General features: G+C 27.3%; 211 protein-coding genes, 7 tRNA genes, 1 pseudogene and 2 riboswitches. Of the genes and pseudogenes, 108 read left to right on the forward strand and 111 right to left on the reverse strand.

All coding sequences use genetic code 11. The features are described 5' to 3' along the window. Positions 1–259: 259 nt before the first annotated feature. From XO12_RS00005 to XO12_RS00030, 6 genes are all read left to right on the forward strand, one after another. Positions 260–1,732, forward strand: coding sequence for a glycerol kinase GlpK (locus XO12_RS00005; protein ID WP_175419486.1), 1,473 nt, complete (start codon positions 260–262; stop codon positions 1,730–1,732). Positions 1,733–1,770: 38 nt separating this feature from the next. After that, entirely contained in the window at positions 1,771–2,163 is a 393-nt protein-coding gene (tsaE, locus tag XO12_RS00010) for a tRNA (adenosine(37)-N6)-threonylcarbamoyltransferase complex ATPase subunit type 1 TsaE (RefSeq protein WP_254867645.1), read from the forward strand. Continuing rightward, complete coding sequence (ychF, locus tag XO12_RS00015; protein ID WP_175419487.1) at positions 2,160–3,239, forward strand: redox-regulated ATPase YchF; 1,080 nt, start codon at positions 2,160–2,162, stop codon at positions 3,237–3,239. The genes tsaE and ychF overlap by 4 nt, the downstream gene beginning before the upstream one ends. Positions 3,240–3,254: 15 nt before the next feature. After that, the gene (queA, locus tag XO12_RS00020) at positions 3,255–4,289 is read left to right on the forward strand and encodes a tRNA preQ1(34) S-adenosylmethionine ribosyltransferase-isomerase QueA (RefSeq protein ID WP_175419488.1); all 1,035 of its coding nucleotides are present in this window, start codon (positions 3,255–3,257) and stop codon (positions 4,287–4,289) included. Between the two features lie 19 nt (positions 4,290–4,308). Continuing rightward, positions 4,309–5,184 carry a DMT family transporter gene (locus XO12_RS00025; RefSeq protein ID WP_175419489.1) on the forward strand — a complete coding sequence of 292 codons (876 nt, stop codon included), beginning with the start codon at positions 4,309–4,311 and terminating at the stop codon, positions 5,182–5,184. Between the two features lie 194 nt (positions 5,185–5,378). Beyond that, entirely contained in the window at positions 5,379–6,086 is a 708-nt protein-coding gene (locus XO12_RS00030; protein ID WP_175419490.1) for a DUF2202 domain-containing protein, read from the forward strand. Positions 6,087–6,125: 39 nt separating this feature from the next. Here XO12_RS00030 and XO12_RS00035 read toward each other — a convergent pair whose 3' ends face one another. The 21 genes from XO12_RS00035 to XO12_RS00135 all read right to left on the reverse strand — a co-directional run bounded on the left by XO12_RS00035 (position 6,126) and on the right by XO12_RS00135 (position 25,399). Next, the gene (locus XO12_RS00035) at positions 6,126–6,401 is read right to left on the reverse strand and encodes a DUF1874 domain-containing protein (RefSeq protein ID WP_047264946.1); all 276 of its coding nucleotides are present in this window, start codon (positions 6,399–6,401) and stop codon (positions 6,126–6,128) included. Between the two features lie 104 nt (positions 6,402–6,505). Continuing rightward, positions 6,506–7,792, reverse strand: a complete 1,287-nt coding sequence (hflX, locus tag XO12_RS00040) for a GTPase HflX (protein ID WP_175419491.1) — start codon at positions 7,790–7,792, stop codon at positions 6,506–6,508. Positions 7,793–7,950: 158 nt separating this feature from the next. After that, positions 7,951–9,543 carry a gamma-glutamyltransferase family protein gene (locus XO12_RS00045; RefSeq protein ID WP_175419492.1) on the reverse strand — a complete coding sequence of 531 codons (1,593 nt, stop codon included), beginning with the start codon at positions 9,541–9,543 and terminating at the stop codon, positions 7,951–7,953. A gap of 10 nt (positions 9,544–9,553) precedes the next feature. Further along, on the reverse strand, positions 9,554–10,297 hold the full coding sequence (locus XO12_RS00050; protein WP_175419493.1) for a sulfite exporter TauE/SafE family protein: 744 nt from the start codon (positions 10,295–10,297) through the stop codon (positions 9,554–9,556). A gap of 88 nt (positions 10,298–10,385) precedes the next feature. Beyond that, a complete protein-coding gene (locus XO12_RS00055; RefSeq protein WP_047264943.1) occupies positions 10,386–11,219 on the reverse strand; it encodes a DegV family protein in 834 nt (277 codons plus the stop codon). Between the two features lie 85 nt (positions 11,220–11,304). Further along, a complete protein-coding gene (locus tag XO12_RS00060) occupies positions 11,305–12,054 on the reverse strand; it encodes a TSUP family transporter (RefSeq protein ID WP_047264988.1) in 750 nt (249 codons plus the stop codon). A gap of 121 nt (positions 12,055–12,175) precedes the next feature. Further along, positions 12,176–12,871, reverse strand: a complete 696-nt coding sequence (locus XO12_RS00065; protein ID WP_175419494.1) for a rhomboid family intramembrane serine protease — start codon at positions 12,869–12,871, stop codon at positions 12,176–12,178. A 71-nt stretch (positions 12,872–12,942) separates the two neighbouring features. Further along, positions 12,943–14,103: a 23S rRNA (uracil(1939)-C(5))-methyltransferase RlmD gene (gene rlmD, locus XO12_RS00070; RefSeq protein WP_047264941.1), complete on the reverse strand. Its 1,161-nt coding sequence runs from the start codon at positions 14,101–14,103 to the stop codon at positions 12,943–12,945. Positions 14,104–14,117: 14 nt separating this feature from the next. Further along, positions 14,118–14,594 carry a peroxiredoxin gene (locus XO12_RS00075; RefSeq protein WP_175419495.1) on the reverse strand — a complete coding sequence of 159 codons (477 nt, stop codon included), beginning with the start codon at positions 14,592–14,594 and terminating at the stop codon, positions 14,118–14,120. 14 nt (positions 14,595–14,608) lie between these two features. Next, positions 14,609–15,532: a 1-phosphofructokinase family hexose kinase gene (locus tag XO12_RS00080; protein ID WP_047264939.1), complete on the reverse strand. Its 924-nt coding sequence runs from the start codon at positions 15,530–15,532 to the stop codon at positions 14,609–14,611. Between the two features lie 3 nt (positions 15,533–15,535). Then, positions 15,536–17,224 carry a dynamin family protein gene (locus XO12_RS00085; RefSeq protein ID WP_175419496.1) on the reverse strand — a complete coding sequence of 563 codons (1,689 nt, stop codon included), beginning with the start codon at positions 17,222–17,224 and terminating at the stop codon, positions 15,536–15,538. 15 nt (positions 17,225–17,239) lie between these two features. Further along, positions 17,240–17,947 (reverse strand): MBL fold metallo-hydrolase, encoded by a 708-nt coding sequence (locus XO12_RS00090; RefSeq protein WP_047264937.1) that lies wholly within the window; start codon positions 17,945–17,947, stop codon positions 17,240–17,242. 93 nt (positions 17,948–18,040) lie between these two features. Then, complete coding sequence (locus XO12_RS00095; protein WP_175419497.1) at positions 18,041–19,396, reverse strand: hypothetical protein; 1,356 nt, start codon at positions 19,394–19,396, stop codon at positions 18,041–18,043. Between the two features lie 11 nt (positions 19,397–19,407). Next, positions 19,408–19,878: a hypothetical protein gene (locus tag XO12_RS00100; RefSeq protein WP_047264936.1), complete on the reverse strand. Its 471-nt coding sequence runs from the start codon at positions 19,876–19,878 to the stop codon at positions 19,408–19,410. Between the two features lie 561 nt (positions 19,879–20,439). Then, positions 20,440–22,098, reverse strand: coding sequence for a methyl-accepting chemotaxis protein (locus XO12_RS00105; protein ID WP_175419498.1), 1,659 nt, complete (start codon positions 22,096–22,098; stop codon positions 20,440–20,442). 71 nt (positions 22,099–22,169) lie between these two features. Next, positions 22,170–22,844 (reverse strand): endonuclease III domain-containing protein, encoded by a 675-nt coding sequence (locus XO12_RS00110; protein ID WP_084822581.1) that lies wholly within the window; start codon positions 22,842–22,844, stop codon positions 22,170–22,172. Then, positions 22,834–23,799, reverse strand: a complete 966-nt coding sequence (locus tag XO12_RS00115; RefSeq protein WP_047264934.1) for a D-glycerate dehydrogenase — start codon at positions 23,797–23,799, stop codon at positions 22,834–22,836. Before XO12_RS00115 ends, XO12_RS00110 begins: the two co-directional genes overlap by 11 nt. A gap of 75 nt (positions 23,800–23,874) precedes the next feature. Beyond that, positions 23,875–23,963, reverse strand: a tRNA-Leu gene (locus XO12_RS00120). Positions 23,964–24,026: 63 nt separating this feature from the next. After that, positions 24,027–24,404 (reverse strand): hypothetical protein, encoded by a 378-nt coding sequence (locus XO12_RS00125; protein ID WP_047264933.1) that lies wholly within the window; start codon positions 24,402–24,404, stop codon positions 24,027–24,029. Further along, the gene (locus XO12_RS00130; RefSeq protein WP_047264932.1) at positions 24,404–24,805 is read right to left on the reverse strand and encodes a DUF2089 domain-containing protein; all 402 of its coding nucleotides are present in this window, start codon (positions 24,803–24,805) and stop codon (positions 24,404–24,406) included. The genes XO12_RS00125 and XO12_RS00130 overlap by 1 nt, the downstream gene beginning before the upstream one ends. Positions 24,806–24,871: 66 nt before the next feature. Further along, the gene (locus XO12_RS00135; protein ID WP_047264931.1) at positions 24,872–25,399 is read right to left on the reverse strand and encodes a hypothetical protein; all 528 of its coding nucleotides are present in this window, start codon (positions 25,397–25,399) and stop codon (positions 24,872–24,874) included. Positions 25,400–25,597: 198 nt separating this feature from the next. Between XO12_RS00135 and XO12_RS00140 the strand changes: the two genes are divergently transcribed. The 3 genes and pseudogenes from XO12_RS00140 to XO12_RS00150 all read left to right on the forward strand — a co-directional run. Further along, a complete protein-coding gene (locus XO12_RS00140) occupies positions 25,598–26,323 on the forward strand; it encodes a metal ABC transporter solute-binding protein, Zn/Mn family (RefSeq protein WP_047264930.1) in 726 nt (241 codons plus the stop codon). Positions 26,324–26,384: 61 nt separating this feature from the next. Beyond that, positions 26,385–27,575: an NAD(P)/FAD-dependent oxidoreductase gene (locus XO12_RS00145; protein WP_175419499.1), complete on the forward strand. Its 1,191-nt coding sequence runs from the start codon at positions 26,385–26,387 to the stop codon at positions 27,573–27,575. A gap of 13 nt (positions 27,576–27,588) precedes the next feature. Next, a pseudogene (locus XO12_RS00150) lies at positions 27,589–27,903 on the forward strand (3-hydroxyacyl-CoA dehydrogenase family protein); the annotation flags it as partial. 92 nt (positions 27,904–27,995) lie between these two features. Here the strand turns inward: XO12_RS00150 and XO12_RS00155 are convergent. Continuing rightward, complete coding sequence (locus tag XO12_RS00155; RefSeq protein WP_175419500.1) at positions 27,996–29,129, reverse strand: amidohydrolase; 1,134 nt, start codon at positions 29,127–29,129, stop codon at positions 27,996–27,998. A gap of 223 nt (positions 29,130–29,352) precedes the next feature. On the opposite strand from XO12_RS00155, the gene XO12_RS00160 reads away from it, so the two are divergent. From XO12_RS00160 to XO12_RS00180, 5 genes are all read left to right on the forward strand, one after another. After that, positions 29,353–31,227 carry a ribonucleoside triphosphate reductase gene (locus XO12_RS00160; RefSeq protein ID WP_047264926.1) on the forward strand — a complete coding sequence of 625 codons (1,875 nt, stop codon included), beginning with the start codon at positions 29,353–29,355 and terminating at the stop codon, positions 31,225–31,227. A gap of 7 nt (positions 31,228–31,234) precedes the next feature. Further along, positions 31,235–31,876: an anaerobic ribonucleoside-triphosphate reductase activating protein gene (locus XO12_RS00165; protein WP_047264925.1), complete on the forward strand. Its 642-nt coding sequence runs from the start codon at positions 31,235–31,237 to the stop codon at positions 31,874–31,876. 68 nt (positions 31,877–31,944) lie between these two features. Then, positions 31,945–32,868, forward strand: coding sequence for a diacylglycerol kinase family protein (locus tag XO12_RS00170; protein ID WP_052913107.1), 924 nt, complete (start codon positions 31,945–31,947; stop codon positions 32,866–32,868). A gap of 1 nt (position 32,869) precedes the next feature. After that, complete coding sequence (locus tag XO12_RS00175) at positions 32,870–33,535, forward strand: DUF554 domain-containing protein (protein WP_047264924.1); 666 nt, start codon at positions 32,870–32,872, stop codon at positions 33,533–33,535. A 19-nt stretch (positions 33,536–33,554) separates the two neighbouring features. Next, the gene (locus XO12_RS00180; protein WP_175419501.1) at positions 33,555–34,178 is read left to right on the forward strand and encodes an N-glycosylase/DNA lyase; all 624 of its coding nucleotides are present in this window, start codon (positions 33,555–33,557) and stop codon (positions 34,176–34,178) included. 127 nt (positions 34,179–34,305) lie between these two features. Here the strand turns inward: XO12_RS00180 and XO12_RS00185 are convergent, their stop codons facing one another. Both XO12_RS00185 and XO12_RS00190 read right to left on the reverse strand, forming a co-directional pair. Continuing rightward, positions 34,306–35,409 carry an alanyl-tRNA editing protein gene (locus tag XO12_RS00185; protein ID WP_047264922.1) on the reverse strand — a complete coding sequence of 368 codons (1,104 nt, stop codon included), beginning with the start codon at positions 35,407–35,409 and terminating at the stop codon, positions 34,306–34,308. A 14-nt stretch (positions 35,410–35,423) separates the two neighbouring features. Then, entirely contained in the window at positions 35,424–36,134 is a 711-nt protein-coding gene (locus XO12_RS00190; RefSeq protein WP_047264921.1) for a M48 family metallopeptidase, read from the reverse strand. A 154-nt stretch (positions 36,135–36,288) separates the two neighbouring features. Between XO12_RS00190 and XO12_RS00195 the strand changes: the two genes are divergently transcribed. From XO12_RS00195 to XO12_RS00255, 12 genes are all read left to right on the forward strand, one after another. Further along, positions 36,289–37,032 (forward strand): ATP-binding cassette domain-containing protein, encoded by a 744-nt coding sequence (locus tag XO12_RS00195; RefSeq protein WP_175419502.1) that lies wholly within the window; start codon positions 36,289–36,291, stop codon positions 37,030–37,032. Next, a complete protein-coding gene (locus tag XO12_RS00200) occupies positions 37,029–37,988 on the forward strand; it encodes a SufD family Fe-S cluster assembly protein (protein WP_047264919.1) in 960 nt (319 codons plus the stop codon). The genes XO12_RS00195 and XO12_RS00200 overlap by 4 nt, the downstream gene beginning before the upstream one ends. Positions 37,989–38,102: 114 nt before the next feature. Next, a complete protein-coding gene (epsC, locus tag XO12_RS00205) occupies positions 38,103–38,708 on the forward strand; it encodes a serine O-acetyltransferase EpsC (RefSeq protein ID WP_047264918.1) in 606 nt (201 codons plus the stop codon). A gap of 274 nt (positions 38,709–38,982) precedes the next feature. Further along, a complete protein-coding gene (locus tag XO12_RS00210) occupies positions 38,983–39,642 on the forward strand; it encodes an ABC transporter permease (protein ID WP_047264917.1) in 660 nt (219 codons plus the stop codon). Between the two features lie 16 nt (positions 39,643–39,658). Then, a complete protein-coding gene (locus XO12_RS00215) occupies positions 39,659–40,699 on the forward strand; it encodes an ABC transporter ATP-binding protein (RefSeq protein WP_047264916.1) in 1,041 nt (346 codons plus the stop codon). 1 nt (position 40,700) lies between these two features. After that, on the forward strand, positions 40,701–41,348 hold the full coding sequence (locus XO12_RS00220) for an ABC transporter permease (RefSeq protein ID WP_047264915.1): 648 nt from the start codon (positions 40,701–40,703) through the stop codon (positions 41,346–41,348). A 12-nt stretch (positions 41,349–41,360) separates the two neighbouring features. Further along, positions 41,361–42,245, forward strand: coding sequence for a glycine betaine ABC transporter substrate-binding protein (locus XO12_RS00225; protein ID WP_047264914.1), 885 nt, complete (start codon positions 41,361–41,363; stop codon positions 42,243–42,245). Between the two features lie 9 nt (positions 42,246–42,254). Next, positions 42,255–42,659 (forward strand): hypothetical protein, encoded by a 405-nt coding sequence (locus tag XO12_RS00230; protein WP_047264913.1) that lies wholly within the window; start codon positions 42,255–42,257, stop codon positions 42,657–42,659. Positions 42,660–42,670: 11 nt separating this feature from the next. After that, a complete protein-coding gene (locus XO12_RS00235) occupies positions 42,671–43,450 on the forward strand; it encodes a cytochrome b5 domain-containing protein (protein WP_217683604.1) in 780 nt (259 codons plus the stop codon). 50 nt (positions 43,451–43,500) lie between these two features. Continuing rightward, positions 43,501–43,680, forward strand: a complete 180-nt coding sequence (locus tag XO12_RS11260) for an HTH domain-containing protein (protein WP_175419503.1) — start codon at positions 43,501–43,503, stop codon at positions 43,678–43,680. 67 nt (positions 43,681–43,747) lie between these two features. Then, the gene (locus XO12_RS00250) at positions 43,748–45,019 is read left to right on the forward strand and encodes an NAD(P)/FAD-dependent oxidoreductase (RefSeq protein WP_175419504.1); all 1,272 of its coding nucleotides are present in this window, start codon (positions 43,748–43,750) and stop codon (positions 45,017–45,019) included. Between the two features lie 98 nt (positions 45,020–45,117). Further along, positions 45,118–45,429 (forward strand): helix-turn-helix transcriptional regulator, encoded by a 312-nt coding sequence (locus XO12_RS00255; protein ID WP_175419505.1) that lies wholly within the window; start codon positions 45,118–45,120, stop codon positions 45,427–45,429. A gap of 31 nt (positions 45,430–45,460) precedes the next feature. Here the strand turns inward: XO12_RS00255 and XO12_RS00260 are convergent, their stop codons facing one another. The 3 genes from XO12_RS00260 to XO12_RS00270 all read right to left on the reverse strand — a co-directional run bounded on the left by XO12_RS00260 (position 45,461) and on the right by XO12_RS00270 (position 46,759). Next, the gene (locus XO12_RS00260; protein WP_175419506.1) at positions 45,461–45,700 is read right to left on the reverse strand and encodes a hypothetical protein; all 240 of its coding nucleotides are present in this window, start codon (positions 45,698–45,700) and stop codon (positions 45,461–45,463) included. A gap of 361 nt (positions 45,701–46,061) precedes the next feature. Continuing rightward, on the reverse strand, positions 46,062–46,451 hold the full coding sequence (locus tag XO12_RS00265; protein ID WP_175419507.1) for a hypothetical protein: 390 nt from the start codon (positions 46,449–46,451) through the stop codon (positions 46,062–46,064). Positions 46,452–46,453: 2 nt separating this feature from the next. Further along, positions 46,454–46,759 carry a hypothetical protein gene (locus tag XO12_RS00270; RefSeq protein WP_175419508.1) on the reverse strand — a complete coding sequence of 102 codons (306 nt, stop codon included), beginning with the start codon at positions 46,757–46,759 and terminating at the stop codon, positions 46,454–46,456. A gap of 255 nt (positions 46,760–47,014) precedes the next feature. Between XO12_RS00270 and XO12_RS00275 the strand changes: the two genes are divergently transcribed. Next, the gene (locus XO12_RS00275; protein WP_175419509.1) at positions 47,015–47,794 is read left to right on the forward strand and encodes a GGDEF domain-containing protein; all 780 of its coding nucleotides are present in this window, start codon (positions 47,015–47,017) and stop codon (positions 47,792–47,794) included. A 17-nt stretch (positions 47,795–47,811) separates the two neighbouring features. Here the strand turns inward: XO12_RS00275 and XO12_RS00280 are convergent, their stop codons facing one another. From XO12_RS00280 to XO12_RS00320, 9 genes are read right to left on the reverse strand one after another with little or no spacing between them, the layout of a single operon-like run. Next, entirely contained in the window at positions 47,812–48,354 is a 543-nt protein-coding gene (locus XO12_RS00280) for a 2-oxoacid:acceptor oxidoreductase family protein (protein WP_047264909.1), read from the reverse strand. Further along, positions 48,351–49,106 (reverse strand): thiamine pyrophosphate-dependent enzyme, encoded by a 756-nt coding sequence (locus XO12_RS00285; protein WP_047264908.1) that lies wholly within the window; start codon positions 49,104–49,106, stop codon positions 48,351–48,353. The genes XO12_RS00280 and XO12_RS00285 overlap by 4 nt, the downstream gene beginning before the upstream one ends. Positions 49,107–49,121: 15 nt before the next feature. Continuing rightward, a complete protein-coding gene (locus XO12_RS00290) occupies positions 49,122–50,177 on the reverse strand; it encodes a 3-methyl-2-oxobutanoate dehydrogenase subunit VorB (RefSeq protein WP_047264907.1) in 1,056 nt (351 codons plus the stop codon). Between the two features lie 13 nt (positions 50,178–50,190). Continuing rightward, entirely contained in the window at positions 50,191–50,421 is a 231-nt protein-coding gene (locus XO12_RS00295; protein WP_047264906.1) for a 4Fe-4S dicluster domain-containing protein, read from the reverse strand. Positions 50,422–50,442: 21 nt separating this feature from the next. Next, positions 50,443–51,111, reverse strand: a complete 669-nt coding sequence (locus XO12_RS00300) for a cobalamin biosynthesis protein CobQ (protein WP_175419510.1) — start codon at positions 51,109–51,111, stop codon at positions 50,443–50,445. Further along, positions 51,104–52,195, reverse strand: coding sequence for a butyrate kinase (gene buk, locus XO12_RS00305; protein ID WP_047264904.1), 1,092 nt, complete (start codon positions 52,193–52,195; stop codon positions 51,104–51,106). Before buk (XO12_RS00305) ends, XO12_RS00300 begins: the two co-directional genes overlap by 8 nt. Positions 52,196–52,206: 11 nt before the next feature. Further along, entirely contained in the window at positions 52,207–53,100 is an 894-nt protein-coding gene (locus XO12_RS00310; RefSeq protein ID WP_047264903.1) for a bifunctional enoyl-CoA hydratase/phosphate acetyltransferase, read from the reverse strand. Between the two features lie 9 nt (positions 53,101–53,109). Further along, the gene (gene buk / locus XO12_RS00315; protein WP_175419511.1) at positions 53,110–54,171 is read right to left on the reverse strand and encodes a butyrate kinase; all 1,062 of its coding nucleotides are present in this window, start codon (positions 54,169–54,171) and stop codon (positions 53,110–53,112) included. A 19-nt stretch (positions 54,172–54,190) separates the two neighbouring features. Next, the gene (locus XO12_RS00320) at positions 54,191–55,438 is read right to left on the reverse strand and encodes a PLP-dependent aminotransferase family protein (protein WP_047264901.1); all 1,248 of its coding nucleotides are present in this window, start codon (positions 55,436–55,438) and stop codon (positions 54,191–54,193) included. A gap of 229 nt (positions 55,439–55,667) precedes the next feature. Between XO12_RS00320 and glyA the strand changes: the two genes are divergently transcribed. The 22 genes from glyA to XO12_RS00430 all read left to right on the forward strand — a co-directional run bounded on the left by glyA (position 55,668) and on the right by XO12_RS00430 (position 77,656). Then, positions 55,668–56,939, forward strand: coding sequence for a serine hydroxymethyltransferase (gene glyA, locus XO12_RS00325; RefSeq protein ID WP_047264982.1), 1,272 nt, complete (start codon positions 55,668–55,670; stop codon positions 56,937–56,939). A 345-nt stretch (positions 56,940–57,284) separates the two neighbouring features. Beyond that, the gene (locus XO12_RS00330; RefSeq protein ID WP_052913104.1) at positions 57,285–57,782 is read left to right on the forward strand and encodes an OmpH family outer membrane protein; all 498 of its coding nucleotides are present in this window, start codon (positions 57,285–57,287) and stop codon (positions 57,780–57,782) included. Position 57,783: 1 nt separating this feature from the next. Beyond that, positions 57,784–58,488, forward strand: a complete 705-nt coding sequence (lptB, locus tag XO12_RS00335) for an LPS export ABC transporter ATP-binding protein (protein ID WP_047264900.1) — start codon at positions 57,784–57,786, stop codon at positions 58,486–58,488. A gap of 4 nt (positions 58,489–58,492) precedes the next feature. Beyond that, positions 58,493–59,020, forward strand: a complete 528-nt coding sequence (locus tag XO12_RS00340) for a TIGR00725 family protein (RefSeq protein WP_175419512.1) — start codon at positions 58,493–58,495, stop codon at positions 59,018–59,020. Continuing rightward, on the forward strand, positions 59,013–60,416 hold the full coding sequence (gene gltX, locus XO12_RS00345) for a glutamate--tRNA ligase (RefSeq protein ID WP_047264898.1): 1,404 nt from the start codon (positions 59,013–59,015) through the stop codon (positions 60,414–60,416). The genes XO12_RS00340 and gltX overlap by 8 nt, the downstream gene beginning before the upstream one ends. Next, positions 60,397–61,608 carry a bifunctional phosphopantothenoylcysteine decarboxylase/phosphopantothenate--cysteine ligase CoaBC gene (gene coaBC, locus XO12_RS00350; RefSeq protein WP_047264897.1) on the forward strand — a complete coding sequence of 404 codons (1,212 nt, stop codon included), beginning with the start codon at positions 60,397–60,399 and terminating at the stop codon, positions 61,606–61,608. Before gltX ends, coaBC begins: the two co-directional genes overlap by 20 nt. After that, positions 61,529–62,719: a L,D-transpeptidase family protein gene (locus XO12_RS00355; protein ID WP_052913103.1), complete on the forward strand. Its 1,191-nt coding sequence runs from the start codon at positions 61,529–61,531 to the stop codon at positions 62,717–62,719. Before coaBC ends, XO12_RS00355 begins: the two co-directional genes overlap by 80 nt. 42 nt (positions 62,720–62,761) lie before the next feature. Next, positions 62,762–63,637 (forward strand): AEC family transporter, encoded by an 876-nt coding sequence (locus XO12_RS00360; RefSeq protein ID WP_175419513.1) that lies wholly within the window; start codon positions 62,762–62,764, stop codon positions 63,635–63,637. Positions 63,638–63,651: 14 nt separating this feature from the next. After that, positions 63,652–64,029 (forward strand): CoA-binding protein, encoded by a 378-nt coding sequence (locus tag XO12_RS00365; protein ID WP_047264895.1) that lies wholly within the window; start codon positions 63,652–63,654, stop codon positions 64,027–64,029. Between the two features lie 38 nt (positions 64,030–64,067). Next, positions 64,068–65,549, forward strand: a complete 1,482-nt coding sequence (gene murJ / locus XO12_RS00370) for a murein biosynthesis integral membrane protein MurJ (protein ID WP_047264894.1) — start codon at positions 64,068–64,070, stop codon at positions 65,547–65,549. 198 nt (positions 65,550–65,747) lie between these two features. Continuing rightward, positions 65,748–66,704: a 1-phosphofructokinase family hexose kinase gene (locus XO12_RS00375; RefSeq protein ID WP_047264893.1), complete on the forward strand. Its 957-nt coding sequence runs from the start codon at positions 65,748–65,750 to the stop codon at positions 66,702–66,704. Then, positions 66,704–67,165: an HPP family protein gene (locus XO12_RS00380; protein WP_047264892.1), complete on the forward strand. Its 462-nt coding sequence runs from the start codon at positions 66,704–66,706 to the stop codon at positions 67,163–67,165. The genes XO12_RS00375 and XO12_RS00380 overlap by 1 nt, the downstream gene beginning before the upstream one ends. Beyond that, positions 67,162–68,454 (forward strand): tRNA (N(6)-L-threonylcarbamoyladenosine(37)-C(2))-methylthiotransferase MtaB, encoded by a 1,293-nt coding sequence (gene mtaB / locus XO12_RS00385; RefSeq protein ID WP_047264891.1) that lies wholly within the window; start codon positions 67,162–67,164, stop codon positions 68,452–68,454. Before XO12_RS00380 ends, mtaB begins: the two co-directional genes overlap by 4 nt. Next, positions 68,444–69,265, forward strand: coding sequence for an aminotransferase class IV (locus XO12_RS00390; protein WP_047264890.1), 822 nt, complete (start codon positions 68,444–68,446; stop codon positions 69,263–69,265). Before mtaB ends, XO12_RS00390 begins: the two co-directional genes overlap by 11 nt. Next, positions 69,262–69,567 carry a DciA family protein gene (locus XO12_RS00395; protein WP_084822578.1) on the forward strand — a complete coding sequence of 102 codons (306 nt, stop codon included), beginning with the start codon at positions 69,262–69,264 and terminating at the stop codon, positions 69,565–69,567. The genes XO12_RS00390 and XO12_RS00395 overlap by 4 nt, the downstream gene beginning before the upstream one ends. Next, complete coding sequence (locus XO12_RS00400; RefSeq protein WP_175419514.1) at positions 69,564–71,486, forward strand: type IIA DNA topoisomerase subunit B; 1,923 nt, start codon at positions 69,564–69,566, stop codon at positions 71,484–71,486. Before XO12_RS00395 ends, XO12_RS00400 begins: the two co-directional genes overlap by 4 nt. A 1-nt stretch (position 71,487) precedes the next feature. Further along, on the forward strand, positions 71,488–71,958 hold the full coding sequence (locus XO12_RS00405) for a DUF4894 domain-containing protein (protein WP_047264887.1): 471 nt from the start codon (positions 71,488–71,490) through the stop codon (positions 71,956–71,958). A 10-nt stretch (positions 71,959–71,968) separates the two neighbouring features. Beyond that, entirely contained in the window at positions 71,969–73,279 is a 1,311-nt protein-coding gene (locus XO12_RS00410; RefSeq protein ID WP_175419515.1) for a cell division FtsA domain-containing protein, read from the forward strand. Then, entirely contained in the window at positions 73,269–74,381 is a 1,113-nt protein-coding gene (gene ftsZ, locus XO12_RS00415; protein ID WP_047264885.1) for a cell division protein FtsZ, read from the forward strand. The genes XO12_RS00410 and ftsZ overlap by 11 nt, the downstream gene beginning before the upstream one ends. Further along, entirely contained in the window at positions 74,371–75,510 is a 1,140-nt protein-coding gene (locus XO12_RS00420; protein WP_047264884.1) for a GspE/PulE family protein, read from the forward strand. The genes ftsZ and XO12_RS00420 overlap by 11 nt, the downstream gene beginning before the upstream one ends. Positions 75,511–75,521: 11 nt before the next feature. After that, complete coding sequence (locus tag XO12_RS00425; RefSeq protein ID WP_047264883.1) at positions 75,522–76,757, forward strand: hypothetical protein; 1,236 nt, start codon at positions 75,522–75,524, stop codon at positions 76,755–76,757. 14 nt (positions 76,758–76,771) lie between these two features. Next, on the forward strand, positions 76,772–77,656 hold the full coding sequence (locus XO12_RS00430; protein ID WP_047264882.1) for a DUF5685 family protein: 885 nt from the start codon (positions 76,772–76,774) through the stop codon (positions 77,654–77,656). An 18-nt stretch (positions 77,657–77,674) separates the two neighbouring features. On the opposite strand, the gene XO12_RS00435 is transcribed toward XO12_RS00430, so the two are convergent. From XO12_RS00435 to XO12_RS00460, 6 genes are all read right to left on the reverse strand, one after another. After that, complete coding sequence (locus tag XO12_RS00435; RefSeq protein WP_175419516.1) at positions 77,675–78,919, reverse strand: DUF1015 domain-containing protein; 1,245 nt, start codon at positions 78,917–78,919, stop codon at positions 77,675–77,677. Positions 78,920–79,443: 524 nt separating this feature from the next. Further along, entirely contained in the window at positions 79,444–79,869 is a 426-nt protein-coding gene (ybeY, locus tag XO12_RS00440; RefSeq protein ID WP_047264880.1) for an rRNA maturation RNase YbeY, read from the reverse strand. Then, positions 79,859–81,226 carry an HDIG domain-containing metalloprotein gene (locus tag XO12_RS00445; protein WP_047264879.1) on the reverse strand — a complete coding sequence of 456 codons (1,368 nt, stop codon included), beginning with the start codon at positions 81,224–81,226 and terminating at the stop codon, positions 79,859–79,861. The genes ybeY and XO12_RS00445 overlap by 11 nt, the downstream gene beginning before the upstream one ends. Further along, positions 81,213–82,196, reverse strand: a complete 984-nt coding sequence (locus tag XO12_RS00450; protein WP_047264979.1) for a PhoH family protein — start codon at positions 82,194–82,196, stop codon at positions 81,213–81,215. The genes XO12_RS00445 and XO12_RS00450 overlap by 14 nt, the downstream gene beginning before the upstream one ends. A gap of 20 nt (positions 82,197–82,216) precedes the next feature. Next, the gene (locus tag XO12_RS00455) at positions 82,217–83,206 is read right to left on the reverse strand and encodes a 2-hydroxyacid dehydrogenase (RefSeq protein WP_047264878.1); all 990 of its coding nucleotides are present in this window, start codon (positions 83,204–83,206) and stop codon (positions 82,217–82,219) included. 17 nt (positions 83,207–83,223) lie between these two features. Continuing rightward, positions 83,224–83,664 (reverse strand): LPP20 family lipoprotein, encoded by a 441-nt coding sequence (locus XO12_RS00460; protein ID WP_052913102.1) that lies wholly within the window; start codon positions 83,662–83,664, stop codon positions 83,224–83,226. Between the two features lie 172 nt (positions 83,665–83,836). Here XO12_RS00460 and XO12_RS00465 point away from each other — a divergent pair, with 172 nt between their 5' ends. The 14 genes from XO12_RS00465 (at position 83,837) to XO12_RS00530 (ending at position 95,104) form a co-directional block, all read left to right on the forward strand. Next, the gene (locus XO12_RS00465; protein WP_052913101.1) at positions 83,837–84,430 is read left to right on the forward strand and encodes an N-acetyltransferase; all 594 of its coding nucleotides are present in this window, start codon (positions 83,837–83,839) and stop codon (positions 84,428–84,430) included. A gap of 12 nt (positions 84,431–84,442) precedes the next feature. Continuing rightward, positions 84,443–85,210 (forward strand): YdcF family protein, encoded by a 768-nt coding sequence (locus XO12_RS00470; RefSeq protein WP_047264877.1) that lies wholly within the window; start codon positions 84,443–84,445, stop codon positions 85,208–85,210. Positions 85,211–85,444: 234 nt separating this feature from the next. Further along, entirely contained in the window at positions 85,445–86,569 is a 1,125-nt protein-coding gene (gene yqeH, locus XO12_RS00475) for a ribosome biogenesis GTPase YqeH (protein ID WP_047264876.1), read from the forward strand. A 14-nt stretch (positions 86,570–86,583) separates the two neighbouring features. After that, entirely contained in the window at positions 86,584–87,174 is a 591-nt protein-coding gene (gene pduL / locus XO12_RS00480) for a phosphate propanoyltransferase (protein ID WP_047264875.1), read from the forward strand. Positions 87,175–87,272: 98 nt separating this feature from the next. After that, positions 87,273–87,350: transfer RNA gene (locus XO12_RS00485), tRNA-Thr, on the forward strand. A 50-nt stretch (positions 87,351–87,400) separates the two neighbouring features. Then, positions 87,401–88,144 (forward strand): bifunctional 2-polyprenyl-6-hydroxyphenol methylase/3-demethylubiquinol 3-O-methyltransferase UbiG, encoded by a 744-nt coding sequence (locus XO12_RS00490; RefSeq protein ID WP_052913100.1) that lies wholly within the window; start codon positions 87,401–87,403, stop codon positions 88,142–88,144. Continuing rightward, a complete protein-coding gene (locus tag XO12_RS00495; RefSeq protein WP_175419517.1) occupies positions 88,144–88,770 on the forward strand; it encodes a sigma-70 family RNA polymerase sigma factor in 627 nt (208 codons plus the stop codon). The genes XO12_RS00490 and XO12_RS00495 overlap by 1 nt, the downstream gene beginning before the upstream one ends. After that, entirely contained in the window at positions 88,770–89,393 is a 624-nt protein-coding gene (locus tag XO12_RS00500; RefSeq protein WP_047264873.1) for a hypothetical protein, read from the forward strand. The genes XO12_RS00495 and XO12_RS00500 overlap by 1 nt, the downstream gene beginning before the upstream one ends. 77 nt (positions 89,394–89,470) lie before the next feature. Next, positions 89,471–91,948: a leucine--tRNA ligase gene (leuS, locus tag XO12_RS00505; RefSeq protein ID WP_047264872.1), complete on the forward strand. Its 2,478-nt coding sequence runs from the start codon at positions 89,471–89,473 to the stop codon at positions 91,946–91,948. A gap of 13 nt (positions 91,949–91,961) precedes the next feature. Beyond that, positions 91,962–92,618 (forward strand): redox-sensing transcriptional repressor Rex, encoded by a 657-nt coding sequence (locus tag XO12_RS00510; protein ID WP_047264871.1) that lies wholly within the window; start codon positions 91,962–91,964, stop codon positions 92,616–92,618. A 3-nt stretch (positions 92,619–92,621) separates the two neighbouring features. After that, positions 92,622–92,708, forward strand: a tRNA-Leu gene (locus tag XO12_RS00515). Between the two features lie 44 nt (positions 92,709–92,752). Beyond that, positions 92,753–93,442: a 16S rRNA (cytidine(1402)-2'-O)-methyltransferase gene (gene rsmI / locus XO12_RS00520; protein WP_047264870.1), complete on the forward strand. Its 690-nt coding sequence runs from the start codon at positions 92,753–92,755 to the stop codon at positions 93,440–93,442. Beyond that, on the forward strand, positions 93,429–94,847 hold the full coding sequence (gene xseA / locus XO12_RS00525) for an exodeoxyribonuclease VII large subunit (RefSeq protein ID WP_052913099.1): 1,419 nt from the start codon (positions 93,429–93,431) through the stop codon (positions 94,845–94,847). The genes rsmI and xseA overlap by 14 nt, the downstream gene beginning before the upstream one ends. Next, positions 94,844–95,104 (forward strand): hypothetical protein, encoded by a 261-nt coding sequence (locus XO12_RS00530; protein ID WP_047264869.1) that lies wholly within the window; start codon positions 94,844–94,846, stop codon positions 95,102–95,104. The genes xseA and XO12_RS00530 overlap by 4 nt, the downstream gene beginning before the upstream one ends. Before the next feature lie 171 nt (positions 95,105–95,275). Here the strand turns inward: XO12_RS00530 and XO12_RS00535 are convergent, their stop codons facing one another. Together XO12_RS00535 and XO12_RS11555 are read right to left on the reverse strand one after the other, a co-directional pair. Further along, on the reverse strand, positions 95,276–96,943 hold the full coding sequence (locus XO12_RS00535) for an ABC transporter ATP-binding protein (protein WP_052913098.1): 1,668 nt from the start codon (positions 96,941–96,943) through the stop codon (positions 95,276–95,278). Next, positions 96,913–97,656: a radical SAM protein gene (locus XO12_RS11555; protein WP_156166105.1), complete on the reverse strand. Its 744-nt coding sequence runs from the start codon at positions 97,654–97,656 to the stop codon at positions 96,913–96,915. The genes XO12_RS00535 and XO12_RS11555 overlap by 31 nt, the downstream gene beginning before the upstream one ends. Before the next feature lie 792 nt (positions 97,657–98,448). Between XO12_RS11555 and XO12_RS00545 the strand changes: the two genes are divergently transcribed. Both XO12_RS00545 and XO12_RS00550 read left to right on the forward strand, forming a co-directional pair. Continuing rightward, positions 98,449–98,637, forward strand: a complete 189-nt coding sequence (locus XO12_RS00545) for a hypothetical protein (RefSeq protein WP_217683605.1) — start codon at positions 98,449–98,451, stop codon at positions 98,635–98,637. 95 nt (positions 98,638–98,732) lie between these two features. Continuing rightward, positions 98,733–99,275: a hypothetical protein gene (locus tag XO12_RS00550; protein WP_047264867.1), complete on the forward strand. Its 543-nt coding sequence runs from the start codon at positions 98,733–98,735 to the stop codon at positions 99,273–99,275. A gap of 56 nt (positions 99,276–99,331) precedes the next feature. Here XO12_RS00550 and guaB read toward each other — a convergent pair whose 3' ends face one another. From guaB to XO12_RS00660, 22 genes are all read right to left on the reverse strand, one after another. Beyond that, on the reverse strand, positions 99,332–100,786 hold the full coding sequence (guaB, locus tag XO12_RS00555; protein ID WP_175419518.1) for an IMP dehydrogenase: 1,455 nt from the start codon (positions 100,784–100,786) through the stop codon (positions 99,332–99,334). Positions 100,787–100,799: 13 nt separating this feature from the next. Beyond that, positions 100,800–102,308 (reverse strand): glutamine-hydrolyzing GMP synthase, encoded by a 1,509-nt coding sequence (guaA, locus tag XO12_RS00560; RefSeq protein WP_047264865.1) that lies wholly within the window; start codon positions 102,306–102,308, stop codon positions 100,800–100,802. 53 nt (positions 102,309–102,361) lie between these two features. Continuing rightward, positions 102,362–102,463: riboswitch (purine riboswitch) on the reverse strand. A gap of 73 nt (positions 102,464–102,536) precedes the next feature. Beyond that, positions 102,537–103,262, reverse strand: a complete 726-nt coding sequence (locus XO12_RS00565; RefSeq protein ID WP_047264864.1) for a TlyA family RNA methyltransferase — start codon at positions 103,260–103,262, stop codon at positions 102,537–102,539. A gap of 2 nt (positions 103,263–103,264) precedes the next feature. Beyond that, a complete protein-coding gene (locus tag XO12_RS00570) occupies positions 103,265–104,506 on the reverse strand; it encodes a hypothetical protein (protein ID WP_156166104.1) in 1,242 nt (413 codons plus the stop codon). Then, complete coding sequence (truA, locus tag XO12_RS00575) at positions 104,401–105,138, reverse strand: tRNA pseudouridine(38-40) synthase TruA (protein ID WP_047264862.1); 738 nt, start codon at positions 105,136–105,138, stop codon at positions 104,401–104,403. Before truA ends, XO12_RS00570 begins: the two co-directional genes overlap by 106 nt. A 12-nt stretch (positions 105,139–105,150) precedes the next feature. Next, positions 105,151–105,741 carry a hypothetical protein gene (locus XO12_RS00580; RefSeq protein WP_047264861.1) on the reverse strand — a complete coding sequence of 197 codons (591 nt, stop codon included), beginning with the start codon at positions 105,739–105,741 and terminating at the stop codon, positions 105,151–105,153. Between the two features lie 9 nt (positions 105,742–105,750). Beyond that, positions 105,751–107,436: a phospho-sugar mutase gene (locus XO12_RS00585; protein ID WP_047264860.1), complete on the reverse strand. Its 1,686-nt coding sequence runs from the start codon at positions 107,434–107,436 to the stop codon at positions 105,751–105,753. A gap of 131 nt (positions 107,437–107,567) precedes the next feature. Beyond that, positions 107,568–107,906, reverse strand: a complete 339-nt coding sequence (locus XO12_RS00590) for a YraN family protein (RefSeq protein ID WP_047264859.1) — start codon at positions 107,904–107,906, stop codon at positions 107,568–107,570. Position 107,907: 1 nt separating this feature from the next. Next, positions 107,908–108,204, reverse strand: coding sequence for an Asp-tRNA(Asn)/Glu-tRNA(Gln) amidotransferase subunit GatC (gatC, locus tag XO12_RS00595; protein WP_047264858.1), 297 nt, complete (start codon positions 108,202–108,204; stop codon positions 107,908–107,910). 11 nt (positions 108,205–108,215) lie between these two features. Beyond that, positions 108,216–109,490, reverse strand: coding sequence for an ArsB/NhaD family transporter (locus XO12_RS00600; protein WP_175419545.1), 1,275 nt, complete (start codon positions 109,488–109,490; stop codon positions 108,216–108,218). 13 nt (positions 109,491–109,503) lie between these two features. After that, positions 109,504–112,113: an alanine--tRNA ligase gene (gene alaS, locus XO12_RS00605; RefSeq protein ID WP_175419519.1), complete on the reverse strand. Its 2,610-nt coding sequence runs from the start codon at positions 112,111–112,113 to the stop codon at positions 109,504–109,506. A 12-nt stretch (positions 112,114–112,125) separates the two neighbouring features. Continuing rightward, positions 112,126–112,971 (reverse strand): phosphatidate cytidylyltransferase, encoded by an 846-nt coding sequence (locus tag XO12_RS00610; RefSeq protein WP_047264973.1) that lies wholly within the window; start codon positions 112,969–112,971, stop codon positions 112,126–112,128. After that, entirely contained in the window at positions 112,958–113,674 is a 717-nt protein-coding gene (locus XO12_RS00615; RefSeq protein ID WP_084822577.1) for an isoprenyl transferase, read from the reverse strand. The genes XO12_RS00610 and XO12_RS00615 overlap by 14 nt, the downstream gene beginning before the upstream one ends. Further along, entirely contained in the window at positions 113,671–114,192 is a 522-nt protein-coding gene (gene frr / locus XO12_RS00620) for a ribosome recycling factor (protein ID WP_254867655.1), read from the reverse strand. The genes XO12_RS00615 and frr overlap by 4 nt, the downstream gene beginning before the upstream one ends. An 89-nt stretch (positions 114,193–114,281) precedes the next feature. Beyond that, complete coding sequence (locus XO12_RS00625; RefSeq protein WP_175419520.1) at positions 114,282–116,873, reverse strand: glycosyltransferase family 2 protein; 2,592 nt, start codon at positions 116,871–116,873, stop codon at positions 114,282–114,284. A 14-nt stretch (positions 116,874–116,887) separates the two neighbouring features. After that, on the reverse strand, positions 116,888–118,252 hold the full coding sequence (dnaX, locus tag XO12_RS00630) for a DNA polymerase III subunit gamma/tau (protein WP_175419521.1): 1,365 nt from the start codon (positions 118,250–118,252) through the stop codon (positions 116,888–116,890). A 76-nt stretch (positions 118,253–118,328) separates the two neighbouring features. Continuing rightward, positions 118,329–119,600: an HD-GYP domain-containing protein gene (locus XO12_RS00635; RefSeq protein ID WP_175419522.1), complete on the reverse strand. Its 1,272-nt coding sequence runs from the start codon at positions 119,598–119,600 to the stop codon at positions 118,329–118,331. A gap of 2 nt (positions 119,601–119,602) precedes the next feature. Beyond that, the gene (locus XO12_RS00640; RefSeq protein ID WP_175419523.1) at positions 119,603–121,714 is read right to left on the reverse strand and encodes a hypothetical protein; all 2,112 of its coding nucleotides are present in this window, start codon (positions 121,712–121,714) and stop codon (positions 119,603–119,605) included. A 4-nt stretch (positions 121,715–121,718) separates the two neighbouring features. Further along, positions 121,719–122,372, reverse strand: coding sequence for a DUF3307 domain-containing protein (locus XO12_RS00645; protein WP_047264850.1), 654 nt, complete (start codon positions 122,370–122,372; stop codon positions 121,719–121,721). Beyond that, a complete protein-coding gene (locus XO12_RS00650) occupies positions 122,365–123,543 on the reverse strand; it encodes an HD-GYP domain-containing protein (RefSeq protein WP_175419524.1) in 1,179 nt (392 codons plus the stop codon). The genes XO12_RS00645 and XO12_RS00650 overlap by 8 nt, the downstream gene beginning before the upstream one ends. Then, complete coding sequence (locus XO12_RS00655; protein WP_231580359.1) at positions 123,536–125,530, reverse strand: CHASE2 domain-containing protein; 1,995 nt, start codon at positions 125,528–125,530, stop codon at positions 123,536–123,538. Before XO12_RS00655 ends, XO12_RS00650 begins: the two co-directional genes overlap by 8 nt. 142 nt (positions 125,531–125,672) lie before the next feature. Then, entirely contained in the window at positions 125,673–127,832 is a 2,160-nt protein-coding gene (locus tag XO12_RS00660) for a methyl-accepting chemotaxis protein (RefSeq protein WP_175419525.1), read from the reverse strand. A gap of 235 nt (positions 127,833–128,067) precedes the next feature. Between XO12_RS00660 and XO12_RS00665 the strand changes: the two genes are divergently transcribed. Next, on the forward strand, positions 128,068–128,526 hold the full coding sequence (locus tag XO12_RS00665; RefSeq protein ID WP_047264847.1) for a chemotaxis protein CheW: 459 nt from the start codon (positions 128,068–128,070) through the stop codon (positions 128,524–128,526). A 2-nt stretch (positions 128,527–128,528) separates the two neighbouring features. Here XO12_RS00665 and XO12_RS00670 read toward each other — a convergent pair whose 3' ends face one another. Beyond that, complete coding sequence (locus tag XO12_RS00670; protein ID WP_047264846.1) at positions 128,529–129,686, reverse strand: PD40 domain-containing protein; 1,158 nt, start codon at positions 129,684–129,686, stop codon at positions 128,529–128,531. A 1-nt stretch (position 129,687) separates the two neighbouring features. After that, positions 129,688–130,125, reverse strand: a complete 438-nt coding sequence (locus XO12_RS00675) for a GatB/YqeY domain-containing protein (protein ID WP_175419526.1) — start codon at positions 130,123–130,125, stop codon at positions 129,688–129,690. Positions 130,126–130,545: 420 nt separating this feature from the next. Between XO12_RS00675 and XO12_RS00680 the strand changes: the two genes are divergently transcribed. Genes XO12_RS00680 through XO12_RS00690 form a run of 3 tightly spaced genes read left to right on the forward strand, consistent with a single transcriptional unit; the run spans position 130,546 to position 132,547 of the window. Next, positions 130,546–131,190 carry a TetR/AcrR family transcriptional regulator gene (locus XO12_RS00680; protein ID WP_047264844.1) on the forward strand — a complete coding sequence of 215 codons (645 nt, stop codon included), beginning with the start codon at positions 130,546–130,548 and terminating at the stop codon, positions 131,188–131,190. A gap of 55 nt (positions 131,191–131,245) precedes the next feature. Then, positions 131,246–132,295, forward strand: a complete 1,050-nt coding sequence (locus tag XO12_RS00685; protein ID WP_084822574.1) for a nitronate monooxygenase family protein — start codon at positions 131,246–131,248, stop codon at positions 132,293–132,295. A 12-nt stretch (positions 132,296–132,307) separates the two neighbouring features. Continuing rightward, positions 132,308–132,547, forward strand: coding sequence for an acyl carrier protein (locus XO12_RS00690; RefSeq protein ID WP_047264843.1), 240 nt, complete (start codon positions 132,308–132,310; stop codon positions 132,545–132,547). A 61-nt stretch (positions 132,548–132,608) separates the two neighbouring features. On the opposite strand, the gene ligA is transcribed toward XO12_RS00690, so the two are convergent. The 14 genes from ligA to XO12_RS00760 all read right to left on the reverse strand — a co-directional run bounded on the left by ligA (position 132,609) and on the right by XO12_RS00760 (position 148,425). Further along, positions 132,609–134,606 carry an NAD-dependent DNA ligase LigA gene (gene ligA / locus XO12_RS00695; protein WP_047264842.1) on the reverse strand — a complete coding sequence of 666 codons (1,998 nt, stop codon included), beginning with the start codon at positions 134,604–134,606 and terminating at the stop codon, positions 132,609–132,611. Between the two features lie 21 nt (positions 134,607–134,627). Then, entirely contained in the window at positions 134,628–135,275 is a 648-nt protein-coding gene (locus XO12_RS00700) for an MgtC/SapB family protein (RefSeq protein WP_047264841.1), read from the reverse strand. Next, on the reverse strand, positions 135,272–135,631 hold the full coding sequence (acpS, locus tag XO12_RS00705) for a holo-ACP synthase (RefSeq protein ID WP_047264840.1): 360 nt from the start codon (positions 135,629–135,631) through the stop codon (positions 135,272–135,274). The genes XO12_RS00700 and acpS overlap by 4 nt, the downstream gene beginning before the upstream one ends. Next, on the reverse strand, positions 135,628–137,697 hold the full coding sequence (locus XO12_RS00710) for a cell division protein FtsA (RefSeq protein ID WP_052913094.1): 2,070 nt from the start codon (positions 137,695–137,697) through the stop codon (positions 135,628–135,630). The genes acpS and XO12_RS00710 overlap by 4 nt, the downstream gene beginning before the upstream one ends. 23 nt (positions 137,698–137,720) lie before the next feature. Continuing rightward, on the reverse strand, positions 137,721–140,033 hold the full coding sequence (locus XO12_RS00715) for an endonuclease MutS2 (protein WP_047264838.1): 2,313 nt from the start codon (positions 140,031–140,033) through the stop codon (positions 137,721–137,723). Between the two features lie 3 nt (positions 140,034–140,036). Then, positions 140,037–140,600 carry a hypothetical protein gene (locus tag XO12_RS00720; RefSeq protein ID WP_175419527.1) on the reverse strand — a complete coding sequence of 188 codons (564 nt, stop codon included), beginning with the start codon at positions 140,598–140,600 and terminating at the stop codon, positions 140,037–140,039. Between the two features lie 22 nt (positions 140,601–140,622). Next, a complete protein-coding gene (gene dxs / locus XO12_RS00725; RefSeq protein ID WP_047264836.1) occupies positions 140,623–142,458 on the reverse strand; it encodes a 1-deoxy-D-xylulose-5-phosphate synthase in 1,836 nt (611 codons plus the stop codon). Positions 142,459–142,468: 10 nt separating this feature from the next. Next, on the reverse strand, positions 142,469–142,897 hold the full coding sequence (nusB, locus tag XO12_RS00730; RefSeq protein ID WP_047264835.1) for a transcription antitermination factor NusB: 429 nt from the start codon (positions 142,895–142,897) through the stop codon (positions 142,469–142,471). Beyond that, positions 142,894–143,331: an Asp23/Gls24 family envelope stress response protein gene (locus tag XO12_RS00735; RefSeq protein ID WP_047264834.1), complete on the reverse strand. Its 438-nt coding sequence runs from the start codon at positions 143,329–143,331 to the stop codon at positions 142,894–142,896. The genes nusB and XO12_RS00735 overlap by 4 nt, the downstream gene beginning before the upstream one ends. Positions 143,332–143,344: 13 nt before the next feature. After that, the gene (gene efp / locus XO12_RS00740) at positions 143,345–143,902 is read right to left on the reverse strand and encodes an elongation factor P (RefSeq protein ID WP_047264833.1); all 558 of its coding nucleotides are present in this window, start codon (positions 143,900–143,902) and stop codon (positions 143,345–143,347) included. Positions 143,903–143,925: 23 nt separating this feature from the next. Next, positions 143,926–145,008 carry a Xaa-Pro peptidase family protein gene (locus XO12_RS00745; protein WP_047264832.1) on the reverse strand — a complete coding sequence of 361 codons (1,083 nt, stop codon included), beginning with the start codon at positions 145,006–145,008 and terminating at the stop codon, positions 143,926–143,928. Positions 145,009–145,056: 48 nt separating this feature from the next. Next, positions 145,057–147,471 (reverse strand): DNA mismatch repair protein MutS, encoded by a 2,415-nt coding sequence (mutS, locus tag XO12_RS00750; protein WP_047264831.1) that lies wholly within the window; start codon positions 147,469–147,471, stop codon positions 145,057–145,059. A gap of 115 nt (positions 147,472–147,586) precedes the next feature. After that, on the reverse strand, positions 147,587–148,183 hold the full coding sequence (gene clpP / locus XO12_RS00755) for an ATP-dependent Clp endopeptidase proteolytic subunit ClpP (protein ID WP_047264830.1): 597 nt from the start codon (positions 148,181–148,183) through the stop codon (positions 147,587–147,589). Beyond that, positions 148,180–148,425 carry a DUF370 domain-containing protein gene (locus XO12_RS00760; protein ID WP_047264829.1) on the reverse strand — a complete coding sequence of 82 codons (246 nt, stop codon included), beginning with the start codon at positions 148,423–148,425 and terminating at the stop codon, positions 148,180–148,182. The genes clpP and XO12_RS00760 overlap by 4 nt, the downstream gene beginning before the upstream one ends. Before the next feature lie 65 nt (positions 148,426–148,490). Between XO12_RS00760 and obgE the strand changes: the two genes are divergently transcribed. Beyond that, positions 148,491–149,819, forward strand: a complete 1,329-nt coding sequence (gene obgE / locus XO12_RS00765) for a GTPase ObgE (RefSeq protein ID WP_047264828.1) — start codon at positions 148,491–148,493, stop codon at positions 149,817–149,819. Between the two features lie 5 nt (positions 149,820–149,824). Further along, complete coding sequence (gene nadD / locus XO12_RS00770; RefSeq protein WP_047264827.1) at positions 149,825–150,394, forward strand: nicotinate (nicotinamide) nucleotide adenylyltransferase; 570 nt, start codon at positions 149,825–149,827, stop codon at positions 150,392–150,394. 114 nt (positions 150,395–150,508) lie between these two features. Here the strand turns inward: nadD and XO12_RS00775 are convergent, their stop codons facing one another. Further along, on the reverse strand, positions 150,509–151,282 hold the full coding sequence (locus XO12_RS00775; protein ID WP_047264826.1) for a TIGR00266 family protein: 774 nt from the start codon (positions 151,280–151,282) through the stop codon (positions 150,509–150,511). A gap of 106 nt (positions 151,283–151,388) precedes the next feature. Here XO12_RS00775 and sfsA point away from each other — a divergent pair, with 106 nt between their 5' ends. Together sfsA and XO12_RS00785 are read left to right on the forward strand one after the other, a co-directional pair. Continuing rightward, positions 151,389–152,060, forward strand: coding sequence for a DNA/RNA nuclease SfsA (sfsA, locus tag XO12_RS00780; protein WP_047264825.1), 672 nt, complete (start codon positions 151,389–151,391; stop codon positions 152,058–152,060). 3 nt (positions 152,061–152,063) lie between these two features. Next, positions 152,064–152,468, forward strand: coding sequence for a hypothetical protein (locus tag XO12_RS00785; RefSeq protein ID WP_047264824.1), 405 nt, complete (start codon positions 152,064–152,066; stop codon positions 152,466–152,468). Positions 152,469–152,584: 116 nt separating this feature from the next. Here the strand turns inward: XO12_RS00785 and pruA are convergent, their stop codons facing one another. The 13 genes from pruA to XO12_RS00850 all read right to left on the reverse strand — a co-directional run bounded on the left by pruA (position 152,585) and on the right by XO12_RS00850 (position 171,744). After that, entirely contained in the window at positions 152,585–154,204 is a 1,620-nt protein-coding gene (gene pruA / locus XO12_RS00790) for an L-glutamate gamma-semialdehyde dehydrogenase (protein WP_047264823.1), read from the reverse strand. 16 nt (positions 154,205–154,220) lie between these two features. Next, positions 154,221–155,363: an FAD-binding oxidoreductase gene (locus XO12_RS00795; protein WP_047264822.1), complete on the reverse strand. Its 1,143-nt coding sequence runs from the start codon at positions 155,361–155,363 to the stop codon at positions 154,221–154,223. Beyond that, positions 155,353–155,631 (reverse strand): (2Fe-2S)-binding protein, encoded by a 279-nt coding sequence (locus XO12_RS00800; RefSeq protein WP_047264821.1) that lies wholly within the window; start codon positions 155,629–155,631, stop codon positions 155,353–155,355. The genes XO12_RS00795 and XO12_RS00800 overlap by 11 nt, the downstream gene beginning before the upstream one ends. Then, a complete protein-coding gene (locus XO12_RS00805) occupies positions 155,631–157,166 on the reverse strand; it encodes an FAD-dependent oxidoreductase (protein ID WP_047264820.1) in 1,536 nt (511 codons plus the stop codon). The genes XO12_RS00800 and XO12_RS00805 overlap by 1 nt, the downstream gene beginning before the upstream one ends. Then, positions 157,153–157,467: a (2Fe-2S)-binding protein gene (locus tag XO12_RS00810; RefSeq protein WP_047264819.1), complete on the reverse strand. Its 315-nt coding sequence runs from the start codon at positions 157,465–157,467 to the stop codon at positions 157,153–157,155. Before XO12_RS00810 ends, XO12_RS00805 begins: the two co-directional genes overlap by 14 nt. 462 nt (positions 157,468–157,929) lie before the next feature. Beyond that, positions 157,930–159,132: a hypothetical protein gene (locus XO12_RS00815; RefSeq protein WP_047264818.1), complete on the reverse strand. Its 1,203-nt coding sequence runs from the start codon at positions 159,130–159,132 to the stop codon at positions 157,930–157,932. Between the two features lie 16 nt (positions 159,133–159,148). Next, positions 159,149–160,288: a hypothetical protein gene (locus XO12_RS00820; protein ID WP_047264817.1), complete on the reverse strand. Its 1,140-nt coding sequence runs from the start codon at positions 160,286–160,288 to the stop codon at positions 159,149–159,151. A 142-nt stretch (positions 160,289–160,430) separates the two neighbouring features. Continuing rightward, positions 160,431–163,241: an AAA family ATPase gene (locus XO12_RS00825; protein WP_175419528.1), complete on the reverse strand. Its 2,811-nt coding sequence runs from the start codon at positions 163,239–163,241 to the stop codon at positions 160,431–160,433. Continuing rightward, entirely contained in the window at positions 163,222–164,409 is a 1,188-nt protein-coding gene (locus XO12_RS00830; RefSeq protein WP_047264815.1) for an exonuclease SbcCD subunit D, read from the reverse strand. Before XO12_RS00830 ends, XO12_RS00825 begins: the two co-directional genes overlap by 20 nt. Positions 164,410–164,424: 15 nt before the next feature. Next, positions 164,425–164,736 carry a hypothetical protein gene (locus tag XO12_RS00835; RefSeq protein ID WP_047264814.1) on the reverse strand — a complete coding sequence of 104 codons (312 nt, stop codon included), beginning with the start codon at positions 164,734–164,736 and terminating at the stop codon, positions 164,425–164,427. Positions 164,737–164,780: 44 nt separating this feature from the next. Beyond that, a complete protein-coding gene (locus tag XO12_RS00840) occupies positions 164,781–167,960 on the reverse strand; it encodes an exodeoxyribonuclease V subunit beta (protein ID WP_175419529.1) in 3,180 nt (1,059 codons plus the stop codon). Positions 167,961–167,972: 12 nt separating this feature from the next. After that, positions 167,973–171,257 carry a PD-(D/E)XK nuclease family protein gene (locus XO12_RS00845; protein WP_175419530.1) on the reverse strand — a complete coding sequence of 1,095 codons (3,285 nt, stop codon included), beginning with the start codon at positions 171,255–171,257 and terminating at the stop codon, positions 167,973–167,975. 13 nt (positions 171,258–171,270) lie between these two features. Continuing rightward, positions 171,271–171,744: a UPF0158 family protein gene (locus XO12_RS00850; RefSeq protein WP_047264811.1), complete on the reverse strand. Its 474-nt coding sequence runs from the start codon at positions 171,742–171,744 to the stop codon at positions 171,271–171,273. Between the two features lie 283 nt (positions 171,745–172,027). On the opposite strand from XO12_RS00850, the gene XO12_RS00855 reads away from it, so the two are divergent. The 28 genes from XO12_RS00855 (at position 172,028) to XO12_RS00990 (ending at position 197,387) form a co-directional block, all read left to right on the forward strand. Beyond that, complete coding sequence (locus XO12_RS00855) at positions 172,028–172,618, forward strand: HD domain-containing protein (protein WP_047264810.1); 591 nt, start codon at positions 172,028–172,030, stop codon at positions 172,616–172,618. After that, positions 172,611–173,108, forward strand: coding sequence for a transcription repressor NadR (locus XO12_RS00860; protein WP_197073299.1), 498 nt, complete (start codon positions 172,611–172,613; stop codon positions 173,106–173,108). Before XO12_RS00855 ends, XO12_RS00860 begins: the two co-directional genes overlap by 8 nt. 31 nt (positions 173,109–173,139) lie before the next feature. Then, a complete protein-coding gene (ltaE, locus tag XO12_RS00865) occupies positions 173,140–174,171 on the forward strand; it encodes a low-specificity L-threonine aldolase (RefSeq protein WP_047264808.1) in 1,032 nt (343 codons plus the stop codon). Positions 174,172–174,200: 29 nt separating this feature from the next. Next, positions 174,201–175,700, forward strand: coding sequence for a YifB family Mg chelatase-like AAA ATPase (locus XO12_RS00870; RefSeq protein ID WP_175419531.1), 1,500 nt, complete (start codon positions 174,201–174,203; stop codon positions 175,698–175,700). Positions 175,701–175,725: 25 nt separating this feature from the next. Then, positions 175,726–176,793, forward strand: coding sequence for a GNAT family N-acetyltransferase (locus tag XO12_RS00875; RefSeq protein WP_175419532.1), 1,068 nt, complete (start codon positions 175,726–175,728; stop codon positions 176,791–176,793). Positions 176,794–177,129: 336 nt separating this feature from the next. Beyond that, positions 177,130–177,633, forward strand: coding sequence for an NAD(P)H-dependent oxidoreductase subunit E (locus XO12_RS00880; RefSeq protein ID WP_047264805.1), 504 nt, complete (start codon positions 177,130–177,132; stop codon positions 177,631–177,633). A gap of 12 nt (positions 177,634–177,645) precedes the next feature. After that, on the forward strand, positions 177,646–178,044 hold the full coding sequence (locus tag XO12_RS00885; RefSeq protein ID WP_047264804.1) for a ferredoxin: 399 nt from the start codon (positions 177,646–177,648) through the stop codon (positions 178,042–178,044). 13 nt (positions 178,045–178,057) lie between these two features. Continuing rightward, positions 178,058–179,848 carry an NADH-quinone oxidoreductase subunit NuoF gene (gene nuoF, locus XO12_RS00890; RefSeq protein ID WP_047264803.1) on the forward strand — a complete coding sequence of 597 codons (1,791 nt, stop codon included), beginning with the start codon at positions 178,058–178,060 and terminating at the stop codon, positions 179,846–179,848. Positions 179,849–179,863: 15 nt separating this feature from the next. After that, positions 179,864–181,597 (forward strand): NADH-dependent [FeFe] hydrogenase, group A6, encoded by a 1,734-nt coding sequence (locus XO12_RS00895; protein ID WP_047264802.1) that lies wholly within the window; start codon positions 179,864–179,866, stop codon positions 181,595–181,597. 74 nt (positions 181,598–181,671) lie between these two features. Beyond that, positions 181,672–182,097 (forward strand): hypothetical protein, encoded by a 426-nt coding sequence (locus XO12_RS00900; protein WP_047264801.1) that lies wholly within the window; start codon positions 181,672–181,674, stop codon positions 182,095–182,097. Between the two features lie 141 nt (positions 182,098–182,238). Next, entirely contained in the window at positions 182,239–182,646 is a 408-nt protein-coding gene (locus tag XO12_RS00905) for a hypothetical protein (RefSeq protein ID WP_047264800.1), read from the forward strand. A gap of 11 nt (positions 182,647–182,657) precedes the next feature. After that, complete coding sequence (locus tag XO12_RS00910; RefSeq protein WP_047264799.1) at positions 182,658–182,966, forward strand: ferritin family protein; 309 nt, start codon at positions 182,658–182,660, stop codon at positions 182,964–182,966. Between the two features lie 97 nt (positions 182,967–183,063). Further along, positions 183,064–184,689, forward strand: a complete 1,626-nt coding sequence (locus tag XO12_RS00915) for a putative manganese-dependent inorganic diphosphatase (protein WP_175419533.1) — start codon at positions 183,064–183,066, stop codon at positions 184,687–184,689. Between the two features lie 230 nt (positions 184,690–184,919). Then, on the forward strand, positions 184,920–185,240 hold the full coding sequence (locus XO12_RS00920; RefSeq protein ID WP_047264969.1) for a helix-turn-helix transcriptional regulator: 321 nt from the start codon (positions 184,920–184,922) through the stop codon (positions 185,238–185,240). A gap of 80 nt (positions 185,241–185,320) precedes the next feature. Beyond that, entirely contained in the window at positions 185,321–185,806 is a 486-nt protein-coding gene (locus XO12_RS00925) for a Na+/H+ antiporter subunit E (RefSeq protein ID WP_052913092.1), read from the forward strand. Beyond that, complete coding sequence (locus XO12_RS00930; protein ID WP_047264797.1) at positions 185,803–186,051, forward strand: cation:proton antiporter; 249 nt, start codon at positions 185,803–185,805, stop codon at positions 186,049–186,051. Before XO12_RS00925 ends, XO12_RS00930 begins: the two co-directional genes overlap by 4 nt. Then, complete coding sequence (gene mnhG / locus XO12_RS00935) at positions 186,048–186,389, forward strand: monovalent cation/H(+) antiporter subunit G (RefSeq protein ID WP_047264796.1); 342 nt, start codon at positions 186,048–186,050, stop codon at positions 186,387–186,389. The genes XO12_RS00930 and mnhG overlap by 4 nt, the downstream gene beginning before the upstream one ends. Beyond that, complete coding sequence (locus XO12_RS00940; protein ID WP_047264795.1) at positions 186,376–186,621, forward strand: hydrogenase subunit MbhD domain-containing protein; 246 nt, start codon at positions 186,376–186,378, stop codon at positions 186,619–186,621. The genes mnhG and XO12_RS00940 overlap by 14 nt, the downstream gene beginning before the upstream one ends. Continuing rightward, on the forward strand, positions 186,618–187,370 hold the full coding sequence (locus XO12_RS00945; protein WP_197073298.1) for a Na(+)/H(+) antiporter subunit B: 753 nt from the start codon (positions 186,618–186,620) through the stop codon (positions 187,368–187,370). The genes XO12_RS00940 and XO12_RS00945 overlap by 4 nt, the downstream gene beginning before the upstream one ends. Then, positions 187,371–187,715 carry a sodium:proton antiporter gene (locus XO12_RS00950; RefSeq protein WP_047264794.1) on the forward strand — a complete coding sequence of 115 codons (345 nt, stop codon included), beginning with the start codon at positions 187,371–187,373 and terminating at the stop codon, positions 187,713–187,715. Then, entirely contained in the window at positions 187,708–189,108 is a 1,401-nt protein-coding gene (locus tag XO12_RS00955) for a complex I subunit 5 family protein (RefSeq protein WP_047264793.1), read from the forward strand. Before XO12_RS00950 ends, XO12_RS00955 begins: the two co-directional genes overlap by 8 nt. A 1-nt stretch (position 189,109) precedes the next feature. Further along, positions 189,110–190,954, forward strand: a complete 1,845-nt coding sequence (locus XO12_RS00960; RefSeq protein WP_175419534.1) for a proton-conducting transporter membrane subunit — start codon at positions 189,110–189,112, stop codon at positions 190,952–190,954. Next, positions 190,951–191,862 carry a respiratory chain complex I subunit 1 family protein gene (locus tag XO12_RS00965; protein WP_175419535.1) on the forward strand — a complete coding sequence of 304 codons (912 nt, stop codon included), beginning with the start codon at positions 190,951–190,953 and terminating at the stop codon, positions 191,860–191,862. The genes XO12_RS00960 and XO12_RS00965 overlap by 4 nt, the downstream gene beginning before the upstream one ends. Then, positions 191,853–192,446 carry an NADH-quinone oxidoreductase subunit NuoB gene (gene nuoB / locus XO12_RS00970; RefSeq protein ID WP_197073297.1) on the forward strand — a complete coding sequence of 198 codons (594 nt, stop codon included), beginning with the start codon at positions 191,853–191,855 and terminating at the stop codon, positions 192,444–192,446. The genes XO12_RS00965 and nuoB overlap by 10 nt, the downstream gene beginning before the upstream one ends. Beyond that, complete coding sequence (locus tag XO12_RS00975; RefSeq protein WP_175419536.1) at positions 192,430–192,945, forward strand: NADH-quinone oxidoreductase subunit C; 516 nt, start codon at positions 192,430–192,432, stop codon at positions 192,943–192,945. The genes nuoB and XO12_RS00975 overlap by 17 nt, the downstream gene beginning before the upstream one ends. Further along, entirely contained in the window at positions 192,942–194,054 is a 1,113-nt protein-coding gene (locus tag XO12_RS00980; protein WP_047264789.1) for an NADH-quinone oxidoreductase subunit D, read from the forward strand. The genes XO12_RS00975 and XO12_RS00980 overlap by 4 nt, the downstream gene beginning before the upstream one ends. A 55-nt stretch (positions 194,055–194,109) precedes the next feature. Beyond that, positions 194,110–195,957 (forward strand): FAD-dependent oxidoreductase, encoded by a 1,848-nt coding sequence (locus XO12_RS00985; RefSeq protein ID WP_047264788.1) that lies wholly within the window; start codon positions 194,110–194,112, stop codon positions 195,955–195,957. 329 nt (positions 195,958–196,286) lie between these two features. Further along, complete coding sequence (locus XO12_RS00990; protein ID WP_047264787.1) at positions 196,287–197,387, forward strand: SLC13 family permease; 1,101 nt, start codon at positions 196,287–196,289, stop codon at positions 197,385–197,387. A 55-nt stretch (positions 197,388–197,442) separates the two neighbouring features. Here XO12_RS00990 and XO12_RS00995 read toward each other — a convergent pair whose 3' ends face one another. From XO12_RS00995 to XO12_RS01045, 11 genes are all read right to left on the reverse strand, one after another. Next, complete coding sequence (locus tag XO12_RS00995; RefSeq protein ID WP_047264786.1) at positions 197,443–198,006, reverse strand: nitroreductase family protein; 564 nt, start codon at positions 198,004–198,006, stop codon at positions 197,443–197,445. Positions 198,007–198,086: 80 nt separating this feature from the next. Then, the gene (gene purD, locus XO12_RS01000) at positions 198,087–199,331 is read right to left on the reverse strand and encodes a phosphoribosylamine--glycine ligase (protein WP_047264785.1); all 1,245 of its coding nucleotides are present in this window, start codon (positions 199,329–199,331) and stop codon (positions 198,087–198,089) included. A 12-nt stretch (positions 199,332–199,343) separates the two neighbouring features. After that, entirely contained in the window at positions 199,344–200,837 is a 1,494-nt protein-coding gene (purH, locus tag XO12_RS01005; RefSeq protein WP_175419537.1) for a bifunctional phosphoribosylaminoimidazolecarboxamide formyltransferase/IMP cyclohydrolase, read from the reverse strand. A 9-nt stretch (positions 200,838–200,846) separates the two neighbouring features. Then, positions 200,847–201,407 (reverse strand): phosphoribosylglycinamide formyltransferase, encoded by a 561-nt coding sequence (gene purN, locus XO12_RS01010; RefSeq protein ID WP_175419538.1) that lies wholly within the window; start codon positions 201,405–201,407, stop codon positions 200,847–200,849. Between the two features lie 12 nt (positions 201,408–201,419). Then, complete coding sequence (gene purM / locus XO12_RS01015) at positions 201,420–202,379, reverse strand: phosphoribosylformylglycinamidine cyclo-ligase (protein WP_047268072.1); 960 nt, start codon at positions 202,377–202,379, stop codon at positions 201,420–201,422. Further along, positions 202,369–203,739 carry an amidophosphoribosyltransferase gene (gene purF / locus XO12_RS01020; protein WP_175419539.1) on the reverse strand — a complete coding sequence of 457 codons (1,371 nt, stop codon included), beginning with the start codon at positions 203,737–203,739 and terminating at the stop codon, positions 202,369–202,371. Before purF ends, purM begins: the two co-directional genes overlap by 11 nt. Positions 203,740–203,741: 2 nt before the next feature. Then, entirely contained in the window at positions 203,742–205,886 is a 2,145-nt protein-coding gene (gene purL, locus XO12_RS01025) for a phosphoribosylformylglycinamidine synthase subunit PurL (RefSeq protein WP_175419540.1), read from the reverse strand. Beyond that, entirely contained in the window at positions 205,879–206,538 is a 660-nt protein-coding gene (gene purQ, locus XO12_RS01030; protein ID WP_047264965.1) for a phosphoribosylformylglycinamidine synthase subunit PurQ, read from the reverse strand. The genes purL and purQ overlap by 8 nt, the downstream gene beginning before the upstream one ends. Next, positions 206,538–206,798 (reverse strand): phosphoribosylformylglycinamidine synthase subunit PurS, encoded by a 261-nt coding sequence (gene purS, locus XO12_RS01035; RefSeq protein ID WP_047264779.1) that lies wholly within the window; start codon positions 206,796–206,798, stop codon positions 206,538–206,540. The genes purQ and purS overlap by 1 nt, the downstream gene beginning before the upstream one ends. Further along, the gene (gene purC / locus XO12_RS01040; protein WP_047264964.1) at positions 206,795–207,496 is read right to left on the reverse strand and encodes a phosphoribosylaminoimidazolesuccinocarboxamide synthase; all 702 of its coding nucleotides are present in this window, start codon (positions 207,494–207,496) and stop codon (positions 206,795–206,797) included. The genes purS and purC overlap by 4 nt, the downstream gene beginning before the upstream one ends. Positions 207,497–207,501: 5 nt before the next feature. After that, complete coding sequence (locus XO12_RS01045; protein ID WP_047264778.1) at positions 207,502–207,909, reverse strand: AIR carboxylase family protein; 408 nt, start codon at positions 207,907–207,909, stop codon at positions 207,502–207,504. A gap of 80 nt (positions 207,910–207,989) precedes the next feature. Continuing rightward, a riboswitch (purine riboswitch) is annotated at positions 207,990–208,091 on the reverse strand. A 195-nt stretch (positions 208,092–208,286) separates the two neighbouring features. Between XO12_RS01045 and XO12_RS01050 the strand changes: the two genes are divergently transcribed. The 3 genes from XO12_RS01050 to XO12_RS01060 all read left to right on the forward strand — a co-directional run bounded on the left by XO12_RS01050 (position 208,287) and on the right by XO12_RS01060 (position 208,537). Continuing rightward, positions 208,287–208,362 (forward strand) — tRNA-Glu (locus XO12_RS01050). Between the two features lie 13 nt (positions 208,363–208,375). Then, positions 208,376–208,451 (forward strand) — tRNA-Val (locus tag XO12_RS01055). Between the two features lie 10 nt (positions 208,452–208,461). After that, a tRNA-Phe gene (locus tag XO12_RS01060) sits at positions 208,462–208,537 on the forward strand. Between the two features lie 305 nt (positions 208,538–208,842). Here the strand turns inward: XO12_RS01060 and thrS are convergent. Genes thrS through XO12_RS01080 form a run of 4 tightly spaced genes read right to left on the reverse strand, consistent with a single transcriptional unit; the run spans position 208,843 to position 214,267 of the window. Continuing rightward, positions 208,843–210,759, reverse strand: a complete 1,917-nt coding sequence (thrS, locus tag XO12_RS01065; RefSeq protein WP_175419546.1) for a threonine--tRNA ligase — start codon at positions 210,757–210,759, stop codon at positions 208,843–208,845. A 25-nt stretch (positions 210,760–210,784) separates the two neighbouring features. Beyond that, entirely contained in the window at positions 210,785–211,582 is a 798-nt protein-coding gene (locus tag XO12_RS11200; protein WP_197073295.1) for a RidA family protein, read from the reverse strand. A 12-nt stretch (positions 211,583–211,594) separates the two neighbouring features. Beyond that, positions 211,595–212,665 (reverse strand): peptide chain release factor 1, encoded by a 1,071-nt coding sequence (gene prfA / locus XO12_RS01075; protein WP_047264777.1) that lies wholly within the window; start codon positions 212,663–212,665, stop codon positions 211,595–211,597. Positions 212,666–212,725: 60 nt separating this feature from the next. Next, positions 212,726–214,267 (reverse strand): iron ABC transporter permease, encoded by a 1,542-nt coding sequence (locus tag XO12_RS01080; RefSeq protein WP_047264776.1) that lies wholly within the window; start codon positions 214,265–214,267, stop codon positions 212,726–212,728. A 24-nt stretch (positions 214,268–214,291) separates the two neighbouring features. Between XO12_RS01080 and XO12_RS01085 the strand changes: the two genes are divergently transcribed. The 4 genes from XO12_RS01085 (at position 214,292) to XO12_RS01100 (ending at position 217,197) form a co-directional block, all read left to right on the forward strand. Next, on the forward strand, positions 214,292–215,404 hold the full coding sequence (locus tag XO12_RS01085) for a metallophosphoesterase (protein ID WP_047264775.1): 1,113 nt from the start codon (positions 214,292–214,294) through the stop codon (positions 215,402–215,404). A gap of 46 nt (positions 215,405–215,450) precedes the next feature. Then, a tRNA-Ala gene (locus XO12_RS01090) sits at positions 215,451–215,526 on the forward strand. 71 nt (positions 215,527–215,597) lie between these two features. Beyond that, positions 215,598–216,419: an HAD family hydrolase gene (locus XO12_RS01095; protein WP_175419541.1), complete on the forward strand. Its 822-nt coding sequence runs from the start codon at positions 215,598–215,600 to the stop codon at positions 216,417–216,419. Beyond that, positions 216,361–217,197 (forward strand): hypothetical protein, encoded by an 837-nt coding sequence (locus XO12_RS01100; protein WP_175419542.1) that lies wholly within the window; start codon positions 216,361–216,363, stop codon positions 217,195–217,197. Before XO12_RS01095 ends, XO12_RS01100 begins: the two co-directional genes overlap by 59 nt. Positions 217,198–217,482: the final 285 nt, after the last annotated feature.

The raw sequence follows: 217,482 nt of genomic DNA on the forward strand, positions 1-217,482 counted from the left end.
TCCATATTGAGGGAATTAAAAGCGTCAGAAGTTATACTAAAAAGTTTGTCATTTAAATTGTCCAAAACAAAAACATTTCTAGAACTTCTGAACATGGTATCACCTCCAATAAGTTTTGGGTACAATATAATAATACTACAAAAGTAAATCAACACCAAGTGTGGGGGTGATGCCCTTTTTCGAAATAGCTTATAATCAATATTCTGTAAATTGAATTTACACACATATTAAATAGTACTAATTGATAGGGGGGAATTTTATGAATTATTATTTAGCTATCGATGAAGGGACAAGCAGTACAAGAACTTTGTTATTTGATGAAAGTTTTAATTTAATTGATTTATCGCAAAAAGAAATAAATATGATTTATCCAAAACCAGGATGGGTTGAACAGGATGCGGAAGAATTATATCATAAAACAGAAGAAACTATGGTTGAAGTGGTTGAAAGGAATAATCTCAGCTGGAATGATATTATTGGAATAGGAATTACAAATCAAAGAGAAACTATTGTTGCATGGGATAAAAATACTGGAAATCCATTAACAAATGCTATAGTATGGCAATGTAGAAGAACTGATGAATTAATTAATAGATATCCAGCCGAATTCTGGAGGGAGGTAAAAAGAAAAACCGGATTGGTAAAAGACCCTTATTTCTCAGGTTCTAAAATCGTATGGATGATAGAAAATGTACCAGCAGTAAAAGAAGCCTATAAAAACGGAAATTTAAAGGTTGGAACTATTGAATCCTGGTTGACATTTAAATTATCTGGAAAACATGTTACTGATCTTTCAAATGCATCAAGAACACAATTATTGAACATACATGCTCTTGATTGGGATGATGAAATTTTAAAGACATTTGGACTTTCAAAAGATATTTTACCTGAAGTTGTTGGTACTGCCATTGATAAAGGTTTTGAAACAAAATTTGGACCAAAGATTTATGGAATGATTGGTGATCAACAATCTGCGTTATTTGGTCAAAGAGCATTTGAAATAGGAGATGCAAAGTGTACTTATGGTACAGGTGCTTTTGTTTTGATGAATTCTGGAGCCATGCCACCAAAACCCCATCCCGGATTACTAACCTCAATTGGATGGAAAATAGACGATGAAATTATATATTCACTTGAAGGTAGTATTTTTACCGTTGGTGCGTTTTTTAAATGGTTAAAAGATATAGAAATGATTAAAGAGTATACAGATTTAGAAAAATATTCGAGGAATATTGAAAATGGAGGAGTTTACATTGTTCCAGCTTTAAGCGGACTTGGAACACCTTATTGGGATTCGGATGCAAGGGGTTTGATTATAGGATTAACAAGGGCAACAAAAAAAGAAAATATTATTAGAGCTGCTTTAGAATCTGTTGCCTTTAGTGTAAGAGATGTTATAGATTCCATGCAAGAAGCAGTTTGGACAAAGATAAGAAAAATGAATGTTGATGGTGGTGCTACAAAAAATAAACTTTTAATGGAAATACAAAGCGACTTATTAAACGCAGAAATTTTTGTTCCTGAATTTCAAGAAATTACAGCTTTAGGGGCAGCATTTATGACTGCAATTGGTTCAAAAAATCTTTCTATTAATGAAATAAAAAATTTGCAATTTTCAGGTATAAAGATAATGCCAAAAGACAATGAAAAATTAGAAAAGGACTATTATATCTGGAGGGAGGCAGTATTAAGATCAAAAGGCTGGATAAAATCAACGAACATAAGTTATTAGAAATTGCCAAAATAATATCAAAACATTCATTTCCAGGAATGAAAATATTATTATATGGTGATTTAGGAACAGGGAAAACTACTTTTACAAAAGGATTTATAAAAAATTTGTTAAAGGATGAAAATTTAACTGTTACTTCTCCAACATTTGCTCTAGTCAGGGTTTATGATAATTCTGTTAGAATTTATCATGCTGATTTATACAGACTATCAGATCCTGAAGAAATCCCATATGTTGGATTGTTTGAAGATAATGATGGAATATATTTAATTGAATGGCCAGAACGGCTTGAATATTATTTGCCTGAGGAATATCTTGAAATACATTTGTTTTATAACAGTGATAATATGGAATATAGAGATATTGATATAATACCAGTTGGAGAAAGATATATAGATATATTCGAAAAATTAAAGGAGGAATTAGGATGAAGATAGGAATTTTAGGTTTACCTTTAACAGGAAAGACTACAATTTTTTCGTTATTGACTAATAAGCCATATGATGGTAGTTATAAGAAAGATGCGGAAGAAAGAGTGGCAAATGTTAGAGATGAAAGAATTGAAAAGTTAGCTGAAATGTATAATCCTAAAAAAACTGTATATGCTACATTAAATTTTATTGATATTCCAAGTTATAATCCTGCAGCCGATAGAAAAGAAAAGAATAGGATTTTACAGATGATTCAAACTGTTGATGCAATAATTCTTGTTGTTAGGGCATTTAAAAATGATTCAGTACCATTTCCAGAAGGTGCAGAAAGCCCTATAGATCAGCTTGATACTTTAAAAACTGAAATGATTATTAGAGATTTAGAAGTTGTTGAAAACAGATTATCAAGACTCATTGAACAAAACAGAAAAAAGAAACCAACAAAAGAGGAAGAAAGACAAATGAAAATTTTAGAAGAAATAAAACCGATATTAGAAGATGGAAAATTTGCTTCTAAAATTGAATTAAGTGATGAAGATAAAAAACTAATAAGTTCTTTAGCTTTATTTACATTAAAACCAATAATAGTTGTGGTAAATGTTGATGAAGACCAATTAATGGAAGAAGAATATCCAGAAAAAGAAGAATTGGTAAACGCATGTAAAGATGAAAATTTTGCATATATTGAGATTTGTGGTAAGACTGAAGCCGATTTAGTAGAACTTGATGATGATGAAAGAGAAGAATTTATGAAAGAACTCGGAATTGAAAGACCTGGAATCGATAGACTATCAAAAACAGTTTATGATCATTTAGGCTTAATAACTTTCTTTACTGTTGGGGAAGATGAAGTAAGAGCATGGACTATAAACCAAGGAACTACTATGAAAAAAGCTGCAGGAAAAATCCATACTGATTTAGAAAAAGGATTTGTTAAAGCGGAAGTTATGCATTATGAAGATTTAATTAATTTAGGCAGTGAAGATGAGGTTAAAAAGGCTGGATTATGGAGATTAGCCGGTAAAGAAGAAATAGTAAAAGATGGAGAAATCTTAACAATTAGAGCGAACGCTTAAAAAATGGAGGTTAAAATGAAAAAGCCGTTGTATGAAGTAAATGATTTTGAATATTATTTACCCGAAGAATATATTGCACAAAAACCAGCTAACCCCAGAGATTCATCCAGATTAATGGTTTTAAACAGAAAAAAACAAAGTATCGAACATAAAATTTTTAGAGATATTATTGATTACTTAAAACCAGGTGATTTAATGGTTATAAATAATACAAAAGTTATTCCGGCAAGATTATATGGTCAGAAAATAACAGGTGCAAAAGTAGAAGTTTTGCTATTGGAAAAAACACATGAAGACAATACTTGGAAAGCTCTAGTAAGACCTGGGTCAAAGCTAAAAAAGGGTGCAGAAATAAGGTTTTCTGACGATTTATATGCGAAAATCATTGAACATAATTCTGATGGTTCAAGGATAATTAATTTTATTTCAGATAAAGATGTATGGGAAGAAATTGAAAAAATTGGAAATATGCCATTACCGCCATATATAAAAAACCAGGATGTTCCAAAAGACAGATATCAAACGGAATATGCTAAAATACAAGGTGCAGTTGCCGCACCAACTGCGGGGCTTCATTTTACAAAAGAGTTATTGGAAAAGATTAAAAATAAGGGAATAGAGTTTGCAGAAGTTACATTACATGTAGGGCTTGGAACTTTCAGACCAGTAAAAGTTGAAAGAATTGAAGAACATGAAATGCATGAAGAATATTATGAAGTTCCTGAAAATACCGTAAAAAAAATTGAAGAGTATAAAAAAAATAATGGAAGAATTATAAGTGTAGGGACAACTGTTGTCAGAACTCTTGAAACAATTGCGTTATTACCTGAACAAAAAGCATATATGGGAACTACAGATATTTTTATTTATCCACCATATGAATTTAAGTTAATAGATGCGTTGATAACGAATTTTCATTTACCGAAATCGACGCTTTTAATGCTTGTTTCGTCATTTGGAGGATATGATTTTATTATGAAAGCTTATAAAACAGCAGTTGAAGAAAAATATAGATTTTTTTCATTTGGAGACTCAATGTTTATATATTAGTCTTAATGGTGGTGGTAATTTGAAAAATAAAACTATAGGTATAATTTACATGTGGATTACCATAATATTTTGGGGCATTTCTTTTGTAGCTACAAAAATTATAGTTCATTCTGTTCCACCAATTACAGCTGCGTTTCTAAGGTTTTTTTTATCGAGTTTAATTCTTATTATTTTTATAAGAAAAGATATAAAATATGAAAAAAAAGAATTTTTTTATATGATGCTTGCTGGCTTCTTTGGGGTAACAGCATATTTTTTATTTGAAAATACAGCGTTACAATTTACAACACCATCTAATGGTTCTTTAATAATATCGGCAACTCCCGTAATGTATTTATTATTTTCAGATATTTTAAGAAAATCTTTTTCTCATAAAATACGTTATTTAGGAACTTTTTTGGCTTTTTCAGGAGTTTCAATAATTGTTTTAAATGGACGATTTATATTAAAGTTAAACCCTTTAGGTGATTTATTAATGTTTGGAGCGTCTTTTAGCTGGATTTTTTATACTATTTTTATAGAAAAGCTACATCATCATGATAATTTAATAATAACAAAAGATTTGAATTTTTATGGAATGATATTCTTTTTACCATTTGCTTTTTTTGAATTAAAAAATGCTGGGACATGTCCAAATTTTCAGTTGTGGATACAGCCAAAAATATTAATTGCCTTTATTTATTTAGGTGTTTTTTGTACAGCACTTGGATATATATGGTGGAATAAAGCTATAAGATTAGCAGGTGCAAAAACTACAACAAATGGAATATTTTTTATACCTATAGTTACAGTTATTGCTGATTCGATTATGTTAAAAAATTATCCAAATATATATACGATTATTGGAGCTACATTGGTTTTATTTGGAAATTATATAGCTGAAATCAAAGATTAGATTAAATCAGTTTCTGTTCTAGAAAATATTAAACATATTCAAATTAAACTCTATATTTTTCTTTAAGAAAAATATAGAGTTTTTTTATTTCTAAGTTTTTTCTAAGAAAAGATTAAGGTTATTCTAAGTAATGAAGTATATTATATAAGTGTCGAAAGAATAAAAAAAATAAATTAAATCAGGAGGCGATTTTTATGAAAAAAAGTATTTTAATAGGTTTAATGGCGTTATTGTTGATTGCTGTATCGTTTGCTGGAGGATTTTTCAATAATTCATCAGTAGCAGTTGAGAGCTTACCCGTTGAATCATTAACATCGAATGAAATAAACGGATTATTACAAATGAGAGAAGAAGAAAAACTGGCAAGGGATGTATATTTAACCTTATACGACACATGGGGGTTACAAACATTTTATAATATAGCTCAAGCGGAACAAACTCATATGAATGCTGTAAAGACAATTCTGGATAAATATGAAATAGAAGATCCTATCACAGACTATACAGTTGGAGTTTTCAAAAATGCAGAATTACAAAAATTATATTATGATTTGGTAGAAGAAGGAAAAAAATCTGCAATTGAGGCATTAAAAGTTGGAGCAACTATTGAAGATTTAGATATTTATGATTTAGAAAAATTGCTAAATGAAACAGACAATCAGGATATAACTCTTGTATATAATAATTTAAAACAAGGATCAGAAAATCATATGAGAGCGTTTGTCGGTACATTAGAAAGATATAATTCAACATATTCAGCACAATATATATCTTCTGAAGAGCTAAATGAAATATTAAATAAGTCAGATATGAATAATTCAAGTATGGAAAATTCAAGTACTCAATATAATTCAGGTAATTCTTCTCACATGGGTAAAGGGTATAGAGGTGGAAGAAAATAATAAATAATTAAAAAAGTTTCGGGAGCTCCCGAAACTTTTTTAATATATATATTTTAATCTATAAAAATTATCTCCGCTTATAACATATAAAGTGTCTTCTTTATTTAATTTATAAGGATTTTCATTTACTTTAATATCAATACCCAGAATTTCACTTATTTTTTTTGCTTGTTCTTCACATCTAATATGACTTTCAAAACCATTTCTAATACCGTGTTTCAATTCTTCTAAAGTTATTTTCTCAACTCTTAAATCTTCTACCGGTTTTAATAATATCAAATCTAAATCAACTCTATCAGCAATATATTTAGCCACATATATCCCTCCCTGAATTTTTTTACACTAATATTATACCATTTTTTTAAGAAAAAGTTAAGGGGTATAAAGGATTTAAAAATTTCAAGTTGATTTTATGCTTTTTATCTAATTAAAAGATTGTTTTTTATTATTTTATTTAAAAAACTACCTTTTGCTAATATTTCTATTTCAAAACCATTTTTCATCTCTTTTTGTTGTTTTATACCGATATCTTTTTTTAATTTTTCAATCTTCCACATTTCGTTGAAGTCAACAAATATTTTGGTTGATTGTATAACTTCGAATGATATTAATTTATTTTCCAGTTTTAATAAAAATTCATAAACACTTTCTTTGGATTTTGAACTAACAAAAATAGCATCTGGATATAATATTTTTATATGTTTAATTTTATCAAAATCTAAAAGATCTATTTTATTAAATACTATTATTTTTGGAATATTTTCTTTTAGTATATCATTTATAATATTATCTACTATTTTTAGTTTATTTTCAAAATTATTTTCACTAATATCAATCAATTCTATAATTGCATCAGAATAATTTATTTCATCCAATGTTGATTTAAACGATTCAATTAACTCCACCGGTAATTTTCTGATAAATCCAACAGTATCAGAAAAAATAGCAGGTAATCCAGAGGGGAATTGAACCTTTCTAGATAAAGTTGAAAGAGTAGAAAACAATTTTTCCGATGTAAAAATATCTTTATCTTCTGATAACGCTTTTAATAATGTTGATTTACCCGCACTTGTATAACCCAATATAGATATTTGTGGAATATATGATTCATTTCTTTTTTTGTTTTTGATTTTTCTAACATTTTCTAGTTCTTTTAATTGCTTTTTTAAATAATTTATTCTATCTCTTATATTCCTTCTTTTGTATTCTAAAAATGTTTCACCAGAACCTCTGGTTCCAGTTCCTATCCCACTAGCACCGCCGCCAATTCTTGACATTTCTTTTCCTAATCCTATTATTTTTGGTAATTCATATTTCAAAGTAGCTAATTCAACTTGTAATTTACTTTCAGCTGTTTTGGCGTTTCTTTTGAAGATTTCCAGAATCACTTCATTTCTATCTAATATCTCAACATCAATTATGCGCTCCTGAATATTTTTTCTTTGGGAAAGTGATATTGAATCATTAAATATTAAAATTTCAGCTTTAAATGCAGAGATTATTTCTGTCAATTCATTTATTTTTCCTTTTCCTATATAAGTTTTTTTATCTATATTCTTTCTTTTTTGTATAACCTCTGTTACTATATTTATGCCAATGTTTTTACATAAAATTTTAAGTTCTTCAATTTGTTTATCAAAATCCAAATCTCCTCTATTAACAGCTACAATGATACCCTGAATTAATTCATTTTTATTTTTTATCATTAAATCATCTCCATATTTGATATATATACAACAGATATTTCTATTAAAAATATTATATCATAAACATTAAATATAAGAAATTATCGTATATTTAAATATACAATTAGATCAATGATTAAATTAAAAAAGGATTGGCAAATTGCCAAGCCTTTTTTAATTTAATATACTGCTATATATCCATCAGCTCTTTTTTCTGTACCAGCAACATAAACATCTTTTTCTTTGATTATTATTTGTCCCCGTCCAAAAGGTCCTGAACTAAGAGAAACCTTTATTTCATGACCCATTCTTTCTAATTTTTCAGCAATATGAGAAGGAAAATCTTTTTCTATTAAAATAGTTTTTTTCTCTAACCATTGCCACCTAGGAGCATCTAAAGCAGCTTGTGGATTTAAGTTTTTATCTATCATATTTAAAATAACCTGCAAATGACCTTGAGGTTGCATATATCCACCCATAACACCAAAAGGTCCTATTGGATTATTATTTTTGGTAATAAATCCTGGGATAATTGTATGATAAGGCTTTTTTAATGGTTCTAAATAATTGACATGATTTTTATTGAGCGAAAAACTATGACCTCTATTTTGAAGAGCAATTCCTGTTTTGGGAACCACTATTCCTGATCCAAACCCCATATAATTACTTTGAATAAATGAAACCATATTTCCCCACTTATCAGCTGTGGCTAAATATACAGTATTTGAAGAAGGAATTTTGCCAGGTGTTGGTTCAAGTGCATAATTTGAAATTAATTTTGATCTTGTTTTAGCATAATTTTCTGAGAGCATTTCTTCAATCTTAACTTCCATTTTTGAAATATCTGTAATATATTCTTTCCCATCAATAAATGCTAGTTTCAACGCTTCAATAGAATTATGAAATAGCTCATATTCATTGTTATATGTGGTATTTTTTAAAATATTTAAAGCCATTAAGGTAATAATCCCCTGAACATTTGGAGGAAGTTCCCAGATATCATATCCCATATAATTTATACTTACTGGCTCAATTAATTCACTTTTAAAATTTTCAAAGTCAGAATAATCAAAATATCCATTATATTTTTTCGAAAATTGAATAATTTTTTCTGTTAAATTACCATTATAAAAATCTTTTGCGTTAGATTCAGATATTTTTTTTAGTGTTTCAGCATGATAAGGTAACCTTATTATTTCGCCTGGATTTGGAGCTTTTTCACCAAAGGTTTCAAACCAATATTTAAAAATCTCGCCTTTTAATTTTTGTTTATAAATTTTATTAGCTCTTTTCCAATAATATGATACAATAGCTGAAACAGGATAACCTTCATTAGCATATTTAATTGCGGGTTCAAAAAGTTTTTTAAAATCCAATTTACCAAAGTTTTTCCAAATCAAATTCCAACCTGATGGAGTTCCGGGTACAGTAACGGCTTCCCAACTATGAGGTTTTATTTCATTAATGCCTCTTTTATGTAATTCTTTTATTGATAGATTTTTAGGAGAATAACCACTTGAATTCATTCCATATAATTTACCATTATACCAAATTATAGCAAAATTATCTGAACCTATACCATTAGAAGTTGGTTCTACTACAGTTAGAGTAGCTGCTGTAGCTATAGCAGCATCTATAGCGTTTCCGCCTTTTCTTAATATGTCTATTCCTGCTTGTGCAGCTAACGGCTCACTTGTTGCAACAACACCATTTTTTGAAAATACACATGTTCTTTTTGAAGAATAAGGATATTCTAGATAATCAAAATTCATATAACTCCCCCTATTTATTTAATGCATTAAAAATATAATATATTCCTATTATAATCAATATTACAAATAAAATTCGTTGAATCCATTTTGAACCCTTTTTTATTGAAAAAGAACTTCCTAAATAACCTCCTGAAATACTTCCTAAAGCCAATACAAAACCAGCTAAATAATTCACCTGATTATTTAATGCAAATACTATAAAGGCAAATAAAGTATATATAAGTACAAGGAAAACTTTAATGGCATTAGTTTTTACAAGATCATATCCTTCTAATAACACCAGGGCAGACATTAGGAAAAAACCTACACCAGCTTGAATAAAACCTCCATATATACCTATTAAAAAGAAAACGATAAAACTTAAAATATTATTTTTCTTAACTTTTCTTTCTTTGGTCCAAATATCTGGTTTCCATACTAAAAATATACTCATAATAATTAAAATAAATCCTACAATACTTTTTAATAAAGCTCTATCTATGTTAACAACAATATTCGCACCTACCAGTGCTCCCAGAGTTGCAGGAATAGACAAAAATATTGCTCTTTTTAGATCTAAAACATCGCTTTTTCTAAACTTTGTTGTAGCTGTTATGTTTTGAAAAATTATACCTATTCTATTTGTTCCATTTGCAATATCAATAGGTAATCCTAATAGATTTAAAACAGGCAATGTGATTAGCGAACCACCACCTGCTATAACATTAATAAATCCACTAAATAATCCTGCTAAATAAACTAGTATATATAACATAAATTTCCCCTCCTAAAAATTCGTTAAGCTAATTACATTAATTATATTAAATTTAACTTGGATTGTCAACAAAAATTTTCAGGAGGGATTAGAAAGAAATTATAATACCTTTATTTCCAGCATATGTTGCCAGAGTAGAACCCATATAATTAACATAAACTTCTTTTGGATTATATTTTTCTTTAATTATGTTTTTAAAATAATTGGCTTCTTCCTCATTATTAACATGTGTAATACCAACAATTTGATTTGAAATATTTATTTTATTTTCATCAATTATTTCTAAAACTTTTGAATGAAATCTTTTTTTTCCTCTAACTCGTTCTAAGAACTCAACTTCTCCTTTATTATTATGTAAAATTAGTTTAAAATTAAGTATTTTAGCAATAGTTCCTTTAAATTTACTAAGTCTTCCACCTTTTACTATGTTTTCCAGAGTATCTAATAAAATAAGAATGTTAATTTTTTCTCTATATTTTTCCAAAGAATTAGTAATGTAATCTATTGAGAAATTATTTTGAGCCATTTCAGCAGCTTTTATTACCTGAATTCCTTCTCCAGATGATGCGCCTAATGTGTCAAAAATTTTTATTTTAGAATTGTTTTTTATCATATTTTTAGCTAAGGTAGCAGCATGTATTGTTCCGCTTAATTTGGAAGAAATTGTTAAACATAAAATCTCATATCCTTTAGAAACATATTTTTCAAAAGCGTTTTTAAATAACTCTGGAGATGGTTGAGAAGTTTTTGGCAATTTTTTACTGGATAACATTTTATTTTGGAATTCATCAGGAGAAATTGTATAACCATCTTGATATAAACAATCATCTATTTCAACATTTAATGGAATAACAGTAATATCATATTTTTTTATATATTGTTCAGGAAGATCAGCAGCACTATCAGTTATTATTTTAATCATAAATAACCCTCCCCTTATGGATACTTTTCAAACATAATTATACCATAATAATAATAGAAAATAAGTAGCATGTAATAAATTTTTATTATACTATATCAAAAATGATTTTTATAAATAAAAGAATTAATACTGCTATTATTAGAGGTTTTATTATTTTTGTCCCTTTACTTAAAGCTAAACCTGATCCCAACCAATGTCCAGCTATTCCAAAAAAAGCAGCAGTAAGACCTATTGAAAATAAAACTTTTCCACCTATTATAAAAGTAATTAATGCACTGATATTGGAAGATAAATTAACAATTTTTGCTGTACCTGATGCTTTTACATGATCCATGGAAAGAAATGAAATATATAGAATTATCAAAAACGTTCCTGTTCCAGGGCCAAAAAAACCATCGTACATTCCAATGATAAATCCAATGAGACTTGATAAAATAGAAATTTTTAAATTGGATAAATTTTTTAAAGAGTTATTTTCTTCTTTAGGTCTTTTAATAAAAATAAAAAAAGCAGCAATTGGAATTAATATAGTTAATATTATTTTTAAAATATTATCAGGAATAAACAAAGCAATTTTCGCACCTATAAATGATCCTATAAAAGAAAAAATAACAGAAAAAATTCCAACTTCAAAAATTATAGCTTTTCCTTTTGCAAATCTTAAAGTACTTACAATTGTTCCAATTGAAGATGAAAGTTTATTAGTAGCTAAAGCATTGTGACTTGGAATTCCGATAAATAAATATGCGGGTAAAGATATTAAACCGCCACCACCTGCTATTGAATCTATAAAGCCAGCAAGAAATATTAAAGGAAATAAAATTGCTTTATCCATTATTGAAAAATCCACAAAATCACTCCAATCACTTATAAATTTAATTAGCATCAGAAACTATTATATTATAACATATAATATAATAAAAATAACGGCTAAACAATGTGTTAGCCGTTATTTTTTAATAAAGGTAAGTATAATAATTTTTTTTCTTATATTTTTTTGCTAAATAAGTACCATATATAAACCCGCCTATATGCGCCCACCAAGCTACGCCTGAACCATAATATGGACCTACTAAAGATAATAATCCATTAAAGACTTGGGTTAAAAACCATAAACCAATGAAAACAAATGCTGGAATGTTTACAAAAAATGGAAACCATAATAATAAAAATAAAGTTTGAATCTTTGCAAAGGGAAATAAAACAAAGTATATACCAATAACGCCAGCTATTGCTCCAGATGCACCTATAGCTACTATAGGAGAATTTATATTAAAAATATAATGAGTAAATGATGCGATATAACCACTGATAATATATACTAATAAAAATTTAAAATGCCCCAATTTATCTTCCACATTATCTCCAAATAGCCATAATGACCACATATTACCAATGATATGCATAAAACTACCGTGTAAAAACATACTTGTGAAAATAGATATTATGTTTAATCCTATATAGCTAATAGATCTATAAACTATGGCATTTGTTAGTTCCTTTGGTATGAAACCATAATATTGGATAAAAGCTTCTCTAATATTAGAAGGTAATATCAACTCAAATAAAAAAATAATTATATTGATAATTATTATACTTATAGTAACTATTGGTTTTTTACTACTAGGATTAATATCTCGTAATGGAAACATTTTCTACCTCCAAATTTTAATTACATCGTACAAATTAAATTGATATCAGAACACTAGATAATTATATACATTTAATTCTCCGTACTTTTCCTTTTAATTAATGCTACTGATTCAAGGTGTTTTGTGTGTGGAAACATATCAACAAAAACAAATTTTTCTATTTCATAAAGTTCTTTTAAATAAATCATATCTCTTGCAAAATTTGAAGGATTGCATGAAACGTATATTACGTTATCAAATTTATTTTCCATAATGAAATTAATAACATTTTTATGTAATCCCGCTCTTGGAGGGTCTACGACAATTGTATCTAATTTATCTTCTATTTGTTTAACTATATCTTTTGCGTCTCCCAAATAAAATTCAACATTTTTTACATTATTGTCTTTTGCATTTTGTTTGGCAGCATCAATTGCTTCTTTAATTATTTCAACACCTATTACTTTTTCTAATTCTTTTGCCATTAATAATGTTATTGTTCCGGCACCACAATATAAATCCAATCCTGTTTTAGCATTGCTATCAAGATATTCTAAAACTTTGTTGTATAAAACTTCAGAACCCAATGTGTTTGTTTGTAAAAAAGAAAAGGGCCCAACCTTAAATTTTATTCCCAAAATCTCTTCTTCAAAATAATCTTTTCCATATAATTTTATTAATTTATCTGCTTTAACAACAGTGGATTTAGCATCAGTAATTGTATGATAAATACTAACAATATTTCCTTCTAATTCTAAATTTAAAATTTCTTTAGCCCAATTTTCAACATATGAATGGAAAGGCTCTGAAGATGTTGAGATATTTAATAAAATTTCATTGGTTTTAAATCCCTTTCTCATAACCAAGTGTCTTAAATATCCAGTATGTTTTCTATAATTTCTAAAGGGGATATCTTTGAAATAATTTTCTGAAAATTCGATAATTTTCCCAAAATCTTCTGGTGCAATTTTACAGGTTTTGGCAGAATATACATCATAAAATTTTCCTTTCCCTCTTAATCCTATTGTTAAAGGTCCATCTTTATATTCATTACCAAAAGAATATTCCATTTTGTTCCTATAATGATAAATATCTGGTGATGATAGAATTCCTTCATAATTTTTAATCATTATATTACTATTGTCAAATATTTTGAGAATATCTTCTGTTTTTTTTGATAATTGTTTTTCATATTCAATATTTAAATAAACACAACCTCCGCATTTTCCAAATACATTGCAAATATCAGACATTAAAAAACCTCCATTTAATTTTGTAGTTCTTTTATTTTGCTTAAAACTTCTTCCGCATGACTTTTTACTTTTACTTTTTCCCATACATAAACGATTTTTCCTTCAGGATCTATTAAAACTGTAGTTCTAATAACTCCATAATACTCTTTTCCAAACATTTTTTTCTTTTGCCATACTCCAATTCTTTCTAATAATTTCTTATTTTCATCTGATCCCAATTTAATCTTTAAATCATGTTTTAAAATAAATTTTTTATGTTTTTCAACATCATCTGGACTTATTCCAATAATCTCAGCATTTAAATTTTTAAATTCATCAATTAAACTAGAAAAATCTTTTGCTTCAGCAGTACATCCGGGCGTATTATCTTTAGGATAAAAATATAATACTATCCATTTTCCTTTTAAATCCTCATTTTTAATAATATTTCCATTTGTTTCAATAATTTCAAAATCTAGAATATCTCCAATTTTATATTTGAAATATTTCATAATTTCACCTCCAATTATAATTTTTCTATTTTTATTTTTGGTAATAATGAAAGGACATCTTGTTTTTTGCATAATTCTGTACCGGGTGTTAAAACAGCCGCATTTCCAGCGGCATTTGCTAATTTAAATGCTTCTAATGTATCCTCTTCATATTTTAGTATATATCCTGCAAGAAACGAATCTCCTGCACCAACAGCACTTTTAACTTCTAAATCTACTGGATATGCATAATATGCTTTATCCCAATTGGCATAGACACTTCCATATTTTCCCATTGAAACCAATATTTCTGTTAAATTATATTTTTCCAGTGTTTTTTTTGCATATTTTGCAATTATATTTTTGTCTCTTTCATCTATTTCTTCTTCTAATAATCTTGATAATTCATGAGTGTTTGGTTTAATACAATATGGTTCAGCTTCCAGCCCTGCTTTTAAATTTTTTCCATCAGAATCAAAAAATACAGTTGCATCCCATTGTTTTAATGAAAAAATCAATCCTGTATAATAATCCGGATCTACTCCTTTTGGTAAACTTCCAGATATTATAATAGTATCTCCATTTCTTACCAATGAATGCAAAATATCAAAAACTTTCTGTAACTTTTCTTTTTTAACTTTTTCACCAGGCATACTCATTCTATACTGTGTCTTTTCTTCTAATATTATATTCATTCTCGTTTCATGGTCTATTCTTATTGAAGAATATATAACCCCTTCTTCATCCAGCATTTCTTCAATTCTTCTACCGTTATGTCCTCCTAACAAAGAAATAGCTACAGAAACTCCCCCTAATTCTTTTATTACTCTCGATACATCAATTCCTTTACCAGCAGGATAATCTACTAATTTTTTAGCCCGAATTGTATCATCCGGTACTAATTCATCAATATAAATATATCTGTCTAATGATGGATTCATAGTTAAAGTAAATATCATGTTTTACCCCTCCAAAGAATTAATATAATCATCAATTTTTTTTATATATCTATTTAGTGTTTTTTCTAATTCTTCAACTGTTTCCTTTTCCTTTAATATATTAGATTTAAAATCTGAAAATAGAATATCAATATCATTGTAAATTAAATCGACTATTCCATATAAATTCGATTCTAAATTGTTTTTAATTATTTCTTCACCTTCATCAAACTTTTTTCCAATCTTTCTTAGTATTTTTTTCTTTTTAAAAGCAGCAAAAAGCGTTCCTGTCATAACTCCTATACCTGTTATAATTCCACCACTTATATCAAATATAGAAATCTGTGTTGATATCATTATTATAATCCCTAATACAGACAATCCAGTTCCGCTAAATACTGTAGTATTAATTGATTTTAATTTTTCTTCTTTTATTAGTTCTAAGAATTTTTCTTCTTTTATATATGAATCGATTTTTTCTATAGTATTTTCTATTAATTTTTTTCTTTGTTCTCCAAAATCATAAAACATATCTTTTAAGTCTATATTTTTTTCTATATTTTTTAATTCTTCTAAATTTCTATTCAACATATTTTTTATATTTTCGATAAATTTTGAAGATCTTTCTGCAGATATTTGTTTGGTAGATTCTAAAAGGTTATTAATAAATATATCTTTTATTTCATCTTCCAGAATTTTTAGATTTTGAGTTTTTGAAAATGCTCTTTTTAATAGATTCCAGAGTGTTATTTCTTCTTCTAATTTCCTTTTTATTTTTTTTGCCGTATTTCTATAATTTTCTAATATTATTTTTATCCATAATTCAACCTCATTCAAAGAATTCTTTTTTGATATTTCTATATTTTTTTCTATTGTGTTTAATATATTTTCCTGATTTGATAAATTATTTTTTCTATCATATATGTCTTCTTTTATAGAATTTATCAATGTTCTTATTTGATTGGCTAAAGAGTCTAATTTTCCAAATTCTCTTTTACTACCTGTTACTGTATTTAATATAAAATTCCTTATTTCTTCAAATCCAGAATCACTAATACCTTCAAATTCCAAATCTGAAGAAGTTATAAATACCGGAACTTCTTTTCCTTTATCTTTGGCGCGTATTTTAGCATTTTCATAATTAATTTTGATTTGTTCATCTTTTGCAATATCTTTCATTGTGAGAACTATTATAATATTTTTATTATATTTTTTTACAATTTTTTCAAAAAAATTCCAGGCACTACCTGCTTCAATGTTATTCGCAGGAAAAACAAATATAATAAGGTCAGCATTTGGTATAAATGATTCGGTAATTTTTTCATGTTCAGTAACCATACTATTTGTTCCTGGAGTATCTACAATTCTAATATTTTTTAATATTTCAAAAGGTCTTCCAATATATTTAGTGTATTTATCTGGTAATTCTTTTTCATATGGTTTGTTAGAATATTCTATAATATTTATTTTATCTGTACATGTTTGGGGAGAAACTTTTGCCAATTCTTTACTTTTAAGCAATGCATTAACAAAGCTGCTTTTTCCTGAGTTTACTTCCCCAACAATCATAAATGTATAAGGTTCATTTAAACGTTTCTTTATTTCTTCAAGAGCATGGTCTTTTTTTATTGTTTTTAAAATGAATTTAAGGTCTTCTATTATATCATTTAAACCTTTTCGTTTTTCAAGCACTTTATTATCTAAGATGTTCAAAATTTCCCCTCCTATTCATATTTCCAATACAGTTCCTGCACCAAATTTAATAATTCTACCTTTAAATTCAACATTCATAACATTAATAGCTTCAATTCCTGTACAATGTGAAGGTAATAAAAATTCCACGCCAGTCTTTTTAATCCTATCCAGGCGAATAAATAATTTTTCTTCATACAATTTATAAAAATGAAATCCACCTATAACAGCATGAAGTTTTTCATCAAAATGTTCTTTTGAAAAGGTTAAAATATTTTCTATTTTTGGATGAGCACACCCTGCAATTACTATTATCCCTTTTTTTGTTTTTAACACAATAGAATGTTCTGGAATATCTGCGTCGAATGTTCCTGTAGAATAAATATTTTCATCTATTTTTGTGATAGTATTACAAATTACAATTTCGGATTTTTCTTTTATTTTTTTTATCAGATTGTCTGGAAATTTAGCAGGAATAAAAACCTTGTCAATTATAGAATTTGATAATATATATTCCAAACCTCCTGTATGGTCATTATGATAATGGCTTAAAAATAAATAGTTTATTTTTTTAAATTTATTTTCTAACCCTAAATGTTTAATATTATGTTCTAAAATTCTGTAATCGTTTCCTGTATCAAAAAGCAGTGTTTTATTGTTATTTTCAATAAATATTGAAAGTCCCCAATCACGTTTTAATAAAGGATGAATTTTAAAATTGTCAACAATACCTGTTATTTTCACATTATCGCCTCCAATAAAATATTCAAAATAATTATAACATATATCATATAAAAAAGAAAACCTCAGTCTTTAGACTGAGGTTTGGAAAATATATTATTCAACAATATTTGATGGACTTAAATTCATATTAAATACATATTCTATAGATCTTCTAAGTAATAAAACAAACCATTCACTATCATTGTTAGGATTTTCCACATAATATTCAAGTGGAGTGGTTGAAGCTATAACTCTACCATTTCCATATCTATATTCAATATATGTTGAATATTGTTCATATGATGTTGATTCTTTAATAAATACTACAGGATTTTCTATATCACTATCTTCTAAATTATCAAATCCTCCGTGACTTGCATAATTTCCATATAAATAACGTTCATTTGGAAATTCATATAATAAAGGATGTGTTTTATTTACAATTTCATTATAATTATCATAATAATCTCTCCAAGTCACACCTCCTGGAAGTGTTCCGGTAAAATCTCCTCCATTCCAGCCATTATCACAGGCAATCCAGAACAATGTTCCACCATTATTGACAAAAGAGTCGAATTTTTCGGAATTTGCTTTATATATATCATAAAAGCTTGTTGACTGATCTCCTTCGATGATAATTGCCCAAGTTGGATCAAATGAATCAATATTATTTATATCATTAGAATTTTTGATTTCATATTGATTTATACCCAAACCTTCTGTAAACCCTATATCAATTAAAATATTAGGAATTGCATCTGGAGAACTCCAAGGCTCTAAATCTCTAAAAATGACAACATGTTCAGCAGCTTTCCTTAATATTAAATCTGGGGCATTAGTAGTTTTTGTATTTTCAATGATTATAGGAGCAGCATCTGACGAATAATTAGAATTCTCAGATGGTTCACGAGCATATACAACATAATTACCAATAGGAATAAAATCGAAATAATAGTTACCTTCTTCATTAGAAAAAGTAAACATTCCTGGTAATGGTTCTCCTTCTGGAGTTCTAATTTCTAACAAAATTCCACTATGAATACTTTTATTGATGAATTTCACATTACCTTTAAGCTTTCCATAATCTTCTAATGGATAAAGAATTAAAGATGAATCAAGAGTAATCTCAGATTCTTCTTTTACTTCAATGAATTGCTTAGTTGGAAAATATCCTTCATGTTCTGCTTTAATGATATAATTTCCCGCAGGTATATTTTCTATTTTAAAATTACCATTAGAATTGGTAATACTTTTTCCAATTTCAGATATAGTATTAATAGGACTAAATCCCTCACCAGAACTTTCTAAACCCTCTATAGAAACTTTTATATTCTCATGATTTTTGCTATTGCTTAACTCCGCAATTCCTCCAATATTACTATTTCCCAATAAAGGGTCTATTTTTTGACACGACGAAATTAAAAATATCGTAAATAATAAAAGAATAATTGTATAAAAATTTTTTCTCATATTCTCCCCCCTTAAAATCTAAAACCTAAATTTGCAAAAATGCCATAAATACCAAAAGTTTGTTGAAAAGATAAATCAAATACAGTATTCATTCCACCTGAAATTACAAAAGGACCTAAATATAATGCAATACCAGCTTTTGTCAAATACATCGTATAAGAATATAGCGAAAATTTGTTGTCATAAAACTGAATAATAGGACTTATTCCACCATATATTTTTAAATATTTTAATGGTATTTGCAACAATATAAATGTTGTTGGTTGTAAATAAGTTATTTCCCCAGTTTCAATTATATCTGTAGGAGAAAATACACCTAGTTCTAAACCAATTATATTTTTATCGGCAAATGTGACTTTTAGTCCGTAAAAAGTTCTTTCATATCCAGATAATTCCATAAAATATGATCCAGATACTTCAAAACCAAATGATACAATGCTAAAAATAATAATAGATATTGATATAAATATTAAATTCTTCATACTTTCACCCCTTTTTTTAATAAGATGTTATAATTATATCATTATTATATTAATATAATGTTTCTGGTTTTATTTAAATAATTTTTAAGATTGTCTAAAAAGTCAAATTCACTCAGACAGCTCGATTGCTTATCCTTAAAATTATTCATTCTCAGCCGTCGCTCAAACAATACATCGTGTATTGTTTCGCTCAAAATTACGTCCATATAATTTTGACGGCTTACATTTACGCTTAGATTTTTTAGGTATAAAAAATCTAAGGGAAAAGGATTTATAATTATATAATAAAAATTATTTTTTCCAATTACCTGCTGTAAGAGAGCAATAGCTCAAAGGTTTTTTTATTAAAATCCAATTTTTTAATCCAATAACCCACCATAGGTGAGCGGTAGCTCAAAAGTTTTTTATAAAATCAAAAATATTTAAATCAATACCCGCAGTAGCGTGTAAGGGCAATCTTCGAGTCTTCATTTCATTTGAAACTTTTTAGACAACCTATAAAACTAAAAAAATCCCCTTTGTATTACAAAGGGGATTTTTTATATAAGTTTTTATATAATTTTAGAATTTAAATTCAGATAGAGCATTATTTAATAAATCAACACTTGTTTGCAAATCAGAAGCTATTTCTGCTAAATTATCAGACATTGCCTGTATTTCATTGCTGGATTCTTTCATGTTTTGAACGTTTTCAAAATATCTATTAAGCGATTCATTTACATTGGCAAAAGCTTCTGCAATTGTTTGAGATGATGCATTTTGTTCTTCTGCTGAAGCAGCTAATGTTTGAGCCCTTTCTGAGAGAATAGATGTTTGTCCTAAAATTTTGTTTAGTTCGTCATTTAATACTGAAGAATTTTTTGTAACTTTTTCAACGGTATCTTTTACTGAAAAAATTTGTTTCGTTGATTTTTCAACATTTGTTTTTATAGACCCTAAAATACTGGAAATTTCATCAGTGGCTTTTCTTGTCTCTTCAGCTAATTTTCGTATTTCATCTGCAACAACAGCAAAACCTTTTCCAGCTTCACCAGCCCTTGCAGCTTCAATTGCTGCATTTAATGCTAATAAATTTGTTTGTTCTGCAATATTTGAAACTTGATCTATAACTTCTGTAATTTTTCCTGCATAATTTTCAAGTTCTTTTATTTCTTCAATGGTTTTTAATGTTTCTTTAGAAGCATTTGTTATAGCTTCTTCTAAAGAAAACATTACATTTTTACCTTCATTTGTTGCTTGTTCTAAAACACCTGCAACATTTGCAAGGTCAATTGCAGCATTTGCGACTTCATCAGTTGAACGAGATATCTCTTTAATAGAATCGGCTGTTCTATCAGTTTCTCTCTCCATTATTTTAGATTCTTCCGCCATCATATCAAAACCAGCTTTGAATTCTTCTATAATTGCGTTTGCTTCCTGAGCACTACCCGAAACATTATCTGAAGAAATTTTAATACCTTCCATACTTCGCTTTATAAAATCAAATGTTGGCCTTAATTTTTCTCCAACAAGATGGTACATTTTTTTTGCTATAATGCCAATTTCATCGTTTGATGTGATATTTGCCGAAACTGTTAAATCACCTTCTGCAATTTTTTCAAGATCTTTTAAAGGGGTAAGCGATTTTTTCAAAGCATAAAATGCATAAATACCTATTAAAAGATTAATAATAAATAAAGTTAATTGAATTTGTTTCATAAAAGAAACCTTTTTTTCCGATTCTTTTTGGAATAAAGTTACTCCTTTATTCATCTCAACAAGCAATGGAATATTATTTTCTAATATATATTTTAAAGAACTTTCATCATCATTTTTTAGAAATTTATCCATATGCGCATAAAATTCATCCCATAATGATTTTATTTTTTCAAGCTGAGCCTTAGCCTCAGGTTGTGCTGGTGGAACGTTTACCATTTTTTCCCATGCGAGATCAAAAGGAGCTTTTCCACCATCTTTTAATGCGTTTAAAGTAGTATCAAAGACCTTTATTGTATTTAATAAACTATCTTTTGTTTTTTGATCATTATATATATAATAAGTTAAAGCTTCTTTCGACATCCTTTGAGTTAACATTCTCTGTCTTCCTGCAAGATTTACAACTAAACCATCATCTTTTTGCATTTTAGTGATGGTAAAAGTTGAAATATATGTAATGAGAGATAATAAAACAAACAGAACTATTGGTATACCTAACTTCACATAAAGACTACTTTTTTTCATAAAAATTCCCCCTAACATTATTTTTTAGACAAACTTTTAAATTTTCGTATAACATTATTATAATATATTTTTTACATAAAATCAATATTATTTTTATTGTTATGAAATTTTTTACATTTTAATCTAAAGACACACATATCACACAAGGGCTTTTTTTTGCATATATTTTTAGAATGTTCAACTATTAAACCGTGAAAATTTTTGTATATTATCAAATCTTCAGGTAAATTTTTCTCAAAAAAATTTTTGTATACAATATAATTTTTCTTTATTTCAATACCAAATCTCGAAAACATTCTTATAGTATATGCATCAATTACAAAACTCAATTTGTTTAAAGAATATAGTAAAATGGAATCTGCAGTTTCATTTCCTATACCTTTAACAGAAAGAAGCTCTTTTCTTAATATTTTCACATTTTTTTTACTCAACAATTCAAATGAAAAATTATAAATTTTGAACCATTCTAATAGGTTTTTTAGATATTTTGCCTTAACTTTGTAAAAGCCAGATGGCTTTATTAATTCTTCTAATTTTTCAATATTTAAGTAATATAGTTTTTCTGGTGATAATAAATTTTGTGATTTAATATTTTTTAATGATTTTTCTACATTATTCCAGTTTGTATTTTGTGTTAATAGCGCTCCAATCATAATTTCAAATTTATTCTCTCCTGGCCACCAACCATCTGGTATAATATATATTTCTGATAGTTTATTATATATATTTATTAAATCAATATACATTGTTCGGTGGAACATCTCCTTTTAATGCAGCTATAACATTTTCTGCAACCATTTCAGCCATTTTATTTCGTGTTTCGAATGTTGCACTACCAGTATGAGGCGTTAATACAACATTATCCAAATCTAAAAGTTCTTGTGGAATATGTGGTTCTTCTTCATATACATCTAATCCAGCACCGGCGATTTTTCTTTCTTTTAAGTATTTTATTAAAACTTTTTCATTTATAACAGGACCTCTTGCAGTATTTATAATAATTGCATTGGGCTTCATTAGTGAAAATTCTTTTTCATCAAGTAAATGATGAGTTTCATCGGTTAATGGTGTATGTAATGATATGAAATCAGATTTTTTCATCAATTCTTCTAAAGGAGCAAATTTAACACCTAATTCTTTTTCTTCTAATTCATTTAATTTATTTCTTTTGTAATATAAGATATTCATTTCAAACCCTTTAGCCCTTTTTGCCATTTCTTTTCCAATTCTCCCCATCCCAATTATACCAAGAGTTTTTCCTTTAATATCATAACCCAAAAATAATTTAGGTCTCCAACCTACAAATTCCCCATTTCTAACAAACTTATCACTTTCAACAATTTTTCTTGCAACGGCAAATAATAATGCCCAGGCTAAATCAGCAGTAGCATCACTTAAAACACCTGGTGTGTTTGTTACATAAATTCCAGCTTTTTTAGCAGATTCAACATCAATATTATTATATCCAACAGCATAATTGGAAATAATTTTTAAATTACCATTTTTTCCAGTGCGAATTACTTCTTCATCTATTCTATCGCTTAATAAAGTTATTAAAGCATCATATTCTTTTGCCAGATTAACAATTTCTTCATGAGATAACGTTTCGTTTTTTCTGTTAATCCATACTTCAAATCCTGCGTTAATTAATTTTTTTTCTGCTATTTCAGGAATTTCATAAGTAAAAGCGATTTTTGCCATAAATTCACCTCCAGATTTTTTTTTATTCCTATGTAATTATAACAAAAAAACCGGCCTTTTTTAAAGCCGGTATAATGGTGCCGAGAGTGGGACTTGAACCCACACGAGGTTTCACCCTCAGTGGATTTTGAGTCCACCGCGTCTGCCAATTCCGCCATCTCGGCAAAACCAGAATTATTATACCATTAAAATTTAAATTAGTCAAGAGATTTTTTGAAATTTAATTATTATTCAATATAAATTTTAACAATATCTCCGTCTTCAGAATTAACATCAATTATATTTTCACCTTCAAATTCATCAAAGTTAATATTCTCCAATGCTTCCATAATCTGGTCAATTTGTTCCTTACTCATATTGGCTCCTTGCTGAGCAAGACTTAATGGTATCATTGCTTTTGCCATTTTTATTAATCCCAACGGAATTTTGACATTGACCTTATCTCCGTTTGAAGAGTTAACTTTAATCACTAATTTTCTTTTTTGAGTTGAATTGCTTTTTGTGTTTTTGGTGTCATAAAATGTTTCTATTAGTTCTGCTGCTTCTTCAATTTCTACAGTTCCGTTTTTAACCATGTTTAAAATTCTTATCAATTCTTCTTTCATTATTTTACCCCCTTTAATAATTTTAATTTTTCAATTGCATCTTTTGGACTTATTAATCCTTTTTCTAAATCATCGATAATCTTCTTTTTTTCAAGATTTGTATTATCCTGCTTTATATCTGTATTTATTTCTTCAGTTGAAACATATCCTAAGTCAGATAAGAGCTTATTAAATTTGTTTAAAGTAGTTGGATAAGATATTTTTAATACTTCCGAAACTTTTGATAAGTTTCCTCTATTTAACAAATAAAGCCTCAAAAATTCAACATTTTCACTACTCAAAGAGGCAAATTCATTCATCTCAAAAATACCTTCTAATTTAGAGTTGCATTTTGAACATCGTAAAACTTCTATATGCATTTTTTCTCCACAAATTGGGCAAATTGTAAGTGCTTTATACATATTATCACCTCTTTAACAAACTATTATAATTATCACTTGATTTTAAAAATAATATATTTTACTTTTTTAAGCAACGTATATTTTTATCTTTGTTTTTCCTTCATCTGTTTCTACATCTATAAATTCACCATAAAATTCCGAAAGATAATCAATCGCTTCAATAATCATGTTTATGATTATATTAAAATCAAAATCTATTTTTATTCCTTTTTTTGAAAAATTCGATTTTAAAGCTTCTTTTAAAAATGGTTTTAGAGTATATAATATCGGTTTCATAGAAATTAAGATTCCTAACGGAAAAACCAATTTAACGTTTGTATCAACAGAATTTACATTAATTACAAATTTTGTTCCTATGGGATATTTTATTTTTTCTGCAATTATATGTGCTGCTGTTTCAGGGGCATTTTCTTTTATTAATTTAATAATTGATTTTTCTAAAATTTTTTTCTGCATTTTTTTCCGTTTAAAAGCAGAATAATAAGTATAAAGTATATATGTACCTAAACCAATAAAAAAGAATGCCCAAAAATATTTCGCTCCCAGAAAAATCAATACTACTCCATAAAATAATAAGATAATGGCTCCCACCATACAAATCACCTCCTCATATATGATATTATAAAATATTTTTTATATTTTGTCAAGTATTATTTTATATTTTCTCATATATTATATATATTATTTTATATTTTACTTTTATATTTTATAAAATAGAATATTTATTTTTCGGTTTTTCTTTTTTTATATTTTGTGTTATAATACTTTTTGACTAATCATTGGAGGGCAAATATGAAAAATCTAAACATTTTCTTTACTATACTTATTATTTTAATTATCAACAGTCGTTTTTTTGCATTAAACATACTTACTTCTATAAAACCTTTAGAACTTATTGTTAGAGAAATTTCTCCAGAAGCTAATATAATAAACCTATTCAATTCATCTGAAGATTTTAAAAATGCAACTTTTGATGAAAATATATATAGTAATATGGATTTAATTATACTTTTAAATAATGAAATATCTTTTAAAAATGATTCCAATAAAATTGTTTTATCTGAAGGTGTATTATATTATCCTTATCAAAAAAATCCTTTTTTATGGTCAGACCCATTGTATACAGTTGTTATAGCTTATAAAATAGAGAAAAAGATGGAAAGTTTAGATCCGAAAAATGCTATTAAATATAGAGATAATTTATTACGTTTTACTCAAAAGTTAGTTGAACTGTCTGACTACGTTTCAAAAATCGCAAAAGATTCTAAAATTAAAATTATAGATATGAATAATCTTTTGATCCATTTTTACAACAGATATAACATTAACTATTATTTATACAGCGATGATATTACAATAACCAGACAGGATGTATTAATTTCAAGTATTAAATATAATAACTCCACATTTAATAATCTTAAAAATAAAAAAATTTCAATTGATATTTTTTTATCCGGGTATAATACTATTATAGAATTTTATAAAAATATAATAGATGAGATTTTTGATGATGAATAATTATTATAGATAATTATATTGGACAGTCATTGGCTGTCCATTTTTAATTGGAGGAATGAAAGTGCATGATGTGATAATTATTGGCGGAGGACCGGCAGGATTATTTTGTGCAGCAAATATAAATGATAAAGATGTTCTTATTTTAGAGAAAAATGAAAAAGTTGCAAAAAAATTATTGGTATCCGGCGGAGGAAAATGTAATTTTACCAATATCAATCCTGTTAATGAATTGATATCTCATTATGGAGATAAAAAAAATTTTGTAAAAAAAACTCTGTACAATTATTCAAATGAAGATTTACTTAAAGAGGTCGATTTTGAATATATAATTACGGATGAAGGTAAAGTCTTTCCAAAAACAATGAATTCTCGAACGGTTTTAAACTGGATTTTGAAAAAAATAAAAGATAAAGGTAAAATTGAAGTAAAAACAAATTTGAAAGTAATAAATATCGAAAGAAGAGAAGATAAATTTTATATTAAAACAAATAAAGGGACTTTTTTATCTAAAATTCTGGTTATTTCAACTGGTGGAAAATCTTATCCAGCACTAGGCACAACAGGAGACGGCTTTAATTTTGCAAAACGATTTGGACACAATATAATAACTCCAAAACCCGCATTAACACCTATAATAATAAAGGACTATTTATTTTCTGATTTATCTGGAAGTTCTATGGAAATCATGCTTAAGATAAATAAAAAACTTTTTAAAGGAACACTATTGTTTACACATAAAGGTTTTTCAGGGCCTGTAATTTTAAATTCTTCAAGATATTTGAAAAATGGAAAAAAAATAAAAATATCTTTTGTCGACTTTAAAAACGAAGATCTTTTTAGAATTGACTTTTTAAATGTTTTGGATAATAATAAAAATAAAAGTCTTTATGATATTTTAAGACAAAAATATAATTTGACAAAAAGATTTGTAGCAATTATGTTTAAAACTTTGAAGTTTGATAAAAGTAAAAAATGCAATTCTATAAATAAAAATGAACGAAATAAAATAATAAATTATTTATATAATCATGAATTTTTTATTGAAAAGCTGGGTGGTTTTGATGTTGCGATGGTGACTGCTGGTGGTGTTGATACAAAAGAAATAAATTCAAAAACAATGGAATCAAAACTTATAAGAAATCTTTATTTTATCGGAGAAGTTCTTGATGTCGATGGGGATAGTGGCGGTTATAATATTCAATGGGCTTTATCTTCAGCAAAATCCGCTGCTGATAATATAAACATTTTTTAAATTAGTTCCTTTATTAAAAGCAGCAAGAACTCTTCTTTTTAGAGGTATATCAGATCCATATAGTATTGATAAAACATGGATGATTAGTACTGGAGCAAAAATAGGACCTTTTGGTATTATTGATATGGTTGGTATGGATACTGTATATAATATCGCTTTAAGAAATGGTAAAATTAATAATGATGAAGAGTCACTGAAAATGGCTGAATACTGTAAAAAAAATTATATTGATAAAGGTAAAAAGGGAATTAAAACCGGAGAAGGATTTTATAAGTATCCAAATCCTGCTTATCAAAATCCAGAATTTTTATCTGCTAATAAAGAATAAAGCATGTTTTTTTTGATTTTTTGATAAAATTGTAGTGTGGAAAAATAATAAATAAAATAGCCTGGAATTTTTTCAGGCTATTTTTAAAAGTTTTATAACACTTTTTTCCCTTCTATATAAACACTTTCTGCTTTTGCTTTTATGTCAAACGGGTGATAATTCCAGATTACAATATCTGCGTCTTTTCCTGGTTCTAATGATCCTACTCTATTGTCAATTCTCAATATTTTTGCCGGATTTATTGTAAGCATTTTTAATAAGTCTTCTTCTTTTGCTCCGTATCTCATTCCTAATGCAGCCTGAACATTTGCGTGTTCTAAATGCAATACGGGATGATCACACATTAATCCTGCAAGGATTCCCTTTTCATTTATTATTCTTAACGCTTCAAAAGACATATCCTTTAATTCTAATTTCGTTCTGAACCCAAATAATGGTCCCAATACAAGAGGAATGTTTTTTTCTTTTATGTAATCCACTACTTTATACGCTTCAGTTGCATGTTCTATTACAAGGTCAAATCCAAATTCTTCAGATAATCTTATGGCTGTTAATATGTCATCTGCTCTGTGCGCGTGAATTCTAGCTGGAATTTCTCTTTTTAACACTTTTTCGCCAATCTCCATTTTTAAATCAAATTCGTTAAAATCTTCTTTTTCTTTCTTTTTCATATAATTTTTTACTTTTAAGAAGTATTCTCTTATTACTGCCACACTCCCTAATCTCGTTGCTGGCAATTTGTTTTGGGAACCATATACTCTTTTTGGATTTTCACCCATTGCCATTTTTAAACCTGCTGGTTCTTTTATAACCATTTCGTCTACTATTTTTGATTTAAATTTTAAAATTGCTCCCTGTCCTCCTATTGGATTAGCACTGCCAGGAACAACCATTACTGTAGTAACTCCACCTTCTAATGCTCTTTTTATCGCAGCATCTTCAGGATAAAAAGCATCTATTACTCTAACTTGTGCAGTATTTGGATCTGTCATTTCATTACCATCTTGATAGCTCATACCAACGCCTTCTTCAAATACACCAATGTGAGAATGTGCATCTACAAATCCTGGAAATATATACTTCCCTTCAATATCTATTATTTTATCTGCCTGTGTTTTTATATTTTCACCAAGCTCTTTTATTTTCCCATCTTCAATTAATAAATCACCCTTAAATGGTTTTGATGTAATTGGATAAATATTAGCACTTTTAAAAAGAATTTTCATATGATCCCCTCCTGTTTGAATTTTTATTATTTAAATTATATCATAAAATGATTCGTAAAGCAAATTAAATTTATACAAAATCTTAACATTTTCATCTAAGTTTTTCTAATATTGATTTTGGAATTTCTCTACTTAATTTGTCACATATACATACATATTGTATTTATTTATATTATATGATACAATATATCGTGTTAAATTTGATTTTTGGAGGTGGGGTTTTGTGAATTTGATTTATAATTATATTAATAACAGCGATTGGAAAGTTAGAGAAAATTCAAATATGCAGTACTCTTTACAGGGTTTAAACAATCATATTCATCAGGAAATTACAAAACAATTTTGGTTAAATGAAGTTTATGATAAGCATAATAAGAAGATAAGTGAATACCATAATAATGGATTTATGCATATACATGATCTTGGTGCTTTATCTGCATATTGTGTCGGATGGGATTTAGAAGAATTATTAAGAAAAGGATTTAATGGTGTTTCTGGAAAAGTTGCTTCTGGACCAGCAAGACATTTTAGGACAGCATTAGGGCAAATAGTTAACTTCTTATATACAATGCAAGGTGAGGCGGCTGGTGCTGTAGCATTTTCAAATTTTGATACACTTTTAGCTCCGTTTATAAGATATGATAATTTAAATTATGAACAAGTTAAACAAGCAATACAGGAATTCATATTTAATATGAATGTTCCAACAAGAGTAGGGTTTCAATCACCATTTAGTAATATTACTATGGATTTAACTGTGCCTTCAACACATAAAGATAAACATGTTATTATTGGCGGTAAAGAAAAAGAAGAGACGTATAGTGAATTTCAAAAAGAAATGGATATATTAAATAAAGCGTTTATAGAAGTAATGCTAGAAGGAGATTATGATGGAAGGCCATTTTCATTTCCAATTCCTACATATAATATAACAAAGGATTTTAACTGGGACAGCGAAGTGGCGACAATGATTATGACTATGACAATGAAATACGGAACACCATATTTTGCAAATTATGTAAATTCCGATATGAATCCCGAAGATGCTCGTTCAATGTGTTGCAGGTTAAAATTAGATAACAGACAGGTATTAGAACACATGCAACAGCTCTCATTTGGTTTTGTTAATGAAGATAAAAAAGAGAATGAAAATACAGAAATAAAAAGAAGAGGCGGGTTATTTGGTTCTAATCCATTAACAGGTTCTGTAGGAGTAGTTACTATTAATATGCCGAGATTAATGTATTTGTCAAATGGTAATAAAAATAAATTTTACTCAATGTTAGATGAAGTGATGGATTTAGCAAAAGAGAGTCTGGAAATAAAAAGAATATATGTTGAAGAATGGACAAAACAAGGATTGTATCCATATACAAAGGTTTATTTAGATAGTGTTTATAAACTAACAGGTCAATACTGGGCAAATCATTTTTCGACTATTGGATTTGTTGGAATGCATGAAGGGTTATTGAATTTTGGTATTGAAAATGGCATTGCGAGTACAGAAGGTAAAGAGTTTGCTCAAGAAGTAATGGATTATATGCTTAAAAAATTAAATAAGTTTAATAAGGAAACTGGAAATTTATATAACTTAGAAGCATCGCCAGCTGAAGGGACCACATATAGATTAGCAAGAATAGATAAAAATGAGTTTGGTGAAGATATAAAACAATCTGGTTCAAATGAAAAACCATATTATACAAATTCAGTTCACCCGCCAGTAAATTATTTTGAAGATCCGTTTGATTTATTAGAACATCAAGAAGGATTACAGAACAAATGGACAGGTGGTACAGTAGTTCATATTTTTGTAGGAGAAAAAATTACAGATACAGAAGCTTTAAAAGAATTTATTAAATTTAGTTTTGAAAATTATTCTTTACCATATATGAGCATAACACCGACATTTTCTATTTGTCCTGAACATGGATATATAGCAGGAGAGCATTTTAAATGTCCGCATTGCGGAAAGGATACAGAAGTATATTCAAGGGTTGTAGGATATTACAGACCAGTTCAAAATTGGAATGATGGAAAGCAGCAGGAGTATATAGATAGAATTCAATTTAGAATTAATAGTGAGGTTTTGAGGAGCTGATAATATTATGGTATTAGCTGGAATAAGAACATTTAGTTTTGTTGATTATCCTAAACATATATCGGCAGTAGTATATACTGGCGGTTGCAATTTCAGATGCAAATGGTGTCATAATTGGAAAATAGCATATTCAAATGATTATAATTCAATTTCTGAAGGAAAGATTATTGAAAAATTATCCATGTTAAGAAAGAGATTAAATGCTGTGTGCGTTACTGGTGGAGAGCCAACAATACATAATGATTTGCCAAATTTTATTACTAAAATAAAGGATCTTGGTTATTTAGTAAAATTAGATACTAATGGAACAGATCCTGAAATTGTAGAAGAATTAATAAGTAAAAATCTAATTGATTATGTTGCCATGGATGTAAAAGCTAAATTAGAGAATTATTGTAAATTGATAAACGTTCAAGAAAATTATTGGAATACAATTTCCAGAACGATAAATATACTGAGAAGCTCAAATATAGATTATGAATTTAGAATGACATATGTTCCAAATCTTTCAACAGAAGAAGATATAGAATTTTTTGAAGAGCTCTTAAAAGAAGATGAAAAGGGATATGTAACAATAGCAAATTCAACAGAGATTTTTAAAATTAAAAACAATAAGAAAATCGAATTAAAAAAATCAATTTTAAGATAAGGTCCGCTATGCGGACTTTTTTTATTTTTTATGGTAAAATATAATAAATCATATTCTGGAGGAATAATATGGAAAAGATTTTTGTGATAGTTAATCCCAATTCAGCAGGTTCTAATACAAAAGAAATATGGCCGGATATCAAAGCATATCTTAAAAAAGCAGAGTTTAGTTTCAAATATGCATTTACTAAAGGTAAAATGCACGCAAAAGATTTAACTATTGAGGCTATAAAAGAAGGGTTTTGCAATATTATTTGTGTCGGTGGAGATGGAACATTCAATGAAATTGTAAATGGTGTTTTTTCCCAGAATTTTAAAAATCCAGAAGACATTGTTGTTGGAATTATTCCATCTGGTACAGGAAATGATTGGGGGAAAACCGTGGGAATACCTGATAACTATATTCAAGCAATTGATGTTTTAAAAAGAAAACGTATTTTTGTGCAGGACGTTGGAAGAGTTGAGTATTATAGAAATGATGAAAAACTGGAAAGATTTTTTGTCAATATTGCAGGTATGTTTTTTGATGCTGAAGTTACAAGAAATGCCAATAAGTCAAAGGAGAAAAATAAAGGAGGTTCATTTTCTTATTTATTAAACCTTCTTACAACATTATTTAAATATAATTCTCAAAGTGCTGAAATAACAATTGATAATTATTCTTTCAAAGAAATGATTTTCACTATGGCTGTTGGTATTTGTAAATATAGTGGTGGTGGAATGAAAATCCTTCCACACGCAATACCAGATGACGGATTTTTTGATATTACACTGGTTAAGGATGTTCCGAAATTATTAGTTATTAAAAATATTAAGAAAATTTTTGATGGAAGCTTTGTAAAATTAAAATGGGTAAAACAATTTAAAGCTAAAAAAGTTGAAATAAAGTCTAAGGAAAAAATTTATTTAGAAGTAGATGGAGAGAGTTTAGGTCATTCGCCATTTAAATTTATAATTTTAAAAAAAGTATTAAATGTTTTTGGAGGTGAATAAAATGGTTCCAACTTTTGTAAATGCATTAGCCGTTATAATAGGAAGTTTATTAGGACTTGCTGCTAAAAAAGGGATACCCGATAGACTAAAAACCATTCTTTTTTATGCTGTGGGGCTAACTACTTTAGGAATTGGCATAAATATGTCAATGTCAGCAAATAATTTTTTAATTGTTTTAGGTTCTATGGCATTAGGTGGGTTAACTGGAGAGTTATTAAATATTGAAGGTTTTTTAAAAAGAATTGGAGATTCAATGCAAGAAGGAGATTTTTCTACCGGATTTGTTATGTCTTCGATTTTGTTTTTGGTTGGTCCTTTAACTATTATTGGATCCATTAATGCTGGATTAACAAATGATGGAACTTTAATTTATACAAAATCATTGTTAGATGGAATTTCTTCCACAGTATTATCATCAATATACGGATTAGGAGTGATGATTTCTGCTGGTTCAGTTCTTGTGATTCAGGGAAGCATAGTTTTATTGGCCTCACAATTATCTTTTTTAACAGATAAAATATATTTAAATGATTTAGTTGCAGTTGGTGGTATAATGGTATTAGGAATAGGATTAAAAATTCTTGAAATAAAAGATACTAAAGTTGGTAATTTTTTACCTGCATTGATTATCGCACCTATTTTGGTTTGGATAGTTTCATTTTTTTAATAGAATGAGAGGTGAAAAAATGAAGTTAATTAAAGATATAGAAAACATTTATGATGAAGCAAAACCGTTGGTCGAAAAAAGATGGGATGAATTTGTTTCTTTAGGAAAAAATGGAAGTGAAGAAGAGTTATTTTCTGAACTCTCTTTTTGTGTTTTAACTGCTAATTGGAGTGCAAAAGGTGGAATAAAAGCACAAAAAGAAATTGGAATAAATGGTTTTACCGAACTAGAAACAGATGAATTGGAATATGCATTGCGAAAAGTTGGACATCGTTTTCCAAAAGCAAGAGCTCAGTATATAATTTCTAATAGATGGATTATTGGAACCATAAGACATTTATTTGTTTTGCCTTATTATCAAATAAGAGAATTTTTGGTGAAAAATATTAAGGGAATTGGCTGGAAAGAATCCAGTCATTTTTTAAGAAATGTTGGTTATGGTGAAGTTGCTATATTAGATAAACATATTCTCCGACTTATGTTAGAAAATGAATTGGTAGATTCTATTCCAAAAGGATGGACAAAAAATAAATATTTAGAATACGAAAAAAGACTAAAGATTTTAGAAGAGCATTTTAATGAACCAATTGGAAAATTGGATTTATATTTATGGTATCTGGTAAAAAAAAGTGTTGATAAATAGGGAAATTATAATCACTTTTTTGTGAAAATATTGATTACTGAATATTTTGTATCTAAAAGAATTATCTTAAATAATTTTTATATTAATTAAAATTTAAGTAGAATCTCTTTTGAGATTCTACTTAGACTTATATATATTTTTTAATATCTTTTATGTCTATATTTCCAATTAAACTTCCTCTATTTTTTCCTCCGCCACCTTTTAATTGTGGGTAATCTTTTCTTATATTGTTTATTAATTCCTTACAATCAATTTTGCCAGAAGAAATTTCCAGACGATTATCTTTTTTTACTATATATAAAACTTCATCCATGGGCAAAAATTTTGGTAAAAAATTTACAAAATCTTCTTTAGTTTCTAAATAAATAAACTTTATATTATTTATTTTTTCTGCTTTTGAAAAAATATCTTTAGCTATTAATTCAGCATATTTTTCATTAATTTTTTCATATTTTGATTTGTATTCTTTCATTTTTTTTAGAGTTTCTTCTACTCTTAGTGGAGTATCTTCAACTTTTGCCGTTAATAAATTCGAGATATTCTTTGTAATTTTTATTTTTTCATCATAATCATTTATAGCTCTAAAACCAGCTAAAAAATATAATCTTGTCAAATTTCCTTTTACCTTTTCTTTCGAAATAATTTTTACTAAACCTATTTCTCCTGTATTTTTAACATGAAAACCTCCACATGGGTTAATGTCAAAATCACCTATTTTAATTAATCTTATATCTCCCTGTACTTTATCACTTAAACCTTTTCTTAAATTATATTTTGAGATTTCATCTTTTGTAGTAAATATTTCTTCAACATTTAAACATTTTTGAATTATTTCATTTGATAAATTTTCAGCTTCTTTTTCAATATTTTCTGGTAAGTTTGGAATTTCTAAATCTATAGTTGTATACTCTTCTGCCATTCTAAAACCGACCGTATCTAAATCCGCTATTTGTTCAAAAGCTGCTGAAAGTATATGTTGTGCTGTGTGTTGCTGAGATATATCTTTTCTTCTTTTTTCATCAATTTCAAAATTATATTCCCCCACTTCAATCTTTTTATCAATTAAATGGTAGTATTTTCCATTTTTAAATTCAACAAATAAAATATTTGCGTTTCCAATTTTTCCTCTATCACCAAGCTGTCCGCCTTTTCCATCAGGGTAAAATGGAGATTCTTCAGAAATTGCATATATTTTCTTTTTTTCTTCAACTATTTCTGTAATCTTTATCATTTAAAAATACCCCCTTATAATATCAATTTTTTTCCATTTTCTCTAAACCATTTTCGGCTTTCAATATAATCATCACAATATTTTTCAACATAATTCCAAAAAGATTTTTGATGATGTTTATATATAATATGTGCTAATTCATGAACTATTATGTAGTCAAATTTTCTTTTTGGCGCCATAATTATTTTATAATTAAAACTCAAATTATTTTTTCCAGAGCAACTACCCCAACGTGTTTTTTGATCTCTTATATATACTTTTCCATAATTTAAACTCATCAATTTAGAATAATATTTTAATCTTTCATTTATTATTTTCTTTGCCTGCTTTTTATACCATTTAATAATCATGTTTCTCTTTAATTCATAATTATCAAAAAAATCTTTTTTTAAAGATATGTATATAAAATTATCTTGAATACCAACACCATAATTACCTTCAAAAATCATTAATTTATAATTTTTTCCCAGAAATAAAAATTCTTCACCTGTTTCATAATTTCTTTTTGTTATTGGGTTTTCTTTAAATTGCATTATTTTTGAAATGATCCAACTTCTTTTATCAAAAACAAATTTTTTCACTTCGAAATCTGATAACCATTTAGGTGCTTTAACTAAAACTTCTCCAGTTTCATCAATTATGATTGAGAGCGTTTTTCTTTTTGATTTAATTATTTTATAATCTATATCAAAATATTCCGTTTTCAATATATATTGATTTTTCATAAGAGCCACCTCTAATATATATTCAGTGAGAATTATAACATATTAATACTTTTTTTACAAACTCTTATTTCTAATGCATTTTATATCCAGAAATTTTACAATGATTTGATAAAATTATAATAAGTATTATATTGATATTTGAGGAGGAAGTAAAATGCTTGAATTAAAAAACATAAGTTTTAAAACTGGCTCGAGAAAGATACTTGAAGACATTTCTTATAAGTTCGAAAAAGGTAAAATTTATGCTGTTTTAGGAAATAATGGAGTTGGCAAATCAACATTAGCGAGAATAATCATGGGATTGGATGGATATATTAGGAAACATGGTGGTTTAATAATTTTTAACGGTGAAGATATCACAAATCTTAATATAACAGAAAGAGCAAAGCGTGGAATAACAATGGCATGGCAAGAACCTGTAAGATATGAAGGATTAGGAGTCAGAGAACATTTAACTTTAGGTAAGAGAATAAACTTAAGTGATTCTGAACTAATTGAAATATTGAATTTAGTAGGATTAAATCCCTTTTATTTACATAGAAAAGTAGATAAAACTCTCTCAGGTGGAGAAAGAAAAAGAATTGAATTGGCTTCATTAATTATTTTAAAACCTAAATTTGCAATTTTTGATGAACCAGATTCTGGTATTGATATGATGTCAAATATTATGATTGAAAGGATATTTAAAATAATAACTGCAAATGGTGGAACTGTTTTGAGTATAACTCATAGAGAAGAAATAGCTGAAATTGCTGATGAAGCTTTCCTTATTTGTTCTGGAAAAATAAAAGCTGAAGGTGATCCTAAAAAAGTTTCTGAAGTTTACAAATCCACATGTGATAACTGCGCTCATATAAATGTTCCAGTTGAATTCACAGAAGACGAGGTGAAATTATGAATATAGAAAAAAACTATGCAAAAGAATTTGAAATGATTGAAAAAGCATATGAGCAAGCTGGTGGTGATATTAGCAATTTATTAAGCAAAGACATAGTATCTATAATTATAAGCGGAGATAGAATACTTGGTAAAAATACAGTTGATGGTATAACTATAAATGTTAAAAGTGCAGAAAATGGAAAAGTTGAATATGAAATGATAATAGAAGATAATTTAAAACTTGATAAACCCATACACATGTGTGTTGGTTTTCTAAAAAAGCAGGGAGAACAATATATAAAATCCACATATAAAATTGGCAAAAATTGCGACATAAAATTTTTATCACATTGTTCATTTCCGTTTGGTAAAATTCATCATAAAATGGAATCAGAAATGTATATTGATGAAAATTCAGTTGTATTTATGGAAGATGAACATTTTCATAATGAAAAAGATGGAATATTCTTAGAAACATATTATTATACGAAAGTTTCAAAAAACTCTGTTTTTGATAGTAGATTTAAATTAACAAAATCAAGAGCAGGTAATTTGAAAATTCACATGACGGTTGATTTAGATGAAGATGCAAAAGCGCTATTAGAATCAAAGGTCTGGGGAAAAAATGATGATAAAATTGAAATAAAAGAAATAGTAAATTTAAATGGTGAAAAATCTTCTGGAATTGCAAAAACGTATGTTTTTGCTCAAGACTCAACAAATGCAGAAGTTATCAATGAAGCTTATGGTAATGCGCCTTATTCAAAAGGACATATTGAATGTACGGAAATTAGCAAAGGTTCAAATGTTCATGTAAGTACCATTCCAATTTTGAGAGTAAATAATGATTTAGCAGAATTAACTCATGAAGCTTCTGTAGGAAGGGTTAATCCACAGCAATTAGAAACATTAATGGCAAAAGGACTAACGGAAGATGAAGCGACAGAACTAATAATTAAAGGTATTCTAAAATAAAAACCCGTATGGGTTTTTATTTTTATATTTTTTTAACATGAAAATAGATAAAAATTATCTTATTTTGTGTTATAATAATTATGACAAAACTACTCGTATTTGGAGGGAGAGATAATGAAAATAATAATAAATGCTATTTTAGATTTTTTAAATATATTTATTTACTTAAATCAAGATTTAAATGAATATTTAAAGAAAGATCCTGCTTCAAAGTATAAATTAGGTGTAATACTTTTTAATACTGCTTTTCATGGATTGATATTTTATAGAATTTATCATTATTTTTATAAATATAAAATATATCCTTTATCTTATTTTTTATATATGATAAGTAAAATTTTATATTCAATGGACATACATCCGGCAGCTAAATTGGAACCAGGAATAGTTATAGATCATGGATTGGGAATTGTAATAGGTTCTACTGCAACTGTTGGCGAAGGGACTCTCATATATCATCAGGTAACTTTAGGAGCAAAACACATAAAAAAAGGAAAAAGACATCCAGATATTGGAAAAAACGTTATTTTGGGTACCGGTGCAAAAATTTTGGGTGATATTGTTGTTGGAAATAATGCTGTTGTAGCTGCAAATTCTGTTGTTTTAGAGAATGTTCCTTCTAATTGCCTTGTTGCAGGTATTCCGGCTAAAGTAAAAACTTTTGAATATAGTCAAAATAATATATATGAAATTAATCACAATTATGATTTTGTTATATGAATATAAAATTGAAATTATTATAATTTTCTGATATAATAAGTATGATATTACGATGTCCAAAAAGTAAAGTCGCTCAAACCTTGATTGTTAATCCTCAAAAATAGCTCATTCTCGCCGGTCGTATCAGACTCACATCCGTGTTCGGCTTCACTCAATTTTGCATCCGTGCAAAATTGACCGGCTTCATTCGCTATTTTTTCGGACAATCTGCGAGTTTTCGCTTGCTTTACTAATTGGACACCCTAAGTATGATATCAGAAAAGTTGGTGGAACAATGTCATATTTAACTTATTTGTCTTATAATTATGAAAAAATCATAAAAGAATTGATAAATCATCTGGAAATTATAGGAACCGCATTGCCTTTTGCAATATTTATTGGGGTCGGATTGGGGTTACTTATTTCAAAACATAAGAAAATTTCTAAAATAGTATTGTATATTGCAGGTATCTTAATGACAATACCTAGTCCTGCGTTATTTGGAATAATGGTTATACTTCTCGCACCTTTTAAGTTAGGCTTAGGAAGACCTCCTGCTATTATTGCTTTAGTAATTTATTCACTTCTTCCAATGATTAGAAATACTTTAGTTGCAATTCATACTTTAGATAAAGGTATTATTGAATCTGCCCGTGGAATGGGTATGACAGAACTACAAATTCTATTTAAAATCAAAATCCCCTTATCCCTTCCAATAATAATGTCTGGCATTAGAAATTCTGTGGTTATGGGTGTAGGTGTTGCTACAATTGGTTATTATATAGCAGCTGGAGGTTTAGGATATTTTATTTTTGCAGGTTTAAGTAGAGGAAGATATGAAATGATAATTACTGGAGTAATGCTATTGGCTATTTTAGGAATTGGATTAAATTATTTACTCCTGAAAATTGAAAATTTACTTACACCAAGAGGGTTGAAACTAGAAATAAAGTAATTTATGGGGGAATAAAATGTCAATAGAATTAATTAATGTTTCTAAAAAATATAGTAATAAGTATGTTGTTAAAGATTTAAGCTTGAAAGTTGAAGATGGTGAAATCACCATTTTAATAGGACCATCAGGTTGTGGAAAAACTACAACATTAAAACTTATTAATAGATTAATTGAAAGAACAACTGGAGATATTTTATTTGACGGAAAATCTATTGATAATATTGATAAAATCCAATTAAGGCGAAGTATTGGTTACGTGATACAAGAAATAGGTTTATTTCCACATTATACAGTTTATGAAAATATTGCTGTAGTTCCTAAATTATTAAATTGGAATAAGGAAAAGATCAACGAAAGAGTCGAAGAATTACTTGAATTGGTAAATTTAGATTATGAGTCTGTAATTAATAAGTATCCATTAGAATTATCAGGTGGTCAAAGACAGAGAGTTGGTGTTGCAAGGGCTTTAGCTGCTAATCCAAAAATACTTTTAATGGATGAACCTTTTGGGGCTATAGATCCTATAAATAGAGAAATTCTTCAAGATGTTTTTTTGAATATTCAAAATAAGTTGAAAAAAACCATTGTTTTTGTCACACATGATATTAGGGAAGCTATTAAATTAGGAGATAAAATAGCCATTCTCAATAATGGTGCTTTAGTTCAATACGATAAAACTATAAATATAATAAAAAAACCGAAAAATGATTTTGTTAAAAATTTACTTGGTTCAAATGCTGAGCTTAATTTTTTAGAATTTGTAAAAGCTTATAAAATGATAGACAATAATTTTAAAACAATAAGAAATATTAATGAAATAGATGATTTAAATAAAGATTGCTATGTTTTATTTAATGATAAATATGAAGGATTTTTAACAAAAAATGACTTGAGAAATAAAAAGAAAAAATTAAGGTGTGAATTCATTGATTATAATTCAAATGTATTGGAAGGGTTAAATATAATGTTTAAAAATAATATCCATTGCCTGCCTGTTTTAAAAGACGGAAAAATAATTGGAGTACTGAATTACGATTCTATTTTTTCGGAGGAATAAAATGTATATATTTTCATATTTAATATATAATCTGGATGTTATTGTACAAAGAACCTTTGAACATATAATTATATTTCTATTATCTTGGCTATTATCAGCTATTATTGGTGTTTATATAGGAATTTTTATAACAAGGCAAAATAGAAAAAAATATACCAATTTAGCTTTAACTATAACAGGAGTAACACAATCAATACCGAGTGTGGCGGTTATAGCTCTTATTTTTTTATTTATGGGAATTGGCAAATTAACAGCTATTACAGCATTATTTTTGTATGGTTTGGTTCCTATAATTTTTAACACTACGTCTGGTTTAATAAGTATTAATCATAAAATTATTGAAGTTGCAAAAGGTATGGGAATGGATGAAAAAGAAACCTTAAAAAAGGTGGAGATACCAATAGCCTTGCCTGCAATCTTTTCAGGATTAAGAAACTCTGCTGTTATAAATATTGCAACTGCTACAGTTGCTTCAGTAATTGGCGGTGGAGGTTTGGGGGTTGTTATTTTTACTGGTCTTTCACATTATAATGCGCCAATGATTTTCGCAGGTGTTTTACCAGTTTCAATTTTAGCCATAGGCGTAGATATAATTTTAGGTTTTTTTGAGAAAAAATTTGTTTCTAAAGGATTAATAAATGAATTTTAAGGGGGAATTGTTATGAAAAAAATTTTTATCGTATTGTTAATTTTAGTTTTAAGCTTTAATTTATTTGCAGCAAAAACAATTGTTGTTGGTTCAAAGATGTTTACTGAAGGCTATTTAATAGCTAATATGGTTTCGTTGCTTTTAAAAAATGCAGGATTTAAAGTAGATGAACAATTTGGGTTAACTTCTTTTCCCTTGAGAGCAGCAATTGAAAATGGGCAAATAGATATTTATTCTGAGTATACCGGTACAGCATGGGCGGCATATTTCAAACATACAGAGAACATTTATGATCCTTATGAATTATTTAAAGCAGTAGGAAAAGAAGATTATGAAAAAAATAAAATTGTTTGGATAAATATGATACCTTTTAATGATACTTATGCGATGGCTGTGAAAAGTAAATTTGCTGAAGAAAATAATATAAGAACATTATCAGATTTATCAAAGTTTGTTAATGCAGGTAATAAAGTTATTTTTGGTGTAAATCCAGAATTTTACGAACGGGCTGATGGCTTTTTTGCAATGGCAAAGTCCTATAATATGAACGTCCCAAAAAAGTATGTAAAAACAATGGAAGCAGGTTTGACTTATGAGGCATTAGCAAATAAAAAAATCGATGTTGCTATGGTTTATTCAACGGACGCAAAATTATTAAAATATAATTTAGTAGTATTAAAGGATGATAAAAACTTTTTCCCATTATATAATCCTGCTATCTTAGTCAGGGAAGAAGTTTTAAATAAATACCCTGAAATAAAAGAAATATTAAAACCTTTAACTTTATACTTAAATGAAAATATAATTATTAGACTCAATTATCTTGTTGATGTAAAAGGCTACGAACCTGAAATAGTTGCAAAAAATTTCTTAAAAGGACTAGGATTGATTAAATAGGAGGATTCTATGGAAGAATTTGTAGAAATTTTAGGAACATTAAATATATTTTTTTTAGGGTTTAATTTATCTTTATTTTTTGTCAGAAGAATATATAAATATTTTATAACTGAAAAACAATCAAAAATAGCAAAATTAATTTTATTTATAATGAAAATATTAAAAAAATATCATAAAATCTCCGGAATATTATTAATTGTTGTTGGAATAACGCATGGCTATTTGGCTTTAAATGGAAATTTATATTTACATACAGGATTGATTTTATGGATAGGTATAATTTTTATGTTTTTAATTTATACATTGGGTAAAATAAATATTTTTAAAAATACATGGATTAAATGGCATAGATATATAGGGATTGCTTTAATTATTTTATTAATTATTCATTTGGTTGATCCATGGCTATTATAGGAGGAGATAAAATGAAAAAGGTATTATTAGTATTGATGGTTATTTTAAGTTTAGTTGTATACGCTGAATATGTGAATATAGTAGATTTAAATTATGATGAATTTGGAGTGAAATATAAAATAATTCCTTATAATAAATTAATAGAAAATAATGGGAAAAATAGCAAAGAGTCTTTTGTTGCAATTAGCGGAATTGTGTATGATGTTACCTATGAAAAACCATGGGAAAAAGGATATCATGAAGGCTATAACGCTGGATCAGAACTAACATTTGAAATTTTAAGACTTTCACCTCATGGTGTGAGTAAATTAAAAAATATTGATTATATTGGAATTTTAGCTTTTACTTATAATGAATTAAAAAAATTCAACGGAAAAAATGGGAATAAAGCATATGTAGCAGTTAATGGAATAGTGTATGATGTATCTCACTCTAAATTGTGGAAAAATGGAGAACATAAAGGAAAACATGAAGCTGGAAATGATTTGACATATGAAATAACAAAGCTGTCGCCACATGGATTAAAGAAATTAGATAATGTTTTTCCAATTGGTATATTAATATATAGTTTTGATGAATTAAAGAGATTCAATGGAAAAGACGGAAATAAGGCATATGTAGCAGTTAATGGAATAGTGTATGATGTATCTCACTCTAAATTGTGGAAAAATGGAGAACATAAAGGAAAACATGAAGCTGGAAATGATTTGACATATGAAATAACAAAGCTGTCGCCACATGGATTAAAGAAATTAGATAATGTATATAAAGTAGGATTTTTATTTTATTGACAAAATAAAATTTTTAATATATAATTAATTTCGTAAGAGGAGGGATTTTTGTGGATACAATCGAATTAGTTGTTAAAGTATTATCAGAATCAAAAGAGCCGTTAAAAGCTGGAGAAATAGCAGAAAAGGCTGGGATTGATAAAAAAGAAGTAGATAAAGCAATAAAAAAATTAAAAAAAGAGGAGAAAATTGAATCTCCGAAAAGATGTTACTATATTATAAAGAAATGAGTGTAGGCTGAAACCTTAAGGTTTCAGTCTATTTTTTTGATAACTTAAATAGAAAGGAGAGAAACATATGAGAATTGCTGTAATTGGTTTTGGTGCTGCAACTGTAGGTTTTTTGAAGGAAGTAGATACAACTAAAAATGAGGTAATAGTTTTTGAAATGAATAAAGATATTTTTTCATCTTCGATCAGCGGTATAAGAGCTGATGGGAAATTGTTCGTTTCTTCAGAAATGGGAGGAGATTTAGAGGAAATACTTTTTGATAAAAAGTTGCAGAAAGAAATAGTGGATTATTATTCTGAGTTGTCTGAGACAGAACCAGAAGTTGGATCAAGAGAGAATATTGAAGAATTACAAAAAAGATTTTTTATTAATGGTTTTAAGTTAGTTGAGTCGGAATTTTTCCATATTGGTACAGATAAATTAAAAACATTTCTTAAAAATGCACATAATGAATTTATAAAAAAAGGGGTTAATTTTAAATTTAATTCTTTTGTGAAAAATATTGATGTACAAGAGAAAATATTAATTGAATATATAGATAGAGAAACTAGAGCTGATCTAAAAGATTATTTTGATAAGGTTTATGTTGCAGTAGGGCGCAGTGGTTTTAAATTAATTGACACTTTAACGAAAAAATATCCCGACATAATATTATCTAACACGAAAGTGGATTTAGGTGTAAGATTTGAATTACCAAATATTGTAGTTAAAGAATTAAATGAAGCTTTATATGAGTTTAAAGTTAAATTTAAGTCATCTAATGGGCAATTAGTAAGAACATTTTGTAATAATCCGTCTGGGTATGTTGTGACAGAAAAATATGCAGATTTTATAACTGTGAATGGACATGCAATACATGATCAAAAATCTACAAATACTAATTTTGCAATTTTGGTAACGCACTCTTTTACTAAACCATTTAACGACCCAAATGGTTATGGATCATATATTGCTAAGCTTTCTAATATTTTAGCTGGAGGTAATAAAGTTATACTTCAAACATATGGAGATTTTAAAAAAGGAAAAAGAACCAAAAAATTATGGAAAGTTTTTCCAACATTAAGTAATAATGAATATGTTTTAGGCGATTTGAACTTAGTATTTCCAAGTAAAACATCGATATCTTTAATAGAATTTATAGATAATTTAAATCAAATTATACCGGGTATTGCTGATGAAGAAAATCTTTTATATGGTGTTGAAGTAAAATTTTATGGTAAAAAATTAAATAACAATTTATTTGAAAATCTTAAATTTATAGGAGATTGTTCAGGTCATACGAGAAGTATTGTGCATGCAACGGCTCATGGAATTATAGAGGCAAGAAAAATCAAATAAAACTAATTTTTTAATTTTGTTTTGAAACTATCGTAAAGTTAATACTTTATACTTATTATGATATAAAAAAAAATTTATAAACGATGGAGAGTAATATTATGGACGATTGCGTATTGATCGCTGAAATATTTAAGGCATTATCACACCCTACACGATTAAGAATATTAAAATTATTAAATGAAAAAAAATGTAATGTTATTGATATTTCTGAAGAATTATCACTAACTCAGTCAAGTGTTTCTCAACACCTTAAAATTTTAGAAAATTCTGGAATCATAAAAAAGGAAAAAGAAGGAAATGTTGTTTTTTGCGAAATTAAATATAAAAGTATATTTAAACTATTTGATGATGCTAAAAAAATTATTCATAATGAATTACAGGAAGCTCATAAGACAATAAAAAACTCTTAATCCACATCATCAGATGTGGATTTTTTATTCTTTATTTTTTTTTTAAATGTTTTACTGTATATTTAACTACAATACCTATAACAAAATGATCTATTGAAATTTTAAAATATAAAATATCTATAAACTGTTTGAAAGTAAAATTCATAAAATATGCATAAATATATATTACAACTATATATAAAAGGATTGAGGTTAAAAAATATATATATTTTCTTTTTTCTCTTTCTTTAAAGATACATATTTCTCTAATTATTGCAATTATTATAATCATTATACAAGTAAAAACAAACCCCATAGAAAAAATTGAGGGATACTTATAACTAAAAATACGTTTAGAAGTTCCAAAAGTAGGTAGAATATACCAAAAATAAAAGCAATCAAAAATAACAAAGTATAAAAAATCCTTTATATTTAGTGGAATTATTTTTTTTATATCAATCACCTCAATAAGTATATAATACTTTTTTAAATTCTATTTTAGTTGAAAAAATTTCGTATCCTGCTATATAAAAATCAATATTATATAATCCTAAAAAATTTTTTGTGTTTTGTTTAAATACCACTGTAATGTTTTTATTTGGATTGGTAAAATCTGGAGATATAACATTATAATATGCATTATATATTATATATTATATTATATCATCTTTCGTTAATACACAAAAAATAGGTAAATATTTATTGCTTTTTAGTATTTTTTTGATTTTTAAATTTACTAAAATTTCATTTTCAACGCCACTATAAAAAACAGATTTATTATTTTTTGATTCATTTGAAAATATGCTAAATTTCATATTTTCATATTTAAAACTACTAGATTTCTTACGATTACATATACCATATCCATTAATTATTTCAAATTTATGTGTATTAAAAGGAATTGGATAGAAAATCTTTTTCCTAATTTCTAACATGTAATAATCATAATCATTATATTTTGATTTTTCTTCTAATGGAATTGAGGATATGACCTTCAAATTTTTATTGAGTATAATTATTGATATTTCTTTATACTTTCTCATAATTAATTAATTTTTCTTGGATGATATAAATCATTGGTGTCTACTATTTTAAAATCGGACGAAAAATACCCATCCAAAAAACCTTTTGCAAAACCTACAGCAGCTCCTGTAACTGCACCACCTATACCTCCGCCAAATTTAACACCAGCATAAGCGCCCAATACAGCATTTTTTACACCGCTGTTAATTCCATTTGCGGTTCTTCTTGCGACTTCTTCATTTTTTCCTGTTACTTCATCGCGCAATTCCATATTATATTGTTTCCAATAATCACTAGAGTCATGAGAAATACCATTGTTAATATACATACTATCCCTCCTATTTTAAAATTTTAGAGAAACAATTTTTAAAGTTATTACATATAGTTATTTAATTTAAAATAATTTTAGCAAAAAAAAAAAAAAAAAAATCAACAAATTAATGTAAATTTTATGTAAAGCAGTATTTAAACTATTTGATGATGCAAAAAAGATTCTTTATGAAGAATTAAACGCTGTACATAATATGATTAAAAATTCCTAATCCACATCGTCAGATGTGGATTTTTATGGTATAATAGTAATATGATTGCAATTGAAAAAAATATTTTAAATATGTCTGAATTAAAAAAACTTAAACATAAATATATAATTTTTGATGAAAATACAGAAATTGATTCTGTAGATATTTTTGTTTCTTCAACTATACAAAACAATCATTATACAATATTGATTACGGATAATTTAAGTAATAAAATATTAAAAGCTGATGATTTTATTTTGAAACCTTTTGATATTGAAGAATTAAATTATAGAATAGAATTAGGATTAAAAAAGGTTAAAAGAATTAAAGAACTGGAGAGATTATCTCTAATTGATTATCTAACAGGTGTATATAATAGAAGAGCAATTACAGATTTATTAAAGAAAGAAATAGAAAGATCAAAAAGAGAAAATAAATTTTTTTCTGTTATTATACTGGATTTTGATAACTTTAAAAGTGTTAATGATAAATATGGTCATGATGCTGGTGACGAGGTATTAAGAAAAACTGTTGAATTAATTAGACAAAAAATCAGATATTATGATTTAATAGGGAGACTTGGTGGAGAAGAATTTTTAATTATTTTATCTAACATTTCAATAGAAAATTCCTTAAAGGTTAGTGAGAGAATACGAAAAGCCATTGAAGAGAATATTGTATATATAAATGGTCATAAAATTAAAATTACGGTAAGTCAGGGAGTGTCAATGTTTAATGGAAATAAAAATATTGATCAATTGATAAAGGAAGCAGATTTAGCTCTTTATGAAGCAAAGGAAAAAGGAAAAAATAAGGTGATATTATATAACAACCCCCGGTAAGTTTCCGGGGGTTGTTGTTATTTCACTAAAGCATTCATGCCTGCTTCTATAGCTTTTAAATTTATATCCAATAAATCTGCTTTTTTTCCTTTTAGTGATTTTTCCAATGCAGCTTTTACAGATTCAAAGGAAACAGCATTAGTTGCTTTTAAATATGCACCTAACATAACCATATTCTGAACTTTTATATTTCCTAATTCATCAGCGATATCATTAGCAGGGATTTTATATATTTGAACATCTTTTCTTTCAGGTTCTCTATCAATAACTGAGGAATTTAACAATAATATACCATTTTCAGGCAATAATTTTTCGAATTTATACATTGAAGGAATATTAAATGCAATAACTTCAGTTGGTTGATCAACTACAGGTGAAGCAATGTATTTTTCAGAAACTACTACTGTACAATTAGCCGTTCCACCCCTCATTTCCGGACCATATGAGGGTAACCATGTTGTATATAAATTTTCATACATTGCAGCTAAAGATAATATTTTTCCAAATAACATTACACCTTGGCCACCAAAACCTGCAGCTATGAATGCATGATGTTTCATTTTTCATCACCCACCTTATCTACATAAACGCCTAATGGAAATTCAGGTACTAAATTTTCTTCTAACCATTTATTTGATTCAACTGGAGGAATTCCCCAGTTTGTTGGACATGTTGATAACACTTCAACCATTCCAAAACCTTTTCCCTGAATTTGAGCTAAAAATGCTTTTTTTATCATCTTTTTCGTTTTTAAAACATCTTGAGGTTTGTTAACTTTTGTTCTTGCTAAATAAGCTACACCTGGCAAATTTGATAAAATTTCAGCCATATGTAAAGGATAACCTTCATTTTCAGCACTTCTTCCGTATGGCGAAGTTGTGGTTTTCATTCCTAATAATGTAGTTGGAGCCATTTGACCACCAGTCATTCCATAAATAGCATTGTTAATAAATATTGTTGTGATTTTTTCTCCTCTGTTTGCTGCATGTAATATTTCAGCTGTACCTATAGCAGCTAAATCACCATCACCTTGATATGTAAAGACAACATTTTCTGGCATAGCTCTTTTCATTCCAGTTGCAACTGCTGGAGCTCTTCCATGAGGTGCAACTGTTCCATCAACATCAAAAAATTCATATGCGAAAACCGAACAACCAACAGGAGCTACCATCAAAGTTTTTTCTCTTATTCCTAATTCATCTATAATTTCAGCAACTAATCTATGAACTATTCCATGATGACAACCTGGACAATATGTGAATTCTTTTCCACTCAATGATTCAGGACCTTTAAACTTTATTTTATAAGACATAATTTTCCTCCTTTCTTATATCAATTCCATTAATTTTGCTAATACTTCATTTGGTGTTGGAACAACCCCTCCGGTTCTACCATAAAATTCAACAGGTTTTTTTCCATTAACTGCTAATTTTACATCTTCAACCATTTGTCCCATACTCATTTCTACTGTGAAGAATAATTTTGCTGAATCCGCCAATTTTGCTAAAGCATCATATGGATAAGGCCATAAGGTTATAGGTCTGAATAATCCAGCTTTTACACCTTTTTCTCTTGCCATATCAACTATTGTTTTTGCTATTCTTCCCATTGTACCATAAGCAACTATTACTATTTCAGCATCTTCTGTTTTATATTCTTCCCACATTTGTTCGTTTTCTATGATTTTCTTATATTTTTCTTGATATCTTAAATTCATTTTTTCTAATACATATTCATTTATATCAAATGATGTAATTTTATGAGGTTCGCGACCCTTTGCTCCCTGCATTGCCCAGGAACTATGATCTGGTAATGTGTTTAAATCTCTGAAATCTGGAAATTCAACAGGTTCCATCATTTGCCCTAACATACCATCAGCAAGTATTAAGGCTGGATTCCTATATTTATCAGCAACATCAAAAGCTTTTGCTGTTAGTTCTACAGCTTCTTGCAAAGATTCTGGTCCATACACAACTAATCTATAATCACCATGACCGCCACCTTTTGTTGCCTGGAAGTAATCACTTTGAGCAGGTTGTATGTCTCCTAAACCAGGCCCTCCTCTAACAACATTAACAAATACAACAGGTAATTCTGCACCTGCAATATATGATACACCTTCTTGCATTAAACTGTAACCAGGTGAAGAAGTTGATGTCATAACTCTATGACCAGTAGCAGCTGCACCATATAACATATTCACTGCAGCAACTTCACTTTCGGCTTGTAAAAATACTCCATCTACCTGCGGCATCCTTCTTGACATATATTCAGTTAATTCACTTTGTGGTGTTATTGGATATCCAAAGTATAATCTACATCCAGCTCTTATGGCAGCTTCACCAATTGCTTCTGTACCTTTAACCATCACTTTTTCAGCCATTCAATATCCCTCCTTAAGCCTTTGCTTTTTCTAATGTTGAAACTGTTATACATACATCGGGACACATCTGATAACAGAATCCACATCCTATACATTTTTCCGGATTTAAAACAGCTGCAGGATGATACCCTTTAGCATTAAATCCTTCAGAGAAACCTAAAGTTCCAGTTGGACATGCATCTATACAAAGACCACATCCTTTACATCTTTCCTGATCAATTTCAACTTTGTTCTTGTATTCCATCGTATCCCTCCTTCTATTTAACTATAATTGATATACTTTATCTAAAAATCTTTTTAATATAAATTTTGTATATTTTGTATTCAATTCTTTTAAATATTCTGGAACAACTGTAAATGCTACAGGTATTCCAGTCTTTTCAGATACTGATTCTAAAAGTTTTTCCCCTTCTAATATTATTTTTTCTGTTGTTTCATTCTGTAAATTAGAGTTTGAAATAAGATAATCTATTTTTCTTCTAGCCTTAGCACTTAGCCTTTCAATATAATATATAATGTCATCAACGTTATTCATAAAAGGTCGTTTTGTATTAACAACAAAATATGTAGCTGTTTTAGTTTGATCAAGAAAATTTTTTAAAGATCCAACTACCGTTGAACCATCTTCATTTCCACCGGCATCAATTATTGTTTGAAATTCAGGATTTACTATATAACCACCAACCTGCGGAGGAATTATAGGTAAATCAGCATGCATAAATTTTCTCGGAGGAGTTATAACCTTTATTCCCATATTTTCTAAAATGTCAATTTCATCTCGTGTTCTGAAATATGGACTTATTACATCAATATCCGCAATTGCAACATTTTCATATTTTTCTTTTAAATATATAGAAGAATTTAAGGCAATTTCTGTTTTTCCAGATCCAAACATTCCAATAATTACGTGACATTTATATTCTGTATTAAGCATATTTTCCCTCCGTTGGAGGATAACTCTTAACTTTTTCTATTCCTTTTAAAGCCCTTAATGCAGCCTCAGCTAAAGCCTTTTCTTCATCTCCACCTGGAACAACATAAATAGGAGCTATGAATTCTGTGTGTTCAGTAAGCCACTTAACCATATTATTTTTATCGTAAGCTAATCCGCCAGTTAAAATAATTCCATCGACTTCAAAATTTAAAGCCGTTGCCATTTTTCCAATCCATTTTGCAATTTGTAAAGCCATAGCTTTATAAATTAATGTTGCGTATTCTTCACCATCTTCTACTCTTTTTTGAACTTCAAGAGCATCATTTGTATCTAAATAAGCTACCAATCCGCCTTTACCTTTTATTCTTTTTTTCATTTTATCTAAAGTAATACTATCTGAATAGGCTAAATCGATTATCTGTGTCATAGGTAATGTTCCAGACCTTTCAGGGGTAAAAGGGCCGTCGCCATCCAGTGCATTATTTACATCAACAACTTTCCCTTTTTTATGGGCACCAATTGAAATTCCACCACCCATGTGAACCACTATTAAATTAATTTCTTCATATTTTTTATTCATTTTTTCAGCTATAAGTCTTGCTACAGCTTTTTGATTCAAAGCGTGAAAAATAGATTTTCTTTCAAAATCAGGATGCCCTGAAAATTTTGCAATTTCATCCATTTCATCAACAACTACTGGATCCGCAATATATGATGGAATATCATATTCTGATGCTAATTCATGAGCTATTAAAGCACCTAAATTGGAAGCGTGTTCTCCGTACTTTCCTTCTCTTAATTCCTCTTTCATTAGTTCATTTACTTTGTACACACCACCAGGAATAGGCCTTAAAAGACCACCTCTACCTATAATAGCTGAAAATGAAGATATTTGATGACCTTCTTTTTCTAAAAACTTTTTTATAACTTCTTTTCTGAATTCATATTGTTCTGCTATATGATTAAAAGGAGACAATTCTTCAGATGTGTGTCGTACAGTTTCTTTGGAAACTAAATTTTCATCTTCATATATTGCTAATTTAGTTGATGTGGAGCCAGGATTTATAACCAATATTTTGTACATATTATTACCTCCTATGCCAAGAGTACAGATAATGCAATTGATAACAATTTTGCATCATCAGAATCTGCTCTTGAAGTCAATACTACAGGTTTTTTCCCACCTAAAATCGTACTCGCAACTCCTGCTTTGGAAAGAAATACCATAGATTTATAAAAAATATTTCCTGCTTCAATATCTGGCATTATTATAATATCTGCGTCTCCTGCAACCACGCTTTTTATACCTTTATGCTCTGCGGCTTCTTTTGATATAGCATTGTCCATTGCAAAAGGACCATCAACAATACAACCTTTAATTTGCCCTCTTCTATTCATCTGAGTTATAATAGCAGCATCTACAGTAGCCGGCATTTTTGTATTTACCTTTTCAAGAGCACCTACAATAGCAACTTTAGGATTTTCTATTTTCAGGGCATTTGCGACCTTTACTGCATTGTTTATAGAATCAACTTTTTGTTCTAATGTTGGTGCGATTACCATACCAGCATCAGTTACAATTAATAATTTATGGTAATTCTCAATATCAAATACGCTAACTAAATTAATTGTTCCTTTTATTCTTAAATCATATTCTTCTTTTAAATAAACAGATAGTAATTCTCCTGTAGTTATATGACCTTTCATTGGTAAATCAATTTTCCCTGATGAAACATCCTCTATTGTTTTTACTATTGCTTCTTTGTTTGTATTGCAATGAATGATTTTCATTTCTGAAATATCTATATCATTATTTTCTGCAATCTCCTTTATTTTCTCTTCATCTCCATATAATACTACATTACATATATTTTCCTTAACAGCTCTACTTACTGCTTTTAATACAACGTCATCTTCTGCAGCAGCAACACCAACCGTTTTTTTATTTTCAAGATTCTGTGCTAATTGTATTATTTTATTGATTCTCATATTATCACCTCACATTTCCCATTCTTTAGCTTTTTCTTCAGACTTTAAAATTCTTAAAGCACCTTCAGCTAAAGCTTCCATTTCAAATGACCCTGGGTATAACATTATTAAAGCTATTTTTGAAACTCTTTGTTTTATCATGTCAATAAAAATCTCATTTCTTGCCATTCCGCCGGTAATAATTATCGCATCAACATCCCCTTTTAAGACTGCTGCCATTCCACCTATTTCTTTTGAAATTTGATATGCCATAGCTTCAACCACTTTTTTAGCATAATCATCATGTTCGGCTTTTTTCATTGCTACTCTCAAATCATTAGTACCTAAATATGCAACCAAACCACCTTTACCAATATATCTTTTTTTCAATTCTCTTTTATCATACTTTTTGGAAAAAGCTATTTTAACTAGATCGCCAACTGGTAATTCTCCAGTTCTTTCTGGACTAAATGGGCCTTCATCATTTGCATTATTAACATCTATCATTTTACCTTTTCTTTGAGCACCTATAGATATACCTCCACCAAGATGTACTATAATAAAATTGCATTCTTCATAATTTTTTTTCAATTCATTTGCTGCTTTGCGAGCTACACTTTTCATATTTAATGCATGAAATAAACTTTTTCTTTCTATTTCTGGTATACCAGATATTCTTGATTCTGGTATGAATTCATCTACTGATACTGGGTCTGTTATAAAAACAGGAATTTCATTATTTGCCAATTCCCACCCAATTACTGCGGCTAAATTTGATGCATGTTCTATTTTTGTTTTATCTTTTAAATAATCAACCATTTCTTCATTAACTTTATATGTACCACTTTCAAGTGGTGGCAAAACACCTCCTCTAGCAGCAATAGCATCAAAATCAGTCATTTTATATCCATACTTTTCTATAAATTCTACGATTTCACTTTTTCTTAATTCTATTTGATCCATTAATCTATTATATTTATCTAATTCTTCAGTAGAATGTGTAACTTCTTCTGAAACAATTATTTTATTTTCTTCAAATACAGCTATTTTTGTTGATGTGGAGCCAGGATTAATTACTAATATTCGATACATTTTTCCACCTCGCATAGAATTATTTTATTTTTAAAGTAATTCCTTTTTTCTTTGCATATTCTTCAATAGTTTCCCTTAATCTTTTTGTTCCTTCTTCAAGTTCTTCAAATGAAGGAAGACAGAAGGAAACTCTCATTGTATTTCTTTCTGGTTCTTCTACATAGAATGTTTCCCCAGGAATATATATTATTTTCTTTTCTTTTGCAATCTCAAACATTTCCATTGTATCAAAACCTTCTGGCAATATTATCCAGGAAAATAATCCACCTTCAGGATGTATCCATTCGACACCTTCGATATTACCCAGATATTTTTCCAATGCTTCCATAAATTTATCCTTCTTTTCTTTATATAATTTTATCGTTGGTTGAATTTCCTCGAATAAATCGTGTTTTTCCATAAATCTTGCAGCTATTCTCTGGGTTAATGTCGATGAACAAAGATCCATTCCCTGTTTTGCAAGGACCATTTTTTTAATTAATTCTTCATTTGCAATTATTACACCAATCCTTAAACCAGGAGATAAAACCTTACTAAAGGTATTTAATAATATTACCCTTTTTCCTTCATTTAATTTAAAAATACTTGGAAGTTTTTCTCCTTCAAATCTTAGTGCGCCATATGGATCATCTTCAATAATTATGAAGTCATATTTTTCTGCTAATTCTATTAATTTCTTTCTTTTTTCTAATGACAAGGTTATTCCTGCAGGATTGTGAAAATTACTTACAGTATATACAAATTTAAATTTATCAATCTTTCCTTCTTTTTCAAGTTTTTTTAACTCACTTTCTAAAATATCTAAATTCATACCATCTTTTTCTAATGGAATACTTATATAATTAGGATTTCTCTGATTAAATGCACTTCCCGCGCCTAAATAAATTGGTTTACTTACTGCACAATAACTATCTTCATCTAAAAATACTGTTCCCAATATAAACAATGCCTGCTGAGAACCTGTTGTAATCATTATATTTTCTTCATTTAAGCAATGTATGTCTTCGTATTTTTTTAATAATCTGATATACTGTTTTATTAATTCAGGATCACCTTCGGTTGAACCATATTGCAACGCAACCTTGTATTCATTCATTATTACATCATTTGCTATTTTAGATAATTTTTCTATTGGAAATGTTTCAGGATCTGGAATACCGCCACCAAATGAAATAATTCCTTTTGCCGTTGCAGTTTTCAACAGTTCTCTAATGATGTTTGATTTAATTCTGTTTACTGTTACAGAATATTTACTTTCAAATTTCATACATTTCACCCCTCCGAATTTAGTTTTTTTCTCATTTTTATTTTACACTTTTAAATATATTTTTACAAAGTTGATTACAGAGGTATATATCGGGTTATATAGAATTATATGTGATTATATGCTGTGTGAAAAATTTTTCACGAAATTTTTTTCAATAATGCTGTTGGCTTTTCATTATAATATATTGTATAATTGGTATAGAAATTTTTATTTAAGAGGAGGAATAAAAATGTGGGAAAACTTAAAAACCGTTGATCCTGAAATTTATGATATTGTTATGAAAGAATTAAAAAGACAGGAGTTCGGATTAGAATTAATAGCTTCAGAAAATTTTGCATCTCAGGCTGTAATGGAAGCAATGGGGAGTGTATTAACAAATAAATATGCAGAAGGTTATCCTAAAAAAAGATATTATGGTGGTTGTGAATTTGTTGACGAAGCTGAATCTTTAGCAAGAAAAAGGGCTAAAGAATTATTTGGGGCAAAATATGCTAATGTTCAACCACATTCAGGTTCTCAGGCAAATATGGGTGTTTATTTAGCGTTAATGGAAACAGGAGAAACATTAATGGGAATGTCGTTAAGTCATGGTGGTCATTTGACACATGGAGCTTCTGTTAACTTTTCTGGTAAAATATTCAATGTAGTACAGTATGGAGTTAACGAAGAAACAGAGGTTATCGATTATGATGAGGTTGAAAAGCTAGCTATTGAACATAATCCGAAAATTATAGTAGCTGGTGGAAGTGCGTATGCGAGGATTATTGATTTTAAGAGATTTAGAGATATTGCAAATAAAGTAGGAGCTTATTTAGTTGTTGATATGTCACATTTTGCAGGTTTAGTTGCTGCTGGTTTATATCCCAATCCTTTGGAATATGCACACGTTGTTACTACTACTACACACAAAACATTAAGAGGTCCTCGTGGAGGTATGATTTTAACTAATGATAAAGAAATATATAAATTAATCAATAAAAGCATATTTCCAGGGATTCAAGGTGGACCTTTAATGCATGTTATTGCTGCAAAAGCTGTAGCTTTCAAAGAAGCTCTATCTCCAGAATTTAAAGAATATCAAGCTCAAGTTGTTAAAAATGCAAAAAAATTAGCAGAAGAAATGGAAAAGTTAGGGTTCAGAATAGTTTCTGGGGGCACAGATTCACACCTTTTCTTAGTTGATTTAACAGAAAAAAATGTAACGGGTAAAGCTGCTGAAAAAGCTTTAGAAGCTTCTGGTATTACTGTTAATAAAAATACTATACCAAAAGAAACAAGATCACCATTTGTTACAAGTGGAATCAGAATAGGAACCCCTGCTGTTACAACAAGAGGAATGAAAGAAAGTGAAATGAAAATTATTGCTCAATTAATCAATGAGGTTATTATAAATATAAAAGACGAAGATGGTAGTCTGGATGATGAATTTAAAGAATCGATTAAATTCAAAGTTAAAGAATTATGTGAAAAATTCCCTTTATATAAAGGAAAAATATTTTAAAATCATAAAAAAGCCCCAAAAGGGGCTTTTTTATGATTCTTTTTTCTTGTTGAAAAAATTAAGTTATCTTTAGATATTATTTTAATAAAAATTTTTAAATATATTCGGAAAGGTTAAGAATAAAAAAAACGGAGCTTATAGCTCCGCAAATTCCTTAGTTTATTTTAAGGAGGATAGGGGTATTATTATAATACCACTATTATGTTAAATAAAAATCCATTAATTATTCAAAAATATGTATTATAAATTAAGAAAAGCAAAACAAAATAGTTATGAAAAATTTTTTAAAAAAATAGAAATTAATGATATAATATAACAAGAATACATTTCAGGAGGTGTTTTTTGGTGAAGCATTTTTCAAAATATTTTATTGTAGTAATTGTTTTAATGGCATTTTTATTTATTCCTAAAATAGGGATATCTGAAGGTTCAAAGGAAACAGGGAAAAACTTAAAGATTGCATTTGTTCAAATGGAAAAGGTTACACAAAATTATTATAAATGGGTTGACCTACAGGAAAAATATAAAAACGATCTTCAATATTATCAGAACAAAATAAACAAATTGCAACAGGATTTTGAAAATCTCAAAAATTCTGGAGCTTCACAGGAAACTTTAGTTCAAAAACAAAAAGAATTACAAACAAGAGTTTCAGAATATCAAAAAGCTATTCAGGACGAATATACCAAAAAAACAAATGAAATTCTGGATGAAATAAAAACAAAAATTATCAGTTATGCCAAAGATAATGGCTATAATCTGGTACTTTATGAACCATCGGTTTTATATGCAGATGAATTAGTAGACATTACGCAACAAATAATCGAAATGTTAAAAAAATAATATGTATAATTTGATATGTAAAAAGATTACAAAAAAATATGGAAGAAAGATTGTATTAAATAATGTCGATTTTGAAGCCAGCACTGGAAAAATAGTTGGGATTTTAGGTCCTAACGGTGCTGGCAAGTCGACATTATTTAAATCAATTTTGGGAATAGTGGTTCCTAAAAGCGGAGATATTTTTCTCGACAATGAAAAGATTACTCATTTGCCAGTTCATGTTAGAGCTAAAAAAGGGATAGCATATCTTCCACAGGAACCTTCTGTTTTTAGAAATTTAACCGTTTGGGATAATATGGAATTAATAGCAACAATGCTAAATATAGAAAACAAACATATGATTATTGAAAATATTTTAATGGAATTTGGTATTTTTGACTTAAAAAATCAAATCGCTGATTCACTTTCTGGTGGAGAAAAAAGAAGATTAGAATTTGCCAGAACGCTTTTAACAAATCCAAAATTTATTTTGCTTGATGAACCATTTGTAGGAATTGATCCAATAACTGTAAAAGATATACAAAAAATTATAAAATCTTTATCTAAAAAAAATCTCGGAGTTATAGTGACAGATCATAATGTTGACGAAATTGCTGAAGTCGTTGATATTTTATATGTTTTGCATAAAGGTAATGTTATAGCTTTTGGAGAACCAGAAACTGTTTTAAATAATAAACTTGTAATAGAAAATTACTTAGGCTGGTGAATTTATGAATATAGGCGTTATAGGTTATTCTGGAGATCCAGAAAAAGAACCAATTAAAGCACTTCAAAACATTATATTTGAATTAGGTAAAATTATATCTAAAAATAATTGGACATTATTTAGCGGTGGCAGAGATGGTGTTATGGAATTAATTTCCAAATCTGTTAAGGAGCATGGAGGAAAAACTGTTGGAATATTACCTTGGGAAATTAATGGAAATGATTATCTTGATATTTCAATAAAAACAGGCCTTGACTTTTCTATGAGGTCTTATGTGTTGGTTAAAAGTGTTGATGTTATTATTAGTATTGGTGGTGAAATTGGAACTGGTATAGAGATTTTAGGAGCATATGCAAATAGAAAACCTGTAATTTTATTAAGTGGTACTGGTGGATGGACTGATAGAATTCAAAAAATTCTTATTGATGGAAAATATCTTGATAATAGAAGATTGTCAGAAGTTTATATTGTTAATGATTTAAACAAACTGGAAGAACTATTAAAAAAATTACAGGAGGAATATTATGATTAGATTGAGATTTGCACCAAGCCCCACCGGGAATTTACATGTTGGTGGTGTTAGAACTGCTTTGTTTAACTGGCTTTTTGCTAGAAAAAATAACGGTAAGTTTGTTTTAAGAATAGAAGATACAGATACTGAAAGATCAAAAAAAGAGTTTGAAGATAATATAATAGAGGCCTTAAAATGGTGTAACTTAAACTGGGATGAAGGTCCGGATATTAATGGAAATTATGGTCCGTATAGGCAGAGTGAAAGATTAGAATTATACAGAAAATATATTAATTTATTAATTGAAAAAAATATGGCATACTATGCTGTTTATAATAATGATAATGAAGAATTTTTTGTTTCAAATACCTATCCGGAAAATTATAAAGAATATAGTATTGTTGTTAAATTTAAAGTTAATAAGAAAGGTTTTACTGAATTCAATGATTTATTGAAAGGGAATATAAAGTTCAGAAATGATTTATTAGATGATTTTATAATTTTGCGTTCTAATGGTATTCCTGTATACAATTTCACTGTTGTAATAGATGATCACTTTATGAATATTACCCATGTTATTAGAGGTGAGGATCATATCTCTAATACTCAAAAACAAATAATGTTATATAAAGCTTTTGGATGGAAAGTACCAGAATTTATGCATATTCCTTTGATTCTTGGTAATGATAAAAAACCTTTAAGCAAAAGACATGGCGGTACTACTGTTGAATACTTCAGAAATGAAGGTATATTAAGTGATGCTTTAATGAATTATCTCGCTTTGTTAGGATGGACTGTAGAAGAAGAAATTTTTAATTTTAAAGATAAAGTTTCATTATTTACTCCACAAAAAATTTCAAATAAAGGTGTAGTATTTGATTATGAAAAGTTAGAATGGATGTGTGGAAAACATTTGCGAATGAAAAAAATTGAAAGTCTATACTTTGAATTTATTGAATGGCTAGATTATCAAAAAGATTTTTCTTTAAAGAATAAAATCGAAGAAGATAAAGAATATTCTTTAAATGTTTTATCGATTTGCAGGGAGAAAGTTAATACTTTAAAGCAGTTAAAAGATTTTTCATATAATTTCTTTATTGATGATTTTTATTATGAAGATAAGTTTCTCGATAAGTTTTTGAAAAAAGATTGGGCAATTGATTTAATAAAAATATCACAGGAAAAATTTGAAAATTTAGAAGAGTATACAGTTGAAAATGTTGAAAATGTTATCAGAAATATTGCAGATTTAAAAATAACTTCTAAAAAGAATACATTTCAAACTATACGAGGCATTGTTTTAGGAAAGTTAGTCACACCAGGCTTATTTGAATCTATAGCAATTTTAGGTAAAGAAAAAACTTTATCGCGTTTTAAAAAAGCAGAGGTGTTTATATATGAACATTTTAGAAAATAAAAATATTATTTTAGGTGTTAGTAGCGGAATTGCAATTTATAAAGCTGTAGATTTATCTTCTAAATTGAGAAAATCAAACGCTAATCTGAGTGTTGTTTTAACAGAAAATGCAAAAAAATTAGTATCTCCTGTTGTATTTTCAGCTGTTGGAAACTGTCCCGTTTATACAGATTTGAATGATGTAAATAATGGCTGGATACCTCATACTCAACTTTCAATGAATGCTGATGCATTAATCATTGCTCCAGCTACTGCTAATATAATAGCCAAAATTGCCAATGGTTTTGCAGATGATCTTTTATCTTTGATAGCTCTGGCTTTTAGAAAAAAAGCTAAAATACTTGTTCCAACAATGAATACAAGAATGTATGAATCCCCAGCATTAAAAAGAAATTTAGAAACTTTAAAAAACGATGGATGGTTGATTGTTGAACCAGAAGTTGGACATCTGGCCTGTGGAGAAATTGGAAAAGGGAGATATCCGGAAAATAATATGATATTAGAATTTTTAGAATATTCATTAACAAAAAAAGATATGAAGGGAAAAAATGTATTAATAACGGCGGGACCAACAATTGAATCTATAGATCCTGTTCGAAATATTACCAACAAATCCAGCGGGAAAATGGGATATGAGTTAGCAAGAGCTTTTTCGTATAGAGGTGCTGAAGTCACATTAATTTCTGGTCCAACACATATTAAACCACCATATATATTGAAAAAATTTATTAAAGTAAATACAGCTTTTGAAATGAAAAATGAAGTTATGAAATTGTATAAAGATTTTGATATTATTATCATGGCAGCAGCAGTTTCTGATTTTAAAGTGATGAATTATTCTAAAGAAAAAATAAAAAAAGACCTTTCCAATTTTTCTCTTGAGTTAATCAAAAATCCGGATATTTTAAAAGAATTGGGGAAGATAAAAAACAAAAATCAGTTTTTAGTAGGTTTTGCTGCTGAATCAAATAATTTAATTGATTATGCAAAGAAAAAATTAATAGAGAAAAATTGTGACTTAATCGTAGCCAATGATATTTCAAAAAAAGAGATAGGATTTGATTCTGAATTAAATGAAATTTACATAATAAATAAAATGGGAGATGTTACCCATGTTGAAAAAAATTCTAAAAAATATATTGCTTTTAGGATTATTGATTATATTTCCGATAATTATAATGGCAAAAGCTAATATAACTTTTTTAAAATTTCAGAATAATATTATTTATTTTAGATTAATTACAGAAGAAAGGATAATAAATCCTAAAATCTTTTTGTTTGATACTGGGTTTAGAGTAAGACCAGATTATAATTATAGTCCAACGTATATCGATATAAGAGTAAATATTAATGATTTTAGTAAAAATGATATTTTAACTTTAGAAATAGAATATGATTCTTTGTCAGGAAGGAAAAAGATTATTATTAATAATTTCCTTGATTTAAGAGAATTTTTCGAAGAAATAAATTTAGAAGTTTCTACTATTGAAACACTTGATGGTTGGAAAGGTGTTTTAGTAAACAATTCTAATAGAAACTTTAAAATAAAAAATGTTTTTATTGATAGGAAAATAAAAATTTATAATAGCGAAAATAATTTATATTATCTTCCAGAAAAACTTGAAGATGGATTTCATGAAATTAATATTACTTATTTAAATAAATATATGATTGAAAGAAAAAAAACAATTAGATTTTTTAAAAAAGGATGGTTTTATGCATCTTCAAATATAAAGGGTGCCTCGTATAAAGTTCGATTTATTGATAATTATTTAGTAAAAAAGGGAGATTCAATATATAAAATTGCCAGAAAATTTAATGTTAAACCTGGTGAAATTATATTATATAATAACATTTCTGATCCAAAAACCATATATCCGGGACAATTACTAAAAATAGGAAAATTAAAATTTGGAGAAAGCCCTTTAATTATTACTATAGACCTTGATAAATCTATTCTTAATCTATATTATTTAGGAAAAAAAGTTTTAACTTTTCCGGCTGCAGTTGGAAGAAGTGATGCTACACCTCCAGGCTATTATAGAATAATGTATAAAGAAAAAGAACCCGCTTTATACTGGTATGGAGAATACATAAAACCTGGCTCAATCATTAATGGAGTTGGTAGCCGTTGGTTGCAATTGTCCAAAGAACAATATGGAATTCACGGAACTACTAAACCATGGGAAATTGGAAAAAGAATATCTCATGGTTGTATCAGACTTTTTAATCAAGATGTTGAACTATTAGACTTTTTAACCGGAATTGGAACAGAGGTTTATGCTTTAAAATCTGCGAGGTGATTTAGTTTGCTTTTTCTTTTAACCCTATTTAAAATTTTGCCTTTGTTTTTAATAATTTTATTGGGATATATTTTTGGAAAGGCTTTTTTTGATCTGGATAATACTATATTAAATAAAATAACTATATGGATTGCTGGAAATGTGCTGGCATTTACCGCGATTAACTCTCATCCCCCTTTATTTAAAGAATTAAAATCATATTTTATGGGATATTTAGTAATATTTGTTTTATCAATTTTAATTCCTTTTATTTTAAAAAAATTTAATTTAATAAAAGCTGAAAAAGGTATCATTTCTTTTGCATTAATGTTTTCTAATGGTGGATATTTAGGATACCCTGTAGTTGAAGCTTTATTTGGTGAAGAATATATATCTAAAGCTGTTATTTATGTTATAGTTATGACCTTACTATCTTTTTCTATTGGTATAATAATATTAACAGGAAATATTCGCAAAGGTTTAACAAATATGCTAAAACTTCCTATGTTATGGGGGTTTTTAATAGGATGGGTTTTGGGAGCAAATGGTTTGTATTGGAATAATTTACCATTTTTTTTATCACGGCCTATAGAAATGATAAAAGATGCCAGTATTGTTATTATTCTGATTAATATTGGTGTTTCTTTATCAAGAATTAAGATTAAAATTTATGATTTATATGATACTATATTAACTACTATTTTCAAATTAGTTATTTTTCCAACAATCGCTGTTTTTCTGGTTAAATTTATGAATTTGGATCCCATATTAGCTGGTGTTTTTGTTATTGAAGTTGGAATGCCTGTTGGTATGAATGTTTCTTTTATAACAGAAGAATTAAAAATAAATCCTGCACTTGGTAATTTGCTGGTTTTTGTGAGCACATTATTATCAATATTGACTGTACCATTATTATATTATTTCATTAATATGATTTAGAATGGAGGGATAAAATGTTTGATATGAAAAAAATTAGGAAAGTTGCTTTGATTGGTGCAACCACAAATAAATCTAAATATGGCTATAAAATTTTAAAAGATTTAATTTCAAAAGGATATGAGGTTTTACCAGTAACACCAAATTATGAACAAATCGAGGGTATTAAAACTTATAAAAGTGTAAAAGATTTACCAAATGTAGACATTTTGAATTTTGTAGTTCCCCCAAAAATTGGTTTAGAAATCACAAAAGAAGCATATAAACACGGGTTTAAAAAATTTTGGTATCAACCTGGAGCTGAATCAGAAGAAATAAAAAAATATCTTGAGTCATTAAATGATTCTGAAGTGGAATATTTATTTTATAAGTGTATAATGGTTGAAACTATCTAAAAGCCCGTATGGGCTTTTTTAATATTGGAGGATGAATTATGTCTGATATAATGAAATTTACTGCGATATTTGCTTCGGCTACTATGGTTAGCAGATTTTTAGGATTATTTAGAGATATGTTGTTTGCATATTATTTTGGTAGAAGTGGCGAATATGATGCCTATATAATTGCTATTTTATTACCATTTTTCTTAAGAAGAATTTTTGCAGAAGGAGCATTTTCAACTGTATTCATTCCTTTATATTCAAGAAAAAAAGGAAAAGACGCAGACATCTTTGCAAGTACTGCTATTAATCTTTTACTTATTATTACAGTATCATTGTATATTCTCGTTCTTTTTTTCTCACAATCTTTTGTAAAAATTCTTGGTAGCGGTATGAATGTTGAATATATATCATTATCTTCAAATCTTATAAAAATAACTTTTCCTTTTATTACTTTCATTTCTATATGGTCAATATTTTCTGGAATATTGTATAATGAAAATAATTTTTTTATTTCTGCTGTTTCACCAGCTATTACAAATATTTTTACCATATTGGGTATAATTTTTTCTTCGTATTTTTCAGTAAAGATTTATGGACCAACTATTGGCTTTTTTTTAGGCGGGTTTTTTCAACTGCTTTTTTTATTTATTTATATAAAAAAGAAAAAGCTCTTTCACTATTATTTTGCTTTAAAAAAAGATTATGTTAATGAAATTATGAATATGTTTATTCCTGCTTTTTTTGGAGTTGCAATATCCCATATCAACAGTATTGTTGATACTAACATAGCAACATGGACAGGCGAGGGAAGTGTTGCAACTATACAATACGCTTTAAGATTATACCAATTACCTCTGGCAATTTTTTCGGTTAGTATCGCAAATGTAATTTTACCCAGATTGTCCAAATTATCGCATAATAAACAAAAAGAAAAATTCATATTTGAATTTAAAGAAGCCATATTAATTTCTCTGTTTTTAACTATTCCTGCTTCATTTGGTTTGATTTTTTTAAGCAACGATATTATAAAATTAATTTATCAGCGTGGTACATTCACAGAAAAAGATACTATAATAACTGCTTTTACACTAATAACATATTCAATAGGAATAATATTTTATTCTATCCACGGAATTTTAGTTAGAAATTATTATTCAAAATTAAATACAAAAAAACCTACCAGAATTTCATTTATTATGGTTTTTATAAATATTATTCTAGATATTATTCTAGCAAAATATATGGGTGTTGCTGGTATCGGACTGGCTACGAGTATTTCAGGATTTGTTGGTATGCTGATTTTAGGTTGGGAATTTTTTATTCATTTTAATAAAATTGATTATATAGAAATTTTTAAAATTATTATTTCGACAATTATTATGATTTTAAGTTTATTTATTCTAAAAAATATTCACTCTTCTAATTTATATACAATTTTTTTAGTTTTTGCTGGAGTTCTTATTTACTTTATTTCCTCATATATTTTCAAAATAAAATATTTAAAAGCCATTATTCAATTTATACAAAAATAAAATGAAGGATTTAACCATCCAAAATGCGCTATAAGCAGATTCATCCAATTCTTCGTCTATGCAATTTTCAAGTTTCCATACTTTATTTTCGGACACGGTAATTATTTAGAGAAACGAATTAAATTGAAATTTATATATAATTAAATGATTTGTGGTATAATTATAGTGAAAAATAATTTATTATTAGGGGGCTCGAATATGGATGTAATGACAGTAACCTTAAACCCATCTCTTGATAGAGAAATTATAATAGAAAATTTTAAAAGTGGAGAAATGTTTAGAATTTCAAATCCTTCAAATGCTCTCATGGAACCTGGCGGAAAAGGTGTAAATGTATCAAAAATGCTTAGTAAATTAGGAATTGAAAATATGGCTTTAGGTTTTTTAGGTGGTTTTGTTGGAAGAGTTTTTTTAGAAAAACTTTTGGAAGACAGAAATATTACAGCTAATTTCATTTTTGTAGAGGAAGAAACTCGTGAAAATATAGCGATTTTGGATTTAAAAAATCATACAATTACTCAAATTAATTCCAGTGGACCAAAATTAACTGATGCAGACATTGAACATTTTATGCAAAGATACATAAATTCTTTATCTCTGGTAGATCACGTTTTGATTTCTGGTAGCGTTCCACCAAATACACCAGACGATATATATGCAAAAATGTTCTCTTTAGCTCACGAAAGAAATATAACAACTTACATGGAAGCAAATGGTAGGCATTTTAATATTGCTGTTAAAAATGCATGTCCTGAAGTTGTAAGGATTGATTTAAGAAAGGAAAAAAAATATTTTGATAATGAGTTAAAGGATATAGAAGATTATATTTATGCAGCAGAAGATATAATTAAACATGGAGCTAAATTAGCTGTTTTAAGCTATCATGTTGAAGGAGATATCATAGCAACAAATGATGGAATATGGCTTTTTAAAGTAAATGAAACAATTGATAGATCTCATTTATTCGGCGTTGGTGATTCATTTATGACTGGAATAATATATTATATTCTAAAAAATGGAAAAAACTTTCTTGAATCTGCAAAGTTTGGTATGGCAACGGCTATTGCAAAGGTACATCATGTGGAAAAATATATTGAAAATATAGATGAAATACATAGATACTTTAATTATTTTGAAACAAAGAAGGTGAAATGATGAGGGTAGAAGATATAATGTTAAAAGATGTGACATCTTTAATGATAGATGTGACTATTGAAAGATTTATAACATTATGCGAAAGACATGGTTATTCCGCTTTACCTGTTGTAGATGAAGAATTTCATCTTGTGGGACTATTAAGTGAATCCATGGTAATAAAAGCATCTATTCCAGGATATCTGTCTTTAATGCAGTCCACATCATTTATACCTGATTCACAACAATTTATTAAAGGTTTAAGTAATATTTTGCATAAACCTGTATCGGAAATTATGGATAAAAGTCCAACAAAAGTCTATTACGATGATACAGCTTTACATGTTGCAGATGTAATAATAAAAAATAGCTTAAAAATAGTTCCTGTTGTTGATTATGATAATAGATTAGTTGGAATAGTCAGAAGAATAAAATTATTAAGTCTTGCAGCAAAGGGGATTTTGGAAGAATCGTGGAAATGAAAAAAATAGATATTATTACTTATGGATGTAAATTAAATCAAGCTGAAAGTGAATTTATCGGTGAAAAGCTAAAACAATTAAATTTCAAAGTAATTTACGATAATAAAAAGGATAATTGTGATTATATTTTAATAAATTCATGTACTGTTACATCAGAAGCTGAACGAAAAATAAAACAGTTAATTAGAAGCATAAAAAGGAAAGATATGTCTAAAAAAATAATTGTGGTTGGATGTTATGCTCATACTAATGTCGAAGAATTAAAAAAAGCTGGAGCAGATTTAATCCTTGGCAACTTAGAAAAAAAATATATTGAGCAGTATATTGATAAAGAAGGTGTTTTTGTCGATAAAAATTATTGGAATAAGAAAAAGGAAGAAGTATTTATACCTTCTAAACCTTATAATTCATATTCGAGATATTTTCTTCCAATTGAAGAAGGGTGTCTTGAATTTTGTTCATATTGTAGAATTATATTTGCCAGAGGAAATAAAATAAGAAGTGTAGAAAAAGAGCAAATTTTTGAAAGTATTGATAATATATTATCTCAAAATATAAAGGAAATTATATTTACAGGCATTAATTTATCTTATTTTGGTTATAGTACAGATTATAATTTAAAAAAATTAATTTTTGATATAAATAAAAAATATAGAGAAAAAAATATTAGATTTAGAATAAGTTCTTTATATCCTGATTTTATTGATGAAGAGATTATTAGATTACTGAATGATAGCAGTATTTTCGAAAAACATATTCATCTATCACTTCAACACATTTCTGATAATATTCTAAAAAATATGGGTAGAAAATATAATGAAAAATATTTACATATGTTATTTGATAAAATATATTCTATAAATTCATTTTTTTCGATATCTGCAGATTTAATAGTAGGGTTTCCTGGAGAAAGTGATAATGATTTTCAAAGGTTAATTAATTTTTTAGAAAAATATAATTTTTCTCGCATTCATGCTTTTAGGTATTCAAATAGACCTAATACAAAAGCTGCTCGAATGAAGGAACAAATTCCTGGAAATATAAAAAAAGAGCGAATGAAAATATTACAAAAGTATATACAAAATTCATCTAAAAAATATCTGGAGCATTTAAAAAATAGAAAAGTAACTGTGTTAATTGAAAAAGTTGATAAAAAAAATAGTTTTAGTTATGGATATGATGAATTTTATGTTTATCATAAAATAAATAATATTTTAAATAATAATGAATTTTACGATGTTAAAATAAAAAATATTAATAATACTGGAGTGATTTCTCATGTTTTATGATTCAGAAAAATGGATTGAAAAAGAAAATTATATGAATGAGGATTTCGAACTTTTTAACGGGTATTCAACATATGAAACATTACGAACTTACAATAAAAATACATTTGCTCTTAAATTCCATTTTGAAAGATTGAAAAAATCTGCTATGTTTCTTGGTCTGGAAATTCCTGAATATGATAAATTAAAAAATATATTAAATGATGGTATAAAAAAAATAAATTGCAAAAGTGATGTTCGAATAAAAGTATTAGTAAATAAATATACATCACGGAAAAAATCTTTTTATGCATTCATAGAACCTATAATTGAAATAGATGATTTAAGAGAAAGTGGTGTTGTATTAACTATTTCTCGTGAAAGAAAACCAAAAAACCCTGTTATTCCTTATTATGTTAAAACAAACTTAAATGGTTATAGTCTTTATCTAAGGCAAAAATATAATGCATATTATGATTCCATTGTATTGAATGAATTTGGATATGTAACTGAAGGAACAAAATCAAATATTTTTATAGTTACCGCCGGAGTTATAACCACTCCCCCAATATCTTCTGGAATATTGCCGGGTGTAACAAGAAAGATAGTTTTAGATTTAATAGAAAGCTTTAATATGGATTTTGAAGAAAGAAATATTGAAGTATGGGAATTACTATCAGCTGATGAAGTTTTTTTAACTCATACAAGTGTAGGTATTATTCCTGTTAGAAGAATTGTTCCTAATTTTACTTTTAACGCTCCTGGAATAACTACCGAAACACTTATTAATTATTGGAATGATTTTATTATCAGTAATAATAATTATTGGGAATGAAAATGAAAGATTTCAATGAATTATTTAAAGAATTAAGTAAAAAAAACAATATACTAAAAAAAGTTTTATTAATAAAAGATTTAAAACTTATCGTACAAAAAGTTTTTGAAAAACATGGTTTAACCTCAGTGGAGGTAGTTAATGTGGATCTAAAAACCTCCACACTTTTTTTGTATGTTGATAATAATTATATTAAACAGGAAATTATCTTTAAAAAGAAAAAAATTTTAGAAGATATTAATAATATACTTGAACAGGATAAAATAAAAAATTTGAAATTTTCCGGAGGTGTTAATCAATGAATAAATATTCTCAAGATAATATAAAAGTTTTAAAAGGTTTAGAACCAGTAAGAAAAAGACCTGGTATGTATATAGGTTCCATTGGAAAACCTGGATTAAACCATTTAGTATATGAAATTGTTGATAATAGTGTCGATGAATATATGAGCGGATTTTGTACAAAAATAATCGTAAAAATAAATGATGATAATACAATAGAAGTTATTGATAATGGAAGAGGTATTCCGGTCGGGCCTCATCCTACAGAAAAAAAAGATACTCTTGAAGTTGTATTTACAACTTTACACGCTGGAGGAAAATTCGATAATGCAACCTATAAAATAAGTGGTGGATTGCACGGAGTTGGTGCCTCTGTAGTAAATGCTTTATCTGAATTTCTTGAGGTTTGGGTTCATAGAAATGGAAAAATTTATTATCAAAAATATTCAAGAGGAAATAAGGTAACTGAGGTAGAAATATTAAGTGAAACTAATAAAACAGGAACTCATATTAAATTTAAGCCCGATTCTGAAATATTTGAAAATGGCGATATTGAAGTAGAAGGGCAAATTGTTGAAAATAGATTAAGGGAATTGGCGTTTTTGAATCCAGGACTTGAAATTGAATTTATTGATGAAAAAAGAAATAAAAAAAGTATCTTCAAATATGAAAGAGGTATATCTGAATTTTTAGAATTTTTAGTTAAAAAAAATAAAAAAACACCTATTCACGAAAACCCTATTTTTGGAACAGGGAGTGTTAAAAATCCGAGAGGTAAAGGTTTCTCCGATATCATTGTTGAGTTTTCAATGATGTACACACGTAATGATTTTCCACATATATATAGTTACGTAAACAATATCAGAACAATTGAAGGCGGAGAACATGAGTCAGCATTTAAGGCTACTTTAACCAGATTGATAAATGAATATGCCAGAAAAAATGGTTTTTTAAAAGAAAAAGAAGACAACTTTACCGGAGAAGATGTAAGGGAAGGTTTAATTGCTATATTAAGTATTAAATTACCAGATCCTATATTTGAAGGTCAGACAAAAGCTAAATTAGGTAGTAAAGAAGTGAGAATTGCAGTAAATGAAATTTTATCCGAATATTTAATAAAGTTTTTGGATTCACATCCTAAAGATACAAAAATGATTTTTGAACGTATTAAAGAAGCTGCAAGAGCACGTATAAATGCGAAAAAGGCTAGAGATAAGGTTAAAAGAAAATCTATCTTTGAAAACTCACCTTTACCAGGAAAATTAGCGGATTGTACTTCAACTAATCTGGACGAAACGGAGTTATTCATCGTAGAAGGTAATTCTGCTGGTGGAAATGCTAAAACGGCAAGAGATAGAAATTTCCAGGCAATTCTTCCATTAAGAGGAAAGATTATCAATGTTGAGAAACATGATATTGAAAGATTAATGAAAAATGAACAGGTTTCAAATATAATATCAGCTATAGGGACAGGAATTGGCGACAATTTCAACATTAAAAAATTAAGATATGGTAAAATCATTATTATGACTGATGCTGATGTTGATGGAGCGCATATAAGAACTCTCTTATTAGCTTTATTTTTTAGATTTATGCCTGAACTTATTAAAGAAGGTAGAATATATGCTGCACAACCTCCTCTATATAAATTCAAAGCAGGAAAATTTGAAACATATTTGTATAGCGATGAAGAATTAGAAAAGTTAAAAAATGAATATCCAAAATATTTACTTCAAAGATATAAAGGTCTTGGAGAAATGAATTCTGATCAATTATGGGACACAACAATGAATCCTCAAAAAAGAAAATTAATAAAAATAAATATAGATGATCTTATTGAAACAGAAGAAATTTTAGAGATATTAATGGGAAATGATCCATCAGCCAGAAGAGAGTTTATAGAAGAACACGCTTTAAAAATCAAGGAGTTAGATATTTAATATGAACACAGCTCGTAACGTATTATTTGTACTAATTATGATGTATATATTCATAATTTTTTATATGATTTTCCAATTTTTCGTTACAAAAAACAAAGATATTAGAAACTTATTCGTAATACAACAGCCTATATGTGTGGTAGAATTTAATAGCAGATATCTTCTTTTAAATAAAGATGAAATAATTTTTAAAATTTCAGATGTACCAATTGTTGGTTATCCAATTATAGATTTCAATGATTATTTTATTTATAAAGATGATCTTGCAAAATTATCTATAGAACAATTAAGTTATATTTCAAAAATTAACTTTGAAAAAAAAATTATTTATATTAATATCGGTTATAAACTATTCTTTAATTCATGGAAAGATGTTTTGAATCATTTTGATAATACGATAACAAAATTAATAAAAAAAGAACCGGGGAATTATTTTCTTCTCTCTGGAGGTAGTTTAATTAGCATTTATTAGGAGGGATAAAATGGCCAAAAAGGTTATTTATGCAATTGATGTTGGGAATTACTTCATCAAAGGAATAGCATTAGAAGAAAATAAAGGGAAATATCAACTTATATCAAAAGCATTAGAAAGAGCAGAAGGAATTATAAAAGGACAAATTCAGGATGTTAAAGCATTAAGAAGGAAAATTGAAAATGTAATATTTACATTAGAAGGAGAAAATAGCAAAGCTAAAGAAATAGATATAGTTTTATCATATGCTACCAATGAATTAAAAATTTCAAGAGAAAGTTATACATTGGAATTTTCTGAACCTAAAGAAATTACAGAAAGCGATTTAGAAAAAATAAAATCCAACATTCAACAAAAATATTCAGAATTAAATAAGGAAGTTTTAGATATTAAATTTGTGAATTTTGAAGTTGATGACAAAAAGGTAAAAAATCCTGTTGCATTTGTATCAAATTATAGTTTAAATGCAGTTATAAATGTTGTATGGGTTCCAGAAAATTCTTTTGCTCCAATTAGAAATACAATAAAAAATTTAATTGAAGGAGAAATTCCAATATACGACTCAACACTTGCTTCAGCTTACGGCGTTACAAACACGTCAGATAGAAATCTTGGAGTTGGAATTATAGACCTTGGTCATTCTAAAGCAAGAATGCTTATTTTTAAAGATGGTATTCCAAAATTTTATTTAGACTTTGAAGTCGGATTAGAATATGTTTTAAAAGATATTATGCATGTATTAAAAACTTCAGAAAATGAAGCCTTAAGATTATTAGAAGAACATGCAGTATGTTTGCAGGACACAAAAATAGTAAAAAAAGTAGATTATTTAAGCTTGGTAGGAGATCATTATGAATATACCACACAGAATTTACTTAATAAGATTATTTTTGCAAGAACGAGAGAAATAATCAATAAATTAAATAGCGATCTTGCAAAATTGGAATATGAAAATACTCTTGAAATAGCAGGAGGTCTTCAAGCCGGAATTATTCATACAGGTGGCGGGGCAAGAATTAAGAATATTGAAAAAACTATTTCCGACTTTATGGGAAGCCAAGCTCGATTAGGTGTTGCTTCAAATAATATCAATAATTTTTACATTGATAATGCTGATGAGTTATATAAAGATCCGTTATATTCACCAATTATAGGAACTATAAATTTATATTTCAGTGGAACAAATATACCAAAATTATACATAGAAGATGCAAAAACATATAATGAGAATACTTATACAGAAGAAAAAGTTGAGAAAAAGGGTGGTTTCTTTTCAAGATTGGGAAGAATCCTTTTAGGAGGTAATGAAGATGCCATTTAATTTACCTATTGAAAATGAACCGAAAGAAATATTTCATAAAAGACCAAAATATGTTATTAAGGTTATAGGTGTTGGCGGCGCCGGAAATAATGCAATTGAAAGAATGATAAGATTAGGAGTATCTGATGTTGATTTAATTGCTGCTAATACAGATGTTCAGGTATTAGAAGCAAGTAGTGCAAAATTCAAACTACAACTTGGCAAAGAATTAACAAGAGGGTTAGGAGCTGGAGGTAATCCAGAGAAGGGTGAAAAAGCTGCTGAAGAAAGTGTAGATGAAATTAGAGAAACAATTCAGGGGACAGACCTGCTTTTTATTACCGCTGGTTTTGGTGGTGGAACTGGAACTGGGGCTTCTCCTGTAATTGCCAGAATAGCACGCGAATTAGGCATATTAACAGTTGCTGTTGTAACTATTCCTTTTCATTTTGAAGGTTCAACAAAACAAAAGATTGCAAACAGTGGATTAAATAAATTAAAGCCATATGTTGATACCTTAATAAAAATCTCTAATGATAAATTATTAGAAGATAATGATGATATTCCTATTAGACAAGCCTTTGCAAAAGCTGATGATATATTGTATCAGGGAATTACAGGAATCTCTGATTTAATTACTAAAAAAGGGTTGGTAAATACCGACTTTGCTGATGTTGAATCTGTATTAAAAAGACGTGGTTCTGCTATGTTAGGAATTGGCTGGGGAAAAGGTCCAAACAAAGCAGAAGAGGCCGCCAAAAATGCATTAAATTCAAAATTTTTGGAAAATTCTGTACAAAATGCTACTGCAGCTTTGGTAAATGTTTCTGGTAAGAATCCAACATTAAAGGATTTAAAAACCGTCACATCTATACTTCATTCTTATTCAACTGATGAAGTTAATTTGAAATATGGTATTACGGAAGTAGATGATATGCAACCCGATGAATTAAAAGTAACCATTGTTGCTGCGGGATATAATAAAATATTAAATGATTTTGATGGGGAAAATATATATGAAATACCTGCAATTTATAGATTATTTGGAAATAATGTATTAAATGAAGAACGAATAAAATTAGAAAAATATTTAGAAGCACAGCAGGGAGATTATGAAGAATAATTTAGAAAAAATTGCTATTCAACAGCTTTATTCTAATAAAAAGATAAACAGACAATTTATATCGACTGAATATAACAAGGAAATTTTATTAGAAAATTATTTAAATCTTCTTCTTCAGGAGAAGATTACGGATTTACATTTTTTAGCATATAAAGATTTTTCTCTTGTATCCTATCGCTTCAATACTTCATTAATTGAATTTGATAAAATTTCTAAAAAAACCTATGAAAATATACTAACCAAGATTCAAATACTATCAGGAATAGATATTATTAACGACAGGGATCCGTCAGATGGGTCCTTTACTTTTTATAATCATCGCTTTAGAGTTTCTTTAATAAAAAATATAAATGGCATAAACTGTGTAATTAGAAAGCTTAAAGATATTTCTGATTTAATCAAAGAAAATTTAAATTATCCAGAAATTTTTATTTCTTATGTGGAAAAAATTAAATTATTAAAAAATGGTCTTGTATTGTTTTCTGGTCCAACCGGAAGTGGAAAATCTACAGCACTAGCTTATATTTTAATTAATTTATTAAAAGACTCTCAAAAGAAAATTATAACTATTGAAAATCCACTTGAATACAATATTCCTGGGGCCCAACAAATTGAAATAAAAGATGATTCTGAAAAAACCAGTATATTAAAAAATATACTAAGACATGATCCTGATATTTTAATGACTGGAGAAATTAGAACCGAAGAAATGGCAAAATTAACTATTGAAGCTGCAATGACTGGCCATCTGGTATTTTCAACCATCCATTCTAACAATGTTTTTAACGTAATAAATCGTCTTACTGAAAAGGGTATAGCATTAAATGATATTCTTGATTCTGTAAAAATAATATTTAATCAGAATTTTGTAAGGTTATTGTGTGACTGCTATATTGATGAAAATAATAAAGGATGTCAAAAATGTCATTATACTGGTTATAAATCAATAAAACCAATTTTTGAAATTCTTGAAATCAATGAATTTATTAAAGAATTCTTCAGAGGAGATGATATCTCAAAAATCAAAAATACAACTTTTTATACTTCCTATGAAAGTGAGTTGAATAATCTACTTGTTAAAGGATTAATATCTCAAAAAGAATTTAAATCCTATATGAACACAAATTAGAGGTGAGTTTTATGAAATATTATAGTAAAACACCTGAAGATTGGAAAAAATATGATGAAGAAAAAGAAAAAAAGGATAATTTAAGAAAAATTCAAAAAAAGCGACAACGAATTAACAACTTAATTATAATTTTTATATCCTTATTTGCTATTATTGTAATAATTTCCTCTAAGTATTACTTTCCAAGATATAATTTTGGAGATTCAGTAATGATAAATAGTATTTCTTTTTCAATTTTAGCATCGAATAAATACACTTTTCCGGATAATTTAGAAATTACTGTTAATATGTTTAACACCGGTAGTGCAGTAAAAGATATAAAAATAGATTCATTTAAATTTATTATATACAAAATGACAAATTCTGCAAGTACGACTTTTTATAAATTTGAATATAACAATATAATTTCTTATAAATTACAACCTTTAGAAAATAAAAAAATTTTCGATTTAAATTCTATCAATCCCATATCAAAAATACCAAACGGGAATTATATCATAGAAACACAATTTAATTATAATGGAAGAATAATTAAATTAAAAAAAGAGATTGAATATATACATACTATCAAATATAATATTTATCTGGATAAAGCTTTTTATTTAACAAATGAATATCCAAAATTATATATTGAAGTTAAAAATTATTCTGCAGAAACAAAAAACGTTAATATTATTGGAAAATTAAAAATTTATACAAAAAATAGAAAATTAAAAAAAGAGATTCCAATAAACTTTGGTTATACATTATTAAAAACTTTAGAAGCTAAATCATATGAAATAAATATTCCTCCCATAGAAAAAGGTATATATGAATTATATTTTGTTAATGATAAACTTAATCAAGTAGTATATATTCCTTTAGCGATAACTGATAATATTGAAAAAAGATTGAAAAATATAAATTTATCTGTAGATACTTACCTTTTTTATCCGGTAAATCATTTATTTGAAGGATATTTTTATATAAACAATCTTAATTTTAAAAAAGAAAAATTTTTAGAAATTGAAGGATATACTATTAGATTGATTAATCTAGAAAATAATGTCATAGTTTTTAACTATGAAAATAATGAGAAAAAAAGAGTTTATATAAATGCTGGTGGAAAATCTATTATCCATTTTATTTCATCTAATCCACCAGTCAAACTATCGATTCCTGGTAATTACAGGTTAATATTTGCTGTCAAATCCAACGAAAATACAATTGAAAGAAGTATGGATTTATATGTTGGAATTTCAAAATAAGGAAGGTAATAAAATTGTATGGATATATATCACTTTATTTTAAGCCAACTAAAATAGAAAGACTAAACTATATAAGTCATTATTGTTCGATTTGTCATTCTTTAAAAAGAAATTTTGGCAATTTTTACAGGATGTTTATTATAAGAGAAGTTTCATTTTTTTCTTTATTAAAAGTAGAATTTAATGAAAAAAATATTGAAGAAATTACATGCCCATGGGTAGGTTTTAAAAAACGGTATATTTATAAAAATATTGAAATATTCGATGAATTTTCATTTTTAAATGCTTTGATTATATATGGTAAAATATATGATAAATTGCATGATAGTAATTTAAATAAATTGGTTGTTTTTATAAAATTTTTAAAAAGAAAACTTATATATTATTATGGAAAAGATTTTATTGAAACGTATGAAAACATATTAAATGAACAATTTAAAATAGAGAATAAAACATTAGAATTTGAAGAGTATTTTATTCCATCAATAAAAATTATCCAGATGATTTTAAATAAACATCAAATATTTTTTTCAGATGACTTTAGTACTTATATAGGAACATTAATTTATCTTTTCGACGCCATATATGATCTTGAAAAAGATATTAAAAAAAAGAACTTTAATCCTTTTAAAAGAGTGTTTCATATAGACAAATTAAACGTTTTAGACAAAGAAAATAAAGAATTTATAAACTTTATAATAGACTATTCAATAAAAAATATATTAGACATACTTGAAACCTCCAATATAAAAAACAAACATTTTGCAAAGAAATTATTTTCTTTTAGTGCCTCTTATCATAAATCAAAAATAGAAAAATTGTTTTACTCCAATAACAAAATGCCTGAGAAAAATATTTCCCATATAAATTCCAAAAATATATACTTAAATATAAAATAACCCCTGATAGGGGTTATTTTATATTTCATGTATTAACAATCCTGATCTTAATTTTGGTTCAAACCACGTTGACTTTGGAGGCATCGTTTTGTTTACATCTGCAACAGCCATTAATTCTTCTATTGATGTCGGATACATTGAAAATGCCACTTTCCAATTTTTGCCATCTATCCATTCCTCCAGAGCCTTTACTCCTCTAATACCTCCAATAAAATGTATCCTTGGATCTTTTCTTGGATTTTCTATGCCTAATATAGGAGATAATAAATAATTTTGCAGAATATATACATCTAATTGTTTTACAGGATCATTTTCTTCTATAATAGAATCTTTGGCTTTTAGTGAATACCATTTTTTATTTATATACATTCCAAATTCGTGTCTTGATTTTGGTTTATATGGTGTTTCTTTAACTTCAAAAATTTCAAAATTTTCAGATAACTTTTCCATAAATTCTTCATCTGTTAATCCATTTAAATCCTTCACAACTCTGTTGTAATCAAGAATTTTCAATTCATCATGTGGAAAAACAACAGCCATAAAGAAATTATATTTTTCATTTCCTGTGTGCTGTGGGTTTCTTGATTTCAAAATTTCCTTTGTTCTTGAAGCTGCTGCAGCCCTATGATGTCCATCTGCAATATATAATGCTTCAACCTCACTAAATGCTTTTTCTAATTCTTTAATTAAATTTTCATCACTTAAAACCCACAATTCATGATAAACATTTTTTTCATCTTTAAAATCATAAATTTTTTCTGCTTTATCAATTCCTGTATTTATTAACTCTTTTATATTTTCTTTTGATTTAAAGGTTAAAAATACAGGACCTGTCTGAGCTTCTAAAATCATTATATGTTTAGTTCTATCGTCTTCTTTATCTTGCCTTGTTAACTCATGTTTTTTAATTAAACCCTTTTGATATTCATCAACCGAAAAAGTTGCAAAAATCCCTGTTTGAGAATGACCATTCCATGTCTCTCGATATAAATAAAGAGCTGGTTTTTCTTCTTCTATTAAAATACCTTCTTTTTTAAAATTTTCTAAATTTTCTTTAGCTTTTTTATAAACAATTTCACTATGTGGATCGATATTTTCATCAAATTCAACTTCAGCTCTTGTTACTTTTAAAAAGTTATTAGGATGTTTAGTAACAATTTCTTTAACCTCTTCCTCTTCAAGAACATCATATGGAGGGCATGAAAATTCTTCAACTAATTCTTTTTTTGGTCTCAACCCTTTAAATGGTCTTATTAACGACATTTTTTTACCTCCTTTTTCTATTTCTGAGTTTATTATAACAATTAGTTTGTCAATCATCAAATATATTCTTTTCAAAACTAAGGTATTAGCAGTTAAATAACTTCAATTAAGTAAAAAAATCATCATTCTTTTCATGTAATATATTAAAATACGCTGTCTAAAAAGTCTAAAATGAAATGAAGGCTCGAAGATTGCCCTTAACGCACCTACGGTGGGTTATTGGATTAAAAATTGGATTTTAATAAAAAAACCTTCGAGCTATTGCTCTCTTACAGCGGGTAATTGGAAAAAATAATTTTTATTATATAATTATAAATCCTTTTCCCTTAGATTTTTTATACCTAAAAAATCTAAGCGTAAATGAAAGCCGTCAAAAAAACAGGATGTTTTTTTGAGTGAAGCTTTTTCATGGATGAAAAATCTGAGCGACGGCTGAGAATGAATAATTTTAAAGATAAGTAATCAAGCTGCCTGAGTGAATTTGACTTTTTAAACAGCGTATATTGAAAATTTTTCATTATTTTTTATATGGTTTTAAATAAATTTTTATAATATTCATCCTGTATTTTAAACATTTTTTTCTTTTCTTCTTCTTTTAAATGGTCATAACCACAGATATGCAATATTCCATGAATTAATATATAAAAAAATTCTTCTTCAAATGTATTATTAAATTCTGGAGCCTGTTCTTTTATTTTTTCAACTGAGATAATAATTTCACCTATTATGTCTTCATTTACACCGTATTCAAAAGATAAAACGTCTGTTGGCCCAATTTTATTTCTATATTTTTCATTATATTCTTTTATAGTTTCGTTATCTGTAATAACTATATTTAACTCATAATCTTCATCGCCAATTTCAGATAATAAAACCTTTTTTGTAATATTTTCTACTTTTTTTATATCAATATTTTCAATTTCCTGATTATCAAAAATATTAATTTTCATTTTTTGACACCTCTTTTAGAAGTTCTTTTGGAATTTCTGGATAACTAATTCTTGAATGGTTCATGTTTAATATTGTATTAATCATAGCATTTTTAATTTTTTTGATTTCTTTTAAAGTTAGTCCGCAATCATCCAATTGTCCTTCAAAATATAAATCCTGTATCAAATTATCGATTTTTTCTTCAATATTTTTTTTATTTATTTTTTGCATACTCCTGGTCATTGCTTCAATATTATCTGCAATCATTAATATTGCTGCTTCTTTAAATTGAGGTATAGGACCGGGATACTTAAATAAATCGGTTGAAAGGTTTTCTTTTAATTCTATACTTTTATGAAAAAAATAGCGTTTTATTCTTGTTCCATGATGCTGAACAATCAGATCTTCAATCAAAATTGGTAATTTATATTTTCTTGCTAATTCTTTACCTTTTATTACATGAAGATTGAGAATTAAAGCGCTTAGTTTTGGATTTATTCTATCATGTGGATTAAATCCTTTTTGATTTTCTGTAAAAAATAAAGGTCTTAATGATTTACCTATATCATGAAAATATGCACCTACTCTCAATAGTATAGGATTAGCCTTTATTGCTTCAGATGCACTTTCAACTAGATTCGCAATAATTAAACTGTGATAATACGTACCAGATGCATTCAAAGATAATTTTCGTAATAATGGGTGATTCAAATTTCCTAATTCCAGGAGACCTATATCCGAATAAACACGTGTAATATATTCAAGATACGGCAATACACCTAAAAGAAAAAGCATCTGTATCAAATTTGATATAAAAATTTGTGGAATAGCTTCAAAATCAAAATTATTATAAATTAAATATATTATAATCTGTGAAATAGTTGCGCCCAAAAAAGGGATTACCATTCTTACTCTTGAATATAAATTCTTACTTAAATATGCACTTATTATTCCTATAACAAAAAGTGTAATAAATGTTTTTAAAGGAAACCCAAACAAAAATGAAAAATAAAAAGAAAAAACTAAAGAAGATAAAAAGCCTATATAAAAATTCATCATAAGTGTAATTGTTACAACGGTAAATAAAGGTGTTACTGCAGGATCGGAAAAATATTTTAATGAAAATAGGTTTAAAATTATACCTGAATCCAGGATTATAATAAATGCAAACCAATAATTTAACGGGTGTAAATTAAAGGCTCTATCTTTTCTTATTAAATACATAATTATTAAATACCAAAAAGGAAAAAAAATTATTATGAAGTTAAATAAAAAACTCCATGTAAAATCACGCCATAATAAAATTTCCGTAATCAAAAATAAAAACATAAAATTGGCAAAAAAGAAAAAATTTTGATATATTTTATTTTTTTCCATATTCTTCACCTTTAGTTTTCTCATATTTATCGTAAGCTTTTATTATTTCTTTAACTAAAGGATTTCTTACAACATCATTTTCAGTTAGTTCTATAAAAGAGATCCCTTTAATATTTTTTAATACCTTTTGAACAATTAGCAATCCAGAATCTTTTTTATTTTCAAGGTCAATTTGAGTAATATCCCCGGTAATAACCGTTCTTGAATTAAAACCTATTCTTGTTAAAAACATCTTCATCTGGTAATATGTACTATTTTGAGCTTCATCAAGTATAATAAACGCATTATTTAAAGTTCTTCCTCGCATATAAGCCAGGGGCACAACCTCAATAATACCTTTTTCCTTATATTCTATAATTTTATCTGCATTTATAAAATCCATAAGTGAATCATATAAAGGTCTTAAGTAAGGATCAACTTTGTCATATAATGTTCCCGGTAAAAATCCGAGTTTTTCTCCTGCTTCAACAGCCGGTCTTGTTAATATTATTCTTTGAACTCTTCCAGTATTTAAAAATTCTACTGCCATTGCAACTGCCAAATAGGTTTTTCCAGTTCCAGCTGGACCAATACAAAAAACTATATCGTTTTCTTTCATGATTTTTATATAATCTGATTGTCCATGAGTTTTCGCCTGCACTCGCACACCACTCACAGTTGTATTAACAACCTGATTGTAATTTGTTTTTTGTGATTTTTTCAAATCATTTTCAGTTTCGTATAAAGAAACAATATATTGAAATTCTGTCCAATCAAGCAAATGACCATTTGAAGTAATATCAACAACCTCTTTTAAAATTTTTTTTACCTTATTTATATTTTTCTTTTTTTCACTATTAAGAACGATTTTATTCTCCACATAAGATATTTTTACATCAAATTTATTTTTCAAATATTTAATTCTGCTATCATGCGTACCGAATATTTCAATTAATTCAATATCTTTTGGGACAGGTATATATTCTTTAATAAAAATCACCTCTTAATTTATCAATATTTTTTATTATAATCAACAATTGAAAGCGGCATACCCTCTTTTAAATATTTTTTTATACTATCTATCGTATAATTAATTCCTGCGGTAGTAGCATGATATGAATATCCACCAACATGAGGTGAAAGAATTACATTATCAAACTCCCAAATAGGATAGTTTGAAGGCATTACATTTTTGCTTTTTGAAGTTGGATAATTAAACCATACGTCCAAAGCAACGCCTTTTAAAATTCTATTTTTTAAAGCGTTGTATAAGCCTTCCTCATGAATTAATTTTCCTCTACCTACATTTATTAAAAATTTATCCTTCATTTTCATCAATCGTTCCTCGTTAATAATCTCATAAGTTTTCTCTGTTAAAGGAAGCGTTAAAAATAATATTTCACTATCTTCAATAATTTTATCAACATTATAATAAATTTCATCTACGTTTTTCGGTAATTTGTTAATTTTATGATTTTTTAAAATATAAATTTTTGTATTAAACGGTTTTAAAAATTCAGCTATATTTTGACCTATAGCCCCAAATCCCAAAATTCCAATTTTCTTTCCTTGAATTGAATTCCATGATTCGAAAATAGATTCACCAACAGTAAAACCATGCCAAATTCCTTTTTTTAAATCATTATGAAAATAAATAATTTTTCCAAGCAAAGCTAATGCTAAAGCAACAGCCCTTTCTGCAACATACTTTCCATTTCCATGAGCATTTGAAATAATAATATTTCGTTCTTTTAAATCATCTAATGGTAATTGTTCAACACCAGCAAAAGGGACAAAAATAATTTTTAATTTCTTAGCAAATTCAAGTTCTTTTTTTGTAATAAATCCGCCGATTATTGCATCCACATCTTTTAATAATTCTTCTTTTGATAATTTTTCTTTTTCTGGAAAAATAATCTCAATATCAGGATAATCTAACTTTAATTCATTTAATTTTTTATCCCAATATGAATTAAATTTGTGTAAAAATAAGAATTTCAAAAAAACTCACTCCCATATTAGAAATTTTTTAATTTTTTACCTAATAGTTCTTCAATATCTTTTCTAAATATTCTAATAGTTACATATGCCATCCCTTCTGTCATATTAAAACCTTCATCTATTTGTTGGGCTCCTCTAATTACTCCCCATAACGATGATTCAATATTTTTTTCTTTTAAAACAAAATCTTTAACTGTTGTTTTTGAATCAATATAAACTCCATAAATATATTCTACAGCTTTAGAATAAGCATCTTGCCTTGCAGCTTCAAGAGCAGCTAATTTAGCTTGTGCAACCTGAGGAAAAGCTTTATAATCTATAATCCCAAATCCTTTAAAATCATGGTAAGCGGCCCCTTTTTGATTTTCAGGTTGAGAAAAAGGGGTTGAATTCATTATACTACAAGAAGTTAGAAAAAACATAAAAACGGCCAAAACCAATACAAATCCCTTTTTCATTCATATCCCCTCCAAATTTTTAATTTGAAATTCATCTATATTATACCACAAATTGATTTTATTCTTTTCTGATTATATTGGATTTTTGAACACAAAATTTTAAAATAAATAAACATAATAATGATATAATTAATATATGATGGTATATTTCTTTTTACCGTGAGGTGAAATCATGAAAGAAGTAAAAATATCCTTTGGTATTCATAATGAAGAGGAAAAGAATTATATAGTAACTTTACTATATAATACCTTTTATGAAAAATTCAAACCTGTTTTTTTAACTAAAACAAAATCTTTAAAATTACTCAAAAATTATATTATTTTTGATAATATTATTGTTTCCAGAGATATCAATAATAACATATCGGGAATAGCTGCTATAAAATATAAAGGTTTTTCATGGTTGAATTTAGAATTTATTGATATTTTAAAAGAATATAAATTTGAAACTTTAAAAGTCATTTTTAGAGGTATTTGTTTACTTAATACACAAAAATGTGGAGAGTATTTATTATTAGATGATATTGTTGTTATTCCATATAAAAGAGGTTTGGGTATCGGGACAAAAATCATATATTATTTGTTTGATTACGCTAAAAAGAAAAAATTAAAAGGAGTTAAATTATTTGTTATAAAAGAGAATATAAGAGCAAAACGACTTTATGAAAAATTAGGTTTTAAAACTGTCAAATTTCATAAAATCCCACTATTATGGAAAAAATATTTTGATATAAAAGGATTTTACGAGATGATACTTGATTTTTAATGGAGGGATAATATGTTATGGATTAGAAAAATCATTCAATCATTTATCGAATTGCCAGGCCTGTTTATTACTTTAATTATTTTATTAAATTTCAGAATAAAAAAATCGAAAAAATTAAATAAAATGATTATATTTACTTCTATATTAATTTATCTTTTTTCTATTCAAATAACCTCAAGAATCTTAGTTTATCCTTTAGAAAATGCGTTTGAGCCGTATAAAGAAAACAAACTTAATATCCCTTCTATTATTGTAATTTTAGGTGGAGGGGCTATACCTAAAACACCTATTTCACCTTCTTTAGGTGAAATGTCAGATCAAACCTTTAAACGAATTTTTGCAGGCTATGAATTATATAAAAAAACAAATTACCCTATTGTTATTTCTGGTGGAAAACCACCAAATACAAATTATATTCCAGAGGCTTTAGTAATGAGAGACTATCTTGTTAGATTTGGTGTTAATCCCTCAAATATTTTTATCGAACCAGATGCACAAACAACCGAGGAAAATGCAAAATATGTGAAATCTTTAATTGATAATATGAAAATAAATAGAATATTTTTAGTTACTTCTGCTATTCATTTACCAAGATCATACAAAATTTTTAAAAACTTTATTAATAGTAATATCGAAATAGTTCCAGTTCCTTCAAATTATCTAATAACCCGGGATAAAATTACATGGATAGATTTTAAACCTGATATAGATTCTTTACGAGCAAATGCTATGGCAATACATGAATATCTGGGATTAATATTTTTTTCTATCTTAAAATAGGCTGTCTAAAAAGTCTCAAATGAAACGAAGGCTCGAAGATTGCCCTTAAAATTATGAATGAAAGCCGTCAAAAAAACAGGATGTTTTTTTGAGTGAAGCTTTTTCATGGATGAAAAATCTGAGCGACGGCTGAGAATGAATAATTTTAAGGATAAGCAATCAAGCTGCCTGAGTGAATTTGACTTTTTAGACATCGTAATCTTAAAATAGATTCGCTAAATTGGAGGTGATTTTATGAAATGTCATGGATGTGGGGTTGAAATACAAACAGAAAATCCGGAAATTCCTGGTTTCTTACCGGAACATGTTTATGAAAAGTTCATAGGTAATGAAGAAAAAGCTTTATGTCAAAGGTGTTTTAAATTAAAACATTATGGTGAACTAATTCCTGTTTCCATAAACAAAAATTTTTACAATCAATTAAAAAGTATTATCCATGAATTTGATACAGTTTTATGGGTTATCGATATTATTGATTTTGAAGGCACTTTTGATAAAGATATATTAAATTTAGTAAAAAATAAAAATCTATTTTTAATAATTAACAAAGTTGATCTATTGCCAAAAAGTGTAGCTTTTACTGAATTAAAAGACTGGATTTACAACAGAGTTAAAGACAATGTTAATATTAAAAAAGATAATATTCGCTTAATAAGTGCGAAAAGGAATTTTGGTATAAATAGATTAATAAAGTTACTAAAAGAACAAAAGATAGAAAAGGCTCTTGTAGTTGGTACTACAAATGTTGGTAAATCATCACTTTTAAATAACATGACTGATTTAAAAATTACAACAAGTTCATTTCCTGGAACTACATTAGGAATTGTTAAAAGAAAAATTATTAAACATAATATATACTTATATGATACTCCAGGAATAGAGACTAAACAAAGATTTACAGACTTTTTTGACATATATACGCAAGTGGAAATGATACCTCATAAAACTATTAGTAGAAAAACCTTTAAACCAGATATCGGTAAAGTTATATTTGTAAGTGCACTTTTCAGATTTAAAATTTTATCTTTAGCTAAAAATAGTTTGAAACCTATTTTCTTGATATTTGCCCCAGAAAGAATATCTTTTCATCAAACCAAAGAGGAAAGAGTAGATGATTTATTAAAAAATCATATTGGGGAAATTATTTATCCTCCATATGAAAAAGACTATCCATTAAAAAATATTGATTATGAAAAAGAAATTATTTCAATTGAAGAAAATGAAGAATTAGCTATACCTGGGTTAGGTTGGATTTCTGTAAGAAGAGGCCCTTTGAATATAGAGGTTGTTAAACCTAAAAATATTGAATTAATAATTAGAAAACCTTTAATTACACCAAAAAGAGGTAATATTATATAGTCGGAGGTGTTGGTATGAAATTAAAAAAAACAGGAATTATAGTGGGTGTTTCAAACAGACATGTTCATCTATCAAAAGAAGATTTAGAGGTATTATTTGGTGAAGGTTATGAGTTGCATCCTATAAAAGATTTAAAACAACCAGGTCAATATGCAGCAGAAGAAGTTGTTACTTTAGTTGGTCCAAAAGGAAAAATAGAAAGAGTTAGAGTTTTAGGACCTGTTAGAAAGGAAACTCAAATAGAGATTTCTCAAACAGATGCATTTAAATTAGGCGTGAAACCTCCTGTTAGAGATTCAGGCGATTTAGATGGAACTCCTGGAATAAAAATTGTTGGTCCAAAAGGTGAAGTTGAAACGAAAAAAGGTTTAATTTTAGCTAAAAGACATATTCATATGCTTCCTGAAGATGCTGAAAAATATAATGTCAAAGATAAAGATTTAGTATATGTTGCTATTGAAAAAGGCGATAGAAAATTAATATTTGGTGACGTGTTAATAAGAGTAAGTCCAAAATATGCTCTGGAATTTCATGTTGATACTGATGAAGCGAATGCTGCTTTAATAAAAACAGGAGATGAAGTATTCATAGTTGAAGAATTTTAAAATCCCTCTTTTAGAGGGATTTTTATAATATTAAAAAAATTGAATAAATTTTTTAAACTTGACTAAACTAATATTTTATTGTATAATATATTGGGTTTGCAGGTGTAGCTTCAACAGGTTAGAGCGCTGCCTTGGTAAGGCAGAGGTTGTGGGTTCGAGTCCCATCACCTGCTCCAGTAACTCCCCGAATTATCGGGGATTTTATTTTATATTAGGGGGATACTTTATGAAATCCTGGGAATATTATGATAAAATTGCCGATAATTATGAAAAAATGTATGAAGACCCATATTGGGAAATGCATAATTTATTATCCGAAAAGATAATTTTTGAAAATTTGAAATTTTCCAGCGGAAAAGTTCTTGATATTGGTGCTGGAACTGGATATTGGACTAATATCTTTTTAAATAAAGGGTTTGATATATATGCTGTAGAACCATCTTCAAAAATGTGTTCTATCTTAAAAAGCAAATTTAAAAATAGTATAAATATAATTAATGATTTTGCTGAAAATTTAAAATTTGAAAATGAATCATTTGATATAATTCTCGCTATGGGGGATGTTTTAAGTTATTCAGAAAACGATGAAAAATTCCTATATGAAATAAATAGACTATTAAAAAAAGGTGGAATTTTAATTGGAACTGTTGATAATTTAAATAAATTTATTATCGATGCTTTTTTTTCAAAAGATTTTGATATAATAGAAGTAATGAAAAAACAAAAAAAAGTAAATATTGGAATTTCAAAATTTATGTCTTTTAATTCAACTTTATATACGAAAAATGATTTAGAAAAATTGTTATCGAACTATTTTAGTAAAATATCTATATATGGAATTATGGCTTTTCCATGGGAAAATGAATTAGAATTTTCCAAATATTGGGCCGATGTATTTGAATTGGAACTGAAATTTTCGAAAGTTTTATATGATACAGCAGAACATTTAATGTATATGGTCGTGAAATAATGAGTAAATATAAATTAAGAACTTTACGTGTAGAATCTCTAATTAAATTAGCTCAATCAGGCGATAAAGAAGCAATGAATATGATCATGGTAAAATTTGAACCCATGATTAAATCTATTGCTTCAAAATATTATGGTGCATGGGCTGAATTTCAAGATCTGGTTCAAATAGGATTTGTTGGTTTAATACAGGGAGTTTATTCATTTGATGAAAATAATAAAACAAAATTTTCAACCTTTGCCTATCTTAATATATCATCTGAAATAAAATCATTTTTAACCTATTTAAATAGATTAAAAAATAAAGTATTATCGGACGCTGTTAGTATAGAATCTATGTTCGAAGACTATTCTGAAGATTCTGATTATTATTTTGAAGTTCCATCTGAAACAGATTTATATCAATCTGTAGTCTATAATTATATCTTTGAAAGGTCTATTGGACAAATGAAGGATCTGGAAAAAAATATTGTAAAGATGTGGTTGGATAACAATTCATATGATGAAATTTCTGATAAGCTCAATGTTGCAAAAAAGAAAGTAGACAATACTATTCAGAAGTTTAAAAAAATTGCAAATAGGGTAATGAAATTCGTTAATGCTACTATAGATATAGGAGGTAAATAATGAAAATAACAAGAATATTGTTATATATTGCTATTATTTTATCTATTATTTCAATAATAATGTCAATAGGAAGTGAAATAAAACTTTCAAAATTTCAAAATTATATGGAGAGTTTATTTAACAGACAAAACACTAAAGTTAATGATAGTATATCCCAATTAAATACAAAATTAGAAGATTTAAATAAATATTTTGAACCCAATGGAATTGTTGAAAAATTTATAAATTACAAAAGCAATTTAGAAAAACATTTAAAAGATTTAGAGAAATTATTAACCCTTGCTCAAGAAGATCAGAATGTAGGTTATTTCCAGCTATATATTATAGGCTCAAGAGAAATATGGATTGGTATAAAAGATGAAAAAGGCAAGTATATATTTCAGGGAATGTTAAAACCGGGATTGGCCCCATATAAATTTTATTTTTTTAAGGATCCTTCTATAAGAACATCTTATACGATAAATATTCCTTATAATGCAAAAGTTCAAACAGCAAATCCTGATAATATCTTTTTTTTAATACAGGAACCTGGTCAAAGAAGACTTAAAAAGATGCCATCAGCAAAGCTTGAAAATATTTCTGAAGATTTAAATTTATATATCCCAACAATTAGAGGTAAATAATTTAAGGACTTTAAATTTTAATAAAATTCTGGTATAATATATGAGAAAGTTATCACTTGGATATAGGAGGTTATAAAATGGAATTCGATCATAAAAAAATAGAAGAGAAATGGCAAAAAGAATGGGCAGAAAAAAATATTTTTAAAACCTCACAAAGAAACGATAAGAAAAAATATTATGTTTTAACAATGTTCCCATATCCATCTGGAACCATCCATGTTGGTCATGTAAAAAATTATGTAATTGGCGATGTTGTTGCCAGATATAAAAAAATGCAGGGATTTAATGTTTTACATCCTTTTGGATACGATGCTTTTGGATTACCGGCAGAAAATGCAGCTATAAAAAATAATGTAAATCCAGGAGATTGGACTTTTAAAAATATTGAAATTATAAAAAAACAAATTAAAAAGATTGGAATTAGTTATGATTGGGATAGAGAAATTGCAACATGTACAGAAGATTATTATAAATGGACTCAATGGATATTTTTGAAATTATATGAAAAAGGTTTAGCTTATAAAAAACATGCTGCTGTTAATTGGTGTCCAAGCTGTAAAACTGTTTTAGCCAATGAACAGGTCGTTAATGGAAAATGTGAAAGATGTGGTACAGAAATAGAAATGAAAAAGTTAGAACAATGGTATTTTAAAATAACAGATTATTCTGAAAAATTATTAAATGACCTTGAAAAACTCGAGGGCTGGCCTGAAAATGTTAAAATTATGCAAAAGAATTGGATTGGAAAAAGTGAAGGCGCTGAAGTTAAGTTTAAAATTGATGGTACAGAAAAAGAATTAACTGTTTTCACCACAAGGCCGGATACTCTCTGGGGTGTAACCTTTATGGCTTTAGCTCCTGAATCTCCTCTTGTTGAAGAATTAACAACTAAAGAACAAAAGAGTGAGGTCGAAAAATTTTTAAACAGAGTAACTAAAGAAGATAAATTCAAAAGAATTGCTCAAGGTGCAAAAAAAGATGGAGCATTTACTGGAAGTTACGCTATTAATCCTGTGAATGGTGAAAAAATACCTATCTATGTTGCAAACTATATTTTATTCGAATATGGAACAGGTGCTATAATGGCTGTTCCAGCACATGATCAGAGAGATTTTGAATTTGCTAAAGAATTTAATTTACCAATTAGAGTTGTTATTAAACCTGAAGGTTCTGATTTAACGGAAGAAGATTTATCAGAAGCATTTACTGAAGATGGTATAATGGTTAACTCAGATAAATTTGATGGTATGAAAAATAGAGAGGCTTTGCCAAAAATTATTGACTGGCTTGAAGAAAATAATATAGGAAATAAAAGCATTCAATATAAATTAAGGGATTGGTTAATCTCAAGGCAAAGATATTGGGGAGCACCAATACCTATAATTTATTGTGAAAAATGTGGAACTGTTCCTGTACCAGAAAAAGATTTACCCGTAAAACTTCCTACAAATGTTACCTTTGAACCAACAGGAAAAAGCCCTTTAACTTATACTGATGAATTTATTAATACCACATGTCCAAAATGCGGAAGACCTGCAAAAAGAGAAGTTGATACAATGGATACATTTGTTGATAGTAGTTGGTATTATTTAAGATATATTAATCCTAAGATGGAAGATAAGCCTTTTGATTCTGATGATGTAAATTACTGGCTTCCAGTTGACCAGTACATTGGTGGTGTTGAACATGCAATATTACATTTGTTATATTCGAGATTTATAACAAAAGTGTTATATGATCTTGGTTATATTAATTTTGTTGAGCCATTCTCCAATCTATTTACTCAGGGAATGATATATAAAGATGGAGCAAAAATGTCTAAATCAAAAGGTAATGTTGTTTCTCCAGATGAAATGGTTGAAAAGTATGGAGCAGATACACTAAGATTATATATGCTATTTATGGGACCACCAGAAAAAGATGCAGAATGGAATGATGCAGGTTTAGAAGGTATTGCCAGATTTATGAATAAAGTATGGATTGCAATGTCTAAAATAATAGAAGTAACAAAAAATGTTGACACAAAAAATATGAAACTAATTACAAAAGAAGAAAAATCTTTAAGAAGAAAATTACATCAAATGATTGGAAAAATAACAAATGATATAGAAAAGAATTTTCAATTTAATACTGCAATTAGTGGTATGATGGAATTAATTAATGAACTTAATTCATATATGAATAATATCTCGAAAAAAGACTGGAATAAAGAATTATTAAAAGAAGTTGCGGAAGATTTTATTATTCTTTTATCTCCTTTTGCACCTCATTTATCAGAAGAATTATGGCATATGATGGGCCATAATACATTTGTTGTCAATGCGAAATGGCCAGATGTTGATGAAAAAGCTCTAGAAGTTGATGAATTAGAAATTGTTGTTCAGATAAATGGTAAAGTAAGATCAAAAATAATAGTTGATGCAAATTCAACTGAAGAAATTATTAAAAATAAAGCATTTGAAGATGAAAAAGTGAAAAAATACATTGAAAATGCAGAGATAAAAAAGGTAATTCTTGTAAAAGGTAAATTGCTTAATATAGTGATTAAAAAGTGATTGGAGGTAAATTATGAAAAATCCAAAAATTCCAAAACCAACTATTAAAAGACTCGCGATGTATTATCGATGTTTGGAAAATAAAAAATCAGCGGGAGTTCAAAGAACTTCATCTAAAGAATTAGCAGAATCGTTACATATTAAAGCAAGTCAAATTAGAAAAGATTTGTCTTATTTTGGAGAATTCGGAAAACGTGGTGTAGGGTATGATATTGATAAACTAATGAATTCAATTAAATCTATTTTAGGGCTTAATAAAAAATGGAGTGTTGCTATTGTTGGAGTTGGAAACCTGGGATCAGCTATTGCTAATTATACTGGTTTGGAAAAAAATGGTTTTTTTATAAAAGTTGCTTTTGATAAAGATAAAACAAAAATCGGGAAACAAATATCAGCTGGGATATTAGTCTATGATATGAAAGATATGAAAAAAATATGTGCTGAAAAAGGGATAGAAATTGCTATTTTAACAGTACCGGCAGAAGTTGCTCAAAAAGTTGCTGAACAATTAGTAGAAACAGGTATAAAAGGGATATTAAATTTTGCACCTACTTCCTTAAGTTTGCCAAAAAATATTGCTGTTGAAAACGTAGATTTCACCATTTCTTTAAAAGCATTAACATATGATATAGTTTCTAATAATAAGAATATATATGAATTACAGGAATAATATGTCGGGGTGGCGGAATTGGCAGACGCGTATGACTCAGAATCATATGGATATTCATCCATGCGGGTTCAAGTCCCGTCCCCGACACCAAATAGCCCGCTTATGCGGGTTTTTTTAATAAGGAAGGTGGTAATATGGGAAAATTGTATATAATAGGAACACCTATAGGAAATCTGAAAGATATTTCTTTAAGAGCAGTGGAAATATTAAAGAAATCAGATATTATTTTTGTAGAAGATAAAAGAGTAACTATAAAATTATTAAATAATCTTGATATTGGGAAAAAAGAATTATTTACTTTTAGCGAATATAACGCTAATAAAGTTCTTAAAAAAGCTCTGGAAATTATTAAGGAAAAAAATATTTGTTCTCTTGTAAGTGATGCAGGCATGCCTGTAATATCTGATCCTGGTTATCAATTAATAAATAAATGCTGGGAAGATAATGTGGAAATAGATATCATACCAGGTCCAAATGCACCTTCTGCTGCAATTGCTTTAAGTGGATTCCCTGGTTCGAAATATATGTTTCAGGGGTTTTTGCCTCGTGGTAAAAACAAAAGACGTCTTCTTAGAAAAATTAAAGATCTTGGAATTCTTTTTGTTTTTTTTGAATCACCACAAAGGCTAAATAACACTTTAAAAGAAATATTAGAAATAGTTGGTAATAGAGATATTTTTATAGCAAGAGAAATGACAAAAATTCATCAAGAATTATTCAGAGGAACTATTAAAGAAGCTATTGCTCATTTTTCAGAAAGAAATATTAAAGGTGAAATAACAATTGTGTTATCCGGAAAAGAGGGAGAAAGTGAAAATATCTGAAAATAAAAAAATTTTTGAAAATTTAATAGATTTGTTTAATTGGATTCAGATGGAATTGAATGAAACAGAACTTTTTAATTCTATTATAATATTTAATGGAGATATTTCAAAGGCAAAAACAAGCAGTGCTGGTGATTTATTTATAGAAGTTTCTCAAAGAAATGACAAAGGAAAAACTTTTAAAATAAGTGTATTTTTATCAAGATATCATATAAAAACACTTTTAAATAGTCTTGGTTTGAAAAATATCGGAGAATTAGAAAATAAAAACTGGAAATTTTATGGAAAACTTTCTTTCTGGCCTACTTCAGCTTCTTTAGCCATAAGATTACAATCTCTGGTCCCCATTGGAGAATCTAAGCTGGAAAAAAGAAAAAAAGCTATTATAAATAAATTAAAAATAAATGGTTTATTAAGGGAAAGAAAAAATAAATTAGATGATTTACCTCCTATAAGAAAAATTGCTATTATTTCATCTCAAACCGCTGCTGGATATGGCGATTTTATAAAAAACATCAATAAACTTTCTTCACCACCTTTGATTCATCTTTATCCATCACCAATGCAGGGAGTAGAAGTCCCTACAGGTATTAATAAATCATTAGATTTAATCCTGAATTCTAAAATAGATTATGATATTATTGTAATTATAAGGGGCGGTGGTGCTCAATCTGATTTAATGTATTTTAATGATTATGAATTAGCAGAAAAAATCGCTATTGTAAATAATACAATTCCTGTTTTAACTGGTATTGGTCATGAACAGGATATAACTATACCCGATTATGTTTCTTATATAAATTTTTCTACACCTACCGAAGTAGCGAGAGCTATCGTTAATCAAATAGAAAATTTTAATAATAAAATAAATGAAAATTTTCAAAAAATTTATTATATGGTTAATAATATATTTTTACATGCTGAATTTTTTTCAAAAAATGTACTAAACAATATAGATTCAACTATTAATCATCTGTTTGAAAAAGAAAAAAATAAAATGAACTTTTATATTAATTCACTAACTAATTTTCAAAATATATTATCTTCATTTGAAACTTGGTTGTACAGAGAATTAGATTTTATTAATTATGTATCAGAACATATAAATAATAAAATAAATGTTCTATATAATGAAAATATTGCTTTTGAAAAAAATATAAAAAAAGATTTTGATTTACTTGAATCTTATAATTTGAAAAAAATTAATGATTACTATGTTGAAATAACTAAAAATAGTCCTTTTAGCTCTTTTTTAAGTGGAGGAGGCGTTATTATTCAGAAATCCCGAATAATTTCAAGCGTATATGATCTGGATAAAAATAAAGAATTAGAGATTAAACTAAAGGATGGGGAAGTCAAAAGTGATATAAAAGAAATTAAATACTATAGGGAGGATCTAAAATGAATATTGATGAAATTTTGAAAATGACAAAAACAGAATTAAAGAAAAAAACATTTAAAGAAATAACAGAAATGCTTGAATCAATTTCTCAAATATTTCAAAAAAATGGCAATGAATTGGATATTGAATATGCTCTGGAAATTTATAAAAAAGGATTAGATTTGTTATTATTGGCAAAAGAAAAGTTGATAATAGCAAAAGAGGAAAAGGAAAAAATTGATAAGAGATTCGAAGAAATTAAAATGAAATTTGAAAATTAGCTTTGAAATCACCCCTTCGTGTAAAATTGACCGACTTCATTTTACACTTTAGATTTTTATGAATAAAAATCTAAAGGAAAAAAGGTAATTTGCGAGTTATCGCTTCTCTTACTTTTTGGACATGTTATTAGACATAAAAATCAAATGAGGCTTTCGCCTCATTTGAAGTTTTTAAACTTTTATTAGATTTCCTTTTTTTATTTTATATACTTCATCACATATTTTTAATGTAGAATCACGATGTGTTATTATTACTATTATTTTTCTTTCTTTTTTTAATTTTATCAAAATATCGTGCATTAATTTTTCATTTTTTGAATCCATTGCAGATGTAAATTCATCAAGTAATATGATTTGAGGATTAGTTATTAATGCTCTTGCTATTGCAATTAATTGTTTCTGTCCTCCAGATAAACTTATATTTTGAATTTTTTCATCTATACCTTTTTCAAATTTTGACACCATTTTTTCTATACCTGTTATTTTCAAGATTTCTTTTAATCTCTTTTCTGAAATTTCTCTACCCATTAATATGTTTTCTCTTATTGTACAATTTTTAAATAAAACTGGTTCCTGTTCAACAAAACCTATATTTCCTCTTAAAATATTATTATCTATTTCTTCAGTGTTATTCAACATAACCTTTCCATTTTTAGTCTTATATAAGCCCATTAATACATTGAACAGTGTTGTTTTCCCTGCGCCATTTTCACCTGTTATACATGTAATTTTCCCATTTATCAAATCCAAATTTATTGAATTTAAAATTTTTTCACTATCAAAACTAAACTCAATTTTTTCAAGCCTAATAGAATTTATATCTTTTTCTTCTTTTGATTCTACAACAGTTTCTTCTTTATATTTTGTTATTTCAATAACTCTTTTTATTCCTCCCCATGAACTTCTCAGCACCATATTCACTTTCATTAATAATTGCAAAGGTGTCATTAATGTTTGTATATATGTCCAGAATGCTATTAATGTTCCCAAAGTTATCTCATCTTTTATTATTAAATATCCTCCATAACTAAATACACCTACAGTTATTACTCCATTTATAGAATTACCTATTGCCCCGGTTAATTTTATCAATTTTGCAAATTTTTTCCCTATTTTATAATGACTATCAAGATATTTATTTATCATATTCTCTATCCATTTATATGATGACATTACCTTTATAGTTTTAATATTATTTATAATATCTATTAATACACTTGATATTTCGCCGAAGTTTTTTCTTTCAATAATAGAGACCTTTTCTGCTTTTGTATTTACTATTTTCAAAAATAATAATGAACATAAAGTCAAGAATATTGGTACCATTGTAAGTTTCCAATTTAGATAAAACATCATAATAATTATTCCTGATATTTGTAATACTGATAATACAAATACTGGAAATACCTGTGAAACAACAACGCCAACCATTTCAAGATCAGACATTAATTTTGAAATCAATTCACCAGAGTTTATTTTCACAAAAAATTCATAAGGTAGTTTTGTTAATTTTATTGTTATTTCCTTTCTTATATCTCTTTTTGCTTTCAATGCATTAATTTCAAATATTACTTCTCCAAAATATGTTATTATTGATATTCCTAAAAGAGCTGAAATCATCACCAATATATATTTAAACAATATTTGAAAGTTTTTTGCTGGAATTACTGTATCTATCATATATTTTATTAATACCGGAAAGACTAATATAGACACTGCCATCAAACTTATAAAAAGTATTGCTATTATCTGTCTTTTCCAATATCTTTTAAATAAGGTAAATAAAAAATAATAAATTTCTTTTTTTTCTAATTTTTCAATGTTTCCTTTTTCTCCCATATAAATAAATCACCTTCTTTATTATCAGAAAATTTTAAACATCTTGGATCGTGTTTATAAAAATTTCTATAATATTTATATGCTACCGCTCTACAACCACCATTACATATACTAAATTTATTACAATTAATACATTCCTTTATTTCTAAATTGTACCTAAATTTATTCGCTTCTTTAGAAAACCATATTTCTTTTACAGATTTTTTAAATACATTACCATAACTAAACGCTAATTTATCTATACCTTCAACAATATCGCATAATATAACTTCGCCATCAGAACAGACTTGCATGGCGACTTTCGCACCGCCGAAAGTTATATCACCAGTATATTTTTGCAGTCCATAAACAATTTTAATATTTCCTTTATATATTTTTTCATATTTCATCTTTAAAGATAAAGCATAATTTAATTCTTCTTCATTCAAAGTGTTAGAGATATTTCCTCTTCCAACAGGCAATAAAGGAACAACCCTTATTTCTTCAACTCCTAAAAATGGAAGTTTTTGAAATAAAATTTCTAAATCATATAAATTTTTTTTGGTTAATGTAATTCTTCCACGTGTTTTTATATTAAATACATTACACCAATAAAATGCTTCTATTACTTTATTAAATTCTTCTTTCTTTAAGCCTGTTAACTGTGACCATTTTTGATGATCCCATGTGTCTATACTAATTTGTATATTTCTTAACACATTGGCAAAATTCACAGGCTAATATAGGATCTTGACTTTTATTAACTAGATAATACCCTTTTAACATTAATCTTTCCCCCTTTCAAATTTTTACCAAGTTATTGCACAAACAACTATAGCTTCCTGGCAGAAATAACATTCAGATGCAATAATAGGAGTTTTTGATATCGAATAATATCCTTTTAACAATTTAATCCACCTCCTTTCATGATTTAATATAGTATCTTCAAAAATTCTAAAATTATATTGTTTACAATACTTTCATATTGTCTCGAAAAGAGGTTTTCCTCCATAGCTTATAATATAATTGAATTAAACATTTATTTAATTCGGTAAAATAAAACTATTCACTTTTATCTTAATTTTGCTTATAATAAATATAATATTTATATCCTTATTATTTTTTATCATATTGATTGGTCTATTATTTCTGAATTTTCAAATCATGCTGCATAAGCAGAATGATTTTATTTAATTTATAACTTTTTCCTTAGCATTTACCAAGCAATGCTTCTGGTGTTAGTAAAGATGATTATTCTCCTGTTTCCTTAATTAAGACTATTTTTAATAATAATGTGATTTTTTTAACTAAAAACCCTGCAAAATTTTTTGACTTATTTATTTTTATATTATATATGATTTAAAATTTTTATTTTCATTTATTCAGTTTACGATTATTTTAGCAAAAAAAAAATTACATCTGAGTAAATTTTTTATTTCTTATATTTAATAATAAGGTGTATTCTCTAAAAAATCCAAAAGACAAAAACAGAATTAAAGAAAAAAACATTTAAAGAAATAACAGAAATGCTTGAATTAATATCTCAAACATTTCAAAAAAACAGTAACGATTTAGATATTGAATATGCCTTAGAAATATATAAAAAAGATTTGGATTTATTATTAATTGCCAAGGAAAAGTTGTCAATTACAAAGGAAGAAAAAGAAAAAATAGATAGAAAATTTGAAGAGATTAAAGAAAAATTTGAAAGCTAAATAAATATACTAAAATTCTAAGTTGTTTCTAAGGAAATTTTAAGGTCTGTGCTGTATTATAAAAATAGAAAGCTTAGAATTTTGGGGGTGATAATATGAAAAAGATTTTAGGAGTTTTATTATTAATGTTATTAAGTATTTCCATATTTTCCTGGGTTAATATTCCGATTTTAGATGCTAATAAATTGTTTGAAGTGAAGGGTACTATAGACGAAATAAATACTCATGAAAACAGTAGATTTATATTTTTAACATTAAAAGATAAAGTAGATTTCAAAGCGATTTTTCCAAACGCACCAATATTAGAAAAGTGGTTTGAAAACAACACAAATATAACTCTTTATGGGTATTATGTAGAATTAAAAACTGATAAATATTTTATTCCAGTGAAAATCGATTATAAAAACAAAACAGTAGATTTAAGAAAAGAAATCGCTAAAAGGTTATACCAAAGAAAACAATATCAAGATATGATTTATCACAGAAAACTAATGGAATATAGAACACCTTATCCACATATGCAACAATATCCATATCCTTATAATTACAATTATAAATTTAAACGACCTGGGTTTAATCAATCGAATAGATATTTTCCAACCCCATATTATAACCCATACAAACCACCAATTAAATAATACATTAAACAAAAGGCATCCTCAATATTTGTAGGATGCCTTTTATAAATGAATATTCATTTTATAGAATAATTAGGAGCCTCTTTTGTAATTGAAATATCATGAGGATGACTTTCTTTAATACTTGAAGAGGTTATTTTTATAAATTCGGCTTTCTCATGTAAATCATCAATATCTTTTGCGCCAATATACCCCATTCCCGATTTTAGCCCACCTAATAGTTGATATACAACTTCTTTCACTTTACCCTTATAAGGAACCATTCCTTCAACACCTTCTGGAACAAGTTTATCCGTATTAGTTATATTCTCCTGAAAATATCTATCTTTACTGCCTTTTTTCATTGCACTAATTGATCCCATACCTCTATATGTTTTATATTTTCTCCCTTGATATAATATAGTTTCTCCTGGTGCTTCATCTGTTCCGGCAAAAAGACTACCTAACATTACAGTATTTGCACCCGCAGCTAATGCTTTCACAATGTCACCTGAATATCTTATTCCTCCATCAGCAATTACAGGAATATTATATTTTTTTGCAATAGATACTACATCTAAAATTGCAGTTAATTGTGGAACTCCAATACCAGCAACAATTCGAGTTGTACATATTGACCCAGGACCTATTCCTACTTTTAAAGCATCAGCTCCAGCTTTTATCAAATCATACGCTCCCTCTTTTGTTGCAATATTACCAGCAATAATTGGTATCTTTGGAAATTCTTTTTTTAACATTTTTAATGTATCAATAATTTTTTTTGAATGTCCGTGTGCTGAATCCAGCACCAATACATCAACATTGGCTTTTATTAATGCATTGGCTCTTTCTAAAGCATCAGAAATCCCTATTGCCCCGCCAACTAATAATCTCCCCTTTTCATCTCGAGATGCATCAGGATGTTCTATAATTGATAGTATATCTTTTATTGTTATTAATCCTATTAGTTCATTTTTTTCATTTATTATCGGTAATTTTTCTATTTTATTTTGATGTAATATTTTTTTAGCTTCTTTTATTGTTATATGTGGTCCGGCTACTATTAACTCCTTAAATGGAGTCATCAATTCTTTAGCTTTTTTTGATAAATTTGTTTCAAAACGCATATCTCTATTGGTTAATATACCCAATAATTTATTTTTTTTATCAACAACAGGAAGACCTCCAATTTTATACTCATGCATTAAATTTTCTGCTTCACAAATAGGGGTATCAGGATATATTGTTATTGGATCATATATTATACCATTTTCCGATTTTTTAACTTTTTCAATTTCATGCACCTGTTCTTCTATTGACATATTTTTATGAATTATACCAATTCCGCCTACATGAGCCATTGATTTTGCCATTTGGCTTTCAGTAACAGTATCCATTGCTGCGGATAAAAATGGAGTTTTTAAATATATATCTTTTGTTAGCAATGATTTTGTATTCACCTGTGATGGAGTAATTTCACTATACTTGGGGAGTAATAATACATCATCAAAAGTTAATGTTTCTCTAAACATAATATATCTCCTTTCATTCCCATTCAATTGTTGCGGGTGGTTTTGAAGTTATATCATAAACAACTCTACCTATTCCTTTTACTTCATTTGTAATTCTATTAGAAACCTTTTCTAATATTTCATATGGAATTTTTGACCAATTTGCTGTCATTCCTTCAACGCTATCAACACTTCTTATGGCAAGAACATAATCATAATTTCTTTCATCTCCAACTACCCCAACTGTTCTTATCGGAGTTAATACAGTAAATGCCTGCCACACATTGTCATACCAATTATATTTTTTTAATGTTTCTATAAATATAGAATCTGCTTTTTTTAATATATTCAATTTTTCATCTGTAATTTCTCCTATTATCCTAATTGCCAATCCAGGACCTGGAAATGGATGTCTATTTAATATGTGATCCGGTATTCCCAATATTTTACCAAGTTCTCTTACTTCATCTTTAAATAAATTTCTTAGTGGTTCTATTATTTTTAAATCTATATTTTCTGGTAATCCGCCAACATTATGATGACTTTTTATTTTTGCTGTATTTTTCCCTGAAGCAGCACTTTCTATAACATCAGAGTATATTGTTCCCTGAATTAGATATTCAAATTTTCCTTTTGCCTCTACTTCAAAAACCCTTATAAACTCTTCTCCAATTATCTTTCTTTTCTTTTCAGGATCGGTTATTCCACTTAGTTTTTCTAAAAATCTTTTTTTAGCATCAATTATGTTTAAATTTATTCCCATTAATTCTTTGAATATATTTTTCACATCTGTTTCTTCATTAAGCCTTAATAAACCATGATTTACAAAAACAGCTTTTAAATTAGTTCCTATTGCTTTGTGAACAAGTACCGCTGCTACAGAAGAATCAACTCCTCCAGAAAGTGCTATTATTGCTTTTTTGTTTTTTATTTCATTTTTTATTTCCTTTATTTTCTCATCAACAAAATAATTCAAAGACCAATTCTTTTCTAATTTTGCAATTTTAAAAAGAAAATTTTCTATAATTTTATTCCCATATTCAGTGTGTTTAACTTCTGGATGAAATTGAAGTCCATATATATATTCTGAAAATTTTATAGCCGCATTTATATTATTTTTTGTTTTAGCTATGACTTCGCTATTTTCAGGTAATTCGGTAACGGAATCACCATGACTCATCCATGTTGTTATTTTAGATTTCATTCCGTCAAATAATGCGCCTTTTAAATTTCCTATTTCTGTTTTACCATATTCTGAAATTTCTGTTTTTTCAACTTTCCCCCCGAATTTTTTGCTTAATAACTGGAATCCATAACATATCCCTAATATAGGTTTATTAGATTTTAAAATCCATTCAGATAGTAAAATAGCATTTTCATCATTTACACTCATTGGACCACCGGATAAAATTATTGCTCCGATATCTCCTTCTGCTTTTTCATCATGCTGTATAACTTCAGAATATATACCCAATTCTCTCACTCTACGCGCTAATAATTGTGTATATTGAGAACCATAATCAATAATAAGTACTTTTTTCATATACACCTCCTAATAAAAAACGCTCCTCTATAAGAAAAGAGGAGCGTATATTATACACCTACCCCTTTTCCTATAGTCGAATGGTTTACGGCCATTCGGTAGAAACTTCCAGTCCATATTACTGGAATTATATAGGAAAAGTTTTTCATAGTATTAATTTTTATGTATTATAACAACAAAAAACGTTGATTACTTTTCTTTATGGTTAAAAAAAGGTTAATCAGAATATTACATAGTATTTCTAACATACATTAAATATTCTATATTTCCTTCTTTACCTTTTATTGGGGATTCAACTATCCCTAAAATTAAAAATCCTTTTTCCTCAAATACTTTTATAACATTATTTATAGCTTCTTTTCTGAATTTATTTTCTTTTACAACACCTTTAATTAATTTTGATGGTTCCAATTCAAATTGTGGTTTTATTAATACTACTCCTTCTGCGTTATCTTTTATTATTTTTTTTATAGAATCAATAATTTTTGTTATAGATATAAAGGATACATCACATGTAAAAAAATCAATTGGTTCAAAATCATCTTTTTTTAAATATCTTGCATTTGTATTTTCCATTAATATAATTTTTGAATTATTTCTTAACTTTTTGTGCAATTGATTAGTACCAGAATCGATTGCATATATTTTTTTTGCCTTATTTTCCAGTAATACCTGTGTAAACCCACCTGTTGAAGAGCCAATATCCATACATATTTTTTGATTTACATTGATTTTAAATTCATCAATTGCTTTTAATAATTTATAAGCAGCTCTACTTACATATTTTTCCGATTCAATTAATTCCACTCTATCTTCTATTTTTACTTTTTTTGATGGTTTTAATATTATTTTATCATTTACTTTTACTTTTCCATCTTTTATTAATCTGTGTGCTTTTTCTCTTGACTCTGTATAATTGTTTTTTACTAAAAATTGGTCTAGTCTGATTTCCATCATTATTCCTCACTTACTTTTTTTACTACTTTTATTTTGTTATTCTGTATAATAATACTTTTATTTTTCAGATATATAGTTTTCTCTGTATAAATTTTTATAGTATTTTTTATTTCCAGATTTTGATTATCATTATATAATCCACCCGTTTTTAAATCAATTATATATCTTTTCCCACCAAATGTACTTACAAATAATTTATTATTTTCATTTGTTATAGAAGCTGGAGATCTTCCCATATCTTTAATTATATTTCTTAAACCCATCGTTAGAATTTCACCATATGAGGTTATTATATATATTGTGTAATTATCTTCATATGCATATATCGGCATCCCATGAAACTGAATCCCTTTATTTTTTTCTAAAATTCCATATGGCGAAACAAATAAGCTATTTTCTTTTACTATAATATTATCATCACTTTTAGATATCCATACACTTTTATTTTTTCCAGTTATTTCTACTCCGCTTTTTAAATCAAAAATTCCTACTATTTTTTCAAACTCTATTTTTTTTGTTATTGTTTCAGAAGTTAGATATACTGTGTATTCATTATAAATATTTTCAAGATTAAATTTTAATGTTTCATATGGTGTTTCTAAAGTATAAATATTAGGAGGTAAAGATATTCTATTATTTATTTCTATATGTTTTCCATTTAATGTCGCATCTCCTGTATAACCTATAAAATTAACTTTTATCCATCTTTCAGGAACTTTTTGAAAGGTATTACCTATAGATAATCTAATCGGTACTTCAATTTCAAAATTATCTTTTAATATTTTCACTTTAAATTGTTCTGACCAATTAAAAAAAGCAGAAGAAACAATATTACCTGTCTCATCAAATATCTGGCAATCATTTGCTATTAGATAAATTCTTCTTATGAATTCATTTTTAAAAATTTCTTTTATTATTTTTTTATATTCATCTAAATATCCATTATATTGTTTATTATTATATTCAATAATAATATTTGAGGCTTGAACGGTTATTTCAAACTTTTTTGAACTTGTTGATGGAGGAGTTTCAATGTCAGCATATTTATAAACTTCATAAAATATGTTGGAAAACAAAGAAGTAGGGCCTTTGTATATTAGCCCTATTTTTTCTTTCGAAAATATTATAATTGAAATTAAAACAACACCGAGTAAAAATACAAACCTTGCGGTGGTGCTGATGCTGGCGCTTTTGATCGGCTTTTCGCCTCCAATATTTCTTTTATATATTCTGGATTCCAACTTTCTGTTCCCACCTTTACCAAAGCACCTACAATATTTCTTACCATTCTTCTCAAAAATGACTGTCCCTCTACTCTTATTAATATTATATTATTTTTCATTTTTAAAATTCTGATTCTATATATGGTTCTTACAGGGTTTCTTTCATCATTGCCTGTTTTAAAAGTCGTAAAATCATGTTCTCCTTCTAAATGTTTTGCAGCTTCTCTCATTTTATTAATATTTAAATTGTATGGAAACCACCATACCCTATCTCTTAAAAATATGTTTGGCTCGTTATTTTGATAAATATAATAATGATAAATCCTTTTTTTTGCTTCGTGCCGTGGAGAAAATTTTTTGCGAACATCAAATACACTACGAACATATATATCTTCTGGTAAATTGGCATTCAATGCATCTTTTATATTTTTCAAAGTCATTCTTTCGTTTGGAACATCAAAAGCTATAATCTGACCATAGCCATGAACGCCAGTATCCGTTCTTCCGGCTCCCCAGGAAATAATTTTTTGCTTAAATATCCTTTTTAGTGTTTTTTCAAATTCTCCCTGAACTGTTCTTACCTTAGGTTGTCCTTGAAACCCGTTAAATTTTGTACCATCATATGCAACTACTGCAGCAACTCTTCGCATTTTTTACCTCCATTATAATACACCTCTTTCTTTTAAAACACCTGTTTCTAATAATTTATAAGCTATTTCTTTTTCCTGTTTTTCCAATAATTCTATATTTTTTGAAAATAATTTTTCATATATTCTAATTAGATATAAATTAGCAAATTTAGAAATGTACATTTTCAAAGTTTCTTTATGTGTGTCATCTATATCTTTAACAAATGTTTCAAGCCAATCTTCATAGTTTTCTCTTACTTTTTTTGTTTTTATAAGCGCATTAAACTCATGTATTGTTTCATAAAGCCCGATAAATTCTGATATTACCTCTATATAATCACCATATAATTCTCTAATTTCCTCAGAAAGAAAATCTACAAATGAAACTTTTAAATATGAAGCAATTCTTTTATCAATCTTTAAAAATCTTTTTAATCCTACTAAATTACCTCTTTTTTCTTTTAAAATGAAATAACCTAAAATACCATTATTAAAATTTTTTATATTATTCAGGTCTTCATCGCCATACAATATTATTTTAATAGTTTTATGATCTATGAATTCACATTTTTTGGGAACATAAAAATCTCCATTATTTGTAATTAATAACAGATTAGGTTCCATATTTCCACCTCAAAATTCTATCATTATCTTAATTGCTTCCTTTGCAGAATATATGATTTCTTTTACTTCATTCTCATTCTTACCTTTAACCAATAAATAAAATTTTATTTTTGGTTCTGTACCTGATGGCCTTCCAATAATTTTTAATTTATTACTATAGTTTAATTCAACAACGTTAGATTTTGGAAATTCGTTATTTTCTTTTAAATAGTCTTTTAGCTCTAATAATTTTAAATCCCCTATTTCTGCTGGAGGTAAATCTCTTAACCTTTGCATTATGTTATTTATCTTTTTTAATCCTTCTAATCCTTCAAATGTGAAGGATATGTTTTCTTCGAAATAATATCCATATTTTCTTCTCAATTCTTCTAAATAATTATTCAATGTTTTACCTTCATTAATATTACGAGAAACCATTAATGCAACTAATCCCGCTGCAATTATCGCATCTTTATCTCTTGCATGGTCATTTGCTAAATATCCATAGCTTTCCTCAAATCCAAAAATAAATTTTTTATCTCCTAAACTCGCATGCTTTTCTAATTTTTCACCTATGAACTTAAATCCTGTTAATGTTTCTTCAACATCCACGTTAAAATCTTTCGCTATTGATTTAATCATATCTGTAGTTACTATTGTTTTTATAATAACTCCATTTTCTGGTAATATATTTAAAGATTGCATTCTTGTTAATATATAGTGAGATAACATAATACCTATTTGATTTCCGGTAAAATCAATATATTCTGAATTTTCTTTAATATATATACCAAGCCTATCTGAATCAGGATCAGTTGCCATTACTAAATCGGCATTTTCTTTTTTTGCATATTCCAATGCTAATTTAAATGCATCTTTCTCTTCAGGGTTTGGAACTCTTACTGTAGAAAAGTCTGGATCTGGTATAGCTTGTTTTTCAACTACTTTTAAGTCAAAACCTAATCTACCAAGTAATTCTTTTACAGGTTTTAATCCGGTACCATGTAAAGGAGTATATACAATTTTTATATTATTTTTTAAATGAGGTTCTAAAAATCTCAAATAACTTTCAAGAGTATTTAAATATTCATCAAATACCTCTTCAGATACCCAATTAATACTACCATCATGTAATCCCTGTTTAAATTCTATTGTTTTTATATCTTCAAAGTAGTCAAGTTTATTTATTTCTTTTATTACACTATTTGCAACATCTGGAACAGCTTGAGTTCCATCGGAAGTGTATATCTTATAACCATTATATTCTGGTGGATTATGACTTGCAGTAATTATTATACCCCCTGTAGCTTTCAAATATCTTACAGCAAATGAGAGTATAGGAGTTGCGGTAACTTCTTTAAATATATATACGTTAATGCCGTTTGCAGCTAAAACTGACGCTGCCATCTTTGCAAAATCTAATGAATATTTTCTTGTATCATATGCAATCACTACGGATGGGAATCTACATACTTTTTTTAAATAGTTTGCAAAGCCTTGTGTTGCTCTGGCAACAGTATGTATATTCATTCTATTTGTTCCTACACCAATTTTTCCTCTCAAACCACCAGTTCCAAATTCTAAATCTTTAAAGAAACTATCTAAAACTAAATCTTTATTATTTTTCATTTTTTCCATCTCTAATTTTAAAGAAGAATCAGCATATTTAAACCATAATTCAAACTTTTCAGCTGCTATATCCTCTATGCTTTTCATAATTCCTCCTCCTTGTTATTCTATTTACAATGATATTATAACACAAATTTATTATATTTAGTTTTCATCAAAATTTTAAGGTAAATTAAAATTGCAACAAGCAGCCAAAGGCTGCTTGTTGTCTTTAAAATTTAAAATAATTTTTGATCGGGAAAATAAGAAATTTCAAATTTTTCATTTACACCTATTACGTCTATTCTTGTTTCATCGAAATCAACAGAAGTATGTTTAATAAAAATATTAGCAACAGCTATAATTTTTTTTAATTTTTTATAATTTACTCTATATGCTGGATTTTCTAAATAATCTTTTCCACCTTTAACTTCAATAAATACTAAACATTTTCCATCAAGTGCTATTATATCAATCTCACCAATTCTTGTGGTGAAATTTTTTTTTAATATTTTAAATCCTTTTTTCTGTAAATATTTTATAGCTGCTAATTCATATTTTTTCCCTTTATCGTTCATATTAACTTTGAATACCTGGTACTTTTAATAAATTATCTTTTTTTTCGGGAAATTCATTTACTATATTTTTAATAAATTCCGATGTTTTTTCAATATCTTCATGAAAAATATTTTTTAATATTTTTTCAATTGGAGAAAATAGAGGCTCAACATTTTTTATATTCACTTCATCTATCATTTCCATATATTTTAGAATTTCATTTAAATCTCTTTTAATTATTTCTTTTTCATCATCAGATAACTCAATCATCGATAATTTTTCTAATTTTTTTATTAATTCATCATTGACATCAATCATTTTAATTCCTCCTAAATTAAAATTAATTCCACATAAATTGCAGAAAGTATAAGATTGGATATTACTATAAGGAAAGCATATTTGAAAAACTCCAGGAATTTTATTTCCTCATTTTTAAATTGTTTCAACATTGCTAAAGCTACTATATTAGCTGATGCACCAATGGGGGTGAAATTTCCACCTAAACATGCCCCCAGTGATAAAGAATACCATAATGGATCTAAGTTAGAAAAAATTGCTGGATTTATATATTGCAAATTTTTTATAACAGGAATTAATGTTGCAGTAAAAGGAATATTATCAACAAAACCTGAAATGACTCCCGCAATTCCTATAAGCATCATAGCAAAACTTCTCATGGAATTACCGGCAATATCAACCAAAAAATAAGTAAAATCCTTTAAAATTCCTGTTTGAACTAAACCACCAGTCATAATAAATAATCCAAAGAAGAATAGAATTGTACCCCATTCAACTTCTTTCAAAATCTCTTCAACTTCATTTCTATCAAGTAATAACAAAGCTAAAAATCCTATAAATAAAGCTATTGTAGAACTTTCCATTTCAAGCTGATGCTGAAAAATAAACAGAAATAAGGTTAATATCAATAAAAACCATGAAATATAAAAACCTTTTTTATTCTTTATTGCAGATTTAGGATCAAATGATTTTATTTTTTCAACTTCAATTTTAAAACCCAATTTTTTCTTAAAAAAAAGTATTGTAAGAATTTGCATTACAAAAAGATTTAAAAAAGATATTGGACCATTGTTTATAAAAAACTCTGTAAAACGCAGTCCTGCAGCACTTGCAATCATTATATTCGGTGGATCTCCGATGATTGTTGCAGTTCCTCCAATATTTGATGCCATAATTTCACCAAAAATAAAGGGTAATGGGTCAACATCCAGCGAATCTGTTATTGCCAGAGTTACAGGAATGAAAACCAGAACAGTTGTAACATTATCTATTATAGCAGACATGAGGGCAACTGTAAATGTTAAACCGAAATAAAGTATATACCCATTTTGATGAAATGCTTTTAAAGTTATTATTCCAAGATACTCAAAAAGTCCACTTTTCTTGATAACAGAAACAAAAATCATCATACCCATTAATAAATATATTGTGTTTACATCAACATAGTTCTTTATAGCTTCTATATGATTTTCAAAAATACCCAATATCATCATAATAGTGGCGCCAAGTATCGCGACAATTGTTCTATTAACTTTTTCTGTAATTAATAATGTATAAGAAAAAAGAAAAATAAATAATGTAATAATGCGTTCCGTAAAATCATCCCCCTATATAATCTTTAATATTACTGATTATATCATTTATTTTAGATGGATCTTTCCCCCCTGCCTGGGCAAAGTCTGGTCTTCCGCCACCTCCACCACCTAATTCTTTTGCGATTTTTCTGGCGATATTTCCAGCATGATACTTTCCTGACAGATCCTTTGTTACTTTTACTATAAAATTAACCTTTTTATCTTTTTTATTAAACAATATAATTATTCCGCTTTTAATTTTATTTTCAGCAATATCGGTTACATTTCTTAAAACGTCAGAAGCAACACCTTCAAATATTTTCATATAAATCTCAATATCATCATATTTTTTTATGGTGAAAACACCCAAAGATTGGGAAGTAAGCTTTTCCTGTAATCTTTTTATCTCTTTTTCCTGCTCTTTAATTTTTTCTAACAGGGTTAAAATTCTTGGAACGATTATTTCTTGAGCTACTTCAAGATGTTCTGAAATAGTATTGATTTTGTTCTCAAGATCATTTACATATTCCAATGTTTTCATTCCAGTTATCGCTTCAATTCTTCTAACTCCAGCTGATACTGCTGTTTCAGATAATATCTTAAATAAACCTATTTCTCCGGTGTAAGAAACATGTGTACCACCACATAATTCTGAACTAAAATCAGCTATTTTTACCACTCTAACTTTGTCACCATATTTTTCTTCAAATAATGCCATTGCATTTTCATTTTTTGCATCTTCAAGAGCTTTTATTTCTGTAATTACCTTTATATTTTCTAATATTTTTTCATTTATTAACTCTTCAATTTTTCTAATATCTTTTTTTGACACTGATTCATAATGCGTAAAATCAAATCTTAGTTTTTCATCAGTAACTAATGAACCAGCCTGTTTTACATGAGCCCCAAGAACTTCTCTCAACGCTTTATGTAATAAATGTGTTGCTGTATGATTTTTCTTTATTGCATTTCTTCTTTTTTTATCTACTTCAAGGGTTGCTTTTTCTCCAACTTTTATTTCTCCATTTAATATTTTACCATAATGTCCTATAACTTCATTGTTTATAATTTTAGTATCTACAACCTTAAATTCAAACTTTTCATTCTTTATTACACCAGTGTCCCCTATTTGCCCACCTTTTTCTGCATAAAATGGAGTTTTTGAGGTAATTACTACTATTTCCTCACCTTTTTTCGCATTTTCCAATATTTCTTCATCTTTTACTATATATAATATTTCGCTCTCATCTTTTAAATTTTCATATCCTGTAAACTCTGTTGTTTTTAATTCATCACCAATATATTTAAAAGCTTTGTTTATTTTTGTATATTCTTTTTCACCAGCAGCATCTCTGGCTCTTTGACGCTGTAATTCCATATATCTATTAAATTCTTCCTCGTCCACAGAAAAATTATTTTCTTCAGCAATTTCTCTGGTTATATCTAAAGGAAATCCATATGTGTCATAAAGTTCAAAAGCAAAACCGCCATCTATTATATTATTTTTAGAATTCTTTATATAATCCATCAATTTCTCAGTACCTTTATCAAGAGTTTCCAAAAATCTTTTTTCTTCAGCTTCCACTATATTTTTTATGAAAGACGCTTTTTCAGAAATTTCTGGATATACATCACCATAATACTCAATAACTACATCTATAATTTCATTCATAAATGGTTCTTTTTTTCCTAATAATGCACCATGTCTCAATGCTCGTCTTAAAATTCTTCTTAAAACATAACCTCTTCCTTCATTTGAGGGTAAAATTCCTTCTGATACTAAAAATGTTACAGCTCTTGAATGATCGGCTATAACCTTTATTGATACATCTGTTTTTTTATCATTTTTAAATTTTATGCCAAATATATTTTCTATTTTATTTATGATTGGTGTAAATAAATCTGTTTCAAAATTATCATAAACTCCCTGTACAGCTGCAGTTATTCTTTCCAATCCTGCTCCAGTATCAATATTTTTTCTTGGTAGGGGTTGTAAATTCCCATTTTCATCTTGATAATACTCTGTGAAAACTAAATTCCATATTTCAACATATCTTCCACAATCATCTTCAGGGGTACATTTTTCTGGATCAGGACATAAATCTTTACGTCCTGTATCATAATATATTTCTGAACTTGGACCACATGGTCCTGTTGGACCTACCGGCCCCCACCAATTGTCTTCTTTTCCAAATCTCATAATTTTGCTTTCTGGTATTCCAATTATATCTTTCCATATATTATATGCTTCATTATCATCATAATAAACTGATACCCATAATTTTTCTGGGGATAATTTCAAAACTTCTGTAAGATATTCCCAGGCAAATTTAATTGCACCTTCCTTAAAATATTCACCAAAAGAAAAATTACCCAACATTTCAAAAAAGGTTTGATGGCTTGCAGTTCTACCAACATTTTCAATATCATTTGTTCTTATACATTTTTGACATGTTGCAATTTTTGTATATGTAGGTTCCATTTTTCCCCAAAATATGGGTTTAAACGGAACCATCCCTGCAACGGTAAACAATAATTGAGGGTCAGATGGAATTAATGGAAAACTTTTCATTATTTTATGACCCTTTTCTTCAAAGTATTTCAAAAATGATTCCCTGATTTCTTTTGAATTCATATAATCCCTCCATTATATACCAAATATTTTCATTAAAAAATAAAATGCTGGTGTTAAATATAATAAACCATCTATTCTATCATACATACCACCATGACCGGGTAATGTCTCGCCAGAATCTTTTAAATTATAACTTCTTTTGTATGATGATTCTGTAAGATCACCTATTGTATCTATTATTCCAACCAGTAATGCGAAAAATATGGCCTGAATTGGACCTATTAAATTCAAGTTAAAATAAGACCTTATATATTCATACAAAATTATATATAAGTAAGTTAATATAATCCCACCAATTAAACCTTCAATACTTTTTTTCGGTGAATAATTTGGAGATAATTTGTGTTTACCAAAATTCAAACCAACAAAAAAAGCTCCTGCGTCATATATCCAAACAGAAGTTAATATTAATATACTTGTAGTCGCACCATAGTTTAAATTTATATGGTAAAAATATGATAAAAATAACGATATTGAAATAAGAGCGAAAACAAAATTTTCTATGGCTATTTTATATTTTTTGGTATCTTTTAGATATATTAAACTTAGTCCTGAAATTGCAATTATCGTTATAATATAAATTGTAATGGGATCAAAAATAAATAATCCAGAATAATAAGCCCTTAATGCGAAACCATATACAGCACTTGTTAATGCCACTATTATAGATAGAAATACTTTATATTCATATTTGAATTCTTTTAATGTCATTTCAAAATATTCTAATGATGTTATTAATATTATTGATGTCGCTAACCCGATAGTTGTAGGTAAAGAAAAAAATGAAAAAACAACAGCTGGCCCGAGAATTATTCCAGATAATGTTCTAATAAATAAATTTTTTTTATTTACTGCCATTATAATCCCTTCTTTCATCTGATTGAATACCACCAAATCTTCTATCTCTGCTTGAAAAATCTTTTATAGCCTTTTCTAAATCTTCTTTGGTAAAATCGGGCCATAATACATCTGTAAAATATAACTCAGAATAAGCAATTTGCCATAATAAAAAATTGCTTATTCTGACTTCTCCAGATGTTCTAATTATTAATTCAGGATCCGGAATATCCGGTAAATAAAGATTATTTGATATATCTTCAATTGAGATCTTTTCTGCTTTTTTTAAAATTAGTTTATTTACCGCATCAACAATTTCACGCCTTCCACCATAATTTACAGCTAAAATGACGTCTATTTTTGTATTATTTTTACTTTTTTCTTCTATTCTTTTGCATACATCATATACTTTATCCGGAAGTTCCTCAATTCTTCCTGTGAATCTAACTCTTACATTTTCTTTTATTATTTTATTTAGTCTTGATTCCAGATATCTTACCATAAGTGAAAAAAGAAAATTTACCTCTTCTTTCGGTCTCTTCCAATTTTCAGTAGAAAAAGAGTATAAGGTTAAATACCTTATACCCATATCAGAAGCCCATTGTATTACATCTTCCGCCACTTTTGCTCCACGTTCGTGACCAACAGTTCTTTTTAAACCTCTTTGCTTAGCCCATCTACCATTACCATCCATTATAATTCCAATATGTTTTGGGATTCTCAAGATTCCATTATCTCCTTTTCTTTTTTGTGGAACACTTCGTCAATTTTGTGTTCATGATCTTTTAATATTTTTTGAATCTCATCTTCCAATTTTCTTGCATCATCTTCCGGTATTTCACCGTTTTTTTGTTTTTCCTTTATAACCTTCATATCTTCTCTTCTGATATTTCTTAAAGCAATTTTAAACTCTTCAGCTAACTCTTTTGCATGTTTTACCCATTTTTTTCTATCTTCAACAGTTGGATTTGGAAATTTCACTCTTACAACTATACCATCAGTTGATGCCATCATACCCAAATTTGCAGCATTAATTGCTTTTTCGATTTTTGAACACAAACTTTTATCCCACGGAGTAATAACAACAGTTCGGTCTTCTCCAACACTTAAAGTTGCTGTTTGATTAATTGGTGTAGGTGTTCCATAATAATCAACTAAAACTTCTTCAAACATGGCTGGAGAAGGTCTTCCAGTTCTGAGTTTTTTATATTCATCTTCAAGATGCTTAACTGTTTTATCCATTTTTGATTTTGCTTCCTTTAAAACGGGATCCTTTAATGACACAATATCCACCTCCATATTTGTATTTATATTAATAATTTTAAATAATATTATTTATAATGTACAAAAAGCATTGTATCATTTATAAATTCAAAATATTCAGGTTTCATATAATCAAAAAAAACTTTTATATTCTTAGGTTCTAAATACCAAAAAGCTCTTGGATCTTTGTTTATTATATTATCATCTAAATTAAATATTACAAATAAATTTTCTGTTATTGTTTTTAAATATTTTAAGTCTTTTATCAAGTCTCTGGAAAATTCCGGATTGAAAAAAACAACTGTATCATATGATTTTTTAAAATTCCTATCTTCGATATACTCTAAATTAGATATTGTAATGTGTTCCTTATTGAAAAACGGATTTATTGAGTTAATCTCTAACAAATTATCTTTTTGTAGTAATTCAGAAAGAATATATTTTAATTTATGATTTTTTAAAGGGTCTGGATATATTAAATTAAAATACTTAGAATATCTCTTTAAATAATTATCTAAATTTTTCATTGCATTATATGTTGGACGTGGAGAAATATAATATAAACCTGTTATTTTAGATTCATACCAGATTTTTATAGGATTTATTACCGGAAGAACAGAAATTATTTCACCTATATTTAATACATTAACTATTTTATCATATTTATTTTCTATTTTTTCTTCAAAATAAAAACCTGTATAATTATAATTCCCACCAGTCAAATCTGCTAAAATAGGGTTTAAATTTAGCGCTTTCTCCAAATATAATTTAGCTTTTTCAAATTCTTTACATTCCTTATAGTAATTATATAATCTCAAACTTACAAAAGCTTTAAAATATTTATTTTTTGTTATTTCAAAAACTTTTAATAATAATGATTCAAACAATTCCTTATTTTCATTTTTTATTTTTAATCCGTATATGAATTTTAATTCAGGAAATATATCTCCAAAATAATAATCAAATAAAGCAATTTCTCGATAATCAAAGATATCTATATTAAAGAATAATTCGGTTTTTTTGCTCATTTCTTCTTTTAATTCAACGTAAGCTGGAATAAGTTCTTCAGGTTCCATATGAGTTAATATATCTTCTATTAATACCTGAACAAATCTGGCAAGTGATTTCTCTAAACTTACCACTTTTTTATATCTCGATTTTGCTTCATTAAATCTTCCGTTTTTTGTAAGAATATCTGCAATTAATAATTCTATTACAGCTTTTTCTTTGTCAGAGCTAATATCTTTTCTCAATCTTCTTATTTTTAATAATAATTCAAGTAGTTGTTCAAAATCTTTATCAAATATATCATCTATAAATGTCAACAAAAAACCTATAATATTTTTTTCATCTTTCAATCTATCAACAAAATATTCTAAAAATAAATATGGGTTTTTATCCTTTGTTTTTTCAAATATTATGTCATATTTTTTTATCGCTTTGTTCGTAGATTGAAGAAAAAATTCAGAATTATTAATTATATTAATATGAATTTCTTTTAGTACTTTTAATAATTTTTGCTTATTATTGTAATTTGTTTCTTTAGCAAACTCATCAAAAATTAAATCATATAACTTTATAATTTTTTCGTTATTTTTTTTATAATTTAATTCTTTTATAATCTTATCTATATCTTTTAAATCTCTCATTTTAACCTTTGCCATAGTTAAAAAAACCAATCCTTCATTTTTTCTAAACAATGATTGCATTGACCATGTAATTTCACCACGTCTATTTTCGAAAATATTTAAATATTTTAAGAAATCCAGAGAAGCTCTCTTTAAATTTTCCCAATCTCTTTTATTAAAATAAACATTCATTAAACCATAATAAGCATCTAAATTCCATCTTGAACCTATTTTAAACCATTTTTCGGCATCATCCCAATATCCTTTATTCATCAATTCTATTCCCCACAAAAACATAAATTCAACAGTCATAGGTATTGGTTTATAATCTTTTTTCTGTACATCTTTTAATAGTTTCTTTGCTATTTTGTATCCAATTTCCATTTTTTCAATGTGTTTTTGAGCAATTGATAATGTTTTCATGTATTGAATTAAATAGTATAAATCATTCGGTTTCTTTTCTAAATACTTTTCAATAAGCGCTAATGTCCTTTCAGTTTTTTGTTTTCTTCTTAATCTCGTCCAGATATATCCGTAATGTAATAATTCAAGATCTACTTTTACATTTTTCCCTTTATATACAGGTTGATTATGAACAATATTTTCATATTTCACCTTACCATTTCTAAAAAATCTTGCTGTGCTTGCAAGTTCATAATTCTTTTTTTCAAAATCTAAAAAATTTACAGTAGGTATATAAACTGCTACTATATCATTTTCTAATGATTTTAAGTATTTTCTGATATTATTTTTCAAATTTTCTGAAGCTTCTTCATCAGCATCAATTATAAATACCCATTCAGATGTTGCATATTTCAACGTTTCATTTCTTGCATCTGAAAAATTTCCATTCCATGGAAAGAAATATATTTTATCTGTATATTTTTTTGCAATTTCAACTGTGTTATCTGTTGATCCTGTATCAACAAAAATTATTTCATCACAAAAATCTTTTATACTGTTCAAGCATCTTTCTATATTCTGTTCTTCATTTTTTGCCATTATACATGCGCTTATCAAACCTTTTTTCATGAAAAATCCCCCATTCAAAACAATTTTAATATATTATTTTTTCTCGTTTTTTCATCTGAGTTATCTTCGTAAATTATATCAATTTTAATCAGATGATTTGTTAAAGTAGAATATAATAATTCAAGAATTGTAGAACTGTTTTTAACTATTTGATATTCCAATAGATTTTCTTTTTCATATAAAATTTTTATATAATCATCTTTTTCATTTATTTTGGCATTTTTTAATGCAAAATATAAACCTAAATTCATTTTTTCTTTTTTATTTAACAATATATCAAGCACTTTAGAAGTCAATTTTTCTGTGGTATTATTAATATTTTCTTTGTAAGTTTTTATATTAGAAAGATTTATTTCTTCATCCTTTTCATGATAGATTCCAGAAGATAATAATAATACATTTACATCAAATAGTATTTTTTTATTTTCAGAATATTTTATTTCTTTCAGTAATTCTGATAATTTTTTTGCTATGTATAAGTTTTTCTCTAATGTTTCATTATTACGAATATTATTTAATATATACTCTAAAATTTCTTCCAGAAAAACTTCAATTTCTTTTCCTTCATTAAAAATCATAGAAGATATATTCAATAATTTTTCATTATCTTTTTTATATATTGCATTTAAAAAATCCTTTACTATTTTTTCATCAAATAAACCCAATATTTTTATTACATCATTCTGAGTAATATCAGTATTTGAGAATTTCAAAAGTTGTTCTAAAAGAGATAATGCATCTCTTGCTCCACCTTTTGCTTTTTTGGCAATTAAATTAGCTGCATCTTCGGTAATATTTCTATTCTCTTTTCTGGAAATATTTATAATATGCTTTGAAATTTCTGCTTCAGAAATATTTTTAAATTGCAAAACTTGAGCTCTTGATATTATTGTTTCTGGTACCTTTTCAAGATTTGTTGTAGCTAATATAAATATTACATGTTCTGGTGGCTCTTCTAAAGTTTTCAAAAGAGCATTAAATGCCTCTTTTGTTAACATATGAAATTCATCAATTATATATACTTTATACTTACCCGAAACCGGCCTAAAATTAGCTGCATCTCTAATTTTTCTAATTTCATCTATTCCTCTATTAGAAGCGGCATCAAGTTCAATAACATCCATAAAACTACCATTATTTATTGCTATACATTTTTCACATGAATTACATGGATTATGACCATTTGGATTTTCACAATTTAATACTTTACTTAAAATACGTGCAGTTGTCGTTTTACCAGTTCCTCTAGGGCCAGAAAATATATATGCATGTGAAATTTCATTTTTTTCTATAGATTTTTCAAAGTATTTTTTGATATGTTCCTGTCCAATTAGTTCTTCAAAGGTTGAAGGTCTGTATTTTCTATATAAAGTAATCATTCAATCTCCTCCTGATAAATTGTCAGTTAAATTATATCATATTATTTCAAAAATAAAAAGGGGAATCCTCCCCTTTTTAAGTATTGACACACTTTTCAAGAGCTAAAACTATTTCACAATCAAATTTTTTGGGACAATTATCTTTCAACATTTTTAAAACCCTGTCTTTTGGCCATGGCTCTTTATATACTCTTTTTGCAGTTAATGCATCATAAATATCCGCAACAGCTAAAATTTTACCAAATAATGATATTTTATCTTCTGTTTTATTATAAGGATATCCGCTTCCATCCAATTTTTCATGATGTTCAAGAGCACCTAAAGGTATATTTTTGGATATAAAATCTATTTCTGATAATAATTTTGCTCCAATAATTGTATGAGATTGAATTATTTTAAATTCTTCTTCAGTAAGTTTAGATGGTTTATTCAATATTTCATCAGGTATCCCGATTTTTCCAACATCATGTAAAAGTGCTGCAATTTCCAACTCTTCTAATAGAGAATCATTAAATCCCAATTTTTTCCCGATTTTAATTGCAAGATCCGATACATTTTTTGAATGAGTATGGGTATAATTATCTCTCAAATCTATTGCCGTTGCAACTGCAAGAATAATACCTTTAATTGTACTACTTAAATCATCATATATTTTTGAATTCATCAATTTATTTGATATCAATGAAGAAAAAAGTTCTATTATATGTTTATCTTCTAAGGTATAATTATCTTCTTTTTTATTGACAGTTTTTTTATTGACAGCTTCTAAAACACCTATAACCTCGTTTTCAAAAAACAACGGAGTAGCAATTAAATTTTTTGTTTTATATTTAGCCTTTTTATCTGTTTTTTTAAAATGTAAAGGATTATTTTGCGCATCATTTATTATTATAGTTTCCTTTTTTTTGAAACATTCTCCAGCAATAGAACCTTCAATTGGCACATCTATTGTTTCTATATTTCCACTGGCACCACCAGAAGTAATATAGAAGTTTAACATTTTTTTATTTTCATTATAAAGTAATATTGATGCGCCATCTGAAGATAACAATTCTCTTAAGGCCTCTTCTGTGTATTTTAATACAGTTTCTAACTTAAAATTACTACTAATTAATTTTAAAGTTTCTAAAATATGCCTGCCTTTAAATTTCATATTTATAGCATCTGTATAATCAAAACCATTAAAAAAATTTTTTAATGTTATTATTTCAAGTTGTGTTAATTCCCTTTCTGCATAAATTTCTACATTCTCATCAATTTCTATAAAAAAATCTGTTATTTCCCCATAAAGCTTATCATTAATTTTTAAACCTTTTAACTCAAACTTTTGTATTGCAATATCTACCATTTTTAGAACTCCTTTGTTTCAAAATTAAGCGTATATTCAAATTTTTGTTTTTTCATATTATAGGTTATAGAATATATTACACCAGAATTTTCTAAAATCGGGTAATAAATAAAGCCCTGTAAATTTGTATTATTATTCAAAAAGACATTTTCAACTGTGCTATCTTCTAAAAAATTATATTGCATATAACTAAATCCTGCTGTAAGTTGTGGAATTCCACCTAATGATGGTATATTTAAAGTCATCTGGCCTGTTAATAAGCTATCTCTATTCTCGCTAAATAGTTTATTATAATTAATTAATATATTTAAATATGGAGAAATTGAAAAAACGGATTTTCCAACTATGCCAAAAGATGATTTGTTATTTAAATTCATATATATACCATTTGCAGAATTGTATTCATAATACGGATTAAGATATTCCATATTAAAACCATCTGACAAATAATTTATTCCAAGCATAAATTGAAAATAAGGAGGGAAGTTTATAATAGGCCCAGCAAGAAGACCATATACTATTGTTCCATCATTGGTTAAAACTACATCACCTTCTACTCCAAGCCTAAAAAATAGAATATCTTTATATATTGTTGTTAAATATGCCTGGTTAAATTCATTTTCCGGTTTTTCTTTATTAAGATTCATTATAGCAGTAACTTCTATGTTGAATATACTTAAATCTGCATCGAGATACGCAAAAAATACATTTGATGTTTGTTGATAATTAAACGGTATTAGTGATGTTATTTCATAAGGAACATGTCCTCCAATCTTAATATTTCCGAATCTAAGTTCAGTATCAATTACTCTGGAGTAAGGTATAGTATAATTATTCATAAAAAGCCCTAATCCTTTTGTATAAGACTGACTTATACCATATCTAATATAAAATGTAGAAAAATCAAATTTTAAATAATTAATAGATAAAGCGCTTAAAATATTCTCTGAAGGAGATGAATTTTCAGTTGGAAGACCATAATATAACGGACTATCTATATCTTCTTGATAAGCATTAAAACCAATTCCTATTCCAAAAGGACCAAAATCGAAATTTGGTGCAAAAGAATATACTAAATAACTATTAACTCCTTTTTGCTGTTTACCAAAAGAAATATTTCCTATATTTGCTTTAGTTGTCTGCTGCTCTTCAGCTTGCTTTGTTTTTTCTTCAGATTTTTTTTCTGGTTGTTGTTCTTCTGAAGGCTGCTCTTCAGTTTTAGGAGAAATTTCATTCTCATAATTTTCTAATGGTTTATCTAAATTTTGAATATTTGGTTTTGGTTGTTGCGGAGAATAACTAAACATATTACCTGCAGTTACAGGAAATAATTGATTATTAACCATTGTATATACTGTGCCTTCAAATGTCCTGATTTTAGTATTACCATTAATATTTTCAAATCCAAATTCTGTACCTCTAACTCCTGCAACTACAGAACCAGAACCAACCAGATATTTTGATCCTGGAGCCAAAATTTCTTTGATTTTATTAATTGTAGCTCCTTTTTTTAATTCATATTCGATATCAATATCTCCACTTTCTGAAACTCTTAAACGTTTGATATATAATTGTGTATCAGCAGCTACTTTAATTTCTATATTTAAATTAGGTTCTTTTAAATGCACAAAACCATTTTCTAATGTTAATAGTTCTGATTTTTCCTGGATTACAGTTTTTGTTGCAAGAGAATCCCAAACATCATTATTTGGTTTTTTATATAATACATTACCTTTCTTTTCTAAAATAACTAATTTCGTTTCTGGTATATCTATTTTTTCTTCAACAACTTTTAGTTTAAGCATTTTTTCAAAAGTTTTATCTTCATTAAAAAAAGTAATAGTTGTTTCTGCAGGAATCAATGGTGCTAAGAAAGTAAGATTTGCTTTTCCATCAACTAAATCAAATCCATCAAATAGTATAAATGGGTCATCAAAACCTCCACTAGTCACATCAACATACAAATGCGTTAATGTTGACTGATCCGTTGAAACTTCAATTAATACAGATTCTCCTGCATAAACAGTTGTATTTTCAACATTAATAACAACATTTCCAAAAAGTATAGATGTAAAAATCACAAAAAAGAAAATTACCCCTAATTTTTTAAACATAGTTTCACCTCCATATGGTTAAATAAGTAATTATAATACTAAGAGACAATGGTCCTAATTCAGATCTGGTAGTTATTTCATTCTTTTTAAATAATATTAAAATTGAAAACATTACAAACAAAAAAGAGAGTATTAAAAATAATATATTACTATAATACTTTATAAAAGGTAATGTAATTCTGAATATATAGCCTAAATAATCTCTTTTATATGGCATCGAAGAATTATCTATCATATAAAATAAAAGACTTATAAAATACGCATTAAATAATCCTATAGATAATATTTTTGTAAATTCAGGTTTAAGGAGAAATTCATTTTGATTATACATTATACTTACCAATATTAATGAAGAAAAATGCATTACTTGATCCAGTATATAATAGGTATGTGAATTGAAGGCCTTTTTTGCTCTATTTTTGAACTTTAAAGTATCAATTGATAAATGTATTCCTGTTAAAAAAAGTAATATAATAAAATTATATAAGTTTAAAGAAGAGGGTAAGAACAAAATAAACATTGAAATAAAAATTATAAAAATATGCAGAATCAGCACTTTAACTTTAGAATTTTTATAGCGAGCTATATAAGATGTTTGAAAGACATAATCTCCAATTAAATGGGATAATAAAAAATAAAAAAAGATATTTTCAATCACTGTCAACCACCTCTTTTAAAGCATTTACCAATTCAGGATTAAAAAATATATCGCTATAACTATCTATTAATTCTAAAACTTTTGTTTTTGGTAATTTATTTCTATACGGTCTATCTTCTAATAAAGAATAATAAGTATCCAGGAGTCCAATAATTTGAGCCAATAAAGGAATTTTATTTTTTTCGAGCCCCTCTGGATATCCTTCGCCATTCCATTTTTCATGATGATATAATACTATTTTTTTTACCTTATCTGGAATTGTTGGAATTTTTGATACCAATTCATATCCATATAAAACATGCTTTTTTATTAATTGATTTTCTTCTTTAGTTAATTCTTCTTTTTTTGTAAGTATATACTCTGGAATGCCAATTTTACCAATATCAAATATCATGCTTCCAAGTTTGAGATTTTGAATATCTTTTTTTTCTAAATTTAAATATTCTCCTATTTTTATTGCTGATTTTGCAATATTATGACAATGTTTTTCAGCTCCAGGAACACGTGTTTCAAGAATGCTTGTTAATACATTTAACGATTTATCAAGTATTATTTCAAATTTATTTTCCAAAAACGAATTTTCAATTGTCTTTCTTATATAGTCATTTAACTTACATAATATCGCATAATCATATAAATCAAAGCCAATATTTTTTTTCATAATAAAATGCCCAAAAGTTTCATTATCAAAGATTACTGGTAAATATAATTTATCAACATTACAATATATAGATTCTTTTTTTTCTAAATTTGATATTTCAAAATTTATATTTTGAAATAAAGATGACGGTTCGTATATATAAAAACTTATATTATCAAGGTATAATAAGTTTTTTAAAGTTTTTTTAATATTTTCTATAGTCTTTTCAAAAGTTATATTGGGTTTTAATTGTGAAAGAATATCAAATATTTTATTATTTATACTCTCTTTTTTTTTTATTTTACAGAAATTTCTAATCACGTTGTCAAAACTTAATAAATAATCCTCGTCAATATTATCAAAAAAAATTATCTCTACATTATTTTCTTTTTTATATTCCACTTTTATTATTTCTTTTTTTTGTTCTTTTGTATTAACAAACTTTTTATTATTTATGGATATATAATATTCTATATTATTTTTTCTCAAAAAATTTATGTTTTCCAAAATTAAGTTATAATCTTTATTCATCCTTATCTCCTTCCTTAATCTTATATAACTTTAATGGTAATTCTTTACCTTTTACTTTAAAATCACCAATATATTCGAACTTATATTTACTAGATCTTTTTACAATTTCTTCGGTAACAATAAGCCACTCATTTAATTCTCTTGTTAAATGTTCAATCCTGGAGGTAGTATTAACTGTATCCCCTATACATGTATAATCCATTCTGAAATCTGCACCAATATTTCCAATAATTACTTCGCCATAATGCATTCCTATTCCAGCATTCACTTCAAAATCAAATCCCATATTTTTTAGTTCTATATTTATATCTTTTAATTTTTTACGCATATCTAAAGCGCAGGATATTGCCCTATCTACTTCATCACCAAATTCTATTGGAGCTCCAAAAATTGCCATAATTAAATCCCCTATAAACTTATCAATAGTTCCATAATATTTATTTCTTATTATATCGGCCATTTGAGAGAGATAATAATTTAAAAAACGCACAACATCTTCTGGAGATAACTTTTCAGATTTTTCTGTGAAACCAACAATATCAGACATTATTAAAACAACGTTTTTTTTCTCGCCACCTAATTCTGTTTTACCTTGTTCAAGGAGTTTTTGAGCTACAAAATCAGGAACATATTTAAAAAAGAAAGATTTTATTTTCTTTTTTTCTTTTGATTCATTTAAAACTGATTGAACTGTATCTATTGTAGATATACTAAGGGTAGATAATAAAGGATAAAAAGTATCAATCCATATGTTATTTTTGAATAATATGTAAGAAACAAAAATATATGTTATAGGAATTAAAAAAGATATGAGTTTAATATATATTTTTTTGAAAGACGTAAATAATAAAGACAACAAGAGTATAAATACCAAAATAATAATTGTATAAAAAAAGTTTATTCTCGAGATTTTATCCTTGTTTATTAAATTTTGAACTGCTGTTGCATGCAAATAAACACCAGGTTCATTATTTGAAAAAGGTGTAATTCTTAAATCATATAACCCTTTAGCGGTTGCAGAATATCCTAATATTGCAATTTTACCTTTAAAATCATAATTGTCGTATTTGTTACTATAAACCAGATCATAAAAAGAGATGGTATCAAATATATTTTTTCCTTTTCCATAAAAATTCAACAAATAAGAACCATTTTTATCAGTTTTAATATTTTCATTTCCAATTTGAATTTGGTAATTTTTAGGATCAAAAATAAAGTTAGTAATATTATAATTTTTATAAAATGCATACAACATAATATCCATATGTGGAAATAACCCGGTACTATATCCTTTTTCTGCCGCCCACTCTTCTTTAAATATGAGTGGCAAACTTCTGGCTACACCATCAGGATCAAGCTGTCCAATTTCATATGTTGAAGCTGGCACAAGAGAAGAAAATTCAGGAATTGGCGGAATTATTTTATATGCAGTTAAAGGATAAAATAATGGTAAATATTCAGGGTTTTTAAGTTTAAATGAATATTTTAGGTAATATTTATTTTTTTCCAATTCTTTGCGAAACTCAGGATTATATTCATCAAAATTCTTTTTTTCAACAGTTAAATATGTTCCCAATACAACTTTATTGTATTTCCTTAATATAGCAGATAATAATACATCGTCTTTTGATTTCCCATTACTCATTATATTACTTTCCGAAGGTGTTGTAAACGAAACATCAAAACCTACTGCTTTAATTCCAAGCTTGAATAATTTGGCAACCATTCTGGCATAATGTTCTCTATTCCACGGCCACTCATCATTAAATTTAGTAGACATATTTATTAAAGAGTTTTCATCTATTGCAATAATAATCACATCAGTTTTAATTTGATTTTCTCCACGAATTCTATATCTTAAATCTAATGTTTTTAACTCAAAAATTTCAATCCATGGATTGTTTAATAAGTAAGTTATTATATAAATTGATAAAAATAATATAAATAGCATATGGGTTATTTTTAATCTATATTTAAACATTTTCATACTATCACCTAATATAATTATAACATATTATTTGTTTTTTTATATAACAATAATAACAAAAACCCCAGGAATTTTCCTGAGGTTCTTTATGACCCTATTAAATAAAAGATTGTAATTATTTTATTTATATCAAAAAACTTTTTTAAATTTTAAATTTACTGGAAAATTTCATCATTTCCTTTGTCATGCTTTCCAAATCCTCAATCAAGTTATCAAAGTTCTCCAACTTATATTTTTGTGTATTCATCATTTTTGCAATGTTTTCTACTTTTTCAGTTACTTGTTGAATTGAAACGGAAATAGCCTCTATTGCTTTTGTTATTTCCGAAGTTGAAATTTTCTGCTGTTCTGATATATTAGAGGTATATTCAACCATTTCTCCAATAGTATCAATTTCAGAAAGTATAATCTCCATCTGTTTTCCTATTTCTTTTATTGATTCTACTATTTGATTAACGTTACTTGTTATATTAGAACTTTCTTTCAAGGCATCACTGGCATCCTCTACAAGCGAATTTAAATTTTCTGTAATATTAGCAGCTGATCTACTTGACTCGTCAGCAAGCTTTCTTATTTCATCGGCAACTACAGCAAACCCTTTTCCTGCTTCTCCAGCCCTTGCTGCTTCTATTGCAGCATTCAACGCTAATAAATTTGTTTGTTTTGATATTTCGGTTATTTGATCTACTATTGCTTCAATGGCTTTAGTTTTTTCAAATAATTTAGAAATCATAGAATTGCTTTTTTCAACTAATTTTTCTATATTAGATACATCATTTATCATACTTTGAATATTTGATTTTCCTGAAGATGCATTAGTTGAAATTTCTTTTGTTTTTAAATTTAAATCATTTGCTGATTTAGATAACAAATCGGCTCCTGAAGTAATTTCTTCAATATTAGCGGTAGTTTCTTCAGCCGACGATGCAACAACTTCTAAATTTTCTTTAATTTCCTCAAATGATTCAAATGTTTTATTTGTAATATCTATTAATTCTTCTGAAGTTAGATTTAATTTTTCTTCTACATTATTCAATGTATTCGAATATTTATTAAACGAAATCGATATATTTTTAATAGTGTCTTTTAATAAATTAAAAATATTTGCTATTAACCCTATTTCATCTTTTCTTTTTATAGAAATATTTTTTGTCAAATCACCTTTAGATACCAATAATGCATTATTTTCTATTACTTTTATTGGTTTTGTTAAGCTATTAGAAAATGCTATAGCAATAATCACAGCAATTATTAATGTAATAGCAATTATAATAATTAATGCATTTCTCAAATTATTTATTGGCATATACGCTATATGTTTATCCTCTTCCAATATTATTTTCAATTTCTCATTATTTAAAGAAAGTTCAGAAGATATTCCCAATACATCATTGTTTTCAAAATTTGAATATTCCATAATATTATTTAAAATTGATGGTATTTCTTCTATTTTTTTTCCGGATTTTACACTTTTCAATTTTGTAATCAAGATATTTTTTGAGTTTAAAACATATATATTTGTAAAGTCTTTTTTGTTTATATTATCAAATATTGTTTTTCCTATCTTTTGAAAATCAATTGCTATTATTATATATCCATACCTTGAATACCTATATACAAAAGGTGTTCCTATAAATAATATGGGTTTATTATTTTTAAATTTATATATTTCAATACTGGAAAATTCGATATTAATCTTGTCATCTTCTTGCTTTTTAAGTTTATCATACAATTTACCTAAAGATGTATTTTTTAATTCTGAATTTTCAATATTTTCAGTGAATTCTTCTCCTTTATTTAAGGTGTAAATAATATCACCTTTGTTATTTATTAAATACACATCTTCTAAATTTTGAGATAAAGCATAACTTACAAGATTAGGATGATACTTTCTGTGTAATAAATCATAATCTGAAATTGCAAATTCATCATCTCCATATTTTTCTAAATTTTCATCATCAATCTTATATAATTTATATCTTTCTTCAGGAGAATTAGGATTTTTCTCCACATATACTTCTTTTAAATTTTTTATATTCTGAAAATCTTTAAAATACGAATTCATAGATTTTAACATTAATGGTATATATTGAAAATGTGCGATATTTTCCAAATCTCCTTTATAATTATCAAGAATCAAAGATAATTCAAAAGTTTTGGAATCCATAATATTCGAAAAATTTGATACAATCTCGTGTTCAAGAGCTTTTTTTGAACTATTTAGTGAAAAATATCCTAAAACAAAAAAAGGAACAAATAATGTTAAAATAAAAATAGTGAGTAATTTACTTTTCAATTTCATTAAACCACCCTTTCTTTATATTTATTAAAAAATTATATCATACATTTTTGTTTTTTCAAACACATATTTATACAGAATGGCCATCTTAAATGTGCTTTTTCGTAGCAGATGTTTTTGCAATCTATGAATTTTTGCTTTTTATGTATTGTATAACAAAAATACTATGTATGTATAATTATTCAAAAATACTTTTATTTATGGTATAATATAAACAAAAGTATAAGGAGGGATAATTATGTCTGTTGAATTGAAAGCTGTAAGTTTTGAAATTGATGATGAAAAATTTGCCATTGACATTAATCATGTTGATACAGTTATTGAATATCAAAAAACTACAAAAGTACCTGAAGCATCTGATTTTATTGAAGGAATTGTTAATTTTAGAGATGGTGTCTTACCTATAATAAATTTAAGATTGAAATTCAATTATCCTCAATTTCAAGACAAATATAAAGCTAAAGTTTTAGTTGTAAAAACAGGAGAAAAAAAATTCGGCTTGATGGTTGACGAAGTAAAAGAGGTTATGAATATAAAGCAGGAACAGATTGAAGAAACGCCATCAGTAGGAGGAACAAAAGCCGATTATATAAGCGGTATTATTAAAACTGAAGAGGATATGATTTTCTTAATAGATGTTGAAAAAATATTATCAACAGAAGAAAAAATTGAATTAGATAAGGTTATTAAATCATAATATTATGGGAGTCTGACAGCAAAAATATCAGGCTCCCCATTTTTATAATATAATGAAAATAATACGATATTATTATATGCATAAGGGTAAAATGCATCATCATAAATATCTGATGTTAAACAAAATTCTTTCTTATTTTTTATATCATATAATGATATTTTATAATAACCTTTTTCTAATTTAGAATATACTATATAATTTTTATAAACATATGGATCAACTTCATTTTGATCTGAAAATATCAAAGGTATAATTTTATTTTTTTCAAGCATATATATATTATTTTGTCCATTTGTTGGATTTATCATCTGAAATATTATTTTGTTTTTAAATACTACTGGTCTAAACTTAAATGTATCTTTTAATGAAGTAATCTTTTCAATATTGTCTTCTATTATATTATATTTATAAATTTCTGTCCAACTTTTCCCATTTCTCTCTTCTGCCGAAAAATATATATTCCCTTTATGATAATACGGAGTATATGCATTATAAGAATCGTCAGATATCCTCTTTATACTTTCTAATTCAGGATTATAAATTAAAACGTCCCATTTTCCATACAGCGAACTCTGAAATACAAAAGAACCATCTTCTGTTATATTTGGAAAATACTCAGAAGAAAAATTTAAAGGAATACTTATATATTTATTTTCCATAAAATCGTATCCCCATATATTTCTATTACCTATATATCTATCAGAAATAAAAATTATTTTGTTTCCATCTGGTGACATTGATGGATATTCATCCACACCATCCCAGTAAGTTAATTGTAAAAAATTCCATTGCTTACTGTAAAAAAATCGATTAAAAGATATTTTTTCAAGTACTTTAATAGTAAATTTTTTCACCCATTCTTCATTATCCTTTATTTTCTCAGACAAATCCAAAACAGTTCCATCAAATGAAGCCAAAATTCGAACATTGTTTTTAGAAGCATCTTCTGAAAACACTATCTTTAAATTATAATCTTCATTCTTATCTTCTTTATATACATTATATGAATACGAAAGCTTAGACTCAAATTCATCGACAATCTCGTTCATAATCCATGAATTTGAGTTTTGAATTAATAATATATTTTCTTTTTTTATTTTTATTTGAGAAAAATTGATAATAATTATGGATAAAAACAAGAATAATAGTATTTTTTTCATTTTAACTCAACAACTTTTTTACTATTGAATTAACCCTATTTCCATCAACTTTTCCTTTTAATTTTTTCATAGCCAATCTCATTATTTGCCCGAATTTTGCATTTTCTCCAATTTCATTAATAATATCTTTTACTATATTCTCAATTTCTTCATCTGACATTTCAGGTGGAAGATATTGTTGCAAAATTTCTAATTCATATTTCTCTTCTTCAACTAAATCATTTCTACCTGCATTGCTATATTGTTCAATAGAGTCTCTTCTCATTTTTATTTGTTTTCTTATTATTGTTAAAATTTCTTCTTCGTTTAACTCTCTTTGTTTTTCAACTTCAGCTTTTTTTATTTCTGTTTTAAGTATTTTTATAGCGTTTAAAGCTTTAGAATTTTTTTCTTTCATGAATTTTTTTATATCATTATTTAATTTGTTAATTAATTCCATACCTTCACACTCCTTTCAATTTTCATATATTATACCATATATAATTTAAAGTTCAATAAAAATATTTGAAATTTAGAGGGTTATTTTATGAAAAACTGTATATATATTTATAGGGTGTCCAATTAGTAAAGTAAGCGAAAACTCGAAAATTGCCTGAAAAAATAGCATATGAAGCCGGACAATTTTGCACGGATGCAAAATTGAGTGAAGCCGAACATGGATGTGAGTCTGATACGACCGGCGAAAATATGCTATTTTTGAAGATTAGCAATTAAGGTTTGAGCGGCTTTACTTTTTGGACAACGTATATATATTTATTTAATATCAACAGAAATAAATTAGCATATTTTTAATATTGACAAAAATAAAAAAAAATGTTATAATCATCGAGAGAAAATGACCAATAGTCAGGAGAATTGTATGACACGAAAAAAATATAATGAGGATAAAATTCTTGAGAAGAAAAGAATTATAATGCAAACTGCTAAAGAGATTTTTTATAATAAAGGTTATGAAAATACAACTATGAATGAAATTGCCAGAAATTCAAAAATGGCAAAAGGTACGTTGTATTTATATTTCTCCAGTAAAAAAGATTTGTTTTTTTCCTTAGTATATGAAGGGCTTTTAATATTAGAAGATTTAATAAAAAATAAAATAAATGCTGTAAATACAGGATTGGATAAAATTTTAAATATGGGGCGTGCATATATTCAGTTTTATAGAGAATATCCTGATTACTATAGTTTTGTTATCAAGTATGAGTCTGAAAAGGCTATTCTGGACCCTTCCGAAATAATTATAATAAATACTTATGAAAAAAGCGAAGAGATTTATGATATTTTAAAATTATTGATTCTAAAAGGTATTGATGATGGTTCTATAAGAAAAGATATTGATGTAAACAAATTATCTATGTTATTGTGGTTACAGACTGTCGGTATTGTTCAACAGTTCAATTTAAGAAAAAAGTTATATGAAAATTGGGATGAAGATTTTCCAGCCGAAGAAATACTGGATTATTATGTAATGTTTATTGAAAAAAGTTTAAAAAATGATGAATAATATTTTTTATTTTATCTTTTAATGACCATGAGTCATTTTAAATGAGCGAGGTGATATTATTATAAGAAAGTTGAAAATAGGAAATATTATACCTAAATATCCAATTGTTCAAGGAGGAATGGCTGTTGGAATATCGCTTGATGGATTAGCTTCTGCAGTTGCAAATGCTGGAGGAATTGGAGTTATAGGTACTGCTGGAATAGGCTTTTTTTCTAATATAAAAAACTATAAAGAAGCGAGTATAGAAAGTCTTAGAAATTATATTAGAAGTGCTAAGAAAAAAACAAAAGGCATTATTGGGGTTAATATAATGGTTGCACTTACTAATTATTCTGATATGGTTAAAACTGCTATCGATGAAGGTATTGATATCATTTTTTCTGGTGCGGGACTACCTTTAAATTTGCCATCTTTTTTGAATAATAGTAAGACTAAATTAGTTCCTATTATATCTTCTTTAAAAGCAGCTCAAATAATAGTAAAAAAGTGGATGTCTAGATATAACTATTTGCCTGATGCTTTTGTCTTAGAAGGTCCATTAGCAGGTGGTCATCTTGGCTATAAAAAAGAAAAAATATTTTCGAAAGATTCCAAACTTGAAAGAAATATCCCTATTATTAAAGACTATTTATTAACTATAGAACAAAAGTTTGGAAAACATATTCCTTTAATAGCAGGAGGTGGTTTATTTTCAAAAAGTGATGTTAATAGAGTGTTAGATTTAGGAGCTGATGGTATTCAAATGGGTACAAGATTTATAGCAACAGAAGAGTGTGACGCTGATATTAAATTCAAAGAAACTATAATAAATGCAAAATCTAATGATATCGCTATTATTGAAAGCCCTGTTGGATTGCCTGGCAGAGCTATTAGAAATGAGTTTATTGAATCTGTTGAAAAAGGAGAAAGGAAACCTTATGAGTGCAGATATCATTGTATAAAAACATGTGATTTTAAAAATGCTCCTTATTGTATTGCAAAAGCTTTGTATAATGCAGCTATAGGAAATATCAATGATGGATTTGTTTTTAGTGGAGGTTCCGTTTCGAAAATCAATAAAATGCAAAAGGTTAAAGATATTATAGAAGAATTATTTGAAAATTAAGGAGGAAAGAATATGGATAAGAAAGAATTATTCGAAAAAGTTGTTGATATTATGGCTGAAAGTTTAAGCATCGAAAAAGAAAAAATAACCGAAGATGCTAATTTAACAGATGATCTCGATCTTGATTCTTTAGAACTCGTTGATTTAACTATGGACTTTGAAAATGAATTAGGTATATCCATAGAAGATTCAGAACTTGAGAAAATAAAGACAGTTGGAGATATTGTTGAAATATTAGCAGCAAAAAATTAACTTCCCCTTTTGGAATTTTTTTAATAAAAGGAGCACCTTGTGCTCCTTTTATTATTAATGCCTATATCTTAAATTGTTCAAAAAATTCCTTTTCAGTTAATATTCGAATACCATATTTTTTTGCTTTTTCCAATTTGCTACCTGCATTTTTTCCTACTACCAATAAATCAAGTTTTTTGGTTACTGTATCTTTAAATATACCACCATTCTTTTCAATAACTTCTTTTAGTTCTCTACGTGACATTCTTTCTAATTCTCCAGTTACACAAATATTCATATTTTTAAAAATATCACCTATTCCCTCATTTTCTTGAGTTAATTTAATCCCATATTCTTTTAATTCATCGATTATATCTTTTATTCTTTTGTTTCTGAAAAAATCATATATTTGCTGAGCAATATCTTCCCCAATTCCCTCTATGGATATTAATTCATCGTATTCAGCATTTATGAGATTATCAATACTTTTGAATTTTATTGCAAGATCTTTGGCTATTTTCTTTCCAACATTTGGAATCCCCAATGCATATAAAACTTTCTCTAATCCTCTATTTTTAGATTTTTCAATTTGTTGTAAAATTTTGCTTATCATTTTTGGACCTATACCGTGCCCCAATGTGGCGAGTTTAAAATGATCTAGCTTATATAAATCAGATACCTTTTCTACTAATTTTGCTTCAACAATTCTATCAATTAACTTTGGTCCTAAACCCTGTATGTTCATTGCATCTCTTGATACCCAAACTTCTAAATTTCTTTTTAATTTCGCTTTGCATAATGGGTTTAAACATCTTACTGCTATTTCTTGAGAATTCATCTTCCCAACTTTTCCACCACAAACAGGACATTTTTCAGGAATTTTAATCTCTTTTTCCTCTCCAGTTCTTTTTGTTGTTAAAACTGTAACTATTTGCGGAATTATTCCTCCAGCTTTTTCTATTTTTACATAATCATTAATTCTAATATCTCTTTCTTTTATATAATCAAAATTGTGTAAACTAGCTCTTTGAACAGTAGTTCCTTCTAAAAATACTGGTTCAAAAATAGCCACAGGAGTAATTATGCCAGTACTTCCAACTTGAAATATAATATCTTTGATTTTTGTAATTGCCTGTTCAGCTGGAAATTTAAAGGCTATTGCCCATCTTGGACTACGTGCGGTATTTCCTAATTTTTTTTGATATTCAAAATTGTTAACCTTTATAACAGTTCCATCCACATCATACTCTAATTTGTTTTTATTTTCTGTCCAGTATTTCCAATATTCAATTACTCCATATATATTTTTAGATAGCTTAGTTTCTTTGTTCACTTTAAATCCCAATTTTTCTAAGTACGTTAAGGCATCTATCTGTGTTTTTATATTATGTTTTTCAGGTTCTAATATATAATAAATAAAAGAATCAAGATGTCGTTTAGAAACTTCAGATGTATCAAGAAGTTTAATAGTACCTGCAGTTGCATTTCTCGGATTTGCAAACACGTTCAGCCCTTCATTTTCTCTTTCTTCATTTATTCTTAAAAACTCCTTTTTAGGCATAAAAACCTCTCCGCGAACCTCAATGGTCACGGGTTCTTTTAATTTTAGAGGTATGCTCCTAATTGTTTTAATATTTTCTGTTACATCGTCTCCATTTATTCCATTTCCCCTTGTTATTCCCTGAATTAAGATTCCATTTTCATACCTTAGCGATATTGAAATTCCATCTATTTTTAATTCGCATGTATATTCAACATTTTTAAGATTAAGAAGTTTTTTTATTCTTTCATCAAATTCTATAACTTCTTTTTCATTATATGTGTTATCCAAACTCAGCATAGGAACAGTATGTGGCACAGTGTTAAATTGTTTTAATATTTTACCTCCAACTCTAAAACTTGGAGAATCTGGTGTTTTTAATTCCGGATATTTTTTTTCTAATGTTATTAGTTTTTTAAATAATTTATCATAATCGGTATCAGAAATTAAAGGATTATTTAATACATAGTAGTAATAATTATATTTTTCTATATTATTTTTTAGTTCTTCATACTCTTTTTTTATATCTTCTGATATCATAATAATTATTTCCACCTTTCATTAATTATCATCAATTATATTTATATTTTCAATATTCTCTATATACATCAATTCTTTTTGGATTTTGGATATTTCCATATAACCTGGTTTTTCCAGAACAAAATATAATATCCCATCATCTTTTTGTGAAAAGTCGATATTTTTTAATATTATATTATTATGTTTTGAGAATATATCCAATATTTCTTTAATATCTTTTTTATCTTTTAAAGTTATTTCAATAGTTCTTTCCATATTTAAATGTTTTGAAAATTTGTTTATATATAAAATAATTAGCGTTATTATTAAAGCGCTAATCCCTACGAAATATGCGCCTGCACCAAATGTCATACCTATTGATGCAGATACCCATAATGTTGCAGCGGTGGTTAATCCTTTAACTTTATTACCATTCTTTAATATTGTACCTGCACCTAAAAATCCTATTCCTGAAACAATCTGAGCTGCAATTCTTCCTGGGTCTCCAACTTTTGCTATAGGGTCATAAAATGATGTTATCGATATAATTGTCAATATGCTCGCACCTAAAGACAACAGCGCATGAGTTCTGATTCCAGCTGGTCTATTTATTTTTTCTCTATTATATCCAATTAAGGCCCCAGATATTGAAGATAATATTATTTTTATTATTATTTCATAATATGTCATCGTTCCACCTCTTCGATTATCACCATTGAAACTGCGTAATTGTTTTCGTGAGATATTGAAATATGTATTTTTATTTCACCGAATATTTCTTCTATATATCTTAATGTTTCTTTATCTATATAAGGTTTTCCATTTTCATTATTAAGAATGCTTATTTTTTTAAAAGGTATAAAAATCCCACATGCTTTTATTAATGATTCTTTTATAGAAAATCTTCCTGCAATAAACTCTTTTTTTCTTTTTCTGCCTTGAAACTTCTTTAATATTTTTAATTCTTTTTCGCTTAATATCTTATTTTCAATACCATCTGTTATTCTATCAATCTCAACTATATCTATGCCTATTCCCTTTATCATTCAAATTCCATCCTTATATTATCTCCATTGTTTATTTTCTCATTAAAGCTGAATATTTCTTTATCATTTATAAATATTCTATATTTGGTGAAACTGCTTATATCTAAATCTATATGTAAAAATAGGTCTAATAATTTTATATCTTTTTCCACTTTTTCTACCTTAATATGCATACCGTTATAAACTTTATTATTTATATCTATTTTATTGTTTTTATCTTTTACTATAATTTCTTCTATCGGTATTTCTATATTATTCCCATTCAAAACCACTGTAATAAACTTTTCTGGTTTAATATCAATAAAATCTGCAATATTTGGTAAATCAATGAATTTTGTGTTTAATCTGTCACCATCTTTTATTTCATCATAATCATTCAATATATTTCCATTTCTTAAAATGATTTTTCCTGCTGGTATTTCATAAGAATTATCGTTAATTGAGAATTTTATTACTGTAGTTTTTATATTTAAATCTTTTACAAAAGGATTTTTTATTTCTATTTTATCCCCATCATTTAATTCCTCTGAAATATCTGTTTCTTTATCTTCTCTATAGATTTTGGGATATATTTCATATAATTTTCCATCGATATATATTTTATACGCTTTTATAATATCTTTAAAGTATACCTTTTTTATTTTTCCATTTTCAGGCTTGCCAACTTCGATTATATCTCCCGGTTTTATAGGTGATTTTAAATCGGCTTTCATCCCATTTATTTTTATTTCTGCCTCTTTTCCTTTTTCACCAGGAATAAATTTCAATTCACCATTTATCTCATAAGATATTGCTGGAGCTGGCTTGCCTACAAGATCATTTATTCCAAATCCCGCCTGTAATAATACCTGTATTACAGAAATATTTCCACCAACCAGCATCATATTAATAGGCTTATTGTTAACCAAAACTCTTGCAAATACATTCCCTTCATTTTTATGTGCAACATATGCTATTCCAACTGGCGTGATAAATTCACTACCTTCAATTGTTTTATCTTCATTTTCAAATTTCACATAATCTATATTTTTTACGTCTTTTAAAGTTATTCTATTTTTTGACAAATTTAATTTTAAAGATAATTTTTCTACAAATCCTGGAACTTTACCTCCACCTCCAACTACCATTACAGCTATTGGAGGTTTTCCATTTAATTCTAAAATTTTTTCTGCTATTTTACCTGTAATTTCTTCAATTGTTGGATTTATAATTTCCATAATTTCATCTTTTGTTATTTCGTGCTCAAAATCTAAAATGTCTTTATATTTTAATATAGTATCATCGCCAGAATTCAGAGCTCTTTTCAATCGTTCAGCAGTTTTAAAGTCGACAAGTAATTCTTTAGAAATTGCTTCTGAAATTTCATCTCCAGCCATTGGTACCATTCCATAACCGATTATTGTTCCATCTTTGGATATTGCTATATCGCTGGTACCTGCTCCAACATCTATCATGGCTATATTTAGTGTTCTTAAATCTTCTGGTACAATTAAATTCATAGCTGCTATAGGTTCAAGCGTAATATGAACAGGTTCTAAATTATTAAGTTCTAATACAGCCAACATAGCATCTACAACATTTTTCGGCAAAAAAGCTGCTATTACTTTTACTTTTGCAACATTCCCTTTTTGACCTTCTAATTTTTTTATCCACTCTCCGTCAATTTCATAATATAATACAGAATATCCCACACAATAAAAATTTTTCTCAATTTCTAAATTTTCAACTGCATTTTTTACCGCTTCTAATTCTAAAGTCTTTACTGTATTATAATCAATATATTTGTTTTCAGATATGTTTTTTTCATATTCTCCAACAGTTGTAACTAAAAATCTACCTGCTAAGGCTACAGCAACATGTTTTATTTCGTTATTTTTTTCTTTAAGCTTATTTATTACTTTCTCAACACCTTTTGACACTTTAGTAACATCATGAATTTGCCCATCAAGCATAGCACGGTTCTCATGCTCTTTTATTGCAATATCTTTTATTATAATTTCTGAATCTTCATTCATTTCTGATATTAATCCAACAATAAATCTTGTGCCTATATCCAGTGCAAACATAATACACCTCCAATGAGGATTTGTTATTTTATCTCTATATATGTAACTCCAGTTCCGCCTTCTTTATCATTACCAAGTCTAAATGATTTTATTTTTTTATTTTTTCTTAAAAAATTCCATATACCCATTGCTAATTTTCCAGTTCCCTTACCATGAATTATATATCCATTATTAGAGTTTGACAAAATCATATCGGAAATAAATTTTTCTATTTCCGGTATAGCTTCTTCTACAGTCATACCTCTTATATCTATTTCATTCTTTTTATTATGAACAATATATACCTTTTCAATTTTCTTTTCTTTTTTTATCTCATCTTTTTCAATATTAATTTCATCCATAGAAACACTTAATTCAAAAGGCTTATCAAAGAATTTTATTATAATTTTGTCACCCTTTATTTTTATAACTTTTGCCTTTTCACCTGAAATATTCACTATATCCCCAATTTGTATATTTGTTTTTTTTCTTTTTTTATCATTAATTTTTATTTTTTCTATTTCTCTTTTTTTATTTTCAACCATTTTACCCAATTCTCTCAGTTGGTTTATATTTTTTTCTTTTTTTAGTATACTAATGTAATAATCTATTTCTTTTTTCAATTCTCTCAGATAATTTCTATATTTTTTTATGTCTTCATCTATCTTTTCAATTTCTTTTTTCTTTAATATTTTCATTTTTTCTTCTAAATTCTGTTTTAATTCTATAACTTCTTTATGTTTTAATTCATGTTTTTCCTTTTCTTTTTCTAATTCTTCATATATTTGAGTTAAGTTTTCTATAATTTTATCATCAAAGACCTGTTCTTTGCTTAAAAAATTATTTGCCTTTAATAATACATCATTTGGTAATCCCAATCGCTCTGCAATATCAATAGCATGAGATGCTCCTGGAACACCGACTAATAATTTATAAGTGGGCATTAAGTTTTCTTTGTCGAACCCCATTGAAGCAGACATTAAATTTTCGTTTTCTATTGAAAATATTTTTACTGCTGATAAATGGGAAGTTATAAAAAATGTAGATTTAAGTTCTATCAATTTTTCAATTATCGCTAATGCTAATGCAGAACCTTCTATAGGATCTGTTCCTGTTCCAAGTTCGTCTATTAGTATCAACGAATTTTCGTCGCTATTATCCAAAATATATTTTATATTTTTCAAATGAGCAGAAAATGTGCTCAATGTTTGTTCAATGCTTTGCTCATCCCCAATATCTGTATATACATTGTTAAAATATGGAATTTTTGCATTATATGCTGGAATTGGGAAAACTGCGTGAGAAAAAATCACACTAATTCCAATTGATTTTAAGACTACTGTTTTTCCTCCCGTATTAGGCCCTGTAATTATCATTCCACATTTATCTTTCGATAATTTCAGATTTACAGGAACAACTTCATCTTTTTTTATTAATGGATGTCTAATACCATCAAGTACTATTGTATTATTTTTATAATCAGGTAATGAAAATACATAATTATACTCTTTTGCATATCTGATTTTAGCTGTTAAACCATCAATATACTCAACTATTTCAATAGTTTTATTTATTGAATATATATTTTTTGTAATTTCTAAAAAAATATTCCCCAATATCCTTGAGATTTCAGATTTTTCCAACGCTATTAAATCCTGAAGTTCTGAATTTAATTTTCCTATCTCATATGGTTCAATATAAACAGAAATCCCTGTATCAGAATACGCAATTATCGTACCACCTATTTTATTTTTATATTCACTCCTTACTACTATACAATATCTATTGTTTTTTAACGTTGGTTGTTCTAAAGATACATATTTATGATATTTTGATATGGTTCTTTTTAGAGCAGCGCTTAGATTTTTTTTTATTATATCGATTTTTTTTCTTAACTGTCTTAACCTATCACTCGCCGTGTCTTTAATATTTCCGTCTTCATCTATAGATTTATCCACTAATTTTATAACTTTGTTCGTATCAGGAATAGAATTAAATATTTTATCTAATTCATTGTAACTTTTTAATAGTTTCTTATTTTCATCTCTGACATTTAATATTTGAGATAAAAAATTAGATATTTTTTTATATTCAACAGGTGTTAAATACATATTATTTTCAATTTTTTCTATTTCTAAATAAATTGCAGGAATTCCCCTTAAATCAAATTCTCCATATTTTAGAATAAATTCCTGATATTCTTTTAATATCATATATTCTTTTTCTAACAATTTATAATCTTTTATATATTCAAATTTTTCTAAAATATATTTCTTTCCATATTTTGAAAAAGAATATCTCGAAATCTTTTCCAATATTTTATTTATTTCTAAATCGTTATATGATTTTTGATTCATTAATTAAAAGAGCACCTCCATACCTAAAGAAACGGGAAAATAATTTATTGTTGCCATCTTATTATCCGTTGAAAAATATCTTGATTCATATCCTGCAAACAATGATAAATTAAAACTTGATATTTTATATGAAATGCCCAGATTTATGCTAATAGAAGTTGATAATGATTGAAATTGATCCTCTGTATGAACTCCACCAAATGCTAACACATTAAATTTTGAGTTAAACAAAAATTCTGTATTGTATAATGTTGCAATACCAAATTCATATCCGGCACTTTCTATTATGGCATTTAAATCTTTCATCTGTGTTTTATCAAGATTATCATAAATTATATATCCAAAATAAGGTCCAAAAAGCATTTCTGGAGAATCTTCAGCTGGATACATTATAGCAATTTTAAAAGAATAATAATTAAAATCTTTGAAGTTTTCATCCCATGTGTTTATATCTAAAGATGTTGATGATGAGGTTATTCCATAAGTTCCTATTGTAAAAAGGTTAAAAGAAAATCCAAAGAAACTAAACAATATTAAGAATAGAAGTAAGATTTTATTTTTTGCCATTTTACCCTCCCCTTTCAATTGGTTAATTTACCCTTTCTGTAGATAAAATTATCTTTTTCAATTTTTCAGGATTTAATACATATTCTTCTAAAAGTTCTTTTCTTGTTCCCTGGGGTACAAATTCATCTTTTATTCCAAATGCATGGAAATTGCATTTTATTTTGTTTTCTAATATATACGTTTTTATTTCTTCATTAAATCCACCTTTTATATTATTTTCTTCAACAGTAATTACATTAGATGTATTTTTTAGGTAAATATCTAAAATGTGTTTATCCAATGTTTTTATACTTCTTACACCAATTACAGTTGCATTTAATTCATTCCATAAATCTTTATATTCTTCTATCAGTTGCCCAACTACAAATATGACATTTTTCTCATTTCCTTTTTTTATTATTTTCCAGCTATAATCTACAATTTTTAAATTATCAAATATTTCATTTATGTTTAGCAATTCACCTCCACGAGGAAATCGTATAAATGTGGGAATATTCAAGTCTTTCTCTAAAGATGTATATATCATATTTGCTAAATCCTGAGCATTTAAAGGTGTTAGTATCTCAATATCTGGAATCAATCTTAAATATGAAATATCAAATACTCCGTGATGTGTGGGACCATCTTCACCAACTATTCCTGCTCTATCCAGTAAAAATAAAACAGGAATTTTTTGCAATGCTATATCGTGTATTATTGAATCAAAAGCTCTTTGCATAAATGTTGAATAAATATCAACAATAGCAAATGTACCTGCCAATCTTACCCCACCAGCTGCAGTAACAATAGAAGGTTCTGTAATACCTAAATCTATAACTCTTTCTGGATATATTTCTTTTAATATATTAAGTCCTGTACCTTCTTCCATTGCAGCAGTAAAAGCTACAAATTCATAATTTTTAGCAATATATTTTAATGTGTTTCCAACTACTTTTGAGTAAGAAATCTTTTCTGTTTTTTTATTACTAACTCCATGAAATTTTGTTGGATTCTTTTCTGCAAAATCCATTCCTTTACCTTTAATAGTCTTCAAATGTAAAATACATGGCCCATCTTTATAGTTTTTTATAAATTTTAAATTTTTTTCTAATTCTTTAATGTTATGCCCGTCCACTGGTCCATAATACTTTATTCCCATATCTTCAAAAACACCTATAGCACTATTATAAACTGTATGTTTTATTCCATCTCTTAGTCTTTTCAAAGCATGTTCAATGTCAATTCCTACTTCGGTACTTTCCAGAGAACCCTTAAGCTTTTCTTTAAAAGTAAAATAATCATTTGATATTCTAATTTTATTAAGCATTTTAGCTAAAGCTCCAACATTAGGGGAAATAGACATTTCATTGTTTAACAAAATTAATTTTATTTTTGAGTTTACTGATTTTAATTGATTTAGCGATTCGAGTATCATACCACTTGTCATAGCGCCATCGCCAAAAATGGCTATAATATTTTTTTCAATTCCCTGTTTTCTAAAGCCTATTTCATAGCCCAATGCTGCAGCTATTGATGTTCCCGCATGCCCTGCACCAAAATAATCATATTCACTTTCAAAAATGTTTGTAAAACCACTAATTCCATTTTTTTGTCTCAATGTTTTAAAATTATTCCATCTTCCTGTTAATAATTTATGTATATATGCCTGATGACTTGTATCCCATATTATAATATCTTTTTTCGGATCAAAAACTCTATATAAAGCCAGTGTTAATTCAACAACTCCCAGATTAGAAGACAAATGACCCGTATTTTTAATTACTGTATTATATATGTATTCTCTTATTCTTTTTGCAAAAGAATTTAGCTGTTCATAATTCATTTTTTTTATTGAATGATATAATGGTTTTTCTTTCATATAATCACCTCTACAATCTCTTAAATTCTTCCTTAGCGAGTCTATCTAATATTCCATTAATAAATTTCGCACTCTTTTCATTAGAGTATTTTTTTGCTAACTCCACAGCTTCATCTAAAATAACTTTTGGAGGTATATCTTTTCTATTATTTAATTCAAAAATTGCCAATCTTAAAATTGCTTTTTCAATATAAGCAACTCTATCAAATTCCCAATTAACTAAATATTTTTTTATCAATTCATCATAATCATTTTTGTTATTAATTATATTTTCTAAATAAATTTCCGCTTCCTCTATAAGGCTTTGAGGGACCTTTTTATCTTTCAAAAGGTCCCTCAATAAATTTTTTATTGTTTCATAAGATATTTCTTCATTAAAATCAATTTGAAATGTACTTTCTAAGACTGCTTCTCTAATTCTTCTTCTTTTTGATATCAATTTTCAACACTCCCATTATTTTCATCCTCTTCAAATTCATTTTCTGAAGTAATTTCATCTTCAAATTCTGGATACTTTTCCACTTCTTCGAAAGTTTCTTCATTTTGACTTACTATCAAACCATCTAAGATTATATCCACATTTCTTACAGGAACTTCTGTCATTTTTTCTACTTCTGATTTCAAAAATTTTTGTAAATTTTTTGCAAATTCTATAATACTAACACCGTATTTTGCTTTAGTTTTAATATATACAGATATTGTCTCATCATCATTTTCAACAATTTTTATCATTTTAGCAATATCTTTTTCATTTAATTCAATTTCTGGAACATTTTCTTTAAAATACAACTGATAAGATTTCATGGCCAATTCTTTTAAAGCTCCATCAGTAAACGAAAGCTCTCCAAATTGGTTATTTTCATTAATGGCCATACTTCCCCTCCTCTCAGGCTCTTTCTATATAATCTCCTGTTCTCGTATCTATTTTTACTTTTTGTCCAACTTCAACAAAAAAAGGAACTGTTGTCTTCAAACCCGTTTCTAATTTTGCAGGTTTTCCTCCACCGGATGCTGTGTCACCTTTAAAGTTTGGTTCAGTTTCAACTACTTCTAAAATTACTACAGTAGGCAAGACTATTCCAACTGGCTTTTCATCATAAAATGTTAAAGTTACTTCTAAATTATCAATCAAATAATCTTTTGCTTCTGAAACATCTTCTTCTGATAATAAATATTGTTCATATGTATTCAAATCCATAAAAACATAATTATCTCCATCATGATATAAATATTCGGCAGGTCTATAATCTAAAGCAGCTTCTTCAACTTTTTCACCGGAATTAAAATTTTTATCTACAACATATCCTGTTTTTAAATTTTTTAATTTTGTTTTTATTATACCACTACCTCTTCCGGTAAAATGTTTTTGCATACCCAAAACTCTATATAATTCACCATCCATAACAATAATCATTCCTTTTTTTAAATCACCTACAACTACCATAACTCTTATAACCTCCCTTAAAATTATAAAATAATTAAATTTTTATCGAAAGAAGTTAATGTTTCACAACCTTCTTCTGTTATTACAATATTATCTTCTATTCTCACGCCAAATTTCCCTGGTAGATATATACCTGGCTCAATAGTAATAACATCACCTACTTGAGATATAGTTTCAGAATTTTTTGATACTCTTGGATTTTCGTGAACTTCAATTCCCAAACCATGACCAAGACTATGAGTAAAGTATTCTCCATATCCTCCTTCAGAAATAATATTTCTTGCTACTTTATCCAATTCAGAATATTTCATTCCTGATTTTGCTGCTGCAATAGCTGCTTTTTGCGCTTTTAACACAAGTTCATAAATTTCTTTTTGTTTTTCAGAAATATTCCCAACAGCTATTGTTCTTGTTATATCAGAATTATACCCATTTGCATATGCACCAAAATCTATAACTATTAATTCTCCATTTTCTATTTGTTTTTCACTTGCAATACCATGTGGAAGAGCACCTCTATAACCTGATGCAACTATTGTTTCAAATGCATAGTTATCAGCTCCGTATAATTTCATATTATATTCTAATTTTGCAGCAAATTCCTTTTCTGTCATACCTATTTTAAAAGTATCAAGAGTTTCCTCCAAAGCTTTTTCAGCAATAACTGCTGCTTCTTTAATAAAAGAAATTTCCTGTTGAGTTTTAATTCTTCTCATTTCATTTATTATATCCTCTGCTGGTACAAATTCATAATTTTCGAACTTTTTTAAAATATTTATATAAATATTTGAAGATACCTTGTTTGACTCAAATCCTATTTTTGAACCCTTTGGAATTGTAATAATAGTATTTAATTCCTCTGACAATTTACTTTTAAAAAGAGTAGGTTTAATTCCTGTTTGTTTTTCTGCTTGTTCAGTATATCTACCATCAGTTGAAAACTTTATATCGTTATGTGTAATAAAAATTACTGAAAAAGATCCTGTGAATCCTGTTAAATAATAAGATGTTGGTTTTGAAGAATTTTCGATATTTATTATCAAAAAAGCATCCAATCCTTTTTCCAACATTTTTTCTCTTAATTTTTTTATTCTATTTTCAAACATGCTGAAATCCCCTTTCTAAAATTTATATATTCATATTATATCATAGAATTAAAAAAGTTTTAATTGATTTTCATTTCGTTTGAATCTTTTTTGCTTTATTTTTTTCATGCTTTTTAATTTGTTTTCAAATTCTGTTTTATTTGAAATTTCTTCCATTATTTCCTTAGCTCTATCCACAACTTCTCCAGGAAGGCCTGCTAACTTTGCCACTTCTATACCATAACTTTTATCGCTAATCCCATCCTCGATTTTATGTAAAAAGATTATACCAGATTCAGTTTCTAAAACTTTTACTCTTTTATTAATAATACCATCATAAAAATCATTTAACATTGTTAATTCCATATAATGTGTAGCAAAAATTGTATATGATTTTAATACCTGATATATATATTCAGATGTAGCCCAAGCCACACTTATTCCATCAATAGTACCTGTCCCTCTTCCAACCTCATCGAGTAAAATTAAACTATTCTCATCAGCATTATTCAATATTGTTGATACTTCTGACATTTCCACTAAAAATGTGGATTTACCACTTACAACATCATCTTTTGCCCCTATTCTGGTAAATATATTTTTTAAAACAGGTATTTCTGCTTTTCTTGCAGGTACATAAGAACCTATTTGAGCCATTATAGAAATAATACCGATTTGTCTTAAATATGTGGATTTACCACTCATATTTGGTCCTGTAAGTATTACAAATCTATTTTCTTTAGTAAGATTTATTGTATTAGGAATAAAATTATCAGTAAATTGTTCTACAACTGGATGCCTTCCATCAATAATTATAAAATTTTCTTCATTAAATTTTGGTCTGATATATTTATTTTTTATTGAAACTTCTGCAAATCCCCTTAAAATATCTATTTTAGATATTTTATTGGAAAGTTTTTTTAAATCTTTAATATATTTTTGAAGTTCAACTATTAAATTATTAAATATTTTCTTTTCTAACTCATCTATTTTTTTCTCAGCAATTGCATATTTTTCTTCTAATTCTCTTAGTTCTTGTGTAATAAACCTTTCAGAATTAACTAACGTTTGTTTTCTTATATAATACTGCGGAATTTTATCAATATTTGCTTTTGTAACTTCAATATAAAAACCATATATTTTATTTCTTGAAACTTTCAAATTTGATATTCCTGTTTTTTGTTTTTCTTTTGATTCTATTTCTTTTAAATACAAATTTGAATTTTCAAAAATCTCTTTATATTGATCCAATTCATCATTATACCCTTTTCTTATAACCTTTCCAGTTCCAACCTGCGTTGTCGGTTCATCAACTATTGCCTTATTCAATAACTCTTTCAAATTATGAAATTCATCTAATGTCTCTAATCCCAATATAGTTAATAATTCATTAATATAAGGCAAAGCATCAAGAGATGTTTTTAATGCAACCAAATCCCTCGGAGTAGCCCTTAACAGTGCAATCCTTGAAGATATTCTTTCTATATCTCTAATTGAACTTAAATATTCTTTCATTTCTTCCATGATTAATTTATCATTTCTAAATAATTCAACAATTTCTAATCTCTCTTCAATTAAATTTTTATCAATTAAAGGTTTTGAAATCCATTGTTGAAGCATTCTTGCTCCCATAGATGTTTTTGTAAGCTTAATAATATCATACAAAGTTTTTCCTTTATTTTCTTTATTTGGAAGTAACCCTAAATTCAATATTGTAGTGGAATCCAAAACCATATTGTTTGTATTTTTAAATCGTTTCGGAAAAGAAAAGTGGGTTATTTTTTGTTTTTGAGTAATTTCAAGATATTTAAACACAGCACCTAATGATAATAATTCATTTTTATTCAAATTTAAAACATCAATATTCACAATTTCATAACTTTCTTTTATTATATCTTCAAAATTTTTATTGAAATACCATTCATCTAATTCTTCAATATAAATATTTGATTGAATGTTTTTTATTTTATTTCTCAATGTTTTTAGATTTTTAGAAATTAGAATCTGGACAAAAGAATATGAAGAAATAAAATCCAAAATTTCATTTTCTGAATAATTGAATGTATCTATATACAACTCTCCAGTACTAAAATCGAAAACAACAAATATATATTCTTCGCCTTTTAACGAATATATTAAAAGAGAATATCTATTGTTTTCATCTATCATATTTTCTTCCACTACAGTACCAGGAGTTAAAATTTTTGTTACTTCTCTTTTTACAATTCCTTTTGCAGTGGCTGGATCTTCAACTTGCTCACATACAGCTACTTTCAAGCCACTTTCAAGAAGCTTTTTTAAATAATTATCAAGAGCATGATAAGGTATTCCTGCCATTGGATGGCCATTCCTCTGAGTTAAAGTTATTTGAAGAATTTCGCTGGTAATTTTAGCATCGTCAAAAAAAGTTTCATAAAAATCTCCTAATCGAAACAATAAAATACAATCTTTATATTCGTTTTTTATTTCCAGATATTGTTTCATCATTGGAGTTAAATTGTTGATAATATCACCTTCCCATTACATTAGGGTGCTTTCGCACCCTAATGATGTTTCATTATGAAATTATTGTATCAGGGCGCATTTGCGCCCTGATACTTTATTTTATTTCTTTTCTGCTTTTAATAACTTTATCGATCAAACCGTATTTCAAAGCTTCTTCAGCGGACATGAAATAATCTCTATCTGTATCTTTTTCTATTGTTTTTAAATCCTGACCTGTATGTTCGCTTAATATATTATTTAGCATTTTTTTAATTCTTAATAATTCTTGAACCTGAATTTCAACATCTTTAGCCGTTCCCTGAGCACCACCCCATGGTTGATGGATCATGATTCTTGAATTAGGCAAGGCAAACCTTTTTCCTTTTGCTCCAGCTGCCAATAATACAGCTCCCATTGATGCTGCCTGCCCTATACATATTGTAGCAACATCTGGTTTTATATATTGCATTGTATCATACATCGCTAAACCAGCAGTTACAGAACCACCTGGACTGTTAATATATAAATATATGTCTTTTTCAGGGTCTTGTGCTTCTAAAAAAAGCAATTGTGCGACAACTAAATTTGAAACATAATCATTAACATCTGATCCTAAAAATATGATTCTATCTTTTAACAATCTTGAATAAATATCATAAGCTCTTTCATATCTTCCTGTAGATTCAACTACAACTGGTATTGGCATACTCATTGTGAATTCACCTTCCTTATTTTTTCAAATATTTTTCCCACTGGAAGAGCCAATAAAAACATATGGCCACTATCTGTAAATATTATTGATCTTACACTTTTTCCATAAGTTAAATCAACCAAACTTGTTGTATTTTGATGTTCTTTTTTTAATCTCTTATAATGAGCGAATTTTTCTGGTATAATAGAATGTATCCTTTCCGCAACTAAAAAAGAGTTTTTTGTTACATTTATGATAGCCATATTTTCACCTCCATGAATTATATTATACACCGAAAATATTAAAAAATCAAAACGGAGGCGATAAAATGAGTGAAAATATATTTATTGATGAAGCGATTATTACTGTATTCGGAGGAAAAGGCGGTGATGGAATCGTCAGTTTTAGGCGAGAAAAATTTATTCCAAAAGGTGGTCCGGATGGTGGAGATGGCGGTGATGGCGGAAATGTAATTATTGTATCGAAAATAGAAAAAAATACATTAACAGATTTTAGATTCAAAAAGAAGTTTAGAGCTGAAAATGGAAAAAATGGGCAGGGAAAAAAAATGCATGGTAGAAACGGGAAAAATTTAATTATTGAAGTTCCTGTTGGTACATTAGTATATAATTATGAAACAAATGAATTAATTGCAGATTTAAAATATCCAAATCAATATGTTGTCGTAGCGCGGGGTGGAAAGGGAGGAAAAGGAAACGTTCATTTTATGAATTCAAAAATTCAGGCTCCTACAATAGCTGAAAAAGGAGTTGAAGGCGAAGTAAAAATATTAAAGTTAGAATTAAAAGTTTTAGCGGATGTTGGAATCATAGGTTATCCAAATGTGGGGAAATCAACTTTAATATCTGTAATATCAAATGCTAAACCAAAAATAGCCAACTATCATTTTACTACTTTAATACCAAACTTAGGTGTAGTTGACATGGGTGACGGAAATACATTTGTTGTTGCGGATATACCTGGATTAGTCCCCGGAGCACATGAAGGCATTGGCCTTGGAGATAGATTTTTAAAACATGTGGAAAGATGCTATTGTTTGGTTCATATGTTAGACATTTCAGAAAGTGAAGGTAGAAAAGTTCAAGATGATTATTATACTATAAGAAAAGAATTGGAAAAATTTTCTCCTGAATTGGCAAAAAAATTAGAGATTATAGTAGTAAATAAATCTGATTTATTAGATGATGAAGAATTAAATAAAAGAATTAAAAAATTAGAAAATGAGATAAGTAAGAAGATAATACCTATTTCTGCAGCTACAAAAAAGAATGTAGATAAATTATTAAATGAAATATGGAATAATATCAAAGAAATGAGAATAGATAGACAGAAAGAAATATTAAAATCTTTAAAAAATGCTCCAGAAAAATTAAAATTAGACATTAAACCTGTAGATATTGAAATTCCCAAAAAAGTAAGGTTTGAAATCATAAAATGGGATGAAGGAATATATGAAGTTACAGGAAAAGAAGTGGAAATTCTCTTAAAAAAATATCCAATAGAACAAAAAGATGCGAGAATTAAGATTTTAGAGATACTTGAGAAAAGTGGTTTAGAAAAAACATTGAAAAATATCGGTGTAAAAGAAGGAGACACAGTTTATTTAGGAAATTTCGCATTTGAATATATGGAGTGATTTTTATGATAGTTATTTTTGGGGGGAGTTATAATCCACCACATATTGGTCATAGAATCATTGCAGAATATGCATACGATTATTTGAAACCAGACAAGTTTTTAATTATACCTGCTGTAATTCCACCACATAAATTAAAAAATAATGACATTGCTGATTTTAAAATCAGATTTTCCTGGTGTAAAAAAACTTTTCCACAGAAAAGATTTATAATTTCCAATATAGAAGAAATATTACCCAAGCCTTCTTATACCTATCAAACAGTCACATATTTAAAAGAAAAATATAACGGTGAAATTTTTTTGTTAATAGGAGAAGATTCGCTGGTTAATTTCCATACCTGGTATAAATGGAAAGATTTATTAAAAGAAGTAACATTAGTTGTATATAAAAGATACTCAGAAAAGTTAAAATTTGACAACTATAATTTGCCTCACATATTTTTAAATTCACCTTTAATAGAAATTTCTTCAACAGAAATACGAGATAGAATAAAAAAAGACCTCAGTATTTATGGAATGGTAGATGATAAAATTAGTAATGAAGTTATAAATTATTACAAAAATAATAATTAGAAAAATTAAATACTTACAAGGATGTCCAAAAATTCAAACTTATTTATATTATTTTTTAGAAATACTTCATTATAAAACTAAAATGGAAGCTTTTGTAGCTTCCATTTTTTATTATTAAAATCTCGTGTCGCCACCAAATAGACCTCCCAATAAATTACTTCCTATTCCATCGATTCCACGCGTTTCACCTTTATTAGAAAACCTTGCAGCAGAATAGATTCTATCAGCAAGTCTGGAAAATGGAAGGCTTTGTAAATAAACAATTCCAGGTCCTGTTACTCTTGTTAAAAACATTCCTTCTCCACCAAAAAGGGCATTTTTAAAACCTCCAACAAATTGAATATCATAATCTACTGTATTAGAAAAGCCGACAATACACCCTGTATCAACTCTTAACGATTCTCCAGGCATAAGATTTTTCTCAATTATCATGCCGCCTGCATGAATAAAAGCCATTCCATCCCCAACTAATCTTTCTAAAATAAAACCTTCACCACCAAATAATCCTGCACCAATTTTTTTAGTAAATGCTATTTCTATTTCTATACCAGCTGCAGAACACAAGTAACTATCTTTTTGACATATAAATTCACCATTAAATCTTTTTAAATCTATTGGAATAACTTTCCCAGGATATGGCGCTCCAAATGCCACATGTTTTTTTCCATAAGCGACATTAATAAAATTTGTAATAAAAAAGCTTTCACCAACGAACATTCTTTTTAATCCTTTAAAAAAGCCACCTCCTGTGTTGGTCTGCATTTCAATTCCATCATCCATATACATCATAGCTCCAGCTTCAGCTCTAACTCCCTCGCCTGGATCAAGTTCAATTTCCACAAGTTGCATATCATCTCCAATAATTTTATAATCGATAATATCAGCCATGAAATCCCTCCTTAAATTTTATTCCCTTTCACATTATATCATATTATTCTTTTCTCAAAATTTCAAAGTTAAATAATAATATGATATAATTATATCAGGTGATAACATGAAAATATTGGAAATAAAAAATACTCAGAAAGGTATTTTTATTAAGAGAGTTAACAGATATTTAGCTAAAATTCTAATAAATGATAAAATAGAAGATGTTCATATTCATGATCCTGGCAGATTAAAAGAACTTCTTTATAAAAATAACAATGTTTTAGTTAAAAAGGTAGATAGCAATACAAGAAAAACAAAATATGATTTAATTGCTGCAAAAAAATCTAAGGAATTTGTTTTGGTAAATTCAATGTATCATAGATATATTGCTGAAAATATATTAAGAAAAAAATATAAAAATTTAAAACCAGAAATCAAATATAATAATAGCCGAATAGATTTTTTAGCAAATGAAAAAATATGGATAGAGATAAAAGGATGCACTTTATCTGAAAATAATATTGCTAAGTTTCCTGATGCACCTACAAAACGCGGATTAAAACATTTAAACGAACTAATAGAACTTAAAGAAAAAGGTTATGAAAGTCATATTTATTTTTTAGTTTTTTCAAAAGCAGTATATTTTTCACCTAATTATGAAACGGATCCAGAATTTTCAAAAAAATTATTCGAAGCATATAATAAAGGTATAAAAATATTTCCACTTTTATTTTCTTTCAAAAATAATTTGATTATTTTTGAAAGAAAACTTGATATACTAATGGAAAAGGTGTGAAAAATGTCTAATTATGATATTTTTTTTAAAAACTTAGAATATGATTATATAAAAATAATAGAATATTTGAAACAATTTAAAAATAATGAGAATTTGCTTATTAAGAAAGCAAAGAAAATTATTAGCGTAAAAGAAAATATAATACCTGAAATTAAGTTAATTAGTGATATATGCACAATTTCAAATAATGAAGTAATAAAATATGCTATTATAATTTCTGCTTTAGATAATGTATACGATAATCTAAAAAAAAATTATAATAATAAAGATATAAATAAATTAATTCGGTTATTATTATATATAGAAAATTATGTTTATAACGAATTTAATAATAAACTTTATATAGATAAACTTTTAAAAAAGGTTTATCATATATCAAATAAATTACAGAAAATTATTTCAAAGTAGAAAAATGGAATTTCTCCCAATTTTTGCTATTGAAAACAGTATATACTAAATACAAAAAATGTTTTTAAAAAATTTTTTGTTAATAAATTATAAACCAGGGTTTCCCCTGGTTTGTTTTATTTCATAAATGGATAAGTATAATTTGTTGGTGGATTAAAGTTTTCTTTAATTGATCTGGCGGATGTCCATCGCAAAAGATTGAGATAACTGCCTGCTTTATCATTTGTTCCGGAACCTCTTGAACCTCCAAATGGCTGCTGGTCAACAACAGCACCTGTAGGTTTATCATTTATATAAAAATTACCCGCAGCATGTACCAATATTCTTTCAGCCATTTGAATTGCTTTTCTATCCTGTGCAAAAATAGAACCTGTTAAACCATAGGGTGATGTTTTATCACAAAGTTTTAAAATATCTTCATATTTATCATCATCATATATATATACTGTCAATACAGGTCCAAATATTTCTTCTTCCATTGTTTTGAAGTGCGGATCATCTGTTAAAACAATTGTAGGATCTATAAAATAACCAATAGAATCATCATATTTTCCACCAACTAATATTTCTGCATTTTCCCGCGCATATTCAATATAACCAGTTATTTTTTTGAATGCTGCTTTATCAATTACTGCATTAACAAAATTTGAAAAATCTGTTGGGGAACCCATTTTTAAATTCATCGTAGTTTCTATTAACTCATCTTTTATGTCATCCCAAACACTTTTTGAAATATATGCCCTTGAAGCTGCTGAACATTTTTGTCCTTGATATTCAAAAGCACCTCTTATCAATGCAGTTATCAATGCTTTTCTATTTGCGGTATGATGAGCGATTACAAAATCTTTTCCTCCAGTTTCCCCTACAATTCTTGGATACGATTTGTAGTTTCTAATATTCTTGCCTATCATTTCCCACATTGAATTAAATGTATTAACAGATCCTGTGAAATGTACTCCTCCAAAATTTGGATTTGAAAAGATTATTTCTCCAACTTTAGCACCTGGGCCTGGAATAAAATTAATAACTCCATCTGGTAAACCGGCTTCTTGTAATAATTTCATTATGTAATAGGCAGTATAAACTGCAGATGAAGCAGGTTTCCATAATACAACATTACCCATTATTGCAGGTGCTGTTGGTAAATTCCCAGAAATTGACGCAAAATTAAATGGCGGAACTGCAAAAATAAATCCATCTAAAGCTCTATATTCCATTCTATTAAGAATACCTTTGGAAGATTGGGGTTGTTCTGTATAAATTTTTGTTGCATAATATGAATTAAATCTGAAGAAATCAATCAATTCACACACTGCATCAATTTCTGCCTGGAAAACATTTTTCCCAAGATCCAACATTACTGCAGCATTCAATGTGTTTCTCCATGTGGTAGATAATAATTCAGCGGCTTTTAAAAATATTGAAATTCTATCAATATACGAATAACTTTCCCATTCTGCTTTTGCTTTTAATGCACTTTCAATAGCCATTTTTATTTCTTTTTCTCCAGCAATATGATAATGAGCTAATATATGCTTGTGATTATGAGGCATTATACATTTTCCTAAATTACCAGTTTTTATTTCCTTTCCTCCGATTATTAAAGGAATTTCAATTTCTTTTGAAGATAATTCTTTTAATTTTTCTTTTAATTCTTCCCTTTCTTTTGTTCCTGGCTCATAAGATAAAATAGGTTCATTTTTTGGTCTTTCCATAACAAAAATACTGTTAAACATTCCTCTATCCCTCCTTTTAAACTACTGATGGTTCAGTAATAATTTCATTACGTTCAAATCTACCAATATCAAGAATAACTTCCCATGTTAACTTATTACTCAAAATAATATCTTTCATTAAAATTCCCACCGCTGGTGCTAGCATAAATCCATGTCCGCTAAAACCTATTGCCATATAAAATCCTTCAATTTCTTTGCAATCACCAACTATTGGTTGATGATCAGGTGATATATTATAATAACCCGCCCATTGACGTACAACTCTTAAATTTTTTGTTGGTGGAAGTAGCCATGTTACTTTTTCAGCCATGCTTTCAAGAAACTGCCATGTGCTCTTAATGTTTTTTTCTACACTTTTTTCTGGCCCCTCACCCATCACAAATGAACCATTCGGTGTTTGCTGGCAGTATATATTGTAAGAAAAAGACATAACCATTGGTCCAAGTATTTCATTTACAGGTTCTGTAGCGAGTATTTCATGCCTCTCAGAATATACAGGTAAATCAACACCTACCATCTTACCTATTTCGCCAGACCAGCCTCCAGCTGCATTTACAACTTTTTCTGTTTCAATAAATCCTTTATCTGTATAAACACCTTTAATTCTTCCATTTTTTACATATATATCCTTTACTTCTACACCTTTATTAATTTCAACTCCTAATCTTTCTGCAGCTTGCGCATAAGCTATGGTTGTTAAAAACGGATTGGCATGTCCATCTTTGTCATGGAATGCAGCCCCAAGCAACTTTTCAGTATTCAAAAATGGAACTATCTCTTTAGCTTCTTGTGGAGTTAAAAGTTTTGAATTTATACCAAGAGAATTCTGTAACTTCACATTTTTCTTAAATTGATTCCACTCTTTTTCTGTATATGCTAAAAGCAAATATCCTTTTTGTTTAAATTCTATATTTATATCTGTTTCAAGTATATCATTTATATTTTCAAATATTTTCACACTTTCACGGGATAAAATACAGTTTTGTTTTGTCCCCCATTGTTGTCTAACTCCTGCCCCACATCTTCCCGTAGCTCCATATGCAAGGTATTTCTTTTCAAGTAAAACTACATCTTTCAAACCAGCTTTAGCAAGATTATATGCTATGGATACCCCTATTACTCCTCCGCCAATAATAACAACAGAAGCCTTATTTTTCATATTTCCCACCTACAATCTCTTTAAAGAAAATACCTCCAAATGGTGGTCTGTTATGTGGATTATAAACTTCTTCTATTGGTTTTCCAGTAAATTTAGAAATTTCTCTTGCAATAATTGGACCACAAGTTTTACCCTGACATGGCCCCATTCCAGCTCTTGAAACTCTTTTTATTTCTTCAACAGTAGTGAATCCTTGTTTTATTAAATCTTTAATTTCTCTAAGAGTAATATCTTCGCATCTACATACAATAATTTTGTCTTCATCCATTATCTCATCACCTCGATGTTTCTTACTTCCATAATCAATTCTTCTGGAACTTCTACTTCTACTATATTTGTTTTGTCTTTTAATTTTCTGATAGACAAAACCTTTCCATCTGCAATTTTTTCTCCTTTCCTATTTAATAAATCTACTTTTTCACCTTTTTCCGGTAATGGTAACATCTCATATGGCAAGAAAACAGACGATTTTTTCTTATCAACAACAAATATTGCCAAACCAGGACAAACACCTATACAGTTACCACATCCTGTACACAAATCATATTCCAATTTTGGTAGTCCATTTAAAGTATCCATTTTTATAGCATTCGTAGGACAACTTACTACACATGGATTACAAGGAATCTTTTGAAAACATTCTATTACAGCAAATTTTGCCTTTTCAGTATTTGAAACACTTTCTATTCTTTCTTTTTCTGGAATTCCATTTCTATGCAATTCGTCTAATTCTTCCTGCTCTTCAATTATAAAATCTACATTTAAATTTAACTTTTTTAAACCACTAACTATCTTTGTGGAAGTTTTTCGTAATTCAGCCAATCTATTTTTTATCTCATTTATCCTTTTGTCAAATTCACCGGTCAATTCATATGAAGCATACAAACCTGCAAGTTCTCCTTCGAGCATTGCAGCAGTAGCCTCTTCAATTCCAGCAACGTCACCAGCGACAAATATATTATCAATTGTTGTTTTTAAATTATCGTCTCTGACTGGAACAAATCCGCCAAGCTCAGGAATATACATCATCTCACAACCCATCTGATTTAAAATATCTCCTAAAGGACTTAATCCAGTTGCAAGGCATACAACATCACATTTTATCTCTTTTTTCTCATGTGTTTTTACATTTTCAATTATTGCACCTTCAACTTTCCTTCCTCCCAGTGCCTTTATTATCGTATATGATGTATATATAGGAATTCCTAACCTTCTAATTTTAGAAGCATGAACAAGATATCCACCAATTTTTTCTGAAATTTCAACTATTCCTTTAACCTTAACTCCAGCCTGTGTCAGTTGATACGAAACAATCAAACCAATATTTCCAGAACCAACCATCAATACTTCTTTTCCAGGCAAAATTCCATATACATTCATAAGTGTTTGGACCGCACCAGCTCCAAAAATTCCTGGTAAATCATTATTTTCAAATGGCAATGACCTCTCAAACGCACCTGTTGCAACAATTACTTTTTTGGGTTTTATCTTAAACATTCTTTCATCTTTTAATATCGTTACTACTCCATCTTCATAATATCCCATTACCATCGCCGACAACATTAAATCTATATTTTTATCGTTATTAATCTTTTCAATAAATTCTCTTACTATTTGAATACCCCTTGTTCCTGCGTATTCATCCTTTGAACCAAAAAATTTATGTGTTTGTTTAATCAATTGTCCCCCTAAAAATTCCTTTTCCTCTGCAAGTAATACTCTTAATCCCTTTCTACTTGCACTCAAGGCAGCATTTATCCCAGCTGGACCTCCCCCTATAACTAAAATATCATACTCTCTCAATTAAATCACCCTTTGGTTTTTGTTTTTTTACTACCATTCCTTCTTTTAATGGTGTAATACAAATTCTCGTATTTGGAACACCATCAACAACCATTAAACATGAAGAACAATGTCCTATTGCACAAAACAAACCTCTTGGTCTTTTTGTTTTCAAACCCTCTCTGTATTCCCAAATTCCTAAAGCGTGCAGCGCCGCAGCAATAGTATCTCCTTCATAACCATATAATTCCTGATCTTCAAAATAAAACTTAATTTTTTTTCTCCTTTTAAATTCTAAAATTGGATGCTCTTGAATTCTCAAATTATCCCCCCCTGTGAAAAAACTTTCATTAACATTATACAACAAAGCTTAATATATAAAAACTTTAAAATAAATTATCTTTACTTAGTATTACGAATTAATTAACCGTAACTTCTTATAACGTCATATTTTAAACTAAAAAAACAAATATTAATTATAGACCATCTAAAAAACAAAAATGCTCAAACTTTAATTCTTAACTTTCAAAAATGGAATATCACGATTTTATGATATAATAAATTTTTATGAAAACTTATTAAAATACTTTACAAAAGATGGAAAACTAAAAATAAACGAACTTATGAAGAAATACATAGAGTATATAAAAAACGTGGAGGACAGATGTTTAAAGGAAAAAATTATACGAAGGAGTATATCAATATAATCTTGATATATTTTTAAATACATATATGGAAGAATTAGAAAGTTACTTGACATTTGCATTCTATTTAGACTAAATATTTAAAATATTAAATCAATATTTTGTATTTCTTTTTCAGGAATGAAAAAAAATTCCTTGTTTATTCTATAAATACTAAGATCAAAGGTAATTTCTTCAGTTTTATTTTCAATATTTGTTTCAATTTTTATTTTTTTTAGTTTTTTATCTAATTCTACTATTTTTCCATAATAAAAGTTATATTCAAAATCTTTCCGAGCTTTTTTAAATATTATTACTGTTTCATCTATAGCCGCTTTTTTAGAAAACCAGGTTTCTAATATACTTTCTATTTTAACGAAAACTTCAGATATTTTTTCATATGCATAATATACTCTTCTCTCGTATTTTTCTACAAATTGACTACTTTCTTTTATAACTTCCCTTTCATAATTAAAAAAATCTATTAGCTTCCTCTTATAATCAACAGATTTTCTATGATTGTTATTTTTTAATCTTTCTAAACTTCTGTTTTTTTCAACAATAAAGTCATTCCTATCTATAGTTAATATATTAAATTCTTTATTTTTAGATAATAAATCTTTAAAGTTGATCATTAAAAAATTATTCTTTTCAAAATTTTTATCAATAAAAGACAAAAAATTGGAAAACGATATAGTTTCAGGTTCTATATAGAAAAATTCCAATAAAGCGTCAGATAATATTTTATTAAAACTTGGATAAAATTCTCTTGTTATACCATACTTACCTTTATATAATGGCGTAAATAATGATATGTTTGATTGAGAGTAATCTTTTTCAAATGCATTTTCAAATTGGTTTAAAATAAAATCTATATCATTTTTATAACACCATAGTATTAAATTTTCTCTTCTTTTAAACTTAGATATTTTATATAAAAATTTTAATTCTTTATTTTTGTGATAAAGTTCTTGAAAGAAGGTATGATACTCTAATTTACTTTTTCTTACTGGAATATATATTTTTATAATGTTTCGTGTTTCATTTATTGCGTCATTAAAACCAAAATAATACCAATAGTAATCTTCATTGTGCCATATTTTTGAATTTTTATTTTTGTATTTTTCAGTACTAATATATTCTATTGTTTTATTTTTTTCATTTACGCGATTAAGAGATTCATATATCATATTTGATAATTCATTTTTTTCAAAAATATATTTATTTTCAAGATATACGGTTTCATAAATATTCTTCATCTCATATTCAATTAAACTTTTTTGAACATTTATATCTATATTCATCTTATCCTCCTAATTATTAAAATTTTTCAAAATCTTCTTTTATTAATTTTTTAACATCATCAAATAATTCTATAGGTAAAAAAATCTTATCTGAATAAAATAAAGGTCTACTTCTTCTAAAATTTAAATATTTATCTCCAAACATATCTATATCATCTAAAATTATTTCTATATCAAATCTATCCATTTTATTTATATATCCTTCAAAATATTTTGATCCTCTATAATCTTTTTCAAAAACATATACTCTTTTTTTATAATTATTTTTATTTTGATCCAACCATTTTAATAAAATTTTTTCTATATCACTTATAAGTCTATTTATAAATTTTCTATTTTCTTTATGAAGTCTTTCAGCTTCTCTTTTCTGCTCTAAATATTCTTCATTTCTTTTATATTCAATATTTAATATATCTAAAATTATATTCTTTGTATCAAGATATTTTAAATTTTTAACTAATTTTGGTTCTTGAAAATCTGAAATTGGTATATTAAGAATATCTATATTTGCAAAATAAAAATAATCAAAAACTTTTTTTATATTGCTTTCAAAATAATTTTTATTTAAATATTTATAAAAATTATTAAAAGTTATTGGTTGAGTCCGACTTTCAAAAAACATAATAATTAATCTACTAAGCGCTCTGTAAAAACTATACGATGATATTATCGGATATTTCCCTTTATATAATGGAGAAAATACAGGAATATGTTTTAAAGTATAATCATTTAAAAATTTTTCTTCAAATTTTTCAAGGAAAAAGTCAATCTCAGATTTTTTTATAATTATATAAAAATCAAACATCGATACATTCCAAAAATCATTAAAACAATAATTTAACTTTATTTCCGAATATTTTTTTTTAAAATTTTTCATAAATTCATAATGTTTTTTACTTATTTTTCTAATGGGAATATATAGTTTCATAAAACTATCATCATATTTTTCTTTAGCATCACAATAGTTTATTTTCTCATCTTTTTCTATTTCATTTAATAATTTATAATATTCATAATAAATGATTTTATCATATATCTTTTTTGAAATTTCATCAAGAGATAGAATTTTATCAAATTTTTTATATATTACATATGATTCTTCAAGAAAAGCATCAATTAAAATTATTTGAAAATGTTTATCTATATAAAAATTCATTTTATCACTCCAATTCAATGAAAATCATAATATTCAAAACTTCCATTACTTTACTTTTTTCTTATAAAAACTATTATAATTTTCTATATATCTCATTTACAACACTTTTTAATATAAATATTCGAAAATTCCGGGATTTTTATTAAAATTTCGATGGACTTTCAAAATTTATAACTTTTTGTGCCATTTCCGTAAATGTTCCATCATGAGTTACAATAAATGCCTGTTCTATTTCATTTAACATATTTTTAAGATTTTCTGCAAGCATATTTCTTCTTTCTTCATCAAGATTTATGGTAGGTTCATCAAGTAAATAAATATTAGCTTTTGATAAAAAATTAGCAAGAGCTACTCTTATTGAAATCGCAACACTTACTTGCTCTCCACCGGATAATATACTAAAATTTCTTTCTCCTTTTATATCATCATGAATTTTCACCTGATAATTGTCTTCAGAATCCCAGATTATTTTTTCATTCTTTCCAGACATTTTTATATAGTTTTCAGTTGCTTTTATTGAGACTGTTTTGGTAAATTCTTCACTTACATAATTTCCCATTGTTTTTATTTTATCTCTAAACTCTTTCGTCAATTCTAATTTTTTTAAGTAAATTTTTATTTCGTTATCCAATTTTTCTTTTTCTTTTAAAATCGCATTTCTTTTTTCCAATGTTTTTCTCAAATTATTTAATTCATTTTCTAATTTTCCTATTTCAGTATTTAAATCAATTATTATTTTTTGTTTTTCTGAGATTTTTTCTTCTATTTTTTTTATTTCGCTATTTAATTTTCCTAAATTTTCATATTTTTCAATTCTTTTTTTGAGTTCTAATAATTTTTTAGTTTCACTTTCAATTTCACTATTTAGATTTTTCAATTTATTTTTCAGTATATTCAGTTTGTCTGCAATTTTTTTGTTGATTATATAATTATTGTAGAATGGTTCTAATTTTTCAATTTCACTTTTTAAATTTTTGATATCAACTTGTATTTTATTAATTTTATTTTCTAAATCCATATATTTACTTAATTTTTCATTATTTATTTTTATTTTAAGTTTTAATTCATCAATTGACTCAATATTTTTCTTTAAAAATTTTTCTAAATTTTCAAGCTTGTTTTCAGCTTCTTTCAATTGTTTTTCTAATTTAATTTTTTGTTTTTCCAAATTTTGTATTTCATTGATTAATACACTTTTTTCCTCTAAATACTTTTTGTAATTAATATCTATTTCGGTTGATTTTTTATTTATATCGCCATGTTTTTTCGCTAATACATTAAGCGCTTTTTCTATTTCAACTTTTTTATTTTTTATATCTTTCAATTCATCTAATTGTTTTAAAATCATTTGTTTATTCACTTCAATAGTTTTCAATTTTTCTTCAATTTCTTTTTTTTCACTTTCAATTGTATTTAGTTTTTTTAATTTATCTTCCAATATATCTTTCTTTTTTCTATACTCTATAAGCCTTATTTCAAAGTAATTAGTTCCACCTTCTTTTTCCTCAAGGTTTTTACATTTTTCATTTAGAATTGGGCATAATCCGCCAGATAATTGTTTTTTTGACTGCTCTGTATTTTCAATGTCCTTGTTTATATATAACAATTCTTCTTTTAACTTTTCTTTTTCCTGTATTTTTTTATCTAATTCATCCTTTTTTTTGTTCAACTCTTCAATTTTTAAAATATTTTCTTTTAAACGTTCTTTTAAATCATATTCTTCACCTATATGTTTATTATATTCTTCAATTTTTCTAATAAATTCTTTTTTCTGTTCTAATAATTGTAGATACAATTGTTTTTGATTTTCTAGTTTATTATATTCATCTAAAACCTTTTGAAATTTCTCTTTCTTTGAATCTATAGTACTTTTAATTTCATCATAGTCCTTGCTATACTCAACGATATATTGATTTAATTCTTTTATATTTTCTTGAATATTCTTGATTCTTTCTTCCAATGTGTTTAAATTATTCTTAAAAGAATATATATCCTTTTCTAATTGATTTTTTTCCTTTTCTTGATTTCTCAAGAAATTTTCTTTTTTTGTTTTTTCATCCAGAGTTTTTTTTATTTCAAGATATTTATAATAATTATCTTTTGATTCTTCGACTATTTTTTTTGCATTTTCCGATTCACTTATTTGCAAATTTAAACTTTCTTTCTGACTGTTATAACTTTCTAAATTATTTTCCAATAATTTAATCTGTTGTTCTAATGTTTTTAGTGCATCAATTTCTTGCTGTATTTCAATTTTTTTATTTTTAAGTAAGTCATATTCATTTTTATTTTTTTCTTCTTCTTTAATTTTTTCATTTAATAATTTTCTATTTTTTTCAATATCAATCTCTATATTTTCAAATTCTTTTAAACTACCGTTATAAACTTCTATTTTACTTTTTAGGTTTTCTATATTTTGATTATATCTTCTTTCGACTTCGTTTAAATCCTTAAAGATACTTTCATATACTTCTGTATCAAATATTTTATTAAAATACTTTTTCCTGTCAGAAGGATTTAATAAGAAAATATTTACTATATCATTTTGATATGCACTAATCACACCTTTAAATATTTCTTTTATATTTTTTCCTGTTATACCTGCTAATTCCCCAATTTTTTCAGGTACTCTTTTGTTTATATTTACTTTTCCATATTTATCTTTCAATAGATGTTTAGATTGATTTCCAATTTTTCTTTCTACAATATATTCAACACCATCATTTCCAACAAATTCAACAAATATTTCTGCAACTTTGCTACCTTTTTTTACAGCATCTTTTAATTGTCCATTTCGTGGTTCAACATTGAATAATACTATTCCTAAAGCCTCAAAAACCGAACTTTTTCCACTGCCGTTTTTTCCAAGTAAAAGATTAATTCCATCTTCAAATTCTAATTTTAAACTTTCATGATTTCTAAAGTTTTTTAATTCAATTTTTTTTATTTTCATTTATATCACCTTCAATAATAAAAGAACTCAAAAAATTATCAAACACATCAAATAATTCTTCACCTTTAATTCCTTCATGCTCCATACTCTTTAATTTATCTAAAAATTTAACTGTTTTTTTACTGTCAGCAGAAAATATATTATCCCAGCTCTCAACAACTTTACGTTCTATAGCATTTTTATCAGTAATTTCATAATATTCTTCGTTTGATTTTTCATAAACATGGTCAATCTGCACAACAGCTTTCAATGCTCCTTTTTCTTTTAGTAATTTTTCTATTTTTTCCGTATCTAATGAAAATTTTGAACTATTCTTTATTTTTAATATGATAATTTCTTCATCTTTTTCAAATTCCAATTCTTCAATAAATTTTTCTATTATTTCAAAGTTGTTATTGTATTCTATTTCACGTCTTAATATTTTTCTTTTTAGAGAATGATAAAATTCATATTCTTTTGTTTCTGTATCAAAAATAATAAAACCTTTTTTACCTTTTTCATTTAAATCCCAATATTCAGGGCAACCAGGAATAAAGAAAAAAGGATTATCTTTTGGATATGTTTTGAATGTATGAATGTGACCACCTGCTATATATAATACTTTGTCTTTTAAAATATCTATATTTTCAGAAGAAATACATCCTGGAAGAAATTCTCCTGCTAAAGCTGTATGTACCATAATTATATTTTTTTCATCAGGATTTAATTGATCATTTAAATCTAGTAGATATTTATCAATAAATGCACCTGGATAACCAAGTCCATAGAAATTTATATCCTTGATTTTAATTGGTTCAAAAATTATTTTTTCTTCATTAATAAAAATTTTTGGAACTTTTACAAGGTTTTTATTTTCAAGATAATTGATCCATGAATCATCTGAATTATATATTTTATCGTGGTTTCCTTCTATTATCAATGTAATAATATTATTGTTTTTTAATTTTTCCAAAATTTTTTCTGTTCTATATAATATATCAGGTAATAATGTGCTTTTATCAAATAAATCACCACTTATCAAAAATATGTCAACAGATAATTCTATAGCTTTATCCACTATATATTCAGCTGCATTAAAGTAATCTTCATATCTTTTGTTTGTATATTCACCTATTCCACCAACAGGTCTTCTGCCAAGATGCCAGTCAGATGTGTGTAATATTTTCATTTCATCACTTCCTTTTTAAAGCTTATAATAAGTATTTCTACCTTTTCCATATCTTTTAAGGTATCCTTTTTCCACATAGTCTTTTAAAATACTACGTGCTCTTCTTTCTCTTACATTCAAAATTTTTTCAACATCATTTTTTCCAATTAACAATGCACCACCAATAGTGAGAAAATGGTTTTTATTATATTCTTTTAAAATTTTTAGATTTAGCATTTTGTTTTCATTTAACTCTTTTCCTGTATAATTTTTAAAATCTTTTTTTATTGTTCCAAAATCAACATTTTCCTGTGGGTAATTAAATAAGATTTCTTCAAGTATATTCATATAAATCACCCATAGAGTATAGATTTGTAAACATACACTCTTAATTATAACATGCTTATTTGTTTTTTTAATTCTTTTTCAAAATTTTTATCATATTCAACTTCAATTATATTCCCATTTTTTAGACTTATAATATATCCTTTTTTGGGATTTCCAAAATCTTTTAAGAGATACATATAAAATTGTAATTGAAATTTATAATCTTCTATTTTTTCTAAATTATTTAATTCAGAATATTTATAATCCAACACTTCTATGTTGTTTTTTTCATCAAAAATAACTCTATCAGGTACTCCAAAGATCATATATTCTTTATTTTCAATTTCCAATCTTTTTACCAATCTCCATTCTGTTTTAAATCTTTTAATGGAAAATAATCTTTTTATTGTATCATTATTTAATGCTTCTGGCAAATCTCCATTTTTTATTAAATATTGTATTTGATTAAAGTTGTTTATACTCTCCATTAAATTATGTAATTCTGAACCTTTTAATAATTTATCTTCATTTGACAGTAAATCATCCGTTTCAATTTTTATATAACCTTCTTCTGTTAGGTCGTCTGCAATTTCTTCTTTTTTTAATTCATTTATAATATACGTTGGCGCTATGTATTTTTTATATGCAAAATCCATAAGATTTTTTAATTGCTTTTTTTCTATTTTTATTTCTTTTTCCTGTTTTTCATTGTGCGAAATCTCTATTTCACTAATGTCAAGCTCTTCTGCCATAATTATATCTCTTGTTTTATATGGCAATTTCATGAATAAATCCGAAATATTTTTTATTTCATTATTATCTTTTTTATCTTTAGTAGCAGCGATTATAGGTATTAACATTTCTTTTGGTCTTGTTATTGCAACATACATTAATCTTAAAATTTCAGTGTCTTCAAGAAATTTATTTATATCGAACATTTTAGGAAATTCTTTTCCAAGTTCAATATTTATTTTTTCTTTATCTGTTAAAGGTATATCAGCATTTTTTACTGTTTTTAAGAATAGCTTTTTTAGGACAAAATATCTCACATTATCTTTTGGTAAGGAAAATTCTGTTTTTTCGTCAGAAGTATTTACTTTTTCTCCAGTTTCCTCACTTGAATTCAAATTTATTTTTCCTCCTAATCCACCAAGTATTACAATAGGAAATTCAAGACCTTTTGATTTGTGAATAGTCAATACTTTTACAACATTTTCTTTTTCATCAAGGATAGCAGCTTCACTTTCTGAGATTTCTGATGATTTTTTTAAGAGTCTCATCAATTCAGCAAAAGATATTGCAAGTGTGTTATATTGTTCTGCTTCATCAATCAATTTTTTTACATTTGCTATAGCATAGTAGGAATCTGTATATAATGTTAATTTTGAAAGGTAATTATTTTCTGTTATAACACCTTTTAATATTTGTGTTGGCTTTAAATAATATTTTAACTCCACATATTTTTCCAGTACTTCAAACGCTCTTTTTTCACTTTCTAAAAGTTTATCTTTATTTTCCTGTATAGTTTTGTATAATGAATTATATTTTTTTGCATTTTTTATTTTTATAAATTCATTTAATCTCTCAAAAGTCATACCACCCATTAAAGACATTATATAACCACTTAAATTCAAGTCATTATTTGGATTTTGAATAGCATTTAATGCGGAAAATACAGTTTGAACCTCTGTTTTATCATAAAATGATTTACTTCCAATTATATAAAACGGTATATTGTACTTTTTAAATGCCTTTCTGATTTTCTCTTCTGAATTTTTTAATTCCCTTAATAATATAGCTATATCGTTGTATTTTATTTCTCTTTTTTCAAATATAATTTTCCCATTTTCTCTTTTTCTGAATTTCATTTTTTTACCAATTAATGATTGCACTGTTTTCGCAATTATTTCATATTCGTCTTCTGTGTTTATTACATATTTTATTCTGTGCTTATCATTTTTGTTCTTCGAAATGGATGGAATAATATCATTTTCGTCTTTTTTTTCATATTCGGAAAAATCCTTATTATTACTAAATAAAAGATTATTATATACATCGTTATACACTCTTTTTACACTTTCATAACTTTTTATAGTTTCTTCACTAAATAATATCTTTTCAGAAAATTCATTTGCAAATTCTACTATTTCTGAATTCGAACGTCTATTAATCCTTAATTGAAATTTACTATTTTCATCAAAATCATTTTCTGTAACAGCAAAAACAGAGACATCTGCTCCTCTGAATCTATATATTGATTGCTTCCTGTCACCAACATAGAATATATAATTTTCTTCTGTATGAATATTATCAAATAATGCTTTTTGAAGGAAGTTCGTGTCCTGATATTCATCAACGATAATATATTTGAATTTATTTTGATATTTAACCTTTATCCTTTTATCTTCTAAAACTTCCAATGTTTTGCCAAGTATACCTTTAAAATCATATTGAAATTGATCTGCTGTATATAGATTATATATTTCCTGAGCAATTAATACAGCATTTTTAAACAACCATAATACTTTATTAAAATCAGGATTTGGCAATTCGAATGTTGGGATTGAACTCATTTTCATTTCTGTTCTCCAATTTTTTAATGTATCTAAAAGTACTTTTTTAAATGTATCAAGTTTTAATTCCTTTAATATATATTTCAAAGCTATTATAAATCGCTTTTTGTCTTGAAGAATTTCATTTATTATTATTTTTACTGTTTCACGTCTTTCTGGAGAAATAAAAAATGTAATTTCATCTATATCAAGTCTTTTATTATCCATAATATTTTCATAGATGGTAAATAATATTTTTAATGTGTTATATACCGATTTTTCAATTTCTATATTCATCTTTAATTCATTAATTATAGTGAAATTCGGATCTACTCCTATTGCGATATTATTTTCTTTTAATATTCTCGAACAAAAACTATCTATTGTCATTATCCATGAGCGATTTAGGTTTGTTTTTATTTCACGCCAGTATTTATAGTTTTCTTCTATGTTTAATTTTTTTTCTACTTCTTCGAGGATTCTTTCTTTCATTTCCCCCGCCGCTTTGTTGGTAAATGTTACTGCAAGAATATTCTGAACAATATCCGGATTATTTTCCTTTTCGTATTTTTCCAGTATAGCTATATAATATTGAGTTATTGTGTATGTTTTTCCTGTTCCGGCAGAAGCAGAAATAAAATAATTCTTATCAACATTTTTTTTCATTTTATCTATATTTAAAATTTTAGACATTTTTTCACCTCATTATTTAGAGTTCTTTTTAGATTTTACATGTTCTCTTGTTTTTAGGTTAATATATTTTCCCCAGCCTAAAACACTACATAATCTATAATATTCACATTTATTATCTTTACCATTTGAATTATATCCACCATCACATGTATAATATTTCTCACTGGAGTTTTGAACATTATATTCTTTCATCCTTAAATAATCTAAGAATCTATATTTTAATTTATTTTTATCATCAATGAATGCAGGATAAAACTCTGCACTTTTAATAGCTTTTATTACATCATCAAACCATTTTTCAAATTCTTTTAGAGGAGTTTTACTATATGACGTTGAATTACCGGGATATTTTATATATATATTGTTATCTTCAATTTTCATCCATTTTAAGCTATCTTTTTTCCCCAGTTCTTTTTCCTTCATTGGAAGAAAACTTAAAAATATGGATTTTCCTTTTATTTTTGATTCCCAATCTGGATTACTTAATAATATATAATAGTAAAACAACAATTGTTCACTTTGAAAACTTTTGCTATTTTTATAATCTATTATAGATAATGCTTCTTTTTCTATTTTTTCCACAGGTTTTAATTCTTCTTTCTTTTTATCCATATCAAACCTTATATCTTCCTCAAGCAAATCTATCCTATCAATACGAGCAAAAAAATTATAATCTTTATATCTTCCGGAAACCGAATATTCGCTTTTCAAAACTTTATTGTATAATATTGTTTTTTTATCCAGGTTATTTTTGGCTCTACTACTACCAAAGAATATATATGACTCAACTAATTTTTTCACAACTATAACCATCTCACTGGCTATATCTTCTATTTCTATTTCCTTTACTATTTTATATGATCTTAATTCTTCTACGCCGGAATTATCCCATTCTTCCATAGCAATTTCTTTTATTTCGTTATATAACATTTTCTCATTCTGAATAAGACTAAAAATAGAATTATATGCCGGATATTTATCGAATAATCTTTTCATTATACGATGTTTTAAGTTTCCTGTATAGAAAATGGAAAAATCTTTATTACCTTTTATATTTGCTATATATTTCAGATAATATTTAAATGGACAGTCTACATATGTTGAAATCTTATTATGGCTAATATCGCCAGTATTTATTTCATCATTCAACATCCAGTTATAATTATCTCTTTTTACTTTTAAATCTTCTATTTCTGTAATTACACTATTTATCTCTTTTATATCAGATTTTAAATTATTATATGCAAAGTATAATGCAGCCTGTTCTAAAGAAAAAATTTCATATGTGTCTACGGGAATAATTTCTTCACCTTTTATTTTTAAATCCCAATCTTTAACCTTAAATAATTTTTCAAAATCTTTTTCATATGGAGAAGAGAGTATTTCTTCTCCTGATAATGTCGCTTTTGGATAGGTAAATATTACATTATCAGAAAAAAGCATGGAAATATAAAGGTTTTCTCTGAATTGCAATTCGGAAATTTTTGAATAATTATTTGTTTGTGTGATTTGTGATAATAACGGATTTACAGCGATTGATGGATAATTTCTGTCAGTAAAAGATACAAATATCTTGTATTTTTTATGTACAAATCTTGAATCATTTAATGTGAATATTTCTACTGTATTTGAATATCTTTCAGAAATTCTAAATTTTTCTGTTTCTATTAAACTGGAAAGTATGTTATAAAATTTGGAAAGCTTAATTTCACCGTCTATTAAACGACTCAGATTTTTTTCAAGAGTGAGTAATAATTCATGAAATTTATATAATGCATTTAATTCACTTTCCACTTTTTCTATATTTTTTATGTTTATAATTCTTTCATTTATCCAGATATTTAAAAGTTCTCTGTAATATGTAATTTCAAAATCATTTATATCTATTTTCTCTAACAGGTTAAAAAGTGTGTGCATTAACTCCAATAATTCGTTAAATTGTTCTTCCTGTTTTTCTAATCTTTCCTTTTCATCAGATATATTTAATTCTGCTTTTATCTCTTTTAGATATTTTGAAATTGTATTTAACCACTTTTCCTTTCTTGATTTAAGCGTAGACTTTGGATAGTCATAATAGAGATTAATAGCTTTTAATAACGATTCAATTTCATCAATTGATAACGAACGTTCTCCTCCGTATCCTGCTTCTATTAATGCAAGCAAATCTTCTACTTCATATCCTGAGTATTTCGCCTTTAATGGTAATAATAATTTTGAAACTATAACGCTTTCTGATAATGGAATATCATTTTTCAATCTATATGGAACGTTTAATTCTTCAAAAAATTCAGCAAATGCATTCGCAGTTTGTGTATCAGGAACAATTATTCCAAAATCCTGAGGTTGATTATTTTCATATATTATTTTTCTTTTTATTTCTTTTGCTACATTTTCTATTTCTAATACAGTATTTTTAAATACTGTTTTTTGTATGTATATACCTTTGAATAATTCTTTTAATTCTGATTTATGATAATTTATTTCAAAACCTTCATTTTTTAAAAAGTATAATATTCTTTCAAGACTTTTGAATGATTCTTCATCTATCGGATTCCAAGCAAAAAATATAACATTGTCAAACATATTAAACATTGTTTTTAATACTTTAGTCAAAATAGGTGGTATATCAAAAAAACCGCTTATGAACAATGTATTTCCCAAGGTTTTTTCAAGTTTAGGCAGTTCATTATAGAACCATTTATATATACTAATCTGGTCATAATTTTTATCTATACTTTTAGAATTGTCGAATTTTGTATTGAGTATTTCTTCCAGCTTTTCTTCAAGATGCTTATATAGCTTATACAGATTGCTATCACCATCTACATCTTTATCTATTTCTGAATATAATTCATTTGAAGAAATAATATTTTCATCGTCTATTCTTGAAATCTCCCATTTTCTTTCAAAAATTTCAAGGAGATAATCAATTGAGCGTTTTGATTTTGAAAGGGTTTTTACATAATTTTTGAATTGTGGATTATTTTTTTCTTTTTCTATTAAATCTTCCATTTCTTTTGCTATATATGATTTTAAAAAATCCCTGTCTATAAACAGGGATGAAGGTTCATATTTTCTAAATATTTCAACAGCATATTGATTTATAACCCTAAAAGCATCTCTATTAATAGTTTTATCAACTTTCCTCGCAACACTTTCAGCAATTTGCTTTACATAATCACCAGATGGACCTATAAACAAAAAATTCATCGGGTCTTTTTTATAATAGGGAAGAATAATTTCCCCTAACTCTTCAAAATGATTACGTTTTATATCAATAATCTCTATTTTTTTCATATTATTCCTCCTGCTATTCCTCATAATATTCTAATCCATGTTCTTCACACCACTCTATAGCAATTTCTTTCAATTTTTCCATTTTGTATTCATAATACTTATCTCTTAAACCAAGCCTGGAGATTTCATATTTAAAAAATCTAAACGCTCCTCTACCATTAAGTGCATTTAATAAAATTTCAGAAGTTTCATCATCAACCATATAAATAGAAAAGTTTCTCATAATCTTATATTCATAAATATCATATTGCGAGGGTATTGGAATATAGATTTCTGGATAAGTTAATATAGCATCTGCTAATTTCAACTCTTCTTTTTCCCAATCTTGAGCTTTTGAATAGATATAATCATAATCATCATACTCAGCTTTTGAAAGAAAGTCGTTTTCAATCGTAACAAATTCACCTGTTTTTTTGTTATAATATTTGGTTGTTTCTGAGAATTGCGCATCCATTTCTTCTACAAGTTCTTTTATATTAACTTTCATAGTTTCTCCCCCCTTTCATAGTATTTTTAAATTGTGCAAATTCAAATCTTTTCTTTCCTTTGATTTATTTTTTGCTTTTTTCCTGGAATGACTCTCTCTAAATTAAATTCACTCCTTATCATATTATTCTTTTTCCTAACTTAAATACCCCCTATAATATCTTTAGTGAATTTTTATCTATTTTCTCAATTTATCTTTATTATATCATATCGTATATTCAATATATTGACAAAAAATACAAAAAAATGTTATACTAAATCAAAGCTAAAAAAGGTGGGAAACTATGAAAAAGAATTTTATTAATCTTGTGTATGATTATGTTATAAATGAAAATTTTGATTCTACACACGATTTAGGTCATATACTAAGAGTTACAAAAAATGCTGAATTTATAGCAAAAAACGAAAATGCCGATATAGAAGTTGTTATTATTTCAGCTTTACTTCATGATATAGCAAGAAACGATGAATTATCCGGAAAAATAGAAGATCATGCGCTCGAGGGTGCAAGAAGAGCTGAAATTTTTTTAAGAAAAATTAAGTATCCAAAATATAGAAAAGTTTCATATTGTATAGAACATCACAGATTTAGAAAGAAAAATATTCCAGAAACATTAGAAGCAAAAATTATACAAGATGCTGATAGATTAGATGCTTTAGGATACGTAGGAATAACAAGAGTTTTCATGCATAAAAATGGCGGAGATTTAAAAGAAAGAATCGAACACTTTTACGAAAAAATACTTAAACTCAAACATTTAATGAATACAAAAACCGCTAAAATATTGGCAGAAGAAAAATCCAAAATTGTTGAAACATTTATAAAAGGTTTACAAAAAGAATTATTATATGTTTATGAGGTGGATGATGGATAAAAAACAAAGGATTTTAAAAATTTTAGAGAATTCAGAAAATCCTGTAAAAGGCAAAATATTAGCAGAAAAAATTGGTATAAGCCGTCAGATGATTATACAATATATATCCAGATTAAAATCAGATGGACATAAAATTATTGCTACAAGAGATGGATATATTCTGGAAAAAGAAGTAGGAATTAGAAAGATGATAGCTGTAAAGCATTCAACAGATGAAATTGAAAATGAACTATTTGCTATTGTACAGGCAGGAGGAAAGATTATAGATGTTATTGTTGAACACCCTCTTTATGGTGAAATTAAAGGAAGAATCGATGTAAAAAACGAAGAAGATATTATAAGATTTATGAGTTTATTAAAAACCACACAAGCAACACCATTATTGGAATTATCAGATGGCGTTCATATTCATACAATTGAGGTCAAAGATGAAAAGAGTTTCGAAAAAATAAAAAAAGCCATTAATAAATATTTAATACTTGATTTTTAGTTATTTGCACTTAATAAAAAGGAGTGGAATTATGGATTTTATTGATTTGAGAAGCGATACTGTCACATTACCTACCGAAGAAATGAGGAAAGCTATGTGTGAGGCTGAAGTTGGAGACGATGTTTATGAAGAAGATCCGACCATAAAAAAGTTAGAGGAATTGGCGGCTGATATATTAGGAAAAGAAGCAGCTCTTTTTGTTCCAAGTGGAACATTTGGAAATCAATTAGCTTTATTCACACATTGTAATAAAGGTGATGAGGTAATATTAGGTGACGATTGTCATATTGTTCAACATGAAGCTGGAGCTGCTGCAATCATCGCAGGTGTTCAATTACGTACAATTAAATCAAATAAAGGCATGCTTCCTCCAGAAGAAATAGAAAGAAGTATAAGAAAGGTTGAAGATATACATTTTCCTAAAACCGGATTAATTGCATTAGAAAATGCTCATTCTAATGGAAGAGCCATACAGTTAGAAAATTTCGAAAAAATAAAAACAATAGCTGATAAATATAATATTCCTATACATTTAGATGGTGCAAGATTATTCAATGCTGCTATATCATTAAACGTTGAACCGCAAAAAATAGCTTCATATGCAGATTCTATTAACATCTGCCTTTCAAAGGGGTTGTGCGCTCCTGTTGGCTCTTTACTTGTTGGAAGTTATGATTTTATAAAAAATGCTAAAAGAAATAGAAAAATTATGGGCGGTGGACTAAGACAGGCAGGAATATTAGCAGCTGCAGGAATAATTGCTTTAAATAAAATGCGTTTTAGATTAAATGAAGACCATGAAAAGGCTAAATATTTGGCTCATAAACTTTCTAAACTTGGTTTTATTGATATTGTCGAAGATGTTGATATTAATATGGTGTTTTTTAAAATAAATAAGAATTTTAATGATAATGAGTTTATATTATATATGAAAGACAATGGTATAAAAATAAATCCACCAGAAGAAAACATATACAGGTTTGTTACTCATTACTGGATAAAAAAAGAGGATATCGATAAAACAATAAAAAATATAGAAAAATATTTTTATCATAGTAAATAACTATAGTTTTTGTATAAGGGGGATATGGGGTGAAATACTCAAAAGTGAATAGCGCATATGTTTCAGGTTTTGAAGTAAAACCTATTATTGTGGAAGTTGATATAAATTCAAAAGCAACACAACAAATCTTTAAGATAGTCGGCATGCCAAATACAGCAATTTTAGAAAGTCAAAAAAGAGTATATAGTGCTATAAGAAATTCAGGATTTAAATTCCCAAACGGGAATGTAACCGTAAATCTTGCACCAAGTAATATTAAAAAACACGGAACACATTTTGATTTGCCAATAGCGATATCTATATTATTGGCTTCAAAACAATTAAATTTTAATATTGATAATTATTATATATTTGGTGAAATTGGGTTAAACGGTGAAATCAGAGGAATACCAGGAATAACATTATTGTTACTGGATATATCCCATAAAAATAAAAATGCCCGGTTTATAATTCCAAAAGAAAATGAAGAAGAATCTTTGTTTATAGAAAAAAATACAGTTTATATAATTAATAAATTAACTGATATAATTCATATATTCGATCCAGAAAAATCTGAAAATTATAAAGCTTCTCCTAAAAATACATATTATGAAAAGAATGATGAACAACTTGATTTTTCAGAAATAAAAGGGCAATTTTTTGCAAAAAGAGGAGCTGAAATAGCCGCAGCTGGATTTCATAACTTATTAATGAAGGGAAGCCCAGGATCTGGTAAAACAATGATTGCACGAAGAATTCCTACTATTTTACCTGAAATGACAAAAGATGAAATAATAGAATCAACAAAAATCTATTCTATATATGGTTATCTAAATAAGGTAATAAAAAAACGTCCTTTCCGCTCTCCACACCATTCTGCATCTGCTGTTTCAATAATTGGTGGTGGTGCCGATTCAAAACCCGGAGAGGTTAGCCTGGCAAATAATGGTGTTTTATTCTTAGATGAATTTCCTGAATTCAGAACTGATGTAATTGAAGCTCTCAGACAACCTATGGAAGATGGAATTGTTACGATTTCCAGAGCAAAATTAATTGCTACATATCCCGCAAAATTTATGTTAATCGCAGCACAAAATCCATGTCCTTGTGGATATTATGGTGACCCAGAGCACGAATGCACATGCACATTAAACCAAATTAATAATTATAATAGAAAAATATCAGGTCCAGTTTATGATAGAATCGATATCAGAATAAAGATCGAACGTGTTAAAATAGATGATATTTTCAGCAATATAAATGAAGAAAGTTCAGCAACTATACGCGAAAGAGTAAGAAAAGCAAGTTATATACAAATAAAAAGACAGGGAAAACTAAATGGAAAACTTACCCAAAAGGAAGTAAAAAAAATTATTAAGCTTGATGAAAGTGTTGAAAGTTTTTTAAAAACTGGCGCAAAAAAATTTAAAATGACCGGTAGAGGAATTAATAGAATATTAAAGGTTGCTCAAACAATAGCCGATTTGAAAGGAAGCAATAAAATAAAAATTGAAGATATAGCAGAGGCCTTTCAATTCAGGGGGGATTAAAATTTATAAAAATTCATATGGAGATATGTTTTTCAAAATAAAAGATAAATTAGAATTTATAGAGATACTCGATTCCATAATTAAAATACCTAAAAGAGATGTTTACTTCTTTTCCGAAGTAGAAAGTGATTTTTATTATATGAATAATATAGGAACTTTATATGTTTTAGAAATAGAAAATGAAAAAAGCAAAGAAAAAACTTTCAAAAATTTTTTTCCAGATAATAGTCTTATATATTCAATTTTAAAATTATCAAAAAAATCCTTAATTCCGTTTACTATATGGGATTTGGTAAATTTTTATAAAAATGGATATAAAATTCGCTATTTAAAGGAATATAATAAAATTTTGGCATTTTACATATTAAAAAACAATGTTGTAGATTTTGTTTTTTTTGAAAATGAAAATATAAATTTAATTACTCAAACTTTAAAAGATATTTCTTACTTTGTCAATAACTCATACGTTATAAACGTATATTCTAATCAAAAAAATTTTAAAAATTTATTATCAAACAAAAATACTATTGATATAAGAAATTTTTATATTTATAAATTAAATTCGCATGGTATCTATATTACAAATCCTCAAAAAAATGATTCAAAAAAAATAATTAATTTTTATGAAAAAGTTTTTTCAAATTCAACTACACTGGCAACTCAACTGAACGAATTTAATAAAACAGTTAAAGACTTTGAGGAAATCATCAGCTTATCAAAAAAATTGTTTGGATTGAGAATATTAGTTACAAAATTTACTGATAAAATAATAGGTAATGCTGATATTTATTGGAATATTCAAAGACAAAGATTAAAAAAAACTGCTAAATTAGGAATTAGTGTACTTGAAAGTTTTAGAAATATGGGTATAGCCACAACATTAATTAACAATCATATAACATGGTGTATAGAAAATCCCGATATACATAGACTCGAATTAGAAGTTTTTTCAAATAACATAAAAGCTATATCTTTATATAAAAAATTAGGTTTTATTGAAGAAGGACGACGTAAAGAAGCTGTTTATATTGATTCTAAATATTTCGATATTATAATGATGGGTTATATAACAGAACCAATTTTTTTGTTTTAAAGTTTGTGAATTATTTATATTTTTAATGTTTTATATTAATCTTTTATTAAATTAAAAGTAGTATAGTTGAGCTTTTTTTACACAAAATTAATCCTTTCTTTTCCTATCCGTTATATTTCACATATCAAATTAAATCATAATATTATATAATCTATGTGAAGATTTCTTCATTAAATTTTTTTGTTTTTCTTTTTGTGAAATTGTGAAAAAAATATCTTATTTGGATAATATTTGTCTAAATTGAATATTTTATATAATTTGTGAAAAAAATATCTATTTATTTAATATATATAATTTTTGTATATAAGAATAAATCCATAACGAGGAGGGAATGCAATGTCTGTAGAACTTGAGAACAAATTTAGAGAAGTAGAAGAATATATTGATTCATTAAACCTCGAGAACAAAGATAAAGTAACAAAAAGAAGTTATTTAATTCATGTTTTGCACAAAGCTCAGGAAATAATTGGTTATCTTCCGATTGAAATTCAAAAAATAATAGCAAAAAAACTGGATGTTCACGCATCTGATGTATATGGTGTTGTAACATTTTATAATTTTTTCAGTATGAAACCAAAAGGCAAATATCCTATTAATGTATGCTTAGGTACTGCATGTTATGTTAGAGGTTCGGGTGACATTCTTGAAGAGTTTAAAAAACAACTTGGCATAATAGAAAATGAAACCACAGAAGATGGTATATTTAGTATCCATGCAGTTAGGTGTGTAGGCGCGTGTGGACTAGCTCCAGTAGTAATGATTGGTGATGAGGTTCATGGAAGATTAACAACAAAAGATGTAAAAAGATTAATAAAGGAATATAGAAATAGAGATAAATAAGGAGGGGATCCTATGCCAAAAATAAAAAGCTTAGAAGATTTATTAAAGCAAAAAGAAGAAGCTAAAAGTAAATTATCTTTAAGAAAAATAGCTGATAAAGATGACATTATAACTCTTAAAGTTGCAATGGGAACATGTGGAATTGCAGCAGGAGCTAAAACAACATTTGAAAAATTACTTGAAACTATTGAAGAAAAAAATTTGGATAATATAAGAGTTATACAGACAGGATGTATGGGATACTGTCATGCTGAACCTACAGTAGAAGTTAACGAACCAGGAAAAGAACCTATATTATATGGAAAAATTACTGGTGATAGAGCTAAAGAATTGATAGAAAAACATATTTTAAATGGTGAATTATTGCAGGACTCAATCATAGGGGAAACTCACAAATCAATTAATGAATAAGGAGGGAATAAAAATGTCATCATATAAATATCACGTTTTGATATGTGGTGGTACAGGCTGTACCTCTTCCAAAAGTGAGTTAATAAAAGATAATTTAGAAAAATTAGTTAAAGAAAAAGGCTTGGAAAATGATGTTCAAATAGTTAGAACTGGATGTTTTGGATTCTGTGAACAGGGACCAATAGTGAAATTTTTACCTGATAATACTTTCTATGTAAGAGTTACCCCAGAAGATGCTGAAGAATTAGTAAATGAACATATTATAAAAGGTAGAAAGGTTGAAAGATTATTATATGTTGAACCAACAGAACATGAAAGAATAGATGAATCAAAGAAAATGCCATTTTATAAAAAACAAATAAGAGTTGCTTTAAGAAATGCAGGATTAATCGATCCTGATGATATAGATGAATATATAGCTAATGATGGATATCAGGCATTGGCTAAAGCTTTATCTATGTCACCTGAAAAAGTTGTTGAAGAAGTTAGAGAATCAGGATTAAGAGGTAGAGGCGGCGGCGGATTTCCGACAGGTTTGAAATGGGGATTTGCTCAAAAAGCTAAAGGAGATATTAAATATGTTGTATGTAATGCCGACGAAGGGGATCCTGGAGCATTTATGGATAGATCCGTTCTTGAAGGAGATCCGCATTCAGTTATCGAAGGTATGGCTATTGCAGCTTATGCTATAGGCGCCAATCAGGGATATGTTTATATAAGAGCTGAATATCCGTTAGCTGTTAAACGATTAGAAAATGCTATAAAGCAGGCAAAAGACTATGGATTATTAGGAGAAAATATATTTGGGACAAACTTTTCATTTGATTTAGAAATAAGACTTGGGGCTGGAGCTTTTGTTTGTGGAGAAGAAACAGCTTTATTAGCTTCTATTGAAGGATATAGAGGAGAACCAAGAACAAAACCTCCTTTTCCTGCAAATAAAGGATTATGGGGAAAACCTACAATTATAAATAATGTTGAAACATTTGCCAATATAGCTCCAATATTATTAAAAGGGGCAAAATGGTTTAGAAGTTTAGGTACAGAAAAATCTCCAGGAACTAAAGTATTTGCATTAGCTGGTAAAATAAATAATGTTGGACTTGTAGAAGTTCCTATGGGAACTACTTTAAGAGAAGTTATATTTGATATAGGTGGTGGAATTAGAGAAAATAAAAAGTTTAAAGCTGTTCAAACTGGTGGGCCATCAGGAGGATGTATTCCAGCAGCATATTTAGATACGCCTATAGATTTTGATACATTAACAGCATTAGGCTCAATGATGGGATCAGGCGGAATGATTGTTATGGACGAAAATACATGTATGCCTGATGTTGCAAAATTTTATCTAGAATTTTCAGTGGAAGAATCATGTGGAAAATGTACTCCATGTAGAATTGGAAATGTCAGATTATTAGAAGTATTAGATAAAATCACATCTGGAAGAGCTACTATGGAAGATCTTGAAAGAATGAGAATTCTTGGAGAAACAATTAAAGATTCTGCCCTTTGCGGTTTAGGACAAACATCACCAAATCCAATTTTATCAACACTTCATTACTTTAAAGATGAATATGAAGCTCATGTTCTTGATAAAACCTGTCCAGCTGGTGTATGTAAAAACTTAATTACATATGTTATAGATAAAGAAAAATGTGTCGGTTGTACTGCTTGTGCAAGAGTTTGTCCTGTTGAAGCTATTAGTGGGTCTATTAAAAATCCTCATGAAATAGATCAGGAAAAATGTATCAAATGTGGCGCTTGTTATGCAACATGTAGATTTGGCGCTATAGAAAAGATATAGGAAGGAGGAAAAAATATGCCAAAAATTACTATAAATTGTAAGGAAGTTGAAGTACCTGAAAATTATACAGTTTTAGATGCTGTTAAATCTGTTGGTGGATATGTTCCGACATTATGTTATATGAAATTAGATGATATAGGAATTGAAAACAAACCTGCTTCATGTAGGGTATGTATGGTTGAAGTAGAAGGAAGACGAAATTTAGCTCCAGCATGTGCTACTCCAGTTGCAGAAGGTATGATTGTAAAAACTCATTCAAGGAGAGCTATACAAGCAAGAAGAACTGCACTTCAACTATTATTATCTGACCATCCACAAGACTGTTTAAAATGTCCAAAAAATGGCGAATGTGAATTACAGGATTTAGCAGCTGAATTAAATATTCATAATAATCCATATATGGGTAAAATGTCTTTACATAAAAAGGATATTTCAGCAGCAATAATCAGAGATCCAAATAAATGTGTAATGTGTAGACGATGTGAAACTATGTGTAATGAATTCCAGACTGTCGGCGTTCTATCTGCTGTAAACAGAGGTTTTGATGCTGTTGTTAAACCAACCTTTGACTGGAATCTCGAAAATACTGCTTGTACATTCTGCGGTCAATGTGTAGCCGTATGTCCGACAGGTGCTTTAGTTGAAAGATCATATATTGATCAGGTATGGGATGTTTTAGAAGATCCAAAGAAACATGTTGTTGTTCAAACAGCCCCAGCAGTTAGAGTTGCTATTGCTGAGGAATTTGGTCATGAACCAGGTACAATATCTACTGGAAAATTAGTTTCTGCTTTAAGAGTTTTAGGTTTTGATAAAGTATTTGACACTAATTTTTCTGCTGATTTAACAATAATGGAAGAAGCTACTGAATTTATTCAAAGATTAGAAAATGGCGGATACATGCCAATGTTAACAAGCTGTTGTCCTGGTTGGGTTAAATTTTTAGAACATCAATTCCCTGAATTATTGGAAATGCCATCAACCGCTAAATCTCCTCAACAGATGTTTGGAGCAGTTGCAAAAACATATTATGCCCAAAAAGCAGGAATCAATCCAGAAGATATTGTTGTAGTATCAATAATGCCATGTTTGGCTAAAAAATATGAAGCAAATAGAGATGAATTAAGAGATTCAGGATATCAGGATGTTGATTTTGTAATAACTACAAGAGAATTAGCAGATATGATCAGGGAATCAGGTATAAACTTTAATAATTTACCAGATGGCGAATATGATAATCCTTTAGGTGAATCAACCGGTGCAGCTGATATCTTTGGTAGAACTGGTGGTGTTGCAGAAGCTGCTTTAAGAACAGCTTATGAATTTATTACAGGTGAAGAATTAAAAGATGTAGACTTTGTTGGATTGAGAGGTTACGAAGGTGTAAGAATTGCAGAAATCGATATTAAAGGAAAGATAATTAGAGTTGGTGTTGCACATGGCTTAGGAAATGTAAGGAAATTGTTGGAAGATATAAGGGAAGGAAAAGTCGAGGTTCATTTGATTGAAGTAATGGCATGTCCTGGTGGTTGTGTTGGAGGTGGAGGACAACCTTATCATCACGGAGATTTCAATGTTATAAAAAGAAGAATTGAAGCTATTAACAAAATAGATAAGGATAAACCTATAAGAAAATCACATGAAAATCCTTCTATAAAGAAAATTTATGACGAATTTTTAGGAAAACCAAATAGTGAAAAAGCACATCATTTATTACATACTGAATATTTTGAAAGAGAATGGTTATGATATAATAAAAGCGGGGATTTTCCCCGCTTTTATTATAAAAATTTAAATTTTCTATTGTATTTAGGAGGTGCAAAATGTATACATATGGATTGATATTAATTGCAAATAATGAAGAAGAAGCTTACAATTTAGCTTCAAAATATGCAAGAAGATATGGAAATCATAATGTTTCTTCATGTATTAACTATTTAAATGAAAAAAAATTATTCGAAGACACAGTAAATGATTTAATTTCTATGTATAAAAGTTTAAAAGAAGCGTCAGAAAATATGATAAAAAGATTTGAAGGAAAAGTTCCTGAAGATGATTATATTTTAAATCAATTAAAAGATAATTTAAAAAGATTTGAAAACGGGAAATATGCTTATCCTGAAGAATGGAAACTGGTATTTCATGATGGCAATGATTTTGAACATATTGATAATTATAAAATATTTGAAAATATTAAAAATCATCACCAAATAAAAAATTTATATTTATTAATAATTGATATATTTTAAGATTAATATATTCTAAGATGGCTTTTGCCATCTTTTTTATTTTGCTTTTTAGAAAAAAGTTTCAAAAGTTGACTTAGCTTGAAATCTGAGATATAATATTAATATATGTTTCATTTTTTTTTGAATTTAAGGAGGGATAGAATGAAAAAAGCATTTTTTTTTATAGGTATTTTTTTCTTAGTATTTTTGCTTTATGGTTGCATGGATTTAAACAATGAAAAAACATATTATATTGAAGGGTATTTTAAAGATGATTGGGGAGATGGTCAATTACATCCGTGGAGTGGAGAATTTGTAATACTTGCTTTAGATTCAAGTAATAAAATAAAAGGTTATGATATTGCTAATGATCAAGAACCAAAAAACGATTACTTCAAAATAGAAAATCTTCTTGAAGGAAATTATATTTTAAAGGTATATACAGATGCCAATAATAATATTGATAAAAATGATTTAGAATCATTATTAAATAACACACCAGATGCAATAAAACATATTAATTTAACGAATAATGCAATTATCACCATTCTTTTTGGTGAAAATGATTAAGGGGGGGAAATATGCCGGAATTTGCAAATCCATTTTCAGGATTAAAAAGTGGTAGAAAATTAACGGATGAAGAATTAGTCAGAGCTATTCGCTATATGGTTGCTGCAGAATATGAAGCAATACAATTATATATGCAATTAGCTGAGTCTACAAATAATGAATTAGCAAAAGAAGTATTGGTTGATATCGCTAATGAAGAAAGAGTTCATGCAGGAGAATTTTTAAGATTATTAAAAGAGTTGGATCCTGAAGAAGAAAAATTTTATAATGAGGGTGCTAAAGAAGTAGAAGAGGAAATTGAAAAGTTTAAATCAAAATAATAATAAACCGGTATCTTAAGATACCGGTTTATTATTTGAAAATATAATTGTTTATGTTATAATATCTTCGTTATTTTTAATAATTCGGAGGGATACAATGAAAGAAAATATATATGTTATAGGACATAAAAAACCTGATACAGATAGTATTGTTGCTTCTATTTCTTACGCTTATTTAAAAAATAAGATCGATAATAAATATATATATATACCTTATAGACTTGGAAATCTTAATCCGGAAAGCAAATATGTCTTGAATTTTTTTAATGTTGAACCACCAAAAATCTTAAAACATGTATATATACAGGCAAAAGATGTTATGATAAAGGAGGTTATATCAGCCTATAAGGAATCTACTATTTATGAAGTTGGAAATAAAATGCTTGATAATCAGATAAAAAGTATTCCAATTGTTGATAAAGAAAATAAACTAATTGGACTTTTAACAGAAAGAGAATTAGCAAAAAATTTTTTACATGAAATACAAAATTTCACACTTGAAAAAAATCCTCCAAAAGTAAAGGATATTATAAAAACAATGAATGGAAAATTAATTACTGGAGATGAAAATAAAAAATTAAAAGGGTGTCCAACAATTGGTGCAATGACAGCTGAAGAAGTACAACGTTATGTAAAAAAAGATGATGTATTGATTACAGGAAATAGAAAAGATGTACAAAAAATTGCTCTTGAAAAAAAAGTAAGCTGTTTGATAATAACAGGAAATTTTTTTCCAGATTCAGATATAGTTGAACTGGCAAAAAAACAAAATACTCCAATTGTTGTTTCACCTCATCCCACATATATTACAGGAAGATTATTAAGATTAAGTACTCATGTTGAGAGAATAATGGAAAAAAACCCGCTTACAGTACTTCCAGACGAATTGCTACAAGATTTTGAAGAAGAATTGATGCAGGATAAAAAAGGTGTTGCGATAGTTATAGATAATGAGGATACAGTAAAAGGAATAATAACAAGACATGATTTAATTAAACCCAAAAATAAAAAGGTAATTCTTGTTGATCATTCAGAAAAATCTCAAACTGTAGAAGGAATAAAAGAAGCAGAAATTTTAGAAATTATAGATCATCATAGATTAGGAGGATTGGAAACAGGTCTTCCAATTACTGCCCATATTAGACCTGTAGGTAGTACCAATACGATAATATGGGACTTATATAAAAAAAATAAAATTTCCCCTCCATCTGAAATTGCCGGTTTAATGTTATCTGCCATATTATCAGATACTATGATATTAAAATCTCCTACTACAACATATGAAGATAAACAAACAGTTGAAGAAATTTCTAAGATGTTAAATATAGATCCAATTGAATATGGAATCAATATGTATAAAGCTAAAACAAATTTAAAAGGTTTTTCGGAAAAAGATATTTTAACCCTAGATTTAAAAGAAACACGAATATCAAGAGGTAAAATTGCAGTATCTCAAATTGAAGTTATAGATCCCCATCAAATTCTTTTAGAAAAAGAAAAAATTTTTAAATCAATGGAAAAATATGCAAAAGAAAAAAACTATGTTTTATTTTTATTTTTATTAACAGATGTGCTTAAAGAAGGGTCTTATATTTTTTCCGCAGGACAATACAAATTAGCGGAAAAAATATTTAAAATTAAATTCGATAATAAAATAGCTTTTTTAAATGGAATAGTATCAAGAAAAAAGCAAGTCATGCCTTTAATTTTCAGGAATTTATAACAAAAACAATACAGATAAAAATTATCTGTATTTAAAGTATTGTAAAAAAACCATTAAAGAGCGCTTTTTGCGCTCTTTTCATTTTTTCTTGATTATAGCTAGATAATATGTTTTATATTGGATTATTGTTATTTATATTCGATAATCTTTATTTTTATAATAAGTTTTTTTGTATTATAATAATATTAGAATTTTCTAATATTCTTTTTCTTTTAATTTTTATACGGGAGATGATATTATTGGACGAATGTAAATTAATTTCTAATATTTTTAAATCTCTATCTCACCCTGTAAGGCTAAGGATAATCAAACTTTTGAATGTAAAAAAATTATCTGTTTTAGAAATTAGCGAAAAACTTCAAACTAGTCAATCAAGTATTTCTCAACACCTTAAAATTCTGGAAGAGTCAGGAATTATTTCAAAAGAAAAAAAAGGAAATATAGTTTTTTGTAAATTAAAACATACTTTGGTTTTGGAACTTTTATCCGATGTAAAAAGAATAATTTCACAAGAACTTAAAGAAGCTAATAATATAATAAAGAAAGCATAATTTGGCTATTTTGTGAACAAAAATAATTTATCAAATTTAAAGATTTTTTTCACAAACAATTTTAAAAAGGAGGGAGTATTTTGAAAAAGTATATTTCAACTTTTTTAACCCTGTGGATAATCTGGATAGCCTTAACAGGATTTTCGCTTCCAGAAATTCTTACGGGTTTATTAGTTTCTCTGGTATTATCTGGAATTATAGCAAACATAGTTGATTACTCTTTTAATTTTTCCATTGTACCAAAATTATTCGTATTTGTTTTTATCTATGTTCCTGTTTTTATTATGGAAATGATAAAAGCGAATTTTGATGTTGCTGCAAGAGTATTGAATCCATCTTTACCATTAAATCCAGGATTCGTGAAGGTACCAACTAAATTGAAAGGTAATGTTGGAAAATTAACGCTGGCAAATTCTATTACATTAACTCCAGGTACTCTTTCGGTTGATGCTGATAAAGATTATATTTATATTCATTGGATCGATGTTAAAGGCGAATCTCCCGAAGAATATCAAAAATATGTCTCAGGAAAATTTGAGAAAATTTTGGGAGGGATTTATAAATGAATAGTTTAATAGGAATTTTAATTGCTATTGGTGCATTTTTCTCTATTTTAAGATTAATTCAGGGCCCCACAACACCAGATAGGGTTGTTGCTGTTGATACATTAAACGTTATAATAACAGGTTCTATTGTGTTTTTATCCTATATTTTCAAGAGTGAATTATATCTTGATATTGCTTTAGTTTATGGGGCATTATCTTTTCTTGAAACTGTTATTATCGCCCGTTATTTGGAGGGGAAAAAATGACTATAATTGGATATGTATTTATGATAATAGGTGCTCTTTTTTATGTTTTGGGTGGCTTAGGGTTATACAGAATGCCTGATGTTTATAACAGGCTTCAAGCAGCAACTAAAGCTACTACGTTAGGAACATTTTCTTTAGTTTTAGGTGTTGGAATTGCCCAACCACAATGGTTTATAAAAACATTATTAATCGTAGTTTTTTTAACAATTACTAATCCAGTTGGTAGTTCTGTTTTAGCTAAGGCTTCTTATATTTATGGCGCAAAACCATTTAAATTAATAAAAAATGATTTAGATGAACTCTACAAAAGTAGAGGTGATAAAAATGCAAATAATTGAAATTTTAGTAGGTATTACATTATTAATTTTTGCTTTTTTAGCTATAGAATCAAAAAAAATAATTAACTCTGTAATTTATTTATCAATATTAAGTATGTTATCAGTAGTATCTTTTATATTTATGAAAGCTCCAGATGTTGCTATTACAGAGGCAGTAATAGGTTCAGGTTTAGTAACAGCTATATTCATATTTACCCTTTTTTCTATAAAAAAGGTTGGTGATAAAAAATGATGAAAAAGGTTATTGCTGCATTAATAGTATTGGTTTTAGGAATTTTTATTTTTACAAATCTTTATTCAACAGGTGAAGGTAAATTATTTCCAAAATTTGGTGAAGTAAATTTAACTGAAAGAGTATCAAATAGTTTTGTAAATAAAAATGTTAGTGAAAATTCAGGTGAAATAAAATTTAAGGAAACAAAAGATGCAGAAAGCGGTTCGGCTAATATGGTAACTTCAATTGTTGTAAATTACAGGTCATTTGATACATTAGGTGAAGTTACAGTGTTATTTGTTTCTGCTTTAGGTGTTGGATTGTTATTAAGCGGTAACACAAGAATGAAATTTAAAACACCACCAAACTTTATTTTAAAAGCTGCAGTAAGAATAATTTCAGGAATCATTTTAATAACAGGTGTTTATATATTCATTCATGGTCATTTAACTCCAGGTGGAGGATTTCCAGGTGGTTCTATGATTGCTTCGGCAGTATTATTGTTCTACATATCTGATGATGAATTTAAAACAAAAGTAAAAGCATTTAAAGTACTAGAAGGAACAGCTGGAAGTTTATATTTAATATTCGGTCTTTTAGGAATATCATTGGGTGGATATTTCTTATACAATTTCTTACCTACAGGTACAGTCGGAGAATTATTCAGCGCAGGTATAGTTCCAATTATTTACATTTTTGTGGGATTAAAAGTAGGATCTGAGCTTTCAAACTTGATCTCAGATTTTCTCTCAGAGGAGGGGAAATAAATGATACAATATTTATTTATAGGTTTAATATTAATAGGTATATATGGTCTTTTAACTCAAAAGAACTTAATTAAAATTGTTGTGGCATTAAATGTTTTAGAAGTTGGAGTAAATTTATTTATTATATCTATTGGATATGTTAAAGATGGAATTGCTCCTATTCTATTTAATGGTGTAAAAACAAATAATAATTTGTTTGTTGATCCTTTACCTCAAGCTCTTGTTCTTACAGCTATTGTTATAGGTGTTGGAGTTACAGCGTTAGCACTAACAGTTGTAAGAAAAATTTATGAAAAATATGAAACATTAGAATTGGACGAGATGGGGAGTGAAAGCAATGATTAATCCTGTTTTATTAATAGTAATCCCATTACTATTTGCCTTTTTATCTGTTATTTTCAAAAAAGCTGATAAAACTCTTTTATTAGCTGCAGTTGCATTTAATGTTTTTGGAGCTCTTGTTATTCAGGAAGGTAATATTATCATTGGTGGTTGGAAACCTCCATTTGGTATAAATCTTGTTGTTGATCAATATTCGATATTTGGATTAATGATATTAAATATTGCTTTTGCCTTATCTGTTATTACATCATTAGCTTCAGTAAAAAAATATTCAACTGTATTATTGGTTTCACTGGCTTCGTTAAATGGAATGATGTTAACTGGAGATTTGTTTAATTTATTCGTATTTTTAGAAATTGCATCAATTTCAGCATATATAATGTCAACGATGACAAAAAGTTTTAAAGGAACCTTTAACTACATAATTTTAGGAGCTCTTGGTTCAAATCTTTATTTATTGGGAATTATTATTCTTTATGCAACGACTGGAACATTAAACATGGCTGATATGGCTTCAAAAATTAGCTTTGTAAATAGTAACGTATTATTATTAGCAGTAACATTTATATTTGCTGGATTTGCAGTAGAAACTAAAATAATGCCGTTCAACGGATGGGTAAAAATGGTATATGGAAATGTTAATGATTTAAATGGTGGAATTTTTGCTTCTGCATATGCAACAGCTGCTATTATGATGTTTGGAAGAATGTTTACAAATATATTTGTAGTAGATGGAACATTGAAAACATTATTACTAACAATTACAGCGTTAACTTTTGTATTTGGAGAAATTGCAGCTTTTTCACAAAAAAATATAAGAAGTATTCTCGCATTTTCTAGTATAGGACAAGCCGGGTTAATAACAACATTGTTCTTAACAGGTATTACTGGTGGAGCAATGATGCAGGTTGCAAATAATGCTTTTGCTAAATTATTAATGTTTACAATTGCTGGTGCAATGTATGTATACACTGGTACTGATAATATTGAAAAACTGCAGGGATTATTCAAAAAACATAAATTAATAGGATTAGGTTTTTCAATAGCAGCACTTTCTTTGGTTGGATTGCCATTATTCTATGGTTTTTATGTAAAAATATTTACATTAACAAATCTATTCAAATTAAATAATTTCTGGATTCCTGCATTAATCTTATTTGCAAGTTTAATTGAAGGTATTTATTTCATTAGAATGTTAGTTAAATTATGGAATCCAGGAGAAGAAGGAAAAGAATCAAAAGATGTATATACAACAAAACTTTCTTTGGAAAATTCATTTGCTTATGCTGCTTTAGCGATTGCAGTTGGATTATTCATAATTTACATTAGTTTCAATCCAGAATTTATAACACAGGGTATAAGCAATTACCTTTCCAATATACCGGGAGGGATGTGAAATGGCTTTAAATACTTTAATTCTATTCATACTATTAGGTGCATTTATTACATACGCTATCAGCAAATTTAATGATAAAGCTGGTGCATGGTTAACTGTTATTGTTTCATTAATAGCATTATTTAGTATATACATGTTAAAAGATTCTAATAGCGAAATATTTAATCTATTTGACTATGGTATGTATTCTTTGAATTTAGTTACATCAAATTATGCATGGTTTTTCTCGATAGTGATGGTAATTGTTTATTCAATGGTAGCTTTCTTTAACCCATATTGGATGGAAAAACTAATACACCCTGCTGCATACAACTTATTCTATGTACTGTCTTTGGGCGGAACGATTGGTGTATTTTATGCAAAAGACTTTTTAACATTATTTATTTTCTGGGAATTAGTAGTTTGGTCATCAATGTTTATTATCCCACTTGGAAAATCTAGAAAAGCTTCCGTTGTTTATTATGGAATAAGTACTGTAGGATCATTTACAATGTTATATGCTATTTTAATGTTGAATGTAAAATATGGAACATTTGAAATAAATACAGTTATTCGAAAAATGACAGAAGATCCTAATTTTGCAATTTTCTTCTTCTTCTTCTTGATTGTAATTGCTGGTTTAACAAAATTAGGTATATTTCCATTCCATACATGGTTGCCTATTGCCCATGGTAATGCACCACATACATTTTCACCTGTATTATCAGGCGGTCTTGTAAAAATGGGTGGATTTATAGCCTTTTTGATGACAGCAGTATTACCAACATCAAAAGTATTTGCAAATCATTTAAATATATTGAATAATCCGTACGAAAATTATATATTAATGATACTTGGTGCCATCAGTATTATTATCGGAACATTAATGGCAATAAAACAGGATGATGCAAAAAAACTTATTGCTTACTCCACTGTAAGTAATAGTGGTTATATTTTAATAGGTTTAGCAATGGTTGATCAAACAGGATTTGCAGGTGGAATGATGCATGTATTTAATCATGCAATGGCATCAGCTGCTATGTTTTTATCTTTTGCCGCAATAGCTTATAGGACGGGGACAACAAAAATATCGGAATTAGGCGGATTAATAAAGAAGATGCCTGTTACATTTGCAGTATATTTAATTGCTATTATTTCTTTAGCAGGAATACCTCCAATGAGTGGATTTGCATCAAAGTGGTTGATATATCAAGGATTAATTAGAAAAGGGAATATGTTTATAGCATTTGCAACATTCTTTGGAAGTGTTGGGTCTTTTATGTATGTTTTTAGACCGTTAGCTGGTGCATTTCTTGGTCAATTATCTCCAAAACATGAAGAGGTAAAAGAAGTTCCATTTTTAATGCAATTACCAATGTTAATAATTTCAGGTTTAACTATATTATATGGTGTATATCCAGGATTAATGTTAAAATATATCGCTAAAATTCAAGAAACAGTTGGTTTAAAAGCTATTGGTGTTGAAGGATTTAAAATATTTACTCCTAATGGAATGTGGGATTCATGGACAGTTACTTTAGTATTTACTATTGGTTTTATTATTGCAACAATATTGTATTTTATATTACCAAAATCAAAATCAGTTGGTTTAATGGATACTTATACAAGTGGTGAATTTATATATGATCCTGATAAATATCATTACTCGTCAAATTATTATGCCCCATTTGAAAGATTATATAAAAATCATCCTTCAGTTGAAAAATTCTATGATGTTATCGCTTTAAGAACACGAGAATTTGGATATTTAATAAAAACGTGGTTCTTTAATGAAAATCCTACATTTACGGTGTTTTGGATTTCTATTGTAATTACTGTTATATTTATGTGGGGTGATAAAATATGAGTACTTTTTTCTTAGGTTTAGCTTTATTACTATTAGCCTTTTTCTGGCAAATTACTTTATCTGGTATCCAGAGAAAAGTAGTTGCAAGAATTCATAGAAGAGTTGGATCTCCATGGTATCAAAATTTTATAGATATATTTAAAGCATGGAGTAAGAGTTCAATTTCTCATGGGTTTATATATGATTTTGGCGTATTGATGGCTTTAGGTGGCACAATTGCTACATTAATTTTTGTTCCTGCTGGTGATTTGGTTGTATTCAAAAATTTGGATAACTTTTTTGTTATAGTCTATTTGTTAGCTGTTGGTTCTCTTGGAATGGCAATGAGTGCAGTTGGTTCAGGAAACCCTTGGGCAAGCATAGGGGTTATGAGAGCTTTAACTCAAATGTTAGGATATGAATTACCTTATATTATGGCTGTATTTGGAATAATTTATGCAAATAAAACCGCATCCATTTCAGCAATAGCTGTAGCACAACAAGGTATGGGAATATTAAGCTGGAATATGTTTAGAATGCCATTAGGTACTATTGTAGGTTTTATTACTTTAATGGGAATGCTAGGAAAAAAACCTTTTGATACTCCTATAGCTCCTGCAGAAATTGCATCAGGTCCTTTAGTAGAATATGGTGGAAAACATTTAGGTATGCTTATATTGCAACATGAATTTGCAACATTTGTCGAAATAGGATTATTTGTAAATTTATTTTTAGGTGGCGGAACAATAGTAACATTTTTAATAAAATATTTTATTGTTTATATGTTAGCAACAATAATCTCTACTGTTGTTGCAAGATTTAAAATAGATCAATTAGTAGTATTCTATTATAAAGTACCTCTTGCTTTAGCTTTTATTCAAACGGCAATTATAATATTCACCGGTTTGGGGGTGAGCATATGGCTTTAAATGATAACGAAAAAATTAATGAAATAGATGTGAATGAATTAGATTGTAGAGATACTTTAACTTTCTGGGAAAAATTTGGAAATATTTTTAGAAGCAAATCTATTTGGATGTTGCATTACTGTACTGGTTGTGGCGCCATGGAATTACCTCCAACAATGACATCAAGATTTGATATGGAAAGAATTGGTATGGCGCCAATGGCCACACCAAGACAGGCAGATGTATTATTGGTTACTGGTTATTTGAGTGTAAAAACTTTAAGAAGGGTTATATATACTTATGAGCAAATGCAAAATCCAAAATATTTAGTTGGTTTTGGTTCATGTACATTAAATGGTGGAGTTTATTATGATTCATATGCAGTAATTTCAAGATTGGATTATTACCTACCAGTTGATTTATACATTGCAGGATGTATGCCAAGACCCGAAGCAGTAATGAGTGGATTTAAAAAATTAATGGATATGATTAAAAAAGGTGAAGCATTGGGCTGGAAAAGGTATCAAAAATATTATGACTGGTACAAAAATAACCAGATTCGCGCCCTTGGGGAGGTGTATGTGAAAGATGAATTCCATGAATAATATTATTGAAAATATAAAATCAAAATTCAATCCAGAAAATGTAGAAATAATTAAAAAAAATCAAATTGCTATTGATTTAAAAAATGAAGAATTGCACTCTGTATTAGCCTATTTAAAATCACTGGGGTGGAAACAATTAACTTTACTTACATGTATTGATTGGATAAAAGAAAGTAAATTTCAATTGGTATATATATTGATGAATTGGGAAAATTCTATCACATTACAAGTAAGAACAAAAATAGATAGAAATAATCCTAAATTTAGAACAATTGTAAATATTTACCCTGGTGCTGAATTCTATGAAAGAGATGTACATGAATTTTTTGGTGTTGAATTTGAAGGAAATAAAAATGCTGATAAACCTTTATTCCTCGAATTATGGGATGATATACCACCATTAAGAAAAGATTTTGATCCTTTAGCATATTCTAAAAGAAAATTTGATGTTAGAGAATATAAAGTGGATTTTATTCCGAAAGAAGGTGAAGCAAAATGAAACGACAGGTAAAACTATTTTTAGGTCCAAATCATCCAGGTATGCATGGAAATTTTAGCGTTCATCTTTATGTTGATGGCGATATTGTAGAAAAAGCACGTCCTGTACCTGGAATGCTTCATCGAGGATTTGAAAAATTAATGGAAAGACGATTATGGATGAATAACCTTGCTTTAATACCAAGAATTTGTGTTCCAGAACCTGATATTAATGAAATGGTTTATGCTATGGGTGTAGAAACGCTGGCAAATGTTGAAGTTCCAGAAAGAGCACATTGGATAAGAATGATTATTTTAGAATTAGCAAGAATAGCAAATCATTTAATGGCAATGGGTGGAATAGGTGGCCCTACTGGTTTATATACTGGTCCAAATTGGGCTATAGCAGATAGAGATTTAATTCTTGATATTTTTGAAGAAATAACCGGTGCAAGAATTTATCATATGTATATTGTTCCCGGTGGAGTAAGAAAGGATTTGCCGAATGGAATTGAAAAGAAAATTGAAAATTTTCTTGATTATCTTGAAAAAAGATTACCAGAATATGATGATTTATTGCTTAAAAATCCTATGGTTCAGGCAAGGACAAAAGATAATATTATTTTAACAGAAGAAGTATGTTGGGAACTTGGAGTAACTGGTATAGGGCTAAGATCATCATCTGGAAAACCATATGATATTAGAAAAATAGATCCTTATGCAAGATATAATGAAGTTGAATTTGAAGTTCCAACAGCAACATATTCTGATGCATATACAAGATTAACCATAAAATATAAGGAAATTCAACAAAGCATTAAAATTTTAAGACAGGTACTGGATAAAATGCCTAAAGAGGGTAAAGTAAGAGTTAGTTTTTCAAGAGGTAGTGCTTTGAGATGGAGGGTTCCAAAAGGTCAGGTTTTTTCACATATTGAATGTGCTCGTGGTGAATATGGGTATTATATTGTATCTGATGGAAAAGAAAAACCTTACAGAATCGCTGTAAGAGGTGCTTCTTATCCTCAAGGACTTCTTGGCATAGAAAAATATTTACCTGGAACAAGAATTGATGATGTAGCTATTTGGTTGGATACTATGGGGGTATGTGCTCCTGAAATTGATAGATAGTTAAATTGATTAAAAATATAATCGCTTAGAGCGAATTACCACCGGAGGTGAGTGCATGTCTGAAATAAATAAAAGTTTTTTTTCTCCAGCAAAAGCCTGGAAATATTTAACAAAAAAACCTGTTACTATTCCTTTAGATGATATAATAAAGAATCCAAGGGAAGCTGCAGATAATTATAGAGGATTTCATACAAATGATTGGGAAAAGTGCATTGGTTGTGGTACATGTTCAAAAATTTGTCCTGCAGAAGCAATAAATATGATAAAAATTTCAGAACTTCCTGATGAGGAAGGGTCTAAACCTGAAAGACCTGCATTTGATTACGGAAGATGTACTTTTTGTGGATTATGCGTTGATATATGTACTACAGGTTCATTAAATATGTCAAAAGAATATGTTCATTTATCAAGTGATCCAAATTCATTTTTCTTCTTACCCAAAGAAGATGGTATTCATCATATTAAAGTTGAAAAAGCTTATCAAAGAACAGATGATTCTGAATTACTTGATTTAGAAAGAGTTCCTATGGAAATTCTTGATGCAGAAACAAGAAAGAAAACATTTCTTGAAGTTGTAAAAGGGTTTTCAAAACAACAAGCAATTGAAGAAGCTGCAAGATGTGTTGATTGTGGCATATGTACCAAAACATGTCCAGCTCACATGGATATTCCTGACTATATTAAAACTGTATATGATGATAATGTAGAAGAAGGTCTAAGATGGTTATATAAAACAAATCCATTACCTTTAGTTTGTGGTAAAATGTGTACTCACAGATGCGAAACTGCCTGTACAATAGGCCATAGAGGCGAAGCAGTCTCTATTAGATGGTTAAAAAGATATATAGTTGATCAAATACCAGCTGAAGAGTATCATGAAGTTTTAAAACATGAACAACAAATAATTAAAAAGTTAGATAAGAAAGTGGCCATAGTTGGAGGAGGTCCTGCAGGTTTATCCGCAGCCTATTATTTGATATTAATGGGATATAAAGTTACCGTATTTGAAGCAGAAAAGAGACCTGGTGGTGTATTAAATTATGGAGGTCCTACATATAGATTACCTTTAGAATCTTTTGAAAAAGATTGGAAATATATTGAATCATTAGGAGTTGAATTTAAGCTAAATACAAAAGTTGGAGTAGATGTCACCCTTGAAGAATTAAAAGATAATTATGATGCTGTATTTTTATCTTCTGGATTTACACTTGGAAGAACCACAGGTGTTCCTGGTACAGACCATCCAATGGTAAAACAGGCTATGGTTGTATTAAAAGAAATGAAATACTATATTGTAGGTGATGGTCCAAAACCATATATTCCAAAAAAATTGGTCGTTATTGGTGGCGGTAATGTGGCTATGGATGTTGCAAGAACTATGGTTAGATTGCAAAATATAGAATATGGAAAGTCCGAAGTTCATGTAGTAAGTCTGGAAAGAACATTAGAAGAAATGCCTGCAGATTGGGATGAAATTGAAGAAGGCGGAGAAGAAGGTGTAATTTTCCATCCAGGTTGGGGACCAATAGAAATAATAACAGATGGAGATAAAGTTAAAAAAGTCAGATTTAAAAAGGTCTTATCAATATTTGATGAAAATAGAAGATTTAACCCAAAATATGATGAATCGCAGATTCTTGAATTAGATGCAGATTTAGTTGTTGAGTCAATTGGGCAAATGCCAGACTATTCATACTTGCCAGAGGAAATAAAAGAAAAAGTTGAAATAGTAAGAGGAAGACTCAAAACCGATGAATATAACCATGTTATAGGCGTTCCGTGGTTATTTGCAGGTGGAGATATAGTTCACGGTCCTGATATTATACACGGTGTTGCCGATGGACATAGGGCTGCTCAAGGTATTGATTTTTATTTAACTGGATATGACAAAGATAAAAAATAAATAGTGTGACAAAAAAATCCCCGGAATATTAAAAATCCGGGGATTTGATTTTAAAATATATTAGTATTATTATGATATTAGGCTGTCTAAAAAGTCTCAAATGAAACGAAGGCTCGAAGATTGCCCTTAAAATTATGAATGTAAGCCGTCAAAATTACATGGAAGTAATTTTGAGCGAAACAATACACGATGTATTGTTTGAGCGACGGCTGAGAATGAATAATTTTAAGGATTAGCAATCGAGCTGCCTGAGTGAATTTGACTTTTTAGACATCGTATTATGATATAATTAAGAATCAAATAGAAAATACAGGATTGGAGGATTTTTTTTGATTGAAAATAATTTAATATATTTTTTAAAAAAAGAAAAACTATTATTTTTTTTAATTTTTCTTTTTATGGTCTTGATAATAATTACCAAACCGTCTTATGAAAAAATTCTAAATTTCATAGATTGGAATACTATATTTTTTTTATCTGGACTTTTGATAATTACTACATCTATGAAAAACAGTAATTACTTTTTTTATATTGCTGAACATTTATCCAATAAAATACATTCAAAAAGAATTCTTTCTATTTTTCTTGTATATATGTCTGCATTATTATCTATGATTTTAACGAATGATATTGCTTTATTTTTGATAATACCATTTACAATTGAATTGAAAAAAATAGTGAATTTTGATTTTCCCAGAGTTATTATTCTGGAAATTTTGAGCGTAAATATAGGTTCATCACTTACTCCCATCGGAAATCCGCAAAATATATTTCTATGGCATTATTTTGATATAAGTTTTATAGAATTTGTTGTTAAAATGATGCCAATTGTTTTCTTACAAATAGCTTTAATCACTATATTTTCTTTTTTTATGATTAGAGATGAGAAATTAGAAATACATCTAAAAGAAGAAACATATAATAAAAGAAAGTTTTACTTTTCTATTTTTTTACTAATTACTTTTATTATAATATCAAAAACTCATTTCCTTTTTCCATTTTTTATCCTTATATTTATTTATTATCTTATTTTTGACAAATTCAGTATTTATAAAACTGATTGGAACCTTATATTAGTTTTTATTTTGTTCTTTATAAATTTTGGAATTATTTCAGAAGTTGAGTTTATAAATTTTTTAATAGAAAAAATAAATTTAAATCAAAATTTGAATCTTTTTTCTTTTAGCGTTCTGCTATCGCAATTTATCAGTAATGTACCTGCTACAATTTTTATTTCAAATTTTTCAGATAACTGGAGGATAATAAGTTATGGAGTAAACATTGGCGGTATAGGTTTTATTTTAGGTTCTCTTGCTAATATAATTGGTCTAAGATTATCTAAAATAGATAAAGGGTTTAAAGAATTTCACAAAATTTCTATTCCGTTTTTTCTTATTATATTTCTTACAATATATTATATATTATCATAATACTGCATATTAAAAAAGCAAGATAAGCGAACACACCTCAGGTAATGTCTAATAATTAAAAATTATTATAATACAAAATTTCATTCAATTTCTTTCTTTCATATTTTGGTTTACTATCATCAGAATATCCTATTGGTAATATAACTTCAAGCTTATAATTTTTTGGAATGTTTACAAATTTAGAAACTTCATTAAAATTTGTTGGTGTATAAGTTACCGTTGACAATCCTTTTTCCTCTAAAGCCAGTAATAAATACCCTATTGAAAGCCATAATGACTCGCTGGCAAAAGGAGATTTAATATAAGAAAAGGATAATAATAAATATGGTGCTTGAGTTAAAAATTCTTTTTTCCAGGAAAAGCCTTTTTCTTCAAGCCATTTTCTTAAATTCCCTTTCGATTTTTCATAGAAAGCTTTTTCTCCCTTTTCACAAATTTCTCTAATTTTAGCTTTTTTATCTATTTCATCAATTAATAAAAATTTCCATGGTTGATCATTTTTGCCAGACGGCGCTTCTTTTGCAACATTTAAAGCATATTTAATATCCTCTAAAGACGGTATATCTGTTTTAAATTTTCTTACAGTTTTTCTTTTTTTCGCCAATTCATATATATTCATCTTATCTCCCCCCTACTTAAAATAAAAAACTAAATTTTTTCCATTTGCATTTCATCAATTATCACTCCAATGAAATTATATTATAACATATTTCCTATATCTTTTCTATAATACATATTTTTAAATTTTATCTTTTGTAAAGATTTATATGCTTTTTCTCGTGCTTTTTTAATATTATCATCATATTCCACCACAGAAAGAACTCTTCCACCATCTGTTAAAAGTTTCCCATTTTTCAATGTTGTACCAGCATAAAAAATCTGAGAATTAGTATCAATTGTAATTTCAAATCCCTTTTCATAATTAAAAGGATAACCTTTTGATACTGCTACTACGCAGCAAGATATTTTATTCTTCCATTTTATGTCTATTTTATTTAATTCTTTATTATATGTTTTTTCAAATATTTCCATTAAATCGTTTTCAAGTAATGGTAATATAGCTTGAGTTTCTGGATCACCAAATCTTACGTTATATTCTAAAAGATAAGGTTCATTATTTTGAATAATTAGACCTATAAACAATATACCGTTATAATTTAATTTCTCTTCTTTTATTCCATTTATTGTAGGTTTTATAATCTTATTTTCTATTTTTTTCAATAAATCTTCATTTAATTTTGGATGGGGTGATATTGCACCCATGCCACCAGTATTTGGTCCTTTTTCTCTTTCGTATATTTTTTTATGATCCATAGCTGTTTGAAATAGTTTATAATTTTCACCATCAAATAACACAAATACAGACATCTCATAACCTTTCAAGTATTCTTCAATAACAACTTTTTTTCCTGCCTCAGAAAATATTCCATCAATCATAAAACTCTTAAGAGCAACTTTTGCTTCATTATAATCGTTTACTATAATGACTCCTTTACCCGCTGCAAGTCCATCAGCTTTTATTACCACTGGAAATTTCTTGTTTTTTAAATATAATAGAGCATTGTCAATATTATTAAAATCTTTATATTTCGCAGTTTGAATGTTATATTTTTTAGCAAATTTTTTAGCATATATTTTACTTCCTTCCAGTAAAGAAGCTCTTTTATCAGGACCTATAATTTTTAAATTTTCTTTTTGAAATTCATCAACAATGCCATCAATAAAATATTTTTCTGGTCCTACTATTGTAAAATCTATTTTATTATTTTTCACAAATTTAATTATTTCTTCAATTGAATCAATTTTTATATTTTCGCATTTATTTTCGATATTTGTCCCAACATTTCCGGGAATACAAAATATTTTTTCTATTTTTTCGCTTTTTGATAATTTCCACGCAATTGCATGCTCTCTTCCACCATTTCCAATTATAGCCACTCTCATTTTTTCACCTCATTAATGTTTAAAATGTCTCATATATGTAAATACCATAGAAATTCCAAGTTTTTCTGCTACCTTTATTGAATCTTCATCTCTTATTGATCCTCCTGGTTGAATTATAGCTTTTATTTTATATTCTCCAGCTTTTTTTACAACATCATCAAATGGAAAAAAAGCATCTGAAGCTAATACTATTCCATCTTTAGCTCTATCCAAAGCATCAATTGCAGCCCATATCCTATTTGGTTGTCCCGAACCTATCCCTTTTGCCATTTTATTTTTTGAAACAACTATAGCATTTGATTTTGCATATTTTACTATTTTGAATGCAAAAATTAATTCTTCCATTAATTCCTTTTCAATTTTATTATTTGTTACAATTTCAAATTTTTCAAATAATTTTACATCTCTTTCTTGAACCAATATACCTCCATCTATTGATGAATATTCAAGTTTTTCAATAGGTGGAATGTTAGCTTTTATTATCCTTAAATTTTTTTTCTTTTTTAAAATTTCAAGTGCTTTATTATCAAAATCAGGTGCTATAATAACCTCTAAAAATATTTTTTTTATTTCTTTTGCTGTATCCTCTGTAACTTTATTATTAAATGCAACAATACCTCCAAATATTGAAATGGGGTCACATTCATATGCTTTTTTATATGCTTCATAATTTGTTTTTCCAACAGCAACACCACATGGAGTTTGATGTTTTACAGCACAACAAACCTTTTCATCAAATTCATTAACAATTTTCCATGCAATATCTATATCTTTAAAATTATTATAAGATAATTCTTTTCCATTTAATTGTTCAAAATTTTTGAAAAAACCGTTTTCTATAACATTTTCATAAAACATAGCCTTTTGATGAGAATTTTCTCCATATCTCAATTCACTTTTCTTTTTTAATGGCAATGTCATATATTCAGGGAAATCTATATTTAGTATTTTATTGAAATAAGAAGATATAATAGAGTCATAATAAGCAGTTAAATTAAATGCTTTTGATGCAAGGTATAACCTTGTTTTATAATCGGGATTTTTAATACTTTTTATTATTAGATCTATATCGTCTGGATCAACTAAAATTATTGTGTTTTCAAAGTTTTTGGCAGCTGCACGAATTAATGTTGGACCACCTATATCTATATATTCTATTAATTGTGCTGTGTTTAAATTTTCTTCCATTTTTTCTTTAAAAGGATAAAGGTTTACATAAACAAAATCTATCTTTTTTATATTTAAATTTTCAATGGTCTTTTTGTCTTCTTTTGTATTTCTAGCTAATATTCCTCCATGAATTTTAGGATGCAAAGTTTTCACTCTGCCATTTAATATTTCTGGAAAATCTGTTATATCTTCAACGCGAATAACTTTAAATCCGTGATTTTCTAAATATTTTGCAGTATTTCCAGTTGAAATTATTTCGTATTCATTTTCAATTAAAACTTCAGCTAATTTTTCTATATTTTCTTTATAATAAACAGAAATAAGTGCTCTTTTCATTTTCTCCTCCTATATTTTTCTTAAAATTTTATCTATTACCTTAGGATATAATCTATGTTCTATTTTATGAATTTTTTCTTCAAGACTTTCTAAGGAATCGTTGTATTCCACTTTTACCACTTCCTGAGCTATAATCTTACCTCCATCTAACTCATTATTTACATAATGCACGGTAATTCCAGTATATTTAACACCATAATCTAAAGCTTTTTTTATTGCATTCAACCCTTTAAATGCAGGAAGTAAAGAAGGGTGTATATTTATTATTTTATTGCTAAAATATTCTACTATATATTCAGGTAATATTTTCATAAATCCAGCTAATACTATTAAATCCGGATGTTCTTTTTTCAAATATTCAAATAATTTTCTTTCAAAATCTTCTCTTTTTTTAAAATCTTTAAAATTTACTATTTCATAATCTATATATAAATTTATGGCTCTTTGTAAAACAAAAGCTTTTTTATTGTCACTTATTAATTTTATTTCATATCTATTCCTTAATTTTTTTACTATTGCTTCAAAATTCGAACCATTACCAGATGCAAGAACAACTATTTTTTTCTTCATATTATCGCCTTCCTAAAATATTAATTCTACCTTTCTTTTTCCTTTTGTTATTTTACCAAGTTCTATAATTTCTTCTTTATATTCAGAAAGTTTATTTTTAACCATATTTAATTTATCTGGACTTACAACATAAATCATTCCTATTCCCATATTAAATACTTTAAATGCCTCTTTTATAGAAACTCCTGCATTCAATATATCAAAAAAAACTTTATCTAAAGTCCAGTTAACATACACTTTGGCACTTAATTCTTCTGGAATTACTCGAGATAAATTTTCTTCTATACCTCCACCTGTTATATGTGCTGCAGCATTTATAAATTTCCTTATTGATAGAGTTTGATTAACCATTAACTTCGTTGGAGTGATTAATCTTTCTGAAAATTCTAAAACTCCGTCATTTAATAATTTTCTGATTAATGAAAAACCATTTGAGTGTATACCACTAGATTTTATTCCTATTAATATGTCACCTTCTTTTACATTTTTTTTTCCTAAAATTTCATTTTTATCAACTATACCAACTCCAAAACCTGCAACATCTACTCTATTGTTTATCAATAATCCAGGTAATTCAGCCGTTTCGCCACCAATTAGTCTGCAGTTAACGCTTTCTAATACATCAATTAATGAATTCAAAAATTCCGAACCATCAATATTGTTTAGCTTTCCTGTTGCATAATAATCAAGGAAAAATAAAGGTTTCGCTCCAACACAAACAAGATCATTTAATACCATCGCTACGAGATCTTTAGCTATAATATCCCATTTTTTTCTTTCTTCAAGCAAAATCATTTTTGTTCCTACTCCATCTGTACTTGCGACTAATATGGGATTATCATAATTCTTTAAAATATACTTAATTGGAAAAAGACCAGCATACATTTCAGCATTCTCTTTTAATTTATCTTTTATATTATTGATCATTTTATTTGCTTCATCTATATTTACGCCACTATTTTTATAATTCATCATGCACCTCCATAAAACAATGAAAACAATAATTGTTATAGTCTTCTTTTAAAATCTTTCTTATTCCTTCAAGGGAAGTGTATCCTAAAGTATTCGCACCTATTTCCTCTTTTATTTCTTTCACTTTTTTACCAAATGCTATTAATTCTTTTTTTTCTGGTATATCCACACCCCAATGACAGGTATTAACAACTTTTGGACTTGCGATTCTTACATGAATTTCTTTTGCGCCCGCATCTTTTAACATAGTTATAATTTTTTTCATTGTGGTTCCTCTTACAATTGAATCATCAACTAAAATTACTCTTTTCCCTTTTATAACAGGAGAAATTGGAGGCAGCTTTCTTCTAACACCAATTTCTCTATCTTTTTGATTTGGATTTATAAATGTTCTGCCAACATATCTATTTCTCATTAATCCCATTTCTATAGGTATTTTGCTTTCTTTTGAATATCCTATAGCTGCAGAAAAACCACTATCAAGCACAGGAACAACAATATCTGCATCAATTGGATTTTCCATAGCACATAATTTTCCTAATTCTTCTCTCATTAAATGTACATTTCTCCCAAAAATATTAGAGTCTGGCCTTGCAAAGTATATATGTTCAAAGAAACAAAATCTTTTTTTATTACTCTCAATTTTGTATTTTTTTATCCCGTGAGCGGAAAATTCTATTGCTTCTCCGGGTAATATTTCTTTTATGTTTTTATAATCTGGATTCAAAAAATTAAATCCACTATCTTCCGATGAAATAAAATATCCATTTTCTGATTCGTAATAATATAATGGTCTATATCCATATTTATCACGTATCGCTATAATTCTATCTTTAAATAATAATAACAAGGAATATGAAGGAGATACATATTTAAATATTGTTCTGGCTATATCTTTTAAAGTCCATTCTAAAATATTTTTACTTAGATTTTTTATTAATATATGTAATATTAATTCAGTATCGCTTTCAGTTAAGAATATCGTACCCTTTTCTTCTAATTCATTTCTTAATTTTTCCGAATTTTCTATCTGTCCATTATGTGCAATTGCAAAATGTTCGTTTCTAAACCTAACATGAAATGGCTGAGAATTTTGAATTTCTGATTTCCCTCTGGTAGAATATCTAACATGACCAATTGCTATATGACTATTTATTTTTTTTACTATCCCATTACTAAAAATATCCGCAACCATTCCCATCTTTTTATAGACCTTAATTTCATTATTCTTTTCATAAGCTATACCAGCAGATTCTTGACCTCTATGCTGAAGAGATATTAATCCTTCAACTATATATGGAATCGTATTACTTCTATTTTTTAAAAAAACACCGAAAACCCCACATTCTTCCATTAACATAATCATTCCTCCATATATGATTCAATAGATTTAAAATATGTATTGTATAATTCTTTAAAACTAAATTTTTCAAAACCTAAATTAATTCCATAATCAGCTGGCATAACTTCTCCAATTTTTTTATAATCAATATTGTAATCTTTCAAGTATTTTTCAAAGATTTTTTCTTTTTCAGGAGATATTGAAACAATAAATCTTGATTGGTTTTCTCCAAATAATTCCTCAATACTGTTACCTATATAACCATTGAATCCTTTTCCACCATTTAAAGCTGATTCCAATATAGCAATTGCTATACCGCCTTTTGATACATCGTGAACAGATTTAACAATTTTATTCTTTATTAACTTTAATATTGTTTCATATAAATTTAATTCTAATCTTTCATCTATAATATCTATCTCTCCACCAACAAAATTTTTTAAAATTTTCTGATATAAACTACCGCCTAACTTTCTTTTATCCAGTTCAACTTTTCCTATTAAATAAACTTTATCAAGATTGTCTTTAAACGTCATGTCAATAATATTATCCACATTCACTTCTCCAACCATGCCAATTACAGGTGTTGGCAATATTGATTTATTTCCTGATTCATTATAAAAACTAACATTACCACCAGTTACAGGAACATCGAGAACTTTACATGCATGTGATATCCCATCTATACTTTTTTCAAATTGCCACATAACCATATCATCTTCAGGATTACCAAAATTCATATTATCAGTAATTCCTAACGGTTTTGATCCAATAGAGACGAGATTCCTTGCCGCTTCAAAAACGATATTTTTACTTCCTTCAAATGGATTAATATATGTATATAAACCATTTCCATCGATTGTAACTGCTATTCCTTTTTTTGTATTTTTTATCCATATTACAGAAGCATCTGCTTTCCCTGGAATAATTAAAGTATTTGTTCCTACTTTATAATCATATTGTTCGAATATCCAGGATTTATTCGCTATATTCAGATTACCTAACATCTTAAATAAAGCTTCTTTTAAATCAATATCTATTTTTACACTTTTATTTTTTATTTTTGATATATACTCGGGTTCTTTTGTTTTTCTATACATTGATGGTGCATCAACAAGGGCAGAAATAGGCATTTCTGATAATAAATTTCCATTTTTTAAAATTCTTATATTCTTTCCTTCTATAGTTTTGCCTATTACTGAATAATCCAAAAAGTATTTTTTTGCAATTTTTTCTATTTCTTTTTCTTCCCCGGGTTCAACTAAAAATAGCATTCTTTCCTGAGATTCTGATAACAATATTTCCCATGGTTTCATGTTCTTTTCTCTCAAAGGAACCTTTTCCATATATAATTCACAACCAAGATTTCCTTTAAAAGACATTTCTGATGAAGAACTCAAAATACCAGCAGCTCCCATATCCTGACATGCCAAGACCCCTCTTAAACTTAATATTTCAAGAGTTGCCTCGATTAAATTTTTTTCAGAGAATGGATCTCCTACCTGAACAGAAGGTCTTTCGTCTTTTCCTGAAAGTTCTTTAGATGCAAATGACGCTCCGTGAATACCATCTCTTCCTGTTTTTGAACCAACATAAACATATAATTTTTCTGATGAATTAGCTTTTGATGATGCTAATTTGTCTTTTTTCACCAAACCCACACACATAACATTTACAAGTGGATTTGAATCATAACTCTCATCAAAAAATGTTTCACCTGCGATTGTAGGAACACCTATTGAATTGCCATATCCACTTATTCCAGAAATAACACCCTCAAAAATATTTTTTGATTTTACACTAGTTCCAAACCTTAATGAATCAAGTAAGGCTACAGGTCTTGCGCCCATTGCCAAGACATCTCTAACTATTCCACCAATACCTGTCGCAGCTCCTTGATAAGGTTCTACAGCACTGGGATGATTATGGCTTTCCACTTTAAAAACAACCGCATAATCGTCTATTAAAACATATCCTGCATTTTCATTTTCAATGTTCTTGGGTAATTTTTTTAATAATTCTTTTGAATGCTTATAACCACAATGCTCAGACCATTGAGCAGAAAACATGTATATTTCCAGTTCATTAGGTTCTTTGTTTAAAGTCCTTTTTATTTTTTCATATTCAAATTCCTTTAAACCAACTTCAACATAAAAATTATTCATTTTCTAAAGACCTCCTGATTGAAAGTAAAATTTCTAATCCATCACCATTCCCTAAGATTTTTAATGAATTTCTTTCAGGATGTGGCATCATTCCAAGTACATTAAAAGTTTCATTATATATTCCTGCTATATTTCCAATGGAGCCATTTGGATTTTTAATATACTCAAAAGCTATTAAGTTTTTATTTTTTAGTTCTTCGTAATTTTCTATATAATAGTTTCCTTCTGAGTGAGCTATAGGAATGGTTAGACTATCTTTTGTTATATATCTTGAAAATGCCGTTTCTCTATTAATTGGTTTAATATCAACATCTTTGCATATAAATTTTAATGAATTATTTTTTGTTAAAGCACCTGATAATATTTCAGCTTCTGTTAATATTTGAAAACCATTACAAACTCCAAGAACAAAACCATTTTCGTTTAAGATATATTTTTCTATTTGTTTCATAACTGGAGAAAATTTAGCCAATGCTCCAGCTCTCAAGTAATCTCCATATGAAAAACCGCCAGGGATAAATATCAGATTATAATCTTTTATATTTTCATAATCATGCCATATATATTCTGTTTTGAATCCAGCCATGTTAAGGGCAAATTCTGCATCTCTATCACAATTACTACCAGGAAAGACTATAATTCCAGCTTTTATCATATTTCTATCTCCTTTAACAATTTTAATTCAAAATTTTCTAAAACAGGGTTTATTAAAGAATTATAAGTTATTTCTTTTGCAATTTTCTCTGCATTATCCTTGTCTTTTGCTGTTATTTCAAATGTAATTAATTTTCCAAATCTAATATTATCAATAGGATATTCCAATCTTTTCAATACTTTTTGTGTCGCACTACCCTGAGGATCCAGAATTCCATCTTTTAATATAATCAATACTTCAAAGAAAAACTTTTTCATAAATCTATCCTCCTTAAAAATTCGGAATATTTATCAATAATATCTCCTTTTTCTTCTCTATAAACATCTTTATCAAGTGACTCTAAAGTTTCTTTATCCCAGAATCTACACGTATCTGGAGAAATTTCATCTCCCAGATATATCTTTCCATTATTAATTCCGAATTCAAGTTTATAATCAACAAGAATAATATTTTTTGAAATCAAAAAATCTGATAATATTGTATTTATTTTTAAAGAATAATATTCTAATTTATTTAAAATATACTCCTCAACCAATTTTAAAGATAATATAACATTTCTACAAATCATCGGATCTCCTAAATCATCATTTTTTAGTGAAAATTCAACAATTGGTTTTTCTAATTTTATACCTTTTTTAATTCCATATCTTTTGCAAAAACTTCCTGCAGTATAGTTTCTTATAATAATTTCAAGGGGAATAATATTCAGTTTTCTTGCAATAAATGCATTTTCATTTAAATCTGAAATATATTGTGTGGGAAGACCTTTTTCTTCAAGCATCTTAAAGAAATATGTTGATATTTTTTTATTTATTTTACCTTTTCCAAGAATAGAATCTTTTTTCTCTCCATTAAATGCTGTGACATCATCTTTAAAATAAATAATAACTTCATTTTCACCATTTTCATATACTTTCTTTGCCTTTCCTTCGTATAATAAATTTAAATTTTGTATATTCATTATTTACCCTCCAATTCCAAAATTCTTTTTGCAAAATAAGCTGCATTTTTCATTCCATGATTACCAATACCCATTGTTCCAACAGGAATACCTTTTGGCATTTGAACAATTGAAAGAAGAGCATCAACACCATTTAATGGACCAACATCGCGAGGAACCCCAATTACAGGAAGAGAGGTTAAAGAAGAGACAACACCAGGAAGAGCAGCTGAAAGGCCTGCAACAGCAATAATTACTTTAAAGTCTGGAGATAAATTTTTCATATAATTTGTTAATTCAATGAGATTTCTATGAGCACTATAAACTTTAAATTCATATTCTACATTCCATTCCTCAAAAAGTTCTAACGCCTGTTTTACAAAATTTTCATCTGATTTACTACCAGCAATTACCAATACCTTTGGCATAATATTCCTCCTTTGGTAAAAATGAATTTTTTTTTAAAAAACAAAAACGCCTCTCAGGAAGAGAGGCGTGATTAATATAAAACCCACACCCCTCTTCCTGTAGTCAAGCAGTTTACGGCTGCCTGGTAGAGACTCCTGAGCCATATTCTCAGGATTATACAGGAAGAGGATGTACAATATTCAATTTTTATTTCCTTACAACGCGATTCTATCAAAAAAAATATTAAAATGAAATATATTTAAGATTAAAATAAAATGAATTCATTAAATTTTATACTCCATTTAGAATTTACATAAATTCAATAATTATTTCCTTGACATTTAAACTTTTTTCTGGTATTATATATTTCGGTTGTGAAAGAAGCTGTAATTGAATTGCCCCCATCGTCTAGCGGCCTAGGACATTGGCCTTTCACGCCAAAGGCACGGGTTCAAATCCCGTTGGGGGCGCCAGAGAAAAACGAGTGGGTGCTTAGCTCAGCTGGGAGAGCGTCTGCCTTACAAGCAGAAGGTCGTAGGTTCGATCCCTGCAGCACCCACCATTTTATTAGCGGCCAGGTAGCTCAGTTGGTAGAGCACTGGACTGAAAATCCAGGTGTCGACAGTTCGATTCTGTCCCTGGCCACCAAAAAATCTCCGATTTTTCGGGGATTTTTTATTTTACCATTTACATTTATTTATTCCGATTACTCGCTATAAGCGAGCAATAACTCAAAAATTTTTTATAAAATCAAAATTATTTTAACCAATACCCGCGATAGCGTGTAAGGACAATCTTCGAGTTTTTGCTTACTTAACTTTTTGGATATACTATTCAATAATATTATCTAAAATAAAAAAAAGCAGCTAACAGCTGCTTTTTTGAATATAAATAAATTAAAAATTTTATATACCGTAGTAGTATTTTTCTTATTTTCTAAAAAAATCTCAGTTTTAATAACTCAATTTTAAACTTCTATTTTTAATTTCTTCTTTTACTGTTTTAATAAATTCTTCAAGTTCTATATCTTCTGCTGTATTACCCTCTCTTGTCCTAATATTATATTTTTTGGTTTCTATTTCTTTTTCACCAATAACTATCATATATGGTATTTTCAACATTTGAGCATTTCTTATCTTATAACCAACTGTAGCATTTGAATCATCTAATTTAATTCTCAAACCCTCTGAATCCAATCTTTCATATAATTCTTTTGCAGCATCAATATATTTATCGGAAACAGGAATAATAGCAATTTGTTCAGGAGATAACCATGTTGGAAATGCTCCAGCAAAATTTTCAATCAATATACCAAAAAATCTTTCAATCGATCCATATATTGCTCTATGTATCATAACCGGTCTTTGCAATTCATTATTATTATCTACATAATGTATATCAAATCTTTCAGGCATCTGGAAGTCCAACTGAATTGTTGCACATTGCCATTTTCTTCCAAGAGAGTCTTTTATATGAAAATCTATTTTCGGGCCATAAAAAGCTCCATCTCCTTCATTTATTTTATAATTAATATTTGATTTTTCCAGAGCCTTTCTCAATGCTTCTGTAGCAATTTCCCATGTTTTTTCATCACCCATGTGATCTTCCGGCATTGTGCTCAAATCAGCTTCGTATTCAAATCCAAATGCACTATATAATTCATGAGTAAATTCAATTACCTTAATAATCTCATCTTCAATTTGTTCTTTTGTACAGTATATATGAGCATCATCTTGAGTAAATGATCTAACTCTGAATAGCCCATGTACCACACCACTTCTTTCATATCTATGAACTTTACCAAATTCCGACATTCTTATTGGTAAATCTCTATAACTATATACTTTTGATTTATATATTAATATATGTCCAGGACAATTCATTGGTTTTACTGCATATTGAACATCATCTTTTTCTGTAAAATACATATTTTCTTTATAATGATCCCAATGACCAGATTGATGCCATAATTTTATATTCATAATTAGCGGAGTAATAACTTCATCGTAACCATATTTTTTATGCAATTCTCTTGAAAATTCCAATAATTCATTTATTACTTTTGCACCTCTTGGCAAAAAGAAAGGCATGGCAGGCGCTAATTCGTTTTCAAACATAAACAAATCCAGTTTAGGACCTATTTTTCTATGATCTCTTTTTTTGGCTTCTTCCAACATCTTTAAATATTCATCTAATTGAGCCTTTTTAGCAAAAGCTGTTGCATAAATTCTTTGAAGCATCTTGTTTTTTTCATTTCCTCTCCAATACGCTCCTGAAACGGATAATAATTTAAAATGTTTAATTTTTCCTGTTGAAGGTAAATGAGGACCTCTACACAAATCAATAAATTCTCCCTGCTTATAATAACTCACTATATCATCTTCAATATCTTCTAAAAGTTCTAATTTATACGGTTGATCTTTAAATAGTTCTTTAGCTTCTTCTTTGGTAATATCAAATCTTTCTATAGGCAAATCCTCTTTTATTATCTTCTTCATCTCAGCTTCAATTTTCGGCAAATCATCCTCGGAAATTTTTTCTTCTAAATCAAAATCATAGTAAAATCCATTTTCAATCACAGGCCCAATAGCCAGTTTTACATCATTTCCATATAATCTCATTACAGCTTGAGCCATAATATGAGCTAAAGTATGTCTAAATATAACAGGAGCTTCTGAGTCTTTATCTGTGATAATTTTTACTGTAGAATCCTTTTCAATTGGTCTTTTTAAATCGTATAATTCACCATTAACAAGTGCCCCTAAAGATTTTCTATACAACCCTTCCGATATATCTCTGGCAATATCTGCAGCAGAAACTCCTTTTTTATATTCTTTTTCTGAACCATCAGGTAAAATAATCTTAATCATATCCATTTATATCACCCCTTTAAAATTATTTTTTTGCAATGCAGGAAATCTCAATGTCAACATTTTTAGGAAGTTTTGAAACCTCTACAACAAATCTTGCTGGATATGGTTTTTTAAAATACGTTTCATAAACAATATTAAATTCTTTGAATTTAGAAATATCTGTTACAAAAACGCTAACCTGAACAACATCCTTAAATGTAAACCCAGCTGTATTTAAAATCTTTTTAAGATTTTCCATTACAAGTTTGACCTGCTCAACAAAAGATTCTGGTATTTCGTTTGTTTCATAATTAACAGGTATTTGTCCTGAAATATACAATTCATTATCTTTTAATAGCCCTGGAGAATATGGTCCAACAGGCGAAACTGTATCAGGTGTAATACCTTTTTTATTATTAAATAATTTTATATGAAGTTGAGTATCAAATAAATCAAAGTAATTTAAATTTAAAAATTTTATGAGTTTTAATAAATTATCTTTATCTTCAAAATATTTGAAATAATTATTTAAAATAAAAGATAACATCAAATTATAAGAGATATAATATATTATAAATGAAAATACATTAGACTTCATCAAAGATACAGAAATTAAAAAAGCGGTTGCAACTATAACAATGCTAAAATAGTGTGTGAAAATTTTTAACCCATCTTTTTCTTTTGAAAATAAATATGTCCCAAGCAATTGAGTCAATGTAGTAATTGTAAAAAAGAAAAGAAAAAATCCATTTACTTTTGAATTGGTGATTACAGAAGAAAAACCTGTTATAACTGTTAGAATCCATGATAGTTTATAAAAAATATCAAGATATAATTTCATAAATTCCCCCCTTTATATTTCAAGATTTCCTAATTTTTCACTTAAATCCCATTCCATTAATTTATCTATTATTTCATCAAGATCTCCTTCCAATACGTAATTTAACCTGTAAGTAGTAAATCCAATTCTGTGATCAGTTATTCTATTTTGAGGAAAATTATATGTTCTTATTTTTTCGCTTCTTTCTCCGGTTCCTATTTGTGCTCTTCTTTGTGAAACCAATTGTTCTTGCTGTTTTCTAAGCGCCTCTTCATATAATTTAGCTCTTAAAATGGACATCGCAGCTTCTTTATTCTGATGTTGCGATCTTTCATTCTGACAGGTAACAACAATGCCTGTTGGAATATGAACTATTCTAACAGCAGATTCTGTTTTATTCACGTGTTGCCCACCTGCTCCACCTGCTCTATAAGTGTCTATTCTTAAATCCTTATCATCAATTTTCACATCAACATCTGTAGCCTCCGGTAAAACTGCAACAGTCGCCGTTGAAGTATGTATTCTTCCTCCAGATTCTGTTACAGGAACTCTTTGAACCCGATGGACACCACTTTCATATTTTAATCTACCAAAAACCCCTTTTCCTTTAATCTTTATAACAGCATTTTTAGTTCCTCCGATTCCTGTATCGCTTAATTCCATAATTTCATGTTTCCAACCTTTATTTTCTGCATATCTTAAATACATTCTCATTAGATCTGATGCAAATAGTGCTGCTTCTTCGCCACCTGTTCCTGCACGTATTTCCATAATAATATTTCTTTCATTGATTTCATTTCCTGGTATTAATAAACTCAATATTTCTAAATTATACGTTTTAATATTTTTTTCAGCTTCTTCCAGCATAGAAATATATTCTTCATCTTCTATTTCACCATCATGTTTTAATATTTCCAACGTCTCTTTATCTTCAATAGCTTCTTCTAATTTTCCAAATAACTCTTTTAAAGTCGATAATCTATTATGTTCTTTTCCTAAATGCTGTAATTGCTCTAAATTAGAAGTTATATTTGTATCAGCTAATTTTTTTTCAACATCATTTAATTTTTCAAGAACCTTTTTTTTAAATGATAGTATATCCATATAAACACTCCCTATTCTTTTTTTGCTATTATATCATATTTTCATTTTTTCTTCAAAAAATTATTGTTTTTCTTTGTTTAAAAAAATGGATAGATTAAATGTTATAAATATTATTATTATTGTAATAGATGCTAGAGATTGACTTTCTAAATAATATCTTGCATTTGAAAGCATATAATTGACATTTGATAATAGTGGAAAATAATCTAAAGACTGCATTGTATATGAAATGGTAAATTCACCAAATATAATAGCAAAAATTTGTAAAAAAACAGATAACAAAGTATTTTTTAAAAGAGGCAATTCTATAAATAAAAAACTTTTCATTTTATTTGCTCCATCGATTTTTGCAGCTTCTATTATTGAGTAATCAAAAGATAGAATACGTTGTTGTAAAAATGTATAAGCCAATGGTAAAGTTATTATTATATACCCAATTGACAAAAGAATGGAATACGGTAAAGAAAAATCAATATTTAAACTTAAAAGTCCCATGGCCAAAAAAGCTGAAGAAATCCCCAAGGATGAAATAATAAAAACATTTGAAACTATCATATCTTTATGTGTTTTTATATTTCTTAAAATAATATACGTAAAAAATACAACTATAATACTTACAATAAGAGAAAGAAAAAATGTATTATAAAAAGATTTTAAAATAGGATAATATGAATTTAAGCTTTCAGAAAACAAATTCATAAAGCCTTTTAATGTAAATTTATTGTTTATAAAATCATAAAAACCAGATATCATTCCTGTTAAAACAATAGAATATTCATAAATTAAATAAAATAAAGAAATAATTAGAAAAATAATATTTGTTTTAAATCTATAATTCTCTTCAATTTCTAATTCATGAATTTTTGGAATAGATATGATATAATTTAGTAAAAGCAAAATAAAAAATTGAATTATAGCATAAGTTAAAGCTTTTGAGAAATCAAGAGAGCTTCTCAAAGTGGTAAAAATCGCCACTTCAAATGTTGAATATTTTATACCTCCAAGCGATAATACAATTGCAAAACTAACAAATGAATATGTAAATACAAGAAATGCTCCTTTTAAAATGGCCGGAAATATTAATGGAGAAATAATTTTTTTTAATATAACTATTGTATTTGCACCATCAATAATGGCATTCTCTATGTAATTTTTTGGAATAGATTTTAATGAATCTGAAATATATTTTACAAATATGGGAGAGTTATAAAATGAATGTGCCATTATAATAGCTGTTAATGAATATAAAACATTTATATGAAACATTTTATACAATATGCTATTTGAACCATATAACAATGAAAATGCTATTATGGTTGGAATTGCCGGAAAGAAAAAAGGAATAAAAAAAGAGTTTTCTAATAAATTGCTTAAATAATTTTTTTTATTTGCTACATAAATTGCTGGAAAAATAGAAATAATAAATGAAAATAATACGGATAAAGATGACTGTAATAATGTGAATTTAAGAATCCTGATGGTTCTATTTTTTACTAAAATGGAAAAAAAATTATTTAGATCAAAAAAGTTAATCAACAAAATTCCTATAGGAAATAACCATAAAAGTAAAAACAAAAAAATAAAAAAATATAATTTTTTCATATATTCCTCCTTGGGGGTGAGATTTTGAAAAGGACAATTTTGTTTATTTATTTCCTAATATTATCACTTTATATATCAGCCAATTTTATATGGTATCCATATTTAACAAATCAAGGCGACACGTATGCCACTATTAATTTTAAAACATTAGATAAAAATATTCAAGTAAAATTATATGAAAATAATGTTTTAATTCAAATACATAAAAACATACAAAACGGAATTGTTAATTTAAAAGTTAAAAATCTCAAGCCAAATACAAAATATGCATATGAAATTATAACAGATGATGACTATTATAAAGGAATATTTAAAACAAAAAACAAACAGGAAAAATCATTAAAATTTGTAGTATACGGTGATACAAGATATTATTATAAATATCATAGAATGATTATAGAAAAGATTATAAAGGAAAAACCGGAATTTGTAATTAACGTTGGAGATATGGTAGAAAATGGAAATGAAATGAAATACTGGAATAATTTTTTTTATACAATAAGAGGCTTAAATACTTTTTATTATCCTGTTTTAGGTAATCATGAAAAAAATTCGAAGATTTATTACGAAGCATTTGACTTACCAGAAGGTGGAGGGGATTATAATAAAAGATGGTATAGTTTTTCATATGGAAAATATCATTTTATTATCCTGGATTCAACTATACCAACAAAATCCCAAATTTTTAAAAGTCAAACAATATGGCTTAAAAAAGATCTTGAAAAAAATAAAAATAAAATAATATCAGTAATCTATCATTATCCTTTCTGGAATAATTCTATATATATATGGAGAAAACAGGAAAAAAAGCTTGAAGATACATGGAGACCTATATTTGAAAAATATAATGTTAAGTTAATATTTAACGGTCATGTTCATGGATATGAAAGATTTGAAAAAAATAATATAATCTATATAACAACTGGAGCCGGAGGCGCACCTTTTGATAAAGGAACAAAAAACAAATATGTTCCATATACAAAAAAAATAGTCTATGGTATTTTAGAGTACGTATTAGTAGAAGCATCAGATAAAGATATTAAAATAACTGTAAAAGCAGTAGGAGAATCAAAAAATTTTAGTATGAAAGACATAAAACCGGTGAATAAAATAATTGATTATGTAGAATTAAAATAAGATATATTGACATTTAACAAAGTTTGTTATATAATATGTATGGTTTGGGGTCGTGGCGCAGCTGGGAGCGCGCTACCATGGCACGGTAGAGGTCGTGGGTTCAAGTCCCATCGACTCCACCAGTATGGGGAATTAAAATTCCCCATTTTTTTATTTTTAAATATTTATGTTATAATTTTACGGAGGGGTAAAAATGAAAAAAAAAGTATTTGTATTTGATTTAGATGGTACTCTACTAAATGGTGAAGAAAAAATTACTATACCTACTATAGAAGCTATAAAGAATATACATGAAAAAGGTTATTTTATAATAATAGCAAGTGGCAGAATGTATAAATCCACAAAATTTATTATAAAAAAATATTTATCTTTTTTAAACAACATTCCTATAATCTCATACAACGGAGCATATGTTGTATCTCACACAGGTGAAATTGTTTTCGAATCCGATATTGAAGATAGCCTTGCAATAGAAATAATTAAGGAAATAAAAAAAGAGAATATACATGTACAAATATACTTAAATGATGAATTAATTTCAGATCAGGAAAATACAGAAATAAAAGGTTATGCAAAACATTCTGGAGTTAATTATAAAATAGTAAATGATTTAGAAGAGTATATAAAAAAAACTCATGGTCCAACAAAAATACTGGCCATATCAAAAGTTGAAAAATTAGATAAACTACAAAAAATGATGGTTTCTAAATATAGTAAGAATTTAAATATAGTAAGGTCATTTAATATATACCTTGATTTTTTGAGCAAAAATTCATCTAAAGGAGCAGCATTAAAGAAACTTTCCAAAATTTATGATTTTGATATATCAAAAGCTTATATTTTTGGTGATAGCGAAAATGATATATCTATGTTATCATTATCAAAAAACTCATATGCTATGGGTAATGCTTCTAATCATGTTAAAGATGCTGCAAATCATATTGCGCCATCAAATAATGAAGAAGGTGTTGCAATTGTTCTTAAAAAAATATTATCTGATACTCATAATCATTAGTATATACATAATCGCTTTTTCAACAAAAATTCCTGTATTTAAAAACGAAAGATTTATAGGATATATTAATACATCAATAAACGATTCAACAAATCCAGAAATAATTAATGGCTATTGGTTAAACTTAAAGGAAATAAATGAAGAGCTTGACTACTTTATACTTGGTTCATTAAACTCATATGATTTAATATATGAATTTAGCATTGAATTGGGAAGTTATCTTTTAGAAAAAGGCTATGATTTTATAATATTTGGTAATCTAAAAACATTAAAAAAAGATTCTAAAAATTTTTTGAATTATATAGCAAGCTCTCCTTATATAACTTCTCAGGTACTATATATAATGTTAAGGGGGTTTGAAACTGCAGGAATTTTCCCAATCGTTTACATAGATAAAGAAGTTAGTAAAGAGGTTAAAAATTCTCTTGAATTAAAATCTGGTAAAATAAATTATTTATCAGATTTTAATGCTGATAAATATATGTTTTATGATAAAATGGAAAAAAAGGTATATTTAAATAGAGAAATTATGCCGAAATTAACTTGGGAATTACCATCTAATAAAAACATGGAAAATACAATAAAAAAAATTTTTGAAAATTCAATAATCATAACTGGCTGGTTAGGAAATAATTATAAAACTTATTATAGAAAGTTACCAAAAAATAGCAAAGAAAAAAGCATAATTTATTTTTCAAAAAAAGTTGAAAAAAGAGTTAAAGACTTTCTAAATAAGAATATTGTTATATACTCTGCAAAAAAGAATTGGGATTGGTAATTGAGCGAATTCAATTTAGAGAGAGGCAATCCAGAAAACAAAGTAAAAAATAAACCAGAGGAAAGAAAAGGGGACAAAAAAGTAGAAAATAAATATGAAAAGTGAAATAAAGACAAAAACAATCAATGAGAAATACAAATGAGAGTATATGCTTAAATTAAGTATTGTGTAAAAATATGTATATATCAAAGAAAGAAATACAAATAATGGAAAAAACTAAAAAGAACTAAAAAACTTAGACGCTTTAATTTTAATAAATTTGGCAGACTTAAAAATATAAATAAA

This window comes from Marinitoga sp. 1154 (assembly GCF_013363285.1).
In the GTDB taxonomy this organism is placed as follows: Bacteria; Thermotogota; Thermotogae; order Petrotogales; family Petrotogaceae; genus Marinitoga.

Coding starts and splice junctions, on each gene's coding strand:
- XO12_RS00005 (WP_175419486.1), top strand. CDS start 260: ATGAATTATTATTTAGCTATCGATGAAGGGACAAGCAGTACAAGAACT.
- tsaE (WP_254867645.1), top strand. CDS start 1,771: ATGAAAATATTATTATATGGTGATTTAGGAACAGGGAAAACTACTTTT.
- ychF (WP_175419487.1), top strand. CDS start 2,160: ATGAAGATAGGAATTTTAGGTTTACCTTTAACAGGAAAGACTACAATT.
- queA (WP_175419488.1), top strand. CDS start 3,255: ATGAAAAAGCCGTTGTATGAAGTAAATGATTTTGAATATTATTTACCC.
- XO12_RS00030 (WP_175419490.1), top strand. CDS start 5,379: ATGAAAAAAAGTATTTTAATAGGTTTAATGGCGTTATTGTTGATTGCT.
- hflX (WP_175419491.1), bottom strand. CDS start 7,792: ATGATAAAAAATAAAAATGAATTAATTCAGGGTATCATTGTAGCTGTT.
- XO12_RS00045 (WP_175419492.1), bottom strand. CDS start 9,543: ATGAATTTTGATTATCTAGAATATCCTTATTCTTCAAAAAGAACATGT.
- XO12_RS00050 (WP_175419493.1), bottom strand. CDS start 10,297: ATGTTATATATACTAGTTTATTTAGCAGGATTATTTAGTGGATTTATT.
- XO12_RS00055 (WP_047264943.1), bottom strand. CDS start 11,219: ATGATTAAAATAATAACTGATAGTGCTGCTGATCTTCCTGAACAATAT.
- XO12_RS00060 (WP_047264988.1), bottom strand. CDS start 12,054: ATGGATAAAGCAATTTTATTTCCTTTAATATTTCTTGCTGGCTTTATA.
- XO12_RS00065 (WP_175419494.1), bottom strand. CDS start 12,871: ATGTTTCCATTACGAGATATTAATCCTAGTAGTAAAAAACCAATAGTT.
- rlmD (WP_047264941.1), bottom strand. CDS start 14,103: ATGTCTGATATTTGCAATGTATTTGGAAAATGCGGAGGTTGTGTTTAT.
- XO12_RS00075 (WP_175419495.1), bottom strand. CDS start 14,594: ATGAAATATTTCAAATATAAAATTGGAGATATTCTAGATTTTGAAATT.
- XO12_RS00080 (WP_047264939.1), bottom strand. CDS start 15,532: ATGATATTTACTTTAACTATGAATCCATCATTAGACAGATATATTTAT.
- XO12_RS00095 (WP_175419497.1), bottom strand. CDS start 19,396: ATGAGAAAAAATTTTTATACAATTATTCTTTTATTATTTACGATATTT.
- XO12_RS00100 (WP_047264936.1), bottom strand. CDS start 19,878: ATGAAGAATTTAATATTTATATCAATATCTATTATTATTTTTAGCATT.
- XO12_RS00105 (WP_175419498.1), bottom strand. CDS start 22,098: ATGAAAAAAAGTAGTCTTTATGTGAAGTTAGGTATACCAATAGTTCTG.
- XO12_RS00110 (WP_084822581.1), bottom strand. CDS start 22,844: ATGTATATTGATTTAATAAATATATATAATAAACTATCAGAAATATAT.
- XO12_RS00115 (WP_047264934.1), bottom strand. CDS start 23,799: ATGGCAAAAATCGCTTTTACTTATGAAATTCCTGAAATAGCAGAAAAA.
- XO12_RS00125 (WP_047264933.1), bottom strand. CDS start 24,404: ATGAAAGAAGAATTGATAAGAATTTTAAACATGGTTAAAAACGGAACT.
- XO12_RS00130 (WP_047264932.1), bottom strand. CDS start 24,805: ATGTATAAAGCACTTACAATTTGCCCAATTTGTGGAGAAAAAATGCAT.
- XO12_RS00135 (WP_047264931.1), bottom strand. CDS start 25,399: ATGGTGGGAGCCATTATCTTATTATTTTATGGAGTAGTATTGATTTTT.
- XO12_RS00140 (WP_047264930.1), top strand. CDS start 25,598: ATGAAAAATCTAAACATTTTCTTTACTATACTTATTATTTTAATTATC.
- XO12_RS00155 (WP_175419500.1), bottom strand. CDS start 29,129: ATGAAAATTCTTTTTAAAAGTGCTAATATTTATCCAATTACATCAAAA.
- XO12_RS00165 (WP_047264925.1), top strand. CDS start 31,235: ATGGTATTAGCTGGAATAAGAACATTTAGTTTTGTTGATTATCCTAAA.
- XO12_RS00170 (WP_052913107.1), top strand. CDS start 31,945: ATGGAAAAGATTTTTGTGATAGTTAATCCCAATTCAGCAGGTTCTAAT.
- XO12_RS00175 (WP_047264924.1), top strand. CDS start 32,870: ATGGTTCCAACTTTTGTAAATGCATTAGCCGTTATAATAGGAAGTTTA.
- XO12_RS00180 (WP_175419501.1), top strand. CDS start 33,555: ATGAAGTTAATTAAAGATATAGAAAACATTTATGATGAAGCAAAACCG.
- XO12_RS00185 (WP_047264922.1), bottom strand. CDS start 35,409: ATGATAAAGATTACAGAAATAGTTGAAGAAAAAAAGAAAATATATGCA.
- XO12_RS00190 (WP_047264921.1), bottom strand. CDS start 36,134: ATGAAAAATCAATATATATTGAAAACGGAATATTTTGATATAGATTAT.
- XO12_RS00195 (WP_175419502.1), top strand. CDS start 36,289: ATGCTTGAATTAAAAAACATAAGTTTTAAAACTGGCTCGAGAAAGATA.
- XO12_RS00200 (WP_047264919.1), top strand. CDS start 37,029: ATGAATATAGAAAAAAACTATGCAAAAGAATTTGAAATGATTGAAAAA.
- epsC (WP_047264918.1), top strand. CDS start 38,103: ATGAAAATAATAATAAATGCTATTTTAGATTTTTTAAATATATTTATT.
- XO12_RS00210 (WP_047264917.1), top strand. CDS start 38,983: ATGTCATATTTAACTTATTTGTCTTATAATTATGAAAAAATCATAAAA.
- XO12_RS00215 (WP_047264916.1), top strand. CDS start 39,659: ATGTCAATAGAATTAATTAATGTTTCTAAAAAATATAGTAATAAGTAT.
- XO12_RS00220 (WP_047264915.1), top strand. CDS start 40,701: ATGTATATATTTTCATATTTAATATATAATCTGGATGTTATTGTACAA.
- XO12_RS00225 (WP_047264914.1), top strand. CDS start 41,361: ATGAAAAAAATTTTTATCGTATTGTTAATTTTAGTTTTAAGCTTTAAT.
- XO12_RS00230 (WP_047264913.1), top strand. CDS start 42,255: ATGGAAGAATTTGTAGAAATTTTAGGAACATTAAATATATTTTTTTTA.
- XO12_RS00235 (WP_217683604.1), top strand. CDS start 42,671: ATGAAAAAGGTATTATTAGTATTGATGGTTATTTTAAGTTTAGTTGTA.
- XO12_RS00250 (WP_175419504.1), top strand. CDS start 43,748: ATGAGAATTGCTGTAATTGGTTTTGGTGCTGCAACTGTAGGTTTTTTG.
- XO12_RS00255 (WP_175419505.1), top strand. CDS start 45,118: ATGGACGATTGCGTATTGATCGCTGAAATATTTAAGGCATTATCACAC.
- XO12_RS00260 (WP_175419506.1), bottom strand. CDS start 45,700: ATGATTATAATAATTGCAATAATTAGAGAAATATGTATCTTTAAAGAA.
- XO12_RS00265 (WP_175419507.1), bottom strand. CDS start 46,451: ATGAGAAAGTATAAAGAAATATCAATAATTATACTCAATAAAAATTTG.
- XO12_RS00270 (WP_175419508.1), bottom strand. CDS start 46,759: ATGTATATTAACAATGGTATTTCTCATGACTCTAGTGATTATTGGAAA.
- XO12_RS00275 (WP_175419509.1), top strand. CDS start 47,015: ATGATTGCAATTGAAAAAAATATTTTAAATATGTCTGAATTAAAAAAA.
- XO12_RS00280 (WP_047264909.1), bottom strand. CDS start 48,354: ATGAAACATCATGCATTCATAGCTGCAGGTTTTGGTGGCCAAGGTGTA.
- XO12_RS00285 (WP_047264908.1), bottom strand. CDS start 49,106: ATGTCTTATAAAATAAAGTTTAAAGGTCCTGAATCATTGAGTGGAAAA.
- XO12_RS00290 (WP_047264907.1), bottom strand. CDS start 50,177: ATGGCTGAAAAAGTGATGGTTAAAGGTACAGAAGCAATTGGTGAAGCT.
- XO12_RS00295 (WP_047264906.1), bottom strand. CDS start 50,421: ATGGAATACAAGAACAAAGTTGAAATTGATCAGGAAAGATGTAAAGGA.
- XO12_RS00300 (WP_175419510.1), bottom strand. CDS start 51,111: ATGCTTAATACAGAATATAAATGTCACGTAATTATTGGAATGTTTGGA.
- buk (WP_047264904.1), bottom strand. CDS start 52,195: ATGTACAAAATATTGGTTATAAATCCTGGCTCCACATCAACTAAATTA.
- XO12_RS00310 (WP_047264903.1), bottom strand. CDS start 53,100: ATGAGAATCAATAAAATAATACAATTAGCACAGAATCTTGAAAATAAA.
- buk (WP_175419511.1), bottom strand. CDS start 54,171: ATGTATCGAATATTAGTAATTAATCCTGGCTCCACATCAACAAAAATA.
- XO12_RS00320 (WP_047264901.1), bottom strand. CDS start 55,438: ATGAAATTTGAAAGTAAATATTCTGTAACAGTAAACAGAATTAAATCA.
- glyA (WP_047264982.1), top strand. CDS start 55,668: ATGTGGGAAAACTTAAAAACCGTTGATCCTGAAATTTATGATATTGTT.
- lptB (WP_047264900.1), top strand. CDS start 57,784: ATGTATAATTTGATATGTAAAAAGATTACAAAAAAATATGGAAGAAAG.
- XO12_RS00340 (WP_175419512.1), top strand. CDS start 58,493: ATGAATATAGGCGTTATAGGTTATTCTGGAGATCCAGAAAAAGAACCA.
- gltX (WP_047264898.1), top strand. CDS start 59,013: ATGATTAGATTGAGATTTGCACCAAGCCCCACCGGGAATTTACATGTT.
- coaBC (WP_047264897.1), top strand. CDS start 60,397: ATGAACATTTTAGAAAATAAAAATATTATTTTAGGTGTTAGTAGCGGA.
- XO12_RS00355 (WP_052913103.1), top strand. CDS start 61,529: ATGTTGAAAAAAATTCTAAAAAATATATTGCTTTTAGGATTATTGATT.
- XO12_RS00365 (WP_047264895.1), top strand. CDS start 63,652: ATGTTTGATATGAAAAAAATTAGGAAAGTTGCTTTGATTGGTGCAACC.
- murJ (WP_047264894.1), top strand. CDS start 64,068: ATGTCTGATATAATGAAATTTACTGCGATATTTGCTTCGGCTACTATG.
- XO12_RS00375 (WP_047264893.1), top strand. CDS start 65,748: ATGGATGTAATGACAGTAACCTTAAACCCATCTCTTGATAGAGAAATT.
- XO12_RS00380 (WP_047264892.1), top strand. CDS start 66,704: ATGAGGGTAGAAGATATAATGTTAAAAGATGTGACATCTTTAATGATA.
- mtaB (WP_047264891.1), top strand. CDS start 67,162: ATGAAAAAAATAGATATTATTACTTATGGATGTAAATTAAATCAAGCT.
- XO12_RS00390 (WP_047264890.1), top strand. CDS start 68,444: ATGTTTTATGATTCAGAAAAATGGATTGAAAAAGAAAATTATATGAAT.
- XO12_RS00395 (WP_084822578.1), top strand. CDS start 69,262: ATGAAAATGAAAGATTTCAATGAATTATTTAAAGAATTAAGTAAAAAA.
- XO12_RS00400 (WP_175419514.1), top strand. CDS start 69,564: ATGAATAAATATTCTCAAGATAATATAAAAGTTTTAAAAGGTTTAGAA.
- XO12_RS00405 (WP_047264887.1), top strand. CDS start 71,488: ATGAACACAGCTCGTAACGTATTATTTGTACTAATTATGATGTATATA.
- XO12_RS00410 (WP_175419515.1), top strand. CDS start 71,969: ATGGCCAAAAAGGTTATTTATGCAATTGATGTTGGGAATTACTTCATC.
- ftsZ (WP_047264885.1), top strand. CDS start 73,269: ATGCCATTTAATTTACCTATTGAAAATGAACCGAAAGAAATATTTCAT.
- XO12_RS00420 (WP_047264884.1), top strand. CDS start 74,371: ATGAAGAATAATTTAGAAAAAATTGCTATTCAACAGCTTTATTCTAAT.
- XO12_RS00425 (WP_047264883.1), top strand. CDS start 75,522: ATGAAATATTATAGTAAAACACCTGAAGATTGGAAAAAATATGATGAA.
- XO12_RS00435 (WP_175419516.1), bottom strand. CDS start 78,919: ATGTCGTTAATAAGACCATTTAAAGGGTTGAGACCAAAAAAAGAATTA.
- ybeY (WP_047264880.1), bottom strand. CDS start 79,869: ATGAAAATTAATATTTTTGATAATCAGGAAATTGAAAATATTGATATA.
- XO12_RS00445 (WP_047264879.1), bottom strand. CDS start 81,226: ATGGAAAAAAATAAAATATATCAAAATTTTTTCTTTTTTGCCAATTTT.
- XO12_RS00460 (WP_052913102.1), bottom strand. CDS start 83,664: ATGAAAAAGGGATTTGTATTGGTTTTGGCCGTTTTTATGTTTTTTCTA.
- XO12_RS00465 (WP_052913101.1), top strand. CDS start 83,837: ATGAAAGAAGTAAAAATATCCTTTGGTATTCATAATGAAGAGGAAAAG.
- XO12_RS00470 (WP_047264877.1), top strand. CDS start 84,443: ATGTTATGGATTAGAAAAATCATTCAATCATTTATCGAATTGCCAGGC.
- yqeH (WP_047264876.1), top strand. CDS start 85,445: ATGAAATGTCATGGATGTGGGGTTGAAATACAAACAGAAAATCCGGAA.
- pduL (WP_047264875.1), top strand. CDS start 86,584: ATGAAATTAAAAAAAACAGGAATTATAGTGGGTGTTTCAAACAGACAT.
- XO12_RS00490 (WP_052913100.1), top strand. CDS start 87,401: ATGAAATCCTGGGAATATTATGATAAAATTGCCGATAATTATGAAAAA.
- XO12_RS00495 (WP_175419517.1), top strand. CDS start 88,144: ATGAGTAAATATAAATTAAGAACTTTACGTGTAGAATCTCTAATTAAA.
- XO12_RS00500 (WP_047264873.1), top strand. CDS start 88,770: ATGAAAATAACAAGAATATTGTTATATATTGCTATTATTTTATCTATT.
- leuS (WP_047264872.1), top strand. CDS start 89,471: ATGGAATTCGATCATAAAAAAATAGAAGAGAAATGGCAAAAAGAATGG.
- XO12_RS00510 (WP_047264871.1), top strand. CDS start 91,962: ATGAAAAATCCAAAAATTCCAAAACCAACTATTAAAAGACTCGCGATG.
- rsmI (WP_047264870.1), top strand. CDS start 92,753: ATGGGAAAATTGTATATAATAGGAACACCTATAGGAAATCTGAAAGAT.
- XO12_RS00530 (WP_047264869.1), top strand. CDS start 94,844: ATGAATATTGATGAAATTTTGAAAATGACAAAAACAGAATTAAAGAAA.
- XO12_RS00535 (WP_052913098.1), bottom strand. CDS start 96,943: ATGGGAGAAAAAGGAAACATTGAAAAATTAGAAAAAAAAGAAATTTAT.
- XO12_RS00545 (WP_217683605.1), top strand. CDS start 98,449: ATGCTTGAATTAATATCTCAAACATTTCAAAAAAACAGTAACGATTTA.
- XO12_RS00550 (WP_047264867.1), top strand. CDS start 98,733: ATGAAAAAGATTTTAGGAGTTTTATTATTAATGTTATTAAGTATTTCC.
- guaB (WP_175419518.1), bottom strand. CDS start 100,786: ATGTTTAGAGAAACATTAACTTTTGATGATGTATTATTACTCCCCAAG.
- guaA (WP_047264865.1), bottom strand. CDS start 102,308: ATGAAAAAAGTACTTATTATTGATTATGGTTCTCAATATACACAATTA.
- XO12_RS00565 (WP_047264864.1), bottom strand. CDS start 103,262: ATGGAAATCAGACTAGACCAATTTTTAGTAAAAAACAATTATACAGAG.
- truA (WP_047264862.1), bottom strand. CDS start 105,138: ATGCGAAGAGTTGCTGCAGTAGTTGCATATGATGGTACAAAATTTAAC.
- XO12_RS00580 (WP_047264861.1), bottom strand. CDS start 105,741: ATGGAACCTAATCTGTTATTAATTACAAATAATGGAGATTTTTATGTT.
- XO12_RS00585 (WP_047264860.1), bottom strand. CDS start 107,436: ATGAAAAGCATAGAGGATATAGCAGCTGAAAAGTTTGAATTATGGTTT.
- XO12_RS00590 (WP_047264859.1), bottom strand. CDS start 107,906: ATGAACGATAAAGGGAAAAAATATGAATTAGCAGCTATAAAATATTTA.
- gatC (WP_047264858.1), bottom strand. CDS start 108,204: ATGATTGATGTCAATGATGAATTAATAAAAAAATTAGAAAAATTATCG.
- alaS (WP_175419519.1), bottom strand. CDS start 112,113: ATGAATTCAAAAGAAATCAGGGAATCATTTTTGAAATACTTTGAAGAA.
- XO12_RS00610 (WP_047264973.1), bottom strand. CDS start 112,971: ATGGCAGTAAATAAAAAAAATTTATTTATTAGAACATTATCTGGAATA.
- frr (WP_254867655.1), bottom strand. CDS start 114,192: ATGGATAAAACAGTTAAGCATCTTGAAGATGAATATAAAAAACTCAGA.
- XO12_RS00625 (WP_175419520.1), bottom strand. CDS start 116,873: ATGAAAAAAGGTTTGATAAGCGCATGTATAATGGCAAAAAATGAAGAA.
- dnaX (WP_175419521.1), bottom strand. CDS start 118,252: ATGATTACTTTATATAGAAAATACAGACCTTCAACCTTTGAAGAACTA.
- XO12_RS00635 (WP_175419522.1), bottom strand. CDS start 119,600: ATGGTAGATATTGCAATACAAAAGTTTGAGTTAAAAGGTTTAAAAATT.
- XO12_RS00640 (WP_175419523.1), bottom strand. CDS start 121,714: ATGTTTAAAAAATTAGGGGTAATTTTCTTTTTTGTGATTTTTACATCT.
- XO12_RS00650 (WP_175419524.1), bottom strand. CDS start 123,543: ATGAATAAAGATTATAACTTAATTTTGGAAAACATAAATTTTTTGAGA.
- XO12_RS00655 (WP_231580359.1), bottom strand. CDS start 125,530: ATGAAAATGTTTAAATATAGATTAAAAATAACCCATATGCTATTTATA.
- XO12_RS00660 (WP_175419525.1), bottom strand. CDS start 127,832: ATGAAATTGAAAAGTAAATTACTCACTATTTTTATTTTAACATTATTT.
- XO12_RS00665 (WP_047264847.1), top strand. CDS start 128,068: ATGTCTGTTGAATTGAAAGCTGTAAGTTTTGAAATTGATGATGAAAAA.
- XO12_RS00670 (WP_047264846.1), bottom strand. CDS start 129,686: ATGAAAAAAATACTATTATTCTTGTTTTTATCCATAATTATTATCAAT.
- XO12_RS00675 (WP_175419526.1), bottom strand. CDS start 130,125: ATGGAATTAATTAACAAATTAAATAATGATATAAAAAAATTCATGAAA.
- XO12_RS00680 (WP_047264844.1), top strand. CDS start 130,546: ATGACACGAAAAAAATATAATGAGGATAAAATTCTTGAGAAGAAAAGA.
- XO12_RS00690 (WP_047264843.1), top strand. CDS start 132,308: ATGGATAAGAAAGAATTATTCGAAAAAGTTGTTGATATTATGGCTGAA.
- ligA (WP_047264842.1), bottom strand. CDS start 134,606: ATGATATCAGAAGATATAAAAAAAGAGTATGAAGAACTAAAAAATAAT.
- XO12_RS00700 (WP_047264841.1), bottom strand. CDS start 135,275: ATGACATATTATGAAATAATAATAAAAATAATATTATCTTCAATATCT.
- acpS (WP_047264840.1), bottom strand. CDS start 135,631: ATGATAAAGGGAATAGGCATAGATATAGTTGAGATTGATAGAATAACA.
- XO12_RS00710 (WP_052913094.1), bottom strand. CDS start 137,697: ATGTTTGCACTGGATATAGGCACAAGATTTATTGTTGGATTAATATCA.
- XO12_RS00715 (WP_047264838.1), bottom strand. CDS start 140,033: ATGAATCAAAAATCATATAACGATTTAGAAATAAATAAAATATTGGAA.
- XO12_RS00720 (WP_175419527.1), bottom strand. CDS start 140,600: ATGGCAAAAAATAAAATCTTACTTCTATTCTTAATATTGTTTAGTTTC.
- dxs (WP_047264836.1), bottom strand. CDS start 142,458: ATGAAAGAAAAACCATTATATCATTCAATAAAAAAAATGAATTATGAA.
- XO12_RS00735 (WP_047264834.1), bottom strand. CDS start 143,331: ATGGCCATTAATGAAAATAACCAATTTGGAGAGCTTTCGTTTACTGAT.
- efp (WP_047264833.1), bottom strand. CDS start 143,902: ATGGTAGTTGTAGGTGATTTAAAAAAAGGAATGATTATTGTTATGGAT.
- XO12_RS00745 (WP_047264832.1), bottom strand. CDS start 145,008: ATGTTTGAAAATAGAATAAAAAAATTAAGAGAAAAAATGTTGGAAAAA.
- mutS (WP_047264831.1), bottom strand. CDS start 147,471: ATGAAACAATATCTGGAAATAAAAAACGAATATAAAGATTGTATTTTA.
- clpP (WP_047264830.1), bottom strand. CDS start 148,183: ATGAGTATGCCAATACCAGTTGTAGTTGAATCTACAGGAAGATATGAA.
- XO12_RS00760 (WP_047264829.1), bottom strand. CDS start 148,425: ATGGCTATCATAAATGTAACAAAAAACTCTTTTTTAGTTGCGGAAAGG.
- obgE (WP_047264828.1), top strand. CDS start 148,491: ATGAGTGAAAATATATTTATTGATGAAGCGATTATTACTGTATTCGGA.
- nadD (WP_047264827.1), top strand. CDS start 149,825: ATGATAGTTATTTTTGGGGGGAGTTATAATCCACCACATATTGGTCAT.
- XO12_RS00775 (WP_047264826.1), bottom strand. CDS start 151,282: ATGGCTGATATTATCGATTATAAAATTATTGGAGATGATATGCAACTT.
- sfsA (WP_047264825.1), top strand. CDS start 151,389: ATGAAAATATTGGAAATAAAAAATACTCAGAAAGGTATTTTTATTAAG.
- XO12_RS00785 (WP_047264824.1), top strand. CDS start 152,064: ATGTCTAATTATGATATTTTTTTTAAAAACTTAGAATATGATTATATA.
- pruA (WP_047264823.1), bottom strand. CDS start 154,204: ATGTTTAACAGTATTTTTGTTATGGAAAGACCAAAAAATGAACCTATT.
- XO12_RS00795 (WP_047264822.1), bottom strand. CDS start 155,363: ATGAAAAATAAGGCTTCTGTTGTTATTATTGGCGGAGGAGTAATAGGG.
- XO12_RS00800 (WP_047264821.1), bottom strand. CDS start 155,631: ATGGATGAAGACAAAATTATTGTATGTAGATGCGAAGATATTACTCTT.
- XO12_RS00815 (WP_047264818.1), bottom strand. CDS start 159,132: ATGAATATAGATATAAATGTTCAAAAAAGTTTAATTGAATATGAGATG.
- XO12_RS00820 (WP_047264817.1), bottom strand. CDS start 160,288: ATGAATTTTTATATAGATAAACATTTTCAAATAATTTTAATTGATGCT.
- XO12_RS00825 (WP_175419528.1), bottom strand. CDS start 163,241: ATGAAAATAAAAAAAATTGAATTAAAAAACTTTAGAAATCATGAAAGT.
- XO12_RS00830 (WP_047264815.1), bottom strand. CDS start 164,409: ATGAAAATATTACACACATCTGACTGGCATCTTGGCAGAAGACCTGTT.
- XO12_RS00835 (WP_047264814.1), bottom strand. CDS start 164,736: ATGAATATACTTGAAGAAATCTTATTTAATTACCCACAGGAAAATGTT.
- XO12_RS00840 (WP_175419529.1), bottom strand. CDS start 167,960: ATGTCTAAAATTTTAAATATAGATAAAATGAAAAAAAATGTTGATAAG.
- XO12_RS00845 (WP_175419530.1), bottom strand. CDS start 171,257: ATGAAAAAAATAGAGATTATTGATATAAAACGTAATCATTTTGAAGAG.
- XO12_RS00850 (WP_047264811.1), bottom strand. CDS start 171,744: ATGAAAGTTAATATAAAAGAACTTGTAGAAGAAATGGATGCGCAATTC.
- XO12_RS00855 (WP_047264810.1), top strand. CDS start 172,028: ATGAAAAAGAATTTTATTAATCTTGTGTATGATTATGTTATAAATGAA.
- XO12_RS00860 (WP_197073299.1), top strand. CDS start 172,611: ATGGATAAAAAACAAAGGATTTTAAAAATTTTAGAGAATTCAGAAAAT.
- ltaE (WP_047264808.1), top strand. CDS start 173,140: ATGGATTTTATTGATTTGAGAAGCGATACTGTCACATTACCTACCGAA.
- XO12_RS00875 (WP_175419532.1), top strand. CDS start 175,726: ATGTTTTTCAAAATAAAAGATAAATTAGAATTTATAGAGATACTCGAT.
- XO12_RS00880 (WP_047264805.1), top strand. CDS start 177,130: ATGTCTGTAGAACTTGAGAACAAATTTAGAGAAGTAGAAGAATATATT.
- XO12_RS00885 (WP_047264804.1), top strand. CDS start 177,646: ATGCCAAAAATAAAAAGCTTAGAAGATTTATTAAAGCAAAAAGAAGAA.
- nuoF (WP_047264803.1), top strand. CDS start 178,058: ATGTCATCATATAAATATCACGTTTTGATATGTGGTGGTACAGGCTGT.
- XO12_RS00895 (WP_047264802.1), top strand. CDS start 179,864: ATGCCAAAAATTACTATAAATTGTAAGGAAGTTGAAGTACCTGAAAAT.
- XO12_RS00900 (WP_047264801.1), top strand. CDS start 181,672: ATGTATACATATGGATTGATATTAATTGCAAATAATGAAGAAGAAGCT.
- XO12_RS00905 (WP_047264800.1), top strand. CDS start 182,239: ATGAAAAAAGCATTTTTTTTTATAGGTATTTTTTTCTTAGTATTTTTG.
- XO12_RS00910 (WP_047264799.1), top strand. CDS start 182,658: ATGCCGGAATTTGCAAATCCATTTTCAGGATTAAAAAGTGGTAGAAAA.
- XO12_RS00915 (WP_175419533.1), top strand. CDS start 183,064: ATGAAAGAAAATATATATGTTATAGGACATAAAAAACCTGATACAGAT.
- XO12_RS00920 (WP_047264969.1), top strand. CDS start 184,920: ATGATATTATTGGACGAATGTAAATTAATTTCTAATATTTTTAAATCT.
- XO12_RS00930 (WP_047264797.1), top strand. CDS start 185,803: ATGAATAGTTTAATAGGAATTTTAATTGCTATTGGTGCATTTTTCTCT.
- mnhG (WP_047264796.1), top strand. CDS start 186,048: ATGACTATAATTGGATATGTATTTATGATAATAGGTGCTCTTTTTTAT.
- XO12_RS00940 (WP_047264795.1), top strand. CDS start 186,376: ATGCAAATAATTGAAATTTTAGTAGGTATTACATTATTAATTTTTGCT.
- XO12_RS00945 (WP_197073298.1), top strand. CDS start 186,618: ATGATGAAAAAGGTTATTGCTGCATTAATAGTATTGGTTTTAGGAATT.
- XO12_RS00950 (WP_047264794.1), top strand. CDS start 187,371: ATGATACAATATTTATTTATAGGTTTAATATTAATAGGTATATATGGT.
- XO12_RS00955 (WP_047264793.1), top strand. CDS start 187,708: ATGATTAATCCTGTTTTATTAATAGTAATCCCATTACTATTTGCCTTT.
- XO12_RS00960 (WP_175419534.1), top strand. CDS start 189,110: ATGGCTTTAAATACTTTAATTCTATTCATACTATTAGGTGCATTTATT.
- XO12_RS00965 (WP_175419535.1), top strand. CDS start 190,951: ATGAGTACTTTTTTCTTAGGTTTAGCTTTATTACTATTAGCCTTTTTC.
- nuoB (WP_197073297.1), top strand. CDS start 191,853: ATGGCTTTAAATGATAACGAAAAAATTAATGAAATAGATGTGAATGAA.
- XO12_RS00975 (WP_175419536.1), top strand. CDS start 192,430: ATGAATTCCATGAATAATATTATTGAAAATATAAAATCAAAATTCAAT.
- XO12_RS00980 (WP_047264789.1), top strand. CDS start 192,942: ATGAAACGACAGGTAAAACTATTTTTAGGTCCAAATCATCCAGGTATG.
- XO12_RS00985 (WP_047264788.1), top strand. CDS start 194,110: ATGTCTGAAATAAATAAAAGTTTTTTTTCTCCAGCAAAAGCCTGGAAA.
- XO12_RS00995 (WP_047264786.1), bottom strand. CDS start 198,006: ATGAATATATATGAATTGGCGAAAAAAAGAAAAACTGTAAGAAAATTT.
- purD (WP_047264785.1), bottom strand. CDS start 199,331: ATGAGAGTGGCTATAATTGGAAATGGTGGAAGAGAGCATGCAATTGCG.
- purH (WP_175419537.1), bottom strand. CDS start 200,837: ATGAAAAGAGCACTTATTTCTGTTTATTATAAAGAAAATATAGAAAAA.
- purN (WP_175419538.1), bottom strand. CDS start 201,407: ATGAAGAAAAAAATAGTTGTTCTTGCATCTGGTAATGGTTCGAATTTT.
- purM (WP_047268072.1), bottom strand. CDS start 202,379: ATGAATTATAAAAATAGTGGCGTAAATATAGATGAAGCAAATAAAATG.
- purF (WP_175419539.1), bottom strand. CDS start 203,739: ATGTTAATGGAAGAATGTGGGGTTTTCGGTGTTTTTTTAAAAAATAGA.
- purL (WP_175419540.1), bottom strand. CDS start 205,886: ATGAATAATTTTTATGTTGAAGTTGGTTTAAAGGAATTTGAATATGAA.
- purS (WP_047264779.1), bottom strand. CDS start 206,798: ATGAAAAAGTTTTTCTTTGAAGTATTGATTATATTAAAAGATGGAATT.
- XO12_RS01045 (WP_047264778.1), bottom strand. CDS start 207,909: ATGCCAAAGGTATTGGTAATTGCTGGTAGTAAATCAGATGAAAATTTT.
- thrS (WP_175419546.1), bottom strand. CDS start 210,759: ATGATTAAGATTATTTTACCTGATGGTTCAGAAAAAGAATATAAAAAA.
- XO12_RS11200 (WP_197073295.1), bottom strand. CDS start 211,582: ATGAAATTATATCTTGATATTTTTTATAAACTATCATGGATTCTAACA.
- prfA (WP_047264777.1), bottom strand. CDS start 212,665: ATGGATATACTATCATTTAAAAAAAAGGTTCTTGAAAAATTAAATGAT.
- XO12_RS01080 (WP_047264776.1), bottom strand. CDS start 214,267: ATGAAAAAATTATATTTTTTTATTTTTTTGTTTTTACTTTTATGGTTA.
- XO12_RS01095 (WP_175419541.1), top strand. CDS start 215,598: ATGAAAAAAAAAGTATTTGTATTTGATTTAGATGGTACTCTACTAAAT.
- XO12_RS01100 (WP_175419542.1), top strand. CDS start 216,361: ATGAAGAAGGTGTTGCAATTGTTCTTAAAAAAATATTATCTGATACTC.